Source organism: Kitasatospora sp. NBC_00315 (assembly GCF_041435095.1).
Taxonomy (GTDB): domain Bacteria; phylum Actinomycetota; class Actinomycetes; order Streptomycetales; family Streptomycetaceae; genus Kitasatospora.
Window position 1 is genome coordinate 1,949,602 of the sequence record NZ_CP108025.1, and the last position, 230,686, is coordinate 2,180,287.

The following is a 230,686-nucleotide window of genomic DNA, read 5'->3' on the forward strand; positions in this document are numbered from 1 at the left end:
GGCGATCACCGGGCGGACCCGGCTGGTCTTCGTCTGCAACCCCAACAACCCGACCGGCACGGCCGTCCGGCGGGCCGAGCTGGAGCGCTTCCTGGACGCGGTGCCCTCCGACGTCCTGGTCGTGCTGGACGAGGCCTACCGCGAGTTCGTCCGGGACGAGGACGTCCCGGACGGCGTCGAGCTCTACCGGGACCGGCCGAACGTGGCCGTGCTGCGCACCTTCTCCAAGGCGTACGGCCTGGCCGGGCTGCGGGTCGGCTTCGCGATCGCGCACGAGCCGGTCGCGGCCGCGCTGCGCAAGACCGCCGTGCCGTTCGGCGTCAGCCGGCTCGCCCAGGACGCGGCGGTCGCCTCGCTACGCGCAGAGGACGCCCTGATGACCAGGGTGCACGCCCTGGTGGCGGAGCGCGGGCGGGTCGCCGGCGCCCTCGCGGAGCAGGGCTGGACGGTCCCGGACTCGCAGGCCAACTTCGTCTGGCTGCGGCTCGGCGACCGGACCTCCGAGTTCGCCGAGGTCTGCGAACGGGCGGGTGTCGTGGTCCGTCCGTTCCCCGGCGAAGGGGTCCGGGTGAGCATCGGCGAGAGTGCGGGCAACGACCTCTTCCTGCAGACCGCCGAGGTGTTCCGCAAGGGACTCTGAGCCGGGGCGCCGAGGCCGGACGCGGGCCGGGCCCGCGTCCGGCCCTCGTCCGACCGCCGGTGGGGAGCGGCGGGGAGCGGCCCCGTCCCGGTGGAGCGCGGCGGGTCGCTACTGTGAACGGACGACACATCGAGAGGCACCGTCCAGATGGCCAAGATCTCCGCCGAACCGCGCGCCGGCACGCGAAAGGCCCTGTTGCAGTTGACCGGGGTGAGCCGCTCCTACGGCGAGCGGGAGGTGCTGCACCCCGTGAACCTGAACCTGGCGCCGGGCGAGTGCGTCGCGCTGCTCGGCCACAACGGCTCCGGGAAGTCGACCCTGCTCAGGGTCGCCGCCGGGCGTGATCTGCCGACCAAGGGCACGGTCCGCTTCGACGGGATCCCGATGGACGAGAACGATCCCCGGATCCGCGCCCGGGTGGCGGTGGTCGGTGACACCGTCGCCTGCTACCCCGACCTCACGGTGCGCGAGCACCTGCTGCTGGTCGCCGTCGCCCACGGCGTCGCGGACGCCAGGGAGTGGGTCGAGCAGGTGCTGACCGACCGGCTGCTCGCCGAGCGGGCCGACGCGCTGCCGTCGGCTCTCTCCTCCGGCCAGTTGCAGGCCCTGCTGCTGGCCTGCGCGCTGGTCCGGCCGCGTGACCTCCTGCTGCTGGACGAACCCGAGCAGCGGCTCGACCCGGACGCCCGCCGCCACCTCGCCGATCTGCTGCGGGCCGAGCTCGCCGACGGCGTGGCGGTCCTGCTCGTCACCCACCACACCGACCTGGCGCTGGAGGTGGCCGACCGGGTGGTGGTGCTGGAGGACGGCGCGATCCTGCGCCAGGGCGCCACCCGGAAGGTGCTGGCTGCCGCCTCCGCGGGCGTGGCGGGCAACCGATGACCGCCGCGGAGCTGCGGACCGGCCCCGGCTCGGAGGAGGAGGCGACCACCGCTCGGCGGGCGGCGGACGCGACGGGGGCCGAGGACGCGACGGACGACACGGACGGACACGCGTCGGACGACCGGACCGACGACGACCGGAGCGCGGACGACGACCTGAGCGACGACGGTCGGAGCGCGGACGACTGGAGCGCGGACGACGACTGGACCGACGAGACGCTGGCCCTGCTGCGCACCATGCGCGCCCCGCACCGGCGCAACCGGGCCAAGCAGGTCGGCTTCGCGGTCTACTGCACCCTGCTGATCCTGGTCATCTGGGGCGGCGTACCGAGCCTCGGGCTCTTCCTGCAGGCCTCGATGGGCGCCGACTACACGGGCCACGGCGGCGATCTGCTCGCCGCGATGCCCAGCGGGATCGCCGCCCTCGGTCTCGCCACCACGCTGCTCGTGGTCCGCGACGGCCTCTGGCGCGGACCGGTGGTCCCGCCGCGCGCCGCGACCGACTGGCTGCTCGCCCACCCGGTCCGGGCCCGGCCGGTGCTCCGGCCCTGGTTCTGGCTGTCCTGCGCGCTGGGCGTCTTCCCCGGCGTGGTGACGGCCGTCGGCGCCATGGTCGCGATGGGGCTGACCCTGCGGGTCGGCCTCCCGGCCGCGCTCGGCTGGTGCCTGGCCGGCGGTGTCTGCCTGCCGCTGCTGGCCACCTGCGCCGCACTGGTGGTGGAGCGCAGCGACCGTGCCGCCCGGTGGGTGCGGCGTTTCACCCCGTACACCACGGTGCTGATCCTGCTGCTCGCGGCGCAGAGCGCGCTGGCCGTGGCCGGCCACCGGGTGGGGTTGCTGGAGCGGGTCGAACTGTGGTCGGGCCCGTGGGGCTGGGCCGGCATCGCCGCGCTGTCTCCGACCCGGGCGGCCGTACCCGGCGGCTGGGTGGCGGCCGCCCTGTTGATCCTGCCGACCGCCGCCGCCCTGGTGCTCGCCGACCGGGCCTCCGCCACCGTGCCGCTGGCCCGGCTGCGGGAGCGGGCCCGGACCGCGGCCGGCGTGATGGCCGCGCTGAAGACGGTCGAACTACGCAGCGCGCGCCTCGCGGTGAACAACGCCTCGGGCAGCACCCGGCAGCGTCGGCTGCGGCTCCCGGCGCCCCGCCGGTCCTGGCTGGTCGTGCCCTGGCGGGACACGCTGTCGCTGCTCCGCTCCCCCGCCCGGCTGGGCCGCGCGGTGGTCCTCATGGTGCCGGCGCTGCTCTGCGCCGCGCTGGCGCACGGGGCCCGGGGCGGACCGTCCTGGCTGGCCACGGCCGTGGCCCTGGTCTTCGGCTATCTCGCCGTCGCCCAACTGCTGGAGCCCGCCCGGATCGAGACCGACGACGTCCGCCGGGCCTCCTGGTCGCCCTACCCGTTCGCCGCTCTGATGCTGCGCCACGCGATCGTGCCGGCCCTGGCCGGCGTCCTGCTGGCGCTGGCCGGAGCGGCGGCGGTGGCGGCGGCCGGTGGCGGCGCGGCGATCTGGCTCGCACCCGCCACGGTGCCGGCGCTGGTCGGCGCCGGGCTGGTGAACGCCTGCCGGGGGGTGATCCGCCAGGATCTGATGATCTCCCCGTCGCAGGGCACCGGGGGCGGGGCCGGGCCGCTGCTGTTCGCCGCCTGGTACGCGGCCGGCCCGGCCGTGGCCGTGGTGGTCCTGACCCCGATGTTCTCCTCGGCGCTGCGCGCCGACGACGCGACGGCCACCGCCAAGGCGGCCGCGATGGCCGTGGTGGTGGCGATCGTGCTGATGCAGTGGACGGCGGCCCGGGCGGGCAAACTCACCGGGCGCGCCCGGCCCGGCGCGAACGCCTGACGCGCGGGGGCGCCGGACCGGACCGTGTCCGGACCGGCGCCCCGCCCGAACCGTCCGTCCGGTCCGGCGGCCCCGGGAGCCGGTGGCGGCGGGGACGCCGCCCGTTGGCCCGCCCGTTGGCCCGCCCGTAGGTCCGGCCGTCGAGGTCGCCGCTCGTACCTCCAGCCGCCGGTCAGCGCCCTGCCGGTCGCTGCGGCCGTGCCCCGCGGCCGCCGAAGGCTCCCCGAGATGTACAGACAGGTTGACGACCGACGCCCGTCATCGCCCGGTCATCCAACGCCCCGCGTCCGGCCATCTCGGCCCCTTAGACATAACGGGTCTGGACCCGGAAGAGGGTCTGCACCGTGATCGAGGAGCCTCCCCCATGAGTCCGATCCCCGAAGTCTCGCGCCGCACCCTGCTCGGCGGCGTGGCCGCCGCAGCCGTGCTGTCCGCTCTGCCGTTCAGCGTTCGCGAGGCACTCGCGGCCCCCGCGAAGCCCGGAAAGCTCGCGGACATCGAGCACGTCGTGGTGTTCATGCAGGAGAACCGCGCGTTCGACCACTACTTCGGCACCCTCCCCGGGGTGCGCGGGTTCGGCGACCGGGCCGCCGTACGAGGCGTCAACGGGCGCTCGCTGTTCCACCAGCCCGATCCCTCCCGCCCGGAGGGCCACCTGCTGCCGTTCGCGATGAACGCGGCGCACACCAACGCGTACCAGCAGGGCGCGCCCGCCTTCGGCTTCGTCGACTCGATGAACGCCTGGAACGACGGCCTCGCCGACGGCTCGGTGACCCGCCGCTCCTCCGGCTGGCTCGGCCAGGGCTACTACGAGCCGGCCGACATGCCCTTCTACAACGCGCTGGCCTCGGTGTTCACCACCTGTGACGCCTACCACGCCTCGGTGCAGTGCAACACCAACACCAACCGCGAGCACCTGATGACGGGCACCAGCGGGGGAACCGTCCGCGACCGGCCGGTCACCGACAACACCGAGATCCCCGGCGGCTACGAGTGGACCACCTACGCCGAGCGGCTGGAGAAGGCCGGGGTCAGCTGGCGGACCTACCAGGCCCTGGACAACTTCGACGACAACGCACTGGCCTGGTTCGCCGCCTTCCAGCAGGCCCGGCCGGGTGAGGCGCTGTACGAGCGCGGCATGAGCGCGGTCGGCGACCCGGCGAGGAAGGGCGACCCGTTCGCGATGGGCGACGCGCTGGTCGAGGCGTTCACCGCCGACGTCCAGGCCGACACCCTGCCGCAGGTCTCCTTCCTGGTCGCCCCCGCCGCACTCTCCGAGCACGCCGACTACGCGCCGCCGAACGGCGAGCACCTGACGGCCCGGCTGCTCTCCGCGCTCGCCGCCAGGCCCGAGGTGTGGGCGAAGACCGTCTTCATCCTCAACTACGACGAGCACGGCGGGTTCACGGACCACCTGCTGCCGCCGGTGCCGCCGCTCGCCGCCGGGCGCGGCGGCTCGACCGTACCGGTGGACGGCGAGGTCGTCGTCCGGGTGAGCAGGGCGGGCAGCACCTACCACCGGGTGGTCGGCCAGGACGGCCGGTACCGGGTGACGGCGGCCGACGGTTCGCTGTCCTGGTCGGACACCCTGCCGACCGGCGAGACGCTGGTCTCCGGCCCCTACCCGATGGGCCTGGGGGTGCGCGTCCCGATGGTGGTCGTCTCGCCGTGGACCCGCGGCGGCGTGGTGGACTCCACCGTCTACGACCACACCTCGGTGATCCGCTTCCTGGAGAAGCGCTTCGGCGTCGAGGAGCCCAACATCAGCCCCTGGCGGCGCGCGGTCACCGGCGATCTCACGGCCGTGTTCGACTTCTCCGGCCAGGACCCGCAGTGGCCCCGGCTGCCGGACACCAGCGGCAACCGCCAGAAGGTGACCGACACCGGCAAGCTGCCCGCCCCCACCGTGCCCAGCCCGCAGGTCCTCCCGCAGCAGCAGCGCGGCACCCGCATCGCCCGGCCCACTCCGTACGACCTCAGCGTCAGGCCGCGGCTGAAGGACGGCCTGCTGACGATCGACTTCGTCAACCGGGGCCGCCAGGGGGCCGTCTTCGCCGTCTACCCCGCGCCGGGCATCGCCCCCCGGCACTACACCGTGGGCGCCAAGGACCGCCTCTCCGACACCTGGACCGTCGGCGCCGAGGGCTACGACCTGCGGGTGCACGGCCCCAACGGCGCGCTCTGGCACCTGCGCGGCGACTCCGCCGGGCAGTACGAGGCATCGATCTCCGAGGAGCAGAACGGGCGGGTGCTGGAGGTCGACGTGATCAACCGGACCCGCACCGCGCAGACCTTCCTGGTCGGCGACCTCGCCTACGGCGACGGACTGCGCGAGATCCGGGTGGGCGCCGGCGACGACCGGACGGTCAACGTCAAGGTCGGCCGTGAGGGCTGGTACGACGTCACGGTGGCGCTCCGCGGGGACCTCCTCTTCCGGCGACGGCTGGCCGGACGGTTCCCCGGCGACGAGCAGGGGGTCACCGACCCGGCGATGGGCCTGGCGGATCCGCTGACCGTGGACGTCTCGCTGCAGGCGGCCTCCAGCACCATCGACGAGGCGGTCCTGCTGCCGGGCCGCGCGGCCAGGGTCAGCGCCCGGTTCGGCGCCACCGCCGCCGTCGCTGCGATCGAGGCCCGGCCGGTGGTCCCGGCCGGCTGGACGGCCCGGGTCGTCACCGCTCCACCCGCCGCCCTCGCGGCCGGCGCGAGCGCGACCGCCGAGTGGGAGGTGACACCGCCGGCCACGCTGCCCGACGGCGCCACCCACCGGATCCTGGTGACCGCCCGCGGCCTGGCCGGCGACCGGTTCGCCCTGGCCGACGGCGAGCTGAACGCGCGGACCGCCCCGGTGATGACCGGCCACCTGCTCGACGAGGACTTCGAGTCGCTCGCGGGCGCCCTGCAGCCGGTCGGCTCGGTGTCGGGCTGGACCGCGCAGGCCCCCCGGGGCTGGTCGGTCGTCAACGCGCCGGGCATGCCGCAGGGCACCGCCCGCCTCCAGGGCTGGACCTTCCACACCAAGCGGGCGTGGTCCACCCCGGCCGGGCAGGACCGCGGGAACTTCACCCGGGGCCTCGGCGTCCTCGCCGTCGCCGACCCGGACGACTGGGACGACACCGGCTCGCCCTCCGCGAAGGGGAAGTTCGACTCCACCCTGGTCTCGCCCGCCGTGGCGATCCCGGCCGGCACCACCACCCTGTACCTGGCGTTCGACTCGCACTACCGGCAGGAGGCCCCGCAGAAGGCCGCCGTCACCGCGGTGTTCGACGACGGGACGCAGACCCGCCTGGTGTACTACAGCTCCGACGCCACGGGCAACGACAACGCCGGCAAGGACGTCCAGAACAGCTTCGTCACCCGCCCGCTGGCCGTCCCGGCGGGCGCGAGGTCGGTGACGCTGAACTTCCGGATGTACGACGCCGGGAACAACTGGTTCTGGGCGGTGGACCACATCCGTCTGGACGGGCGGCCCGTCACCGGCTGACCGCCCCGCCCGGCCCGGCCAGGCCCGGCCGGGCCCGCGTACCCGTCCGGGGCGCGGGCCCGGCCGCGTCCCGGTGCCCGCGGCGGCGGCGCGGGGCCGGGAGTGCGCCCGGGAGCGGGGCCGGGCGAAAGGGTCCGTCCGGGTGTACCTCGGCCGGAACCGGCAGCACGCGACGGCATAGGGTGATCGGATAGTTACTCTGCGAGCACGTCCGACAGGGGACGGCGCGTCTCAGAGGAGCCACGAATGCGGATCGCGGTATGTCAGAACAAGGGCGGCTCCGGGAAATCGGCCATGGTGGTCAACCTCGCCGCCGCCCTGGCCGAGGCGGGCGAGGAGGTCGACGTCGCGGACGTGGACCCGCAGGGGAACTCCTCCCGGCGGCTCGCCGCCAGGCCGGGACCGGACCAGATGACCATCAGCGAGGCGATCAAGTGCGACGCCCTGGGCGCCGCCAGGGACGCCTATGTGCCGTGCGGCTGGGGCGGGCTCTACAGTGCGCGCATCCGCGTCCTGCCCGCCAGGTTCGAGCTGGAGAACCGGATCTCCGAGGCCGGCACCGTCGGGGCCGTGAAGCGGCTCAAGCGGGCCCTCGCGGGGTGCGACGACCGGCGGACCACCCTCCTCGACTGTCCGCCCTCGCTCGGCCACCTCACCCAGCTCGCCCTGGTCGCGGCCGATGTGGTGCTGATCGTGGCCGAGCCCGAGTTCGACGGCATCGAGGGTGCCGTCCGGGTGCTGAACTTCGTCCGGGACCACGCCGAGGATCTCAACAACCCGCGCCTGCGGGTGGCCGGCGTCGTCCCGTCCCGGGTGCGGGCCGGTCTCGGCGTGCACGACTTCCAGGTCGCGGGCCTGGACGACTGCTTCCCCGGCCTGGTGTGGGCGCCGCACATCCGCGAGCGCGCCGTGGTCAAGGCCGCCGCCGACTCCGTGGCGCCGTTGCGCTCGCTGCGCACCGCACCCGCCCGCGAGGTGGCCGACGACTTCGCCAAGCTGGCCGCGAAGGTCACCCACCTCAAGGAGGCCGCCGCATGACCGAGCACCCGACCGAGCGTCCGACCGCCCGACTGACCGACCAGCCGGCCGACCGGCTTACCGAGCGCCCGACCGAGCGCCCCCGGCTCCAGCGCCCCGACAGCGCCGCCAAGCTGGCCGGTCCCGAGACCCTGCTGATCGGCAACCGCCCGGGCAGCCGACGTGCCGGTACGGGCATCGGCGCCCCGGCCGCCCCCGCCGCCCTCACGCAGTGCACGCTGGCCGAGCTGGAGGCCCGGGTCGCCGCCGCGCAGAGTCAGGGTGCCGAGGCCATCCGGCAGGCCGAGGCGCAGTTCGAGGCGGACAAGCGCAGCGCGCACCAGCGGTTCGCGGCCGACGCCGGGCCCGCCCTGTGGGAGATCCACGACCGCAGGCTCTACCGGGCGAGCCATGCCACCTGGGAGGAGTACCTCGCTGAGCGGTGGAGCCTCTCGCGCTCCTACGCCCACCGCCTGCTGGAGATGATCCCCGTCCAGGCCGCCCTGTTGCCAAATCCGGTTTTTGGCAACCTGGTGCTCCGCGAGTCGCAGGCCCGGGTCCTGGTGCCCGTCCTGCGCGAGCGGGGTCCCGAGCAGATGCGGGAGGTGGTCGAGAAGGCGCTCGCCGCCGGCGAGAGGCCGACCGCCAAGGCGCTGACCGCGGCCCGCGCCGCACTCGGCTACGCACCGGCGGCCGTCTCCCAGTGGTCCGAGGAGGAGCCCTCACCGATCGGCGGGGAGCCCTCCGTCGACCAGGAGGACAGCCGACTGGCCCTCGGTGATCTCGAACGGCTGGCCGGGGTGCTCCGGGCCGCCCTGCGGGAACTCCCCGACAGCCTGCCGGCCACCGCCGCACGCGCCTTCCCCGAGGAGACCCGGGCCGCGCTGGCGGACCTGCGCCGGCAGGTGCGCCGAGCGGCCCGGATCATCGGATCGGATCTGACACCACCCTGACGTCCGCCGTCGCGAGCGCCGGGTGAGCGCCGGGTGGGGGCCGGGGCGAGTGCCCAGCATTCGTCACGGTGCTCACCGGGCGAGCCGGGCCGCACCCAGGCCCGCTGGACAGGGCGGTAGTCGATCACCTGGACGCCCTCCCGCCGGACGACTCCAGGAGTTCGCTCGACCGCACCGGCGGCCCCCGGCCACCCGAGCGGGGTGTCTTCGTCCATGGCCGCAGTGTGACCCCCGACCGGGGTCCCGCGCACCGTATTTTCCCGCCGGTGCGACCTCGCCCCCGGACGCACCGCGCACTCACCGCGGCCGCACCGCACCCGTCGCGCGGAGCGCTGCCGGACGACGCCGCCGGGCGGCCGGACCGCCGACTCCCGCAGCGCACGGCGGCAGGTCGTCGAAGGCTTCGTCGAATACCAGTCGATCAGCTGACCTGTCCTCAACTCGGCTCATCCGCGGGGATCCCGGCTCGCCGGTCGACCGGCGGCGCCGAGCGGCGGCCCGGCTCGGCCGACCACGGCACCGCGCAATTCCGGGCCACCGGAATGCCTTGACGCTCCCTTGCCTGCATGCCAGGATCACCACGCATTGGGAGCGCTCCCACACACCTCGGAGCGCACACCGCAGGCGCCCCGACCACCTCGCCGCCGCCGCCGCGCGCCGAGGGTCTCGGCGCGATCTCTCGCTTCGCACCCCTGAAGTCGGCTGACGCTGCCCGCCGACGTGTTCCGGCCGCACGTGCCGGATCGTCAGGCCGGTGCCCGACTCTACGGATTGAGTGATGGATCGTTCAACGAAGCGTGATGCCTGGAGAGACCACCTGCAGGATGTCAGGGATCCCTCCGCCCTCTTCTCCGGCTCTGCCGACCAGGGGATCCTGCGGTTGCTGACCCTCGGTGGGGCGCTGCCCTACCGGTCGGCCGCCGCCGGCCTGACGATCCGCGAGAAGCTGCTGGTCCAACATCTGCTGGGCCGCGCCGCGATCACCCTGGACGCGCCCGGGGGCCCGGACTTCGACACCTGCGACGTGCTGGTGGCCCACTCGTCGCTCGGCAAGCTCACCCTGCACGACCGGGGCCCGCAGGATCCGGCGGACCCCCAGGACGTGGTCGCCGGTCTGCGACTCCCCGCCTGGCTCCGCGAGATGGTGGACGAGGAAACCCGCGCGGAGGAGTCGCTGGAACAGCGGGAGCGGGCCGAGCTCGACGCGATGCTGGCGCACTGGCGCGCGGCCGGCACCCTGGCCGCACGGCTGGAGGAGGTCATCGACTGGGTCGAGCGGGTGGAGACGGTGTTCGTCCACGTCGGCCGACGCGTGTTCTCCCGCTCCGACAGCGGATCCTCGACGCTGATCAGGGGCAACGCGCTGCCCGTCCTGCGTGAGCGCGAGCTCGACGCGTGGAGCCCCGAGGAGCGGCTGTTCGTGGCGGCCATGCAGATCCTCTTCCGGACCGGACGCGCCGTCAGGTTCGAGGAGTTCAACGGCAGACAGCTGACCGCGACCGCCCTGCGCACCACCCTGCTCCGCCGATGTAGCAGCTACTACGAGAGCACCGACACCGCTGCGCCGCCCGAACTGTGCACCATGCGCCTGCAGGATCTGGCCGCCACGGCCGGCGAGCTGCTGCCCGTGGTGGACGCCGGCCCCGGCGTGAGGTACCGCCGGATCAACGGACTGTCCTACGCCAAGGACGAGTTCGTCATGGACTGGGACACCGCCGGACGGCAGGTCGACCTGGTACCCCCCACCCTGGCGGCGCTGGCCGCCCGCCACCTGGGCGCCGAACCCCCCACCGCGGCGGGCGCCGCCCCCGAGGAGACCGCGCCCGCCCTGGTGCGGCGACTCACCGCCCGGGCCGCCGAGATCGCCGCGCTGAAGGGCGACACCGCGCCGCTGGAGGAGGTGCTCCAGGCCATCGTGCTGGGGGCCACCATCGCCACCGGCGGCGACTACGCGATGTCCAGCGGCATCCGGGACCTGACCCGGATGGCCGGCGGCGACGTGGCTCCCGTCCTGGAGCTGAAGAAGCCCGACTTCTTCTGCTGCGCCCTGGCCGGCCCCACGATGGCGGCCGAGCTGCCGGCCGAGCGGATCTCGGACATCCTGTGGCAGGTGGCCCAGCGGATGATGTACAACCGCTGGCACTTCGTGCCCGGGAACTACGCCCGCGACGACATCCCCCTGCGTCGCCACTACTTCTTCCCCCCGAACGTCCCGGACATCGGGGAGTGGGGCGACCTGCGGCACGGCGGACACACCACCTCGCAGGTCCGGTACACACTGCGGGCGCCCGGAGCGGCGATGTGGATGCCCGGGTTCGCACCCTACGGGCACCCGTACCGTGGCTGTTACGACATCCGCGTGGTGCGGATGGAGGGACCGCCGTTCACCCTGGAGGACCTGCGGGCGGCCTCCCGCTACTCCGACCTGGTGGACGTGTTCTGGCGGGAGCTGGCCCGCCGGGCCCGCACCGACGGCGGGTTCACCGGGCCCCAGGTCAACGCCTTCGACGCCGACTGGTACCGCGAGCACCGCTGGCGCGAGGCACTCGGGTCGCCGGGCCTCCTCCCGACCGGTGAGGGCGCCACCGGAGGCATCGTCCGGCAGCGCACCGCCCCGCAGGCCGCCCCGGCGGACGCCGCGTCCCACCGGGACATGGTGACCCGGTGACGGCCGCCCCGGAGGACCTCGCCGAAGCCGTCACCACCCACCAGGTGGTGGTGAACGCCGAATCGCAGTACTCGATCTGGCCGCAGGACGCGCCCCTCCCCGAGGGGTGGATCCCGGTCGGGTTCCACGGCGGGCGGCGGGCCTGCCTCGACCACGTCGCCGAGGTGTGGACGGATCAGACCCCGGCGTCCCTGCGTGCGACGCCCCCCTCCCCCGTCCCCGAAGCCGTCCCCGAAGCCGTCCCCGAAGCCGCCGACGCCCCCGCAGCCGCCGACGCAGCCCCGGGCGCGACCTGGTGGTCCGAACCCGTGCGATCGCCCGGGGTGGACCCCGAGCGCTCCGGCGCGTCCGGCGCCGAGGTGCCCGTACCGGACGTCGGCATCCACCAGCTGATCGACGAGCGCACCCGGGCCTTCCCGCACGAGATCGCCGTCCGGTACCGCGAGCAGACCATCACGCGCGCCGAACTGGGCAGCCGAACGGCCGTGTTGGCCGACCGACTGGTGGCGCTGGGTGCCCGGCCCGAGCGCCCGGTCGCCGTCCTGCTGCCGCGCTCCGCCGACGCCGTGCTGGCCATCGTCGGCGTGCTCCGGTCCGGCGCCGCCTACCTGCCGCTCTCCGTCGCCGACCCCCGGGCCCGGCTGCTGGCCGTGCTCGGCGACGCGGGCGACCCGCTGGTGGTCACCGACGCGGCCGGTCACGCCCTGCTCGACGGCTACGGCGGCCCGGTCCTCCTGCTGGACGCGTCGGGCGAGCCCGGGCCCGGTGCCCCCGCCGGGTCCGGCGCGACGGGCTGCGGTGCCGGCCCGGCCGGGTCGGCGAAGGTCACCGGCGGCAACCTGGCCCACATCGTCTACACCTCCGGAACCACCGGGCAGCCCAAGGGGGTTCTCGGCACCCACGGCCAGCTCGTCAACTACGTCCGATGGTGCGCCGAGGAGTTCGCCCTGCAACCCGGCGAACGAGCCCTGCTGCACGCCCCGCTGTACTTCGTCGGGTCGGTGATGACCCTGTTCACCGCCCTCGTCGCGGGCTGGGAGCTCGACGTCGCCCCGGAGCCGGTCGGCTTCGACGAGCTCGCCGCGCTGGCCCGCGCCGGCTCCTGCGGGTTCCTCAAGCTGACCCCCTCGCACGTCCGCGCCCTGACCGGACTGGGCGACGTGGACGGCCTGGCCCGACTGGTCATGATCGGCAGCGAGCCGCTGCACCTGACCCCCGCCCTCGCCGGATGGATCGGCGCCGACCCCGGTGCCCGCTTCGCCAACCACTACGGCATGAGCGAGACCGTCGGCTGCACCTGGCACTGGGTGGGCGGCGACGAACCGTCCGGCGAGCGGCTGCCGGTCGGCCGGCCGATCCTCAACGCCGAGGTGTACGTCCTCGGCCCCGACGGGGAGCTGCTGCCCCACGGCGAGGTCGGCGAACTGTGCGTGGCCGGCCGGGTGACCGCCCGGGGCTACCACGGGCAGCCGGCGCTGACCGCCGAACGCTGGACGCCGAACCCCTGGGGCCCGCCCGGCGGACGTCTGCTGCACACCGGGGACCTGGCCCGGATGGCGGCCGACGGCACCGTCGAGGTCCTGGGCCGAGGCGACCGGCAGGTCAAGATCCGCGGCCATCGGATCGAGCTGACCACGGTCGAGGACGCCCTGCGGCGCTTCCCCGGTGTACTGGAGGCCGTCGCCACCACCACCCCCGACGCCCAGGGCGTGCCGCGGCTGACGGCCTACCTTCGCCCCGCCCCCGGCGCCCGGCCGCAGGCCGGCGAGGTGCGCGAACGGCTGCTGCGGGAACTGCCGGAGCCCGCGGTGCCGTCCCGGATCGTGCTGGTGTCCACCTTCCCCCAGACGCCGAACGGCAAGGTGGACCACTCCCGCCTCGCGCGCACTCCGGTCCTGCGTCCGGAGAGCGCCGGGCCCTACCGCGAACCGGGCACACCGGCCGAGAAGGCACTGTGCGAGGTCTTCGCGACGGTGCTCCAACTGGAGCGGGTCGGGGCCGACGACGACTTCTTCGAGCTCGGCGGGGACTCGCTGAACGTCGTCCAGGTCGTCACCTCCACGGAGGATCTGGGCCTGGAGCTGAGCGTCGGCGAGTTCTTCGACGCCCGGACACCGGCCGCCATCGCCGCCCGGGCCGGCGAGGCGGGCCTCTCGGTCCGCGAGCCGCTCACCGCGCCGGCCCCGGCCGCCCGCGAACCGGCCACGCGCACCCGGCAGCAGCCGTCGCTGCCGAATCTGCCGGAACTGCCGGAGCTGCCGACTCTGCCCGAGCTGCCCGAGCTGCCCGAGCCCCCGGACGCCGACAGCGACGGCGATCCCGAGGTCGGCGACACGCGCTGGATTCCGGTCCCGTTCACCGCCGAGCCCGGCAGCGGACCGATGACCTGGGGCCAGCTTCACATCTGGCGCCCCCTGCAGTGGTTCGGCGACGCCTCCGCGGCGTTCAACATCAAGCGGGTGGTCCCGCTGCCCCCGGCCGGCGTACCGCTGGCCGCCTGCACCGCGGTGCTGCGCCGGGTGATCGAGGCCAACCAGACGCTGCGCACCCGATTCACCGACGGCCCGGACGGACCGCGCCAGACGGTCTGCGGCGACAGCGCCTACCTGGTCGAGGTGCACCAGGCCGGCGGGAGCGGGGACGGCGAGGAGGGCGCCGAGCCGGTCACGGCGAGCGCCCAGGCCCGGGCGGAACGGCTGGCCGCGATACCGTTCCGGCTCGACCGCGAGTGGCCCGTCCGGTTCAGCCTGGTCTGCCGGGGGCAGCGGGTCCACGCGGTCGCCGTGGTCTCCTCGCACGTGGCACTCGACGGCTGGGCCGTCGAACGGCTCACCACCGCGCTGTCCGCGCTGCTCGGCGGCGACGGGAGCGCCGACGCCGCCCACCGGGCCGACTGGGGGCCCCTGGACCAGGCCGCCCACGAGCGCTCCGAGCGCGGGCGCCGCCAGGACGCCAAAGCCGTCGCGCACTGGCGCGCCCGGCTCGCGGAGCTGCCCGACAGCGCCCCGGCCCCGGCCGCGGGCGAGCCGGGGACCCCTCGGGTGCAGCAGTGGTCACTGAGCTCGACCGCGCTCGCGGCGGCCTCGATGGAGCTGGCCGAACGGACCAGGACCTCCAGCTCGGCGGTCCTGCTCACGCTGGCCGCCACCGCGCTCTGCGCCGTCCGGGCCCGGACGACCGTCGCGCTCCAGCTGATCGCCGCCAACCGCTACACCGACCGCCAGCAGCACCTGGTCGCCGCCGCCGCCCAGGACGGGCTGCTCGTGTTCCGCCACACCGACGTCCCGCTGGAGGAGGCCGTCCGGACGGTCTACCGCCAGGCCACCGAGGGGTACTTCCACGCGCAGTACGACCCGGACTCCCTGGCGGCGCTGCGCAGCGACCTGGCCCGCACCCGGGAGCACCCGCTCGACCTCTCCGGCTACTTCAACGACGCCCGGCTCGGCCGGGACTGGGAGATCGGCCGGCCGGCCGCTCCCGTCTCCGGCCCCGGACCGACGCCGGGTCCGGTCTTCGTCCGGGGCTTCGACCGGCACGACATGACGTTCTGCCTGTCGCTCGCCCAGCACGGCGCCGACTGCCGGGTCTCCCTGCTCGCCGACACCACCTGGCTGCCCGAGGAGCGGATCGCACCGCTCCTGTCGGGGCTGGAGCAGGTGCTGTGCGCCGCGACCGAACGCACCGTACGCCTGCACGAGGTGCCGCGGGCGCTCGGCCTGCCGGGCCCCGGCGCCCGACCGTGACCCCACCCGTCGCTCCCCGAGCCGACCACCGACCCACTCCCCCAGCGAAGGACCACCGGATGACCACCGCCCACACCACCCTCACCGACCTGCTCACTTCGGGCGCACCGGAGTTGGCGGACGTCGAGCTGTTCCCCGACGGCCGCTACCAGCTCGCGGGCACCACCGCCCGGACCGTCGACGCCGCCGTGGTGGCCACCCTGCGGATCGGGTTCGCCGGCCGCCCCGCCGACGACTTCCCGCTGCTGACCGTCGGCTGGGGGCGCTGCCGGGTGGGCTCCACCGCCGTCACCAACCTGTTCGGCATCGCGGGCATCCCCGCGTACTACCAGCCGGTCAAGACCGTCGCGCGGCACGTGCTGAGCAACGGCGTCGGCTCGCCCTGGCACCTGCCGGAGGGGGAGAGCGCGCTGTTCGCCAAGGAGATGGCCGGTCCGTACGTCTCCTACGAGTGCCTCTTCAACCCGGTGCGATGTCTGATCGAGGCGGGCTGGCCGGCCGACCGGCTGCGGCTGCTGGTCCTGGACCGCGAGCCGGAGGCGAGCCTGGACTCCTGGATGGCCAAGTGGGAGGACCGGATCGGCCGCGCCCGGGTGCTGGAGAACTTCGCCCTGTCCACCGCCAACTACCTGGCCATGCGCCGGTTCGCCGCGAGCGCCGGGGTGGCCGTCACGCACTTCCCGTACGAGGCCAGCAAGCAGCCCGAGGTGACGGTCGCCAGGCTCTTCGAGCGGCTCGGCGTGGGCGACCGCTACCACCCCGGCCTGCTCACCGGGTGGGGCGCCGCCGGTGACCTCAACTCCGAGCACGCGCTCGTCCGTTACCCGGTCGAGCCGGAGGCCTACGTGGTGCCCGGCCTGCACGGGAACGAGCAGGGGTACCGCTTCCAGCAGCGCGTCACCGACCGGCTCACCGAGCAGGAGCGCGCGCTGGCCGCCGAGCCGGCGATCCGGGACCGCTACCTGGAGTCGGTGGCGGCCTGCTGCGCCGAGCTGGGAATCGGCGCAGAGCTGCGCTCCGAGCTGTTCGGCCGATGACGCACCGGCCACAGGCGGGCGCGCCCGCCGAGGACATGACGGATCGGGCCGGCCGGCTCCGGGGGGCGACCCGGGGCCGGCCGGCGGCGGCCCTGGCGGAGGCCGTCGTGCCCCGCTGGCGGATCGCCACCCTGCTCCCCACCGCCGGTCGGACCGGCTCGGCGGCCGCGGTCGCCGTCAGTGTGCTGCGCGGCCTGCTGCCGGTCGCGTTCGCCGTGTCGATCAGCGCGGCGGTCGGCCGGATACCGGAGGCCGTCGCCCAGGGGATCGGTTCCCCGTCCGGCCATCGGCTCCAGCTGGACCTGGCCGCGGCGGCCGTGGCCCTACTGCTCCAACAGGTGCTGGAGCCGGTGCAGAACGCCCTCGGCGAGGTGCTGGCGCACCGCGTGGACGGCGCCATGCACGACCGGCTGGTAGCCGCCTCGCTCGGCAGCGAGGACCTCACCCCGCTGGAGGACCAGCGCGTCCTCGACCTGCTGGAGGAGGCCACCCGCGAACTGGAGTCGGCCTTCCGCACTCCCGGCAGCGCCTTCGCCGGGCTGATCGCGCTGATCGCCCGCTACGTCCAGCTCACCGGGTTCTGCGTGGTGGTCGGCGTGCTGTTCGCCTGGCCGGCCGCGCTCGCCCTGGCGGCGGTCGCGTTGATGTTCCGCTACGGGCAGCGCGGCGGCCTGCGCCGCTACGCCCGGGTCATCCGGGCCGTCACGCCGATCCGCCGGGAGGCCGCGTACCTGCGCGAACTGGCGCTCGGGGCGCCGGCCGCGAAGGAGATCCGGGTGTTCGGCCTGCGGGACTGGCTGACCGAGCGCCATCGGTCGGTGCACCGCTCCGCGATGACGCCGGTCTGGGCGGAACGCCGGCGGATCTACCTGCGCCCCTATCTCGGCTACCTCGCGGTGGCCCTGCTCGCGGCGGGCGCGGCGCTGGCCGCGCTCGGCGCGGCCGCGGCCCGGCGGGAGGTGTCGCTCGCCGACCTGGCACTGACCGCACAGGCGGCGCTCGCACTGGTCAGGCTCGGCGACTTCTACCCCGAGGCGGACACCCAGACCCAGTACGGGATGACCGCCGCCGACGCCATCGCCCGCTTCGAGCGGGCCGTCGCGGCGGCGGACACACCGGGGGCCGGCGCCGCGACGGCCGTGACCGGGCCCGGCCCCGCCCCGAGGATCGAGTTCCGCAAGGTCGTCTTCCGCTACCCCGGGGCGGCCGAGCCGGTCTTCGACGGCCTCGATCTCACCCTCGAACCCGGGGTGTGCACCGCCCTGGTGGGCGTGAACGGCGCCGGCAAGACCACGATCGTCAAACTGCTGGCCCGGCTGCACCGGCCCGGCGCCGGCAGTGTCGTGGCGGACGGCACGGACATCGCGGACCTCGCCCTCGACGACTGGCGGCGCCGACTGGCCGTGATCTTCCAGGACTTCACCCGCTACGAGGTGAGCGCCGCGGACAACATCGGGTTCGGGGCCGTCGAGGCGCTGGACGACCGGGAGGCCATCCGGGCCGCCGCCGAGCAGGCCGGCATCCTGACGCTGCTCGACCGGCTGCCGGCCGGGCTGGACACCGTGCTCTCCCGGGCCCATCCCGGCGGCACCGACCTCTCCGGCGGGCAGTGGCAGCGGGTCGCCCTCGCCCGTGCCCTGCTGGCGCTGCGCCAGGAGGCCTCGGTGTTCGTCCTGGACGAGCCCACGGCGGCGCTGGACATCAGGGCCGAGGCGGCCTTCTTCGCCCGCTTCCGGGAGCTGACCCGGGGCCGGACCTCCGTCCTCATCTCGCACCGCTTCTCCAGCGTCCGGCACGCCGACCGGATCGTGGTCCTGGAGCGGGGCCGGGTGCTGGAGTCCGGCAGCCACCACGAGCTGATCGCCGCCGGCGGTCGCTACGCCGAACTCTTCGCGCTCCAGGCCGACCGCTTCGCGGACGACCGGCCGACGGACGCGACACCGACGACCGGAAGGTCCTGATGCTCTCCGCAACCGCCGGCCTGCTCCGGCTCTCCTGGCGGCAGGACGCGCGCAAGCTGCTGGTCGCGCTGGTCCTGATGGCCGCCAACGCGGCGGCCGCGCCGCTGGCCGCGCTGTGGCTCGGACGGCTGACCGACGACGCGGTCGCCGGACGCTCCGGCGCGGCGGCGCTGGACGGCGCCGTGGTGGCGCTCTGGGCGCTGGGCGCGCTTACCCTCGCCCACTTCGCCCACATCGCCTACTTCGAGATCTCCGAGCTCAACGTCCTCACCATGGACCGGCGGCTGATCGAACTGACCCACGGGACAGCCGGGTTGGAGCAGATCGAGAACCCGCGGTTCGCCGACGCGCTGACGCTGCTGCGCCAGGAGACGCAGCGCATCGGCGAGGGGCTGCAGGCCGTCCTGGCCGGCTCCTCCCTCGCGGTCTCCATGGTGCTCACCGGTGTCCTGCTGGCCTCGGTGAACCCGTGGCTGCTGGTCCTGCCGGTGCTCGCGCTGCCCTCGCTGTACGCGGCGCGGCGGGTGGCCGCCACCCTGGACGCGGCCCGTGAGCGCAACGCGGCGGACACCCGCGCCAATCTGCACATGGTCCGGTTGGCCACCGGCGCCGCCACCGCCAAGGAGCTGCGGACCCTGCGCCTGTCGGGGCAGATCCGCGAGCGCCGGCGGATCGCCTGGGAGCGGGCCGGCCGGCGGATGGCCCGCGCCCACGGCCGCGCCGCGCTCTGGCAGACCGCCGGCCAGAGCGTCTTCGCCTGCGGGTACGCCGCCGGGCTGCTGCTGGTGGTCCGTACCGTGATCGCCGGACACGGCAGCGTCGGCGACGTGGTGCTGTCGATCGTGCTGGCCGCCCAGGTCAACCAGCAGGTGGGGGCGGCCGTCTCGCTCTTCCAGCAGCTCCAGCGCTCCGGCCGGACCCTGGAGCGGCTCGCCGAGGTCCGGGCGGCGGCCGCCCCCGGGGGCGCCGGGGCCGGGGCCACGGCGGCGGGCGCGCCGGCGGGCCGCCCCGCGCCGGCCCGCCTCACCGGTGGCATCGAGCTGCGGGACGTCTCGTTGTGCTACCCCGGCGCGGAGCGCCCGGTGCTGTCCGGCGTCAACCTGACGCTGCCCGCCGGACGGACGATCGCGGTGGTCGGCGAGAACGGAGCCGGCAAGACCACCCTGGTGAAGCTGCTGTGCCGGCTCTACGAACCCACCACCGGCGCCATCCTGGCGGACGGCCGGGATCTGGCCGGGACCTCCCCGGAGCAGTGGCGCGAGCGCATCACCGTGGGCTTCCAGGATTTCGTCCGCTACGAGTTCGACGCCCGCGAGACGGTCGGCGTCGGCGATCTGCCCCGGGCCACGGAGGACGCCGCCGTGTTGGCGGCCCTCGAACGGGCCAGGATGGCGGACGTCGTCGGTCGGCTTCCCGCGGGGCTGTCCACCCGGCTGGGCCGGAGCCGGGCCGGCGGGGTGGAGCTGTCGGGGGGCCAGTGGCAGCAACTGGCCCTCGGCCGGGCCATGATGCGCGAGGCCCCGCTGCTGCTCGTCCTCGACGAGCCGACGGCCGCGTTGGACGCCGAGGCCGAGTACCGGCTCTTCGAGCAGTACGCGCGCAACGCCGCCCGGGTCGGCCGGGAGTCCGGCGGGATCACGGTGCTGGTCTCGCACCGCTTCTCGACCGCCCGGATGGCCGACCTGATCGTGGTGGTCGCCGACGGCGGCATCCAGGACGTCGGCAGCCACGAGGAGTTGACGGCCCGGGGCGGGCTCTACGCCGAGCTGTACGGGGTGCAGTCCGCCGCCTACCGCTGACGTCCCGCGCCGCAAGGATTCCCGGAGCGGCCGGGCGGAGCCGGTCCGGCCGCTCCCGCCGGGCCGCGCCCGGGGTATGGCGGCTCCCCCCGCCGCCCCGGCGGCGGCCTTCGACAGGCCGGTGCGCGGGCCCGGGGCACCCCGGGCCCCGGTGGAGCGAGGCTACGGTGTCGCCGCCGCCCTGCGCTGGGCGGCGGCGAGCACCAGGGCGGCCGCGCCGGCCAGCAGCACCGCCACGATCATCGCCGTCCAGCCGCGCCGGAAGCCCTCCAGCGCGGCCTCGGGCCCGTGCGGGGTGCCGATCAGACTGACCGTCAGAGCGACGCCCACCACGGCTCCGATCTGCCGCGCCATCGTGGTGACCGCGGATCCGGTGGCGAAGCGCGCGGGCGGCAGCGCCGCCGCCGCGGCCCCGATCAGCGTGGGCAGCACCAGCCCCACGCCCAGGCCGGTGAGCAGCAGCCCGGGGAGCAGTTCGGTGGCGTAGCCAGGGCGGACCCCGATGTCGGCGGCCCACCAGCCGATGCCGCCGGCGAACAGCAGGGCGCCGAGGGCGGCGAGCCGTCCGGGGCCGAGCCTGCGCACCGGCACGGCGCTGCCCAGCGCGACCGGCGGCACCAGCAGCGGCCCCGGGGCGATGGCGAGCCCGGTGCGCAGCGCCGAGTACTCCCAGACCTGCTGGCACCAGAGCGCCGAGGTCAGCAGCATCCCGGCGAAGGCGACGGTGAACAGCAGTGCGGCGGTGTTGGCCGCGACGAAGCTGGGCACCCGCAGCAGCGGCAGTTCGACGACAGGGGCCGGGTGGCGCGCCGAGCGGCGCAGGAACCAGCCGGTCAGCAGGAGGGCGGCGAGCAGGCCGCCGAGCACCCTGGTCGAGCCCCAGCCCCAGGCGTCTCCCTTGACCAGGGGCACGGCCAGGGCGGCGATGGCGAGGGTGAGCAGCGCCGCGCCGAACAGGTCGGGCAGCGGCCCGTCCTCCCGGCCGCGCAGCCCGGGCAGGACGCGTGCGCCCACGACGATGGCGGCGATGCCGACCGGGACGTTGGCGATGAACACCCAGCGCCAGTCGGCCTCGACCAGCAGTCCGCCGAGGACCGGTCCCAGCCCGGCGGCGATCCCGCCGATGGAAGCCCAGGCCCGGATGGCGCCGGGGCGCCCGGCCGGTGGAGACGCGTCCAGCAGCAGCGCCAGCGAGGTCGGCATCAGCGCCGCCGCACCGGCCGCCTGGACCACCCGGGCGGCGTCCAGCCAGCCGACGGCGGGAGCCAGCGCACAGAGCGCGGAGGCCACGGTGAAGACGGCCAGCCCGGCGAGGAACACCCTTCGGTGGCCGATCCGGTCGGCCAGCCGTCCGGCGACGACCAGCAGCCCGCTGGAGGAGGCGGGAGTGGTCGAGCGCCGCGCCTACAGCGAGCGTCCGCCGCGCTACGAGTACCACCTCACCGAGGCCGGACGCGACCTCGCCCCGCTGACCCAGGCGCTGCTCGCCTGGGGCGACCGCTGGTTGTCCCCGGAGCCCCCGGTGGTAGTGCGGCACCACCCGGCGGACCGGCCGGACCACCCCGACCATCCGCTGGACGCGGCCTGGACCTGCCGCACCTGCGGGGCGGAGGTGCGCAACCCGGACATCGGTCTGGAGATCCGCTCTCCCGGTTGGGAACGCCAGGGCCGGAAACCGCCGCCAGGGCCGTGACCGGCAGGGGAACCCGGCGCTGCGCGGCGGCGGAGGGGTGCCGGGCGGAGGGGTCCCGGGCGGACTGTCGCCCTGCGCGGGGTGCCCCGGTGGGTCCGGCGGAGGGTTTCACGGTCCCGTCGCGGTTGACGAACGCGGGTTCGCACGCGATCGCCCGGGACGAACGACACCGGTGGCGTGTGGCCGTACCTCAACGTGTGGCCGTGCCTCCGCAGCCGCGCCCTCGACCGGGGTCCGCGGGGCGGGTCCCCGCGCCGCTCGACGCGGGCGGACGCCCGGAACGTCCTGTCCGGCGGCAACGGACGACGCCCACGGCTGCGCGGCACCGCCGGCGGTTCACGCAGGTCACGCGGTTCACGCGGTTCACGCGGTTCACGCAGGTCACGCGGTTCACGCGGTTCACGCAGGCCGATCCTGCCGCCTGCCGTGCGGGCGGGGCGGAGTCGACGGCCGGGGCCCCGCCGTGTCGGCGGGGCCCCGGCCGTCGGACGGTCACTGCGACGCGGCGGCGGCCCGCTCGGCGGCGACCAGCTTCACGCAGGTGGCCACGCCCTGCATGGCGAGCCGGATCTCCTCGACCGACGGGTACGACGGCGCCAGCCGGATGTGGCTGTCGCGCGGGTCCCGCCCACCGGGGAAGGCCGCACCGGCCGGCGTCAGGGCGATGCCGGCCTCCTTGGCGAGCCGCACCACCTCGGCGGCGCAGCCGTCCGGCACCTCCAGGCTGACGAAGTAACCGCCGTCGGGCCTGGTCCACTCGGCGATGCCGAGCGGCCCGAGCTCACGCTCCAGGACCTCGTACACGGCGGCGAAGCGCGGCTCCAGCAGCGCCCGGTGCCGCTCCATGTGGGCGAGCACCCCGTCGGCGTCGCCGAAGAAGCGGGCGTGCCGCAGCTGGTTGACCTTGTCCGGGCCGATGGTCTGGTTGCCGGTCAGCTTCAGGTACCAGGCGGTGTTCGCCGGCGAGGAGCCGATGAAGGCCACGCCCGAGCCGGCCAGCGTGATCTTCGAGGTGGAGCCGAACACGAACGCCCGGTCGGCGTGGCCGGCCTCGGCGCAGGCGGCCAGCACCGGCGCGAGCTCGGCCCGCTCCTCGGTGAGGTGGTGCACGGCGTACGCGTTGTCCCAGAACAGCCGGAAGTCCGGCGCCGCGGTCGGCATGGCGGCGAGGCGCCGCACCGTCTCGTCGCTGTAGGTCTCGCCGGTGGGGTTGCTGTACTTGGGCACGCACCACATGCCCTTGATCCGGGGGTCGGCGGCGACCAGTTCCTCGACCACGTCCATGTCGGGGCCCTGGCCGGTCAGCGGCACCGGCACCATGGTGATCCCGAACCGGTCGCAGATCGAGAAGTGGCGGTCGTAGCCGGGCACCGGGCAGAGGAAGCGGATCTCCTCCTCGTCGATCCAGCGCTGCTTCGCACCCGGGAGCGCGGAGAGCATGGCGTGCGCCACCACGTCGTACATGACGTTGAGGCTGGCGTTCCCGGCCGCGAGGAGCTGGTCGGCGGGGACCTGCAGCAGGCCGGCGAAGATCTCCCGCAGCTCGGGCAGGCCCTGCAGGCCGCCGTAGTTGCGGCAGTCGGTGCCGTCCGCCGAGCGGACGTCGCCGGGGCGCAGGACGGTGAGCAGCTCGTCCGAGAGATCGAGCTGCTCGGCCGAGGGCTTGCCCCGGGTGAGATCAAGCGCGAGCCCGCGGGCCCGGAACTCCTCGTACTCCGCCCGCACGGCGGCGAGTCCTGCTGCGGCCTGCGGGCCGCCTGCCTGGGGTGTGGAAGCCTGCGACACGACGTTCCTTCCGGTTGGTGCGGTGTGCACCTGAGCGCTACTTCACCAGCCAATCTACCAACCGCCGGCAGCACCGCGAACACGTACGGAGCAGCTCGGGCGGGTCTGCCCGCGCGAGGCCGCCGAGGCGGGAAACCGTGCGGCCCGGGGGCATCCGGGCCGAAATCCCTGCGGCGCCCCGGCGGCAATCCTCCGTGGGACGTCGGGCGCTCCGGGGCGTGCGGGCGTCCCGGTCCGTCGTCCACGACCGGGAGCCGGCCCGGGCGCCCGCGGGCCGCCGCCCGCGCTCGGCCGCCGCGTCCACGCGCTCGGGGTGGAGGGCGTCGTCCGCCCCGGCGAGGCCGACCGTGCTGCCGCCGCTGCCGGGGCCGGTCAGGAGCGGTCGGGCCGGCCGCCCCGCGGGGGCGGGCCCGGTACGCCCGCGCCGGACGGCGGACGACCGGCCCGGCCACGGGGTGTGCCTCCCCGCGCCCCGACCGGTCACGCCCTCAGTCGATCTGACGTGTCGTCATCCCTGTTCGCTCAGGTCGCGGTTGAGCAGGACGACGTTGACACCCGGCTGACCGAGGAAGCCGAGCGAGCGGCCCTCGGTGCATCTGGCGACCAGCCCCTCCAGGACGGCCTCGGGCAGGTCGCGGGCCCTGGCGACCCGGGCGACCTGCTCCTTGGCGTACGCGACGGAGATGTGCGGGTCGAGCCCGGAGCCGGAGGCGGTGAGCGCGTCCGGCGCCACGGTGGCCGGATCCACGCCGTCGAAGGCGGCGACGGCGGCGCGGCGCTCCTGCACGGCCTTCAGCAGGGCCTCGCTGTCGGGGCCGAGGTTGGACGCACCGGAGCTTCTCGGGTCGTACGCGTAGGCGGACGGGCGGGGCTGGAACCACCGGGGATCCGGCCGGGCGGCCTCGCCCGCGTCGGCGGGGTTCTTCTTCGGCAGGTCGTAGTTCTGGCCGAGCAGGCCGGAGCCGATCTCCCTGCCCTGCGAGCTGACGATCGAGCCGTTGGCCCGGTCGCCGAAGGCGACCTGGCCGATGCCGGTGACCAGCAGCGGGTAGGCGAGGCCGAGCACCACGGTCATCACCAGCAGCATGCGAAGCGCGGTGAGGTGGGTGCGGACGGACGTGGACAGGGGCTTGGGCATGGTGGCTTCCTCCGTTTCAGCTCAGGCCGGGGACGAACTGGATGATCAGGTCGATCGCCTTGATCCCGATGAACGGCACCACCAGACCGCCGAGCCCGTACACCCCGAGGTTGCGACGCAGCAGCGCACCGGCGTCGGACGGGCGGTACTTCACGCCGCGCAGGGCGAGCGGGACGAGGCCCACGATGACGAGCGCGTTGAAGACGACCGCCGAGGTGATGGCGGAGGTCGGGCTGTGCAACTGCATGATGTTCAGCCGGCCCAGGCCCGGGTGGACCGCCGCGAACATCGCCGGGATGATCGCGAAGTACTTCGCGACGTCGTTGGCGATCGATAAGGTGGTCAACGCACCTCGGGTGATGAGGAGTTGCTTGCCGATCTGGACGATCTCGATCAGCTTGGTGGGGTCGGAGTCCAGGTCGACCATGTTGCCGGCCTCCTTGGCCGCCATGGTGCCGGTGTTCATCGCCACTCCGACGTCGGCCTGGGCGAGCGCCGGAGCGTCGTTGGTGCCGTCACCGGTCATCGCGACCAGCTTGCCGCCGGCCTGCTCCTGCTTGATCAGGGCCATCTTGTCCTCGGGCGTCGCCTCGGCCAGGAAGTCGTCGACGCCGGCCTCCCGCGCGATCGCCCGGGCCGTCAGCGGGTTGTCGCCCGTGATCATGACGGTCCTGATGCCCATCCGGCGCAACTCCTCGAAGCGCTCCCGCAGGCCCTCCTTGACGACGTCCTTGAGGTGGATGACGCCCAGCGCCCTCGGGGCCGCGTCACCGGTTCTGGAGGCGACGAGCAGCGGGGTGCCGCCGGCGGCGGAGATGCCGTCGACCAACTCCGTGACGTCCCGGCCGACCGTGCCGCCGTGCTCGGTGACCCAGCCGGCGACCGATCCCGCCGCGCCCTTGCGCACCGAGTGGACGCCACCGGTGCGCCCCGCCCCGCCACCCGTGGACGGGGCACTCGCCCCCGCATCCCGCGACTCGTCGAGGTCGACGCCGGACATCCGCGTCCGGGCGCTGAACCGCACCCAGGTGGCGTGCGCCAACTCGCCCCGGGCGCGGGCCCGCAGGCCGTACCCGGTCTTGGCGAGGACGACGATCGAACGGCCCTCGGGCGTCTCGTCGGCGAGCGAGGAGAGCTGGGCGGCGTCCGCCAGTTCCTCGACGGTGACACCGGCGGCGGGCCGGAACGCGGCCGCCCGGCGGTTTCCGAGGGTGATCGTGCCGGTCTTGTCCAGCAACAGCGTGTCGACGTCGCCGGCCGCCTCGACGGCCCGTCCCGACATCGCCAGGACGTTGCGCTGCACCAGGCGGTCCATGCCGGCGATGCCGATCGCGGAGAGCAGCGCGCCGATGGTGGTCGGGATCAGCGCGACGATCAGCGCGACCAGGACGACCGTCGGCTGCGGGGCGCCGGCGAAGGTCGCCATCGGCTGCAGGGTCACCACGGCGATCAGGAAGACCACGGTGAGCGCGGCCAGCAGGATGGTGAGCGCGATCTCGTTCGGGGTCTTCTGCCGGGCGGCGCCCTCGACCAGGGCGATCATCCGGTCGATGAAGGACTTGCCGGGCTCGGAGGCGATCCGGACGACGATCCGGTCCGAGAGCACCTTGGTGCCACCGGTCACCGCACTGCGGTCGCCGCCCGACTCCCGGATCACCGGCGCGGACTCGCCGGTGATCGCCGACTCGTCCACGGAGGCCACGCCCTGGACGACGTCGCCGTCCCCCGGGACGATCTGCCCGGCCTCGACCACCACGTGGTCGCGAGGACGTGAGCGCGGGCCGCCCGCCCGGACGACGACGGCGCACCGCGGGGCCGGTGGGGGCCCCGCGGTGCGCCGTCCCCGCTCAGCCGAAGGAGCGCAGGCGGGTGGTGAGGTGCGCCGCCGCACCCTCCATCAGGGTGTCGGCGACGGCCTCGACCGTACGGGCCCGCCAGGAGTGCAGGGCGGTGCCGGCGACCACCTGGTTGAACGCGCCCATCGAGGGACCGCAGTGGACCAGGTAGTCGACCCTGGAGTTCCGGTCACCGGTCACCGCGAGACGGAAACCCCGCTCGAAGTATCCGCGGAACACGGCCGCCAGCTCCGCCTTGGGGTCGGCGCCGGGCGCCGCTCCCCGGACGGCTTCGCCGCCCAGGAAGCGGTCGAGCACCTGGGTCCTGGTGTCCTCGTCGAGCTCGGCCAGCGAGGTGTGCCGGCGCCACAGCTCGTGCAGCCGGGAGGCCCTGGCCGGGAAGAACAGACCGCGCTTGAGGTAGCGGGCCCGCACCCCGAACTCGAACATGTCGCCCCAGGGGGCGGTGTCCACGTCGAACTCGCGGGCCTCCTGCAGGAGGTCCTTCACCTCGGCGCTGGTGGCCGCCTCCACCGTGCACTGGTTGACCGACCCGGTCAGCACGAAGTCGGCGCCGAGCAGGAACGCGGCGGCGGCGGCCTCCGGCGTGCCGATCCCGCCGGCGCAGCCGACGTGCACCCGGTGGCCGGGCAGCGCCGCACCGTCCCGCAGGCGGAGCACGGCCGGCAGCAGGGTCAGCAGGTCGGCCGTGCTGCTCAGCCAGCCGCCGTCGGCCTCCACGCACAGGTCGTCGGCCATCGGCCGCCCGGCCGCGGCACGGGCCTCCTCCGCGGTGACCTCGCCCGCTTCGAGCAGCCGCGCGACCAGTCGCTCCGGTGGAGGCGCGAGGAACTCGGCGGCGACGTCCGTCCTGGACACCTTCGCGATGATCCGGCCGCCCTTCAACCGGAACCGCACCAGCGCCGGGGTGAGCAGCGGGAAGCCGGAGGCCTCGACCAGGTCCACTCCGTGCCGGAGCAGCAGATCCACCAGGGCGGACTCCTGCTCCGGGGCGCCGTGCCGGTAGAGCAGGTTCGCGCCGAAGGCGCCGCCCAGGCCCAGATCGCCGACCAGGCCGCGCAGCTGCTGCTCCACCTCGTCGAGTGCGAGACCGGCGGTCCCGAGGAAGCCGAGCAGTCCGGCCTTGGCGGCCGAGCGCAGCAGCTCCCGCCCGGAGACGCCGCCGTACAGCGAACCGACCAGGTAGGCGCGCCGCAGCCCGTACCGCTCACGGAAGCCGGCGGCACCGAGGCCGTCCGCGTCGATCGACGCCTCGCGCGGGGCGGACCCGAGGAGCACCGGGGCAGCGGCCGCGGGCTCCGGGCGCACGGCGGGCTCCGCGGCGCGTCCCGTGCCGGCCGGCACGGCGGGCACGGCGGCGAGGGCCGGCACGGCGGGCACGGGACGCGGTGCGGGAGCCGGGAGCGGTTCGGCGGCCGCCCTGATCCGGGCGACCAGCTTGGTGAGCACCTGGCCGGGGCCGAGCTCGGTGAACTCGAAGTCGCCGTGCCCCATCAGCCGGCGCACGGTCTCGGTCCAGCGGACCGGCGACGCGATCTGCGCCGTCAGGGTCTCCTTGACCGCGTCGGCCGCGTACGGCAGGGCGTCCACGTTGGCCAGCACCGGGACGGCCGGCGGACGCAGCGTGAAGCCCTCCAGGAAGCCGGCGAACTCCTGCGCCGTACCGCGCATGTAGCGGGAGTGGAACGGCGCGCTGACGTTGAGCCGCACCGCCCTGGCCTCGGCGGCCTCGAAGGCGGTGCAGGCGGCGTCGATCTGGTCGGCGGGGCCGGACAGCACGAACTGGTCCAGGGCGTTGTGGTTGGCCAGGTCGAGGCCGTCGAGACCGGCCTCGGCGAGGACCCGGGTGACGGTCGCCTCGTCGGTGCCGACCACCGCCGCCATCGCACCGCCGTCGGCCGCGGCCATCAGCTCGCCGCGCCGCTGCACCAGCCGGAGCCCGGTCTCGAAGTCGAAGACCCCGGCGGCGAACAGCGCCACGTACTCGCCGAGGCTGTGGCCGATCAGGTAGTCGGCCGGCTCCGGGTCCTGGGCGAGCCGGTCCAGGTAGGACAGGGCGCTGACCACGTAGAGCGCGGGCTGGGTGAACTGGGTGCGGCCGAGCCGGCGCTCCGGGTCGAGGACGCAGAGCTCCTCGATCGAGTAGCCGAGCACGCGGTCCGCGACCGCGGTCTGCTCGGGGAACCGCTCGAACAGCGCCTTGCCCATCCCCCGCTGCTGGGAGCCCTGCCCCGGGAAACCGTAGACCTTCATGCCGTGTGCCTTCCTTGGTGTCTTCGGTGCGGCGAGCGTCCTGGCTCTGGCCAGCAGCCCCGGGTCGTGCCCGAACGGGCTGAGCAGAGCCAGGGATTCGGAACGCGTCCCCGCCGGGAGGTTGTTGCGCACGAAGTTGTGGAGGGTGCCCGAGGGGCCGAGGTCCAGGTAGAGGAACTCGCCCCGGTCCCGCATCCCGGCCATCGTGCGCTCGAACTCGATCGGCCGGCGGGCGACCTGCCAGAAGTGCTCCGCGCTGGCCCGCTCGACCAACCGGCCGTCCACGCAGGACACCCAGGGGATCCTCGGCGGCCCGAACTCCACGCCCTCCAGGGCGTCCCGGCACTCGACGAGCACGTGGTCCATCAGACCGGAGTGGTAGCCGTACTCGACCGGTACCCGCTGGTACAGCACGTCGGCGGCGCGCAGCCCCGTCTCGGCCGCGGCCAGCGCCTCCTCCGTACCGGCCACCACGAAGTGGCCCGGGTAGTTGCGGGCCGCGATCTCGCATCCGCGCAGCGCAGGCACCCGATCCAGCACCTCCGGCCCGGCGAGCACGGCGAGCATGCCGCCGCGCGGGCCGGCCCGCAGGCCGGCGGCCTGCCGGACCAGCAGTCGCAGGCAGTCGGCCGGGTCGATGCTGCCCGAGACGGCGGCCGCCGCGTACTCGCCGAGGCTGGAGCCCAGCAGGTAGTCGGGCTCGATACCGGCCGCCCGCAGGGTCTCCGCCAGGGCGAGTTCGATCATGACGATCGCCGGGTGGGTGATCCCGGTGTCGGTGAAGGGGTCGTTCTTCCGCTTGGCCGGGTCGAACATCCGGCCGAGCACCGACTCGCCGAGGGCCTCGGCGACCACCGTGTCGTGCCGCAGCAGCGCGGCCCGGAAGACCTCGTCCTCGTCGAAGAGCTCCTTGCCCATCCGGTAGTACTGCGAGCCCTGCCCGGAGAACATGAAGACCACGGGCAGGGTCCCGGTGGGAGCCGGACCGCTCGGCGCACCGCTGCCCGCGCTCATCGCTGACTCTCCCAGAACAGGCCCGTGACGGGCACCGCGACCGGCGCCGTGACGGGCGCCTGCGGCGTGACGGGCTGCGCGGTGACGGGCCGGGGCGGGACGGGCACCGGCCCGGCCGGCGCGGCCGCGCTCCCCCGGATGACGACCCGGCGGTTCAGCGCCGGCTGCGGCAGCGGCGCCCGGGTGCCCCGGTGACCGGCCGGTGCGGGGGCGACCAGCAGGTGCGCGTTGGTGCCGCCGTCGGCGAAGCAGTTCAGCGCGGCGAGCGGGGCCGGCGCCGGCCAGGGCAGCGGCTCCCTCGGGAAGTACAGCGGCGAGGCGGCCAGGTCGAAGTGCGCCGGCGGCTGCTGCCCGGAGCCGAACGGCACCTGCTCGCGGTGGTGCAGCATCAGGACCACCTTGATGAAGGCGGCGATCCCCTCCGCCGCCAGCGGGTGGCCGATGTTCGGCTTGACCGAGCCGAGCGCCACCGGCTGCGCCGAACCGCGCCGGTAGACCGCCTCCACCGCCTTGAGTTCGAGCAGGTCGGTGACGGTCGAGCCGGAGCCGTTGGCCTCCACCCAGCCGATGTCCTGCGGCAGGTGGCCGCTGCGCGCCAGCGCCTCGACCATCACGTCCTTCTGCGCCTGGAGGTTCGGCGTGGCCGGACCGGCCGTCCGGCCGTCGTTGTTGATCGCGATGCCCTTGAGCACCGCGAGCACCTGGTCCCCGTCGGCCTGCGCCCTGGCCAGCGGCTTCAGGACGACGACGCCGACCCCCTCACCGAGCACCAGGCCGGCCGCCCTGCGGTCGAACACGTGGAACTCGGCGCCCGGGTTGAGCAGTCCGCGGCGGCCGAAGACCTGGTGGGCCCGGTCGTCCGCGAGCAGGCTCACCCCCGCGACCACGGCCGTCTCGATGTCACCCGTGCGCAGTGCCTGGGTGGCCATGTCCATCGCCACCAGGGCGGAGGAGCAGGCGGTGTCGACCACCACGCTCGGGCCGCGGAAGTCGAAGAACTGCGAGACGTTGGCGGAGAGGTAGTTCTGACCGGTGACCACCACCGGGTTCTTCGCCTGCTCCAGCAGCGCGGCGTCCGGTGTGTGGGTGGCCCGGCCGCCCACGTAGACGCCGATCCGGCGGCCCTTGAGCTCGGCCGGCCGGTAACCGGCGTGGTGGACGGCGCTGTTCACCTCCTCCAGCAGCAGCAGCGCCTGCGGGTCCATGGCCGCCACGTCCGACTCGGCGAGCAGGAAGGACTCCGGGTCGAAGCGGAGCACCTCGGCGAGCAGACCCGCGTGGTAGCCGGTCGGACGGCCGAAGCGCTGCTCGGGGATCGGGCGCAGCGCGGACCGGCCCTGCCGCAGCAACTGCCAGTACTCGTCCGCGGATCCGGCCTCGGGGAAGCGGCAGGAGAGGCCGACCACCGCGATGTCGGCGCTGGTGCGGGCCGGCTCCGCCGCGGGCGGTGCAGCGGGAGCGGCGGCGGCCGGGACGGCGTCGGTGGCCCAGGACCAGCCGGCCCCCGGGGTGGCCGGGGCCGGAGCCGGAGCCGGAGCCGGAGCCGGGGCCGGAGCCGGGGCCGGCGCAGGGGCCCCGGTGGGCACCGCCGCCGGCGCGGGGGACGCCACCGGGACGGCCGCGGGGGCCGCCGCCTCGGCGCCGCCGGTGCCCCCGCCGCCGAAGGCGGCGAGCAGCTCCTGCGGGTGCTCCTCGGCGAGGTACGCCGCGAAGGCGTCGGTGGTCGGGTGCTCCAGCAGCGCCGAGGGATCGACGGAGACGTCGAGCCGCTTGGCGACGGTCTGGACCAGCTGGGAGACCATGATCGAGTCGATGCCGTAGTCCTGCACCGGCACATCACCGGCCAGCTTGGCCCGGTCGAAGCGCAGTTCCGCCGCGAGGCGGTCCAGCAGCCAGGAGGACGCCGCGTCGACCGCGCCCCCGACCGCCCGGGGTGCGACGGCGACCGGCTCCGGGGCGGCCTGCGCGACCGGGGCCGCCTCCAGGCGACGCGCCGTCAGCCGCTCGGGACGCCAGTCGGCGTCCGGCCGCACCAGCGCCGGCAGCACCACCCGGGCCCCGCTCGCCAGCGCCCGCTCCAGCAGGGCGAGCCCCTGCTCGTCCGAGAGCGTGGCCAGCCCGGAGGCCTGGTAGGCGCCGCTGCGCGCCTCCCCCATCCCGGTGTCCTTCCAGCTCGGCCACTGCACGCTGACCAGCGGCAGCCCGTGCGGACGGGCCTCGGCGACCGCGTCCAGGTAGGCGTTGGCCAGGGCGTAGTCGCTCTGGCCGACCGCGAGCGCCGGGACGGCGGCGGCGACCGAGGAGTAGAGCACGAAGAGGCTCAGCGGCTCGTCCCGGAAGCACTCGACCAGCGCGTCCAGCCCGAAGACCTTCGGCCCGATCACCCGGGCGATGCCGGCCTGCGGCTTGCGCACGAACGCGGGGTTCTCGAAGTCGGTGAAGCCGGCGCTGTGGATCAGCCCGCCGGTCGGGCCGAGCCGCAGCCTGACGTCGGCCAGCGTCTTGGCGAGCGCCTCCGGCTCCTCCAGGGAGACCGCGAGGACCTCCAGTTCCACCCCCTGCCCGACCAGTTCGGCGAGCGGGCGGAGCTTGCGGCCGAGCGGGCCGTCGGCGGCGATGTGCGCGGCCCAGTCCGCCCGGGGCGGCAGCTCCTCGCGGCCGGTGAGGACCAGCTTGCGGACGCCGTGGCGGGCCACGAAGTGCCGGGCCGTCAGCAGCCCGATCCCCCTGGTCCCGCCGGTCACCCAGAGCACGTGTCCGGCCGGGAAGCGCGGCGCCCCGCCCGCGCCGTCCGGCAGTTCGCGCAGCTCCGCACGGAGCCGCCGGCCGTCGCGGTAGGCGATCTCGGCCGGGTCGCCCTCGTCGGCGAGCTCGTCGGCCACCCAGCGGCAGAGCTGCTCGTCCGAGGCCGGCCGTCCGACGTCCACGTGTCGCGAGCGCAGGTGGCGGTACTCGCTCTGGAGCATCCGGTACAGGCCGACGCGGGCCGCGCCGCCGAGGGAGGGCACGCCGTCGGCGCTCGCCGCCTCGGTGCCGCGTGAGACCAGCAGGGCACAGAGCTCGCGCCGGCCGCGGTCGACCAGGTGCTGGAGCCAGCTCAGCCAGGTGGGCAGCAGGGCGTGCGCGGGCGCCAGGGCCGGGTCGGCGCAGCCGGCCAGGTCGACCACCGCGTCGAAGCGGTCCCAGCGGGTGCCCTCGTCGGCGAGTTCGGCGGCGAGCTGCTCGGCGCCGAGCAGTTCGGCGGCGGGCAGCAGGGCGGCCAGCCGGGCGGCCAGCGCCTCGGTGCCGGGCACCGTCAGGACGGCGGTGCGGCCGGGCAGGGCGGTACGGCCGGCGGGCTCGGCGGCGGCCCAGCCCCTGGTCAGCAGCAGTCCTTCGGCGGTCCGGTCGGTACGCCCGGGGGCCGTCAGCGCGGCCAGCTCGGCATCCGCCGCGGCGAGCCAGATCCGGTCGCCGTCGAAGGGGTAGCCGGGCAGCGGCACCCGGCCGGGCGCGGCCCCGGGGTGCAGGGCCGCCCAGTCCACCTGGCGGCCGGTGACCCAGGCGGCGCCGTACGCGTCGGGGTCCGCCGGCAGCGGGTCGCCGGTGAGCGGCCTGCGCGGGTCGGCGACGCCGGTCCAGCTGCCGGCCGGCACGCCGCCCGCGGCGGCCTCCTCCAGCAGCGCGGCCAGCTCGGGGAGGCCGTGGAAGCGCACCGCGAGCCGGTGGGCCATCGCCTCGCGCCCCGACTGAAGCGTCCGGGCGACCTGCTGCGGCGTCCAGTCGGCGCCCTCGGCGCGCAGGTGTGCGGCGAGCCGCCGGGCCTGCCCGGCCAGCCGGCCGGCGTCCCGGGCGGAGAGCACGGCCAGCTGCGGGCCGGCCGCCGGGGCCGGGGCCTGCGCCGCATCCTCGCCGATGTACTCCTGAAGGATGATGTGCGCGTTGGTGCCGCCCGCGCCGAAGGAGCTCACTCCGGCGGTCCTCGGCCGCACCGTGCCGTCGGCGAGGACCCGGCGCACCCACGGTGCCAGCTCGCGCTGGACCTCGAACGGGGTCGCGGTGAAGTCGATGTTCGGGTTGAGCCGCTCCGCGTGCAGCGAGGGGGCCAGCTCGCCGTGCCGCAGCTGGAGCAGCACCTTGGTGATCGCCGCGATGCCGGCCGCCGACTCGGCGTGCCCGATGTTGGACTTGACCGAGCCGATCGGCAGCCGCTCGGGCACGTCGCCCTTGAACGCCCGCAGCATGCCGGTGACCTCCACCGGGTCGCCGAGCGCGGTGCCGGTGCCGTGCGCCTCCAGGTAGTCCAGGTCGTCGGGGCGCAGGCCGCCGCGCTCCAGCGCGGCCCGCACCAGGTCGCCCTGGGCGTGCGGGTTGGGCACGCTGTACCCGGCGCCCGCGCCGCCGTGGTTGACCGCGGAGGCCTTGACCACCGCCAGGATCCGGTCGCCGTCGGCGAGCGCCGCGTCGAGGCGCTTGAGCAGCACCGCGCCGGAGCCCTCGGCCGGGACGTAGCCGGTGCCGCCCTCACCGAAGCTGCGGCAGCGGCCGTCCTCGGCGAGGAAGCCGCGCTGGGCGAGCTGGAGGAACTTCACGGGGTGGCTGGAGATGTTGACGCCGCCGGCCACCGCGACCTCGCAGTCGCCGTTGCGGATGGCCAGGCACGCCTGGTGGATGGTGACCAGCGAGGAGGAACACATGGTGTCCAGGGCGACGCTGGGCCCGGTGAAGTTGAAGAAGTACGAGGTGCGGTTGGCCACCGAGGCGTAGGACGAGGAGGTGGCGAAGCCCTCCCCGCGCAGCGCCTCCTGCACGCCGTACAGCTGGTAGTGGCCGTACATCATGCCGACGAAGACGCCGGTGCGGGAGCCGCGCAGCTGCTCGCGGGTGTAGCCCGCGTCCTCCAGCAGGTGCCAGACGGTCTCCAGGAACACCCGCTCCTGGGGGTCCGTGTGCTCGGCCTCGATCTGCGACATCCGGAAGAACAGCGGGTCGAAGCGGTCGGCGCCGCGGACGAAACCGCCCCACTTGCCGTAGGTCTTGCCGAAGACGGACTTGTCCGGGTCGTGGAAGAAGCCGTGGTCCCAGCGGTCGCCGGGGATCTCCTCCACGCTGTCCCGGCCGGCCCGCAGGTTGCGCCAGAACTCGTCCACGTCGTCGGCCTGCGGGTAGCGGCCGGCCACGCCGATGATCGCGATGTCCGCGCCGCCGGCCGGCTCGGACGGGGCGCTCGCGGCCGGCGCGACGGCGGGCGCGGGCAGCGGCGCCACCGCGGCGACGACGGGCGCGGGCACCGCCGAGGCGGCGGCGACGGCGGGCGCGGGCTCCACCGGGGAGGCGGCGGTGAGGACGTCCGGGTGGTCGGCGGCCAGGTGGTCCGCCAGTTCGCCGACCGTCACGTACTCGAAGAGCAGGGTCTTCGAGAGCGGGCCGAAGGTCTCCTCCAGCCGCCGGATCAGGCTCATGGTGATCAGCGAGTCCACGCCGTACTGGTCGAAGGACTCCGTCACGGTGATCTCCGCCTCGGGGAGCTTGAGCTCCTCGGCGAGCAGCCCGAGCACCAGCCGCTCGGCCCGCGCCCGCGCGCCGGCCGGGGCCGGGGCGGTGGCCGGGCCGGTGCCCGGCGACCCGGCGGCGGCCGGTGAACCGGCGGCCGCCGGGGTGGCGGCGACGCGGGCGGACGGGCCGTCCAGCGCGGCCAGCACCCGGACCGGGTCGCCCGGGGTGAGCAGCAGCCGTGGCGCGGCGATGGCCAGCGCGCGCTCCAGCGCGTCCAGCGCCGGGGCGGTGCGCAGCGGACGCATGCCGAGCACCCGGCCCATGTACTCCTCGGCGGCGGCGTCGATCCGCATGCCGCCGTCCGCCCAGACCGGCCAGGCCGCGGCGAGGGTGCGCCCGCGCCGCCGGCCCGCCAGGCGCTGCTCCTCCCGGCGCTCGGCGAAGTGGTCGAGGAAGGCGTTGGCGAAGGCGTAGTCGCTCTGGCCGACGTTCCCGAACACCGCCGCGGCGGAGGAGAGGACGACGAAGTAGTCCAGCGCGTCGTCCCTGGTCGCTTCGTCCAGCAGGACCGTCCCGTGCACCTTGGCGGCCAGCACCGCGTCCGCGTCCGCCCGCTCCTTGCGCTGCAGCAGGCCGTCCCGCAGGACACCCGCGGCGTGCACGACGCCGGCGACCGAGCCGTACGCCCGACGGGCCCCGTCGACCAGGTCGCGGACCCCGGCGGGGTCCGCGACGTCGGCGAGCACCACCGTGGCGCCCAGGGCCTCGATCCGGGCCCGCAGCCCGGGAGCCGGCTCGCTCCGGGCGGCGAGCACGATCGCGCCCCGCGACTGCCCGGCGGCGCGCCGGGCGGCGGCGATGTGCTCGGCGATCAGCAGGCCGAGCGCACCGGTGCCGCCGGTGATCAGATGGGCCCCCGGGCCCGCGAACGCGGAGCCGTCGGCGGCCGGCAGGACGGCCCGGCGCCAGGCGCGGCGGCTCCGGCCGGTGGCGTCGATCCGCACCTCGGGCTCGCCCTCGGCACCGAGTTCGGCGAGCACCGCCTCCCCGACCCGGCCGGCCGCGACGGCCAGCACGCCGAAGTCCACCGAGGGGTGTTCCAGGCGCACCGTGCGGGCGAGGCCCGCCATCGCGGGGTGGGCCGGCGCGCCGGCCGGCCCGTCGGGGCCGTCCTCCCGGTGGACGTAGAGGTAGCGCAGTGCGCCGCGCCGCTCCCGCTGCCAGGCCTGCAGGAAGGCGACCGCGGTGTGGAAGCCGTGCTCCAGCGCGGCCTCGGGGCCGGCGTCCTCGGCGGCCAGGTGCACCAGGTGCACCGGGCCGTCGGGGACGGCGCGGACCGCCGCGTCGGCGTCGAGGCCGGGGCCCGCCGCGATCCGCCGGTTGACCACGCCGGCCGCCGTCAGCACCGCGCCCACCTCGGCCCCCCGGGATCCGGCATCCACCAGCAGGACGGTGCCGGCCGGCTCGCGGCGGGTGAGCGGGGCCGGCCGCCAGACCGGTTCGAAGCCGGCCACCGCGTCCGCCGCGGGCCCGGTGGGCACCGCCCGGAGGGTGAAGGCGTCGATCGAGGCGACCACCTCGCCGGCCGCGTCGAGCAGCGCCACGTCGAAGCAGAGCATGCCGGCCGGGGCCGGGCGCGCCGACGGCGTCGCGTAGGCGTGCACCCGCTCCGGCAGCGCCTCGTACAGCCGCACCGAGCCCAGCGAGAACGGCAGGTAGGGCACCGGGCTTCCCGGGTCGCCCGCGCCCGGCGCGAGCCGGCCCGCCGTCTGCAGGGCCGCGTCCAGCAGCGAGGGGTGGAAGACGTACGCGTCCGCGTCCGTCCGCAGGGCCTCGGGCAGCCGCAACGTCGCCAGCACCTCCCGCTCGCCCTCGGCGATCTCCTCGATCACCCGCAGGCTCGGTCCGTAGGCGAAGCCCAGCCGGGTGAAGGCCTGGTAGCAGCTCTCACCGGTGTGCACCCGGGTGCCGCGGGCCCGCACGCCCGCCAGGTCGACCCGGGCCGGGCGCCCCTCGGGCTCGCCGAACACCAGGGTGCCGTGGGCGTGCACCGGGGCGCCGTCCCCGGCGGTCCGCACCTCGAAGGAGGCGCCGGAGCGGTCGCCGGTCACCCGCACGACCAGGGGGTGGCCGCCCTCGGCGGGCAGCCGGACGGGCGCGGCCCAGACCAGGCCGTCGACCCCGCGCACCGGCGCTCCGGCGGCGGCCAGCTCGCCGGCCAGCCGGCCCATCTCCAGGTACGCCACGCCGGGCAGCACCAACGCGCCGCCGACCACGTGGTCCTTCAGGAAGAACTCGGCGCCGGTGAGCCTCTTGGCGAAGACCTGCTCACCGAACGTCGAGACGTTGGCGTCCAGCAGGGTCGGGTGCAGGCGGTCGGCGGACGACGCCGGGGCGGGCGCGGGGGCCGGGGCGGGCACGGCGTCCACCCAGTGCCTGGTCCGGGCGAACGGGTAGGCGGGCAGGTGCACCCGGCGGCGCGCCGCTCCCCGGTGCAGGACCGGCCAGTCCACCTCGGCGCCGGTCAGCCACTCGGCCGCCAGGTCGCCCAGGGCGCCGCCCGCCTCGGCCGCGCGCGGGGTGGCGCGCCGCTCGGCCCGCCCGGTGCGCACCGCCGACGGGCGGCCGGCCAGGTGCTCGGCCAGCTCGGTGCGGAGCGCGGTGGCGCTGTCGGCGATCACGGCCAGCCGGTGGGCCATCGGCTCGCGGCCCACCTGCAGGGTGTACGCGAGGTCACCCGGCGGCACGTCCTCGGCCGCCAGGTGGTCGGCGAGCCGCTGGGCGGAGCGCCGCAGCGCCTCCTCGTCGCGGGCGGACAGCACGAACAACTGCTCGGCCGTCCGCTCCTCGCGGGTGTCCTGCACGGTTGGTTCCTCCAGCACGATGTGCGCGTTGGCCCCGCCGAAGCCGAAGGAGCTGACCCCGCCGCGGCGCGGCAGTTCGCCGCCGGCGCCGTCGCCGGGGCGCGGCCAGGGCCGGGCGGTGGCGGCGACCTCGAACGGGCCGCCGTCGAGCTCCAGGTACGGGTTCTGCTCGCGGAAGTGCAGGCTGGCCGGGATGGTGGCGTGCCGCAGCGCCAGCACCACCTTGAACAGCCCGGCGATGCCCGCGGCGGCCTCCAGGTGGCCGATGTTGGTCTTGACCGAGCCGATGGCGCAGCCCGGTCCGGCCGCCGTGCCGCGCTCCTCGCGCAGCCGGCGGAAGGCCGTGCTCAGGCCGGTGGTCTCGATCGGATCGCCCAGCGCGGTGCCGGTGCCGTGCGCCTCGATGTAGCCGACGCTCTCCAGCGGGACGTCGGCGGCGCGGTAGGCCTCGACCAGCAGGTCGGCCTGGGCGTCCGGGTTGGGGGCGGTGAGCGAGGTGGTCCGGCCGCCGTGGTTGATGGCGACCGCCTTGATGACCGCGTGCACGGCGTCGCCGTCGCGGGTGGCCCGGTCGTTTGGCTTGAGCAGCACCGCGCCCGCGCCCTCGCCCCGGACGTAGCCGTCGGCCCGGCTGTCGAAGGCCTTGCAGCGGCCGTCGGGGCTGAGCATCTCGCCCCGGCTCAGCGCCTCGTACACGGTCGGCGAGAGGATCAGGCTGACCCCGCCCGCGATCGCCAGGTCGCAGGTGCCGTCGCGGAGCGCGGCGGCGGCCTGGTGGACGGCGGTCAGCGAGCCGGAGCAGGCGGTGTCGACCGCGATGCTGGGGCCGCGCAGGTCCAGCAGGTAGGAGATCCGGTTCGGGACGATCGAGAGCGCCGCGCCGGTGATGGTGTGGCCCTCGGTGCCGCGGCCGGCGGCCCGCTGGACCTCCAGGTAGTCGGAGTTGGTGACCGCGACGAACACGCCGACGCGCTTGCCCGCCAGGTCGGACGGCCGGTAGCCGGCGTCCTCGACGGCCGAGCACACCACCTCCAGCATCAGCCGCTGCTGGGGGTCCATCAGCTCGGCCTCACGCGGGGAGATCCCGAAGAAGGCGGCGTCGAAGCGGTCCACGTCGGGGACGAAACCGCCCCAGCGCGAGCGGGAGCCGCTCTGCTCACGCCAGTCCCAGCGGTCGGCCGGGATCTCCCCCACCAGGTCGTCCCCGGCGGCCAGGTGCGCCCAGAACTCGCCGAGGTCGGCCGAGCCCGGCAGCCGGCCGGCCATGCCGATCACGGCGATGTCGCCCTCACGGCGCCGCGGTGCCTCCTGCGCGGGCGCGGGCTCGGGGGCCGGCGTCCGGTCGGTGGTGCCGAACCGGCCGGCCAGGTCGGCCGCGTGGTGCTCCCACAGGTGCCCGGCCAGCGCGAGCAGGGTGCCCCTCCGGTAGAACAGCGTGGGGTAGACCTCGATGCCGTAGGCCTTGCGCAGCTCGGTGCTGAGCGCGGTGAAGCTCACCGAGTTCATGCCCAGCTCGCCGAGCGGGGTACGCGCGCCGACCTCCTCGACCGGCACGCCGGCCAGGGCGGCGACCATCACGGCCAGCTCGGCGACCAGCGCCTCGGTACGGCCGGCCGGGCCGTCGGGCCCGCCCGGGCGGTCCGCCGCCGCACCGGCCGCGCCCGGGACGCCGAAGCGGGCCCGCAGTTCGGCCGGCGCCAGCGCGGCCAGCGCGGCCCGGTCCACCTTCTCGTTGAGCGTGCGGGGGAAGCCGGTCACCGGGATCAGCGCGTCCGGGAGCATGTGCTCCGGCAGCCAGGCCGCCAGGTGCTCCCGGGTGGGCTCGCCCGCACCCTCGGCGGGCACGTAGCAGGCCACCAGCGAGTGGCCGGCGCCCTGGGAGCGCGCCACCACGACGGCCTCGCGGACGCCGTCCAGCCGGCGCAGGGTCGCCTCGATCTCCTCCAGCTCGACCCGGAAGCCGCGCACCTTGACCTGGGAGTCGATCCGGCCCAGGTACTCGATCCGGCCGTCGGCGAGCCGGCGGACCAGGTCGCCGGTGCGGTACATCCGCGCCTCGGTGCCGGCCCCGGCCGCCGCGGCGAACGGGTCGGGCAGGAACCGCTCGGCGGTCAGCTCGGGGCGCCCGTGGTAGCCCTCGGCGACGCCGTGGCCGCCGATGTACAGCTCCCCGGCGACGCCGGTCGGCACCGGCCTGCGGGCGCTGTCCAGCACGTGCAGCAGGGTGTTGGCGATCGGGGTGCCGATGGTCACCGGCTCGCCCCTGCGCAGCCGGCTCGCGGCCGACCAGATGGTCGTCTCGGTCGGCCCGTAGAGGTTCCAGACCTCCCGGTTGCCGGCCAGCAGCGCCTGGGCGGTGTCGCCGGACAGCGCCTCGCCGCCGCAGAGCACGGTGAGCGCGCGGTCGCCCCGCCACCCGGCGGCGAGCAGCATGCTCCAGGTCGCCGGGGTGGCCTGGACGACGGTGGCCGAGCTGCGCTCGAGCGCCTCCCGCAGGCGCAGGCCGTCCCTGGCGGTCTCGCTCGCCAGCACCTCGACCGTGCCGCCGGTGATCAACGGCAGGTAGAGCTCCAGGCCGGAGATGTCGAAGCAGACCGTGGTCAGCGCCAGCAGGGTGTCCCCCGGCCCGAATCCGGGCTCGCGCGCCATCGACCAGAGGAAGTTGGTGAGCGCCCGGTGCGGGACCCGCACGCCCTTGGGCCGGCCGGTGGAGCCGGAGGTGTAGATCACGTACGCGGTGTCCGAGGGCCCGGCCGGGCCGGGCGAGGGGAGGGCGGGCGGCTGCTCGTCCCGGTCGACGAGCAGCCGGGGCACCGCCCCGTGGCCGCCCCCGACACCGGAGTGGGTGAGCATCAGGTGCAGCCCGGCGTCCTCGGCCATGTAGGCCAGCCGCTGCTCCGGGTAGGACGGGTCGAGCGGGACGTACGCGCCCCCCGCCGCCTGTACGGCGAGCAGGGCCACCGGCAGGTCCCCGTCCCTCGGGAGCAGGACTCCCACGGTGCGGCCCCGGCCGACGCCGGCGGCGCGCAGCCGGGCCGCGAGGGCCTCCACCCGCTCGGCCAGCCGGGCGTACGTCAGCTCCGTGCCCTCGTACCGGACGGCCACCGCCGTCGGCCGGGCCTCGGCCTGCCGGCGGACCAGCTCCCAGACCGTCGTGTCGGCCGGGTAGTCGGCGGCGGCGGGCGGGGCGAGCAGCGCCCGCTCCTGACCGGTCAGCAGCTCCAGCTCGCCGACCGTGGTGGCGGGAGCGCCGACGGCGGCCGTCAGCAGGGTGGCGAAGTGGGCGCCGAGGCGCTCCACCGTGGCGGCGTCGAAGAGGTCGGGGTCGTACTTGAGCGAGTAGCGGCAGCCATCGGCCTGCTCGACCACCTCCAGGGTCAGGTCGAACTCGCCCTCCTGGTGGACGCCCTCCACCGGGCCGAGCACCACGGCGCCCTGCTGCGCGCCGCGGGCCCAGTTCTGGAAGTAGAAGGCCACGTTGAACGGGGCGGCCGAGGCGCCCGGATCCTCCCGGCGCAACTCCTCGGCGAGGGTGATCAGCGGGTACGCGCTGTGCTCCAGCGCGCCGAGGACGGTGCGGTGGACGCGGCGGACCAGGCCGCCGAAGGCCTCCTGGCCGTCGATCCGCTCGGCCAGCACCACCATGTTCATGAAGTAGCCGAGCACGTCGTCGTAGCCGCTCGCCGGACGGCCCGCGGTGGGCGTGCCGACCGCGATGTCGGCCTGGTCGCCGTAGCGGTGCAGCAGCGCGAACCAGCCCGCCAGGACGACGCCGAACAGCGAGGTCTGCTCCGCCGAGGCGAGCGCGCGGGCCTGCTCGACCACCGACGCCGGGAGGTGGCCGTCCACGGTGGCGCCCCGGAAGCCGGGCACCGCCGGGCGCGGACGGTCCAGCGGCAGCGGCACGGCTGCGGGCCGGCCCTTCAGCCGCCCGACCCAGTAGTCGCGCAGGCGACGGCCCTCGGGGCCGGCCAGCAGGTCGCGCTGCCAGGCCGTGAAGTCCCCGTAGCTGCGGGCCGGCCGCTCGGTCGGCAGCGGGCGGCCCTCGCACACCGTGCGGTAGCCGCGCTCCAGCTCGGCCAGCAGCAGGGCGATGGAGACCCCGTCGAAGACCAGGTGGTGGAAGGTCAGCAGCAGCGCGTGCTGCCCGTCGCCCCGGGTGTACAGGGTGGCGCGCAGCAGCGGGCCGCCGGCCAGGTCGAAGGTGCGGCGCAGGTCGACGCGCATCCGCTCGCGCAGGTCGTCCTCCGCCACGGCGGTCAGGAAGACCTGCTGGAACGGCAGCTCGGGCTCGGCCGCGATCCGCAGGCCGGGGCCGTCCTCGCCGGTCACGACGGTGGCCCGCAGCTCCTCGTGCCGGTCCAGGAGGTCCTGGAGGACCACCCGCAGCGCGAGCACGTCGAGGTCCCGGTCCAGGTGCAGGGCGAGCGGGAGGTTGTAGGCGTAGTTGCCGGGGGCGATCTGCTCGATCACCCACAGGGCGCGCTGCCCCTCCGAGAGGGGGTGGGTCGTCTGCTCGGCGTCGGTGCGCGGGCGCAGCACCAGTTCGGCGGCGGCGGCCGCGACGGCGGGGCGCGCCGGGGCGGTGACGGCGGCCGGACCGGTGGCGGCGGGCGCCCCGGGGGTGGATGCGGTGGTCACGGCGGCGGCGGCGCTCTCGGCCACCACGTCGGCGAGCCAGCCGGAGGCCAGGTGCGAGGAGAGCTCGCGCAGGGTCGGGCGCTCGAAGAAGTCGCCGAGCGGGACGGTGACGCCGAAGGCCTCGTCCACCGCGGAGACGATCTTCATTCCGCTGAGCGAGTCGAATCCGTAGTCGGCCAGCGGGCGGTCGGGGTCGATCCGCTCGTCCAGCTTCAGGACCCGCTCGACCAGCTCGCGCAGCCGCTCGCCGACCGTGTCGGCGGCGTCGGCCCGCCCGGCGCCGGCGGCCACCGGCTCGGGGGCGGTGACGCCGGGCGCCGCGCTCAGCACCACGCCGTCGCTCTCCGCGACCAGGACGCTCTGGCCGAGCTCGGCGCCCTCGGCGCCGAGCGTCCTGACCTGGCTGTAGCCCTCCTCGTGGAGGAGCCTGGTCCAGCCCTCGGGCGAGGCCAGCGGCGAGTCGGGCATCCGCAGCTCGCCGTCGTCGAAGAGCCACCAGCCCTCCAGTACGCCGCCGCCGATGGTCAGCAGCGGCCGCACCGTCGTCAGCTCGTTGAGCACCAGCCAGCCGCCGGGCCTGAGCAGGGCCTTGGCCCGGCGCAGGGTGGCCCGCAGGTTCCTGGTGGCGTGCACCACGTTGGTGGCCAGCACGAGGTCGGCCGAGGCCGGGGTGAAGCCCTGCTCGGCGAGTCCGCGCTCCAGGTTGAGCACCTGGAAGCGGGCGAACGGGTAGCGCTCGGCGAACCGCTCGCGCCCGTACTCCAGGAAGCGCGGCGAGATGTCGGTGAAGGTGTAGCCGACCCGGCCGGGGTGCTCGGCGAGCGCCGGCAGCACCCGCTCGCTGGTGGCGCCGGTGCCGGCGCCCAGCTCCACCACCTGGATCGTCCGGTCGGCCGGCAGCTGCGGCAGCCTCAGCTCCACGAAGCGGCGCACGGTCTCGCGGACCAGCAGGTTGAAGGAGTCGGTGAGCGGGTTGCCCTTGTAGAAGTTCTGCACCAGCTTCATCGAGGAGCCGGGGAACATGATCTCGGTGGCGCCCACCTCGCCGCGCAGGATCCGCGGGTACGCCTCCAGGAACAACCGGTTGAGGGTGACCGTCGGCTCGATGTCCGGGTAGAGCGCCGCGAGCCGGTCGAACTCGGCCTCCCAGCGCTCCGCGGCCTCGGCCTGGTCCACCGCGTCCACCACGGCGGTGGTGGTGACCCGCTCGCCGTCCCGGGTCAGGAAGCCGGCGCCGGCCAGGATGTTGAGCAGCGCCTCGTGCAGCCGCTGGAACCGGTCCTGGATGGCGAGGGCGTTGCGCAGCTCCTCGCCGTGGTGCCGCTCGCCCGAGCGCCGGAAGACGCCCATCCGCTGGTAGACACCGAGCAGCACGGCGGCCGAGACGGCCTCCAGCTCCTCGTACCCGGCGAGCACCCGGGCGGCGGCGGGGTCGGTCTCCACGCCGGCCCGCAGGCTCGGGGCGGCGGCCGCCAGGGCGGCCGGGTGGCCGTCGCCGAACACCTCGCCGTCGAGCGCCGGGTCGTGGCCCATCGCCTCCAGCGCGCGGCGGTTGGCACGGATCGGCATCGCCTGCGGCAGACCGCTGCCGAGGATCCGGTGCACGGCGGCGATGCCCTCGGCGGCGCCGAAGCCGGTGATGCCCAGGCCCGCGAAGATCTCCGCCAGGCCGGGCTGGGCGCCGGAGCCGACCATGTTCCAGTAGCCCTGGTTGATCACGGTGACCGGGAACGGCAGCCGCTCGCGCAGGAACAGCGCGTAGGCGTCCTCGGTCGCCGAGGCGCAGATGTAGGCGCCGTTCCCGGCGAAGCTGCCGAAGGATCCGGCGGAGGAGAAGAAGGCCAGGAAGTCCAGCCGCTCGCGGGCGACGGCGCCGGCCAGTGCGACCGCGCCCTCGATCTTCACCCTGGTCGCCGCGGTGAAGGCGGCCTCGTCGAGCTCGGCGAGCGCGTGGTTGTCGAAGACCATCGCCGCGTGCACGACGCCGTGCAGCGCCCCGAACCGGCGGTGTGCCTCGGCCACCGCGGCCGCCAGGTCGTCGGCGGAACAGGCGTCCCCCCGGACGTGCGCGACGTCCCCGCCGTACGCCCGGATCTCCTCGGCCGCGGCCAGGCTCTCGGGGCCCTGCTCACCCCGGCTGAACCAGACCACCCGGGCCCGGTGGCGCCGGGCCAGGTGGACGCTCAGCTCGCGGGCGATCCCGCCGGTCCCGCCGATCAGCAGGTAGACGCCGCCGTCGCGGAAGACCGGGCCGCCCTCGGGCAGCTCCACCCGGCCGAGCCGGCGCAGGTAGCGGACACCGCCGCGCAGCGCCACCGTCCGCCCCGAACCGTCCACCGGCTCGGTCAGGACGGCGTCGGCCAGGGCGCGCACGCCGGCCTCGTCGGTCACCTCGTCGGAGGCGAAGTCGATCGCCACCGCGCGCAGTTCCGGGCGCTCCTTCGGGGCCACCTGGAGCAGGCCGTGCATGCCCGCGGAGAACGGGTTGCGGGCCGCGCTGCCGGCCACCGCGTGCACGTCGCCGGTGACCACGACCACCCGGTCGGCGCCCTCGGCCCGCAGCAGGTGGAACAGCGACAGCGAGCCGTGCCGGACCTGCTCCGCCACCTCGCGCCCGCCGACCCCGTCGGCCACCGGGGCCCCCACCCCACCGAGGTGGAGGACCAGGTCGGCTCCGGCGGCCCGGGCGAGCCAGGCCGGGACGGCCTGCTCGTCCAGCCGGACCAGCTCGACCTGTCCGCCCGGCCGGCGGGCGGCGATCGCCTCGCCGAGCCAGAGCGAGGCCCCGGTCACCAGCGCCACGATCCGCTCGGCGCGCGGCGCCGGCTCGGCGGCCGGGCGCGGCGCGCGCACCCAGAGCGGACGGTAGAAGTCGGGCAGCGCGACCTCGGCCACGGCCGGCGCGACGGCCTGGGCGGCCGGTGCGGACACGGCGGCCGCTGCGACCGCCGGCCGGGGGATCCAGTACCGCCGACGGGCGAAGGAGTACGCGGGCAGCTCGATCCGTCGGGCGGCCGCCGGGGTGATCCGCGACCAGTCGACGCCGGCCCCGATCACCCAGCGCTCGGCCACCGCGGACAGCTCACGCCGGGTCAGCGCCAGCTCCAGCGCGGCGGCCTCGTCCTCGGGGAGCTGCACCCGGGCGCGGGCGGAGCGCCCGGTGCGGGCCCGGTCGTCCGTCTGCGGCCGGTCCGCCGCGTACGCCTCCAGCAGGCCCGCGGCCTCGGCCACCGAGGAGACGGTCAGCGCCAGCCGGAACTCGTACGCCGTCCGGCCCGACTGCAGGGTGTGGGCGACGTCGGCGAGGCGCGGGGCCGGCCCGTCGACCGGGCGGGGACGGGCGTCGGCCACCGCGCGGGCGACCGCTCCGACGCTCTTGGCCGCGAGCACCCCGGCGGGCGGTTCGGTACCGAGCTCCGCCGCCAGCAGTGCCTGGTAGCGGGCGTGTTCGGCCACGCCGAACCCGCAGTCGGCCAGCTCCGTGCCGAGGTCGAGGTCCTGCGGCCGCACACCGAGCGTCTCGGCGGCCAGTCGCAGGCACAGCCGCTGGGCGTCCGCCAGGGCGCCGGGATCCGGCGCGGCCTGCTGCGGTGCGCCCCGGCGCAGGAAGGCCGCGAGCTCCCCCGCGGCGGCCCGCAGCCGGTCCTCGCTCTTGGCGGAGAGCACCAGCAGCTGCTCCTGGCCCTCCTCGACCGGCTCCGGGGCGACGGGCAGGTACTCCTCCACGACGGCGCAGGCGTTGGCCCCGCCGCCGCCGAAGGAGCTGACGACGGCGCGCAGCGGCAGCGGGCCGCTCGCGTCGTCCGCGGCGCCCCGCTCCTGCCTGGTCCACGGCCGGAGGGTCTGCGGCACCTCGAACGGCGTGGTGCTGAAGTCGATCTCCGGGTTGAGCCGCGAGGAGTGCAGCGACGGCGCCACCATCCCGTGCCGGAACTGCAGCAGCACCTTGGTCAGGCCCGCGATGCCGGCCGCCGACTCCAGGTGGCCGATGTTGGACTTCAGCGAACCCACCGGGACGGTCGGCCGCTCGGCCCGGCGCGCCGGGTCGATCCGCCCGCCGAAGGCCTCGACCAGCCCGGCGATCTCGATCGGGTCGCCGAGCGGGGTACCGGTGCCGTGCGCCTCGACGTAGCCGACGGTCTCGGGCGCGACCCCGGCGCGGGTCAGCGCGCCCCGGATCACCTCGGCCTGGGCGGCGGCACTCGGGACGGTGTAACCACCGGTCTTGCCACCGGCGTTGATGCTGGATCCGCGGATCACCCCGAGGATCCGGTCCCCGTCGGCGATCGCGGCGGCGAGCGGCTTGAGCAGCACCGCTCCGACGCCCTCGCCGTCCACGAAGCCGTCCGCGCCCACGCCGAAGCTCTTCAGCCGGTCGTCGTGCGAGATCATCCCGCGCCGGGCCAGCGTGTGCAGGTGCATCGGGTGCAGGATCAGGTTGACCCCGCCGGCGATCGCGGAGGCGCACTCGCCGGTGCGCAGGCTCTCGCAGGCCAGGTGGATCGCGGTGAGCGAGGCCGAACAGGCGGTGTCCACCGCGAGGCTGGGCCCGGTGAAGTCGAAGGTGTACGAGACCCGGTTGGCGATCGACCAGTGGTTGGAGTGCGCGTCGGTCTGCACGCCGAGCGCGCTCGCCTCACCGCCCATCCACTCGTAGTTGCTGTTCATCACGCCGACGAAGACGCCGACCCGGCCCTGGGCGGCCAGTCGGGCCGCCGGGTAGCCGGCGTCGTCCAGGGTCGCCGCCGCGGTCTCCAGGAACAGGCGCTCCTGGGGGTCCATCGCCTCCGCGTCGGCGGGCGAGATCTGGAAGAAGAGCGGATCGAACTTGTCGACGTCGTCGATGAATCCGGCCCACTTGCTGTAGCTCCCGGCGACGCCGGTCGGGTCGTAGTGCGCGTCGGCGTCCCAGCGGTCGGCCGGCACCTCCCGGATGCAGTGCCGTCCCGTGACCAGGTTGTCCCACAGCTGGTCGGTCGTCCCGGCCAGCGGGTAGCGGCCGGCGACGCCGACGATCGCCACGCCGTCGCTCGCCGGGGCCGGGGCGGAGGCCCGGGCCAGCAGGCTCAGCAGCAGCTTTCGCTTGTCGTCCACAGTTGCTCTCTCTCACAGGTCATCGGGTCGGCCGCTGCGGGCCGGGTAGGTGCCGCCGCTGGGACGCCGGAGGTCAGGCCGTGCCGTCCTGGCGGGCCGCGGCCCGCTGCGCGCGCCGGGAGGTGCGGCCGCCGGAGGGGTTCGCACCCGCCTCCGGGCCGGGCGCGAGGCCCATCAGTTCGGCCAGGTTGTCCACGAAGGCGCGGATGGTCGGGAACTCGACGAAGGCGGTGGCCTGGACGGCGAAGTCCAGCTCCTCGCCGAGCTTGGCGACCACCTCGATCAGCACCAGCGAGTCCAGGCCGAGGTCGAACAGGTTGGTGTCGAGGGCCGCGAGGTGGCGGCCGCCGAGCACCCGGCCGATCTCCTCGACCAGGTAGTCGGTGACCAGCTCGACGTTCTGCTGCTGGTCCTCGGGGTCGAACCGGGCGATCAGCCGGTCGGCGTGCTGATCGGGCCGGTCGGTGGTGTGGGCACCGGGCTCCACCCAGTGCCGGCGCCGCTCGAACGGGTGGGTGGGCAGCGGCACCCGGCGGATCTCCCCGCCCGCGTGCACCGCCGCCGGGTCGAGCTCCACCCCGAGCACCCACTGCTCCGCGGCCAGCGCGAGCAGGTGGGCCAGGCCGGCCGGTTCGTCCTCCTCCGGCGCCGTCCGCAGCGGGTGGCGGCCGGTGCCGGCCAGCAGCGCGTCCAGGCCCGAGAGGTCGCCGGCGGCGGTCCAGCTGCCGGGCAGCCGGCTCTCGTCCTCGGTCATCCAGCGCCCGGTGTGCGGCGAGAGCACCGGCAGCCGGGGCGCGGCCACCTCACCGGGCGCGGCGCCGTCGGCCAGCGCGAGGGCCTGCGCGAGCGACAGCGCCCCGCAGAGCGCGGCCGCCACGGCCAGGCCGGTGCCGGTGCCCGCCAGCGCGGCGGGCTCGACCCCCCATGCGGTGAGCGCGCTCGCCAGTGCGTACTCGTGGACGAACCCGGCGCGCCGGCTCCCCCCGCCGAGCAGTGCCACGCTCTCGCCGGTGTGGCCCAGCGCGGCGGCGCAGGCGTCGACGGCGGCGCGGTAGGCGGGCACCGCGTCGTACAGTTCGGCGCCGTCCTCCTCGTCCGCCCCCGCGCCGGTCAGCACCAGGACGGGCGCGCTCGGGGTGTGGCCGACCACGCCCTCGCGCAGCCGCTCCTCGTCGCCGACGGCCAGCGCCATGGCGGCGTCCCTGGTACTGCGGGCCACCAGCGCGAGCCGGTGGGTGTGGTCGCGCCGGCCGAGGCCGAGGGTCTGCGCCACCGCGCCGAGGTCCAGGTCGGACCGCTGCTTGAGGTGGCGGGCCAGCGCGGTGGCGGCCTGCCGCAGGCCCGCCTCGGAGCGGGCGGAGAGGAGCAGCAGCTCGTGTCCGCGCCCGTGCGGCGCGGACGGCCTGGCCGGGGGCTCCTCCAGGACGACGTGGGCGTTGGTGCCGCCGATCCCGAAGGAGCTGACGCCGGCCCGGCGCGGGCCGTTGCCGGCCGGCCAGTCGGTGCTCTCGGTGTTGACGAAGAAGGGGCTCGCCGCGAAGTCGATCTCGGGGTTGGGCGCCTCGAAGTGCAGGCTCGGCACCAGGGTGGCGTGCTCCAGCATCAGCGCGGTCTTGATCAGGCCGGCCATGCCCGCGGCGGTGTCCAGGTGGCCGATGTTGGTCTTCACCGATCCGAGTGCGCAGAAGCCGGTCCGGTCGGTGCCCTGGCGGAAGGCCTCGGTGAGCGCGGCTACCTCGATCGGGTCGCCGAGCGCGGTACCGGTGCCGTGCGCCTCGACGTAGCCGATGCTGTCCGGCTCGACGCCGGCCACCTCCTGGGCGTCGGCGATCACCTCGGCCTGTCCGGCGATGCTCGGCGCGGTGTAGCCGGTCTTGTTGGAGCCGTCGTTGTTCACCGCCGAGCCCTTGACCACCGCGTGGATCCAGTCCCCGTCGGCGATCGCCTCCTTGAGGCGCTTGAGGACGACCACCCCGGCGCCGCTGCCGATCACCGTGCCCCGGGCCTGCGCGTCGAACGCGCGGCAGTGCCCGTCCGGCGAGAAGATCATGCCCTCCTGGTACTGGTAGCCCTGGCCCGGGTGTCCCAGGTGCACCGCGCCGACCAGGGCCACGTCGCACTCGCCGCTGAGCAGGCTCAGGCAGGCGGTGTGCACCGCGACCAGCGAGGTCGAGCAGGCCGTGTTGACGTTGATGCTGGGGCCGCGCAGGTTGAGCTTGTAGGAGACCCGGGTGGCCAGGAAGTCCTTGTCGTTGGCCAGCATCAGCCGGTAGTGGTCGATCGAGGACGCGGCCCGGTAGCGCTCGCCCAGGTTGTGCAGCAGGTAGGTGTTCATCCCGACGCCCGCGTAGACGCCGATCCGGTCCTCGGTGCGGTCCGGGTCGTAGCCGGCCCGCTCCAGCGCCTCCAGCGCGCACTCCAGGAAGATCCGGTGCTGCGGGTCGAGGATCTCGGCCTCGTCGTGGGTGATCTGGAACAGCTCGGAGTCGAACAGCTCGACGTCCGGGATGGTCTGACCGGCCTTCACGTAGCGCGGGTCGGCCAGCCGGGCGGCGGGCACGCCGGCGGCGAGCAGCTGCTCGTCGGTGTACCGCGTCAGCGTCTCGCGGCCCTCGCGCAGCACGTCCCAGAACCGGTCGGCCGAGTCCGCGCCGGGGAAGCGGCAGACCATACCGATGATCGCGACGTCGGAGTCGGAAACAGTCATGGTGGTTCTCCCTGTGGGGGTTCTCAGCTGAGCCGGATGCCGAGGTCGGCGGCGACCGTGCGCATGTCCAGGAAGCTCTGGGCGACGAAGCGGGCGGCGTCCTCGGAGGCGTCCATCCGCTGGAAGAGCTCGACCAGCGTCTGCTCGTGCTCCTCCCGGCTGCCCTCGTCGGCGGCGATCGCGAGCACCACCTCGCCGAGCCGGCCCTCGACGTCGGCCAGGTCCAGCGAGCGCGGGAACTTGATGCTGAAGGTGTTGCGGTCGTAGTCGGCGTTGCGCTTGACCGACCGCACGTGACTGGCCGCGTTGAGCTTGTAGAACATGCAGTCCCAGTTCTTGAACGAGTAGTAGTTCAGGAGCGGGAACAGCGTGCAGTGGGTCTCCAGCGGCGAGGACTGGTACAGCCCCTTCTCGCGGAGCTCGTCGACGATGCGGTCCGGGTCGTAGTCGTGCCGCATCGCGATGAACGGGAAGACGATCTTCGGGAGGTTCTCGTCGTCGTCGAAGAGCAGCTGCTCCAGCTCTCCGGCGAAGAGCGTGTCGGTCAGCCGCTCCCCGAAGGTCTTGTAGAAGCCGCGCACGACCTCCCGGACGTTGGACTCCATGGTGAGGATCTGCTGCGGGTCCGCGCAGAGCGCGATGTAGGGGATCTTCTGCCGGTAGGCCATCAGGATCGCGCGCAGCACGAAGAAGGTCCGGCAGGAGACACAGGGCAGCTTCTCGTCCAGGTACTTGCCCGGCTTCTTCGGCGCCTTGCGGTTGAACACCTCGCGCATCATCAGCTTGATGTTGTCGTCGTCGGCGTCCAGCACGAAGTCGGCCGGGATCTTCTCCCGGGCGAGCGCGATGTTCTTCGCCGCGTGCACGCTCTCGAACGGCACGTCGAAGGTGAAGGCCAGCACCCGCTTGCCGTACTCGTTGACGAACTTGTCCAGCATGTAGGTGCTGTCCTTGCCGCCGCTGTACATGAACAGGCAGTCGTACGCGGTGCCGGACGCGGGCGGCGCCTGCTGGAACTCGGCGAACACCTCACTGGTGTAGCGGTAGTTGGTCAGGAGGTCCTCGGCGAAGTCCAGGTTGCAGAGGTTGCACACCTGCTGGTCGTCGAGCACCACCCCGGGGTGCTGCTCCTTGAGCGCGCATACCTTACAACTGGACACTGGACCCCCTGAGTTGCCTGCATGAGAACGATGTGCGGTGTACCCGGCGCGATCGGTCACCCGCGCCCCTGCCGTCGGCCGCGCCGCTGCGCCAGCGCCGCGACGTCCCGGCCGCGGCGCTGCTGCGCCACCACCGGCCCGGGATCCTCGGACAGGTGCGCGGCCATCGCCCGGACGGTCGGGTGACCGAACATGTCCAGCCGGGTGACCGGCCTTGCGAGCCGCTCGCGCAGCTCCGCGACCGCCGAGGTGAGCCTGAGCGAATCCCCGCCCAGGTCGAAGAAGTTGTCCTCGGCGCCCACCTGGTCGAGGCCCAGGACCTCGCACCAGACCTCGGCGATCCGGCGCTCCAGGTCGGTGCGCACGGCGGCTCCGGCGCCCGCGATCCTGGCCGAGCCGGGCTTGGGCAGCGCCTTGCGGTCGATCTTGCCGTTCGGTGTGAGCGGCAGCCGCGCCAGCACGACCACGGCGGCCGGGACCATGTACCCGGGCAGGCCCTCGCGCAGCGCGGCCCGCAGCTCGGCGGGCTCCGGCAGCCCGGAGCCGCCGGTCGCGTACGCCACCAGGCGCCGCTCTCCGGGCTGGTCCTCGCGCACCAGGGCCACGGCCGCCGTGACGCCGGGCAGGCGCCGCAGTGCGGACTCCACCTCGCCCAGCTCGATCCGGTAGCCGTTCAGCTTGATCTGGCCGTCGATCCGCTCCAGGTACTCCAGCCGGCCGTCCGGCAGGTGGCGTACCAGGTCACCGGTGCGGTAGGCCCGGCCGGCGCCGTCGGGGGCGGCCACGAAGCGCTCGGCGGTCAGCTCGGGACGGCCCAGGTAGCCGTCCGCGACGCCGTCGCCGGAGAGGTACAGCTCACCCGGGATGCCGGGCGGCACCGGCAGCCCGCGCTCGTCGAGGACGTGGCAGCGGGTGTTGCCGATCGGGCGGCCGATGGTCACCGGCTCACCGGCGCGCACCCGGTCCACGGTCGACCAGATGGTGGTCTCGGTCGGGCCGTACATGTTGTACAACTCGCCGACCTTACCGACCAGTCGGGCCGCCAGCTCGGCCGGCATCGGCTCGCCGCCGCAGAGCGCCCGCAGTCGCGGGTCACCCGCCCAGCCTGCGGCCAGGAGCATCTGCCAGGTGGTCGGCGTGGCCTGCAGCACGGTCGGGGCGGCACGCTCGATCCGCTCGCGCAGCGCGAAGCCGTCGGCCGAGACCGCCGCGGGGAGCACCTCCACCGTGCCGCCGCGCACCAGCGGGAGGTAGAGCTCCAGCCCGGCGATGTCGAAGCAGACGGTGGTGAGCGCGAGCAGCGAGTCCCGAGAGCCGAAACCGGGCCTGCGGGCCATCGTCCACAGGAAGTTGACCAGCGCCCGGTGCCCGACCCGGACACCCTTGGGCAGGCCGGTGGAGCCCGAGGTGTAGATCACGTAGGCGGGCGCGTCCGGCTCGGAGCGGTCCACCGGTGCGACCGGCCCCTGCTCCCCCGCGGCCCCGGCCGGTTCGACCAGGACGGGTGTGACCGGGAACCCCTCCAGGGTCGCCCGCAGCGCGTCGTCGGTCAGCACCAGGCGGGCCCCGGAGTCCTCCAGCATGTGGCGGATCCGGGCGGGCGGGTAGATCGGGTCGATCGGCACGTAGGCCGCGCCGGTCTTGAGCACCGCGAGCAGGGCGGCCAGCAGCTCCGCCGGGCGGTCCAGGTGGACGCCGACCAGCGCGCCCGGCCCGGCTCCCAGCTCGATCAGCCGGTGGGCCAGCCGGTCGGCGGCCTGGTCCAGCTCGCCGTAGCTCAGCTCCCGGCCCTCGCAGCGCACGGCGGGCGCGTCCGGCGCGGCGCAGGCGAGGTCGGCGACCAGCCGGCTGACCGTACGCTCCCGGGGGTAGTCCTCGGCGGTGTCGTTCCAGCGCTCCAGCACCAGCTCCCGCTCCCGGTCGCCGAGCAGCGACAGGCCGCCCAGCGGGTGCTCGGGCGCATCCACCGCGGCGGCCAGGAACTGTTCGAAGTGCGCTGCCAGCCATCTTTCCTGACGCTGCGTCATGCTCGGGCCGGCGTGGAACGACACCGCGCCCGGCGCGTCGATCCGGACGGTCAGCGGACGTTCCGCCGTCCCGGTGCCCGCGTCGTCGCCGCCCTCCCGGTCGCCGGGCAGCAGGACCGCCACCGGCAGGCCGGTCCGGGCGGCCCCGGCCAGGGACGGGTGGCGCAGCAGCAGGTCACGCCGGTAGGGCGAGCGCGCGCGGAGCGCGGCGAGCTCGGCGCCGACCTGCCCGGCCAGCTCCGGCAGGGTCCGGTCGAGCAGGCCCGCCGGGGAGCGCAGCGGCACCTCGGGGACGAGCAGAGCGGCGGCCGCGGCGCCCCGGGCGGGCTCGCCGGGCACGGGCAGGGCGACGTCCCGCTCCCCGCCGCGCGCGAGCCGCGCCAGGAAGGCCAGGACGGCTGCGAGGGCGGTCGGCACCGGCTCGGCGCCCCCGGCGCGCAGCGCCGCCGGCAGCGGGACCGGGCCGGACGTCCCGGCGTCGGCCTCCAACGCGCCGAAACGCGGGGGCAGGAGGGGTTCCAGGGTCTCCAGCGCGCGCAGCCAGCGTCCCTCCTGGCGGTGCGCCGCGCGGGCGGCCTCCACCAGCTCCGCGACCTCGGCCTCGGACGCCTCGGGGAAGCGGCCGCCGTACTCCCGGGCCACGGTGGCGGCGAGCGCCGGCAGGTCGACCGGCTCGCCGGTCGGATCCGCCAGCGCGGTGAGCCGCACGTCGCGGTCGGCGCCGGCCACGGTGATCGCGTCCGGCCCGGAGCCGAGCACCGTGCCGGGCTCGGCGGTCGAGAGCCGGTCCAGCACCTCGACGCCCCGCACGGCCAGCAGCGTGCCGCCGAGCACCAGCAGCGGGGTGCCGAAGTCGTTGGGCCGGCGCCCGAACGCGGTCGCCCGCACCAGGGCGTCCAGCTCCGCGGCGGGCCGGCGCCAGTCGAACACGCCCGCGCGCGGCAGCCCCTCGTACCTGGCGTGGTAGGTCCGCAGGCCGAGATCCTGCGGCGTACGGGTGGCGGTGCCGGCCGCCAGCTCGTCCACCAGTTCGGCGAAGGACTCGATGCCCGCGTCGAAGCAGGCGACGTCCAGGTCGTGCACCGTGGCCGCGGGGTCGACCGGCACCTCGCGCTGCTTGAGCACGTCACCGGTGTCGGCCTCGCTGGTCATCACGTGCCAGGTGACGCCGTGCTGCTTGTCGCCGTCCAGGATGGCCCAGCTGGTGGCGAACAGGCCGGCGTGCCGGGGCAACGGCCCGTCGTGGAAGTTGACCGGCAGGCGGGCCGGCAGTGCCAGCACCTCGTCCGGCAGCATCCGCAGGTTGGCGATGCTGAACAGGTAGTCGACCCGCAGCGGGGCGAGCCGCGCCGCGAGATCCGGCCCGAACGGCACCGCCGGCAGACCCTCGCCCTCGGCCCAGGCGATCAGCTCCGCCGACGGGGACACCACGGCGGCCACCGTGTGCCCGCGTGCCAGCAGCACCCTGGTGCACTCGACCAGGAGGGCCTCCTCGCCCACCACCACACAGCTGAACGGCTCGGCAGTCATCGTGCGCCTCCTTCGGAACTGCCCCGCTGGGAGAGCAGTTCGGCCAGCAGTTCGTCCACGGCCGCGTCGGACAGGCCGGCGACCAGGCTCTCGGCGTCGCCGGGCGGCACGACCTGGGCCGCCGCCGGGACGGGCCCAGGGGCCGGTGCCGGCGTCGGTGGCGGCGTCGGTGCCGCGAGTGGGGCCGGTGCCGCGAGTGGGGCGGGCGTCGGCACCGGGCTCGGTGCGGGTGCGGCCTGGGCCTGGAAGTACTCGCCGAGCCGCCGGATGGTGATCCGCTCGAACAGCAGGGTCGCCGGCTGCGGCCCGTACACCGCCTCCAGGCCCCGGGTCAGCTCCAGCACCACCAGCGAGTCGACGCCGTAGTTCTCGAAGGTGAGATCCGGGTCCAGTTGCTCCGGTGTCATCTCCAGCACCCGGGCGAACACCGCCGTCACCTGCTCCAGCGGATCCCGGGGCCCGGCCGCCTCGGCGACCGGCTCAGGAGCGGGGACGACGGCCGGGGCGGCCGTCACCGGGGCGACGGTCACCGGCGGTGCGGCGGCCGGGGGTGCGGCGGCCGGGGGCGCGCTCGGGCGGAGCTGCGGCACCAGGCCGTCGCTGACCGCCGCGATCACGCTCTGGAAGGCCGGTCCCGCCGCCGTCGTGGGCGATCCCACGCTGATGTCGCGGAACCCGCAGCCCGCCAGCACGTCCCGCCACTGCCGCTCGCTCGCCAATGGGGAGCCGGGCATCCGCTGCTCGGGGTCGGCGAACAGCCACCAGCCCGTCGTCAGGCCGAACACCAGCGCCAGCTGGTGCTGCGGCCGGGTGCCCTCGGTGAGCAGCAGCACGCCGCCGGCGCGCAGCAGCAGCTTGGCCTGGGCCAGCGTGTCGGCCAGCCGGCGGGTGGCGTGGAAGACGTTGGTGCCGAACACCACGTCGTGGTCGCCGAGCGCCGCTCCCTGGTCCGTCAGGTCCGCCTCGATGTCGAGGACCTCGAACCGCGCGAACGGGTGCTGCGGCCCGAACCTGGCCCGCCCCTTGCGGACGAAGGCCGGGGAGACGTCGGTGAAGGCGTAGTCGACCGATCCGGCGTAGGGCGCCAGCGCGGCGAGCACCGCCGTGCTGGTGCCGCCCGTCCCGGCGCCCACCTCCAGCACCCGCACCACGGTGCCGGGTGCTGCGGTCAGCCGGGCCTCGACCTGCTCGACCACGAGCCGGGCCACCTCGGCGTTGCACCGGTCGGTCACCGGGTCGCCCCGGTAGACGGCGGCCACCCGCTCGGAGGAGCCCTCCGGGAACAGCACCTCCATCGCGCCGAGCTTGCCGGTGAGCACCTCGGGCAGCGCGGCCAGGCAGTCCCGCAGCAGCGAGGCGACCGGCGCGATGCCCGGGTGCCGGGCGATCAGCGCGTCGACCTCCCGGACGACCCCGGCCTCGTCCTCGGCCGGGCGCCCGCCCGGCCGGAACCGGCCGTCCTCGCTGTCGAGGTACCCGGCGTCCGCCAGGATGTCGAGCTGCACCTGGAACAGCGCGGCGTGCTCGGGCACCACGCCCAGCCGCTCGGCCGCCTCGCTCCGGTCGTACCAGCGCTGCGGCTGCTCGAACAGGCCGGCCCGGCGCAGCACCGCGGCCAGCAGGCGCCGGGTCAGCTCCTCGGCCTCGGCCACCGCGTACTGGTACTGCGCCAGGGTGTCGTCGGACGTGGCCTCCTGGCGCGACCTCACCGCCGGCAGCGCGGCCGGCGCGGCGCCGGGGAGCACGGTCAGCGTCCGGTCCGCCACCACGCCCAGGTTGTCCAGGATGCGCTGGTCCGCGTCCAGTGCCAGCAGCTGGGGCAGCTCGGCGCCGAGCGCGCGCTCGACCACCGCCATGCCCTGCTCCGCCGTCATCGGCCGGATGCCGGCCGCCTCGATGCGGCGCAGCACCCGCTCGCGGTCCTCGTCACCGCCCGCGTGCCAGTAGCCCAGGTTGAGCACCCGGACCGGGAAGGGCAGGGTGCGCGCGGCGTGCAGGGCGTAGGCGTCCGCGAAGGTGCAGCCCGCCGCGTAGCCCGCCTGGCCGTGGTTGCCCTCGAAGGCGACCCCGGAGGAGTAGAACAGCGCGAAGTCCAGCGGCTCGTGGCGCAGCACGTGCAGCAGGCTCCAGGTGGAGTCGGTCTTGGACTCCAGCGCCGCGCGCAGATCCGCCTCCGGCAGCTCCCGGACGACCCGGTTGACCAGCACCATCGCGGCGTTGATCACGCCGTGCAGGGCCCCGAACTCGCGCTTGGCGAAGGCGACCGCCTCGGCCAGCGCGGCCGGGTCGGTGGCGTCCAACGCGAGGTGGCGCACCTCGGCGCCGGCCGCCTCCAGCTCGGCGAGCGTCTCGCGCCGGGGGCCGTCCAGCGGGGAGCGGCCGAGCACGACCAGCTTGGCGCCGTAGGTCCGGGCGAGGTGGCGGCAGGTGTCCCGGCCGACGGCTCCCAGGCCGCCGATGATCAGGTAGACCCCGCCGGGCCGCAGCCGGGACGGGCCGAGCGGCAGTTCGACCCGCTCCAGGATCCGCTCGCGGCGGACGCCGGCCCGCAGCGACACCGGGACGGTCCGGGCCGGGAAGGGCTCGGCCGCGACCCGGGCGGCCGATGCGGCGGCCTCGTCGGAGCGCAGGTCGACCAGCGCCACCCGCAGGTTCGGGAACTCCTTGCCGACCACCATGGCCAGCCCCGCCAGACCGGCGGACCACGGCCGGGAGGCGTCGCCCGGCTCCAGCGGGTGGACGTCGGTGGTCACCACCTTCAGCCGGAGCGGCCGGTCCAGCAGGCCGTGCCGGTCCAGCGCGCGGACCAGGCGGTGGAGCGAGACCACGCTGCGGTCCATCACCGAGCGCACGGCCGCGCGGTCGGCGGGCTCCCGCTCCGGGCCGGGAGCCGCCCCGGAGTCCGCTCCGGAGTCCGCACCGGCGTCCGCACCGGCGCCGAGGAAGTAGACCAGGTCGGGTGCGCCCGGCCCGGTCAGCACCCGGTCGAGCTCGGCCTCGGTGAGACCGCCGGGGCCGATCGGCAGCCGGGTCAGCTCCGCGTCGCGGTGCGCCCGGGCGATGCCCTCGGCCGGCTCGGCGTGCGGCCGCTCGGCGACCAGCAGTACCCGGTGGGCCGGCTCGGCGGCGCCCTCGGCGGCCCGGGGCGTCCAGACCGGCCGGTGCGCGGCCACGGTCGTGGCCTTCGCCTCACGGTAGGTCAGGCCGACGAAGCGGACCCGTACCGCGCCGTCGTCGTCGAGCACCAGCACGTCGCAGCGGTCGGGGCCGGTCTCCCGGACGTGGGACCAGCCGGTCGCCGGCACCGGGCCGAAGACCTCCACGCGGTCGGCGGCGAAGGGCAGCATCGGCCGGGCCTGCGCGCCCCGGCGCCGTACCAGCAGCGCCGCGACGGTGTGCAGTGCGGCGTCCAGCACGCCGGGGTGCAGCGCGTGCGCGGCCTCCTCGGTGGGCGCGCCGATCCGGCCCAGCACCTCGTCCCGGCCGGTCCACACCTGCTGGACCCGGCGGTAGAACGGACCGTAGGGCAGGCCCTGCCCTTCGAGCATCCGGTAGAAGGCGCCCTGGTCGGGGCCGCTCTCCAGGCCGGAGCGCAGCGCCGCGACGTCGACCGCCGGGGGCGCCGGGGGCGCCGCCGTCAGACGGCCGCAGGAGCGCAGGGCGTCGTCGGCGCCGAGCACCTCGTAGCCCTCGCCCTCGAACCGGACGGCCACCCCCGCCGCCGCGCCGGTCACGGCCAGCGGAGCGATCCAGCGGACGTCCGCGAAGGCCCGTCCGGTCAGCGCGCCGGCCCCGCCGGCCGCCTCGGCGACCAGGTCGAGGTGTCCGACGCCCGGCAGGATCGGCCGGCCGGCGACGACGTGGTCCCGCAGGACGGGTGCACCGGCCGCGAGCGTGCGCCGCCAGGGCGACCCGCCCGGGAGCGCGGGCACGGCGGGAGATTTGGGGGCGGACGCCACGGCCGGGATGTCCAGCCAGTGCCGCACCCGCTCGAACGGGTAGGTCGGCAGCGGCACCCGCCGCCGCGCGCCCGGCCGCAGCCGGTTGACGAGATCCCAGTCCAGCGCGATGCCGCAGACCCACAGGCGTGCCAGCAGGTCGTCGCCACCGGCGAGGATCTGCGCGGCCAGGAAGTCCTGGCCGCCGGTGCCCTCGGTGAACAGGCCGGCGAGCGGGGGGTGCTGCCCGACCCGGTCGCGGTGCAGCCACTGGCCGCCCTCGCCGCGTCCGACGGCGGCCAGCCGCTCGGCCGCCTCCGCGACGTCGGCGGCGACGAACGCCAGCCGCTCGGCCATCGGCTCCCGGCCGACCCGCAGGGTGTGCGCGATGTCGGCCAGCCGCGGGGTGTGCGGCTGCGCCGGCGCCGTGAGCGCGCGGGCCAGCTCGGCGGCGTACTCCCGCAGCCGCTGCCCGTCGCGGGCGGAGAGCACGATCAGCTCGGGCGTCTCGGGCCCGTCCGGGGTGGCCTCGGGTGCGAGGTACTCCTCCAGGATCACGTGGGCGTTGGTCCCGCCGGCGCCGAAGGAGCTGACGGCGGCCCGGCGGGGCAGCGGGTTGCCGTCGGCGTCGAGCGGCCGGGGCCAGGGCGCGGTCTCCCGCTGGACGGTGAACGGCGAGTTGCCGAAGTCGATGACCGGGTTCGGCTCCTCGGCGTGCAGGGTGGGCAGCAGCGTGCCGTGCCGCAGCTGGAGCACCGCCTTGGTGATCCCGGCGATCCCGGCCGCGCCCTCCAGGTGGCCGATCGCCGACTTCACCGATCCCAGTGCGCAGAACCCGGTGTCGGAGGTGTGCGCGGCGAAGGCCTGGGCCAGCGCGGTGTGCTCGATCGGGTCGCCGAGCGCGGTGCCGGTGCCGTGCGCCTCGACGCAGCCGATGGTGCGGGCGTCGATCCCGGCGGTGGCCAGCGCCTGTTCGACCAGGGCCTGCTGGGCGTGCGGGTTGGGGACGGTGAAGCCGCTGGTGCGGCCGCCGTGGTTGACGGCGGTGGAGCGGATCACGGCGTGCACCGTGTCGCCGTCCCGGACGGCCTGCGACAGCCGCTTGAGCAGCACCGCGCCGACGCCCTCGCCCGGTACGTACCCGGTGCCGCCGGCGCCGAAGGCCCGGCAGCGGCCGTCGGCGGAGAGCATCGTCTTGTGGCTCAGGTGCACGTACTTGTCCGGGTGGACGGCGACGTTGACGCCACCGGCGATCGCGTAGCCGCACTCGCCCCGGCGGATGCTCTCGCAGGCCTGGTGCAGGGCCACCAGGGAGGCCGAACAGGCGGTGTCCACCACCACGCTGGGGCCCCGGAAGTCACCGAAGTAGGAGACCTGGTTGGCGATCGAGGACCGGTTGGCCAGCACCACCTGGTGGTTGCCCCGGGCGGACTCGGTGGCCGCCAGTACGGCGTAGTCGTCCCACATGACGCCGACGAACACACCGACGTCGTGCCCCTGGCCGCCGAACCTGGGCGCGGGGATCCGTGACGGCGGGTAGCCCGCGTTCTCCAGCGCCGACCAGGCCGTCTCCAGGAAGAGGCGCTCCTGCGGGTCCATCGTCCGGGCCTGCATCGGCGAGATCTGGAAGAACAGCGAGTCGAACGAGGCGACGTCGGACAGGAAGCCGCCCCAGCGGCTGTGGCTGCGGCCCGGCGTGGCGGGATCGGGGTCGAACAGGGCCTCGGCGTCCCAGCGGTCGGCGGGGACCTCCGTCACGCAGTCGCGGCCCGCCGCGAGGTTCTGCCAGAACTCGTCCAGGTCCCGGGCCTGCGGATAGCGACCGCTGATGCCGATGACGGCGATCGGGTCGTCCTCGGCCTCCTCCCGGCGGACCGGGGCGGTGCCGGGCGACGGCACGGCCGGGGCCTGCTGCTGTTCGGCCGGGGCCGCCGGCCGCTCGACCGGTGCCTGGTCCTGGGGCCGGTGGTCCTGGCTCCGGGGCAGGTCGGCCGGTACGGGGAAGCGCCGGGCCACCGCCTGCGCGTGCTCGGCCAGCAGGTGCCCGGCCAGCTCGTCGACGGTGCGGTACTCGAAGAACACCGTCCCCCGCAGCCCGGGGAAGTCCTTTCCGAGCAGCGTGTTGGACTCCATGACGAGCACCGAGTCCAGCCCGTAGTCGTCCAGCGCGACCCTGCTGTCGAGCCGGCCGGCGGGCAGCTTCAGCACCCCGGACAGCACGCCCCGCAGATGCTCCACCAGCTTCGCGCGCTGCCCGTCCGTGGCCGCCCGGGGCAACGCCGGGGCAGCGGTCCGGGACGGCTCCGGGGCCGCGGTCCGGGACGGCTCCGGGGCCGCCAGCGCGGCGTCCAGCACCACCGGGTCGCCCCAGGCGGGGACCAGCCAGGGCGCGGTGACGCCGAAGGCCCGGTCGAACGCCGCCAGGCCCTGCTCGGCGCTGAGCGCCCGCATGCCGCTGCGCCGGGTGTACGCGGCCAGCTCCTGCTCGCGGACCAGCCCGTCGACGCCGCCGACCGACCAGAGCGGCCAGCCCAGCGACAGACTTCGGCCCTGCCGGGCACCCTGCCGGACCCAGGACTCCCGGAGCACGGTGTAGAGGTCCGCGAAGCGGTTGGCGGTGGCGTAACTCGCCGCGCCGAAGTCGCCGACCAGGGAGGAGACCGAGGAGAACACCACGAAGAGGTCGAGGGCGTCCTCGGCGGTCAGCCGGTCCAGCCGGACCAGGCCGTGGGTCTTGGCCGCCATCACCCGGGCGAACCGCTCCCGGTCGCCGTCGGTGGCCCGGCCGTCGTCGGCCACGCCGGCCAGGTGGAACACCCCGTGCAGGGCGCCGAAGCGCTCCCGGGCGGCCGCCAGCGCCGCGCCGAGCTCCTCGCCCCGGACGACGTCGGCGCGCAGCGCGAGCACCTCGGCGCCCAGCCCGGCGAGCGTCCGGTGCCACCGCAGGGCCCCGGCGTCCGGCTCGGTGCGGCCGATCAGCACCAGCCGGGCGCGGTGGGTGCGGGCCAGGTGCTCGGCGAGCGCGCGTCCGATCGCCCCGTTGCCACCGGTGATCACGTAGACGCCCCGCTCGCGCAGCGGAGCCGTGGCGGCGCCGGGCGCCACCGGGCGCAGCTCGCGCACCTCCCGGTCGCCCGCCGCCGTGCGGCGTGCCTCCACTCCGGCGGCCCGCGCGGCGGCGCGCAGCTCGGCGGCCACCGCCCCGGCCAGGAGGGCGGTCGCCGATCCGGCCGGCACCCCGAGGGTGAGCAGTTCGACGCGGGGCGCGACCGCGGCCGTGGAGCGGGCGAAGCCGGCCGGGGCGGCCTGCTCGGGCCGGTCCTGGCCGCCGTCCTGCGGGTGGACCAGCAGGCAGCGCACCCGGCCCGGGAGTGTCCCGCCCGCGACCGCGGCGAGGATGTCGAGCAGGGTGGAGCACGAGCGGTCGAGCCGCTCCGCGACCCAGCCTTCGTCCTCCGGAGCCGGACCGGCGCCGGCCGGGTCGAACGCGGCCGGGTCGGCGAGGCCGCCGAGCAGCGCGAGGTCCAGCCCGTCCGGGCCGGCCAGCGCGGCGAGCCGGCCGGCGAGGCCGTCCCGCTCCTCGGGGACGGCCACGACCCGGCGCCAGGCCCCGGTCGCCGCCAGCGCGGCCTCCAGCTCCGGGCTCGCGCCGAGCAGCGCCAGCGTGCCCGCCGCCGTCCCGGGCTCCGGCTCGGCGGCGGCGCGCCAGTACGGCTCGTAGAAGCGGGCCTGTCCGGCTTCGACGCCGGGCGCACCGAGCGGTGCCGCGGCCGGCGCCACGACCGCCGTCACCCGGGCGGGCGCGGCCGGGGCCGCCGCGAGGGTCGGAGCGGGCGCGAGGGTCGGAGCGGGCGCCAGGGTCGGGGCGGGCGCGCCGCCCGGCAGACGGCCGGCGAAGTCCCGGACGGCGGCCAGCACGCGGCCCTGTTCGTCGGTGACGGTGAGGTCGAAGCGCCGTACCCCGGCCGCCTCGCCCACCAGCCGGGCGTGGGCGTAGCAGACCGCGGGCAGCGGGGCGAACACCTCCAGCGAGCCGAGGCTGAACGGCACGGCCAACTCACCGGGCCGGGGGGCCGCGGTACGGCCTGCCCAGTGGCAGGCCCGCAGGGCGCCGTCGAGCAGGGCCGGGGGCAGTTCCACGGCCGGGTCGGACGCGTCGGTGCTCAGCCGCAGCAGGGCCTCGGCCGGCCCGCTGCGGATCTCGTCGACGACCTGGAAGGAGGGGCCGTAGCCGAAACCGGCGGCCCGGTAGTCGGCGTAGGCGCCGACCCGGTCGCGGACCGGCGTCAGCCGCTCGCGCAGGGCGTCCAGGTCGACGGCGGCCGGTTCGGTGCCGGACGTCGGGGCGAGGGCGCCGCGGGCGTGGACGACCCGGCCCTCCCCTGCCTCGCTGTACACCTCGAAGGCGAGTCCGGCGCCGTCCGGACGCAGCGCGGCGTAGAGCGCCAGCTCCCCGGTCGGCAGCTCGACCGCCCGGCCCCAGAACACCTCGCGCAGCGTGTGTCGCACGCCCGGCTCGACCAGGGCGGCGGCCGCCCGGACGAACTCCAGGGTGGCGGCGCCGGCGAGCAGCGCCCGCCCCTCGATCACGTGGTCGCGCAGCAGCGGGTCTCCCGCGCGCAGGGTCTTGCGCAGACGCAGCTCGGCGACGGTGGACTCGTTGGCGTCCACCAGCGGGTGCAGGGCCGCGGCGCCGAGCTCCGGGTCCAGCGGGATCCAGTAGCGCTCGGCGGCGAAGGGGTACCGGGGGGCGCGGACCCGGCGCGGTGCGGTGCCGGGGCGGGCGGCGTGCCACTGGGCCCAGTCCACCTCCGTGCCGGTGAGCCAGCGCCGGGCCTGCTCGCCGAGCGGACCGTCGTCGGCGATCCCGGGCAGCGGACCGCCCTCGGCGAAGGCGCGCAGCGCGGCGACGATCGCGGCGCCGTCGTCGGCGGTCACGGCGAGCCGCACGTCCATCGCCTCGCGGCCCACCTGGGTGGTGAAGCAGAGGTCGGCGAGCGGGACGTGCTCGGTCTCCAGGAAGCGCGCGGCCCGGCCGGCGTAGTCGCGCAGCCGCTCCTCGTCGCGCGCCGACAGCAGGAACAGGACGGGCTCACCGCTGCGTTGCCCGGCGGCCGGGTCGGCGGTGGGCAGGTCGGTGTTCGGCCCCTCCTCCAGCACCAGGTGGGCGTTGGCGCCGCCGGCGCCGAACGAGCTGAGCCCGGCCCGGCGCGGCCGGTCGCCGTCCGGCCAGGCGGCGAGTTCGCGCTGCACGCGGAACGGCGAGCGGTCGAAGTCGATGTTCGGGTTGAGTTCGGCGGAGTGCAGCGAGGGCACCAGGGTGCGGTGCGCGAACTGGAGCAGCACCTTGGCGAGGCCCGCCATGCCTGCGGCGGACTCCAGGTGCCCGACGTTGGACTTGACCGAGCCGATCGGCCAGTGGCCGGGCTCGGCGCCGGCCGAGCGGTAGGCGTTGGTGAGGCCGGTCAGCTCGATCGGGTCGCCGAGCGCGGTGCCGGTCCCGTGCGCCTCGACGTAGCCGATGTCCGCCGGGGTGATCCCGGCCTGCTCCAGGGCCGCGTTGATCGCGCGCTGCTGGGCGTGCGGGTTGGGCACGGTGTAGCCGTTGGTCCTGGCGCCGTGGTTCACGGCGCTGCCGAGGATCACGCCGTGGATCCGGTCGCCGTCGGCCAGTGCCTGCCGGTAGGGCTTCAGCAGGACGGCGCCGACGCCCTCGCCCGGCACGTAGCCGTCGCCGCCCTCGCCGAAGGCGCGGCAGCGGCCGTCGGAGGAGAGGAAGCGGCCCTGGCTCAGGAAGGCGTACTTGTACGGGTGCACCGAGACGTTGACGCCGCCGGCGATCGCCAGCTCGCTCTCGCCGCGGCGCAGGCTCTCGCAGGCCAGGTGGATGGCGGTGAGCGAGGACGAGCACATGGTGTCCAGCGCCAGGCTGGGGCCGGCGAGGTTCAGCGCGTACGAGACCCGGTTGGCGATGGTCGCGAACGAGGAGCCGGTGAGCGGGCGGCCGCCGCGCAGGGCGTCCAGCGCCCCGTGGAACTGGTACTCGCCGTACATCACCCCGACGTAGACGCCGACCGGGCGGCCGGCCAGGTCGGCGCGCCGGTAGCCGGCGTCCTCCAGCACGTGCCAGGAGTTCTGCAGGAACAGCCGCTCCTGCGGGTCCATCAGTTCGGCCTGGCGCGGGGAGATGCCGAAGAAGAGCGGGTCGAAGCGGTCGACGTCGCGCAGGAAGCCGCCCCAGCGGGTGTGCGCCGTGCCGGGCGTCGCCGGGTCGGCGTCGAACCAGCGGGAGGCGTCCCAGCGGTCGGCGGGGATCTCGCCGATGCAGTCGCGGCCTTCCACCAGGTTGGCCCAGAACTCCTCCAGGTCGTCCGCCATCGGGAAGCGGCCGCTCAGGCCGATCACCGCGATCGCGCCGTCCTCGGCCCGGTCCCCGCCGTCCTCCCGGGGCACCCGGACGGTCCGGGCGCGCCGCGCCGGGGCGAGGGCGGCCGGCAGCGCGGCGGTCGCCGCGGCCGGCTCCTCGCGGGTGGTCCCGCCGCCCAGCTCGGCCGGGTGGTGCTCGGCGAAGTAGCCGGCCAGCTCGCCCAGGGTCGCGTACTCGAAGAACAGCGTCCGGGAGAGGCCCTCGAACCGCCGGCCCAGCTCCCGGTTGAGCTTGGTGATCATCAGCGAGTCGATGCCGTAGCGGTCGAACGGCGCGTTGTCGGCGAGTTCGGCCGGCTCCAGCCCGGTCTCGGCGGCGATCAGCTCGCGCAGCAGCCGCAGGGCGTCCGCGCGCCGGTCCGTGTCGTCCCCGGCGGCGGCGGGGGACGGGGACGAGGCGGCGGGGGCGGGGGCGGGGGCGGCCAGCGCGGCGGCGACCCGTCCGGTGTCCCCGTACGCGGCCACCAGGGCGCCCCGGGCGCCGAGGGCCTGCTCGAACAGGCCGAGGCCGGTGGCGGTGGGCAGCACGCCGAAGCCGGTGCGGGCCGCGATCTCGGCGGCCGCCTCGGTGCTCTGGCGCATCCCGCCGTCGGCCCACATCGGCCAGGCGACGGCGGTCAGGCCCGGCCGCCGCTCGGCGTACGCCTCCAGGAAGGCGTTGGCGTAGGCGTAGTCGCACTGTCCGGCGCTGCCGATGTGTGCGGCGATCGAGGAGAACGCGACGAAGAAGTCCAGCGGGTCGTCCGCCGTGGCGGCCTCCAGCGCGCGCAGGCCGGCCACCTTGGGCGCGAGCACCGCGGCGAAGTCCTCCGCGGACTTGGTCAGGGCGAAACCGTCGCGCAGCACGCCGGCGGCGTGCACGACGCCGTTGACCGGCCCGAACCGCGCCCGGACGTCCGCCAGGCACGCCGCGAGGGCGTCCGGATCCGACACGTCCGCCCGCAGGTAGGTGACCCGCTCGTCGGGCTCGGCGCCGGGGCGCTCACCACGGCCCAGCAGCACCACGCGGGCGTCGGCGCGGCTCAGCAGCAGGTCGGCGACGGCCCGGCCGAGGCCGCCCGCGCCGCCGGTGACCAGGTAGACGCCGCCCTCACGGACGGCCACCGGCTCGGCGGCGGGTGCGGGTACGAAGACCGGGAGGCAGCGGCCGGCGGTGGTGTGCGTGACCTCGGTGTCACGGCCGTCGCCGGCCAGCTCGGCGGCGAGAGCGGCCGCCTCGTCCACCCCTTCGGCGAGGCCGACCACCTGCAGGGCGAGCAGCGGGCTCTCGGCCCGTACCGTCCGGGCCAGAGCGGCCAGCGCGGCACGCTCGGGGCGGGCCCCGCCGGGCTCGTGACGGTGCACCAGCAGGATCCGGACGGGCACGGTCGGCCGGGCCCGCAGCAGCTGCTGGACGAGGTGCAGGACCTGCTCGGGCTCGGGCTCGTCCACCAGCAGGACGGCCGGGACGGACGGGATCTCCGCGCCGGGTTCGAGGGCGGTGACCGCGCCGGCCCCCGGCCCGGTGAGCGGCGTGGACAGTTCGGCCCGGCGCTCCGCGCTCGCGGCCACCACCGTCCGGGCGCCGGTCGGGGCGTCGGCCCGGCCGGTCGCGGTCTCGACCGGGGCGGCCTCCCAGCGGCGGACCAGCAGCGCCGATCCCCCGGCGCGGCCGATCACCCGGACGGTCAGGCCCCGTAGACGGGCCAGCGGCCGCCCGTGGGCGTCCAGCACCGTCAGCCCGGCCTGCGCGGAGCGCTCCCCGAGCCGGCCGGTGGTGACGTGCACCCAGCACGGGCCGGTGACCGGGGCGTGCACGGTCAGCTCGTCCAGGGCCAGCGGCAGGAAGCCCTCGGCCGCGTCCCCGTAGTGCCGGGCGAGCAGCACCACCAGCGCGTGCAGGGCGCTGTCCAGCAGCGCCGGGTTCAGCGCGGCGCCGTCCAGTACGGCGCCGTCGGGCAGTTCGAGCCGGGCGAGAGCCTCGCCCTCGCCGAGGTGCAGCTCGGCCAGGGCCCGCATCCGGGGGCCGTGGTCGAGGCCGCGGGCGCGGACCTCGGCGTAGCCCTCCGTCAGGGTGACCGCCTCGGTGCAGCGCGCCGCCAGCGCGGCGAGGTCCACCGGGGCCGGCGGCTCGACGGCGCCGGGCCGGATCTCACCGGCGGCGTGCACCCGCTCGTCCTCGGAGATCTCGAAGCCGATCGTGTCCTGCTCGCGCCAGAGCGACACCAGCGCGGTGCGCGGGCCGGCGGCGTACGAGAGCAGCTGCTCGAAGGAGACGCCACCGAGCCTGACCGGGCCACCGGTCGACAACTCGCCTGCCGCACGGGCTAGTTCGAGGTAGCCGACGGCCGGCATCACGGGCTCGCCGCCGACCCGGTGGTCGGCCAGGTAGAACTCCTCGCCGGAGCGCGAGCTGCGGTAGGCCAGGGTGTCCAGGGTGGAGACGTTCTCGTCGAGCATGGGGTGCGGGCCCCGGCCGGCGAGCGGCGTCCGCTCCGCTGCCTCCGCGGTGTCCGGGCCGGTCATCCAGCACCGGCGGCCCTCGAAGGGGTAGGTCGGCAGCGGCACCCGGCCACGGGCCTCCCCCGCGAACCAGGCCGTCCAGTCCACCTCGGCCCCGGCGGCCCAGGCGCGGGCGACGGCCTCCCGGGGGCCGTCCGCCACACCCAGGACCAGGCCGCGCGCCTCCTCCTGCGCACCGCGCAACGCGATCCGGGCGGCGCGGCCCGCGCGACCGGCGGCCGGGGCGGAGGCATCCCGACCGGCCGCCCCCGCGGCCAGGTCGAGTGCCCCGGTCACGCAGGCGGCGACCCGGGCGGCGAGGCCGTCCCCGTGGACGGCGACCGGCCGAAGGCCCAGGCCGAGCCAGAACCGGCCCAGCGCGTACTGGAGGGCGAAGACCTGCCCGCGCTCGCCCTGCTCGCCGGCGCCGGCGGCCAGCGCGGCCTCGTGGTGCTCCGCGAACGCGGGCTCGGCCTCGCGCCACCGCGCCGCGAGTGCCTCGGCGCCGGCGACCTGCTCGGTGAAGACGAACGACACCTCGCCCGTCCCGGGCTCGGCGGGGATCGCGGCCGCGCGAAGGGCGGCGGCCAGCTCGGCCCGGTCCGCGCCGGTGACGGCGAGCCGGTACTCGTGGGCGCGGCGGCCGACGGCCAGGGTGTACGCGACGTCGGCGAGCGAGTCGGCCTCGTCGTCGTCGAGGTGCCCGGCCAGCTCGTCCGCGGCCGTCCGCAGCGCGGTCGCGGTCCGTGCGGAGAGCACCAGCACCTCGTCCGCGCGGGGGGCGCCGGTGACCGGCGCGGGCGGGGCCTCCTCCAGCACGGCGTGGGCGTTGGTGCCGCCGATGCCGAAGGAGCTGACGCCGGCGCGCAGCGGGCCCGCCGCGGTCCAGGGCGCCTCGGCCGTACTCACCGTGAAGGGCCCGGACGCGAAGTCGATGGCGGGGTTGGGCGTCCGGTAGTTCACCGTGGGCACCAGCGTGCGGTGCTTCATCATCAGCACGGTCTTGATCACACCGGCCACACCGGCCGCCGCGTCGAGGTGGCCGATGTTGGACTTGACCGAGCCGATCGCGCAGAACCCGGTGTCGGCGGTGCCGTCACGGAACGCCTTGGTCAGCGCGGACACCTCCACCGGGTCGCCGAGGCGGGTGGCCGTGCCGTGCGCCTCCACGTAGCCGATGGTCCGCGGGTCCACGCCGGACACCGCGTGCGCCTCGCGGATCACCGCGGCCTGGCCGGCCGCGCCGGGAGCGGCGAAACTCACCTTGCCGGAGCCGTCGTTGTTGGTGGCCGTGCCCTTGATCACCGCGTGCACGGTGTCCCGGTCCGCGATGGCGTCGCGCAGCAGCTTGAGCACCAGGACGCCCACGCCGTTGCCGAGCACGGTGCCGCTGGCCTCGGCGTCGAAGGTGCGCACGTATCCGTCCTCGGAGAGGATCGCGCCCTCCTCGTACAGATAGCCCTTCGCCTGCGGCAGTTTGACGGTCACTCCGCCGGCCAGGGCCATGTCGCACTCACCGTTCACCAGGCCCTGGCAGGCGAGGTGGATGGCCACCAAGGAGGTGGAGCAGGCGGTCTGGACGGTGTAGGCCGGGCCCTTGAGGTCGAGCTTGTAGGCCAGTCGGGTGGCCAGGAAGTCCTTGTCGTTGCCGACCATCACGGCGAAGTGGTTCGAGGTGGTGCTCTGGTCGACGTTCGGCAGCACCTGCTGCTGGAGGTAGGTGTTGATCGCCGCGCCCGCGTACACGCTGATCAGGCCGTCGAAGCGGGCCGGGTCGTAGCCCGCGTTCTCCAGTGCGGCGTGCCCGGTGGTCAGCAGGATCCGGTGCTGGGGATCGGTGAACTCCGCTTCGGCCGGAGTGAATTCGAAGTATCCGGTGTCGAAGAGGTCGACGTCGGGGATCACGCCGTGGGTCGGCACGTATCCCGGGTCGTCCAGCAGGCGGGCCGGCACACCGGCCGCCGCGAGCTCCTCCCGGCCGAACCGGGTGACGCCCTCCCGCCCCTCGCGGAGCAGACGCCAGTAGGAATCAAGGTCGTCGGCGCCGGGAAAGCGCCCGGCCATGCCGATGATCGCGACATCCGTCTCGGCCACCATCGGACCCTCGGGGCTGCTCACTGGCCGAACCCTCCCAAATCGGTGCGCCTGACCGGGCGGAGCAGGCGGGATCGCTCGGCGGCCGAGCGGGCGTCAGGGGCGGCGGGGTGCGGTCCGCGGCCGGGGGCCGGGAGGCCGTGGAGGGTGGTGGTCCGCGCCGCCGACAAGGCCGCGCGGTTCCCGATCCGGACGTGCTTGTATCGAACAGTCACCCGCGATATCCCCACGTAAATGAATTGCGCCGGATAATGCTCCCGGCCCGGGCCGAACCGGAGAAGAACTTCCGGCGTGCACGAGGAAAACTCAAGCCTGTTCAGGGCATGCTTCGATTCCACCGAATCGACGGGAGGCCGACGGCGTCAGTTTGTCCTGCGAAGCAAACCTCGGAGCCCTGACGCCGGGAATCGCCCAGCAGCACCAGCACCCCGGAGGACTGAAAACAATCCCGCTCTAAATACCGCAGGATCTCATGGTGAACCCCCCGTAAACTCGACCGACACGTCTCGCATCTGTCACCCCGTGGCCTCGGATCCCTGCGATGCGAAACCCGTGCCGCATCGCCCGCACACTCGGCTACTCGGAGCCTAACCGGAATGACCGACGAGGCGCAATGAAAAAATGTGATGAGCGATCATCAATGCGACAAGAACCGCCCGCGAACGGTCGAAGCGGGACCTCGACGTACCACCACGGCATCTCGGGCTCCCGACGAGCCACACGCGCGGGCCGCCGGCACAGCAGCGGCCATCCCTCTGGTCAAGTTCTCTCCCCCCGGAGCACTCTCTCCACCCGTACGGCGCCGCCATCACCCGCGCGGCCACCGGGACCCGACTCTACGCGAGCCCCTGCCCGACAACCACCCCCGCCGATCGGCGGTCCACACGTCGGACGCGGGCACCTGCGGCCCGGCTCGGGGCAGCAGGGATCCCGTGACTGATCGTCATATCAGCTTCTATCAGAAGATCGTCGGCGGGCGTCGCGATTCACCGGATCTCCACGGTGCGTTCCTGATCACACGTCGCCCCCCGCTCGGGGACGCCGGTATCGTCGGTCCTGAGCCAGGCGGTGGTCGCCCACGAGGCGGCCCGGCGGCTGAGCCGCGCGCCCGGACGCGCGGCTCACCGCACTGTTCCTCTCCGGCCGGGCGGCGCCCGGGCGCGGGACGGTGCGGGGCCTCGCCGGGGCCGGCGGCGCCCCCTGGACGTCCCGGTGACCGCGTACCACGGGACCGGGAGGCGGCCTGGACGAGCGGTCGGTGGCGGCCCGGGCGGCGGCCACCCGCTCCTCCTTCACCCTGCGCGCTTTCGCGGGCGGACACTTCCATCTCCTGGACCACACCGCGGAACTCGTCGCCGATCTCCTCGGCCGAATCGCTGCCGATCGACCCCGAGGCGAATTCCGGCCGTATTCCGTCGCGAACCGGCCGGACGGGACGGCCACATCTCCCGGAATGCTCCGCGAGCACCGATGATCGCGCGCGCCGCGACGGCGCGCGGTGATCGATCCACCGCCCCGCCGGAATTCCGGTCGCCGCGCGCGGCCCGGGTGAGGCGTCCGGACGGTGCACGGGAACAGAACATTCGGCGGCGGCCGTCCCTCGACGTGCCGCGGGGACGGACGGACGTTCTCCGGGTGGCGCTCGGACGCCATGCGCCGGGGCTCCGGCGCATTCGTCGGTGGCAATCCGCCGGAGCGCAGACCGGGCCGCCCGGAACGACGGGAGCGACCGCTGCCGTTCGCCCACGAAAGGACTGGCGGGGTGGCGCGGGCCCGGCCGGGCCCGCGCCACCCCGCCGTCAGACCCGCTCCACCCGCTCGCCGGCCTCCGCCGGGTCACCGGCCACGCCCGGGTCGGGCCGTCCGGTCCCGTCCTCGGGCTCCGTCGCACCGGGCTCCGTAGTGCCGGTCTCCGTAGTGCCGGTCTCCGTCGTACCGGCCGTGGTACCGGCCGTCGCACCGTCGGGCCCGGCCGCCGCCGCGGCGCGCAGTTCGGCCAGTCCGGCCTCCGGCTGCGCCACGATCGCCCGCAGCAGCCGCTCGTAGGACCCGGCCAGACTCTCGGCCGTCCCACGGGCGAACAGGTCGGTGCTGTACTCCAGGTAGCCGTGCAGGCCGGACGCCGCCTCCTGCACCACCAGGTTGAGGTCGTACTTCGCCGTGCCGGAGCCGGTGTGCAACTGCCGCACCGCGAGGTCCGCGAAGCCGCCGTCCCCGCCCTCGCCGCCGCTCCCGACGCCGCCCTCGCCCTCACCCTCGGCGCGGGGGGCCTGCACCGGGGCCGGGATCAGGTTGAACGCGGCCTGGAACAACGGGGAGTGGGACGGGTCGGGCTCGGGCACCAGGGCCCGGACCAGGTCGACGAACGGCAGGTCCCGCTGCTCGTGGGCCTCGGCCGTGACCTGCCTGGCCTGGGTGAGCACCTCGGTGAAGGCACGGTCCGGGGCCACGTCCAGCCGCATCACCACGGTGTTGACGAAGTAGCCGACGAGCTGCTCCAGTTCGGCCCCGGAGCGGTTGGTGACCGGCGAGCCGATGGCCAGTTCGCGGTCCTCCGTCCGGCCGCCCAGCAGCACCGCGAAGGCCGACAGCAGGGTCATGTAGAGCGTGACGCCGCGCTCCTGGCCCAACCGCTGGAGCCCGGTCAGCAGGTCCAGCGGTACCTGGAACTGCGCCGCGGCCCCCTGGTAGGACTTCACCGGGCAGCGCGGGTAGTCGGCGCGCAGCGACAGGCACGCCGGCAGGCCGTCCAACTGGCGGCGCCAGTACTCCTGCTGGCGCTCCAGCTCGGGGGCGCCGACCGCACGCGACTGCCACCGGGCGTAGTCGGCGTACTGGAGCGGCAGCGGCTCCGGCAGCGGCTCGCCGCTGCCGCTCAGCGCCCGGTACAGCGTGAGCAGTTCGCTCAGCACGATGCTCACCGACCAGCCGTCGAAGATGCCCCAGGGCCGGGTGAGGACCACCACGTGCTCCTGCTCCGAGCGGGCCAGCAGGTGCACCCGCAGCGGGTGCCGGTCCTCCGGGGCGAAGGGCCGCAGCCGCTCGGCGCGCAGCCACTCGGCGACGGCGTCCTCGTCCGCCACCGGCAGGACGGTCACGGCGAAGCCGTCGGCGCCGTTCACCCGCTGGGTGACCACGCCCTCGCGCCGGACGTAGCCGGTGCGCAGCACCGCGTGCCGCTCGACCAGGGCCAGGACGCTGCGCGTGTAGGCGTCGCGGTCCAGCGGGCCGTCGATCCGGAAGGCCATCTGGACGTTGTCGTACGCCGTGCCCAGGTGCTCCGGCCGGCCGAGGAACCAGAGGTCCTTCTGCTGGAGCGACAGCGGTGCCTCCTCGCCCTCGGCGGCCGCGACGGCGGGCAGCAGCGGGATGCTCTCCCGGGCGGCCGGCTCGCGCTCCAGGGCCTCGGCGAGCTCGGCCACGGTGGCGCCGTTGAAGACCAGCTGGAGCGGCAGCTCCAGACCGGTCTCCTTCCTGACCCGCAGGGTGAGCCGGGTGGCCAGCAGGGAGTGTCCGCCGAGGTCGAAGAAGGTGTCCTGGAGCCCGACGCTGCTGATCCCGAGCACCTCCTCCACGATGCGGCACAGGGTCCGCTCGGCCTCCGTGCGCGGCGCGACGTAGACCTCCTTGACCAGGTCGTCCTCGTGCGGGGCCGGCAGTGCCCGCTTGTCGACCTTGCCGTTGGGCGTGACCGGGAGCTCGTCCAGGACCACGAACACGCCGGGCACCATGTAGTCCGGCAGGCGCGCGGAGAGGTGCTCCTTGAGCATCCGGGCCATCGCCGGGCCCAGGCCCCGCAGCTGCGGGGAGTTCGCCAGGTGCGACGCCCGGTAGGGGGCTCGTGCCCGGACAGGCGGCAGCTCGCCGCGGCCGAACACCAGGTCCAGCCCGTCGGCCCGGTTCTGCGACCGGGTGGCGGCCACCCGGTAGCCGAGGTCCTCGGCGTGGCGCAGCACGGCTTCGAGCTCCCGGTCGTCCGCCGCGGCCTGCTCGGAGAGCGCGGACCCGGCCGGGAGCGGCTCCACCTCGTGTCCGGCCGGCCGGCGCGCCAGGCCCTCGCTGATCGCGACGTCCTCGGCGACCCGGGGGTCGGTCAGGCCGCTGACGCCGAACCGGTCGGGGGTGGCGCCGTCCAGCAGGGCCCGCAGCCGGGCCGGCGTGGCGGCCTCCAGCCAGGGGTGCGCGCCGGCCGGCGCGGCGGCGCCCTTGGTGAGGACGACGTCGTAGCCGTACGCGGACCGTCCGCCCGGGCCGGCGTCCCGCCTGAGCGGTAGGTCGACGGCGGCCAGCTCCGGGAAGCGCTCGGTCAGCCGGGCGAACCAGCTGGGGCTGACCAGCAGCCCGGTCTCCTCGCGGCGGGCGCGCTGCACCTGTTCGGCGAGCGCGCCGGCCGTGCCGGCGGCGTCCGCGCGAGCGCGCTCGGCGGCGCACAGCTCGGCCGCGAACAGGTCCAGGTCCCGTACGCCGCCGAGCAGGATCCGGCCGCCCTCCTCCAGCAGCGGCAGCAGCCCGGCGATCGTCCGCTCCAGGTAGGGGCGGTTGGGGAAGTACTGCACGACCGAGTCGAGCACGATCGTGTCGAAGCCCCCCTCGGGCAGGTCCGCCACCGACAGGGCGTCGCCCCGGCTCAGGGTGACGTGCGACCAGCCGCGCTGCTCGACGCCCCGCCGGACGTGGTCCAGCGCCGCGGCCGAGAGGTCGACCGCGTGCACCGAGGCGCAGCCCTGGGCGTAGCGCAGCAGCAGCTCCCCCGTCCCGCAGCCGATCTCCAGCACCCGCTCGGGCCGCAGTGCCTCGACGGCCCGCAGGGCGGCGTCCAGGCGCCCGGCGCCGCCGGCCGACGGATCGGGCGCGGGCCGCGCGTCGGCGTACCGCTCCTCGAAGAACTGCCGCCACCGGTCGAGGTGTCCGGCGTTCTGCTCCTCGGCGGCGGCGTCCAGCCACTGCGGGGTCGGACGGGTGTAGGCCACCAGCGTCCTGGTGTTGCCGGACTCGCGCGGGAGGACGACCGCGCTGTGCACCGCGGGGTGCGCGTGCAGCGCGTTCTCGATCTCGCCGGGCTCGACCCGGAAGCCGCGGACCTTGACCTGGTCGTCGGCGCGCCCGAGGTACTCCAGGGTGCCGTCGCCGCGCCAGCGGGCCACGTCGCCGGTGCGGTACATCCGCTCGCCGGGCTCCCCGAAGGGGTTGTCCAGGAAGCGCTGCGCGGTGAGGTCGGAGCGGTTGAGGTAACCGTGCGCAAGGCCGTCACCGGCCAGGTGCAGCTCCCCGGCCACCCCGACCGGCGCGGGCCGCAGTCGCTGGTCCAGTACGTAGGCGCGGGTGTTCTGGATCGGCCGGCCGAGCGGCGCGGCGGCGGGCCACTCGGCCACGTCGGCGGGCAGGGTCGCGGCGGTGACCACGTGCGTCTCGGACGGACCGTACTGGTTGTGCAGTCGCAGCAGAGGCCGGGCCGCGTGGAACTCCCGTACTTGCGTGGTCAGTTGCAATGCCTCGCCGGCCTGCAGGACGTGCCGCAGGGAGTCCAGTCGCAGACCCTGCTCGACGGCGGCCTCGTAGACGGCGGCGATCACCAGGTTGGGTGCGAAGAACTCGGTGATCCGTTCGCGCTCCAGCCACTGGGCGAGCTGGGCGGGGTCGAGACGGGTCTCCGAGCCCGGCACGCACAGCGTCTTGCCCTGGAGCAGGGCGTTCAGCAGCTCGTACTCGGACATGTCGAAGCTGACCGCGCTGAACTGCGACACCCGTGAACCCGGCTCGGCCGGGAAGACGCCGGCGGACCAGTCGAGCAGGTTCGCCAGCACCCGGGCGGGCAGGACCACGCCCTTGGGCCGACCGGTGGAGCCCGAGGTGTAGACGACGTACGCGGGGGTCTCCCGGGTCAGCGGCGCGGGCCGGTCGGCGTCGCCGGGGTTGTCGGCGGCGGCGTCCGCGAGCAGCGCCCGGGTCGCCGGCGCGTCCAGCTCCAGCAGCGCGCCGTGCAGGGCGGGCGCGGTGGCCCGGTCGGTCAGCACCACCACCGGCCGGGTGTCGTCGAGGATGAAGTCGATCCGCTCCTGCGGGTACTCGGGATCGATCGGCAGGTAGGCGGCGCCGGCCTTCAGGACGGCCACGAAGGCCACGATCAGGTCGATGCCCCGGGGCAGGACCACCCCGGCGAACCCGCCGGGGCCGACGCCCCGCTCCAGCAGGACCCGGGCCAGCCGGTTGGCCCGCTCGTTCAGCTCCGCGTAGGTCAGCTCGCCCTCGGCGGCGCTGACCGCGACCGCCTCGGGGCTGCGGGCGGCCTGTCGCTCGATCAGCTCGGGGAGCGAGGCGTCGGGCACCGCCGCCACCGGACCGCTCCAGGTGGTCAGCAGGCGGCGGCGCTCGGTGGCCGGCAGCACCTCGATGTCGAGGGCCGCGGTGCCGGCGCCGTCGTCCGCGGCGAGTGCGCCGACGATGCCCGACAGTGCGGTCTCGACGTGGTCGGCGACCGCCTCGCAGGCCACCTCCTCGTCGACCAGGATGTCGAGCGACAGTTCGGTGCCGAAGTCGTCCAGCGACACCGTCAGCGGGTAGTTGATCCCGTCCGCGGCCGCGACGAAGCGCACGCCCCGGTCGTCGATCCGGGGCGCCGCCGGTCCGCCGTGGCCCGCCTCGAAGTGTCGGAAGTTGACCACCGCGCTGAACAGCGGGGCGTCGCCGTCCAGGCCGCTGCACCGCTGCACCAGGCCCAGCGGGCTCTGCTCGCGGACGATCAGCTCCTGCAGCCCGGCGTCGACGTCCGCGATCAGCTCCCGCACGGTGCGGCCGGCCAGCCGTGCCCGCAGCGGCAGCGTGTTGATGAAGTTGCCGAGCATCCGCTCCACGCCCGGCACGCCCTGCAGGCGCCCCGACAGCACGGTGCCGAACACCACGTCGTCGCGTCCGCTGGTCGCGGCCACCACGCAGGCCCAGGCCGCGTGGAAGAGGCCGGCCGGACTGATCCGCAGCCGCTGGGCCTGGGCGCGCAGGTCCCGGGTGAGGCCCGGGGGCAGCGGGCGGCGCAGCTGGCGCATCCGCCGGGCGTCGCCGCGCACGTCGGTCAGCCCGAACGGCGTGGTCGGCTCGGTGACGTCGCCGAGGACGGACCGGAAGTGGGCCTCCACGTCCGGCACCGGCTGGTGCAGCGTGTGGGCGACGAAGTCCCGGTAGGGCGGGGCGGGTTCCAGGTGCTCCGCGCGCCCCGCCATGTGGATGCCGAGCTCCTGCAGGGTGAGCCGCAGCGAGGTGGCGTCCTCGATCAGGTGATGGGCGGTCAGCAGGAGGTAGCGCCGCTCGGAGCCCGGATCCTCGGCGATGACCAGGCGCAGCAGCGGGGCCCGGTCCAGGGCGAGCGGAGCGGGCCGGCCCAGCAGCTCGCGCGCCTGCTGCTCCGCGTCCGCGTCCGGGTCCAGGCGCACGCGCTCCACCGCCGGCCGGGCGCTGCGGTGCACGACCTGCACGGGCTCGGGCAGGCCCGCGGTGAGCACCGCGGTGCGCATCACGTCGTGCCGGTCGACCAGGGCCTGGAGCGCTTCGCCGAAGGCGGCGCAGGCCCCCTCGTCGTCGGCGACGTAGAGGGTGGAGACGAGGTACGGGTCGTTGGAGGGATCCATCAGGTGATGGAAGAGGATGCCCTCCTGCGTGGAGACCAGCGGGTAGACGTCCTGGACGTTGGGTGCGCCGCCGGGCACCGTGGCGACGATCTCGTCGATCTGCTCCTGGCTCAGGGTGATCAGCGGGAGCAGCTCCGGGGTGATCCGCTCGCACCCCGGCCCGATCGGGTTCGGCGGGACGCTGTAGTCCGTGCCGTCCTGGGCCGCGTCCAGGCTCGTCGCCAGGCCGGCCAGGGTCGGGGCGCCGAAGACGGCGCGCACGGTGGCCCGCAGGCCGGCGGCCTTGAGCCGGGCGACCAGGACGGTGATCAGCAGCGAGTGGCCGCCGAGCGCGAAGAAGTTGTCGTCGGCGCCGACCCGCTCCTCCTCGAAGCCGAGCAGCTCGGCCCACAGGCCGGCCAGCAGCCGTTCGGTGGCGGTCCGGGGCGCGGTGTAGGCGCGCTGCGCGAAGGCCTCGATGTCGGGCGCGGGCAGCGCCCTGCGGTCGAGCTTGCCGTGGGCGGTGACGGGCAGCGCGTCCAGCACCACGAAGGCGCCGGGAACCATGTACTCGGGCAGGCTCTGTTCGAGGTGGCGGGTGAGCTCGCCGTGGTGGTCGGCGAGAGCGGGCTCGTCGGCGAGCACCGTGTACGCCACCAGCCGGGGGTTGCCGGGCTGGTCCTCGCGGACCACCACCGCGCAGGAGCGGACGGCGGGGTGCTCGGTCAGCCGGTGCTCGATCTCACCCGGCTCGATCCGGAAGCCGCGCAGCTTGACCTGGTCGTCGATCCGGCCCAGGTACTCCAAAGCGCCGTCGGGCAGCCTGCGCGCGAGGTCGCCGGTGCGGTACATCCGCGCCGCGGGGTCGCCCGCGAAGGGGTTCGGCACGAACCGCTCGCGGGTCAGCTCGGGCTGGTGCAGGTAGCCCCGGGCCAGGCCGTCGCCGGCGATGTAGAGCTGGCCGACGCACCCGATGCCCTGGGGCTCCAGCGCCTCGTTCAGCACGTGCAGCTGGATGTTCTGGATCGGCCGGCCAATCGGGACGGTGCGCGGCGCCGGGCCCGGCGGGCAGGTCCAGTGGCTGACGTCCACGGCCGCCTCGGTGGGGCCGTACAGGTTGTGCAGGAGCGCCGGGTGCCGCTCGTGGTGGCGGGCGCACAGCTCCGCGGGCAGGGCCTCGCCGCTGCAGAACACCTGGCGCACGGAGGTGCACCGGGACCAGCCGGGCTCCTCCACGATCGAGCGCAGCATGGACGGCACGAAGTGCAGGGTGGTCACGCCGAACTCCTGGACGGCGGCGACCAGGTAGGCCGGGTCCTTGTGCCCGTCCGGTTCGGCGACGGCCAGCCGGGCCCCGAAGAGCAGCGGCCAGAAGAACTCCCAGACCGAGACGTCGAAGCTGTAGGGGGTCTTCTGCAGGACGACGTCGTCCTCGGTCAGGCGGTACTCGTTCTGCATCCACTCGATGCGGTTGACGGCCGCCCGGTGCTCGATCATGACGCCCTTGGGGCGTCCGGTGGAGCCGGAGGTGTGGATGACGTACGCCAGGTGCTCCGGGCCGAGTCCGGCCGCCGGCAGGTCGCTCCCGTCGTCCGCCCGGGGGGCGGCCTCCTCGCCGTCGCGGTCGCGGACCGCGCCGTCGCGGTGCAGGGTCAGCAGGTGCGCCGCGCCCTTCAGCGGCTCCTGGTCCAGGTCCGGCTGGGTGAGCACCACCTGGACGCCGGAAACCTCGACCAGCTCCGCGATGCGGTCGGCCGGGTAGGAGGGCTCGATCGGCATGTAGGCGCCGCCGGCCTTGAGGGCGCCGAGGATGCCGGCGACCATCTCGGCCGAGCGCCGCGCGCTCAGGCCGACCAGGCTGTCGGGGCCGACCCCCCGCGCGCGCAGGGCGTGGCCGATCCGGTTCGCCCAGGCGTTGAGCTCCGCGTAGCTCCAGGAGCGTTCGGCGTCGACCAGCGCGGTGCGCCCGGGGTGGCGCCGCACCTCGTCCTCGAACAGCTGGTGCAGGCAGCGGTCGTCGGAGTAGGGCCGGCGGGTGTCGTTCCACTCCTCCAGGACCTGGCGGCGTTCGGCCGCGCCGGTCATGGCCAGCCGGGAGGCGGGGGCCGTCGGATCGGCCGCGACGGACGCCAGCAGCTCGGTGAAGTGCCCGATGAAGCGGCGGACGGTCGCCCGGTCGAAGAGGTCGGTGTTGTACTCGACCGTGCCGAGCAGCCCGTCCGGCGTCTCCCGGAGGTCCAGCGTGACGTCGAACTTGGTGATGTCGACGTCGAACTCGACCGGCGACACCTCCAGGTCTCCGAGCCTGGTCTCCCGGTCGGTCTGCGCCTCCTGGAGCACCAGCATGGTCTGGAAGACCGGCGAGTGGCTGAGGCTGCGCTCCAGCTGCAGGGCGTCGACCACGGCCTCGAAGGGCACGTCCTGGTGGTCGTAGGCGTCGAGCGCGGTCCGCTTCACCTGGGCCAGCAGCTCGGGGAAGGTCGGATCGCCCGACAGGTCGGCGCACATCACCAGGGTGTTGGCGAAGAAGCCGATCAGCCCCTCCACCTCGATCCGGTTGCGGTTCGCCACGACCGTGCCGACCGCGATCTCGCTCTGGTTCGTGTAGCGGTGCAGCACCAGGGAGTAGGCCGCGAGGAGCGTCATGTACAGCGTGACGTCGTACTCCTTGCCGACCTCCCGCAGCCGCTCCAGCAGCTCGGCCGGGCAGCGGAAGGACTCGCGCGCCCCGTGGTAGGTCTTGACCGCCGGACGCTCCCGGTCGGCGGGCAGCGACAGCCTGGGGTCGACGCCGGCGAGCTGCTTCTTCCAGTACTCGACCTGGCGCGTCCGCACGTCGCCGGCGAGCCACTCGCGCTGCCAGTGCGCGTAGTCCGCGTACTGGACGGGCAGCGGCTGCAGCGGCGAGGGCAGCCCCGCGCTGAACGCCCCGTAGAGGGCGATCAGATCGCGGACCAGGACGCCGACCGACCAGCCGTCCGAGACACCGTGGTGCATGGTCACCAGCAGGACGTGCTCCTGCTCGGACTGCCGCAGCAGCCGGACCCGGATCAGCGGGTCGTGCTCCAGGTCGAAGGGTTCGGCCGCCTCCCGGGCGCAGACCAGCGGCAGGTCCGCCGGATCGGCGAGCTCCTCCTCGCCGACCACGATGTCCCGGCCGTCGCCGATGAGCTGGTACGGCACGCCGTCGTGGTCGACGAAGCGGGTGCGCAGCGCCTCGTGCCGCTGCACCACCTCCGCCAGCGCCCGCAGCAGGGCGGGCCGGTCGAGGTGCCCGCGCAGCCGGGTGGCCATCGGGATGTTGTACGCCGCGCTGGTCCCGTCCAGCTGCGCCAGGAACCACAGGCGCTGCTGGGTGAAGGAGAGCTGGACCGGTTCCTCCGCCGAGCGGGGGAGCCGCGCGATGGTGTCGAGTGCGGAGAGGTCCACGCCCTGCTGCTTGAGCATGGCGATCAGGGCACGCTGCCGTTTGGCGGGCAGCGAGCGGATCTTCCGGATCAGGTCCAGCCCGCTGCCTTGAGTGGTGGTACTCATCGTCGTCGTCCCTTCTGCCTAGTTCTCGATGCCCAGGGCGTCCAGCTCTTCGTCACTCATGGCCTCGATCAGGCCGATGCTTTCGAGGATCCGGTCCAGCTCGTCGGTACCGGCCTGGACGGCCGCCGGTATCCTGCGCTCCAGTTCGGCGGCCATCGCGGCCAGCTTCGGCGCGTTGAAGACCGCCTCGACCGGCAGTTCCACGCCGGCCTGTTGCTGGAGCAGGTTGATCAGGCGGGTCGCCAGCAGCGAGTTGCCGCCGAGCGAGAAGAAGTCGCTGGCCGGGCCGAGCCGGTCGGGGTCGATCTGCAGCAGCTCCGCCCAGACCGAGACCATCGTCCGTTCGGTGTCGCCGAGCGCCCGCTCGCGTTGCCGGCCGACGGCCGCGCGGGCGCCGGCGCCGGTTTCCGGGAGGGCCCCCGGCTGGGCCGCGGCCGGACTCGCGGGCCTGCGGCCGACCCAGTAGCCGCCCTCTTCGAGGACGGTCGCCGGGAGCGGCACCAGCCGGCGCGCTCCCCGGTGCAGTCCGCGCCACGGTACCCGGGCCCCTCGCACCCACAGCTCGGCGAGGTGCTCCAGGTCGCCGTCCGCGACCAGGTCGGCGAGGAACGACTCGCCCCGGGCGCCGGAGAGGACCGTGCCCAGCGGACCGGCGTCCTCCTCGGCGTTGCCGAGGTGGACCGCCGCGTCCGGGGCGGCCCCGCCGTCGGCGCCGCCCGCCAGGTGCCCCGCGAGGGCCCGGGCCAGCTCGGCCCGGGAGCCCGCCACCACGGCGAGCCGCTCGGGCAGCGCCTCCCGGCCCAGCTGCGAGGTGTACGCGAGGTCGGCCAGGCCCACCGCGCCGTCGCGCTCCAAGGAGGCGTGCAGCCGTCGGGCCGTCTCCCGCAGCAGTTCGGGGTCACGGGCGGAGAGCACCACCAGCTGGGGCGCGCCGTCCTGCCGGTCCGGCTCGGCCTCCTCGACCGCCGGCGGCGCCTCGATGACCAGGCTGACGTGGCTCCCGCCGGCCGCCACCGAGTTGATCAGTGCGAGACGGGGGGCCGGGCGGCCGTCCCCGCCGTCCGTGGCGCGCGGCCGCCAGGCCGTCAGCTCCTCGCAGAGCTCCAGCGGCGATCCGTCGAGGTCGAGGCCGGGGTTGGGCGAACCGACGTCGGCCAGCGGCGCGAGCTCCCGGTGCCTGAGCTGCAGCACGACCTTGGTGAGCTGGGCGATGCCGGAGGCCGCCTCGGGGTGCCCGAGGTTCGACTTCACCGTGCCGAGCGCCACCGGCTCGCCCACCCCGGCGAAGACCTCGCGCAGGGCCCGGACCTCGACCTCGTCGGAGAACGTCGCGCCGTTGGCCGCGGCCTCGACGTACCCGATGGCGCCCGGCTCGGTGCCCGCCCGCTCCAGCGCCCGCCGCATCACGTTCACCCGGGCCCGGTGGCTCGGCGTCATGAAGCCGTTGGCCCGGCCGCCGTGCAGCGAGGCGGTGCCGCGGATGACGGCGTGGATCGGGTCGCCGTCGCGCAGCGCCGCGTCCAGCGGCTTGAGCAGCACCGCGCCGACCGCCTCCGCGGGCAGGTAGCCGTCACCGTCGCGGAAGCTGCGGCTGCCCGGGTGGGTGCCGAGCAGCTGCATCTCGGCCAGCGCCAGGTACTTGTCCGGGTGGACGGTCAGGTTCACCCCGCCGGCGACCGCCAGTTCGCTCTCCCCGCGCAGCAGATCCGCGCAGGCCAGGTGGACGGCCATGGCCGACGAGGTGCACATGCTGTCCACCGCGAGGCTGGGGCCCTCGAGCCCGAAGAAGTGCGAGACCCGGTTGGCGATCAGGTTGTAGGAGGCCGACGCGGTGAGCGCGGCGAGGGTGGGGTCGGAGTCGTCCGCGCGGTACATCTGGTAGGCCGCGCCGACGTACACGCCGACCCGTCGGCCGTAGCGCTGCTCGACGACCTCCTGGGTCACGCCGCTCTGCTCCAGCAGGTGCCGGACGGTCTCCAGGAACAGCCGCTGCTGGGGGTCCATCGCGGCCGCCTCGCGGGGCGAGATGCCGAAGTGCAGCGGGTCGAAGCGGTCCACCCCGTCGAGGAACGCGCCCCAGGCCGCGGGGCCCGTGCCGGTCCCGTCCGCTCCGTTCTCGCGCAGGATCGCCAGCTCCCGGCGGTCGGCCGGGATCCCGGTGACGCTGTCCTTGCCGGCCCGGAGGTTGGCCCAGAGCGTGTCGAGGTCCTCGGCCTGTGGGTACCGGCCGCTGATGCCGATGATCGCGATCTTCTCGTCACCACCGGCGCGGTGCGCGGCGGGCCGCGGTGCGGGGGCGGGGTGCGGGGCGGGCGCGGCGGGGGCGGGCGCGGCGGGGGCCGGCTCTTCGGGGGCCCGCTCCCCGGTGGCCGGGGCCTGCTGCGGCCGCGGCTCCGACTGCGGCGGCTCCGGCTCGCCGACCAGGGCTCGCAGCGCCTGCGGGTGGCCGGTGGCGAAGTGCCGCGCCAGCTCACGGACGCTCTGCACCTCGAAGAGCAGCGTGCGCGAGAGCGGGCCGAACAACTCCTCCAGCCGGGAGACCAGGTTGACCGCGATGACGGAGTCCATGCCGTACCGCTCCAGCGGCGTGTCGACGTCCAGTCGCTCGGGGCCGAGCTTCAGGGCCGCCGCCATCATCCGCCGCAGGTGGGCCGCGGCCCGGTCCTCCAGGGCGCGCTCCGCGGCCGCTCCACCGGCCGCCGGGGAGGCGGGGCCGGTGGCAGGCACGGGCACGGGGGCCGGCGCGGCGGCGGCAGCGGCGGGCGCGGGCGCGGGCGCGGCGACCGGCGCGGGCGCGGCGACCGGCGCGGGCTCGTCCCGACCGGTGATCCGGGGCAGCAGCGCGCTGCGGCGGCCCGCGATGACGACCAGCCGGCCGCCCTCCAGGCCGTTCTCCCGCGGCGCCAGCGCGCACCGCAGGGCCGCCAGGCCGCCGGCGGTGTCCAGCGGCGCCAGACCCATGCTCCGCAGGTGCTCCCGGACGACGGTGTCCGCCCCCATGCCGCCCTCGTCCCAGAGCGGCCAGCCGACGGAGACCGTCCGGCCGCTGCGCTGCCCGGTGTCGGCCAGCCGGTTGCGGTAGGCCGCGTAGGCGTCCATGAAGGCGTTGGCGGCGGCGTAGTCGGCCTGCCCGGGGTTGCCGAAGGCGCCGCTGATCGAGGAGAAGCAGACGAACACGTCCAGCTGCTGGTCGCGGCTCAGCTCGTCCAGGTTGACCAGGCCGGCGACCTTGGGTGCGAGGACGCTCAGCAGCTCCTCGGAGGTCTTGCGCACCACGAAGTTGTCGTGGACGACTCCGGCGCTGTGCAGGATGCCCGTCAACGGCCCGTGATTGTCGGCCACATGGGCCAGCAGCCGGGCCACCGAGGCCCGGTCGGCCACGTCGGCGCGCTGGTAGTCCACCGTGAGACCGGCCGCGCGCAGGGCGCGCAGGGCCTCCCGGCGCTGCTCGTTCAGCGGGGAGCGCCCGGTGAGGACGACGGTCGCGTGGCCGACCGAGTCGGCGATCTCCCGCGCCACGATCAGGCCGAGCCCGCCGGCGCCGCCGGTGACGAGGTAGACGCCGTCCTCCTGCCAGGGCGTGGCCGCCGCGTGGGCGGCCGAGAGCTCCACCAGCCGTCCGACGTGGCGCCGGCCGTCGCGGTGGCGCACCTCGGGCTCGGGGTCCGGTACCGCCTCGGCCACCAGCCGGGCGGCGACGGTCTGCGGCGACGCCCCGTCGAGGCACTCCAGGTACTGCGTGTGCAGCAGCAGGTTCTCCAGGTGGGCCGTCTTCAGCAGGCCGGACACCGCGCCGAGGCAGGCCAGCGCCTCCCGCTCGGTCTCGGTGCCGGCCGCACCGACCAGCACCACCTGGAGCAGCACCGGCCGCCGCACACCGGCCGTCAGCAGGCCGTGGGTCACGGCGAACACCCGCTGCGCGACCTCGGCGAACCGGCGGTCCGGCGTGTCCTCTGCGGGCTCCAGGAACTGGCAGGCCGCGGCGGCGGGCAGGGCGGCCCGCAGGGCGTCGCGCTCTCCGGCCGCGAGCCGGCCGACCACCAGGACGTGGTGCTCGGTGAAGGCCTCGGCCGCGCCGGGCCCGGACGCCTCGACGGGCAGGGCGCCGCGGGCGGCCCAGACCGGGCGCAGCAGCACCACCTCGTCGCGCTCCTCCTCGGCGCCGTCCGGGTGCCCGGCCGTGACCGGCCGGAGCGCGGGCGCCGCGGCGGAGCCGGGTGCGGCGGGCGCGCCGCCGAGGTCCAGGTCCAGCCAGCACCGCTCCTGGGCGAAGGGGTAGCCGGGCAGGCTGATCCGGCGCGCGGGGGCGGGCGAGCCGTGCAGGCTCTCCCAGTCCACCCGGGCGCCGGCGGCCCACAGCGCCAGCAGCGGCCGGTGGGCGCCCGAGCCGGTCCAGCCGGACACGGCGTCGCTCAGCCCTTCGGCGACCGCCGGACGGCCCGGGCGGACGGTGCCCCGGGCCCGGTCGCCGGCCTGCCGCGGGTCGGCCGCGAAGGCCGCGAGCTGCGCCCGGGCGTCCTCCACCGAGGTCGCCGCGAAGGCCAGCCGCTCCTCCAGTGCCATTCGGCCGCTCTGCAGCGTCCAGGCCACGTCGGGGAGGTCCTGGTCGGTCAGCTCGGCCAGCCGGTCGTTCAACCGCTCGGCCTGCTGGACGAGTTGGGCCTCACTCTTGGCGGAGAGCACCAGCAGGGCGGGCCGCCCGCCGGTGGTCGGCGAGGCCGGACGCGGGGTCGCCGGCAGGTACTCGGAGATGACCACGTGGGCGTTGGAGCCGCCCCCGCCGAAGCCCGAGACGCCGGCGATCCGCGGGAAGGTCCGCCACTCCCCGCCGCTCTCCAGGGTCGGCCGGTGCCACGGCTCCAGCTGCTGCTGCACCCGCAGCGGCGTGCGGTCGAAGTCGATGTGCGGGTTGAGCGTGGCGGAGTGCAGGCTCGGCGCCAGCTCCCCGTGCCGCATCTGCAGCAGCACCTTGGTCACCGCGGCGATGCCGGCCGCGCTCTCGGTGTGTCCGATGTTGGACTTCACCGAGCCGATCGCGCAGTGCTCGGGCAGGCCGCCCACCTGGCGGAACGCCTTCTCCAGGCCGGCGATCTCGATCGGGTCGCCGAGCGAGGTACCGGTGCCGTGGGCTTCGAGGTAGCTCAGCGCACGCGGGTCGACGCCGGAGGCGGTGACCGCCCGGGCGATCACGTCGCCCTGGGCCACCGGGTTGGGCACCGAGTAGCCGCTCGCCCGGCCACCGTGGTTGAGCGCGGTGCCCTTGATCACGCCGTAGATGTGGTCCCCGTCGGCGACGGCCCGTTCCAGCGGCTTGAGCAGCACGGCGCCGACGCCCTCGCCGGGTACGTAGCCGTCGCCGCCCTCGCCGAAGCTGCGGCAGCGCCCGTCACTGGAGAGGAACCGGCGCTCGCTCAGCACCAGGTACTTGTTGGGGTGGGGGCTCAGGTTCACGCCGCCGGCGAGCGCCGCCTCGCACTGGCCGCTCCTGATGGCCTCGCAGGCCAGGTGGATGGCGGTCAGCGAGGACGAGCACATGGTGTCCACGGCCATGCTGGGCCCGTGGAAGTCGTAGAAGTACGACACCCGGTTGGCGACGGTGGAGGCACTGCCCCAGAGCGCGACCGGCAGGCCCCGCTCCTGCGCCTGCGCGCCGAAGAGCTGGTACTCCTGGTACATCACGCCGACGAACACACCCACCTTGCCCGACGCGGCGATGGCCGCTCCGGGGCCGCCGCGCTCGGCCGAGGCCCGGGCGAGGCTCTCGCCGGTGTAGCCGGCGTCCTCCAGGGCGTGGTGGGCGCACTGGAGGAAGAGGCGCTCCTGCGGGTCGAGGTAGTCCGCCTCCAGCAGCGAGATCTGGAAGAACAGCGGGTCGAACTTGTCGATGTCGTCCAGGAACCCGCCCCACTTGGCGGTGTCGGCGTAGCGGCGGTGATCCCAGCGCTCCGCCGGGACCTCCCGGATGCAGTCGCGCCCGGAGCGGAGGTTCTGCCAGAACTCGCTCAGGTCGGCGGCCTCCGGGTATCGGCCGCTGACGCCGACGATGGCGATGTCGGTGGGCGCGTGCTCGGGCGTGGGCAGCGGCTCCGGGGACCCCTGCGGCGCGCGGACCCCGGCCGCCGCCGGCTGTTCCCGGGGCAGCGCGCGGGTGCTCAGTCCGCTCAGGTCCGCGCAGACCCGGCCGTGCTCGTCGAGGACCGTGACGTCCAGCCGGGCCGAGGCCGCGTCGGTCCCGCTGTCCGACTGGTGCCGGATCCAGGCGTACGCCCTGGTGGGAGTCGCCGCCGGCGCCACCACCCGCCGCAGGGCGAAGGGCAGCGCCAGGGCGGCCGACTGCTCGTCGGACGCGTCGGGCGTCAGCCACAGGCCGATGGTGGCCTGCAGCGCTCCGTCCACGATGCTCGGGTGCAACCGGAAGTCGTCCCGGTACCCGGCGGCGGCCGGCAGCAGCAGCTCCGCGAGCACCTGCGGCCGTCCCAGCCCGTCCGTGCCCACGCCCACCTCCACCAGGGCGCGCTGGCCGGGGCCGTACACCATGCCCATCCGGTCGAAGAGGCCGTAGACGTGCTCGGCCGGGTACACCGTCCCGGAGCAGGCCGCGCGCAGCTCGTCCAGGAGCGGCGGGCGCCGGTCCTCGGGCCCGGCGAGGGCCGCCCGGCCCTGGCTGCACAGGGTGCGGACACCGGCGCCGTCCACGCTGTGGATCGTGTACTCGCAACCGGCCCCGGGCAGGGTGCGCACGTGCACGCGCAGCACCAGTCCGTCCGGGCCGGGGATCGCCGGGCGCAGCCAGACGACGTCGTCCAGTCGTACCCGGCCGGTCTGCTCCTCCCCCAGGACGCGCGCGACCGCGGCTCGGGCCAGCTCCAGGTGCGCGACCCCCGGCAGCACCAGGGCGCCACGCACCTGGTGGTCCCGCAGGTACGGCTCGCTCCCGTCGAAGCGCGTCTCGAACGCGGTGCCCTCCTCGGCCGGCACCTCGCGCCCCAGCATCGGGTGCGGGCGGCCGGGGGTCTCCCGGCGCTCCGGGGCCAGCGGCTCGGAGACGGTCACGGGGCCGGCCGGGGCCACCGGCGGCGCGGGGGACGGCGCGGTCCCGCCGACCGGCAGGTCACGGGGGGCCGGCGCGCCGGCCCGGGCGCCGACCAGATGGGCCGCGACGGCCCGTACCGTCCGGTGCTCCACGAAGACGGTGGACGCCAGCGCCGTGCCGAACCGGTCGTTCAGCCGACCGGCCAGCTGGGCGAGGCCGGACCAGTCGAGCCCGAACTCCGTGAGCTCACCGTCCGGCTCCAGCTCGCCGACCGGCACCTGGAGGAGTGCGGCCACCTCGTCGGCCACCACGGCGAGGGCCGTCGCAAGGCGATCCCCGGGAGTCTCACCGGCCTCCGCGGCGGCGTCCGCCACGACCTGCGCGGGTGCGGGAGCGACCACCGGCTCGGTGCGTACGACCGGCGCAGGGGCCGCCACCGGCGCGGCGACCCCCTGCGCGGGCAGCTCCGTCTCCAACCACGCCGCCAACTCCGCGATCGTCCGGTACTCGAACATCACCGTCGGCGACAACGACAACGACAACCGCGACTCCAGATCGGCCACCAACGACAACAGATCAGCCGACGCCAACCCCAACTCGTAGTAACCCGAACCCACATCCACCAGATCCGCCGGCTCACCCAACCGCGCCGCCACCAGATCCCGCACCACCGCCACCAGATCCCGACCCGGCACCACCGGCACCACCGCAGGCACCGCAGTCGGAGCCGCCACCGGCGCGGCGACCCCCTGCGCAGGCAGCTCCGTCTCCAACCACGCCGCCAACTCCGCGATCGTCCGGTACTCGAACATCACCGTCGGCGACAACGACAACGACAACCGCGACTCCAGATCGGCCACCAACGACAACAGATCAGCCGACGCCAACCCCAACTCGTAGTAACCCGAACCCACATCCACCAGATCCGCCGGCTCACCCAACCGCGCCGCCACCAGATCCCGCACCACCGCCACCAGATCCCGACCCGGCACCACCGGCACCACCGCCGCCACCGGAGCCGGAACCGGCGCAGGGGCCGCCACCGGCGCGGCGACCCCCTGCGCGGGCAGCTCCGTCTCCAACCACGCCGCCAACTCCGCGATCGTCCGATACTCGAACATCACCGTCGGCGACAACGACAACGACAACCGCGACTCCAGATCGGCCACCAACGACAACAGATCAGCCGACGCCAACCCCAACTCGTAGTAACCCGAACCCACATCCACCAGATCCGCCGGCTCACCCAACCGCGCCGCCACCAGATCCCGCACCACCGCCACCAGATCCCGACCCGGCACCACCGGCACCACCGCAGGCACAGCAGCCGGAACCGGCACAGGGGCCGCCACCGGCACAGGGGCCGCCACCGGATCCGGCGCGTCACCCCGGACGTCGAGAGCGGTGGCGACCCGGATCCGCTTCGCCACGAAGCGGCCGACCTCGGCGACCTTCAGTCCGGTCTCGTCGTAGAACTCCACTGCCAGCCGCACGAGTTCGTCGTCGCGCTGGATCGAGTCGGCCGGCACCCGGACGTAACAGCGCTTACCCAGCGAGCCGACCGCCCGGAACGCCTCGAACACCAGCGGCAGGTAGAGCCCCGGGCCGTCGTCCCCGTCGTGCAGCATGCCGATGGCCACGCCACCGCCGAGCAGTCCCGCCTCGAACAGCGCGGGGTGGAAGAGGAAGGCGTCCTGCGTCCCGTGGTACTCCGGAGCGAGTTCCAGCTCGGCGATCCAGTCCCCCGGGCGGTGGTGGATCACGCCCTGAATCTTCATCAGACCCGAGTGGACCAGGTCGTGCTCCTTGCACCAGGTGTAGATGTCGGTGATCGGCGTGACCCGGGTCGATCCGGCGAGCGGAAGCTCCAGCCGCTCCTGGAAGGCGGGCGCGGCGCGCCGCTGGGCCGTCACCACGGCGTGGACGACGTCGGCCTCGTCCTGGGGCCGCCGGCTGCGGACCTCGACCCGCCACCCGCCCATCGGCGCGGGCCGTCCCTCCACGGTGGTGAGCACCTGCTCACCGGGGCCGGCGACGAGCGGCGCGAGGATGGTGACGTTCCGCAGCTCGACGTCCGGCATCGCCTGCCCGTGCCTGGCCAGTACCTGCAGCACCAGGTCCACGTAGCCGACCCCGGGGAGCAGGCTGCGCCCGTACACCACGTGACCGTGCAACAGGGGATTGTCCGCGGTGACGGTGAAGGTCTCGGTGAACGTGGACGACTCGACCATCGGTATCCATCCCAGAACAGCGTCGAACCGGCGGTGGAGCCCGATTCAGGCCCTGCCGGAGGAAAACTTCCGGATTACACGAAGAAAACTTCTGGATTCACATGTCCGAATCCGTGGCGGACGGATCCGGGATATGGACACTCCAGCCGGCTTCAGGGCATGCATCAATTCCACCGGATCGACGACTGCCGACGGCGTCAGGACATTTCGAAGCACAGCCCGGATCCCAGGTGGCACCGGGAAGAACCCAGCGGCGCCGCAACCCGGGAGGGCTGAAAGCATTCTCGCTAAATACCGCAGGATCTCACGGTGAACCCCCCGCACACTCGCCCGGAAAAACTCGCATCTGACACCCCGTGGCCTCGGGCTCCCGCGATGAGAAACCCAGGCCGCCCGCACACTCGGCTACTCGGAGCCTAACCGGAGTCACCGACGGGATGCAATGAAAAAATGTGATGAGAGGCCATCAATGCGACTCGGATCACGGACCGTCATCCCGTTCCCGTCGGTGTCCGAACCGCAGGGAACGCGGATTTGCGCCGGTCACCGGGCCGGCTGCCCGAAGCTCCACCGAAAGGCCGCCGGCCGGATCCTCGCCCACCGCGTCGGACCGGTCCGCACCCGCTCGTCCGGCACGCCGCCCGCCCGGGCCGCCACGCTCGCCCGGCGCGCCGCGGCAGCGGAAACACCTCGCCCATACCTCTCCCCCCGGAGCGATCTCTGCACCTGTCAGGCGACCGCCGCCACCCACGGCGCGGCCCACCGTGACCCGACTCTACGCGAGCCCCTCGGCGGCAACCACCCCGGCCTGTCGCTCCGTCACATCGATGATCGAAAAAGCCCGTTGCCCACCGGAGGACCTCAGCTGTCACGCATGCGCGCGGCCCGGGCCAACGAGGCCAGGGCGTCCGCCGCCTCCGGCGTCGGCTCGGCGAGGGCCAACTCCGCCATCGCCCTGCCCTTCTGGCGGGCCGCCTCCCGCTCCACCCAGTCGCGGCCGCCCGCGTCCTCGACCAGAGCGGCGGCCGTGACCGCCTCGTCGTCGCTCAGCGGACGGCCCCGCCCGTAGAGCTCGGCCAGCCGCCGGCCGGCCGGTGTCCCGCTGTGCAGCGCCGCGACCACCGGCAGCGACTTCTTGCGCCGCAACAGATCGGCGCGCACCGGCTTGCCGGTGGTCCGGGGATCACCCCAGACGCCCAGCCAGTCGTCCACCAGCTGGAAGGAGAGCCCGAGGTGCCAGCCGAACGCCCGCAGCGCCCGCACCCGCGCCGGATCGGCGACGGCCGCCATGCCGCCGATGGCGCAGGCCGCGGCGAAGAGCGAGGCGGTCTTGCCGCCCGCCATCGCCAGGCACTCGTCCAGGGCCACCTCGCTCCGCTCCTCGAACGCCAGGTCGGCGGCCTGGCCGATGACGAGTTCCAGCAGCGTCCCACTGAGTTCGCGGGCGCACCCGGGCTCGGTCTGCGGCGTCGGCAGCTCGGTCAGGATCCGGAAGGCCAGCACCAGCAGGGCGTCACCCGCCAGCAGCGCCTGGGCCTTGCCGAAGACCGCCCAGGCCGTCGGTCGTCCGCGGCGGGTGGCGTCCGCGTCCATCAGGTCGTCGTGCAGGATCGAGAACTGGTGGACGAGCTCGACCGCGGCGGCCGGTGCGTACGCGGCCTCGGCCGGGCCTCCGACGGCCTGGGCGCAGGCCAGGACGAGCGCCGGGCGGATCCCCTTGCCGGGGTTGGCCGCCGTCGGGTAGCCGTCGCGGTCGCACCAGCCGAGGTGGTAGCCGGCGACCGTCCGGGTGGGGTCCGAGAGCCGGTCGACCGCCTTGCGCAGCTCGGGCTGGATCGCCTCCCGCGCCCGGCCGAGCAGCTGCAGCCCGGCGGAGTCCGGGGCGGCCGGGGAGCCGGCGCCCGCCACCGTGGCTGTCTCGGGTGCCGGGCCCGCACCGGCGGGGGATGCACCGGCGGGGGATGCCGCGGCGGGGGATGCCGCGGCGGTCGGCGTACCGGGAAGGGCGGCCCCGGTCATCGTCCCTCCGTGGACAGCACCGGGTCCAGGTAGTGTTCCGGCTGCTCGCCGACCGGGTCCCGGTAGCGCTTGGTCTGCCGGGACCAGTCCAGGTTTCCGCGCATCCAGGAGCGCATCCCGGCCAGGCAGGGGCGCAGCACCCGCTCGTGCTCGGGGTGGGCGGCCAGCAATGCCGCCTCCTTGGCGAGGAAGAGCCCGGTGGCCTCCGTGATCATCGCGGCCACCTCGCGCAGGGCCTTCGCCCGGTCGATCCCCCGGTGGTGCTCCACGACGTGGACCAGGTTGTGGGTCTCCCCCAGCGATCGCTCCTTCTCCAGGGAGTACACGTCATTGGTCCAGCAGACCACGTCGCAGGCCGCGTCCAGCGCGGCCGAGAAGTCCCGGTCCCGGTAGAGCGCCACGGGTACGTCGAGATCCTCGACGATGTCCACGAAGTCCATGCAGACGTAGATCGCACCGGTGTGCCGCCGCTTGCGGATGTACGTCTCCTCGTCCGGCACGACGCCCCGGATCCGGTTGGCGGCCTCCCAGGTCGCCGCCGTGCGCAGGCACTCCTCCAGGTGCGCGGCGAAGCGCAGGCGCCACGATGCGCTAGCGGTGGCGGCCGTCCGCTCCCACAGTTCGGCCAGCGAGGCGGCGGCGACCGAGTGGCCGCCCGGGCCCGCCCCGGCTCCCGGGGGGCTCTCCAGGACCTCCTGGAGCTCGCGCGTCATGGCGGCGGCGCGGTCCAGGTCGCGGCCCACCGTTCCGTCGTCGAGCTGGTCGTCGACCAGGAAGAGCCAGGCGAACCAGTCGGCCATCAGCTCCAGGCGCTCACGGTCGGCGGTCGGGTACACCATCGCGGCGAACCAGCCGAAGTCGGCGTGCTCGAAGCGCTCGACGACCGACTCCCGGCGGATCAGGCCGGTCCGGCGCGCCCAGGCCGAGAGGTGCCCTCTGGCCTCCTCGGCGTGCGGGTTCACCTGGAAGGGGAACGGGCTGCCGAGGTCTGTCACGGGGTCGTCCATCAGGTGCTCCACTCTCCGTCAGCGGTGTTCCAGGGCGAGGTGGATACCGCCCCTGGGGTGCAGGGTGATCAGCGGGTCGGGCTGCACCTCGGCGGCGCCGGGCGGCGTGACCAGGCGGTACTCCCGTGCCACGGTGGCCAGCACGAGCATGAGTTCGGTCAGCGCGAAGTGCTTCCCGATGCAGACGCGCGGGCCGCTGCCGAAGGGGATGTAGGCGTGCTTGGGACGCGCGGCCACCCGGGCCGGCTCGAAACGACTCGGGTCGAACCGCTCCGGGTCCTCCCAGAAGTCGGGGTGCCGGTGCAGGAAATAGCTGTTGAGCAGGATGTTGGTACCGGCCGGGACCGCGAAGCCGTCGATCTCGTCGTCCTGGCTCGCCCGGCGCATCGACTGGTAGGCGGGCGAGTAGATCCGCAGCACCTCCTCGACGATCATCCGCGTCCAGCTCAGGTTCGGCAGGTCCTCGAAGGTGGCCCTGCGGCCGCCCAGCACCCGGTCGACCTCCTCGTGCAGCCGGGCCTCCACCTCGGGGTGCCGGGCCAGCAGGTAGAAGGTCCAGGAGAGCGCGTTGGTGGTGGTCTCGTACGCCCCGATGCAGATGTTCAGGACCTCGTGGTGGAGCTGTTCGAGGTCCATCCCCTTACCGTCCTCCTCGTCCACGGTGTGCAGGAGCAGGGTGAGCAGGTCGGTGCGGTCACCGGTGGAGTCCTCGGCGAGACGGCGCTTGACGAAGAGCGAGACGAACGCGTCCATGTCGTCGATGGCCTGCCGGAGCCGGCGGTGGGAGGGCGTGGGCACGCTGAGCGGCGGGAACGGAAAGCGGAAGAAGGAGCCGAGAACGGTGTTGGCCACCCCGAAGGCCCGCTCGAACGCCTGTGCGTGCGAGCCCACTTCGGCACTGAACAGGGACCGGTTGACGATCCGGAGCGCGAGCTGCCCGATCTCGTCGGTGACGTCGAGGAGTTCACCGGTGCCGGCGTGCCGCTCCCAGCGCACCAGCATCTGCTCGGTCTCGTCCGTCATGTTCTCGACGAAGCCGCCGACCGCCCGGGGCGTGAAGTGCGGTGCCATCATGCGTCGCTGACGGCGCCACAGATCCATGTCGGCGGTGGCGATCAGCCCGTCGCGCAGCACCGGGCGGACGATCTTGAAGATCGCGGCGTCCTTGTCGTAGAGATCCGCCCGGTCGACCAGTACGTGCTTGATGTAGTCCGGATGGTTCACCATGACCATGGGGATCCCCAGCGGACGGAACCGGAAGATGTCCCCCCGGTTCCGGATCCCGCCGCGCAGGAAGCCGAGCGGGTCGCGCCGGAAGGCGAGCGTCGACCCGATGGTGCCCTGGGTGCCGATCGACGGGATCTCCCGCGGTCGGCCGGGGACGGTCTGGACGGGGAGGTCGCGCCGGCGCAGGGCCATGGGTCGGTCTCCGATCTCGGGACGGGCGGGGCGGGTACGTGCGGGAGCGCCACGACGCGGGAGGCGCGGCGCGCACGACACCGCAGGGGAACGCGGTGCGGCGACAGGGCGGTACGGGGCAGCGCAGTGCGGCGCGGTGCGGGCGGACGGCGCGGAGCCCGGCGGGCCGGTGGAACGGGTGAGCCCGGTGGCGCCGGGGCCCGTCCGGCGACGGGCAGGGCAGAGCGGCGCCTTCCTGCCTGCGGGAGAGGCGCCGCGGCCCGCCGCGGCGGACGCCGGGCCCGGCCCACCGGCGCCGGGCGCGCACGGCCCGACGCCACCGCCGGGCAGCGGGGCCCGAGGGCCGGCAGCCGGTCGACCGTGCATGGCCCGGTGACACACCTGGAATCCGGGCCGACGGGATTGGCGCCGACGGGTATTCGGGCCGGCCCGGTACCGCTAGGAATTCCGGGAAGATCTCCGGGGACTCCCGTCACCCTCGCCCGGACGCGCGGTGTCGCGGCAGCGCGAAGTGACACCCGTGATTGGATCCGACATGTGTACAGCCCCCGTGGTCAGCGAAACAGAAGTGAGAAGAATGTGAAGCGGCCGTACGGTCCGGCACCGGACGGCCGTCGATTCATGCTGTAGGGGCTCGCCCCGCTGTTCATTGACTGATCATCAGCAGATCACGGCCCGCACGGCAGTGTCAACGCCCGGCGGACGGATGGCCGAGTACCCGATGATTTCCGGTCCGACTGGCCGATTCCCCGGTTGACAACCCGTGATTCCCGCTGCCCGGGTCCACCCCTGTACCGACGGTGGGAAACCGCCGGGGCACGGCATTTCTCCGACTCCCCCGTTTTCACGACGTGTTCGCGGAGCGTCCGCCGGCCGGACGCATTCCCGTCCGACGCCGCGGGGGCCGGACGCACCTGCCTCCGGCCGCCCCCGCCACTGCCGCCGAGCTGCCGCTGTCCTGCCTCCGCAACTTCCGCTCGACCCCTCCGGCCGCCCCTAGCGTTCTTCCCGGGACGTCGGACCGGACCCGAGGAAGGGCTCATGGACACGGATGTGGTGCACCGTCAGGAACTACCACCCGCAACGGCGGGTCAGCGTCTCAGGGTCGTGGTGACCAGCATGGCGTCGGATTCCCACATGTGGAATCTGGTCTTCCTGGAACTGCTGCTGGAGGAGCTCGGGCACGAGGTGTCGAACCTCGGCCCGTGCGTCCCGGACGAGGAGATCGTCTCCGCGTGCCTGCGACTGCGGCCGGACCTGCTCGTGGTGAGCAGTGTCAACGGACACGCGTACAACGACGGACAGCGGGTCATCGCCGCGCTGCGTGCGGCCCCCGGGCTGGCGCGGACGCCGATGGTGATCGGCGGAAAGCTCGGGGTCAGCGGCTCGGGGAACCGGCGGCACGCCGCCGACCTGGTGGCGGCCGGCTTCGACGCCGCGTTCGACGACGCCGACGGGGAGGGGATCGCGCTGTTCCGCTCCCTGCTCGCCGCGCTGCCCGCCCGGGCCGCGGCGTGAACGCCGGCGCCCGCTCCGCCGCGGGGCCCGGCCGCGATCCCGTGCGGGAGCTCCTCGCCCGCCACCCCTCCCGGGTCTCGTTCGCCGAGTTCGTCGGCCACTCCCAGGCCGCCGGAGAGCTCGTCGTCCAGCCGCGGATGGGCTTCGGCGACCCGGCCCGGATGCGGGAGGGCCTGCTCGCCACCCGCACCTCGGCCGCGACCACGGTGGGCACCCTCACCCTGGACAGCTACACCAGGACGGGCGCCCACGAAACGGCCCGCCGGGCGCTGGAACAGGGCCTGGGACTCAACGGCTACCCGATCGTCGCCCACGGACCGGCGGTCACCCGCGAGTTGCTGGACGGCATCCACGACGCCGACTTCCCGGTCCAGGTCAGGCACGGATCGGCCCGCCCGCAGGACATCTTCGCCGCCCTGACCGCCTCCGGGCTGGACGCGACGGAGGGCGGCCCGGTCTCCTACTGCCTGCCGTACAGCCGGCTGCCGATCACGCAGTCGGTGCGGAACTGGGTACGGAGCTGCGAGATTCTCACCGGCGTGCGGCACTTCGGGATCGAACCGCACCTGGAGACCTTCGGCGGCTGCATGATGGGCCAGCTCTGCCCGCCGAGCCTGCTGATCGCCATCAGCGTGCTGGAGGGGATCTTCTTCCAGCAGCACGGCCTGCGCAGCATCTCGCTCAGCTACGCGCAGCAGACCAACTCCGCGCAGGACGAGGAGGCGGTCCTCGCGCTGCGCCGGCTCGCCTGGGAGCTCCTGCCGGACGTCGACTGGCACGTGGTGATCTACGCCTACATGGGCGTGTACCCGCGCACCGAGTCGGGAGCACTCCAACTGCTGGGCGAGGCAGCCCGGTTGGCGGTGCGTACCGACTCCGCCCGGCTGATCGTCAAGACGGTGGCGGAGGCCTTCCGGATCCCGACGATCGCCGAGAACGTCCAGGCTCTGGAACACGCCGCCAAGGTGGCGGCGGACGAGCCGCGTCGCCGCCCCCCGACCGGGGCCGACACCGCCGTGTACGCCGAGGCCAGGGCCCTGATCGAGGGCGTCCTCGATCTCGGCCCGGATCTCGGCAGGTCGCTGCCCGAGGCGTTCGCCCGGGGGCGGCTGGACGTGCCGTTCTGCCTGCACCCCGACAACGCCGGGCGCTCCCGCAGCTACATCGGCGAGGACGGCCGACTGCTGTGGAGCGACACCGGGGCGATGCCGATCGCGCGGATCGCCGAGGTCGACCGCCGCCGCGCGATGACCTCCGCCGAACTGATCGGCGCACTGACCCACGTGGAGCGGAAGTTCGACGCCGTACCGGACCGGGCCGCGCCCCCGCAGCTCGTCCGCTGAGGCACCACCGGCGCCCACCGGCCGCCGGGCCCGACCAGCAGCTCATCCCATCCGATGTGGAGAGAAGAAGGCCGATGACCATCACCGAGCTCGACGTCCCGCAGACCGCCGCGGCGCCCGCCCTGCCGCCCGCTCCGGGCGTCCATCTGTCCTCGCCCGTGACCAGGGCCGTCCTCACCATCCAGAACGGCATCCTGAAGGCCACCCGGGAGCACCTCGCGGACGAGGGCTTCACCGAACTGCTGCCGCCGATCATCGGCCCGGTGACCGACCCGGGCGGGCGCGGCTCCAAGCAGGTCGACATCGACTTCTACGGCCACCGCTACAAGCTGATGACCAGCGCGATCCTCTACAAGCAGGCCTCCCTGCTGGCCTTTCCGAAGATGTTCTACATCGCGCCGAACGTCCGGCTGGAGCCGCTGGAGTCCTCCTCCACCAGTCGCCACCTGGCCGAGTTCCACCAGATCGACGTCGAGATGGCCGGCGCCGGCCGTGACGAGATCACCGCCCTCGTGGAGGGCCTGGTCCGGCACGCCGTACGCCGGGTGGTCGAGCAGCACGGCGCCGAACTCGCCCTGCTGGGCCGCGACCCCGAGGTGTTCGCGGCGCTGCTGGCCAAGCCCTTCGACCGGATGACCCACCAGGACGCCGTGGCCGGCCTGCACGGGATCGACCACCGGCAGAACCCGGACGCCGAGATCGACTGGGAGGGCGAGGCGCTGATCTCCCGGCAGGCCGACCGGCCGTTCTTCGTCACGCAGTACCCGAAGGGCTCGCGCGGCTTCTACGACCGCGAGGACCTCGACTCGCCCGGCACCCTGCGCAACTTCGACCTGCTCGCCCCCGAGGGCTACGGCGAGGTCTGCAGCGGCAGCGAGCGCGAGTTCGACTACGCCCGGCTGGTCACCCGGATCCGGGAGAGCGGCGAGAACCCGGCCAAGTACGCCTGGTACCTCGACATGGCGCGCGAGGGCATCCCCGCCAGCGCGGGCTTCGGCATCGGCATCCAGCGGCTGACCCGCTACATCTGCGGCCTGGACAAGGTGTGGCAGGCCACCGCCTACCCGAAGCTCCCGGGCGTGGTGTCCCCGTGAGCGGCCTGCACGCGGGGGCGTTCCCCGAGGCGCAGGTGCGCGAGCGCGCCAGGACCGGCGGTGCGGCCGCGTTCCCGGCTCCGGAGGGCTACGGCCACACGCTGTTCGGCGCGGGCGCCGGCGCACCGGCCGTCCCGGACGCGCTCGACGCGACCCGGATCGTGCCGCCGGTGTTCATGCCGCGGCGCCTGGAGAAGCTGATCGACCTGGGCCGGGAGCCGATGTACGGCGACGTGGACCTGCTCACCACGGTGGGCGGCTTCCGCTCCGCCCTGCCGGTCTACTTCTCCGCCTTCGGCTCCACCCAGGTCGCGAGCGGCGACCTGGGCGAGGCGGTCAGCCGCCAGGCCGGCCGGCTCGGACTGCCGATGGTGATCGGCGAGAACGTCGTGCCGGTCAGCGGCTACGGCCGGATCGACCCGAACGGGCCGCGCGGCCTGCTCGGCCGGATCAGGGCCTACCTCGACGAACTCCCGGACGGCCTGGGCGGCGTGGCCGTCCAACAGAGCACCGAGGACGCCGACGCCGAGGTCTGGAACCTCGTCCACAGCGACCCGTCCGCGCAGCCGCTGCTCGACTCCGGGCGGCTGGCCTTCGAGCTGAAGGTCGGCCAGGGGGCCAAGCCCGGCCTCGGCGGGATGACCGTGGTGGACGCGGCCGCCGCCGAGCGGCTCTCCGGCGCGTACGCCATCGACGAGGGCGTCTACGGCGCGGACAGTGCGCGCCGACTGCGCAGCAGCAGCCCCGGCACGTTCACCGAGGAGATCCTGCGCCAGCAGATCCGGTTCATGCGCAACAACTTCCCCCGCGCCCGGGTCTGGGTGAAGCTGCACCCCTCCCGGGACGTGCGCGAGGCCGCCGCGGTCGCCTGGGACGCTGGCGCCGACGCGGTGACGGTGGACGGCGCCGAGGGAGGCACCGGCTGGGCGCCGACCGCCTTCCTCGACCACGTCGGCCTGCCGCTGGAGCAGTGCCTGCGCCGGGTCGGCCGCCCCGCCGGTCCGGGATCGCTGCTGGTCACCGGTCGGATCTGGGAGGGCGCGCGGGCCGTCAAGGCACTGGCCCGGGGCGCCACCGCGGTCGGCCTCGGCCGCGCCGCCCTGCTCGCCGCGGACGAGGACCCGCAGGACGGTGTCCGCCGGCTGGTGGAGTGCCTGGAGCTCGAACTCCGGCTGCTGATCAGCGCGGTGGGGAAGTACACGGCGTCCGCCCTGGGGCCGGAGGATCTCTGGTCGCCGCACGACGCGACCCCCCGTGAGGAGGCGATGGCATGGAGCGGCGCGTGAACGGCACGGCGGCCTCGACGGTGACGGCCGAACGTACCGGGCAGGGTGGCGCGGACGCAGCGCCGGGGACCGTCGCCGGCGCGGTGGCGGCGGATCCGCCGGAGCCGACGATCGAGGGCGGCGGCCGACTGGGACGGGACTTCCACCTGCTCTGGTTCGGGGAGTCCGTCAGCCGCCTGGGCACCGGGATCAGCGGCATCGCGATGGCCCTGGTGGCGGTCAGCGTCCTGCACGCGAGCACGTTCGTGGTGGGCGTGCTCGGGGCGGCGGCCTGGCTGCCGTGGCTGGTCGTCGGACTTCCGGTGGGGGCCTGGACCGACCGGATGCCGCGCCGGCGCACCATGCTGATCTGCGACGCCGTCTCGCTGACCCTGCTGGCCAGTGTGCCGATCGCGGCCTGGTCGGGCGTGCTCGGCCTCGGCCAGCTGGTGGTGGTCGCACTGGGCACCGGCACCGCGTCGGTCTTCTTCATCACCTGCTACCAGGCCTACCTGCCCTCGTTGGTGGCCAAGCCCGACCTCGCGGCCGCCAACGCCCGGCTGCAGGCCGGCGAGCAGGTGGCCGGGATCGCCGGGCCTGGCCTCGGCGGCCTGATCGCCCGGCTGCTGGGAGCGGCGACCGGTGTCTTCGTCGACGCGGCCACCTTCGCGGTCTCCGCGGCCTGCCTGCTGGGCATCCGCTCGCCGGAGGTCCGCCCGGCCGGCGAGCGGCGCCCGACCACGCTGCGCCGCGACATCGGCGAGGGCCTGCGCTTCGTCGTGCGGGATCCCTACCTGCGGATCCTCACGCTGTGCGCGGCGGTGGACAACCTGGCTCTGGTCGCCTCCTCGACCCTGTACGTGGTCTTCCTGATCCGTACCGTCGGGGTGGACCAGGAGCTGGTCGGCCTGCTGATCGCCGCGGACGCCGTCGGCGGGATCCTCGGCGCGCTGGTCGCCACCCGGATCGGGCGGCGCTTCGGCAGCGCGCACGGCATGCTGCTGGCCGCGCTCGCCACCGCGCCGTTCACCCTGCTCATCCCGCTCGCCGACACCGGGCCCCGGCTCGTGCTCTTCGTCCTCGGCCTGGGCGTGCCGGCGGCCGGACTGGTGGTGGCGAACATCCTGTCCAGCGGCTTCCGCCAGGCGTACGTGCCGCCGGAGTTGCTGGGGCGGGTGTTCACCAGCTCCCGGTGCCTCCAGTTCGGCGTCATCCCGCTGGCGGCGCTGCTCGGCGGCACCCTCGGCACGGTCCTCGGCGTCCGCGAGTCGCTCTGGATCACCCTGCTGGTCGGGGTGTTCGCCAAGCTGCTCCGACTGGTCGGTCCGCTGCGCAGCAGCCGTGACCTGCCGACCTCACCGGCCTGACGGGCCCGGTCGGCGCCGGTCCCACCTGCCGGACCGCCCACCCGTCCGGTCCTGCTCGCCTCTCCCGTCACTCCCGTCACTCCCCATCGTCCCGTTCCGGGCGGCGCCCGCCGCCCTGTGCAGAAGGAGACCGTCATGAGCGAGAACACCAACCCGTTCGAGAACCCGGACGGCACCTACCTGGTGCTGGTCAACGAGGAGAACCAGCACTCGCTGTGGCCGGCGTTCATCGACGCCCCCGCCGGCTGGTCGGTGGCCCACGGCGAGGACACCCGCCAGGCGTGCCTCGACTACGTCAACGAGCACTGGACCGACCTCCGCCCGGCCAGCCTGGTCGCCGCCATGAACGGGAACTGACGTTTCGTCAGTTCAGCACGGCACCGATCCGCAGTCCTCGAACGCCTACCAACCGGCGCGCTAGCCCTAGTCCTGACAGAGGTGGAGAAGATGATCCCCGCGTGGCGGCAGTTGCTGATCGACTGGAACGACACCGCAGCCGAGTACGACTCGGCCCGCACCGTTCACGAGGTGTTCGAGGAGCGGGTCACGGCCGCTCCGGAGGCGACCGCCCTGGTCTTCGAGGAGACCTCGGTGTCCTACCGGGAGCTGAACGCCCGGGCGAACCGGCTGGCCCGCCACCTGGTGGAGCGCGGCGTGGGCCGGGGCTCGGTGGTCGGCGTGTTCCTGGAGCGCGGGATCGACCTGGTGGTCGCCACCCTGGCGGTGCTCAAGGCCGGCGCCGGGTACACCCAGCTCGACCCGAAGTTCCCCGCCGAGCGCCTGGCGGGCCTGCTGGAGCAGACCGGCTCCACGCTCGTGGTGACCCGGACGGCACTGGGTGATCGGCCGGGCCTGCCGGAGCTGTCCCTGGTGTCGGTGGACGGGGAGGCGGAGTCGATAGCCGGGCGGGAGTCCGGCGACCTCGGGGTCGAGGTGTCGGTGGAGGACGTCGCCTGCGTGATGTTCACCTCCGGCTCCACCGGCCGCCCCAAGGGCGTCATCGCCCCCCACCGCGCGGTGGTCGGCACCTTCCTCGCCCAGTCCTACGCCGACTTCGGCCCCGGGATGCGCGTCCTGCAGTGCGCCCCCGTCTCCTGGGACGCCTTCGCCCTCGAACTCTTCGGCGCCATCCTCTTCGGCGGCACCGCGGTCCTCCAACCCGGCCAGGACCCGGAGCCCGCCGTCATCGCCCGCCTCATCGCCCAGCACCACATCACCACCGTCCACGTCTCCGCCAGCCTGCTCAACTTCCTCCTCGACGAGTACCCCGGCGTCTTCACCGGCGTCCGCCAGATCATGACCGGCGGCGAGGCCGCCTCCGTCGCCCACGTCCGCCGCGCCCTCACCGACTACCCCGGCATCCGACTCGTCAACGGCTACTCCCCCGCCGAATCCATGATCTTCACCACCACCCACACCATCACCACCACCGACACCGAAACCGGCACCATCCCCGTCGGCAAACCCATCACCAACAAACGCGTCTACGTGCTGGACGCGGCCATGCGCCCGGTGCAGGTCGGTACCGTCGGCGAGCTCTACATGGCCGGCGTGGGGCTGGCCCGCGGCTACGCCAACCGGCCCGACCTCACCGCCGAACGCTTCGTCGCCCACCCCTGGGGCAACCCCGGCGAACGCATGTACCGCACCGGCGACCTCGTCCGCTGGACCACCGACGGCACCCTCGAATACGCCGGCCGCGCCGACACCCAGGTCAAGATCCGCGGCTTCCGCGTCGAACCCGCCGAGATCGAGACCGTCATCGGACGCCACCCCCACGTCGTCCAGTGCGCCGTCCTCGTCCGCGAGGACCGCCCCGGCGACAAACGCCTCACCGCCTACATCGTCCCCACCCCCGACCGGAGCATCGAGGTTCAGGAGCTGCGGGCGCACACCGCGCAGGCCCTGCCCGAGTACATGGTGCCCGCCGCCTTCGTCACCCTCCAGACGCTGCCGCGCACCGCCAACGGCAAGCTCGACCGCCGGGCCCTTCCCGTACCGGAGTACGTCGCGGCCGCCGCCGGCCGCCCGCCCCGCACCCCGCGCGAGGAGATCCTCTGCGGTCTCTACGGCGAGATTCTCGACGTCCCCGCCGTCACCGTCGACGACAGCTTCTTCGACCTCGGCGGCCACTCCCTGCTCGCCGCCCGCCTGATCAGCCGTGTCCGCAAGCTGCTGGGTGTCGAGCTGGCGATGCACACCCTGTTCGAGGCGCCCACCGTCGCGGAGCTGGCCGAGCACCTCGCATCGGCCACCGCCGAGGACACCCGCCCCGTGCTGGCCCGTGCCGAGCGGCGGCCGGAGCGCATGCCGCTCTCGCCCTCCCAGCAACGCCTCTGGTTCATCGATCAGTTGGACAACGGCAGCGCCACCTACAACGTGGTCCGCGCGGTGAAGGTCCGGGGCGGGTTCGACCACGGCGTGCTCGCCGAGGCGCTCACCGACGTGGTCGCACGGCACGAGAGCCTGCGCACCGTCTACCAGTCGGTCGACGGGCGGCCGATCCAGTGGGTGGTGCCCGCCGAGGCGGCCCGGCCGGTGGTCGAGCACGCCGACTGCCCGGCCGAGGAGCTGCCCGCCCGGATCGCCGCCGCGACCGGGTACACCTTCGACATCGCCGCCGAACTCCCTCTGCGGGCCTGGGTGTTCCGGCAGTCCCCGACGGAGCACGTGGTGGTGCTGGTGCTGCACCACATCGCCACCGACGGCTGGTCGATGGCCCCGCTGATGGAGGACATCACCACCGCCTTCGCCGCGCGGTCCACGGGCGGCGAGCCGCTCTGGGACGAACTGCCGGTCCAGTACGCGGACTACACCCTCTGGCAGCGCGAGCTGCTCGGCGACGAGGACGACCGGGAGAGCCGCTCCGCCCGCCAGCTCGCCTACTGGGAGGAGCGGCTGAGCGAGAGCCCGGAGGAACTGCGGCTGCCCTACGACCGGCCGCACCCCACCACACCGAGCGGGCGCGGCGGTGTCGTCCCGCTGCGGCTGGACGCCGAGCTGCACGCGCGTCTGCTGGAGGTGGCCCGCGCCAACCACGCCACCCTGTTCATGGTGCTGCAGTCGGGGCTCGCCACGCTGCTCACCCGGCTCGGCGCCGGCACCGACCTGCCGATCGGAGCGGTCACCGCGGGCCGCACCGACGAAGCACTGGACGACCTCGTCGGCCTGTTCCTGAACACCCTGGCCCTGCGCCTGGACACCTCGGGCAATCCGACCTTCGCCGAGCTGCTCGCCCGGACCCGCGCGGTCGACCTGGCGGCGTACGCCCACCAGGACGTCCCCTTCGAGCGGCTCGTCGAGGTGCTGAACCCCGTCCGGTCACTGGCCCGCCACCCGCTGTTCCAGGTGATGTTCGTCCTGCAGAGCAACGACCGCGGCCGTCTGGAGCTCACCGGCGCCGAGGTGGAGGTCGAGGCCGTCCGCACCGGTCAGGCCAAGCTCGACCTGCTGATCGAGGCCACCGAGGAGGCCACGGCCGACGGCGGACCGGGCGGGATCGAGGTGGTCCTCGACTACGCGCTGGACGTCTTCGACCGCTCCACCGTCGAACGGCTGGCCGCCGCCTACCTCCGGGTGCTGGACACCGTCTCCACCGGCACCGATCGGCGGATCGACTCGATCGAGGTGATGTCGGTCGAGGAGCGGTACCAGGTGTTGGAGGGGTTCAACGACACGGCGGCGGAGTACGACGCGGCGCTCGGCGTCCACCAGGTGTTCGAGCAGCGGGTCGCGGCAGCCCCGGACGCGGTGGCGCTCGTCTTCGAGGACACCACCCTCACCTACGGCGAGCTGAACGCCCGCGCCAACCGCCTCGCCCGCCACCTACTGGCCCGCGGCGCCACCCGGGGCGCCATCGTCGGCATCCACCTCGAACGCGGCATCGACCTCGTCGTCGCCACCCTCGCCGTCCTCAAGGCCGGCGCCGGCTACACCCAACTCGACCCCAGGTTCCCCGCCGAACGCCTCACCGGCCTGATCCACCAGACCGGCACCACCCTGCTCATCACCACCCACACCCTCACCGACCGACTCACCCTCCCCGGCCTCACCCCCCTGTGCCTCGACACCGAAGCCGACGACATCGCCCGACACGACCCCACCGACCTGCCCAGCACCACCACCCCGGACGACGTCGCCTGCGTGATGTTCACCTCCGGCTCCACCGGCCGCCCCAAGGGCGTCATCGCCCCCCACCGCGCGGTCGTCGGCACCTTCCTCGCCCAGACCTACGCCGACTTCGGCCCCGGGACGCGCGTCCTGCAGTGCGCCCCCGTCTCCTGGGACGCCTTCGCCCTCGAACTCTTCGGCGCCATCCTCTTCGGCGCCACCGCCGTCCTCCAACCCGGCCAGGACCCCGAACCCGCCACCATCGCCCGCCTCATCCAGGAACACCACATCACCACCGTCCACCTCTCCGCCAGCCTGCTCAACTTCCTCCTCGACGAATACCCCGGCGTCTTCACCGGCGTCCGCCAGATCATGACCGGCGGCGAAGCCGCCTCCGTCACCCACATCCACCGCGCCCTCACCGACCACCCCGGCATCCGACTCGTCAACGGCTACTCCCCCGCCGAATCCATGATCTTCACCACCACCCACACCATCACCACCACCGACACCCAAACCGGCACCATCCCCGTCGGCAAACCCATCACCAACAAACGCGTCTACCTCCTCGACACCACCCTCAACCCCGTCCCCATCGGCGTCACCGGCGAGATCTACATGGCCGGCACCGGCCTCGCCCACGGCTACACCGGCCAACCCGACCTCACCGCCGAACGCTTCATCGCCCACCCCTGGGGCAACCCCGGCGAACGCCTCTACCGCACCGGCGACCTCGGCCGCCGACACCCCGACGGCACCATCGAACACGCCGGCCGCGCCGACTCCCAGATCAAGATCCGCGGCTTCCGCGTCGAACCCGCCGAGATCGAAACCGCCGTCGGACGCCACCCCGACGTCGCCCAGTGCGCCGTCCTCGTCCGGGAGGACACCCCGGGAGACAAGCGCCTCACCGCCTACGTCGTCCTCGCCCCGGACCGGAGCGTCGAGGCCCAGGCACTGCGCGCCCACTGCGCCGACCTGCTCCCCGAGTACATGGTCCCCGCCGCCTACGTCCAGCTCGACGCCCTGCCGCGCACCGCCAACGGCAAGCTGGACCGTCGCGCCCTGCCCGCCCCCGAACACACCACCGACGCTCAGGGTCGCGCACCGCGCACCCCGCGCGAGGAGATCCTCTGCGGCCTCTACGCGGAGATCCTCGACCTCCCCGCCGTCACCATCGACGACGGCTTCTTCGACCTCGGCGGCCACTCCCTGCTCGCCGCCCGCCTCATCTCCCGCATCCGCACCACACTCGGCGCCGAACTCACCATGCGTGCCCTCTTCCAGGCTCCGACGGTGGCCGGCCTGACCGGCCGGCTGGAGCGGAGCGCCGCCGTCCGGCCCGCGCTCGTCCCGCAGCAGCGCCCCGAGCCGATGCCGCTCTCCTTCGCGCAGCAGCGGCTCTGGTTCATCGACCAGATCGAGGGCCCCGACGCCACGTACAACATCCCGCTCGCCGTCCGGCTGCACGGCGCGATCGACCGGCCGGCGCTCGCCCTGGCGCTGGCCGACGTGGTCGGCCGGCACGAGGCGCTGCACACCCGGTACCCGGCCGTCGACGGCACGCCGTACCAGCAGCTGATGGACGCCGACGAGCGCTCGGTGCCGCTCGCGCACACCTGGTGCGCCGAGGAGGAGCTGCCCGTCAGGCTCGCGGCCGACGCCCGGCGCCCCTTCCATCTCGGCAGCGAACTGCCCTTCCAGGCGACCCTGTTCAGCGTGACCGAGCAGGACCACGTGCTGCTGCTGGTGCTGCACCACATCGCCGGTGACGGTTGGTCGATGGGCCCGCTGCTGCGGGATCTCACCACCGCGTACAGCGCGCGGATCGCGGGGGCGGAGCCGCAGTGGCCGCAACTCCCGGTCCAGTACGCCGACTACGCCCTGTGGCAGCGCGAGCTGCTCGGCTCCTCCGACGATCCGGACAGCCTGCTCTCCTCCCAGCTCGCCTACTGGGTCGACCAGTTGGCGGACCTGCCGGGGGAGATCGCGCTGCCGCGCGACCTGGCGGCGCCCGCCGTCGCCTCGCACCGGGGCGCCGCCGTCCCGCTGGTGCTCGACGCCGGGTTGCACACCCGGCTGCTCGAACTCGCCCGGGCCCACCAGGTCACCCTGTTCATGGTCCTCCAGGCCGCGTTGGGCGCGACCCTGACCCGATTCGGGGCCGGCACGGACCTGCCGATCGGCTCACCGGTCGCCGGCCGCACCGACGAGGCGCTGGACGACCTGGTCGGGTTCTTCGTCAACACGCTCGTGCTGCGCACCGACACCTCCGGCGACCCGACCTTCGCCGAACTCCTCGACCGGGTCCGGGAGACCGACCTCGGCGCCTACGCCCACCAGGATCTGCCGTTCGAGCGGCTGGTCGAGGCGCTCAACCCGGTCCGGGCCGAGGGCCGGAACGCGCTGTTCCAGGTGATGCTGGTGCTGCAGAACGCGGACGCCGGCGCCCTGGAGGTCGACGGACTGCGGGCCCGGGTCGAGCGGCTCGCGGTCGACCGCGCCAAGTTCGACCTCACCATCGGCGCGGTCGAGACCCACCTGGCCGACGGAGCGCCCGGCGGGATCGAGGTCTGCTTCGAGTACGCGACGGATCTGTTCCTGCCGGCCACGGCCGAGCGGCTCGCGCACGCGCTGGTCCGCACGCTCGCGGCGGCCGCCTCGGACCCGTCCGTGCGGGTCGGCGCCCTCCCGGTGCTGTCCGAGGACGAACGCCACGACCTGCTGACGGGCTTCAACGACACGGCGGCGGAGTACGACGCGTCGCTCGGCGTCCACCAGGTGTTCGAGCAGCGGGTCGCGGCAGCCCCGGACGCGGTGGCGCTCGTCTTCGAGGACACCACCCTCACCTACGGCGAGCTGAACGCCCGCGCCAACCGCCTCGCCCGCCACCTACTGGCCCGCGGCGCCACCCGGGGCGCCATCGTCGGCATCCACCTCGAACGCGGCATCGACCTCGTCGTCGCCACCCTCGCCGTCCTCAAGGCCGGCGCCGGCTACACCCAACTCGACCCCAGGTTCCCCGCCGAACGCCTCACCGGCCTGATCCACCAGACCGGCACCACCCTGCTCATCACCACCGAGCGGCTCACCGACCCGCTCCGGCTCCCCGGCACCACACCCGTCCACCTCGACACCGAGGCCGCGGCCATCGCCGGCCAGGACTGCACCAACCCGGACGTGCCGGTGTCCGTCGAGGACGTCGCCTGCGTGATGTTCACCTCCGGCTCCACCGGCCGCCCCAAGGGCATCCTCGCCCCCCACCGCGCGGTCGTCGGCACCTTCCTCGCCCAGACCTACGCCGACTTCGGCCCCGGGACGCGCGTCCTGCAATGCGCCCCCGTCTCCTGGGACGCCTTCGCCCTCGAACTCTTCGGCGCCATCCTCTTCGGCGCCACCGCCGTCCTCCAACCCGGCCAGGACCCCGAACCCGCCACCATCGCCCGCCTCATCGCCCAGCACCACATCACCACCGTCCACCTCTCCGCCAGCCTGCTCAACTTCCTCCTCGACGAATACCCCGGCGTCTTCACCGGCGTCCGCCAGATCATGACCGGCGGCGAAGCCGCCTCCGTCACCCACATCCACCGCGCCCTCACCGACCACCCCGGCATCCGACTCGTCAACGGCTACTCCCCCGCCGAATCCATGATCTTCACCACCACCCACACCATCACCACCACCGACACCCAAACCGGCACCATCCCCGTCGGCAAACCCATCACCAACAAACGCGTCTACCTCCTCGACACCACCCTCAACCCCGTCCCCATCGGCGTCACCGGCGAGATCTACATGGCCGGCACCGGCCTCGCCCACGGCTACACCGGCCAACCCGACCTCACCGCCGAACGCTTCATCGCCCACCCCTGGGGCAACCCCGGCGAACGCCTCTACCGCACCGGCGACCTCGGCCGCCGACACCCCGACGGCACCATCGAACACGCCGGCCGCGCCGACTCCCAGATCAAGATCCGCGGCTTCCGCGTCGAGCCCACCGAGATCGAGACCGCACTGCTGCGACACCAGGGCGTGAGCCAGGCCGTGGTGACGGTCCGCGAGGACACCCCCGGCGACAAGCGCCTCACGGCCTACCTCGTCACCGGCCCCGGATCCGACCTCGACAGCAGGGCCCTGCGTACCCACTGCGCAGGGCTGCTGCCCGAGTACATGGTCCCCGCCGCCTTCGTCATCCTCCAGACGCTGCCGCGCACCGCCAACGGCAAGCTCGACCACCGGGCCCTGCCCGCACCCGAACACACCACCGACGCGCAGGGCCGCGCACCCCGCACCCCGCGCGAGGAGATCCTCACCGCCCTGTACGCGGAGATCCTCGGCCTCCCCACCGTCACCATCGACGACAGCTTCTTCGACCTCGGCGGCCACTCCCTGCTCGCCGCCCGCCTCATCTCCCGCATCCGCACCACACTCGGCGCCGAACTCCCCATCAGGGCCCTGTTCCGCACGCCCACGGTCGCCGGCCTCGCCGAGCACCTGGAGACCTCGGCCGACGACCACCTCCGCCCCGCCCTCACCCGCGTCGAGCGGCGCCCCGACCGGCTCCCGCTCTCCCCCGCCCAGCAACGCCTCTGGTTCATGGACGGGATGGAGCAGGGATCGGTCTACAACGTGCCGGTCACCCTGGCCCTGCGCGGCGAGGTGGACGCCGGGGCGCTCGACGACGCGCTCGGCGATCTGCTGGAGCGCCACGAGAGCCTGCGTACCCGCTTCCCCTCCCAGGACGGCGGGCCCGTCCAGCACGTCACCGGCCCGGCCGAGGCGCGGGCGGAGTTCGTCCTGCGCCGCACGCGGTGCTCGGCCGGGGAGGTCGAGGGCCTGGTGGCGGCAGCCGCCACCCACCGCTTCGACCTCGCCGAGGAACTGCTGCTGCGGGCGCACCTGTTGTCCGTCTCGCCGACCGAGCACACGCTGGTGCTGGTCCTGCACCACATCGTCAGCGACGGCTGGTCGATGTGCCCGCTGCTGCGCGACCTGGCGCAGGCGTACACCGCGCGGGCCGAACCGGGCACGGCCCCGCAGTGGGACGAACTCCCGGTCCAGTACGCCGACTACACGCTCTGGCAGCGCGAGCTGCTCGGTGACGAGGCGGATCCGGGGAGCACCTTCCGACGCCAGGTCGACTACTGGACGAAGCAGTTGGCGGACGTACCCGAGGAACTCACCCTGCCCCTGGACCGGCCGCGCCCCGCCGTCGCGGGCCACCGGGGCGGCCTGCTCTCGGTCCGCACCGGAGCGGAGCTGCACGCGGGTCTGCTGGAGCTGGCCCGCACGCGCCGGGTCACCCTGTTCATGGTCCTCCAGGCCGCGCTCGCGACCACCCTGACCCGCTTCGGGGCCGGTACCGACCTGCCGATCGGCTCACCGATCGCCGGCCGCACCGACGAGGCGCTGGAGGACCTGGTCGGGTTCCTGGTCAACACGCTGGTGCTGCGCACCGACACCTCCGGCGACCCGACCTTCGCCGAACTCCTCGACCGGGTCCGGGAGACCGACCTCGCCGCCTACGCCAACCAGGACATCCCCTTCGACCGGCTGGTGGAGGTGCTCAACCCGACCCGCTCGCTCGCCCGGCACCCGCTGTTCCAGGTGATGCTGGCCCTGCAGAACGTCCGGCAGGCGCAGCTGGCGCTGCCCGGCATCGAGGTCGAGCAGGCGCCGGTCTCCACCGGCGGTGCCAAGTTCGACCTGATGGTCGCCGTGGCCGAGGCACAGGACACGGCCGGTGCGCCGCTGGGCCTGACGGTCGCGGTCGAGTACGCCACCGAGCTGTTCGACGCCCGGACCGCCGAGCGGCTGGCCGACGGCCTGCTGCGGGTGCTGGAGAGCGCCGTGGCGGGCGCGGACGTCCCGCTGAGCTCCTTCGAGGTGATGGCGCAGGAGGAGCGGCGGCTGGTCCTGGAGGGCTGGAACGACACCGGCGCCGACTACCCCGCCGAGCGCTCCGTCCAGGAGCTCTTCGAGGAACAGGCCGCCCGGTTCCCGCAGGCCACCGCGCTGCTCTTCGAGGGCGTCGGTCTCGGCTACGCCGAGCTGAACGAACGTGCCAACCGTCTCGCGCACCACCTGCGAGCCTGCGGCGTCGGCACCGACCAGGTCGTCGCCGTCCACCTCGAACGCGGCCCCGACCTCGTGGTCGCCCTGCTCGCCGCCCTCAAGGCCGGCGCCGGGTACACCCTGCTGGACACCGACTACCCCCGGGAACGGCTCCAGGCCGTCCTGGAGGACACCGGGGCGCCCCTCGTCGTCACCCGCGCCGCCCTCGCCCCCGCCCTCGCCGCCCTGCCCGTCCGGCTGGTCGACATCGCCGACCCCGCCGTAGCCGCGCAGCCCGCCACCGACCCCGCCGTGCCCACCCCGCCCGACGCCATCGCCTGCGTGATGTTCACCTCCGGCTCCACCGGTCGTCCCAAGGGTGTCGTCGCCTCCCACCGCACCATCGCCCGTACCTTCTTCGCCCAGACCTTCGGCCGCTTCCACCCCGGCGAGGTCCACCTCCAGTGCGCCCCCGTCTCCTGGGACGCCTTCGCCCTCGAACTCTTCGGCGCGCTCCTGCACGGCGGCACCACCGTCCTGCATCCGGGGCAGAAGCCCGAGCCGGCGGTCATCGCCGAGCTCGTCGCCGCGCACGGGGTGACCTCGATGTTCCTCTCCGCCGGCCTGTTCGCGGTGATGGTGGACGACTACCCGCAGATCTTCGAGGTGCTGCGCTGCGTCTCCACCGGCGGGGAGGCGCCCTCGCTCGCCCACCTGCGGCGGGCCAGGGCGGACTTCCCCGGCCTGCGGCTGGTGCACGCCTACGGCCCGGTCGAGAGCATGGTCTTCGCCACCCAGCACGAGGTCGGCCCGGCCGACCTCACGGCGGCCGTGGTCCCGATCGGCGCCCCGATCCCGAACTCCGCCACCTACGTCCTGGACGGCGCGCTGCGCCCCGTCCCGGTCGGCGTGGTCGGCGAACTGTACATCGCGGGGCCCGGGTTGGCGCGCGGCTATGCCAACCGGCCCGACCTGACCGCGGAGCGCTTCGTGGCCGGCCCCCACCTCGGCGGCGCACGGATGTACCGGACCGGCGACCTCGTGCGCTGGAACGCGGCGGGCGAGCTGGAGTTCACCGGACGGGCGGACGCCCAGGTGAAGATCCGCGGCTTCCGGATCGAACCGGCCGAGATCGAGTCCGCGCTGCTGCGGCACCCCGGTGTGGGACAGGTCGTGGTGATGGTCCGCGAGGACCGGCCGGGCGACAAGCGGCTGGTGGCCTACCTGGTGGCCGCCGCCGGGCGGGAGCTGGATCCGGCCGCCCTGCGCGGCCACGCCGTCGAGGCCATGCCCGAGTACATGGTCCCGTCCTCCTTCGTCGTGATGGAGGCACTACCGCTCGGCGCCACCGGCAAGGTGGACCGCAAGGCACTGCCGGCACCGGACTACGGCGCCGAATCCCAGGGCCGCGAACCCCGCAACCCCCGGGAGGAGATCCTCTGCGGGCTGTACGCCGAACTCCTGGGGCTGCCCGCCGTCACCATCGACGACAGCTTCTTCCGCCTCGGCGGCCACTCCCTGCTCGCCGCCCGGCTGATCAGCCGCGTCCGCACCGCGCTCGGCGCGGAACTCCGGATGCGCACCCTCTTCCAGAGCCCGACCGTCGCCGAGCTGGTCGAACGACTCGGCGACGCTTCCGACACCCCTCGGCGCGCCCGTCCGGCGCTGCGCCGGCGCTCCCGGAACGGAGAGAACGGATGATCCCGCTGTCGTACGCCCAGCGGCGCCTCTGGTTCATCGACCGCTTGGAGGGGCCGAGCGCCACCTACAACGTGCCGGTGGTCCTGCGCCTGACCGGCGAGCTCGACGTCCCCGCGCTGCGCGGCGCCCTCGCGGACGTGGTGGCCCGCCACGAGAGCCTGCGCACCCTGTTCCCCGAGCAGGACGGCCACCCCTACCAGCACATCCTCGATCCGGCCGAGGCCGTCCCGGCCCTGGAGGTGATCCGCACCACGGAGACCTTCCTCGCCCGCCGGCTCCAGGACGCCTCCCGGTACGTCTTCGACCTGGCCGGTGAAGTCCCCCTGCACGCCCGGCTGTTCGCGGTGGGGCCGCGGGAGCACGTGCTGCTGGTGGTGATGCACCACATCGTCAGCGACGGCTGGTCCCTCGGACCGCTGCTGCGCGACCTGACCGAGGCGTACACCGCCCGCCGCGGCGGCGGCGAGCCGCAGTGGGACGAACTGGAGGTCCAGTACGCCGACTACACGCTCTGGCAGCAGGAGCTGCTCGCCGACGAGGAGGACCCGGGCAGCGTCGCCGGGAGCCAGCTCGCCCACTGGAAGGAGCAGTTGGCGGACCTCCCGGAGGAGCTGCGGCTCCCGCTGGACCGGCCGAGGCCCAGCGTGCCGAGCTTTCGCGGCGACTCGGTGCTCGCCGAGACCGGGCCGGAGCTGCACCACCGGCTGCAACAGCTGGCCGGCGACGAGAACGCCACGCTCTTCATGCTGCTCCAGGCCGCCTTCTCGGCGGTGCTGAGCCGCTTCGGCGCCGGGACGGACGTCCCCCTCGGCACCCCGGTGGCGGGCCGCCCGGACGAGGCACTGGAGGACCTGGTCGGGTTCTTCGTCAACACGCTGGTGCTGCGCACCGACACCTCCGGCGACCCGACCTTCCGCGAGCTGCTCGGCCGGGTCCGCGACACCGACCTGGTCGCCTTCGAGAACCAGGACATCCCGTTCGACCGGCTGGTGGAGCTGCTCAACCCGGTCCGTTCCGGCTCCCGGCACCCGCTGTTCCAGGTGATGCTGGTCCTGCAGAACAACGCCCAGGGCGAGCCGGCCCTGCCGGAGCTGGAGGTCCGGGGGGAGACCACCTCGACCGGCGCCGCGAAGTTCGACCTGACGATGGCCGTCCGCGAGCGCTTCGACACGGACGGCCGCCCGCAGGGGCTGGCCTTCGGCCTGGAGTACGCCACCGACCTCTTCGATGCGGGCACCGCCGAACGGCTGCTCGCCGCGACCCTCCGGTTGCTGGCCGCCGTGGCCGGCGCGCCCGACGCGCCGATCGGACGGCACGGCGTCCTGGCCGAGGAGGAGCTGCACCAACTGCTGGTGGAGTGGAACGACACCTCCGCCGAGTACGCCTCGGACCGCTGCGTCCACGAGCTCTTCGAGGAGCAGGTCGCGCGGACCCCGGACGCGGTGGCGCTGGTCTTCGAGGACGTCTCGGTGTCCTACCGGGAGCTGAACGCCCGGGCCAACCGGCTGGCCCGCCACCTGGGCGAAAGCGGCATCGGCCGGGGCTCGGTGGTCGGCGTGTTCCTGGAGCGCGGGATCGACCTGGTGGTCGCGACGCTGGCCGTCCTCAAGGCCGGCGGCGGCGGCTACACCCAGCTCGACCCGAAGTTCCCGACCGACCGGCTGACCGCCGTGCTCGGCGAGATCCGCGCCGAGGCCGTGGTCACCTGCGACGAGCTGGCGGACCGGCTGGCGGATTCGGGCGCCCGGTTGCGGTACGTCCGGGTGGACGGGGAGGCGGAGTCGATAGCCGGGCGGGAGTCCGGCGACCTCGGGGTCGAGGTGTCGGTGGAGGACGTCGCCTGCGTGATGTTCACCTCCGGCTCCACCGGCCGCCCCAAGGGCGTCATCGCCCCCCACCGCGCGGTGGTCGGCACCTTCCTCGCCCAGTCCTACGCCGACTTCGGCCCCGGGATGCGCGTCCTGCAGTGCGCCCCCGTCTCCTGGGACGCCTTCGCCCTCGAACTCTTCGGCGCCATCCTCTTCGGCGGCACCGCCGTCCTCCAACCCGGCCAGGACCCGGAGCCCGCCGTCATCGCCCGCCTCATCGCCCAGCACCACATCACCACCGTCCACGTCTCCGCCAGCCTGCTCAACTTCCTCCTCGACGAATACCCCGGCGTCTTCACCGGCGTCCGCCAGATCATGACCGGCGGCGAAGCCGCCTCCGTCGCCCACGTCCGCCGCGCCCTCACCGACTACCCCGGCATCCGACTCGTCAACGGCTACTCCCCCGCCGAATCCATGATCTTCACCACCACCCACACCATCACCACCACCGACACCGAAACCGGCACCATCCCCGTCGGCAAACCCATCACCAACAAACGCGTCTACGTCCTGGACCACGCACTGCGCCCCGTACCCCGAGGCGTCACCGGCGAGCTCTACATGGCCGGCGTGGGGCTGGCCCGCGGCTACGCCAACCGGCCCGACCTCACCGCCGAACGCTTCGTCGCCCACCCCTGGGGCGACCCCGGCGAACGCATGTACCGCACCGGCGACCTCGTCCGCTGGACCACCGACGGCACCCTCGAATACGCCGGCCGCGCCGACTCCCAGGTCAAGATCCGCGGCTTCCGCGTCGAACCCGCCGAGATCGAGACCGTCATCGGACGCCACCCACACGTCGTCCAGTGCGCCGTCCTCGTCCGCGAGGACCGCCCCGGCGACAAACGCCTCACCGCCTACATCGTCCCCACCCCCGACCACGACCTGAGCAGTCAGGCCCTGCGCACCCACTGCGCCGACCTGCTCCCCGAGTACATGGTCCCCGCCGCCTTCGTCCGACTCGACGCCCTGCCCCGGACCAACAACGGCAAGCTGGACCGCCGCGCGCTGCCCGCACCCGCCTTCGGCGCGGACTCCCACGGACGCGCGCCCCGCACCCCGCGCGAGGAGATCCTCTGCGGCCTGTTCGCGGAGATCCTCGACCTCCCCGCCGTCACCATCGACGACAGCTTCTTCGACCTCGGCGGCCACTCCCTGCTCGCCGCCCGCCTCATCTCCCGCATCCGCACCACACTCGGCGCCGAACTCGGCATCCGGACGCTGTTCCGCACGCCCACCCCCGGCGGCCTCGCCGACCACTTGGACAGCGCCACCACCCAGGACAGCCGCCCCACCCTGCGCCGGACCGAGCGGCCGGAACGCCTCCCGCTCTCCCCCGCCCAGCAACGCCTCTGGTTCGTCGGCCAGTTGGAGGGGCCGAGCGCGACCTACAACCTGCCCGCCGCGCTGCGCCTGCGGGGCGCACTGGACCGGCCGGCGCTGACCGAGGCACTGGCCGATCTGATCGGACGCCACGAGGCCCTGCGCACCCGGTTCCCCGCCCAGGACGGGCAGCCCGCCCAGGAGATCGTGCCGACGGCCGAGGCCCGTGAGCTGCTCCCGCTGCCCGTGACGGAGCTCGTCCCGCGACCGGGGGAGGACCCGGAGGAGGCGCTCACCCGCGCGGTGGACGCGGCCTGCACCGGGGTCCTCGACCTCGCCACCGGGCTGCCGCTGCGCACCGAGCTGATCCGCGTCGCCGAGGACGACCACGTCCTCGTCCTGGTGATGCACCACATCGCCAGTGACGGCTGGTCGCTGGGCGTCCTGCTCCGGGATCTGACCGCCGCCTACCGGGCGCGGCGCTCCGGCGAGGCGCCCGACTGGGAGCCGCTGCCGGTCCAGTACGCCGACTACACCCTCTGGCAGCGCGAGCTGCTCGGCGACGACGAGGACGGATCGAGCCGCGCCAACCGCCAGAGCACCTACTGGAAGGAGCAGTTGGCCGGCCTGCCGGAGGAGACCAGGCTGCCGGTCGACCGCCCGCGCTCCCCCGTGCCCAGCCACCGCGGCTACGCCGTGAAGGCGCTGCTGGGCGCCGAGCACCACCGCGGACTGGAGCGGCTGGCCCGCAGCGGCCAGGTCACCATGTTCATGGTGCTGCAGGCCGCCCTCGCCACCCTGCTCACCCGGCTCGGCGCCGGCACCGACCTGCCGATCGGCTCCGCGATCGCCGGCCGCAACGACGAGGCACTGGACGACCTGGTCGGGTTCTTCGTCAACACGCTGGTGCTGCGCACCGACACCTCCGGCGACCCGGCCTTCACCGAACTCCTCGGCCGGGTGCGGGAGACCGACCTCGCCGCGTACGCCAACCAGGACATCCCCTTCGACCGGCTGGTGGAGGCCGTCAACCCGGCCCGCTCGCTGGCCCGGCACCCGCTGTTCCAGGTGATGCTGGTCCTGCAGAACCAGCAGAGCCCCGGCGGCGGGCTGGACTTCGGCGACGTCCGGGCCGAGCCGATACCGGTCGGCCGTGGCTCCTCGAAGTTCGACTTCACCGTGGGGGTCGAGGAGTTCCGCGCCGAGGACGGCTCCGCCGGCGGCATGGAACTGCTGCTGGACTACTCCACCGACCTGTTCGACGAGTCGACCGCGACCCGGATGATCGACTCCCTGGTCCGGCTGCTGGAGTCGGTGGTCGCCGAACCGGGCCTCGCGATCAGCCGGTTGGAGATCCTCTCGGACGCCCAGCACGCCGAGCTGACCGCGACGCCCCCGGCCCCGCGGCTGCCCGACACCACCCTGTGGCGGCGGTTCGCCGAGCGTGCCGCCGAGGCACCGGAGGCCACCGCCCTGGTCTTCGGCCGGCAGCGCCTCGGCTACCGCGAACTCGCCGAACGGGCCGGTCGGCTGGCCCACCACCTGGCGGCGAACGGGGTCCGCCGGGGCGATCTGGTCGGGGTGCACCTGCACCGCGGTCCCGACCAGGTGGTGGCCCTGCTGGCGGCCCTGGCCGCCGGCGCCGGATACACCATGCTGGACACCGAGTTCCCGCCCGAACGGCTGTCCGCCGCGCTGGCCGCGACCGGCGCCGCGCTCGTGGTGACCGAGCCCGCCCTGCGGGAGCGGTTGGACACCGGCGCGACCGTGGTCGACGTCGACGATCCGGTGCTGGCCGGCCTCCCGGCACGGGCGCCCGACGGACCGTCGCACCGGTCGACGGCCGAGGACATCGCCTGCGTGATGTTCACCTCCGGCTCCACCGGCACGCCCAAGGGCGTCGCCGCCTCGCACCGCGCCCTGCTGGCCACCTATCTCGACCAGGACTACGCGGACTTCGGCCCCGGCGAGGTCTTCCTGCAGTGCTCGCCGGTGTCCTGGGACGCCTTCGCCCTGGAGCTGTTCGGCGCCCTGCTGCACGGCGGCACGGTGGTCCTGCAGCCCGGGCAGCGGCCCGAGCCCGCCGAGGTGGCCGCGCTCACCGCCGAGCACGGGGTGACCATGCTCCAGCTGTCCGCCAGCCTCTTCAACTACCTGGTGGACGAGCACCTTCCGGAGCTGGGGAGCGTCCGCACCGCCTTCACCGGCGGGGAGCCCGCCTCGGTGGCGCACCTACGGTCCGCACTGGCGGCCCGGCCGGACCTCCGGGTCGTCAACGGCTACGGACCGGCCGAGAGCATGGGTTTCACCACCTGCCGGACGGTGCTCGCCCAGGACACCCGGGGCGTGTCCGTCCCGATCGGGGTCCCGGTCACCCACAAGCGGGCGTACGTGCTCGACGCCGCACTGCGGCCGGTGCTGCCCGGTGTGGTCGGCGAGGTGTACCTCGGTGGCGCGGGCCTGGCACACGGCTACCTGGGCCGGCCGGGAACCACCGCCGAGCGCTTCGTCGCGGACCCGTACGGGCCGCCCGGGGCCAGGCTGTACCGGACCGGCGACCTGGCCCGCCGCCGCGCCGACGGCGTGCTGGAGTACGCCGGACGCGGGGACGAGCAGGTCAAGGTCCGCGGCTTCCGGGTGGAGCCCGCCGAGGTGGAGGCCGCCCTGGCCGCGCACCCCTCGGTCGCCCAGGTCGCCGCCGTGGTCCGGGAGGACCGGCCCGGTGACCGCTGCCTGGTGGCGTACGCCGTCCCGGCCTCCGGCCACCGGATCGATCCCGCCGCGCTGTCCGCCCACGCCCGCGACCTTCTGCCCGACTACCTCGTCCCGTCCGCCGTCGTCCCGCTGGACGCGCTGCCGCGGACGGCCAACGGCAAACTGGACCGGCGCGCCCTGCCGGCTCCCGTCCACCGCGCCGCCGAGGACGGCCGGGCCCCCCGAACTCCGCGCGAGGAGGTGCTCTGCGGCCTGTTCGCCGAGATCCTCGGCCTGCCCGCGGTGACCATCGACGACAACTTCTTCGAACTCGGCGGCCACTCCCTGCTCGCCGCCCGCCTGGTCGGCCGGCTCCGCGCCGTCCTCGGTGAGGACCTGACCGTCCGCCGGCTGTTCCTCGCGCCCACCGTGGCCACCCTGGTCGAACAGCTCGGGGCACCCCGGGCGGACGGGCCGGACGCCCTGGGCGCGGTGCTGGCGCTACGCCGGACGGGCACCCTGGAGCCGCTGTTCTGCCTGCACCCGGCGGCCGGGATCAGCTGGGTGTACGCCGGGCTGCTCCCCTACCTGGATCCGCAACGGCCGCTGTACGGCCTGCAGTCACCCGCTCTGACGGCGCCCGGCACGACGCCGGGGACAGTCCGCGAGCTCGCGGCGCAGCACCTGCGGGAGATCCGGCGGATCCAGCCGCACGGCCCCTACCACCTGCTCGGCTGGTCCTTCGGCGGCGTCCTCGCGCAGGAGCTGGCCGTCCGGTTGCAGGCGGACGGCGAGGAGGTCGCCCTGCTGGCCCTCCTGGACGGCTATCCGGGGCAGAGCCCGCAGGACGGCGGGGTGCCGGACCCGCGCTCGCCCGAACTGCTCGCCGCACTGCTGGACTCGCTCGGGCTGCCCAGGCCCGCGTCCGGGCCGGTGGGCCCGCAGGACCTGGTCCGGCTGGCCGCCGACCGCAGCAGCCCGCTGGCCGGCCTCGACCGGGAGCAACTGGTGACGCTCGCCGAGGTGTTCGCCGCCAACATGGCGCTCGGCGGACGGGCGGCCCCTGACCACTTCACAGGTGACCTGCTGTTCTTCCAGGCCACCCGGGGCCGCACCGCCGACTCGCCCGATCCCGCCGGTTGGCGGCGGCACACGGGCGGCCGGATCGACCTGCACGAGGTGCCCGTGCCGCACGGAGCCATGACCACGCCGGCGGCCCTGGCGTTGATCGGCCCCGTACTGCGCGCCCGGCTGCGCGCCGCCGACCCCGTCCCGCACTGACCCTGCGGTCCGGGCCGGACCGGGTCGGCGCACGCCGGTCCGGCCCGGCGTGGTCCGGCCCGGCGTGGTCCGGCCCGGCGTGGTCCGGCCCAGCCCGGCCCGGCGTGGCGCGGCCCAGCCCGGCGTGGCGTGGCGCGGCCCAGCCCGGCCCGGCGTGGCGCGGCCCAGCCCGGCCCGGCGTGGTCCGGCCCAGCCCGGCCCGGCGTGGCGCGGCCAAGAACCCGGGCGCAGCACACCCGTGATTCCCGGCGGATTCGTTCGCCTCGGCTAATTCCCGGGGTCCGGATTCACCGGCCCCAGCGATTGACCCGGCTTTTCCCGGGGCCTTTCCGGAATTACGGGAACGGCCCCGGAAAATCCGCCGAGAAATTCCCCCGACCGTCTTGACCGACTCCCAGGAGAGCATCATGCTGAAGCAGGCAGAGAACACCAGCCGCACCGCCGAGGACCAGGTCCGCACCTACTACGACCTGGTGGACGCCGGGGACGTGGCCGGCCTGGTGGCACTGTTCACCCCCGAGGCGGTGTACTTCCGCCCGGGTTACGAACTCCCGTTCGCCGGCCACGCCGAGATCGCCGCGTTCTACACCTCCGGCCGGATCATCGACACCGGCTCGCACAGCCTGGCCCAGGTGGTCACCGACCGGAACGGAGTCGCCGTCCACGGCGAATTCCGGGGAATTCTCAAGGACGGGACGAGGGTCGCCTTCCGCTTCGCCGACTTCTTCGCCCTCGCGGCCGACGGCCGCTTCTCCCGCCGCGACACGTTCTACTTCATGCCCCCGGCCTGACCGGTCCGCTCCCCGGGCCTTCCCGGACCGCCTCGCCCGGGCCGCACCGCCCGGGCCGGCTCCCCAGCCCACGAGCCCCGGCCCGCACCACCGGGCCGGCGATGCCCCGGTCCACCGGGTACCCGCCCGGCACACGTACCCCCGAATGAGCCTCGCACCCGCGCCACGTACACCCGAACACCCTCCCCCGACAGCCCGCACAGACCCGAGGAGCCCGATCATGACCATCCAGGACACCAGCCTGCCGACCGCCGCCTCCACCCAGCTGCGCCCCGTCCACGGCGAGCTGTTCACCGACCACATGGTGAGCATCACCTACTCCCCCGAGTCCGGCTGGTCCCGCCCCGAGCTGCGGCTGCGCGAGGATCTGGCGATGAACCCGGCGATGATCGGCCTGCACTACGGCCAGGTGATCTTCGAGGGGCTCAAGGCCTACCGCCAGACCGACGACAGCATGGCGCTCTTCCGTCCCCGGATGCACGCCGCCCGCTTCCGCCGCTCGGCCGCCCGGCTCACCATGCCCGAGATGCCCGAGGAGCTGTTCCTGCGGGCCGCCGAGGAGGTCGTCGCCGCCGACGCCAACTGGCTCTCGGACGACCCCGAGCTCAGCATGTACCTGCGCCCGCTGCTCTACGGCACCGACGCCAGTCTCGCCCTGCGCCCGTCCCGCGAGTACCAGTTCCTCATGATGGCGTTCATCACCGGTGCCTTCTTCGGCGCCGGGGTGAAGCCGGTCAAGGTCTGGATCAACCACGACTACCCCCGGGCCGCGCCCGGCGGCACCGGCGACGTGAAGTGCGCCGCCAACTACGGGCCGGCCTTCCGTGCCCAGATGGCCGCCGAGGACGCCGGCTGCGACCAGGTGGTCTGGCTCGACGCGGTGGAGAAGCGCTGGATCGAGGAGATGGGCGGCATGAACCTCTTCTTCGTCCGGGGCAGCGGCCGCGACGCCACGGTGGTCAGCCCCCAGCTCACCGGTACGCTGCTGCCCGGCGTCACCCGCAACACCCTGCTGTCGCTGGCCGCTCGGCTGGGCTACACGCCCCGCGAGGAGCGCATCGCGCTGGACCAGCTGCGGGCCGAGGCCGCGGCCGGTGTGATCACCGAGATGTTCGCCTGCGGCACGGCCGCCGTGGTCACCCCGGTCGGCGAGGTGCACGACCGGATCGGCGGCGACTTCAGCGTCAACGGCGGCGCGGCCGGCCCGGTCACGCTGTCCCTGCGCAAGGCGCTGACCGACCTGCACCACGGCGTGACGGCCGACCCGGAGGGCTGGCTGCATCGGGTGAAGTGACCGGCCGTCGGCTCCCGCAGCACCGACGCCGTACCAGGGCCGGGTGTTCCGCGCAGTGGCGGAACTCCCGGCCCGGTGTGCGTCCCGGGCGGCCGCGCGGCGGGGCTCAGCCGGCGCCCTCGACCGGCTTCAGCGTGAGGACGGAATCACCCTCGCTGTGCGGGCGATGACCGAAAACGTTCCGCTCGCTGATCAGGAAGCCCAGATGCACGCGGCTGCGGGCGCCGAGACGCTCCATGACCTCCGCGATGTGCCGTTGGCAGGTCCGCAGCGAGATGCCCATCCGGCGGGCGATCACCTTGTCCTCCAGCCCCTGGGCGAGCATCCGGATGACGGCCATCTTGATGTCCGTCGAGATCGCCACCACCTGGTCCCGGTCGTAGCGGCTGGGGAAGGGCAGCGCCATCGTCCAGGCCCGTTCGAAGGTGGCGGCGGCGAACCCCACCAGGTTGGGCTCCTGGACGATGAGGGCCCCGAGCGGATCGTCGCGCAGCGGGAGGATCGCGGTGTGCTGATCGAAGACGATCATCCGCATGAACCCGTCGCCCAGCGTCCTGATCTCCGCCCCGAGCGGCACGACGTGTTCGGCGTACATGATGGTGGCCGGGCTGAACTGGGCCGTGTGCTGGTAGAGCGTGCGCATGCCGACGCCGCGCTCCAGGAGTGCCTCGGCCTTGGCCAGCGACTCCTGCAGGACCTCCTCGTCCCGGGCACCGCCGGGCTGGGAGGTCATCACCTCCCGCTGGCAGTCGGCGGCCAGCTCGGTGATCACCCGCCGTACCTCGGCGAGGTCCGTGACGACCCGGACCGCCTCGACCCGCAGGTACTGGGCACTGCCCCGTTCGTAGATGTCCTGAAGCGGCGCCAGGTCGGCCCGGGTCGCCTCCATCTCGCGCTGCAGTCGCGAGATCTCCTGCTCGATCGAGGCCACCAGGCCCTGGTACACCAGGTGCGGTGAGACCGGGACGAGTTGCCCCGGCTCGGCCACGGAGTCGCGGAGCAACTGGAGGGCGAGCAGCCGCTCGACCGCGGGCTCGCCGGGCGCCTCGGGTTCGAGGCGCCCGAGCACCGCGCGCAGGGCGTCCGGAGTGATCGAACCGGCCTCGACGGCGTGGGCGTAGGCGAGGGCCTCCGCGCGGGTCAGGCGCGGCGTGCCGGCGCCCGGCGTGGACGACGTGGTCTCCAAAGGTGATCTCTCCCCCTCCGTCACGGTGCATGGCGGCTCGACCGCTCCCGTTCCGGCGCCGGCCGCGCCGGGTCGGCACGGGCTCGGGGCGGCACGGGGAGGGCGACATACGGGGCTGCCCGGTGCGCAGGCGTACGACTGGTCGAGCCGTGGACAAGTCGTCAAGGGTCCCACATTTTGCTGACAATCACTCCACATAAGTCGAATGCTGTTCGAGTGTCCTGAGCATTCCGGCCACCGCCGCCCCGGGCGGGGAGAACCCGTCCGCCGGGCCTCGGAGCGGCCCGTCCGCCGGGTGTCAGAACGGCCCGTCCGCCGGGTGTCAGAGCGGCCCGTCCGCCGGACGGTGGCTGAGAGCCAGCCGCAACAGCGGCGGTACGGTGAACCGGTCCTCCTCCTCGTACCCGCAGTGCCGGACCAGCCCGCGCACCATCAGCTGGTGGACCGCCCGGCTCAGCCCGGCCAGGGTGCCGCCGACCAGGACGTGCGCGTCCTCGAGGGTCCAGGGGCCCGGCAGTCCGGCCAGGCAGCGCAGCAGGAGTGCGGGCTCCGGCTCCAGAGCGTCGAAGGTCCGCCGCAGGGAGGCCCGCAGCGAGGGGCCCGACACCGAGGAGGGCGCGCTCAGCCCGAGCGGATCGGCCCGCAGGTGGTCCAGCAGCTGCTGGGGCGAGTACATCAGGCACCATTCGGCCGCGTAGGTGATCGCCCGGGGGATCCCCTCCAGCAGGCGGCACAGTTCGAGGACCGCTTCCAGCCGCGGGCCGTCCAGTGCGAATCCCGGGCGGACCCGCCGCATGTGGGTGGCGAACAGCCGGACGGCGGCGGGGGCCCCGGCGTCCGTGGTCCCACCGCCGAGGGCCTCGGCTCCCGGAACTTCGGCGTCCGGGGATTCGGCGTCCGGGGACGGGGCGGACGCGGACGCGATGGCGCCCGGGGCTCCGGTGGCGGCCGCAGCGGGCGCGGGCCCGGGTACCGGCAGCGGGGCCAGCGCGAGCACCTGCTCGCCCTGGACGGCGATCGGCTCCAGGCCGGTGGTGACCACGCGCAGCCCGGGGCAGCGCTGGAGCAGCTCGGTCAGCCGATCGCCGGGCACCTGGCCACGGATCAGCCCGTCGAGCACCAGCACGCTGTTGCCCACGCCGAGCAGCGGGAGGACCTCGGCCCATGCCCCGGCGGCGTGCTCCGCGCGGCCGGTCAGGATCCTGACCACCTGCCGCAGCAGCGGTGGCGGCTCCGGGACCTCCCAGCCGATGCCGGAGGGTTCGGCCGGCGACAGGTGCCGGGCGTCCAGCCAGAGCACGGGCCAGCCGAGTTCGTCCCGCAGGACACAGGAGGCTTCGAGCGCGAGCCGGCTGGAGCCCACTCCGCTGACACCGACGACGGACACGATGCACTGCCGGTCGAAGCCCAACGCCCTGGTGAGCCACTGAAGTTCGTCCTCGCGCCCGATGATGGCGCCGTCCGGGGTGGCCAGCGCGAGCGGGATCGGACCGAGCGCGGGCGGCTGCTCCCGTTCGGTGGCGGCCGGCTCGTCCGGTATGGGCAGGCGCAGGGCCGCCTGCTCCATGGCCCGGCGTTGCGGCTCGGCGAGCCGCAGGGCGTCGGCCAGCAGCCGGGCGGTCTCGTGGCGGGGCCGGCGGACCCGGCCCGCCTCCAGGTCGCGGATGGAGCGCACGCTCAGCGCGGAGAGGTCGGCGAGCTGACGCTGCGTCATACCCGCCCGGTGGCGGTAGGTCCTGATCAGTTCACCGAGGCCGTCGGCCGCGGGGGGCGGCGGGTTGCTCGGGAACACGGGCTGTGGTGCGGGGTTCGGCGCGAGGTGCGTCACTGTGCTACTCCCTCCTGGGGTCTTCGGCCTGTCCGGGACGCGTGCACCGGGGTGCTCAGCCCCAGCCGAGGTCGTTGCCGGTGGCGGTCGGCGAGGGGGTGGGGACGACCTGGACGGTGCCGACCGAGTCGGCGGCGGGACGGTTGGTGACCCCGTTCGCGGGTGCCGGCTGGGCGAGGGCGGCGACGGCGAGACCGGCGGCGACGAGGACAGAGGCGGCGGCGAGGCGGATGCGGGCAGCAGCAGACATCGGAACCATCCTGATTTGGTGTGGTGGTCCGGGGAACTCCCGGCACAATCAGTCTGTTTGAGCGCCGCGGGCCCGGACAGGCGTCGAAGTCCTCGCGATTACGCCATGGCACGAATGCGAGGGGGTGCCCCCGGCGGCCCCGACGGCCGGAGGCGACCGGCCCCACCGCCGCCCACCTGCGGCTTCCCGCCCCGTGTCGCACCCGCGAGGGGGTGCGCGAGCCCGACCGGCCGAAGGCCGCCAACCCCCCTCGCAATCGGTCGCTGTCGCAATCGGTCGGCCCTCCGTCACCGTTCGGTGACCGATAGCGAGGATTCAGGGATCCGCCGGGGTGCCACCCTCCCGGCTTTCAGTGAGCAGTTTTGCCACCGCGCGGACCGCCGGGCTGTCGCGTCTGTGCTCGAAAACGGCGATGGCCACGATCAATGCCCGGCGACACAGAGGCGACAACTCGGCACCCAGAGGGGGGTCCGTGGGTGTCGTCGGTTCGTCCGCCTCACATCGACGGGGCTTGAGCAAGAGCCTGCGAACCGACCCGGTCTGGCCCACGGGTACAGGGGGTGCCCACGGATACAGGTGGTGCAGAGGTGAAGCCAGGGCGACCACGGATGCCCGGGCGGCAGAGTAGGCGAGAGGGACGACGGCCTGCCCGTTCTCGATCCGCAGACGCAGCGGCGCACTGGTCCCACCCACCGACCCGTCGCGGTGACGATTCCCCAAGTCGTCGGTCTCGTCGCCCGCAAGGAAGATCTCGTCGCCGCGCGGCTTGATCAAACTGGAACACATATGGTCGTCGACTGCACAGGCGTCAACTTCGCGCGATGCGGCGGGTACCGCATGCCGCCCGGGCGGTCGCGGCCAATGCGTCCGGCCGGCGGATCGACGGGAGGCCCGGCAGCAGAGCGCAACGCTGGAGAACTGCCGGTTCGTCGCACTCTCGGACGTTTCCCGCACCGGGCATGTACATCACCGGTGATCAAGGCTGCCGCTTGATCATTCGAAGAATCGGTTGACTGCGAAGTGATCCTCTTGCTGGAATCGCCTCCGACACAAGTTGCTTTCGACGTGGGGAACAGACACAGGTGGCGCTCGACAGTCCGAAGCTCAAGGACGTCCTCGCGGACGTTGCGTCCGGCACACTGCAACTCCCCGACTTCCAACGTGACTGGAAGTGGGACGACGATCGGATCCGCGCGATCATCGCCACGGTGACGCTCGACTACCCGCTCGGCGTGGTGATGACGCTGGAGACCGGCGGTGAGTCACCCTTCCGGGCCAGGACCCTCACCGGCGCCGGGCTGGAACAGGAGCGCGTCCCGAACCTGCTTCTTCTGGACGGGCAGCAACGGCTCACGTCCCTGTTCCAGGCATTGTCCCTGGACGTACCGGTCGAGACCGTCGACGCCCGCGGACGGGCCATCAAGCGCTGGTACTACGTCGACATCGAAAAGGCCGTTCGGGCGTCCGCCGACCGTGACGAGGCGATCGTCTCGGTGCCGGAGAACAAGGTGCTCCGGACGGACTTCGCCCGCACGGTCCTTCTCGACCTTCGCACCGTCGACGACGAGTGCAACGCCGGCCTCTTTCCGCTGCACTTCGTGTTCGACACCCAGCGGGTCAACTCCTGGAAGAAGACGTTCGTCAAGACGAACGAGGACCTCAACTGGGACTTGTGGGGCGAGTTCGAGGAGCGGGTACTCGAGCCGATCCGTTCGTTCCAGGTCCCGATGATCCGTCTCGCCGCCTCGACGTCGATGGACGCCGTCTGCGCCGTGTTCGAGCGGGTCAACACCGGCGGGGTTCCGCTGAACGTCTTCGAGCTGCTCACCGCGACCTACGCCGGCGATCGCGCTTGGGCCGGGCACACCGGGGACTACTACCGGCTCCCCGAGGTCTGGCAGACGGTCAAGCAGGGCCTGGCCACCCGGCACCCGGTGTTCGGGCGCCTGGAGCAGGGCATCGAGGACGGTCTGAGCAGCAGCGACTTCCTGCAGGCCGTGGCCCTGGTGCGTACCTGGGAGCGCAAGCAGGACCGACCGGGCGCCGCGGTGTCCTGCAAGCGGCGTGACCTACTGGAACTGCCGCTCACCGAGTTCGACCGGCTTGCGCCGCGCCTCGCGGAGGCATTCGAGTGGGTTGGCGCCTTCCTGCAGCAGCAGTGCATCGTCCGGGCCGCCGACCTCCCCTACCGAACGCAGCTCGTTCCGCTGGCCGCCGTGCGCGCCATCCTCGGCGAGGCGACCGACTCGCTTGCCGCAGAGGAGATGATCACCCAGTGGTACTGGTGCGGCGTGCTGGGCGAGATGTACGGAGGCTCCACAGAGACCCGCTTCACCCGCGATGTCGAGCAGCTCGTCAGGTGGAGCCGCACGGGTGGCGAGCCGCCGGAAACGGTCACGGACGCGTTCTTCTTCGCCGAGCGTCTGAACACGCTGACCACCCGCAACAGTGCCGCCTACAAGGGAATCTACGCGCTGCTGATCAAACAGGGCGCAGTGGACTGGCACTTCACGGACGCCCCGCTGAGCCCGAAGCGGTTGGGTGAGCACGCGGTCGACGTTCGGCAGATCTTCCCCAAGGGCTGGATCGACAAGCAGTACGGATCGGACTTCCCGGCGAACTCGATCGTGAACAAGACTCCGCTCTCCTTGCGCGCGGCCCAGGACATGACCGGTCCGCCCGGCTCGTACCTGTCGTCGCTGATCGCGGCGTCGGACATGCGGTTGGAGTGGTTCGACGACGTGGTCGCCACCCACCTCATCAACCCGGAAAGCCTGCACGGGAACGACTACGAACGCTTCTATCTGGACCGCACCCGGCAGCTGGTCGACCTGGTGCAGAGCGCGATGGGCAAGCGGACCGCCCTGCGCGGCGTGGTGGACGCCGAGGGCCCTCGATGACGAACCGCCCGACACCCGAGGAACTTCAGTCGCTGAAGGGCCGGCAGGTCACGCCCGCCGAGATCCTGGCGCTCTTCGGTCTGCGAGTGCGGGATCGCAGCAGCGTGCACACGATTTCGCAGGCACTGTCGGACGCCGGTCTGGCCACGCTCCCCGACTTCGCGGTCTGCCGCTCGGGGGACTTGCTGGAGGTCGTGGCGATCGACGGCGCCCTGATGGCCGGACCGGTCCCCGAGGACGAGGAGGCGCAGGAGCAGGACGCCCTGCCGTCCTACGCGCTGCCGCAGCAACTCCAGATCGGTGACCTGGTGCCGTCCGGTTGCGACCTCGTGCACGTGGGTCCGGGTGATCAGTTGACCAAGGCCACCTACCTGATGCGGACCAAGACGCTGGAGCAGATCCCGGTGATCACCGGCGGGACTCTGCACGGCGTCGTGAGCTGGCGGTCGGTGGCGAAGGCGTACGAGAACGGTCTGGCGCCGACCCTCGAGAACGCCATGCAGAAGGGCTCCCTCCCGGTGGCCGACGCGCGGCAGGAGTTCTTCAGCTGCCTCACCCTGCTCAGGGAGCACGGGTATCTCGTGGTGCGGGGCGAGGACGGCTCCTTTCCCGGGATCGTGACCACCACCGCCGTCACCGACCGGTTCGAGGGTGCGGCACGTCCGTTCTTCCAGCTGGGCGAGATCGAGTCGCTGCTCCGCCGGGTCCTGGGCACCCGCCTCAGCCAGGACGCGATCCGTGCCGTGCAGACCAACCGGAAGCCGGACCAGCGGTCCGGGCTGGTCACCGACCTGATGTTCGGCGACTACGTGCGTCTGCTGGACGGGACCCAGAACAAGCAGGCCCTCGCCACCCAGGCCGACGTGAACTGGGCCACCCTCGGCTGGACGGCGATGGACCGGGCGCAGTTCGTGGAGCACCTGGAGCGGGTGAAGGACATCCGCAACCGGATCGCCCACTTCGACGCCGACCCCTTGCCGGATGCCCTGCTCGGCGAACTGGCGACGTTCATCAAGCTGCTCCGGGACTTCGTCGCCTGACCTCGTGGGCGGCGCTCCGGAGGGCCCGGATCACGAGCGAGCGCTCGCGTGTGCTCCGGCCGGAACCGATTTCCGCACAGCTCCTACACGCACCACCCCTAGCCGCTACGATCTGTGGTGGTGTTCTGCCCGCTGACCAGCGGCGGAACCGGCAGGCAACAAGAAGCGGGGATGGCGCATGCGGGACGGCCGGTGGACGACGGTCACCGACTCGGAGTTCCAGCACGAGCACCGCGGCCTGGAGGCCATCCGCGAGAAGCTGACGGACGCCGACCCCTGGCGGGCCTGGTCGAACTTCACCTTCACCGCGAACACCGGCCATGTCCGTGAGGTGGACCTGCTGGTGGTGGCCCCGGGCGGGGTGCATCTGATCGAGCTGAAGGACTGGCACGGTTCGGTCGAGTCCCGCAACGGGACGTGGTTGCAGACCCAGCCCAGCGGCCGCCAGGTCGTTCACGGCAACCCGCTGCACCTGGCGAACAAGAAGGCCAAGGAGCTGGCCGGACTGCTCACCCAGAACGGCAGGCGGATCTGGGTGTCGGAGGCGGTCTGCTTCACCGACTCCTCGCTGCGGCGCCGGCTCGCCCCCGCCGACCAGCACGGCGTCTACACGGTGGACGAGCTGGCCGAGATGCTGCGGCAGCCGCCGCGCGACGAGCGTCGGCGGGTCGACGCGGTGGCCTCCCGCGAGATCAAGGCCGCGCTGGAGCGGGTCGGGATCGCCCGCAGTGACGCGCAGTACAAGGTCGGGCCGTACCTGCTCAACCGCAAGGCCTTCGACTCCGGCCCGACCTGGGCCGACTACCTGGCCCGGCACAGCGAGCTGCCGGAGGCCGCCCGGGTCCGGATCTACCTGCGCGAGCGCGGCTCGGACGCCGGCCTGCGGGCCTCGGTCGAACGGGCGGCGCTGCGCGAGGCCGCCGTCCTGCGGCGGTTCCGGCACCCCGGCGTGGTGCAGCTGCGCCAGTACGACTCCTCCGGGCACTCGGCCGGCCCGGCGCTGATCTTCGACTACGACCCGCGCACGTTGCGGCTCGACGAGTACCTGCTGCAGTACGGCGCGAAGCTGGACATCCTCAGCCGGATGTCGCTGGTGCGCCAGCTCGCCGAGACGATGCGCTCCGGGCACAGCAACCGCATCTTCCACCGGACGCTCGCGGCCCGGGCCATCCACGTCGTCCCGCGCGGTCGCAACCGTGCGGCGGGCGTCGACGGCGAGGAGGCGGGCTGGCTCAACCCGCGCCTGCAGATCTCCGACTGGCAGGTCGCGGTCCAACGCTCCTCGGGCGACACCTCGGAGGGCGCCGCCCGGCTGGCCCCGACGGCGCTCTCCCAGGCGGGCGCGCATCTCGCGGAGGCCGCCGACCCCTATCTCGCACCGGAGTTGACCGCCCTCAACCCCGACCCGGTCACCCTCGACGTCTACGGCCTGGGGGTGCTGACCTACCTGCTCGCGACGCTCAAGGCCCCCGCCGCGAGCCAGGCCGAGCTGGTGGCCCGGCTGGAGGCGGGCGAGGGCCTGCGGCCCAGCGCGGTGGTGGACGGACTCTCGGAGGACATCGACGAGCTGGTCCAGGCCGCGACCGCCTACCTGCCGGCCCAGCGGCTCTCCTCGGTGGACGAGTTCCTGGAGATGCTGGAGTTCGTCGAGGACGGCCTGACGGCGCCGGCCCCCGAGAGCACGGTGGCGGACGAACCTGTCGGGCACGCTGCCGAGCAGCCGGAGAAGGATCCGCTGGAGGCCGTCGCGGGCGATGTGCTCGCGGGCCGCTGGGAGGTCCGGCGCAGGCTCGGGACGGGCTCCACCAGCCGGGCCTTCCTGGTCCGCGATCTGGCGTACGACCCGCAGGCGCGCCGTTCGAAGGCCCTGTGCGTGCTGAAGATCGCGCTGAGCGACAACCGGGCGGAGGTGCTGGCCCACGAGGCCGAGGTGATGGGTCGCCTCCGCCCCGACTCGCGGATCATCCGCCTGGTCGAGCCGGAGCCGGTGCGCATCGGCGGCCGGACGGTGCTCGTCCTGGAGTACGTCGGCGACGAGCGCGAGAGCGACGAAGCCTCGGCGCCGAGCTCGGGCAACCGCCGGCGGGAGGAGACCGTGGCCCGGCAGCTGCGCGACCGGGGACGCCTCCCGGTGGACCAGCTGGAGGCGTACGGCGACTACCTCTTCGGCGCGGTGGACTTCCTGGAGGGCGAGGGCGTCTGGCACCGGGACATCAAGCCGGACAACATCGCGATCCGGGTCCGTCCCAACCGCACCCGCGAGCTGGTGCTGATCGACTTCTCGCTGGCCGGCTACCGCGTGCAGGACACCAAGGCCGGCACGGACGGCTACCTCGACCCGTTCATCGGCACCGCGACGCGCTCGGTGTACGACGCGCACGCCGAGCGGTACGCCGTCGCCGCGACCCTGCACGAGATGGCCTCCCGCGAGCTGCCGGTGTGGGGCGGCGGCCGGGTCTCGCCGCGCCAGACGGACGAGGAGAAGGAGCCGTACCCGACGATCGCCAGCGAGGGTTTCGACGCCGCCGTGCGGGAGGGCCTGACCGCTTTCTTCCGCAAGGCCCTGCACCGGGACGCGGCAGAGCGCTTCAGCGATCTGAAGCCGATGCGGGACGCCTGGAAGAAGATCTTCCTGGAGCTGAACACCACGGTGAGCAGCTCCCGGCGCGGCCAGAGCGGAGGCACCGGCCACGGGGCAGGCAGGGCGGACGGGTCGGCGGACGGGTCGGCCGGTGTCGGCGTGCCCGCCGAGGCCGCCGAGGCCGCCGCCCCCGTGATCGCGGACGCCGAGCCCGAGGACGCCGAACGTGATCGCAACGAGAAGGCGGCCGCGGCGACCCGGGACACTCCGGTCTCCGCCTCTGGACTGACCCCCGCGGCCGAGTCCTTCGTCTTCGGGCTGCACGTCCACACCGTCGGCGAACTACTGGATCTGAGCCAGCGTCAGCTCGTCAACGCGCCCGGACTGGGCGCCAAGACCCGCAAGGAGGTCCTGGGCCGGATCAAGGAGTGGCGGCGCGGGCTCGCCGAGCAGCCGGTCGGCCCGCTCACCCCGGAGGGCCGCAAGGCCGCGAAGGAGGAGCTCGCCGAGCTGACGGCGGCCGAGAGCGCCGTGGTGAACTCCCTGGCCGTCAGCGACATCGCCGCACGGCTGCCCGCGCACTCGCTGCGGGCCGTCAGCCTGGACACCCTGGCGACGCTCTTCGTACCGGAGCTGAAGAAGAACGGCGTCAACCAGAACGAGGTCGAGATGGTGCGGCTGCTGCTGCGCCTGCCCGACGGGAGCGGCGCCCTTCCCGGTATCGGGGTCTGGCCCAAGCAGAAGGACGTCGCCGACACCCTCGGCCTCTCGGCCGGGCGCATCCCGCAGATGCTCAAGATCCAGCGCACCCGCTGGAGCAGGCACGCGGCGGTTCAGGTCCTGCGCCACGAGGTGCTGGAGCTGCTGCGCGGGCTGGGCCGGGTCGCCTCGGCGGCCGAGATCGCGGACGCCCTCGCCGTCCGGCGCGGCACCCGGCTCCAGGAGCGCGGGCACCGCCGGGCGCTGGCGCTCGCGGCCGTGCGCGCCGTGCTGGAGGTCGAGCAGCTCGAACCGGCGGACGCCGAGTTCCGGCACGTGGCCAACCGTGACGCGGCCGACGAGGGGATGGGCGCCGGCCTGCTGGCCCTGGAGGTCGGCGAGGACGACGACCCGGAGACGCCGTCCGCGCCTGGCCTGCTCGACTACGCCCAGCGCCTCGGCAAGGTCGCCGACCGGCTCGCCCGGCTGGACACCCTGCCGACCGCCGCGACCGTACTGGCCGAGCTCGCAGCGGTCACCCCGCCGAGTGGCGTCGTCGAGCGGGACGAGCGCCGCACGGTCGAGCTGGCCGCGGCGGCCTCCCGCAACGCGGCGGCCACCCCGCGCCTGGAGATCTACCCCCGCGACCTGTCGCTGGTCCGGGCGCTGCGCCTGACCCAGGCGGGCCTGGTCCGGATCATTCCCGGCGTGCCGGAGGCCCGGCAGCCCGGCCTGACCGGCGAGGACGTGCACGAGCGGGTCCGGGCCCGGTTCCCCGAGCTGCTGGACGGACGGGGCGGCCACTCACTGCCCACCGAGGGCCCGCTCACGACGGCGCTCCGGGGCGCCGGATTCGACCTGATCTTCGCCCTGCGCGAGGACACCCGGACCAGGCGCTACCTGCCCCGCCGGGCGGACGGCGGCTCCAGCTACCTCAGCTCCGGCGCCGGCCGCCGCGCGACCCAGACCTCGCGCATCACCCGCTACGACGACGACCCGCTGCTGGCCGGCGCCATGCAGACCGAGGAGCAACTGGTCTCCTCGGCCCGACGCGACGGCTTCCGCGTGCTGACCGTCCGCACCGGGCTCGCCCGCGAGGCGGCCCGCGAACTGACCGGGAGCGGCGGAGGCAGCAGGTTCGGGGCCGAGGCGGTGTCCGTGACCGAGCTGCTGCTGGCGGCGCTGCACGAACTGGTCGACCCCAGGCCGAAGCCGACCTGGGAGACCATCCTGCGCGCGGACGCGGCCGAACCGGGCACACCGGCGGCCATGCGGTTCGCCGAGTACGCTCGGACGGCCTGGGGCGCGGTCGAGCCGAGGATCGGCGAACTGATCACGGCGGGCGGCCCCGGGAGCCCGGTGCTGCTGGTCGACGGCGGCGTCTTCGCCCGGTACGACGCGATGGGCGTGCTCGACCGCCTGTCCGGACGCTCGCGGAACGGCGGCCGGCCGCTGTGGCTGCTCTGCCCGCAGAGCGACCCGGCACGCGACCCCCGGCTGGGCACGACGGCCGTGCCGCACCAGGCGGGGCTCGGAGAGTGGATCGAACTTCCGGACTCGTGGGTCAACAACGCCCACCGAGCCGGCGAGAGTGAAGAGGCGACGAAGTGATCGACCGCAAGAGCAAGGCTCTGTTGGCCGACCTGATCAAACAGGTCAAGGCGGTCGAGACCGATCTTGGCGCCCAGGCCAAGGCCGTCGAGGACGTGCGGGTCAAGCTGCGCGGCGAATACGACCTCGCGCGCAAGCTCGGTCGTACGGCGGCGACATGGACTTCGTGGCTGGACGAGCGCATCACGCAGGTGGCCGTCGCGTGGGTGCTGGGCACGGTCTTCGTGCGGTTCTGCGAGGACAACGAGCTGGTCCCGGAGCCGTTCCTGACCGGCGCGTCGGACGAGCGGCGCGACCTGGCGCTGGAGCGGTACGCGGCGTACGTGGACGAGGACGCCGACCCGACGTATCGCGGCTGGCTGGAGCGGGCGTTCGCGGAGTTGGGCGCAGGGCAGGCCGGAAAGTTGCTGTTCGACCGGCGGCACAACCCGCTGTTCCAGATTCCGTTGTCACACGACGGCGCGCGGGCGCTGGTCGAGTTCTGGCGTGGACGGGACCAGGCCGGTGTGCTGGTCCACGACTTCACGGACCAGCTGAACGAAGACGGCACGGAGGGGTGGGACACCCGCTTCCTGGGCGACCTGTACCAGGACCTCTCGGCGGCAGCACGGAAGACGTTCGCACTGCTCCAGACACCGGAGTTCGTGGAGGAATTCATCCTCGACCGGGCGATGGACCCGGCTGTACGAGAGTTCGGGTACGAGGGCCTGAAGATGATCGACCCCACGTGTGGGTCGGGCCACTTCGTGCTGGGTGCCTTCTGGCGACTGGTGAAGCTGTGGGGCGAGGCCCAGCCCGGGCTCGACCGGTACGAACGGGTACAGGCCGCGCTGGACTCGGTGCATGGAGTGGACATCAACCCGTTCGCGGTGGCCATCGCACGCTTCCGACTGCTGGTCGCGGCGATGTCGGCGGCCGGGGTGCGGACGCTGGCTGAGGCTGGCAAGTTCGACTGGCCGATTCACCTGGCGGTGGGTGACTCTCTGATCAAGGCGCGGCAGCTCGAACTGACGCTGCTGGGCGAAGAGTCGGGCGACGAGCTGGCGGAGTTCGCATACGCAACGGAGGACGTGCAGGAGCATCCGGGGATTCTGGAGCAAGGGCGCTACCACGTGGTGGTGGGGAACCCGCCTTACATCACGGTCAAGGACAAGAAGCTCAACGCGCTATATCGGGATCTGTACAAGTCGTGCACAGGACCGTACGCACTCTCTGTTCCATTTGCTGAGCGATTCTTCCAGCTAGCTAAGGCTCAAGCCGGGGCAAACGGGAGTTCCTACGGCTACGTTGGGCAGATTACTTCCAATTCCTTCATGAAGCGCGAAGCCGGGAAGCGACTCATCGATGAGTTCTTTGCACACAAAGTGGAGCTCACGGAAGTCATCGACACATCAGGTGCGCATGTCCCCGAACATGGGACGCCGACGGTAGTTTTGATTGGACGGCCAAATAGTGGCACCCACCGCGAAACCATCCGCACGGTTCGTGGCGTGCAAGGTGAACCGTCCGTTCCAGACGGCGACTCGATCGGGCTAGTGTGGCGCGCAATCATTGACCAAATCGATCACCCGGGCTCGAGCGGCAAATGGGTGTCAGTTGATGATCTCGATCGAAATAGATACTTCGGCAAGCAGCCATGGATCCTGGCCGATGGCGGGCTCGAACTGGTTGAAGAAATCGAGAAAGCCGGACGCATGAGGCTGAGAGCTGCCATCTCTCCCCCAGTGGGTCGCGCTATCCGATCAGGCGCAGACGATGCGTACACTCGACCATTTCGGCCGAGTTATTTGGATAATTCAAAATCAAAGGGCCTTCGGCCGCTACTGACGGGCGAAGATGTTCGAGACTGGGATGCAAATCCAAAGGAACTAATTTGGTATCCGTACGCGCCTTCACTAGATAGAGAAGTGCTGATGCGCGAACTCTGGCCCGTCAGGCATGTTCTGGAAATCCGGCGAACCTTCCAAGGGGACATGGCGGCCGCTGGACTCGCATGGTGGGCCTACATGCAGCATACGGCTTCAGCATACGGCACGCCCCTTTCGATTGCATTTTCATTCGTCTCAACACACAACCACTTTGCCCTCGACCAAGGCGGCACAGTATTCAATCAGAAATCTCCAGTAATCAAGCTTAATGAAAATGCAAATCTTGAAGACCATATTCACCTACTCGGCCTTCTGAATAGCTCCACAGCTTGCTTCTGGTTGAAGCAGGTCTGCTTCGACCGCGGCCACGGAGGGGTTGGCGGTGGCATCGCCAGCGAAGGCTGGGAGAAGTACTATGAATTCACGGGATCCGCCCTAGAGAGGTTCCCTCTTCCGGAAGGATCGCCCACTCCAACCTCTACCAGCCTCAACATGCTCGCCGGGGAGCTTGCCAACACATCTCCCTCCGCTCTGACTTCAGCTGGCCACGCTGCGCCCACCTCAGCGTCGCTTCGCAAGGCACGCGAGAGATGGTCAGTAATTCGTGGTCAGATGATCGCTATCCAGGAAGAGTTGGACTGGCAGGTCTACTCTCTCTACCACCTGCATGCCGATGAACTTCGCGCACCCGAAACTGGCGTTCCCGAACTCGCGCTCGGCGAGCGGGCATTCGAGATCCTGCTCGCCCGCCGTCTCAAGAACGGCGAGGCCTCAGACGAATGGTTTAAGCGGCACGGCTCCACACCCATCACCGATCTACCCGCCCACTGGCCCGACACCTATAGGGCCGTCGTCCAGAAGCGCATTGAGGCGATTGAGACCTCCCGCGCGATCGGTATGATGGAGCGGCCTGAGTACAAGCGCCGGTGGGCGAGCGAGGGTTGGGACGTACTACAAGAGAAGGCCCTGCGTTCCTGGCTGCTCGCCCACATTGAGACCCGCGAGTACTGGCTCCAGGACGAACAACCCACCCTCCTCACGCGCGCCCAACTCGCCGACGCGCTTTCCCATGACGAGGACTTCGTCTCAGTCGCCGAGATCTACACTCCCCGGAAGGAACTCGCGACTGTCGTCGCCGACCTCCTCAGCGACGAGAACGTGCCATTCCTCCCTCCCCTGCGATACAAGCCGTCTGGGCTGAAGAAGCGTGCTGACTGGGAGCACGTATGGGACCTCCAGCGCCAGGAAGACGCGGCCATGGACGAGCCGGCCAAGCGGAAAATCCGGGACTCGATCCCCGTGCCGCCGAAGTACACCTCGGCTGACTTCCTCAGGCCGTCCTACTGGCGGGCCCGGGGCAAGCTCGACGTGCCCAAGGAGCGGTTCATCTCCTACTCGTCCACCACTGGCGGCACGCCTGACCTTTACGGCTGGGCCGGCTGGGACCACCGCGAGCAGGCGCAGGCCCTCACCACGTACTTCACCAACAACGACTTCACCACCGAGGAGTTGACCCCGTTCCTCGCGGGTCTGCTGGAGCTCCAGCCCTGGCTCACCCAGTGGCACGGTGAGTTCGACGCGATGTACGGCGGCTCCCCCGCCGACTTCTTCGCCGGCTACCGCTCGCAGATCCAGGGCGAGCACGGCCTGACCGACGACGACCTGCGGGCCTGGCGTCCGACGCCCGCCCGCCGTGGCCGCACCACCAAGAACTGAACCACCACCTCTGTAAGACAGACAGCAGCCCCCGGTACCGAACTTCCGGCCGGGGGCTGTTCTGTGGAACGTCGAGATCAGCAGCCTGCGGGGAACTCCCCGGCCTTGATCCCAGCCACGAACGCCGACCAAGCGTCAGCTGAGAAGAGCAGCATCGGGCCTTCCGGATCCTTGGAGTCACGGACTGCCTGCCCCTTCGCAACAGTGCGGGCCGCTTCCACGCATTCGCCTCCCTGGCCTGAGTAGGACGACTTCTTGAACGGACTCACAAGCTCGGATCGACTCACTCGTGCTCTTCCTTACCGTTATCGTTCGGAATCTTCCGGATCGTCTTCGTGATGAAGGCCATGGTCTGCTCAGGTGTCAACGCAGCCGACCTCAACGTGTCGAGCGCGTAGGCATACCCTGCCAGCTCCTCGGCAGCCTCAACGACAACGAGATTGCTGAAGCTCTCGAAGGAAACCGCTTCAAGTGCCGGATCCTGACCAAACGACATGCCGGTGAATGGTCCTGCCACCCGAGCTGCACTTCCCGCCGAGAGCGGAAGAATCTGGATGGTCACGTTCGGGAGCCTCGCGACCCTCAAGAGGTGGTGTAGTTGGTCCCGATGAACGTCGGCCTGCAACATGGGAGCCGTCACTGCGGGTTCCCACATGATGGCCGTCAATCTGACCTGACCGCTCTCGATTCGCCGCTGGCGGGCCTCCCGGACCTTGACGAACTCCTCCCGGTTCTCCGAGGGAACCACCGCCGGATTCGCGTCGAGCACCTCCAGCGTGAAACCGGGAGTTTGCAGCAGCCCGGGGATGAGTGCGAGTTGCCAGGCCACTATGTGCGTCGCGTCGCTCTCCAACTCGATGTAGGAGGCATAGTTTTCACTCACCGTGCCTCTGTGATCGAGCCACCACCCACGTCGGTTGCTCTCACGCGCAAGCGACTCAAGACGATCTCGCTCCTCGGCGCTCTCCACGCCGTACAGGTCCAGCAGCAGACGGACCTCCACGGGGCGGGACGTCACCTTGCCGGATTCCATCCGGGACACCTTCGCGACGGAAGCCATCAGCTTCTCGGCGGCATCTGCCTGGTCCAGGCCTGCCGCCTGACGATACGTCCGAAGGGCAGCGCCGAGCCGTCGGCTGCGCACGGTCGGCCTCCCACCAGCGGGCATGCGTTGTCCCCTCTCCACTGAGGCCCCCAGTCTGCCTCTCGGTCGGCCCGGAATCCACCGAGCTTCTGGAGCACGCATGCAAATTTGCACCAGTTCTACTTGCACACGAGCATCGCGACGGAGCAGACTACTTGGAGTAGTCAGTCACACGACACAACGTGATCATGACGGCTCGTCACCGGGCATTCCCATGCCCGAGTCCAGCCGTCACCGGAGTCGCTGAGCGCTCCCGGATCGCGTCACCGACCCACGCCCGGAGGGGACATCGTCATGCCCGGAATCCTGGAGAAGCCGCCCGCCACGACCGGCGACTACTCGTGCTGGTTGCCGCGTCACCGGAGATCAGGGAGCGCCGCCCGACGGCTGCTCCGCGAGTTCCTGGGCCGCCTGACCGACGGCGGGCGCTACCTCTGGGCGGGCGAGTCGGTGCTGACCGAGCTGGTCAACAACGCCGTCCAGCACGCCCGTACGCCGCAGGGCCGCCTCGTCATGGTGCGGTTCGAGCTGCGGCCGGGTCGACTGCGGGTCGAGGTCCACGACGCCGGCGACACCGTACCGACGCTGCGGACGGCGCAGCCCGACGACGAGGGCGGTCGCGGACTCTGGCTGGTCGAGCAACTGTCCGCCGGCTGGGGCTGCTGCCCGCGCGAGGGCGGGGTCGGCAAGTTCGTCTGGGCCGCCGTCGCACCTGAGAACGAGGACGCAGCGTGAGCGCCGACCGCAGGCCGGTGTCCGCACGGCTGCGGCTGATCACGGTGATCGGCCGGTGCGCCTACTGCCGGGGCTTCGTCAGCCGCTCCACCAGACGGACGTTCCCGCAGGCCTTCGGTCGAGCGGCAAGCGTCCACGTGTGGCACGAGATCCGGCCCGGTGAGACCGCACTCGTGGCCCGCTCCGGCCACGACACGAGGGAGACCGTCCGATGATCGGCAGGAACAGGGCGACCACGAGCACCGACACCGCCTACACGGGCCCGGTGGTGGTCGAGATCGAGGACATCTGCGGTCCCGCCACCTTCGCCCGGCTCCCGGAGGCGCTGAGCGCCCTCTGGGACTCCCTGCGACTGCTGCCGCTCGGCGCCGTCCAGGCCGACGCCTTCCGCTACTTCCTCACCCATGCCGACGTGCTCGACCTCGTCACCGAGTCGATCCGGCGCGACGGTCGGCTCAGCCTCACCTTCCGGCTGAACGGCCGCCTGCACTCCGTCTGGGTAAGCCCGTCCGGCGCGCCCCCGCCACCGCCCTGATCCGGCGCTTCGTCCTACGGACACCAGCTGCCGCGAGGAAGTGCAGACGCTCCGGGCGCCCCACCGCCCGCCGAGCGCCCGAGCCACCTCGCCGGCCCGCCCGCCCCTCTTCGTCACTCCGTGCTACCTAGTAGCACAGCCTGGTGCCGCCGACATAGCATGGCTGATCGTCGCCGTCGTGACCCCCGAGGACGCTGCGCCGCTCACCACCGCGCCGTCCGGCTGCGAACGGTCGACCGGCGTCCCCGCCGTCGCCCGGCGACCCGGCCCGAGACCCGCGCGATCCCGACACGATCCGCAGGCGATCGGCGCCCGGTGCCCCACCGCAGGACGACGATGACGAAGACGGAACGGACGAAAGCAGATCATGGCCACCAGCCCGGCCCAGCCTCCCCTTCTCCGCGATGTCATCGACATCAAGCCGTCCATCTCCACCTCCGACTTCGTCCTGAAACTCGCCGAGGCGGTCACCGAGGAGGGCGCCGCCCACGCGCTCAGGGACTACGTCCTCACCGAGCGACTGCTGGAGAACTTCGACGAGGCCCTCGGCCTGATCAAGGCCGCCCTGGACGGGCACACCTCCAAGGCCGCCTACCTGCACGGCTCGTTCGGTTCCGGTAAGTCGCACTTCATGGCCGTCCTGCACGCCCTGCTCCGGGGCAACCGGGCGGCGCTCGGGCGCAGCGATTTCGACGCCACGCTGAGCAGGCACGACTGGCTGGGTGCGGAACGCAAGAGGTTCCTGCTGGTGCCGTACCACATGCTCGGCGCGAAGTCCCTGGAGCAGCGCGTCCTCGGCGGCTACGTCTCGCACGTGAAGGCGCTGCACCCGGAGGCTCCCACCCCGCAGGTGTACCGCACCGACTCGCTCTTCAAGGACGTCCAGCACCACCGCACCCAGCTCGGGGACGAGAAGTTCATCGCGGGCCTCGCGGGCACCGGCGGCACGGACGCCGACGAGGACGACGAGTGGGGCGAGGGCTTCGCCTGGAACACGGCCCTGCTCGACTCCGCCCTCGCAGCGGAGCAGCAGGACGCCTCCGAGGCCAACCTGAACATCGTCAGCCCCACGACCCCCGCCGAGCTGCGCGCCAAGCTCGTCCACGACGCCATCGCGGGCTGGTTCCCGGGGTTCGCGCAGAGTGCGAAGGAGGACGAGTTCGGCTTCATCTCACTGGACGCCGGCCTCTCCGTGATCGCTGCGCACGCCAAGTCGCTCGGCTACGACGGCCTGATCCTCTTCATGGACGAGCTGATCCTCTGGCTCGCCAACCGGATCCACGACCAGAAGTTCGTCTCCCGCGAGGCCGACAAGATCACCAACTTCGTGGAGGGCGCCGACTCCCGGCGCGCCATCCCGGTGGTCTCGTTCATCGCCCGCCAGCGCGATCTGCGCGAATTGGTCGGCGAGGAGGTGTCCGGCGCGGGCGAGACCGCCATCCAGGACAGCCTCAACCTGGCGTCCGGCCGGTTCGACAAGATCACCCTGGAGGACCGCAACCTCCCACAGATCGCCCACGCCCGCCTGCTCGAGCCGAAGGACGACGAGGCGGCCGAGAAGCTGAACGCGGCCTTTGCCAAGGCCAAGAAGGTCGGCCCGCAGGTCTGGGACGTCCTGCTCGGCTCCGAGGAGGGCACCACCGGCGCGGACGAGGAGTCGTTCCGCCTCACCTACCCCTTCTCCCCCGCGTTCATGGACACCCTCGTCCACATCTCCTCCGCCCTCCAGCGCTCCCGCACCGGTCTGAAGCTGATGGGCCAGCTGCTCGCCGACCACCGTGACGACGCCCGGCTCGAACAGCTGATCCCGCTCGGCGACCTCTACCCCGTCATCGCGGACGGCGGCGACAGGCCGTTCGTCGACAGCCTGAAGGCCGAGTTCCAGGCCGCCGACAAGCTGTACCGGACCAAACTGCGGCCCTTCCTCCTCGGTGAGAGCGGGATCACCGAGGAGGACATCGAGCGCTACCGGAACCGGCAGGAAAGCATCACCGACGCGCAACTCGCCCAACGCTGCCGTAACTTCACCGGCGACAACCGGCTGATGTGCACTCTGCTGCTCTCCGCGCTCGCGCCCAGCGTCCCCGCCCTGCGCGACCTGACGATCCGGCGGCTGGGCGCGCTCAACCACGGCTCGGTGGTCTCGCCGATCCCGGGCGCCGAGGTCGGCGTCATCACGTCGAAGGTCTCCAGCTGGGCCGCCCGGTTCGCCGAGATCAAGGAGACCGGCACCAAGGCCAACCCCGGTGTCCGGCTCGAACTGGCCGGCGTCGACGTGGACTCCGTCATCGCCAACGCCAACGTCAACGACAACCCGGGCAACCGGCGCGCCCTGGTCCGCCGGCTGCTGGCCGAGGAGCTGGGCGTCGAGACGCACGACGGCCGGCTCGACGCCGACGAGCTGAAGCTCGTCTGGCGCGGGTCCAACCGCTCGGTGGAGGCCGTCTTCGGGACCATCGCCGACCCGGACAACCTGCCCGACCACGAGTTCAGCCCCGGCTTCGAGAACAGCTGGCGCTTCGTCATCGGCCACCCCTACAGCGAGGGCGAGTACGGGCCGGTCGACGACGCCAACCGGGTCCGGGAGCTGCGCGCGCGGTCCGGCGAGCGCCGCGCCCGGACGCTGGCCTGGATTCCCACCCATCTGTCCACCGCGCGCTTCCAGGACTTCCGCCGTCTGGTCACCATCGACTACGCGCTCAGCGACCAGCGCCGCTTCGACACCCAGTACGCGGGGCACCTGAACGCCGACAACCGGGCCCGGGCCAAGGCCCTGCTCGAGGGCCAGCACGAGTCGCTCACCAAGACGGTGAAGGCCGCCCTCAAGCAGGCGTACGGCCTGGCGGAGAAGAAGAGCGCCGACGTCGAGCTCGGCTTCGACGACCACTTCGAGCCGCTGCCCGACGTGCCGAACCTGCGCCCGGGCATCGGACAGCCGCTCCACGACGCCGCCCGGCACGTAGCCGGCAAGCTGCTCGCCCACCAGTACCCGGCCCATCCCCTCTTCGACCGGGAAACCGGCGGTGTCGCCGTCAAGCCGGCCGACGCCAAGGCCGTCTTCGCCCACATCCGGGCCGCCGGCGAGGCCAGCGACCGGCGGGTCGAGATCCCTGCCAAGGACCGCCCGTTGATGAAGCGGATCGCCGGGGAGCTCCGCCTCGGTCAGCAGAAGGAGGCGTACTTCGAGCTCTCCACCCGCTGGCCCGAGCACTTCCGCCGGGAGGCCAGGACCGAAGGCGTCACCGGTGACCTCACCGTCATCCGCCTGACCGAGTGGCTGGACCGGCCCGAACCGATGGGCCTGGACCCGTTCCTCGCCAACCTGGTCATCGCCTCCTTCGCCGAACTCGACGACCGGGTCTGGGTCCGGGGTGGCGGCCTGCTCGACCCGGCACCCGAACTCACCGCGATCAAGTCGGGCGACGCCCTGCGCACCCAGCCGCTGCCCGACGAGGCCGCCTGGGAGGAGGCCGGCCGCCGCTACGAGCGGATCTTCGGCAAGAAGCCGCCGACCCTGCGCCGCAGCCGGATCGCGGGCCGCTTCGCCGCCGACATCGTGGCCGCCGCCCGCAGCTACCAGCCGCACGCCACCAACCTCGTCCAGGAGCTCGACAAGCGCGCCCAACTGCTCGGCTTGGACGACACCGACGCCACCGGCCGGCTCGCCCTGGCCAGGCGATCCCTCGACCTGCTGGACGCGCTGGTCGCCGCCGACAAGGGCCCGGCCACGGGGTCGGGCGCGGCCAAGCAGGTCATCAGTGTGCTCGCCGGCTTCGATCTCGGCACCGTCAACGCCGAGCGCTACGGCACGTCCGTCAAGCAGGCCGAGGAGGTCGCCTCGGCCCTCGCCAGGGCCGCCTGGGACATGCTGAAGCTCGCCCCCAACTACGGCGCCGCAGGTCAGGTCGTCCTGGCGGAACTGCAGGGTGCGGCCCAGGTGGACCAGAGCACCAGCAACCTGCCGAAGGCACTGAACGACGCCCGACGCGCCATCGTCGAGGTCTTCGACCGCGCCCAGGCCGCCGCGACTCCTCCGGCGCCCGCCGTGCCGGTGACCCCGCCTGCGCCCGCCCCGCGCGCCGACGACACCGATCTGGCCACGCCCACCAGCGACCCCCGGGTGCCGACCGAGCCGGGCACCGCCACCCGTACCCGCCGCTCCGGCGGCAGCCGGACCACCGCGGCCCGGGCCGTCGCCGAACTCCGCTCCGAACTGGACGAGCTGGCCAGGCGGGAGCCCGACGCCACCATCGAGATCACCTGGCGGGTCGTGGAATGAGCACTCCGGTCACCACCAGCGCCGTCCGGCTGAACCCCGGCACCGTCACCCAGTACCTGGCCTCCCAGTCGGGCCTCGCCGCAGGCCGGCGCAAGGCCGTCCTGCTGCGCGCCGCTCCCGAGTGGGACGGCACGGCCGAACTCGCCTGGGGCGAGCGCCGTGCCCGGGTGGCGGCCGCGCCCTCGCCGCTCGCCGTGTACGAGCTCGTGCTGGCGCATCTGACCGCAGGCGCCCAGGGCCCCGACGTCCTGGTGGTCCTGACCGACCGGGAGGAGTCCGAGCTGGGCCCCGACCTGCTGGCCCGGGTGCACAAGCAGCGGGTCAACGCGGTCGACACCTGGGACGTGGTCCGGCAGGCCTTCGGCGCCGCCAGCGCCGACAACCGGCTGCTCAAGGACAACTGGGCCGCCGAATCCCTGCTCGACGCGACCCCGCCCGCCGGCTGGCCGCAACTGCCCGGCGGCGTGCTGGCCCGGCCCGGAGCGCTCGGCTCCCTCGCGCTGCGCCGCCTCGGCATCGGCCGCTTCGACCCCGACCGGACGGAGCAGGGCTCCGCCCCCGACGCCGGGCTGGACGTGCCCGCCCTGCTCCGCTGGTCACTCACGCCCGGCGGGCCGGACCGCTTCCTCGCGCTGCGCGCCCCCGAACGGTCCGGGCTGGCCGCGTTCCTCGGTGAGGAGGACCAGGCCGGCCTCACCGGCCGGGCCCTGCTGGCCCTGGTGGCCGCCGAACACGGCCCGGACGCCGTCGCGTTCGGGCTCGTCTGCGCCGCCCTGTGGGTGCACGCCGACGCCGCCTCGGCCGGCGCCGAGGACTACCGGGCACGCGGACGCGTGGAGCGGTGGTTCGGCGACGAGCCGCCGGCCCGGGGCGAAGCACTGGACGCACTGGTCACCGCCTTCGGACGCTCCTGCGAGGAGTACGTCTCCATCCTGCTGCTGGCAGGCCGCACCGGTTTCGACGACGAAGCCGCCGCCGCCCGGCGGCTGACCGGCGCCGTCCTGGACCGCGCGGCCGCACTCACCGACCAGTTCGGCGCCGGCCCGGCCGCGGAAGGCAGCCCGGTGCTGGCCGCCGGGCTCGAGGCCCGCCTCGCCGCCGTCGGCCGGGCCCTCGACGGGGGCGACCTGACACAGCTCGTCCACGCCGTGCAGGCGGCGAGCGAACACCGGCTCGCACCCGGCGGCCCCGCCCGTACCCGGGTCGACCGGGCCCGGATGGCGCAGCGGCTCGCCCAGTGGCTCGCCGGCGACCCCACCACCGAGGTGCCGACCGTCGCGGCGGGTATCAGCCGCCACGTCACCGAGACCGGCTGGGTGGACCTGGCGCTCGAGCACGTCGAGGCGGGCGGCGACCCGGACCACGTACTGAAGGCCGCGTACGACCGCCTCTGCGCCTCGGTGCGGGCCACCCGCCGGGAGGTCGACCGCCACTTCGCGAGGACGCTGGCCGTCTGGACCGAGGCGGGCACCGACCCCGGCTCCATGCTCACCGTGGAGACCCTGCTGCCGAGGGTCGTCGCACCCGTGGTGAAGGCCGCCGAACGCCGGGTGCTGCTGGTGGTCATCGACGGGATGAGCGCCGCCATAGCGACGGAACTCGGCGCGGAACTGCGCGAGCACTGGGCCGAGTACGATCCGTCCCCCCGACCCTCCGGCAGCGCAGCCGTCGGCGCCGAACCGTCGGTCGCGCCCCAGCGGCGGGCCGTCGCCGCCGCCCTGCCCACCCTCACCGCCGTGTCCCGGACTTCACTGTTCGCGGCACGCCTGATGACGGGCACCCAGGCCGACGAGAAGCGGATCGCGCCCACCCACCGGTTCTGGGGCAGCGAGACGGTGACGGTCTTCCACAAGGACGACCTCCGCAGCGATTCGGGCGGCGCGACCTTCGGATCCGCACTGTCCGAGGCCCTGTCGGGCGACGCGCACGTGGCAGTCGTCCTCAACACCGTCGACGACCGGCTCGCGACGGAGCAGAAGCACGGCGACGGCGCCTGGCGGCTCGCCCAGATAGGAGGACTGCCGGACCTGCTGCGGTTCGCGGCCGCCCAGGGGCGAGCGGTCGTCCTCACCAGCGACCACGGGCACGTCGTCGACCGGGGAAGGGTCAAGGTCGACCGCGAGAACCCGCTGTCGGCCCGGCACCGTGCGCCCGGCGGACCGCTCGGCGACACCGAGATCGTCCTCTCCGGACCACGGGTGCTCTCCCCGCAGACCGGCGGTGAGATCGTCGCGCTCTGGGACGCCGACTCCCGCTACACGGCCCTGAAGGCCGGCTACCACGGCGGAGCCTCGCTCGCCGAGTTCGCCATCCCGCTGCTCGCGTTCCTCCCGTTCGGGGCCACCCCGCCCAAGGGCTGGCGGGAGCTCGGCAATCCCGAGCCGGCGTGGTGGGCTCTCGCCCCCGACGCCGCCCGGCCCGGGCCGGCACAGCCGGCCGCCCCGAAGAGGCCGGTCAAGGCCACTCGTCCGGCCAAGCCGGCGGCGCCGGGCCACGACGCCCTCTTCGAGGTCGCGCTCGCACCCGCGGTCGACGGTGACAGCCTGCTCACTCCCACCCTGGTGTCTGCGCACGACGCTCTGGTGACGAGCCTGCTGGGCTCGCAGATCTTCCGGGACCAGGTCGAACTGCTCGCCCGCAGGCCCGACCTCGCCAGGGTCGAGAAAGCCCTGCAGGCCCTGCTGGACGCCGGAGGCACCCTGCCCGTGACCGCACTCGCCCAGCGGATCAACCTGCTGCCCGTCCGGGCGGACGGCTTCGCCGCCGTGCTGCGACAACTGCTCAACTACGACAGCATCCAGGTCCTGGAGACCCTCCCGGACGGTCGCACCCTCCGGCTCGACACCGGCCTGCTGCGCACCCAGTTCGACCTGCGATGAGGGGAGACCACAGAACCGGCCCGGCCGCCGGCGCCCGGCTGCGGCAGAACGAGCGCGACCGTGATCACGGTCGCACGGTGATGGGAGACTGACCGCGTGAGCGCTGAAGGAACCACCCGTCCCACCACCGTCAGTGCGGCCCGCCGCCGCGACGTGATCGACGCCCTGCGCCGCGGCGCGGTGCCCGAGAACGGGCTCGACCTGCTCGCGACCGGGCTCGGCCGGTTCGAATCCGCCCTGGACGCCGAACTGGACGCAGTCGTCTCCGGCGCCTCGGTTTTCAAGGCCGTGCGCGGTGAGTACGGCTCCGGCAAGACCTTCTTCACCCGGTGGCTCGGCGAACGCGCCAAGCGCCGGAACTTCGCCGTCGCCGAGATCCAGGTCTCGGAGACCGAGACCCCGCTGCACAAACTGGAGACCGTCTACCGGCGGCTGACGGAGCGGCTCGGCACGTCCAGCTTCCCACCGAGTGCGCTGCGCCCCGTGGTGGACGCCTGGTTCTACGCACTGGAGGAGGACGCGCTGGCGGCGGGGGCCACGGAGGAACAACTGCCCGAAGAGGTCGAACGGCTGCTCGCCGCCCGGCTCAGTGAGGTGTCCCGGCACGCGCCCTCCTTCGCGGCCGCCCTGCGCGGCTACCGCGCCGCCCTGGCCTCGGGTGACGAGCGCACCGCCGCAGCCGTCCTGGCCTGGCTCGGCGGGCAGCCGAACGTCGCCGCCGCCGCACGACGGTCCGCCGGCGTACGGGGCGATCTCGACCACTTCGGAGCGCTCGGGTTCCTCCAGGGCCTGCTCACCGTGCTGCGGGACTCGGGGCACGCCGGACTCTTCCTCGTCCTCGACGAGGTCGAGACGCTCCAACGGGTCCGCTCCGACGCCCGCGACAAGGCACTCAACGCACTGCGCCAGCTGATCGACGAGGTGCACTCCGGCCGCTTCCCCGGCCTGTACCTCGTCATCACCGGCACCCCCGCCTTCTACGACGGCCAGCAGGGCGTCCAACGCCTCGCCCCGCTCGCCCAGCGGCTCGCCACCGACTTCACCACCGACCCGCGCTTCGACAACCCCCGCGCCGTCCAACTGCGCCTGCCCGGGTTCACCCGCGACTCGCTCATCGGCCTCGGATCGACGATCCGGGACCTCTATGCGGAGGGGGCCGGCTCCCCCGACCGGATCAAGACCCTGGCGGACGACGCCTACATCGCCGACCTCGCCGACGCGGTCGGTGGCGCGCTGGGCGGCAAGGTGGGCGTGGCTCCCCGCGTCTTCCTGAAGAAGCTGGTGGGCGATGTGCTCGACCGGATCGACCAGTTCGAGGACTTCGATCCGCGTCAGCACTACCGGCTGACCGTCTCGGCCCACGAACTCACCGACGCGGAACGGAACCTGGCCGCAGCCGGATCGGCGGACGACATCGACCTGGAGCTGTGATGAGCGGCGCGGAGACCCCGTCCGCGGCCTCCGCGAGCACGGCGGACCCGCTCGACCGGCTCGACCCGGTGGTGCTGCACCACATCGTCAACACCCTGGGCTGGCCCGATCTTCGTCCGCTGCAGCGCGCCGCGATCGGCCCGTTGATGGACGGCGAGGACGCGATCCTGCTGGCGCCGACCGCCGGCGGCAAGACCGAGGCGGCCTGCTTCCCGGTGCTCTCCGCCATGGCCGAGCAACGCTGGACCGGCGTGTCCGTGCTCTACCTCTGCCCGCTCAAAGCCCTGCTCAACAACCTCGTCACACGCGTCGACTCGTACGCCCAGTGGATCGGGCGACGCGCCGCCCTGTGGCACGGCGACACGACCGAGTCACAGCGACGCCGCATCCGGGCCGATCCGCCGGACATCCTCCTCACCACCCCCGAGTCGCTCGAGGCCATGCTGATCGGCATCAAGACCGATCACGGCCACCTGCTCTCGTCGATCCGCGCCGTCGTCGTGGACGAAGTCCACGCCTTCGCGGGCGACGACCGGGGATGGCACCTGCTCGCCGTCCTGGAACGGCTCCAGCGCATCACCGGTCGTCCCATCCAGCGCATCGGCCTCTCGGCGACCGTCGGCAATCCACAGGAGCTGCTCACCTGGCTGCAGGGCTCCGGTGCCGGCAGCCGATCCGGGCAGGTCGTCGCACCCGACCTTGCGGCCACCCCCGCCGGCACAACCGGCACACAGCCGGCCGGTGAAGTCGAACTCGACTACGTGGGCTCGTTGGACAACGCGGCAAAGCTCATCGCCTCCCTGCACCGTGGCGAGAAACGGCTCGTCTTCTGCGACTCCCGCAGGCAGGTCGAGCAGCTCGGAGCCGCGCTACGGGCCCGCGAGATCACCACCTTCCTCTCGCACGCCTCGCTGTCGGCAGAAGAACGGGCCAGATCCGAACAGGCCTTCGCGGAGGCCCGCGACTGCGTCATCGTCTCCACCTCCACTCTCGAACTGGGCATCGACGTCGGAGACCTGGACCGCGTCATCCAGATCGACGCGCCGCGTACGGTCGCCTCCTTCCTCCAACGCATCGGGCGCACCGGACGGCGGGCCGGCAGCGTACGCAACTGCCTGTTCCTGGCAACCGAGGACGACACCCTGCTCCAAGCGGCCGGCCTGCTCCGACTGTGGGGACAAGGCTGGGTCGAGGCCGTCACGCCGCCCCCCGAGCCCCGGCACCTGGTCGCCCAGCAGTTCCTGGCCCTGACCCTCCAGGAACACAAGCTCGGCGACCGCCTGTGGAGCCTGGAGTGGAACGGCCTCGCGCCCTTCGACCGCTCCGCCGAACCGATCCTCAGACATCTGGTCGGCGAGGGCTTCCTCGACGACGACGGCGGACTGCTCTTCATCGGACCCGAGGCGGAACAGCGTTTCGGCCGTCGCCACTTCATCGAGCTGACCGCATCGTTCACGGCGCCACCGCAGTTCACCGTCCTGTCCGGACGCACCGAGATCGGCCAGACGGATCCCGCCGTCCTCACCGAGGAGCGGCCCGGACCGCGTCGGCTGCTTCTCGGCGGCCGCAGCTGGCAGGTCACCTTCATCGACTGGGGTCGACGCCGTGCTTTCGTCGAGCCGGCCGACGGCGGGGGCATCGCCAAGTGGTCGGGCAACGGCATCGCGGGACTCTCCTACGAGCTGACCCGCTCGATGCGCGAGGTACTACTGGGGGCCGATCCACCGGTCGCATTGACCCGCCGTGCGCAGGCACGTATCCAGCAGCTGCGCGACGAGGAAGCACCGGACAGCGTGCACCCGGCCGGGTCTCTCGTCACCCGCTTCGGGGACGACGTGCGCTGGTGGACCTGGGCCGGGTTCCGGGCCAACTCGACGCTCGCTGCCACCTTGTCCTCGGTCGCCGACCCCGTGCAGCGTCCCACCGACCGCTACGTACGACTGCGCGAGGACCTCACCGCTGAGATGTGGCAACGGGCCCGTACGAGCGCCGGGGGGAGTCTGGTCTTTCCGGACGTCGACCGGCGCGCCGTCAAGGGGCTCAAGTTCTCCGCGGCGCTGCCCGAGCGGCTCGCCACGGCGACGGTGGCCGCCAGACTGGCGGACTTTCCGGGGGCTGCAGCGGCGCTCGCCGAGGCGGTCCGCCTGCACGTCATGCGCACCTGAAAGCCTCTGAGGGTGATCACATGGCAGTAGGGCATCCCGCCATGTGATCACTATCTGCCCATCAGCCGGCACGGGTTCGTACACCTGACGGTATGGTTCGTCTCGTCATCAGCGCGGCCCGCCGGGCTTCCCTCCACGGGACATGCCCCCACCCGCACGAGTCACTTCGTGCTGCCTGGGAGCAAGCCTTGCTGTACCGCGACTCCGCCTCGGCGGTCGCCGCCGAAGGTCTGACCGGGGCGCTCTTCCTGCGCCTCATCGACCAGTTCGTCCACAAGCACGGCCACCGGCCCAGCCCCGGTGAGATCCGTTCGTGGGAGATGAGCATCCCGGTTCTGACCAACGCACTACTCGACGCCGGTCTGGGCAAGGTCGAGGTACTGCTCGAGTACTCGCTCCCGCTGAACAGCAAGCGGGCCGACGTGATACTCGCCGGTGTCCACCCCGGTACCGGCGAGTCGTCCTACCTGGTGGTCGAGCTCAAGCAGTGGAGCGGTGCGCTGCCCGAGGACGGCGAACCGCTGCTCTGCCGGGTGGACTCCTACGCCCGGCCGGTGCTCAACCCGATCGAGCAGGTCCGCGGCTACTGCGACTACCTGGTGTCGTTCAACGGAGCACTGGCCGACCACCCGGAACGGATCTCCGGAGTGGCCTTCTTGCACAACGCGACCGAGTTCGGGGTCCAGGGCCTGCTCGAGGTGGAGCAGAGCGAGCGGGGCAGGCTGTTCACCGGGGACCGCCGCGGGGAGTTCCTCGACTACCTCCGTTCGAAGCTCGGGCCGGTCTCCGGCGCGGGGGCTGCGGACGAGTTGCTCGCCGGTAAGGTCGGCCCGTCCAAGCAACTGATGGCCGTCGCCGCCGCAGAGGTCCGCGAGCGCGAGCAGTTCGTCCTGCTGGACGAGCAGCGAGTCGCGTACGAGATCGTGCTTCGGGCGGTGCGCCGGGCCCGACAGTCCGATCACAAAGAGGTGGTCGTCATCACGGGGGGACCGGGTACGGGAAAGAGCGTCATCGCACTCTCGCTCATGGGGGACCTCTACCGTCGCAACATCACGGCGCTCCATGCGACCGGTTCCAGCTCGTTCACGACGACCATGCGCCGGATGGCCGGGGCTCGCAAGCGCGAAGTCCAGGAACTGTTCAAGTACTTCAACAGTTTCATGACCGCCGAGCGCAATGGCCTCGATGTGCTGATCTGCGACGAGGCGCACCGCATCCGGGAAACCTCGGCGAACCGCTACACCAAGGCCGAGCACCGCTCCGCGAAGCCGCAGATCGAGGAGCTGATCGACGCCGCACGCGTGCCGGTCTTCCTGCTGGACGAGCACCAGGTGGTTCGTCCGGGCGAGATGGGCACCGTGGACCAGATCAAGGCCGCCGCAGCAGCGAAGAAGCTGGAGTGCCGAGTCGTCGAGCTGGACAGCCAGTTCCGCTGCGGGGGCAGCGATGCCTACCTCAGATGGGTGGTGCGGCTGCTGGGACTGGAGGCCGGCGGCCCGGTCGGCTGGGAGCCGGACGGCAAGGTCGCCCTGGAGGTGGTCGACAGCCCGCAGGAGATGGAGGCGTTTCTCGAGGCCCGTCTCGCCGAGAAGTACAGCGCGCGGATGTCGGCGGGGTACTGCTGGAAGTGGACGAAGACGATCAAGCCGGGAGACCCGCTCCCCCTGGACGTGCAGATCGGGGACTGGTCCAGGCCCTGGAACCTCTTCGGCGACCGCTCGATCGCGGGTGCACCACCGGCCGCACTCTGGGCCACCGACCCGGCCGGCTTCGGGCAGGTCGGGTGTGTCTATACCGCCCAGGGCTTCGAGTACGACTGGAGCGGCGTCGTCCTCGGGCCCGACCTGGTCTGGCGCACGGACCGCTGGGTGGCCGACCGCACCGCCTCCAAGGACCCGGTGTTCCGGAAGTCCACCGGTGAGGCCGAGCTCAACCGCCTGATCCGGAACACGTACAAGGTACTGCTGACCCGCGGCATGGTCGGCACGATCGTGTACTCGACGGATCCGGAGACCCGGGCGAAGCTGCGGGAGCTGGTCCGGCCGGGGCGCGTCGAGCAGGCCCTTCAGGCGGCCGAGGTGGTGGTCTGACCGGCACCGGACTGGCCGAGGATTTGTCATACCCTCCTATTACTCTCGCTCACATGGGACTTGCGAGTGTGACGCGTGCGGGAGTACTGGCCGCGGCCAGGGAGAGTGAGCGGCTGGGACGGGACGAGTTCCGCCGCCGGTACGACTTCGGCCGCGCGACCACGTACGAGCTGGTGCTGGACGGATACCGGCACGACTCGAAGGCGATCGCGGGCGTCGCACACCTCTACTCGGCCGATGCGCTGCTGACCGCTCAGGACTTCAGTGGCGGCGCGCACACCGTGGTCCGCCACCTGCGCGCACTTGGCTTCACGGTCGAGGAGCGGGGGCAGTCGTCCCAGGACTCCGCCGCCCCGGCGACGCCTGGCCTCGTTCTCCAACCGAGGGGAGGTACCCGGGACCGCGGCCCGCACAACTTCGCGAAGTCGGTACGACGGGGAGTCCCCCTGTCGAGCCTTCGCGACGTCCTCGGTGGGGAGTCGGAGGTGCTCGCCGGTCTCTACCCGAACGGGATCGCCCGCTTCTGGGGCTCCACGCCGACCTCGCAGACCGGCAACGCCAAGGCCAAGGCGCTGCGCGGCCGCCGGGTCGGCGACGACGTGCTGTTCTACGCCGACAACAGTTTCATCGCCCGTGCGAGAATCCTCCACCTGTTCACCAGCCCGGCCGTGGCGCGGGCCGTCTGGGGCACGGACGACGAGAGTGCGACCTGGGAGCACATCATGGCTCTGGGCGAGATCGAGGAGTTCGCCCAGCCGGTCTCGGCGCTCGAGGTCCTGGCAGCCCTGAACGTCCCCGCGCCCCTGCGCAGCCTCACCCTGCGGTCCGCGCACGACTACCACCACATCTCCCCCATGCTCCCGGGCCCCCGACGACGACCGGCGTCTCCCGCACCGGAGCCGCCGCCCGCCGCGCCGACTCCCATGGAGCCGGCGAACCTGCTGGCCCGGCTGGACGGCCTCAAGACCCATCACGCGGCCGGGGGCGGCCGGCCCAGCCGCCATCAGCCGATCGCACTGCTGTGGAGCATCGCCCGGGTGGCAGCCGGCAAGCCACGCCTGGCACCCTGGTCGCGCTTTCGCGCGGAGGTCGGACCACTGCTGGCCGAGTTCGGACTGCCGCACTCCAAAGTCACCCCCGAGTACCCCTTCTGGCATCTTCGGGGCAGCGGCCTGTGGGAGGTGCACGGGGTGTCGGCGGAGCCGGGCTCGGCGCCACAGGTCGGCACCCTCAACAGCGCCCAGCCCGTCGCGGGGCTCAGCTTCGAGGCGGCGGAACTGCTGCGAAACCCCGTCGTACGGCTGGAGGCCATGGCCCGGCTCGTGGCGGGCTACCTCCAGGACGTCGACCGGACGGCTCTGCTCTGCCGACTCGGACTCCCCGAATACACGACCGCTGACGGCCTGCTCGAGCGCACCGGGGACCCGGACGAGCGCGGAGCCCGTGAGACTGACCGGACGACGGGTGCGACCGAGCGGCGAGCGTCCACCACCCTTCGCCCGATTCGTGACGCCGCTCTGGCCAGCCGGGTCAAGAGGCTGCACGGCCACCAGTGCCAGGTGTGCGGAATCCAACTGCGCTACCTGCTCAAGCCCTACAACGAGGCCGCTCACATCCGTGGGCTCGGTTCGCCGCACGACGGTCCGGACGAACTGCGCAACCTGCTCTGTCTCTGTCCCAACCACCACGTCCTCTTCGACGGCCTGGAGATCTACGTCGACGCCGAGGGCCGGGTCAGGCAGTCCCGTACCGGCCAGTCGCTCGGCCTGCTCCAGCTCCACCCCGACCACCCGATCGACCAGGAACATCTCCGCTACCACCGGACGCTGTGTGAGCTGAACGCCTGACGCGCACCGACCGACGGCCCGCCGCGCATGCCCCGCCCCCGACAGCACGACGCCCGGGCCCCCGGGCGCGCGTGGCGCTGTCGGGGGCCCGGGCGGGCGGGGGTCAGGAGTGGCCGCCTCCCCTGGTCGAGACGGCGACGTACTGGACCCGCATCGGGTGACCGGCCTCGGTGGCCGGGCCGGGGGTCGCACCCAGGGCGGCGGGCAGGTTTCCGCCCATCGCGACGTCCAGGATCAGGAACTGGCCGTGGTGTACCGCGCGGTCCCAGGTGGCCGGGTCCATCCGGTCGGCGGTCACCCGGTGGTACTCGCGGCCGTCGAGGTACCAGCGCACCTGTTCGGCGCCGGGGGTGAAGTCGAGCTCCACGGCGTAGGTGTGGAAGCCCGTCCGGCAGTCGGGGCACGGCTGCTCGGCCGAGCCGAGGCCCTTCGGCTCCTGGCAGGGGCCGCCGTCGGCGGTGCCGCAGTGCATCGTGCCGAAGACGGAGTCACGGCCGTTGACCGCCTCCATGACGTCGATCTCGCCGATCGCCGGCCAGCCGGTGTAGCCGTCGCGCAGCCCGGACCCGAGGGTCCAGAGGGCCGGCCAGTAGCCGGCCGCGGCGGGCCCGGTGACGTCCGGCAGGGCGATCGACGCCTCGATCCGCATCACCCCGCCGGGCGGCGGGGTGAGGTCGGAGCGCCGGGACTCGATCCGGCCCGAGGTCCAGCGGCCGTTCTCCAGCGTGGGCGCGATCTCCAGGGTGCCCCTGCCGTCGAGCCGGACGTTGGCGGTGGAGTCGGTCATCGTCTCGACCTCGCCCGTACCCCACTGCGCGGCCGGGCAGCCCGGGTAGCAGGTCCCCAGGTCGTACTGCCAGTCGGCGGCGGAGGGGCGGCTGCCCGCCGGGCCGTCGAAGTCGTCCCGCAGGAGCTGCGTCCAGCCGTCGGCGCCCGCCTCGGTGCGGGCCGGCACCACGCCGGCCCCGGTCAGCAGCCGCTCCAGCCTGGGAGTGAGCACGACGGCCGCGACGTTGGTCAGGTGCGCGTCGTCGCGATAGAGCAGGATGCGCTCCAGCACCGCCGGGCAGCTGCGCCCCTCGCCCGGGCAGAGGACCGAGTTCACCTCGACGGATCGCACGCCCGGCATCCGCCCGGCCGCGATCGCCTGCGCGAGCGGATCCGGCCACTGCGCGCGGGCCCGGTCGAACGCGCAGGCGCCCGGGTCGTCCGGGTGTCCGGAGAGGCAGACCGGGATGTCCGTCCCGGGCACCGGGGTGTCCTGGAGGTAGACGATCGGCACGCCGAGCTCGCGCAGCGGCGCCAGGGTCCGCTCCCAGCCGTCGGCCAGGCGCTGTTGGTCGTCGGTGTAGCGGTTGAGCGAGGCGATCACGATCAGCCGGGGCCTGGGCTCACTGCGGAGCCTGGCGACACTGTTCGCCCGCCAGCTGTCGCACTCCCGGTACTCCCGGCCCAACTGCGGGTTCACGACGGTGAGTTCCGGCAGCGGGCAGCCCTGCTTGACCAGCTCCTCCAGGGCCCAGTTGCGCTCTGCCGCGATGGCGAGCATCGGCGAGAACCACTGCCCGGCGTGCGAGTCGCCGAGCAGCACGATCCGGTCCGGGCCGGGCGCGCCGAAACGGCAGTCCGGGCTGACGGTCACGGCCGGCGCCACCTCGCACTCGCCGTCCGGCGGGAAGTCCTTGCGGGCCTGGACGGCGTCCGGCACGGTCGGCCCGCTTCTGAGCGGTGCGGCGGTACGGGACAGCAGGGAGGTGCCGTCCGGCGAACCGGGCGGCAGGCCGAGCATGTCGACCGGGGCGGCCGGCCCGAGCAGCCGGAGCGTCCCGGTGCCGACGACCAGGGCGAGCACGACCGGGACGACGACTGCCGCGAGCCCGAGCGACAGGCCGCGCCTCGGAAGTTCGGAGAGCGTGCGACTGCGGCGCAGCGGCTGTTCGATCCAGCGCAGCGCGGCCGCCGCGGGGAGGACGGCCGCCAGGGTCAGCGCGACCCTGACCGGCCACCCCAGCACCCCGAAGCGGGCCTCGGCGAGCACGAGGACGGGCCAGTGCCACAGGTAGAGGTTGTAGGAGAGCCGGCCCACGGCGCGCGGGGCCCGGGCGGCCAGCAGCCGGTCCACTCCCGGTCCGCCGGCCACCGGTGCGCCGGCCACCGGGCCCCCGCCGTCCCGGCCCGGCGTGCCCGCCAGGATGACGGCGGCGGCGCCGAGGGTCGGCACCAGCGCCGCGTACCCGGGGTAGGGGGTGGCCGCGTCGTACCCGAGGACGCAGCAGACGATCGCCGCCGCCCCCGCCCAGCCGCACAGCAGGCGCAGCGGGAGCGGCCCGCGCAGCCGGTGCCAGGGCAGCAGGGCCAGCAGCGCCCCGACGCCGAACTGCCAGACCCGCGACGGCGTGCCGAGGTAGGCCAGCGAGACGGAACCGTGCGTCCAGTGCAGCGACAGGGCGAAGGAGCCGAGCGTCAGCAGCGCGGTGAGCACCGCCACCGTCGCGCGCACGGCCCGGCCGCGGCGCACCGCCCGGGCCGTGAGGAGCACCAGGACGGCCAGCAGCGGGGCCCAGACCAGGTAGAACTGCTCCTCCACCGCGAGCGACCAGAAGTGCAGCAGCGGGCTCGGATCCCGCCCGGCCGCGAGGTAGTCGGTCTGCTGGGCGACGAAGCGCCAGTTGGAGACGGACAGCGCCGAGGCGAGGACGTCGTACTCCAGGTCGGTGCGGCGCAGCGGCGCGGTCAGCCAGGCGCCGGCCAGGGCGACCGTGCCGAGGACCAGGGCCGCCGAGGGCAGTAGCCGCCGCGCCCGGCGGGAGAAGAACTCACCCAGCCGGATCCGGCCGGTGGTGACCGCCTCGCGCACCAGGAGAGCGGTGATCAGGTAGCCGGAGATGACGAAGAAGACGTCCACGCCGACGAATCCGCCGGCCAGGCCGGGGACGGCGGCGTGGAAGCCGAGCACCGCGAGCACCGCCACCGCGCGCAGGCCCTCGATGTCGGGTCGGAAGGCCGCCGGACGCGGCCCCGGGCCCGGAGTACCGGGCCTGCGGGATCCGGAGCCGCCGGGTGGCGGGCCGGGGATGGTGAAGCTCTCCGGACGAAGGTCCGGAACCACGGTCGAGGACATCGGTGTGACGACCTTTCAGTCCAGCCAGGGCAGCATCGGGCTGACCCAGCCGGAGGCGAGCAGGGCGGTGAGGACGAGGGCGGCGGTGGCGGCGGACGCCTCGGGCCAGCGCCGGGGCAGCAGTCGCGCGGGCGGCGTGCCGCGGCGGGCGCGGCGCTCGGCCCGCGCGGCGGATCGCGCGGCGGACCTGGCCGCGCCGGGGCCTTCGGCGGCCGGCCGCAGTTCGGTGAGCAGGTCCCGGATCAGCGGGAGGCCGATCTGGGCCTGCACCACGAGGTACAGTCCGAGGCCCCAGTTGGGCCCCCAGCCGTTGCGGGCGACCGCCAGGGCGAGCCCGACGGCGGCCGCGCCGACGGAGGCGCAGAGCCAGCCGAGCGAGACCAGCACCACCTGGCGGGCCAGGCCGCCGGGCCTGGTACGGCCTGCGCCGGTGGGCACCCAGGCGGCGCTGCGGCCGCGCAGGGTGTGCCAGAACGCGGCTCCGGCGGCCACACTCATCAGCACGTTCGAGCGGATCACCTCGACCCGCCAGCGGGTGCGGCTGATCCGGGGCAGCAGGACGTGCCAGAGCCAGAGCGGCGCGAGCAGTGGCAGGACGTGCCAGGGCCGGATCTCGTCCGGGTACCGGAACATCATCACCAGCGGCGGCAGCGGCGCCGCGAAGATGTTGACCGCGGTGGTCAGGTAGCCCACGACGCCCTCGTAGAAGCAGAGCCGCATCCGCCAGGGCGCGCCGATCCGCTTGAGTTCGGGCGAGCCGAGCAGGTGCAGGTTGCCCATCGCCCAGCGGTACTGCTGGTTCACGAAGGACGCGAGGTTGTCGGGTGAGGTGCCCTTGGCGACCAGCACCGGGACGTAGAGGGTGCGGAATCCCTGCTCGTAGAGGGCGAGCCCGGTGAACAGGTCCTCGCTGTGGTCGAGCCTGGCGAAGCCGCCGGCCGCGTCGATCGCGGCCCGCCGGTAGACGGCGTTGCTCCCGCAGCAGATGGCGGCGTCGCTGGCGTCCCTGGACGGCTGGATCCAGCGGAAGAACCACTCCTGGGCCGATCCGGCGGCGCGCTGGATCCAGTCCATCGTCTCGTCGGTGTCGAAGCACTGCGGACTCTGCACGATGCCGGTCCGGGGATCGGCGAAGTACGGCACCAGGTGGCGCAGGAAGTCCGGCCGGGGTGCGAAGTCGGCGTCCAGGATGGCGATGTACTGCGCCTCGCTCAGGGTGAGCGCGTGGTTGAGGTTCCCGGCCTTCTTGAGGTGGCCGCGGTCGGGGCGCACGACGTACCGGTATCCGTACCCGGCCGCCAGCGCGGCGACCTCGGCGCGGTCGGCGTCGTCCAGCACCCAGACGGTCAGCGCGCCGGGCCAGTCGACGGCCGAGACCGCCCGGTAGGCGTTCTCCAGGACGTCGAGCGGTTCACCGCAGGTCGGCAGGTAGAGATCGACGGTGGGCAGTTCGGCCGGGTGCCAGGCGTTGACCAGCACCTCGTGCGACTGCCTGGTCAGCCGGCGCTGGCGAAGGCTGTTGACCGAGGACAGCGCGAGCGCGGCGAGGTTCAGTACCAGCACCGCGAGAAAGGCCCACAGGGCCGGGGTGCGCAGCGAGAAGGTGAGCATGGTCGCCGCGGTGAAGACGAAGGCGAGCGAGGCGCAGATCAGCACCCAGCGTCGCTGCGGCCCGAAGTACCAGTAGAGCTCCTGGTCGGAAGGTGGTTGAGGCAGGTGATGGATAGTCATGGGGCCCCCACAGCCGCGTGTCTGACAGCATCCTGGGGCCACCGTACCGCAATTGGTATAGACCATTCGACCAGCGACCGGGGAGCGGAACGGCATTCGGCCACGGGCCCGCACGGCCGGTGATCATTTGACCGTCCGGACCGGTGCCCGGCGGGAATCAGCAGGTCGCGCGGGGGTTAACAGTGGTCCAACTTCCCGCCGCCATCACTCGACGGGCTTCGCAGCGTCGGCGCCCGGGGGGACACGGAGGACCTTCGGTGCGCGCTCCACGGCGCGAGGTGCGCGGCCCGCCGCGCGCGGCGGGCGGTACGCGGTGCGACGCGCGCGGTACGCGTACGGCGGGCGGTACGACGCCACCGGGCGGAGCATCGGGCGACCCGTCCGCCGGTCGGCCGGGCGGGGCGCCGAGCGCCCCTCCCGCCGGCCGCCGGACGGCCCGTCAGGCGGTGGTGCCCTCCTGCTCGGCCTCGACCTCGGCGTTCCACTCGCGCTTGGAGGACTGCCAGCCGTCCTCGTCGTGGCCGAGGCGCCAGTAGCCGGAGATCGACAGGTCCTCCCGCGGGATCTCGCGCTCCACCCGCAGCAGGGCGCGCAGCTCCTTGACGAAGCCGGCCTCGCCGTGGACGAAGGCGTGCACCCGTCCCGGGGGGAACGCCAGCCCGCGCACCGCGTCCACCAGCGGCCCGCCGACCGGCCGCTCACCACGGTGCAACCAGACGACCTCGACACCGGAGTCGAACTTCTGCTCCTCCTCCGGGCCGGCGACCTCGACGAAGGCACGGACCACGGCGTCGGCGGGCAGCGACTCCAGCGCGGCCGCGATCGCGGGCAGCGCGCTCTCGTCGCCGGCGAGCAGGTGCCAGTCGGCCTCGACGTCGGGCGCGTAGCCACCCCCGGGGCCGTTGAACCGGACCACGTCGCCCGGCCGGGCGCGCGCCGCCCAGGGGCCGGCCAGGCCCTCATCGCCGTGGATCACGAAGTCCAGTGCCAGTTCGCGCAGTTCGGGGTTCCAGGAGCGGACCGTGTAGGTCCGGGTCACCGGCCACTGCTCACGCGGGAACTCCTCCCGGATCCGCTCCAGGTCGAAGGGCTCCGGGTACTCCACGCCCTCGGCGGGGAACAGCAGCTTCACGTAGTGGTCGGTCGAGGTGCCCGCCGTGAACGCGGCGAGCCCCTCCCCGCCGAGGACGACGCGCTGCATGTGCGGGGTCAGCCGCTCGGTGCGGACGACCTCCGCGGTGTGGGGCTTGCGGGGCCTGCGTACGGGACGCTCTGCCATGGGTTCTCCTGACGGGTGACGGCCTGACTCACTCACCTGGCATGATCGCCCATTCCCTCACGGGCTGCCGCGAGCCCCCCGGTCGAACGCCGGTCCGCCGGTCCGCCGGTCCGCCGGTCCGCCGGGCCCCGCCCCTGCCGCCGGCAGCCGACCCCTCGGCCGCCGCCGAGGAAATGGGATGCGGGCGGTACCGGGGCGGTCGATAGAATGGTCGCGGCCTGTGCCGACGACCGCCACCCTCGGTGACGGCCGCACGCGTGCCGCCGCACACGTGGCCGCCGCACACGCCGGCCATGGCCGCCGCCCCGCGCCCGACGCTCCCCGGAGCGCGGCGCCGACCTCACGCGAACGGGAGCATCCCAGGATGGCTCGACACCTGATCACCAGCGCGCTTCCCTACATCAACGGGATCAAGCACCTGGGGAACATGGTCGGGTCCATGCTCCCGGCGGACGTGTACTCCCGGTACCTGCGCCGGCGCGGCCACGAGGTGCTCTACATCTGCGCGACCGACGAGCACGGCACGCCCGCCGAGCTGGCCGCCAAGGCCGCCGGCCTGCCGGTGGAGGAGTACTGCGCGCGCCAGCACCTCGCGCAGAAGGCGGTCTACGACGGCTTCGCGCTGTCCTTCGACCACTTCGGGCGCAGCTCCTCCCGGCAGAACCGCGAGATCACCCAGGAGTTCGCGCGGGAGCTGCACGCCAACGGCTTCGTCGAGGAGCGCTCGGTGCGCCAGGTGTACTCGAACACCGACGGCCGGTTCCTGCCCGACCGCTACATCGAGGGCACCTGCCCGTACTGCGGCTACGACAAGGCCCGCGGCGACCAGTGCGAGAACTGCACCCGCCTGCTCGACCCGACCGATCTGATCGACGCCCGCTCGGCGGTCAGCGGCAGCCGGGACCTCGAAGTCCGCGAGACCACGCACCTGTTCCTGCTCCAGTCGAGGCTGGAGGGCGAGGTCGCCGCCTGGATCGACGCCTGCGGGGGCGAGTGGCCGACGCTCGCCTCCTCCATCGCCCGTAAGTGGCTGACCGAGGGCCTCGCCGACCGGGCGATCACCCGGGATCTCGACTGGGGCGTGCCGGTGCCCGGCGACGTGTGGCCCGAACTGGCCGCCGCCGGAAAGGTGTTCTACGTCTGGTTCGACGCCCCGATCGAGTACCTCGGCGCGACGAGGGAATGGGCCGACGCAGCACCGGCCGGCGAGAGCCGGGACTGGAAGTCCTGGTGGTACGAGGCCGACGACGTCCGTCACACCGAGTTCATGGCCAAGGACAACGTCCCCTTCCACACCGTGATGTTCCCGGCCACCATCATCGGCACCCGCGCCCCCTGGAAGAAGGTCGACCAGGTCAAGGCCTTCAACTGGCTCACCTACTACGGCGGGAAGTTCTCCACCAGCCGGCGGCACGGCATCTTCACCGACGCCGCCCTGGAGCTGCTGCCCGCCGACTACTGGCGCTACTTCCTGATCGCCAACGCCCCGGAGTCGGACGACAGCAGCTTCAGCTGGGAGCTGTTCGCGTCCGTGGTGAACAAGGACCTCGCGGACACCCTCGGCAACTTCGTCAACCGGGTGCTGTCCTTCGGTCTCAAGCGGTTCGGCGACAGGGTCCCGGTGGGCGGCCGACCCGGCGAGGCCGAACACGCGCTGGGCGAGGAGGTCGCCGGCCTGCTCGCCGAGTACGAGGGCCACCTGGAGGCCCTGCGGCTGCGCAGGGCCGCCCAGGCGCTGCGGGCCCTGTGGAGCGCGGGCAACTCCTACCTGGAAGCCAAGGCCCCCTGGGTGGAGGTCAGGACCGACGAGGCCGCGGCCGCCCTCACCCTGCGCACCGCGATGAACCTGATCCACCTGTACGGCGTCGTCTCCGCCCCGTTGATCCCCGCGACCGCCGACGCCATGCGGGCGGTGTTCTCACTGCCGGCGCACGGCCCGGCGGCGGAGCTCGCCTGGGTGACCGGCGAGCAGGCCGCCGCGCTGGACCTCGTACCCGCCGGCACCGCCTTCGTGGTTCCGCCGGTACTGTTCGCCAAGATCGACGACGAGCGGCTCGACGCCTGGCGGGAGCGGTTCGGCGCCGGCTGAGCGGCGCCCGGCCGGGACCGACACGGCCGGGCGCCGCTCGCACGCGGCCGGGCTCCCCACCGGCGCCGGACTCCCCGCCGGGGCCCGGCCGCGGGGGCACCGACGACCCTCCGGGGCCCTCCCCCGGGGCGGCGGTAGAGTCGGCGCCGACGGAGTGAACCGGTCGCTCCGAGCATGAGGGCAGGGCCCGAATGAGGCGTTTCACCATCAGCGACATCGCAGCCCGGGCCGGTGTGTCCAAGGTGGCGGTCTCGTACGCGCTCAACGACAGGCCCGGGGTCTCGGAGGAGACCCGCGCCGCGATCAAGGCCATCGCGCGGGAACTCGACTGGCGCCCCAGCCGCGCGGCCCGCTCGCTGAAGGCCGCGAACGCCGACGCCGTCGGGCTGGTGCTGTGCCGTCCCGTGCACGCCCTCGGCCACGAGCCGTTCTTCATGGAGCTGATCAGCGGCATCGAGTCCGTGCTCGCCGAACGCTCGCTCGGCCTGATGCTGCAGGTGGTGTCCTCGCACGAGGAGGAGAGCGCCGTCCATCGGCGCTGGTGGGGCGAGCGGCAGGTGGACGGTGTGCTGCTGCTGGACACCCGGGTGTCCGACACGCGGGTGCCGGTCCTGGAGGGGCTCGGGATGCCCACCGTGATCCTCGGGCCGCCGCGGTCGTCGGCCGTCCTGCCGACCGTCTGGTCCGACGACGACGCGGGCGCCCGCGAGGTGGTCCGCTACCTCGCCGCGCTCGGCCACCGGCGGATCGCGCGCGTGGCGGGGCCGGCCGCCCTCTCCCACACGGTGATCCGTGACGAGGCCGTCGGCGCGGCCTGCGAGGAGGCCGGGCTGGCGGCGCCCACCACCGTCCACACCGACTACACCGGTGACGAGGGCGCGCGCGCCACCCGCCGGCTGCTGATCGCGGCCGAACGTCCGACGGCGATCGTCTACGACAACGACCTGATGGCGGTCGCCGGGCTCGGGGCCGCCCAGGAGCTGACCCTGAGCGTCCCGCAGGACCTCTCGATCGTGGCCTGGGACGACTCCGCGCTCACCCGGGTCGTGCGCCCCGCGATCACCACGCTCACCCGCGACATCCACGCGTACGGCGTCCGCGCGGCACGCACCCTGCTCACCGCGATCTCCGACGGGAGTGCGCCGAGCAGCCGCACGGACCCGGCCCGCCTCGTCCCCCGCGCGAGCACCAGCCCCGTCCCGCGCTGAGCCGGCCGGACGGGGCCTCGGGGCGGAGCCGGGACGGCGGCCCGGGCGCGGGGACGGCGGCCCGGGCGCCGGCCGAGTCCGGGACGACGCCGGCCGGTCGCCACCGGCGACGGCGTGTCAGGCGGGCGTGCTCACGAGGGTTCCACGCAGAACAGCGCGGCCCGCGCGGCGTCCGCGCCGACGGCGCCGCCACCGCGGACCCTGATCCGCACCTGCTCCCCCGCCAGGAGCGTGACCAGCCCCCGGTCGGCGACCGCGGCGGGACTGATGCGGTCGGCCTGCAGCAGCAGATCCCGGAGCAGGGTGTGCGCCGTCACCACGACGTCGACGGCGTCGCCCTCGTGCTCGACCGGCTCCACGGTCAGGTCGAACGCGGGCCGCTCGTAGGCGAACGCCCGGTCGGGCACCGCGAAGTGCACCGCGCGCAACCCGTCGGCGTCCACCGCCAGGAACTCCTTCGCCGAGCCCTCGACCGGCAGCAGCGCCCTCGGCACGGCCAGCCGCACCACCGACCGGGCCCCGACGGTGACGGGAGCCTCGGTCTCGGCCGTGACCACGCCGTCGGAGCCGACCCGGCGCAGGGTGACCACGGTCAGCCAGGGCTCCCCGGCCTGGTTGACCAGAGCGACCTCGGGGGCGGCGCCGCCCGTGCCGGGCTGGACGGTGAGCAGCCGGTCCGCGTAGAGGCGGCGCAGCTCGTGGTAGAGCGGCTTGAGCCGGCCGTCGCCGTCGACGGCGGCCCAGGAGGAGACCGGCCAGCAGTCGTTGAGCTGCCAGACCACCGTGCCGGCACAGCGCGGCCAGTGCGAGCGCCAGTGCTCGATGCCGGCGGCGACGGCCCGTGCCTGGACGACCTGGGTCAGGTAGTGCCAGCGGTCGAAGTCCTCCGGGAGGTCGAAATGGCGCCCGACCCCGCGGTTCAGTTTGCCGTTGCCGTCCTCGGCCTTCTGGTGGTGCAGCATGCCGGGTGAGTCCGGCGCGAGGTCCTCGCCGGGCAGGGCCCGGCGCAGGGTGGCGTGCGCGGGGGGTGCCTGCCAGCCGAACTCGGAGACGAAGCGGGGGATGCTGTCACGGTAGTCGGCGTAGTCCTGGCGGTTCCAGACCTCCCAGGAGTGGTGGGTGCCGTGGTCGGGGTCGTTGGGGTGGTGCTCCCAGGAGCCGGACCACGGACTGCCGGCCGAGTAGGCCCGGGTGGGGTCGAGCTCCGCCACGATGCGCGGCAGCAGGCCGAGGTAGTAGCCCTCGCCCCAGGAGCCGCCGGCCAGCTCCGGCTCCCAGCCCCAGTCGCGGAAGCCCCAGAGGTTCTCGTTGTTGCCGTTCCACAGCACCAGGCTGGGGTGGGGCATCAGCCGGACGACGTTCTCGCGTGCCTCGGCCTCGACCTCGCCGCGCAGCGGCTGCTCCTCGGGGTAGGCGGAGCAGGCGAACAGGAAGTCCTGCCAGACCATCAGGCCCAGTTCGTCGCAGATGTCGTAGAACGCCTCGTTCTCGTAGATGCCGCCGCCCCAGATCCTGACCAGGTCGACGTTGGCCTCCGCGGCCTGGGTGAGGCGGGTGCGGTAGCGCTCGGGGGTGACGCGGGTGATCAGGGTGTCGTCGGGGATCCAGTTCACGCCGCGGGCGAAGAGGCGCTCACCGTTGACGACCAGGGTGAAGCCGCTGCCGTGCTCGTCCGGCGAGCGGTCGAGCACGACGGTGCGAAAGCCGATCCGGCGGTTCCAGGTGTCGAGCGCGTCGCCGTCGTGGAGCAGGGTGAGGTCGAGCTCGTACAGGGGCTGCTCCCCGCGGCCGCGGGGCCACCACAGGTCGGCGCCGGGCACCTCGAGGACCAGCACCGCCTCGTCGCCGTCCAGCGCGGCCTGCGCCTCGACGCCCGCGACGACGGCCCGGGCGGTGAGGGGGCGGGCGGCGCCCTGTGCGGTGCGCTCCACGGTGAGGCGCAGCTCCACGCGGCCGGTGCCGTTCTCGACGGTGACCAGCGGACGCACCTGGGCGAGACGGGCGGTGGACCAGTGCTCCAGCCGGGCCGGGCGCCAGATGCCGGAGGTGGGCAGGGTCGGGCCCCAGTCCCAGCCGAAGCTGCTGGCCATCTTGCGGATGTACTGGAACGGCTCGGGGTAGACGTTGGGGCGGGCGCCGGTGAGCGCGAGGACCTCGGCGGCCTCCTGGTAGGGACTGCTGAAGTGGACCTCCAACTCGCCGCCGAGCGCGGTGACGTCGAACCGGTGGCTGCGGTGCATGTTGCGGGTGCGCCCCAGTGCGGTGCCGCCGAGGGAGATCCGGGCGGCGGTGTCGAGGCCGTCGAAGACCAGGTCGGTGCGCTCGTGCGTCCCGGCGGTGGTCACGGTGGTGGTGTAGGTCCACTCCTGCCGGCCGACCCAGGCCACGTCGTTCTCGTTGGTGCCGATCAGTGGGTCGGGGATCAGTCCGGCGTTCAGCAGGTCCGTGTGGACGCAGCCCGGAACCCGGGCGGGCAGGCGCGCTCCCGCGTGGAACAGGGTCCAGCCCTCGTCGAGCTGGGTGACGTCCTTCATGCTGCGGCTCCTGTCGCTGGCCGGGTTCTGGGGTGGGCCCGAGTAAACCTAACCCGCTGAACGACGGCTGTCCATAAACCGGTTATGTAGATCCTGCCCACCACTCGCGCCGCCCGATAATCTGCCATGTACCAGCGAATACTGGTCATCTCGGCCCGGCGAGCCAGCCGGATCGAGGTCAACATCACGAATTCTGCTTTACCGGTTCACTTTCGTCAGGCATAGTTCGGGCAGGGCGGATCGCAGCCGGACGGAGCACAGTCGGACGGGGCGACCGGACCGGGTGTCACGGTCACCCGGACAGGCACTGCGCACACCCGCCGGCGGGGGCGCACACCTCGGCCGCCGGGACGCACCGACGGACACACCGACGCTGACGCCCCGAGGGCGACCGGCGGCGGGAGGCGGCTTCCTCGCGCCGCCGACCGAGCCCTGATGAATCGGTTAATTCGACAGCCCGCAGCAGATGACCTCGGTCCGCTGTCAGCAGCCGGTTAACCGGTTGTCCCGACGGGTGCCGGGTGCGGTGCCGGCGGTGGTCGGGCCCGTAGTAGCTTGGGGTGGAACGTGCGCCTCATCGGTCGGAAGGGTCCTCGTGGATCAGGTGTCCCAGCAGCAGAACCCGCCCGCGCGGCGGCCCACGATCGCCGACATCGCCAGGATCGTCGGCGTGTCGAAGGTGTCCGTCTCCAACGCACTGAACGGGCAGCCGGGCGTCTCGGAGGCGACCCGGGCCAGAATCCTGGCCGTCGCCGAGGAGGTCGGCTTCGTGCGCAACAGCGCCGCCCGGGCGCTGAGCGGGGCGAAGTCCTCCGCGGTGGGCCTGGCACTCGCCCGCCCGGCCCGGATGCTGGGCACCGAGCCGTTCTTCATGGAGCTGATCGGCGGCATCGAGAACGTCCTGTCCGACGCCTCCTACTCGCTGGCCCTGCAGGTGGTGTCCGACCACGAACGGGGCCTGGAGGCGTACCGGCGCTGGTGGGGCGAGCGGCACATCGACGGCGCGATCCTGGTGGACCTGCGCGAAGGTGACGCCCGGGTGCCCGCCCTGGAGGAGATGGGCCTGCCGACGGTCGTGATCGGCGACCCCTCCGGCTCCGGCGGTCTGACGCCCGTGTGGTCCGACGACGCCGCGGCCGTCCGCGAGACGCTGGAGTACCTCGCCGCGCTCGGGCACCGCCGGGTGGGCCGGGTCGCCGGACTCACCGGACTGGTCCACACCTCGCTGCGCGACCGGGCCTTCACCGCCGTCTGCGCGGACCTCGGGCTGGAGACGCCGTCCGTCGTGCACACCGACTACACCGGCGAGGAGGGCGCACGCGCGACCCGGCGCCTGCTGCTCTCCCCCGGGCGCCCGACCGCGATCCTCTACGACAACGACATGACGGCGGTCGCCGGGCTGTCGGTCGCTCAGGAGATGGGGCTCCAGGTGCCCCGGGACCTGTCGATCGTGGCCTGGGACGACTCCCCGCTGGTGCAGGTCGTCCGGCCGCCGCTGACCGCGCTGACCCGCGACATCCACACCTACGGTGCGAACGCCGCCCGGACCCTGCTGTCACTGATCTCCGGCCGCAAGGTCGACGGATTCGAGTCCCCGGCCCCGCAGTTGACGCCCAGGGGCAGCACGGCCGCGCCGCCGGCCTGACGGCGTCCACCGGACGGCCGGTCGCGGCCGGCCCGAAGCCGCGACCGGAGCGGGACCGGGACCGGGCCCCCGCACCGCGACCGCGACCGCGACCGGCAGCCGACCGCTAGGACCGTCGCGGCGGTGGGCCGGTGGTGCCCCGTGGGACCAGTACGGGGGTGCCGTGCACGCGCGATTCGGCGTGCCCGGTGTCCAGGAGCTGGAGCAGGCAGCGGGCCACCTCGGCGCCGAAGGCGAACGGGTCGTGGCTGAGGGCGGACAGTGTGGGCCAGGTGATCCGGCACAGGTCGGAGTCGTCCCAGGCCACCAGCGAGACGTCCTCGGGGACGCGCAGGCCCAGCTCCCCGGCCGCCGCCAGACCGGCCACGGCCATGATGTCGTTGTCGTAGAGGATCGCGGTGGGCCGGTCCGGGCCGGCGAGCAGCGTCCGGGTCACCGACGCGCCCTGGCGCGCGGACAGGTCCGTGGGCACGCTCCGGGCCGCCTCCAACGACAGCTCGGCCGCGCCGGCCTCGAACGCCGTGGCGCGCACCCGGGAGCTGCCGAGCGTCGCGGGCCCCGCCACGTGGGCGATCCGCCGATGACCGAGGATGGCGAGGTAGCGGACCACCTCGGTGATCGCCGCCCCGTCGTCGCTCCACACGGCCGGGAACGGGCCGCTGTGGTCGGGATGGGCGACGGCGACCACCGGCATGCCCAGCCGGTGCAGGGGTGCGATCCGGGGATCCTCGGGCGCCACGGCGATCAGCACCGCGCCGTTGACCCGGCCGGACTGCCACCACTGCTTGTGGAGCGCGATCTCCGACTCCGGGCCGGCGGTCAGGTGCAGCAGCAGTGAGCACGGGCGTTCGGCCAGTACGCTCTCGACACCGCCGATCAGGGCCATGTGGACGGCGTCCAGACCCATGCCCACCGCGTCCCGGCCGATCGCCATCCCGATGGTGTGCACGCCGGGGCTCCGGGCCAGCGACCGGGCCGCCAGGTTCGGCGACCAGCCGAGCGCGCCGGCGGCCTCGACGATCCGGCGACGGGTCGCCTCCGAGACGCCGGGGCGGTCGTTCAGGGCGAGCGAGACGGCGCCGGCCGAGACGCCGGCGCGGGCGGCGACGTCGCGGATCGTCACCCGGTGCTGCATGACTGTTCCTCTCCGGCTGGCTCACAGGTCGGCGGCGCGCGGCAGTACCGCGCCCGGGAACCATCCTGTCAGGTCGCGGAGTGCCCCGGCCCCGCCACGGGGCCTCGCAGCGGGTCCGTCCGGCGCACGCCGGCGCCGGAGGGATGCCGGACGGGCGCGGCCGGCGGGTCGCGGCCGCACCGTGGAGCGGGACCGGCGGCCCCACCGTACGGGCGGCTCAGCGGCCGGCGCGGCCGGGGACGCGGGCGCGGTGGAAGTGGGCGCTGCCGGTCAGTTCGACCGGGGCCCCGGCGGCCGGGAGGAAGACGCTGTCACCCCGGCGGAGGGCGAGCGGCTTGCCCGCGCCCTGGTGGAGTTCGGCGCTTCCCCCGGTGCACAGCAGGATCTGCGGGCCGTCGCCGTCGAGGGAGCGGGTGCCGGCGACGTCCAGCCGGGAGAGGGCGAACTCGGCGGCCGGTGCCCGGTGGTGGAGCTCCCCGTGCTCGTCCGCGACGGCCGGGACGAGGGACGGCGGGCCGGGCCGGAAGTCGACCACCGCCGCCAGCGCCTCGACGTCGACGTGCTTGGGCGTCAGGCCGCAGCGCAGGACGTTGTCGGAGTTGGCCATGACCTCCACCCCGGTGCCGTGCAGGTAGGCGTGCGGGACGCCGGCGTCCAGGTACAGCGCCTCGCCGGGCAGCAGTCGGACGTGGTTGAGCAGCAGCGCCGCGATCAGCCCCGGGTCGGCCGGGTAGTCCCGGGCGGCGGCCGCGTAGGCGGCGTAGCTGCGGGCGTGCGGTCCTGGCATACGGGCGGCGTCCGCCAGGGCGGGGGCCAGTGCGGTGGCGGCGGCCGTTCCCCTGGGACGGTCGGTGCCGAGCGCCTCGGTGAGCACGGTGCGCAGGGCGCGCTCGGGATCGGTGGCGCGCAGCACGCCGATCCAGCGGTCGAGCACCGGCAGGTCGAGCCCGGCCAGCAGGTCCGCGGTGGCGGCGGGCTCGCGGAAGCCGCACAGGGCGTCGAACTCGTCGAGCGCGCACAGCAGTTCGGGCTTGTGGTGCGGATCCTTGTAGAGGCGGTGCGGCGCGTCGAGGGGCACCCCCGCCGCCTGTTCGGCTGCGAATCCGGCCTCGGCCTGCGCGGTCGTCGGATGGACCTGGACGGAGAGCGCGTGCTCGGCGGCGAGGACCTTCAGCAGGAACGGCAGGCGGGGTCCGAACCGCTCGGTGACGCGCTCGCCGAGCTCCCGCACCGGGTCGCGGGCGATGATCTCGTCCAGTGGTTCCGGCCCGGTGCCGCGGTCCAGTAGCGAGGGGGCCGCCGGGTGGGCGCCCATCCACAGCTCCGCCTCGGGCAGGACGCCGGGCTCACGGCCGGTCAGCCGGGCGATGGCCGTCCGGGATCCCCACGCGTAGGGGCGGATCCGGTTGCTCAGCAGAGCGGCGGCGGGCGGGGAATGGGTCATGGCGGTGCTCCGGGTCGGGGTGGGCCGGTCCGCCCCCGCGGTTCCTCACCCTCGGGAGGAGTCGGGGACGGACCGGGGTACGGGGAGGCGGCCGGTCAGGACGCGCCGGCGGGGGCGGTGCTGCCGCGGGGGACGAGGACCGGGGTCGCGGCGGGCCCGGAGGAGACGGGCAGGCGGTCGACGAGGTCGAAGAGACTGCGGGCGACCTGCGCGCCGAACCCGTGGACGTCATGGCTCATCGCCGACAGGGTCGGGTGAGTGAGCCGACACAGCTGGGAGTCGTCCCAGGCGATCAGGCTGAGGTCCCGGGGTACATGCAGGCCGAACTCGGCGGCGACCGAGAGGCTGGCGACGGCCATGATGTCGTTGTCGTAGATGATCGCCGTGGGCCGCTGGTCGCCCGAGGCGAGGAGCATCCTGGTGGCGCGGGCTCCCGCGTGTCCGGAGAAGTCGGTGGGCAGGCTGCGCGGCTCGTCCAGGCCGAGTTCGGCCGTGATCCGCTCCAGCGCGCGCGAGCGGATCACGGTGTGGCCGAGTGCGGGGTCGCCGCCGACCCGGGCGATCCGGCGGTGGCCGAGCAGGGCGAGGTAGCGGACCGCCTCCTCGATGGCGGCGGCGTCGTCGGTCCACACCGCGGTGAGGTCGTCCCCTGCGAGCCCGCAGTGCCCGGCCGCGACAACGGGCATGCCCAGCCGGGCGAGCGCGGGGATCCGGGGGTCGTCCTCGGTGAGGTCGACCAGGACAGAACCGCTGACCCTGCGGGTCCTCCACCACTCCCGGTGGACGGCGGTCTCCTGCTCCCGGTCGCGCACCAGCCGCAGCAGCAGGGTCGCCGCCCGCACCTCCAGGACGCTCTCGATGCCGGAGATGAACTCCATGAAGAACGGTTCCAGGCCCAGCTGTCGGGCGGGCCGGGCGATGACCAGTCCGACGGTGTCGGTCCGGTCACCCCGGCTGCCCAGGCTGCGCGCGGCCTGGCTGGGGATCCAGCCGAGTTCGGCCGCGGCCGCGCGGATCCGCTCCCGGGTGGGGGCGGAGAGGCCGGGGCGGTCGTTGAGGGCCAGGGACACCGCTCCGGCGGACACTCCCGCCCGGGCTGCGACGTCCCTGATGGTGACGCGCACGCTCACGTGTCCTCCTCGGTCGCTGCTGGGTGCGCCGCCGCGACGCGGGTGCGGCGGCGCGGGCCGGGCCGGGTCACTTCGTGGCGCCGGCCGAGAAGCCGCTGTAGATGAACCGCTGGAGGGCGAGGAAGACGATGAGGGTGGGAAGGATGACGAGGACGGTGCCCGCCGAGATGGTCTCCCAGTGCGCGCCGAACGGACCCTTGAAGCGGAACAGGGAGGTGGAGATCGTCCCGAGCTCCGAGGAGGGCATGTAGAGGAAGGGGATGTAGAAGTCGTTGTAGACGGTGATGCCCTTGACGATGACCACGGTGGCGATCGCCGGCTTGAGCATCGGCAGGATGATCCGCCGGTAGATGGTGAAGGAGTTGGCGCCGTCGAGCCGGGCCGCCTCGTCCAGGGAGACCGGGATGGAGCGGATGAACTGCAGGAAGACGTAGATCGAGACGATGTCGGTGCCGAGGTACAGCAGGATCGGCGCCCACCGGGTGTTGAACGCCCCGAGGTCGTTGACGATCTGGAAGGTCGCGACCTGCGTGGTGACGCCGGGGACGAGCGTGGCGACCAGGAACAGCCCCACGACCAGCTTCTTGAAGCGGAACTCGAACCGGTCGATGGCGTAGGCGGTCATCGACCCGATCAGTACGGTGCCGGCCGTGGAGACGACCAGGATGATCGTGGTGTTGACGAACGCCTGCAGCATGTTGCCCTGCTGGAAGGCGTTCACGTAGTTGTCGAGGTTGAACCAGTCGTGCGGCAGCGTCAGCGGTCCGCCGGTACCGACCTCCTGGCCGGTCTTCAGCGAGGTGAGGAGGATCACCACGAGGGGGACGACGACGACGCCGGCGGCCAGGACGAGTGACAGGTACTTCGCGGCGCCGGCCAGGGCGGCACGGGGAGCGGGTGTCCGCCGGGGTGAGCGGGTCTGCGGGGTGGCGGTGGTGGTCACGAGAGTTCGACCCTCTCCTCCGGCACGAGCCGGCGCTGGATCCAGGTCACGATCAGGATCAGGACCAGGAGGACGACGGCGGAGGCGGACGCCAGGCCGACCTTGTCGAACTTGAAGGCCAGCTTGACCGTCTGGATGACGAACGTCTCGCTGCCGTTGGCGCCGCCCGTCATGACGTACGGGATCTCGAAGACCGCCAGCGAACCGGAGATCGCCAGGATGACGCTCAGGCTGATGATCGGTTTGATGCTCGGGGCGATGATGTGCCGGAACCGCTGCCAGCTGTTCGCGCCGTCCAGCGCCGCGGCCTCGTACAGGTGTGGCGGGATGGACTGGATCGCGCCGAGGAACAGCACCATGTTCAGGCCCGTGTAGCGCCAGACCGACACCCCGGCCAGGGACTTGTTGACCAGATCCGGATCGCCGAGCCACAGGTGGTGGCCGTGCAGGCCGACCACCTGCAGCAGCGAGTCGAGCGTGCCCCCGGGCTGGAAGAAGTAGAGGAACACGAACCCGATCGCGACGCCGTTGATCAGGTACGGGAAGAACAGGATGCCCTTGAACAGGTTCCGGAAGCGGGCCTTGAAGCTCAGCACGGTGGCGAAGTAGAGCGCGGCGGCGATCTGCACGAAGGAGGCGACCAGGTAGACGCCGCTGACCAGGAAGACCTTGAACAGCTCCGGGCGGGTGAACAGGTCGGTGTAGTTCTCCGCGCCGACGTTCTCGTGGGTGGGGCTGATGCCGTCCCAGTCGGTGAAGCTGTAGCCGAGCATGTCCGCGATCGGCAGGTAGGTGAACGTCACCAGCAGCACCAGCGGCGCCAGCAGGTAGAGCCAGGGCGTGAACCACCAGTAGCGGCGGGTGCCACGGCCCCGTGGTGTGCGGACCGGCGGGGCGGCGTCGGGCGGTGCGTCCGGGCCGGCCGCCACGGGCGATCCCGGCCCTCTGTCCTTCTGCAGTGCAGTCATCTTCGTTCCTTCGTCGTGCGGGACACCCTGGGAAGCGGTACGGCCACGCGGCCGGGGCAGCCGGCCGCGTGAGGGCCGCACCGCTCGTCCGGGGGTGTCAGCCTGCGACCGTCTTCTGCGACTCGGACCACTTCTTGTCCAGCTCCGCGAAGTAGCTGTTCCGGTCGCCGGGGGCCGCGCCGCGGGCGATGTCGACCAGCTTCTGGCGGTAGTCGGGGGTGTCCAGGCCGATCTCCGCCCCCTTGTCGATCTTGCTGACGACGGCGGACTGCTCCTGCGCCTGCGGGATCATCCTCACGCCCTTGTCCTCGAAGGGCTTGAGGGTGGACGGCAGCGCGGTGCCCTTGACCGAGGAGATGGCTTCCTCCGCCTGGGCGCTCCCGGACTTGGTGATGAACCAGTCGATCCAGGCCCGCGCCGCCTCCTTGTGGCTGGAGTGCGTGTTGACGGCGTACTTGTAGTCCGGCTGCACGACACTGCACAGCTTCCCGTCCGAGGACGCCTGCGGGAACGGCATGTAGCCGATGTCGTCCGGGTTCTGCCCGGCGGCCTTGGCGGCGGCCTGGATCTGCGGGATCGCCCAGGAGCCGAGCGCCATCGTGGCGACCTTGCCGGTGCCGAGCAGGGTCTTGGAGTTCTCCCAGTTGGTCGTCGTCGGGTCGTCCTCGGTGAGCTTCTCGTGGACGGCGCTGTACAGCAGGCCGTCGATCGCGTTGAGGTCCTTTCCGGCCGCCCACGGCTCGGCGGTGGTGGCCAGCGCGTCCTTGGCCTTGCTGTCGCAGCTGGGCACGCCGACGGAGTCCGTCCACTGCCGCAGCGGCCAGCCGTCGTGGTAGTTCGTGTAGTACGGGGTGGCCTGCGTCCTGGCCTTGACGGCCTTCAGGTCGTCGATGAACGCCTGCTGCGAGGTGGGCCAGTCGGTGATGCCGGCCTGCTGCCAGACCGCCTTGTTGTAGACCAGGCCGGTCGCCACGCCGATGTTGGCGAGGCCGTACACCTTGCCGCCGACGTTCGCGTAGTCGGTCCAGTCGAAGGTCCTGGAGAGGTCGGAGGCGTCGCCCAGCGAGGAGAAGAAGGTCGGATACCGGCTGACGGACAGGCTCTGGGGGATCAGCAGGACGTCACCGTAGTTCTCGGTGTTCATCCGGATCTTGACTTCGCCCTCGTAGTCGGTGATCCCCTCGAACTTCACCTTGACGTTCGGGTAGAGCTTGGTGAACTCGTCGGCGTACTTCTTCAGCGTGCCGTCCGTGACCTGGTCGGTCCGGTTGGTCAGCACCGTGATGTCACCGGACACCTTCGCCGGATCGGCGGCCGCGGTCGCGGCGGAGGAGGAGCTCCCGCCGCCACTGCTACAGGCAGTGAGCACAACCATGGTCGCGGCCGCCACAGCCATCCATCCTCTGCGCATCTTCGCTCATCCTTCGCGCTGGTCGTCATCGGGATCGGGAAGCGATGCCCGGGATGCGAACTCAGCTTCCGGGCTGCTGGACGCTTAACGTAGACGCCACATCCGCGCCATGTCCATAGATCGGTCAACATTGATATTCAGGTCATTTGTTGCCATTGACCTCTCACTTTACTAAATCATTGCCTAACTCAATGACGATTCTGTCTCATTGCCGGGCTGCGATCGGCGACCCGCTCGACAACGTTGTCCAACGGCGCGACAATCAACGGGACCGACCGGTGGCACCATCCCGGGGCCCGAGCGCCACCCCGTCACACCTGCGGAGACGTCACAATGAGTTACGACACTGCTGTTGCCGTCGATGTCCGGCGCACCCCTGAGCTCCCGCTCCTGGCGGCCGTCGACATCGGCGGCACCAAGATCGCCGGTGGCGTGGTGGACACGGAGGGCACCCTGCTCCACCGCGTCCGGCTGCCCACCCCCGCCCACGGCAGCGCCCGAGAGCTGATGGGGGCCGTCAGCCACGTCCTCGATCTCCTGGCGCAGCACCCCACCTGGGCCTCGGTACGCGCCGTGGGCGTCGGCAGCGCCGGACCGGTCGACATCGGGGCCGGCACCGTGAGCCCGGTGAACATCCCCGCCTGGCGCGCCTTCCCGCTGCGCTCCGAGATCGCCGCGCACCGCGCGGTCGGGGACCTGCCCGTGGTCCTCGGCGGTGACGCGGTGGCGATGACCGCGGCCGAGCACTGGCAGGGCGCCGCCCGTCACTACCGCAACGCACTCTGTCTGGTGGTCTCCACCGGCGTCGGCGCCGGTCTGATCATCGACGGCCGACTGCACACCGGCACCACCGGCAACGCCGGCCACCTCGGCCACATCAGCGTGGACTTCGCCGGCCCGCCCTGCCCCTGCGGTTCACGCGGCTGCCTGGAAGGCTTCGCCAGCGGCACCGCCATCGCCCGCACCGCCGCCGAGGCCGGCTGGCTCCCCGCGAACGGCGACACCTCCGCCGGCGCGGTCGCCGTCGCCGCGCGAGCCGGCGACCCGCTCGCCCTGCACGCCTACGACCGCGCCGCCCGGGCACTCGCCGCCGGCATCGCCGCCACGGCCTCCCTGGTCGAGATCGAGGCCGCCGTCATCGGCGGCGGCGTCGCCCAGGCCGGAAGCGTCTTCTTCGACCCCCTGCGCAGACACCTCGCCGCGTACGCGACCCTGCCGTTCACGGCCGGCATCGTCGCCGTCCCGGCGCAGCTCGGCACCGACGCCGGCCTGGTCGGCGCGGCCGCGCTCGCCCGGCCCGCGCTCGCCCTGCGATCCGCCGGCGCCCCCGCCGTGTGCTGATCCTCCGAGCGGCGGGGCCCGGCTGCCCGGGGTCACGGGGAGCCGGGCCCCGCCGTGGGCGACGCGGACCGCAGGCCGGCCGGGCGCGGCGCTATCCGACCGCTTCCGGGGTCTGGCCCCGGTGCGGTCGCGCCCCGGCGCCGGCCGGGCCGAGCAGGACATGGAGGACGGGCCCGGCGCCGCTCGACCGGGACGGCCCGGGTGCGGGAACGAGCCTGCCGTCGGGCTCGACGGTGAACAGGAGGTCGTGTCCGGGCGGGATCCCGGCCGTGGCCGGGCGGGCCTCGATCCGGGCGCCTTCGCGGAACCTGTCGGCGAGCACCTCCCCGGTCAGCCCGGCCCCGAAGAGCAGACCCGCACCGGGAGCGGCCACCGCGCCGTGCTCCAGCGGCTCGGCCGGGGTCAGCCGGTGCACCGACCGGCCCTCCCCGTCCTGCAGGAGGGCCGAGAGCAGCGCGTTGAAGTCGTCGTCCGCGGTGAGCAGGTAGACGGCGGTCACGCTCTCGCGTTCGGCGCCCTCCCCGCTCGCGCACTCCATCAGCTCGCCCTGCGCCAGCTCCAGGCCCGCCGCGGTGATCCGCTCGCGCTGCGCGGTGCGTCCGGCCCACATCAGCGTGTCCAGACCCGCCGATCGCAGCGCGCGGCCGAGCTCCACCACCCACGGCTCCCCGCCCACCAGCAGCGGTCTGGAGCGCGCGGCGCGCACCACGCCCAGCCGCCGGGCCACCGGTGCGGCGGTGAGTCCGTAGAGGGTGACGGTGGCGACGATGACCAGGAAGGTGGCGGGCAGGATCTTGACGGCGCCGTCGACGCCTGCCGTGGCGAGTTCGCCCGAGAAGGTGGCCGCGGTCGACGCGGCGACGATGCCGCGCGGTGCCATCCAGCCCAGGAACGCCCGCTCGCCGTGGGAGAGGTCGGTCCCCAGCGTGGAGAGCCATGCCACCAGGGGCCGGGCGACGAGCACCAGCACGGCGACCAGGCCCAGGCCCGGCAGCAGGACGGGCCGCAGCGCGGCCCAGGTGACGGTCGAGGAGATCGAGACGAAGAGGACGGCGACCACCAGAGAGACCAGCGCCTCGAAGAACGGCCTCCGGATGGCCAGTTCGAAGGCCGGCAGGGTGGCGACCGCGACGCCCATGACGATCGCCGCGATCAACCCGGTGTCGTCACGGATCGCGTCACAGGCGGCGGCGACCCCGATCACGGCCGCCAACTGGGTGGTCGTCCCGAGGATCTCGCCGAGCCGCATCCGCACCAGCAGCCACCAGAGCAGGGCCGCGCCGACCGCGCCGCCGAGCAGCCCGACACCGACGCTGGCGAGGAACTGCAGGCTGCCCGTCCCGAGCCCGTGCCTCTGGTCGCTGATCAGCGCGTGGAAGACCAGCGCCCCGGCGATGCCGCCGACCGCGTCGATCAGGGAGCCCTCCCAGAGCAGGATCCGCTGGAGCCGCTCACCCGGCCGTACGAAGTTCAGCAGCGGCCCGACCACGGTCGGCCCGGAGACCACGAGGATCACACCGAGCATCGCCGCCGCCGCACCCGAGACGCCGAGCAGGGGGGCCGCCGCGAAGGCACCGATCGGGGCGGTCAGCAGCGCGCCGACCCACACCAGCCGGTGCACCGTCCGGCGGGTGTCACCGCGCAGTTGCCGCAGGTCGAGGCCGAGCCCGGCGTCGTAGAGGATCACCGCCACGGCCAGCGACACCAGCGGGGAGAAGGCCGGTCCCAGGATGCGGTCCGGGTGAATGTCGTCGGTGATCGCGCCCGCCGCGAACCCCAGCGGCAGCAGCACGATGATCGCCGGGATCCGCAGCCAGGTCGCGAGGACCTGCCCCCCGACGGCCAGGGTCACGAGCAGGCCCACGCCGATGAGAATCTGCTCCGAGGTCACGCGTGACAGTCCTTCGGTCGGTGGTGCGGGAGGCCGGCGACGGCGAGCAGCGGACCGGCCCGATCGCGATCGCGGCGGCGGGCGGGGGCGGCGGGGCCGCCGACGACGGACGCCCCGGGCCGGCCCCGGGGGGATCGCGGAGCGTGCCCGGCCGCCCCGGCGGGGGCGGCCGGGCACGCGGTACCCGCGGCTGCCGCGCGCGGGGGCGCCCGGAGGCCCGGCGCGGCGGCGCCCGACGGCGTGCCCGCCCGCTCGGGGCGAACCCGTCCCCGAGTGCTCAGGAGTTGAGGACCCGGGCCTTCTCCGCGGCGAACTCCTCGTCGGTCAGCAGGCCGTTCGCCTTCAGTTCGGCGAGCTTGGCGAGCTTGTCGATACGGTCGTCGCCACCCGCCGCGACGGGCGCCGCGACGGTCTGGGCCTGCTGGGCCGCCACCTGGGCGGCCGCCTGGTCGACCAGGGCCTGTTGCTGGGCCTGGGCGGCCTGCTCCTGCTGGGCGGAGCGCTGGGCCGAACCGCGCTGCATGCTCCCGGAGACGGCGGTGGCCGTTCCCGCCACCACGGCGGTACGGGCCATCGTGCCCAGCAGGCCGGGCCTTCCTGCGCGTCGACGCATGCTGATCAGTCCTCCTGGTCGAGTGCGGCGATGGCCTGCACGACTTCCTCGCGCGGAACGCGCTCCAGCAGGAGCACCTGCCCGTGGGAGGCACGCAACGCCGACGCCAGCCGGGCGGCCCAGGTGTTCTCCCAGACCACCACCAACGCCGACGACTCCGGTTCGAGCCCGGCGGCGGCAGCGGCGAGGTCCTCGTCGCTCAGCAGGTCGAACTCGGCCTGGGTGACCCGGTCGAACGCGGCGGCCACCTCGGAGTCGGCGACCTCCACCACGGAGAGCGAACCGTCGCGCTCCTTGCGGACGAACGTGAGGTCGAGGATCCGGACCGTCCCGTTGTCCTGCAGTTCCAGCAGCGCCGGCGCGACCTCACCGCTGAAGCGGTTGCCGTCGAACGCGACCACGGCGACGTCCACCGGACCGACCGTGTCGGCCGTGAGACCTCTGGGCACGCCCCCACCTACCTTCTCTGATCACTGCCATCATCTTGCAAAAGTGAACATATCGGACAAATACCCGGCCGGGCGGCAGTCGCCGTACGCGTGTCGTCCGCCGGCCCGCGATGCGCGCGGGCCCGCCCGTGGGGCGGCTCGGGGCGGACCGCGGGCACCACCCGTGCTGTGCGCCGCGGGGACGACACGTCGACGTACGAGGTTCATCCGGCGGTCACCCCGGATCGGCACAGTGGCGCCGTTCGAATCCGTCACCGACAGCCTCACCCTGCGCCGTCGCGAGACCTCGGCCTCGGCGACGTCCCACGTTCGCCCCGCTGAAAGGCAGCCCGCCCATGAACGGCAGACTCCCCCGGACCATCCGGCGCAGCGTCCGCCCCGCGTCCGCCCGTACGGGCCGCGGCGCCACCGTCGGAGGGGCTCTCGCCGGCGCCCTCGTACTCGGCGCGCTCGTCGTCCCGGTCGTTCTCCCGGCCGCTGCCGGCGCGACCACCACCGCCGCGTTCGCCGCGGGCGACGTGGTCGTCTACCGCGTCGGCGACGGCAACGCCTCCCTGAGCGACAACGCCGCGCCCGTCTTCCTCGACGAGTACGGCCCCGCCGGCGCCCTGGTCCGCTCCATCGCCCTGCCCACCGCCGACAGCGGCAGTACCCACGAGCTGACGGCCTCCGGGAGCGCCGCCTCGGAGGGGCACATCACGCTCTCCGCCGACGGCCGCTACCTGACCGCCCCCGGCTACCACAAGCCGGTCGGCACGGACGGCGTCGCCACCACGGACGACGTCACCGTGGTCCGGGTCGGCGCCGACGGCGCCGTGGACACCTCGACGATGCTGAACGAGTTCGCCGACGACAACAACGTCCGCGGCGCCGCCTCCACCGACGGCACCCGCATCTGGGTCTCCGGCGCCGCCGGCGGGATCGGGTACACCACCCTCGGCTCGGACACCTTCACGCGGCTCACGGACAGGAACGTGCGCGAGGTCCAGGTCGTGGACGGCCGGCTGTACGCCTCCTCCGACAAGGACGGCATCGGCGTCTCCACGGTGGGCGACGGTACGCCGAGCACCTCCGGCCAGAGCCTGACCAACCTCCCGGGCAGCCCCGAGAGCAGCGGCGACCCGTACGACTACGTCCTGCTCAACCTCTCCGGCGGCACCACCCCCGACACGCTGTACGTCGCGGACGGCAGCGCCGGGAAGATCAACAAGTTCGGCCTGGTCGGCGGCGTCTGGAAGGCCGAGGGCGGCAAGAGCGTCGCCGACGTCGTGGGCCTCACCGGCTCGGTCACCAACGGCCAGGCCCGCCTGTACGCGACGGGCAGCGGCTCGTCCGGCACCAGCGGCACGCTCTCCACGGTGACCGACACCGCCGGCGCGGGCGCCACCATGTCCGGCTCGGTGACGACGCTGGCCACGGCGGGCTCGAAGAAGGCCTTCCGCGGCGTCGCCCTCGCCCCGGCCGGCGGCGGCACCCCCAGCCCCACCCCGAGCGCCTCGGCGAGCGCCACGCCCAGCAGCTCGCCCAGCCCCTCCCCCAGCAGCAGCGCCGGCACCAGCGCCCCGGCCTCGCCGAGCGCGAGCAGCAGTCCCAGCTCCTCGGCCTCCACCAACCCGCTCACCCCGGTGGCCTGGCCCGGCAGCAGCTCCATCGCCACCGCCGACGGCTCCGACGTCTTCGGCGAGGACCTCAGCGGCCTGTACCAGGAGGGCGGTGTGCTCTGGGGGGCGCAGAACAGCGGCAAGCTGTGGCGTCTGGTCCCGAACGGCTCCGGCAGCTGGAAGCCCGACACCGCCAACGGCTGGACCTCCGGCAAGTCCCTGAAGTTCCCGGGCGGCTCCGGCACCCCGGACAGTGAGGGGGTCACCCTCACCGGCGCGGGCTCGGCGGGCGGCGTGTTCGTCGCGAGCGAGCGCAACGGCGACGCCTCCGGCACCAGCCGGCTGTCCGTGCTGCGCTACGACGTCTCCGGGACGGCCTCCGCACTGACCGCCACGAAGGAGTGGAACCTCACCTCCAACCTGCCGTCCGTCGGGTCCAACCTCGGCTTCGAGGCCGTCACGTGGGTCCCCGACGGCTCCCTGACCGCCGCCGCTTTCAAGGACGAGTCGACCGGCGCGGCCTACAACCCGAGCGGGTACGGCGCGCACACCGGCGGCGTCTTCTTCCTCGGCGTCGAGGGCACCGGCATGGTGTACGGCTACGTGCTGCAGGACTCCGGCACCTTCACCCGGGTCGCCTCGATCAGCAGCGGGATGGCCGGCGTCATGGAGCTGCAGTGGGAGCCGCAGACCTCGCGCCTGTGGGTCGTCTGCGACGACACCTGCGGCGGCCAGCACCGGACGATGAAGATCAACTCCTCCGGCGCCTTCGCGATCACCGCCGTCTACAACCGGCCCGGCGGCATGCCGAACATCAACAACGAGGGCTTCTCGGTGGCCGGCGCCGACGAGTGCGTGAGCGGCTCGAAGCCGGTGTACTGGTCCGACGACAGCAACACCGGCGGCCACGCCATCCGCAGGGGCACCATCACCTGCTGATCCGGCCGGGGACGGGGCGGGCGGGAGCGGCAACCGGGTGCTCCGATCGCACCACCGCCCGGACCGGGCCGAACAGGGCGGGTCGCGGCGCGTTCGGAATCTTTCCTCCGGCACGGCAACCTTTCCGCGCGCGGCGGCGACCTGGGAAGGAGCGGCCCGGCCGGCGGATCGACACGGTCCTCGGCGGCGCGCTCGGGAGGCTCCCGGATCCGGGAGCCTCCGCTCCCCGATCCCCGCACCCGTTAGGAACTGTGAGACGTGAGCAAGCGAGCCATACGCCCCAGGCGCGGACGAATCATCGCACTCGGCTCTGCCGCCGCCCTGGCGGCCGCAGCCACGATCGGCGGCCTGTGGGCGAACGCGAGCGCGGCCGCCCCCGCCCCGGCGGCGGGGGTCTACACGCTGGCCAACGGCGCGAGCGGCCTGTGCCTCGACGTACCGGGCGGCAGCGGCGCGGACGGCGTCCAGCTCGTGCAGGGCGCCTGCGGCAGCGGTGCACGGGCCTGGCGGCTGACCACCGCAGCCCACGGCTACACGCTGACGGCCGCCGGGAGCGGCACGTGCGTCGGGGTACGCGAGGCGAGGACGGGAGCGGGCGCGGCGGTGCAGCAGGAGACCTGCGCCACCGGCTCGGCCGCGCAGACCTGGACGGTCACGGCCGAGGACGGCGGCTACCGCCTCGTCAACGGCGGCAGCGGCAAGTGCCTGGCGGTCAAGGACGGCTCGGCGGCGTCCGGCGCGCCGGTGCAGCAGAACTCCTGCGACTCGGCGCCCGCCAAGCGATGGACGTTCAAGGCGGTCGGCGCCACCGCGACGCCGCCCCCGAGCCCCGTCGCGAGCCCGACCGCGAGCGCCGCCCCGACAGCCGGCGCCACCGCGACGACACCCACCACGGGGCCGACCGCCACGGGGCCGACCGCCACCACCGACCCGTCCGCGCCGGCGCTCGCGCCGTGGCCCACGCCCACCGGCGCCGACGTACCGCTGACCAGTACGCAGAAGGTCGCCACGCTCTTCGACGGCGGCGGCCGGCGCTTCGTCGGCAAGGGCGCCCTCGGCACCGGCGGCCAGTCCGAGAGCCAGCCCGCCATGTTCGAACTCGCCGACGGCGCCGTCCTGCGGAACGTCGTCCTCGGCGATCCCGCCGCCGACGGAGTGCACTGCCAGGGCACCTGCACGCTGAAGAACGTCTGGTGGGAGAACGTCGGCGAGGACGCCGCCACGCTCAAGGGCACCTCCCCCACCCAGGTGATGACCATCGACGGCGGTGGCGCCCGCGGCGCCGCGGACAAGGTGTTCCAGCACAACGGCCCCGGCACGATGATCATCAAGAACTTCCGGGTCGAGGACTTCGGCAAGCTCTACCGCTCCTGCGGCAACTGCGGCACCCAGTACACCCGCCATGTCGTGATCGACAACGTCCTGGCCACCGCACCGGGCAAGAAGATCGTCGGCATCAACGACAACCTCGGCGACACCGCCACGATCACCCGCCTCACCATCGCCGGCGACACCGGCCACAAGATCACCGTCTGCCAGCGCTTCACCGGTGTCACCAGCGGCGAGCCGAAGGAATCCGGCAGCGGCCCCGACACCCACTGCCGCTACACGTCCGATGATGTGACCTACCGTCCGTAGCTCCACCCGTCGTGCCCGTCCTCGGTCGCCCCGACCGGCCGAGGACGGGCACCCCGGCGGCCGGGCCGCTGGGGAAGTGCCGCGGGAATGCCGCGGAGTGCCGGGCCCGGAGGCGGCGGCCACCGAGCCGCCTGCCGGCCCGCTACGAGCGGGTCGCCTCGTGGTCGGACAGGGCGGCCGGGCCGCTGCGGACCACCGGACCGTTCCGGGTGGCCCGGTTCCTCCTCGTGACCGGGCGCGTGGTCAGGATCAGTACGGCCGCCCCGGCGAGGACGACCGCGGCCACGACGCCGGTGACGTGCAGGCTCGCGGTGAACGCCTCCCGCGCGGTGCGCAGCAGCTCCGCGCCCTGGTCGGGGGGCAGGCGCCGGGCGGCCGCGACCGCGCCGGCCGGGGAGTCGGAGGTGCCGTGCGTCCGGCTGCGGTAGACCGTCGCGGCCACCAGGCCGAGCACCGCGAAGCCGAGCGAGCCGCCGAGGTGGTTACCGGTCTCGGACATCGACGCCGCCGAGCCGGCGCGCTCCGGCGGGACTGATCCGACGACCAGCCCGGTGCCGAGCGCGAACAGCGGGCCGGTGCCCAGCGCCAGTACGGCGATGCCGATCACCACCAGCGGCAGCGCGATCGCACCCCTGACACCGACCAGCAGCAGGCCGCCCAGTGCCGACACCGCCAGCCCACCGGCGATCGCGGTGGTCCGCTTCATCCACCGGGTCAGCGCCGGCGCGGCCATGGTGCCGGCCGCCACGCCCAGCCCCATCGGCGCGAACAGCACCGCCGACGCGACCGGCGAGTACCCCAGCACGCTCTGCAGGTACTGGGTCACCAGCAGACCCGTACCGGCCATGGCCACGCCGGCGAGGGCCAGCGCGACGAGCACGGCCGTGAACGGGCGGCTGCGGAGCAGCCGCAGGTCCAGCAGCGGTGTCTCCAGCCTGAGCTGCCGGCGTACGAAGAGGAGTCCGACGGCCGCGCCGACGACGAGGGCCGCCAGCGGCACGACCGGGACGCTCTCGACCGTCAGCTGCTTGATGCCGAAGACCGTCAGCAGCACCGCCCCGAGCGACAGTCCGACACCGGTCGGGTCCAGCCGCCCGGCCCGGTCACTGCGGAACTCCGGCAGCAGGAACGGCCCGGCGAGCAGCAGCAGCGCCATCGTCGGCACGGCGATCAGGAACACCGAGCCCCACCAGAAGTAGCGGAGCAGGATCCCGGCCAGTACGGGCCCGAGGGCTCCGCCGGTGAACTGGCAGGTCGCCCAGATCGCGATGGCCCGCCCGCGCTCCCGCTCTTCGCGGAACATGGTGGTGATCAGGGCCAGTGTGGACGGCGCCAGGGTCGCACCGGCGACGCCCAGCAGTGCCCGCGCGACGATCAGCGTCAACGGGCCGGGCGCGAACGCCGCCCCGACCGACAGCGCCGCGAACGCCGCCGCGCCGATCAGCAGCAGCCGTCGGCGCCCGATCCGGTCGCCGAGCGTACCCATCGTGATGACCAGGCCGGCCACCATGAACCCGTAGCTGTCACTGATCCACAGCTGCTGGATGTCGGTGGCGCCCAGGTCGGCGCTCAGCTGCGGGAGCGCGAGCAGCAACGCCGTCATGTCCATCGCGACGATCAGCGTCGGCAGCATGAGGAGGACCAGCCCCAGCCGTGCCCGGTTGACTCGCATATCCAGAAACTCCCTGTTCGTCGACGTCTCGCCGGTCGGTCGGAGCGGTCGAGGGCTTCTTGACATCGGCCCGGCTCGGAGGTCAACGCCGGGGAAGGCGCAGCGATGCGGTGCGGTGCGGTGCGGTGCGACGGCGAAAAACCCGTGCGAACGTGTCGGCAGGGATGTCAAGACGGCGGAGGCGGCTCCGACCAAGGGTCGAAGGGTCCCGCCGGGGCTCGCGAAGCACGAGGAGCACACGATGCAGTTCCTGATCAGCCTGCACATCAACCCGGCCGTGCTGGACGCACTGACCGACGAGGAGAAGGCGGCGATCGGCCAGGGCCACGGCGCGTTCATCGAGGAGGTGAAGAAGTCGGGCGAGCTGATCACCACCCAGGCGCTGGTCGATCCGTCGCAGGCCGCCGTGGTGTCCGTGCGCAACGGCCGGCCGGTGGTGACCGACGGGCCCTTCCTGGAGTCCAAGGAGTACCTGGGCGGCTTCTACCTGATCGACTGCGAGGACAGGGAGCGGGCGATCGAGCTGGCGGCGCGGATCCCGGACGCCGCGATCACGGGTCTGGGTGTCGAGGTGCGGCAGGTGATGTTCGCCGACGGACAATTGGAGGCATGACAGCACCCGCTGGAGGCATGACGGCACCCGCGTTCGAGGACCTGCTGCGTGGGCTCACGCCGCAGGTCCTCGGCACGTTGGTACGCCGGTACGCCCGGTTCGAAGGGTGTGAGGACGCCGTGCAGGAGGCCGTCCTCGCCGCCACCCTGCAGTGGCCGGCCGAGGGAGTGCCGGACAACCCGCGGGGCTGGTTGGTCACCGTCGCGTCCCGGCGGCTCATCGACCGGATGCGCAGCGACCGAGCCCGCCGCGAGCGGGAGTCGCTGACGGCCGAGGAGCTGGTGCCCGAGGGCGTACCGGACACCGACGACACGCTCGCCCTGCTGTTCCTGTGCTGCCATCCGACCCTGACCGCGGCCTCCCAGACCGCCCTGACGCTGCGGGCGGTCGGCGGCCTGACCACCGCCGAGATCGCCCGCGCCTTCCTGGTGCCGGAGGCCACGATGGCGGCCAGGATCAGCCGGGCCAAGCAGCGCATCAGGGCGGCCGGCAGCTCGTTCGCCCTGCCGCGGGGCGCGGAGCGCGAGGAGCGGCTGCGGGTCGTCCTGCACGTGCTCTACCTGATCTTCAACGAGGGCTACACCGCCTCCTCGGGCGGCGAGCTGCAGCGCTCCGACCTCGCGCACGAGGCGATCCGGCTGGCCAGGACGGTGCACACGCAGCTGCCCGAGGACGGCGAGGTGAGCGGCCTGCTCGCGCTGATGCTGTTGACCCACGCCCGCCGGGACGCGCGGACGACGGCGGCCGGCGACCTGGTGCCACTGGCCGAGCAGGACCGCGCGCAGTGGGACCGCGGGCTGATCGCCGAGGGCACGGCGCTGATCAGGGCGTCGCTGGCGGGCCCGGAACTGGGGCCCTACCAGCTGCAGGCCGCCATCGCCGCCACGCACGCCGACGCGGCCACGGCCGAGCAGACCGACTGGCGGCAGGTGCACGCCCTCTACCTGATCCTGGAGCGCATCGCGCCCAACCCGATGGTGACCCTCAACCGGGCCATCGCGCTGGCCGAGACCGAGGGCCCCGCGGCCGGCCTCGCCCTGCTCGCCACCCTGGACGGGGACGAGCGGTTGGCCGGGCACCACCGGCTGCTCTCCGTCCGGGCACATCTGCTGGAGGCGACCGGCGACACGGCCGGCGCGTACGAGCACTACCGGCGCGCGGCGAAGGCCACGGCGAGCATCGCCGAGCGACGCCACCTGGAGGCCCGGGCCGGCCGCGTGGGGTGAGCCTCCGGTCCTGGCGCCACCGGACCCGCCCGAGTGACGGGCCCGGGGCGGATGCACGGTACCGGCGCCGGCACCGGCGCCCGCGAGACGCGGGGCCGAGGCGGCGACGGTGCCGCGACGCGACCGAGCTTCGCCGCGTCAGTTCCCGGGAGCTCGATGCCCGTTCAGGTCGTCGATCGGCGGTCGCCGCCGGCAACCGCCTGGCGGTAGCCTGCCGAGTGCCGCAATCAACCGGGGGAAACCATGACCACAGCCGCGCACGACTACGACAGCTGGATCAGGGCGTTCAACCCGGTCCCGGGCGCCGGGATCCGCCTGGTCTGCTTTCCGCACGCGGGAGGTGCGGCGAGCTTCTGGTTCCCGCTGACGCGGCTCCTCCCGGCGGGGGTGGAGCTGCTCGCGGTGCAGTACCCGGGGCGACAGGACCGCCGGGCGGAGCCCTGCATCGACGACATCGGGACGCTGGCCGACCGGACGGCCGAGGTGTTGCGCCGACAGCACCCGGACGAGCCGCTGGCCCTGTTCGGCCACAGCATGGGCGCGGCGGTCGCCTTCGAGACCGCGCGCCGCCTGGAGCGAGACTCCGGCCGTCCGGTCGCCCATCTCTTCGTCTCCGGGCGGCGCTCGCCGGGAGAGTTCCGGGCCGAGTACGTGCACCTGCGGGACGACGACGGGCTGATCGCCGAACTGGGCACGCTGGGCGGCACAGCTCCCGAGCTGCTCGCCGACCCCGAGCTGCGCGACCTGGTCCTGCCGCCGGTGCGCAGCGACTACCGGGCCATCGAGACGTACCGGTGCCCGCCGGACGCGACGGTCGGCTGCCCGGTGACCGTGCTGACCGGCGACGCGGATCCCCGGGTCACCGTCGCGGAGGCACGGCGATGGGAGGACCACACCACCGGCGCCTTCGACTTCGAGGTCTTCGAGGGCGGCCACTTCTACCTGGAGGACCACCGCGCCGGGGTAGCCGGCCGGATCGGTGACGCCCTGGAGCGGTTCCTGTGACAGGGGCGCTCGCGCCGGGTCGACGGCGCGGTCGTGCGGTGCCGCGGGGAGTCCGGCGCGCCGGTTGACCGCCAGTTGACCGCCGGTCGACCGGCGGTGTCCGACGGGCCCGGGTGAGGTGCTGCGCGACGGCCTCCTCAGAGTGGGCGCGCGATGGGCCGGGCTGACCGCCCCTCCCCACCGGACTCCTCCGGTGTCGCCTCCCGTCAGGAGGCCCGCCGGCGACCGCCCCACCGCTCCCGGTCCCGGCCCACCCGGTCCGGTGCCCGGTCCGGTCCGGGCACCGTCGCGGTCCCGCCGCCGACTCAGGCCGGGTGGTCCTCACCGCCGACGCGAAGACCGTCGCAGAAGACCGTGAGGACGCGCCGGGACACCTCGTGGTCAGAGCCGCCTCGTTGGGCGGAGATGAGTGTGGCGGCCACCAACGCCATCAGGTCGGTGACGCCGATGTCGCGGCGGACGCCGGCCTGCTGGGCACGTTCGAGCATGTCGCCGAGGACCCGGTGCAGCCCCGTGGTGGCCGGTGCGGTCACGGCGGTGACGTCGACACCGGCGCCGATCAGCGCGTCCACCAGGTCCTTCTTGGCCGCGCCTTCGTCGAGGACGTCGAAGAGGAAACCGAACAGGACGCCGACCGGATCATCGTCCTCGGCCGGGGTGCGTGCCTTCTCGGTGAGCCGCTGGATGCGGGTGACGACGACGGCCTCGAACAGGGATTCCTTGGTGGGGAAGTGACGGTGCACCGTCCCTGCGCCCACGCCGGCGCGGCGGGCGATCTCGTCGAGTGCGACGGAGTGGCCCTCGACCGCGAAGGACGCCAGTGCCGCCGCAAGGATCTTGTCCCGGTTGCGCCGCGCGTCGGCACGCAGGGGCTTGGGCGGTGGCGGCGCGTACGGGATGGTCGATTCCGCGACCGTCGCCGCGTGCCTGCCGACAGCCATGACAACAGCCTCCCCCTCATCGCGGTGCGTCCCGCCGACCCGCTCGGCGGTGCACGCGGTCGATTGTAGGCGCGGCCCACGGCCCGTACCGGGAGGGATCGGGGCGGTCGACGACACGACGTACACCCATGGCCCCCCTCGGACATAAGGACCGGACGACCGAGAGCGACCCGTTGACAAGCGGGGCGGCGGCCCCGTATTTTCACCAACCGGGTCGCTGCACCCGCTTAGGGGCGGCCGGAGGCGCCCGTCGTTCTCATCCTGAGAGCAGAGCGTGCGGAACCTCTCGGCCACCAGCAGCGGCCTGCTGCTGCCGGTGCTCGGCGGCATGCTGGTCGCCTCGATGTACAGCGGACGGCTGATGAGCAGCAGTGGCCGTCACAAGGCCGTCCTGACGGCCGGTGGAGCACTGCTCAGCATCGGTTCGTTCCTGCTCTCGCTGCTGGACGTCGACACCGACTCCGTCATCTCCTCGCTCTACATGGTGATCTTCGGGCTCGGCCTGGGCCTGGTGTTCCAGAACGTCATGGTCGTCACCCAGAACAGCGTCGAACTCAAGGACATGGGCGTCGCCAGCGGCACCCTGACCTTCTTCCGCTCGGTCGGCGGCTCCTTCGGGGGGTCGCTCTTCGCGGCCGTCTTCACCAGCCGGCTGCACACCTCGCTCGACCCCGAGCTCTCCGCCGCCGATCTGGCCGCCGTGCACAGCAACGGCGGCCGGCTCGGCTCGGGCGCCCTCCAGGGACTGTCTGACGCCGCCCGCGGCGCGTACGTCGATGCGGTGGCCAGTGCCACTCAGGGCATGTTCCGCCGGGCGCTGCCGTTCTTCGTGATCGCGCTCCTGGTGGCCCTGTCGCTCCGGGACAAGAACAAGCAGGAGCAGCCGGCTCCCGCCCCCGCGACCTCCGCCCCGAAGCAGACGGAGGCCGCGAGCTGACCTTCGGAGAGCGGGCCGCCCCTCCCGCCCCGGCTTCGCCTCGATCCTCCGTCGGACGCCCCCGGGGCGTGTCCGGGCCCTGATCCCCGTCCGGGGCCCGGCCCGTCGCCCCGGAGTGCTCGGGGGCGGCGGCCGCGTCCGTGATCCGGTCCGGTCGGGCCCCCGCTCCCGCGGGGCGAGGGAGGCGTCAGCGCAGTCCGGCGAAGAGGTCGTTCTCCGGCAGGGCCGCACCGGTGGTGTCGTGGACCCGGACGAACGTCTCCACGCCCATCAGTTTCGCGAACCTCTCCTTGCCCATCCGCAGGAAGAAGATGTTCTCGCTCTGGCTGGCGTGCGCGAGGAGCGCGTCGAACTTCTGGCCGGCGTAGGCCGTGGTGTCCACCCAGGTGGTGATCTCCTCGTCGGGGAGTCCGATGTCGGGCGGCCCTGCGTTCCCGGCCGGCTCCGCCGCGTCCCCCGACCGCTCCGCCGCGTCCCCGGACGGCTCCGGCTCGTCCCAGTCCGCGCCGAACTCGCGCATGACCCGCCCGAACTCCTGCATCATCGAACGCGGCGCCGTCGTCCAGTAGACCTTCGGGGTCATCCCGGTCAGGGGCAGCGCCGCCGTCGTGATCCGGTTCGCCTGGATGTGGTCGGGGTGGCCGTAGAAGCCGTTCTCGTCGTAGGTCACGACCACGTCGGGCTGATAGCGGTGCATCAGGTCGGCCAGCCGGGCGGCCGCCTCCTCCACGGGCGTGCTCCAGAACGATCCGGGCGCCTCGTTGGCCGGCCAGCCCGCCATGCCGGAGTCGGCGTACCCGAGCAGTTCGAGGTGGCTGATCCCCAGAACCTCACAGCTCGCTTCGAGTTCCTTGCGGCGCATCGCGGCCACGGCGGCCGGGTCGTGTCCGGGGTCGCCCGGCTTGACTCCCCCCGGACCGTCACCGCAGCCGCCGTCGGTACAGGTGACGAGCACCGTGCGAATGCCCTCCGCCGCACAGCGCGCGAGCACGCCCCCCGTTCCGGTGGCCTCGTCGTCCGGGTGGGCGTGTACTGCCATCAGTGTCAAAGGCCTGTCAGCCACGAAAACCGTCCTTCGGTCGGTCGAGCGATCGGGCCCAGTCTGCGCCACGGCGGGCCGCGGCCGTCCACTCGACCCCCCGGCCCGACTGGTTTCCGCCATGGGCGGTCCGACCGGGACGGCCCCGCCCCTCGCGCGGCCGCGTTACAGTCGGCCACGTACCCGGGGTCCGCTCCCCCGGCCACCGCTCCCCGGCCACCTCACCGCCGCCGCGCCGGAGCCGGGCCGGACGCTCGGCGCCGGACCGCCGCCGATGCCTCTGATGCGGAGCCGTCCATGACCACACCGCGGGACCTGTTGATCGTCTCCATGGACGCGCCGTCCCACCGTCCGGTGGAGCAGGGCGATCTGTCCCTGGCCCTCGCCGGAGCCGAGGTGATCGACCTCATCGGCGCCGGGGCCCTCACCCTGGAGGCAGAGCTCATCCTGCCGAGCGGCCGGTGGACCCTGCCCGACCGCCTGTTGGACGAGGCCGCGTCGTCGCTCCTGCGACAGTCACCCCCCGAATCGGTGGAGGACTGGCTCTGGCGCCGGGGCCGGGGCCTGTCCAGCGCCTATCTGGCCGCGCTGGAGGCGGAGGGGCACCTCGCGCGGCAACGAGGCCGGTGGATTCCCGTCCCGACCGGCCGGACCGCACTCGTCGACTCCGCCGCCCGCCGCCACGCGGCCGACCGCTGGGCGTCGGGCGATCCCGTCCTGACCGCCCTCGCGGCAGCCGTCGGGATCCATCACGGACCGGCCGGGGATCTGCCGGGCGTCGACGACGCGGTCGTGACCGTGCTCGCCGCCGTCGGCGACGCGGTGGTGGAGCTGGACGCCGTACGGCAGCGGCGAGCCATCGAGGAGGCGGCCTTCGACAACGTCTGGCGAGGCCAGTGAGACCGGACTCCCCGACGGCTGCCGAGCGGGACGATGGCCGGGCACTCCACGGACCGTCAGAGACCGCCGAGGGCGACTGACAGCGAGTCAGCCTTTCGGTGACGCAGGTGTGTGGATCGCGTGAACCGCCCATCGGGACGACACGTTCACGGTCCTGCGGGAGTGGTGGAGAGCACTGATCTTCACTATGGTTTGGCGTCAAACCTATTTTCCGGATACTCACTCGTTCGAGTGAGCCCGCAGGAAGAAGGAGCGGATCCTTTGGCCTCCCACCGCCGTCCTAGGCAGCCGAGCCGCGCACGGGTGTCCGTGCTGACCGCTGCGGCGGCGACCACGGTCGCCCTCTCCGCCCAGATGAGTGCCCACGCCGCGCCGGCGCCCAAGAAGGAGGACGTCAAGGCGCAGGTCGACCAGCTCAACACGGAGCAGGAGCAGGCCGCCGAGCGCTACAACGGCGCCAAGGAGCGGTCGGAGCAGCTGCGCAAGCAGGCGGACCAGCTGCAGGACCAGGTGGCGCGTGGCCAGGATCAGATGACGCACCTTCAGGCCGGTCTGGCCGAGGTCGCCGGCGAGCAGTACCGCACCGGCGGGATCGACCCCACGGTCCAGCTGATGCTCACCTCCGACCCGTCCAGCTACCTGCAGCAGGCGGCCAGTGTCCAGCAGGCCACCTCCAGTCAGACGGACGCGCTCAAGAGCCTCCAGGACCAGCAGCGCCGGCTGGACCAGCAGAAGACCGAGGCCGCCGCCGTCCTCGCCTCGCTGGACGAGACCACCAAGGACCTGAACCAGTCCAAGGCCGACGTCAACAAGAAGCTCCAGGAGGCGACCACGCTGCTGAACTCGCTCAGCGCGGCCGACCGGGCCTCGATCACCCAGGGGGACGGCCGCGCCTCGCGCGACTCCGTCCGGGTCGACCTCTCCACGCTGCCGCAGGCCGGCGGCTACGCGGGGGTCGCGGTCGCCATGGCGATGAGCAAGCAGGGTTCGCCGTACCACTGGAGCTCCGTCGGCCCCAACCAGTTCGACTGCTCCGGCCTGATGGTGTGGGCCTACCGCCAGGCCAACGTCTCGCTGCCGCGCACCTCCCAGGAGCAGGGCAACGTCGGCACCCGGGTGCCCTCGCTGGCCGAGGCGCAGCCCGGGGACCTCGTGATCTACGGCAGCGACCGGCACCACGTCGGGATGTACATCGGCGACGGGATGGTCGTGCACGCACCGCACACCGGTGACGTGGTGAAGGTGATGAAGGCCGACGCCATGCCGATCAACACCATCCGCCGGGTCTGACGCACCGACGGCCGCGAGGACTCGGGCGCACGCCGGAGCCGCTGACCACCGCGCCGGCAGTCAGCGTCTTCTTGTCGGAGCCGTCCGCGTTCATGCTGAAGATCCGGCCGTAGGGCTGGAAGGTGTCGTCGTACAGAGCCGCCTCCTCCGGAACGGAGGACGAGCCCGACCAACTTCGACGTCTGCGCCATCAAGCCCGACGGAACCGGCCTGAAGATCCTGACGAGCAGCGGCGCCAACGACGGCACGCGGTCGGGTCCACCGGCTCCGACCGTCCCGACAGGCGAAGAGGGCCCGCCGACGGAGTCGGCGGACCCTCTTGGAGGATCGAAGGCGATGATCTTCAAGACCTCAGAGCGACGCGGCGGATCTCTCGTCGAGGAAGTCGATGATGTGGCCGAACACGTCAAGCGCGGCACCGCGACCGATGAACGGGTCGACGTGGCCGTAGCCCGGAATCTCGATGTACCGGAGGTCGAGCTCCGGGTAGCGGCTGGACAGGACGTCGTAGCAGAGCTCGTTGGAGTCCTGGAAGATCTTGTTGTCACTGCCGGCGAGCAGCAGCACGGGGCAGTCGATGCGGTCGGCGCTGTCCACGGCGTTCTCCGGCAGTCGGCCGTAGCCCTGGTCGGCCGAGTTCCAGGGCATCGCCGTGTGGGCCAGTTCCATGCGCCGCAGGTGCGGCCCTATCCAGGTGGGCGCGGAACCGAACAGTTCGGCAAGCCGCTTGTGGGTCGTCACGTGCAGGTTCTCGTGCACGTAGAGTGACGCACCGGTACCCCAGGCGGAGTTGTGCAGGATGTGGCAGGTGGGGTCGTCGCACTCGCCGGCCGAGAGGGAGGCCAGCGCGAACATCGGCGTGTAGCGCGAGCGGAAGCCCACCTTGGTGAAGTCGACCGGGAGGTGGGTCCAGCGGGAGCGGCCCCACTCACCGCCGAGGTGCCCGAGCAGTCGGGACCTCCCGGAGTACTTCGGCGTCATGAACACCCCCTGGGCCACCACTCCGGCGAGACCCGGCACCAGGCCGCCCGTCATGCTCAGCGACAGCGAGAGGGCGCCGAGGCAGTGGGCGACCACGAACAGCCGGCGCGGGCCGATCCGGTCGCGGATGTACGACACCGCGTCCGGGATGTCGTAGAGCGCCACGTCGTCGAAGGTGTACCGGACCCGGCCCTCGTTGTACGGCAGGCGGCAACTGCCCCGCCAGTCCAGCAGCCACGGTTCGTAGCCCGCGCTGAGCAGGACGTCCACGAGGTTGCGGGTCTCGGGGAGGACGAACATGTCCGCCGAAGCCGTGAGCCCGTGCAGGAGCAGGACGGCGGGACGGCCGCTGCCGTTCTGATCTACGGCGTCCTTGGCGATCAGCCGGCACAGGCCGAGCTCGGTGCCGTCGGACGCGTGGAACGGGATCTGCTCAACGGTGAAACGGTCCGTCGGGGCGTAGAGCGGTCGTGGTGTCATCGAAGTTGCTTCCTGTCCTTTTCCCACTTCGCGAGTTTGGTCTGGTACCTGTCCTTGTCCCGGTCGATGGCGTCCGGGCGCATGTCGAGCAGTTCGGCGCCGGCGCGCAGCGTGGGCTCCAGCAGGCCCTGGCCCAGCTGCGCGCTGAACCAGGCCAGCCAGGTCAGCTTGGCGATCCGCTGCTCCCGCATCGACAGCGTGGGATTGACCCGGATCCCGTCTATCTGGTCTCGCTTGTAGGATTTCTTGGGCACCTTCATCGTTCCGGCCAGGCTCGCCGGTTCCCCCTCGCGGCCGGCGCGGATGGTGAGCGTTCGGGCCTGCTTCAAGTAGTCGAGGCGGGCCCGGGCCGTCTTCCAGCCCTCCAGCCACCAGCCGTTGCCGTCGGAATCGCGCAGGGCCAGGTGGTAGCGGAGCAGGGGGTGGTCCAGGCCGTGGCTGTGGGGCACTCCCTCCTGGGGACGGACCACGATCTCGCCGTCCTCCACGGTCAGCGGAGCCGGGTGCAGCAGGGGACAGGAGACCGTGCCGCGCACGTCGATGGTGCGGTGCTGCACGAGTTGGTACATGCTGGCGATCGACAGGGTCAGCGCGAAGGAGCACTGGGTGTCGGGCTTGGCACCGACCGGGCCCGCCTTGCCCCGCATCGTCTCCCGGAACCACAGGTGCGGTGGGTCGTCACGACTGGGCAGGATCACCAGGCCGTCGCGGGCCATCCGCTCGTAGCTCTTCAGCCGGGCCTGCGCGTCGACGCGAGCAGGCGGCGGCAGTTTGTGCCGGGCGACGAACGCCTCGGTCCGCTCCCCCGTCGCCATCGGGGCTGTGACACTCGCCTCGACGATCTTCTGGCCGGCGGGGCTGCGCAGCACCCGTGCCATGAACTCCAGTTCGGGGACGGGATCGGTCTCGGAGCGGGCCAGGAAGTCCTCGAGCCAGACGTCCCACGCCATCACCTGGACGTTCAGGCCGCCGAGTTCCTGATCGCGGACCATCTCGGTGAGCGTGTCCGGCCGTCCCGTGAGGTGGTAGTTCTGGCCCCAGCCGCTCGGCTCGCAGATCACAGCGGTCGCGACCCGGCTCACCCAGTCCACCGGGGCGGAGTTCGCATAGTTGATCCTGGGCGCGACCCGGTAACGGGAGATGGCGGAGAAGAGGCCCGTGTTGATGTCGTGCGGGTTGTAGGCACCGGTACGGGTGTGGCCGACGATGCCGCCCGGGCGCAGCAGTGTGACCTTCAGGCCACGGTCGCGGGCACGCCTGAGCGCTGCCTCGGCCACCCACTTCGTCTTGTCGTACCCCGCCGCCAGCCGGTCCAGATGTGCCACCGGATCGTCCTCGCCCATCGAGGCGATGCCGATCTCGTTGAACACGGCGATCGAGGAGATGTGGTGCAGCGGTTTGGGCCGTCCGGTCATCGCCAGTTCGGCGAGGGACAGCACGCCGAGGACGTTGGTCCGGCGCAGCGACGGGTAGCCGCGCAGGAAGTCCACGGCCGCCCCCACGCTGACGACCGAGTCGATCTCGTCGGTCAGCAGGTCCCACTGTTCGTCCGTCAGGCCGAGCCGGGGCTGGCGCAGGTCCCCGGGGAGGACCGTGACCCGGCGTCGGATCTCGGCCGACCACGGGAGGGAGAAGCTCGCGAGACTCTCGGCGAGGCGTCGCTCCGCGTCCTGCACGGTGTCCCCGCGCACCAGGCAGACGACGTGCGCGTCACTGTGCCGCAGCAGGTCGAGCAGCATGTGGCCGCCCAGGAAGCCGGTGGTGCCGGTCAGCAGGAGGCGACGGGGCGCGACCGGCTCCGGGTCGCCGCACCAGGGAAGCAGGTCCGTACGTGCGAGGTCGGCCATGATGAGGGCGAGGTCCTCGGCCTGGTCGCCGAGCACCGGGAGCGTCCCGGCCGGCGCGGCGGGAGCGACCGGCACGAGGTCGGTGCCCCGGGGCGCCGGCGTGGTGACGGACGCCGCGAGGTCGGTGCCCCGGGGCGCCGTCGCCGTCACGGACGGCGCGGGGGCAACCGGGAGCCCGGGGACCGCGGTGGTCACCGGCGCCTCGGGCCGGGTGCGTTTCGTCGCACTGCCCAGCCAGCGTTGGGCGAGGCGCCGGGGCCTGGCGTCGGCGAAGACGTCGTCCAGGCTGAGTCTGACCTGGAGGTCACGGTCGAGCACGGCGACGAGTCGGACGGCGTCCACCGAGGTGGCACCGGCGTCGAAGAGATCGGTCTCGGCGTCGATCGCCTTGCCGCCCAGCAGCGCGGCTGCCTTCAGGACGATCGCCCTGGCGAGTTGGTCGAGCCCCCAGGCCGGTGTGCCGTCGGCCGGGCCCTGCCCGTCGTCGGCGACGGTCACCGGCTGCGGGGCCGCCGGCTGAAAACGCGCCAGCAGGCCGGCGATCGCGGCGGACGCGCTCGGAGCGCTTTCGATCAGTTCCCCCTCGTACTGCCGGTCCAACCGGTGATTTCGGGCCGGTACGTCGCTACCGGTATCAGGGCCGGGTGTCATGCGGTTGCCTCCACGGTTTCGTCTGTTGTGGCGTCCCACGAGCGGAAGTCCCGGAGCCGGTCCACGGGGACCAGCGCCTCCAGGCGCGGTGCCTCTGGGTCCCCGCCGCCCAGGGCGGCCACCAGCCGGCGGACGGGGACATTGCGGGGGGTGTGCTCGGCGGTCATCCGCACGGCCGGGCAGCCCAGGGCTTCGGCTCGGTCTGCCAGCCAGCCGAGCACGCGTTCCTCGGCACCGCGGCCGAGCACCCGGCAGCTCATCATCCAGCCCACGACGTCGAGCGTCTCGCCGTCGGGACGGATCACGACCACGGCGATCTGCCCGTAGTCACCGAACCTGTCCCGCGCCCGTACGGTCCACACCTCGCCGTCCTGCCGCCAGCGCGTCAGCTCCGCCTCGCCCACCGCTACCGGTCGGAGATTGAACTGACTCGTGCGTCGGGCCAGTTGGACAGAACGTTCCATCGTGTCGGCGCCGAGAGGCTGAAAGTCCGTTTCCAGGTTCAGCCGCTCCAGGAAGTCGGCGAAGCTGGTCCGGGAACGCTCTTCCTCGCGCACCTTGTCCTGTCGGTAGAAGTCCGCCCGCGCGGCGTCCTCCCGGGTCGCCGCGCGTGGGGCGACCGGCCAGAGCCTGGTCAGGAAGTCCGGCAGACCCTCTCTCGGCGGGCAGGTCACGCAGAGCACCTCGGGCAGGGCCGCCCGCATCCTGGCGATGTCGGCCGGGTTGTCGTCGAGGAACATGAACGTGTCCAGGCCGAGCCCGAGATCCTCCGCAACGGCCTTGAGGCGTACGGGCTTCGGTGTCCAACCGGCGGCGATCACGCTGAAGTGCTCGGCACGGAGCAGACTGTCCGACCGGTCGAACACGGCACGTACGGTGGCCTCGTCGTTGTTGGAGACCAGCACCAGCAGAGCACCTGCGGCGCGCCACTGCAGCAGTCGGCGGGCGAGCCGGGCACGGGCCCCCGTGAGGCCGACGTGCTCCGGCCCGTCCTCTCCCGCGATGCCGTCCCAGAGGGTCTCGTCGCCGTCCACCGCGATCACCTTGGGCGGGGTGCGGCGGGAGGCCCGCACGAGTTCGGCGAGGGCGACCGCCACTGCGGCCTGGAACTCCGTCCGGAACGGCAGGTGCGCCAGCGCCTCCGTCTCGGCGTCGAACGGGTCGGCGAAACCGTCGCCGCCGAAGCTCTCCGGCCCCAGTACCGCGATGCCGGCCTGATCCCGGAGCCGGGACCTCACCTGCTCCTCCCACTCCCGGAGCCGCTCCGGCGTCGAGTGGGCGGGCAGGAAGCAGACGATCACCGGCCTCCCCGTGCGTTCGGCCAGCGAGCGCAGGGCCGCCGGGTACTCCTCCCCCAGTTCGGCCAGCAACTCGTCGTCGATCTCGCCGTAGCGCCCCAGGTCGGCGGCACGCAGCAGGACGAGGGCTGCCGCGGCCGACGGATCGCAGAGAACGCCGGTCGGGTCGTGCAGGGCGGCCAGGACCTGGTGATACGGACCTTCGGCGACGGTGAGTCCGGTGCCCTCGAGCGCGAGGCCGAGCAGCGCGGAGAGGTCGCCCAGAGCAAAGGTCGCCGCCAGCGCGACGGATCCGGCCGCCGACGAGCGTGACGCGGGTACGGGCAACGGCTGAGGCGTGAGCAGCACCGTCCCGCTCTCCCCCGACGGCGACGCCACCGGCCCCGCCGCCCGACGCACCGAAAGCTCGCCCACCGTGCCCGCGCCCGCGCGGCCGGCCACCTCGCCGATCAGGTCGAGGAGGTCGCGCCCGAACCCGGCGCAGCTGGCGCCGTCCAGGATGTCCAGGTTGTAGTCGAGTCGCATGTGCCCCAGATCCGGCGACACGCTGATCATCAGGTCGAGGTCGGAGTGGCCGGTGCCGGCGGGCAGCATCTCCAGCCCGGGCAGTTTCAGGCCGCGCGGCGGAAGGTAGTTGAAGTAGACCTCGACCAAGGGCGCGTTCTCCCGGTAGAGCCCCTCCGCCACCAGCGTGGACATGGTGTCCGAGAAGGAGACGCCCTTTTCGAGGTGCAGGCCCAGACGCTCGTCGGTCCGGCGCAACACCTCGGCCACCGACTCGTGCGGGGCGGCCTCGGCGGGGAACGGTATCGGGACGCCGAAGAACCCGACCGCGTCGAGCGCCTCCGCGTGCATCCGGGTGTCCACCGGAACCGCCAGCACGAACCGGCTGCGCTCCCGCAGCCGGGCGAGGAACATGGTCAGCGTGCCCAGCCAGAAGGCGGCCGGGGTGATCCCGAGCCGTCGTGCCTCGACCGCGACCCGCTCCGAGAGCCCGTCAGGCACCTCCACGACCTCGGTCTCCGCACGGTACGACCGTGCCGCCGGGCGGGGCTTCGCGAGGGTCAGTTCCAGTCTGCGGATCCCGGAGAACCACTCGCGCGGCTGCGCCGCCGATGCCGCCTCGTCCTCGCTCCCCTGCCGCGCCGGCTGTGCCCGCATCAGAGCGTCGAGATCGTCCAGGGAGCTGGCGGACGACAGGTGCTCCCCGGTGAGTTCCGCGCCGATCTCCGCCGGCACCAGCGCCATCGAGGGGAGATCGGACACCGCGTGGTGCGCACCGTAGAGCAGGACCTGCTTCCCCGACGGGTACTCCAGCAGCTCGAACCGCCACAGCGGCGCCACGGACAGCTCGAACGGTGGTTCCAGCAGCTCGCGCAGTCGCCGGTCCGCGTCCGTGTCCTCGTCGACGACGGACCAGCGCAGCAGCGGTCCTGGCAGGGTCTGCCGGACCTCCAGCCGCAGGCCGTGCTCCGGGTCCGCGACGATCGCCGTCCGCAGGGCGGCGTGCCGGGCGGCGAGGTCGCCCAGTACTCCGGCCAGCCGTTCCCGGCCGACCGAAGCGGCGAGCTTCACGGCGCAGCCGATGTTGTGGGTGACTCCCGGGGTGCCCTGCTGCTCCGTGCGCAGCAGTCGAATCACGTCACGGGTGGCCGGGTACCGTACGGTCCCGTCGGCGTCCGGCACGGCGAGCGGCTCGTACCCTTCGTGGCGGCCGCCGCGCCCGGGCACCGGCTGGTCCCCGGCCTCCGCGCCGGTCCCGCCGTCGAGGATCCGGTCCACGATGTCCGCGACGCTCGCGCCGCCGAGCAGCGCCGCCACCGGCACCGCCCGTCCGAAGTCGGCCTCTACCAGACCTCGGGTGCGCATGGCCGTCGCCGAGTCGATGCCCAGGGCGGTGAGCGGGGCCGAGACGTTCAGCTCGTCGACGTCGAAGCCCAGCAGTCCCGCGACATGGTGGCGTACCCGGTCCATCACCCGCGTCCGGAGGCCGGGGGCCGCCGAACCGAGGTTCGCGTGATCCGCCCTGCCGGCGGCGGCGGGCAGGAGCGGCGCCACCGTCGCCTCCTCTGCGGCGGCCCGGGCGGCGCCGGAGATCCAGTAGCGACGCGCCTCGAACGCGGTGGCGGGCAGCGGCACCATCCGGCGCTGCCCGGTGGACAGCGCGTGCCAGGGCACCCGGACCCCGCGCACCCACAGCGCGGCCAGTTCCTCCAGCGCGCGGTCCCCGACGAGCCCGGCGAGGAAGGCGTCGCCGCGGGCGCCGGACAGGACGGAGGCCAGCGGATCCGGACCGACGTCGGCGTTGCCCCGGTACAGGGGTGCGGACACCGGACCCCCCGCGAGGTGCTCGGCGAGCGCCCGGACGAGTTCGGCGTGGTCGGTGACCACCACGGCGAGCCGCTCGGGCAGCGGTTCCCGGCCCGACTGCGTGGTGTGGGCGAGGTCGGCGAGGCTCACGGTGCCGTCGTCGGGCAGGTCCGCCAAGTGCTCGTGGAGCCGCCGTACCGCGGTCGCGAGGCGCTCTTCGGTCCGGGCGGAGACGACGACCACCTGTGGCGCGGTGTCCGGTGCGGCGGGCGTCGGCGCCGCGGCGGCCGGCGGCGCCTCGACGACCATGCTGACGTGGCTGCCGCCCGCCGCCACGCAGTTGATGAGGGCGCGGCGGGGCTGCCAGGGGCCGTCGGTGTCCGCGGCGCCGTCCGTCGGCCAGTCGGTGAGCCCGTCGCACAGCCGCAGCGGTGAACCGTCCAGCTCCAGCCGGGGGTTCGCGGTGCCGACGGCGACCAGCGGTGCGATCTGGCCGTGCCGGAGCTGGAGGACGACCTTGGTGAGCTGGGCGATGCCGGAGGCCGCCTCGGGGTGGCCGAGGTTGGACTTCACCGTGCCGACCGGGACGGTGCCGCGGACGTCGGCGAACACCTCGCGCAGGGCTCGCAGTTCGACCTCGTCGAAGAACGTGGTGCCGTTGGCGGCGGCCTCGACGTAGCCGATGTCGGCCGGCGCGACGTCGGCCCGCTCCAGGGCGCGCCGAACGGCGGAGACCTGGGTGCGGTGGCTCGGCGTCATGAAACCGTTGGAGCGGCCGCTGTGCAGCGAGGCGGTGCTCTTGATGACGGCGTGCACGGTGTCGCCGTCGCGCAGGGCGGCCTCCATCGGCTTGAGCAGGACGGCGCCGACCGCCTCGGCGGGCAGGTATCCGTCGCCGTCGCGGAAGCTGCGCGCCCCCGGGTGGGTGCCGAGCAGTTGCATCTCGTCGAGGGCCAGGTACTTGTCGGGGTGGGTGGTCAGGTTGACCCCTCCGGCCACGGCCAGCTCGCACTCGCCGCGCAGCAGGTCGGCACAGGCCAGGTGCACGGCCATGGCGGACGAGGTGCACATGCTGTCCACCGCCAGGCTCGGACCCTCCAGGCCGAAGAAGTGGGAGACGCGGTTGGCGATGAGGTTGTAGGAGGCGGCCGAGGTGAGCGCGGCGAGCGTCGGGTCCTGCGCGGTGTCCGCCCGGTACATCTGGTAGGCGGCGCCGACGTAGACCCCGACGCGCCGCCGGTAGCGCCGCTCGACGACCTCCTGGGTGACGCCGCCCTGCTCCAACAGGTGCCACACCGTCTCCAGGAACAGCCGCTGCTGCGGATCCATCGCGGCGGCCTGGCGGGGTGAGATGCCGAAATGCAGCGGGTCGAACCGGTCGATGCCGTCGAGGAACGCGCCCCACCTGGCCCGGCCGCCGGTGTCCCAGCGATCGGCCGGCACTTCGGAGACGCAGTCTCGGCCTTCGCGCAGCGCCGCCCAGAACTCCTCCAGGTCGTCGGCGTGCGGGTAGCGGCCGCTGATGCCGACGATGGCGATGTCCTGGCTGCGATGGCGCTGCTCGACCCGGACGGGTGCGGGGGCCTGCGCAGCGCGCGGGCTCTCGGGCTCCGGGGCCCGGGCGGCAGTCGCGGCGGGCTCGGCCCGTACGGGGGCAGCGGTGGGCGGGGGCTCGCCGACGAGGGCGCGCAGTGCCTGCGGGTGCTCGGCGGCGAGGTGGCGGGCGAGAGCGCGCACGGTCTGCACCTCGAACAGCAGCGTCCGCGACAGCGGGCCGAAGCTCTCCTCCAGCGGCTGGACCATGGCCACGCCGAGCACCGAGTCCATGCCGTAGCGCTCCAGCGGTGTGTCGGGGTCCAGCCGCTCGGGACCGAGCTTGAGGGCCGCCGCCAGCGTCCGCCGCAGGTGGGCGACGGCGCGCTCCTCGAGCGCCGGCACCGCGCTGTCGGCGGTGCCCGTGCTGTCGGCGGCGGCGGGGACGGGGTCGGGGTCGGGGTCGGCAGCGACAGGGGCCGGGCCGGGGTCGGCGAGCGGGGTCCCGCTCACCGGGGCCGGCGTCGCGGGGACGCGCTCGGCCGGCGGGGCCGGCGTGTACCCGTCCGTCAGCTCGGCCGGCAGGGCCTCGCGCCGGCCCGCGACGACCAGCAGCCTGCCGTCCCTGCGGACGTCCTCGTCGGTGAGCGCCCATCGCAGGGCGGCCAGGCCGCGTTCGGTGTCGAGCGGGGCGAGCCCGGCGGCGCGCAGCTGCTCCCGGACGGCGTGGTCCGCTCCCATGCCGCCCTCGTCCCACAGCGGCCATCCGACGGACACGGTACGGCCGCTGCGCAGGCCCGTGTCGACGAGCCGGTTGCGGTGGACGGCGTAGGCGTCCATGAACGCGTTGGCGACGGCGTAGTCGCTCTGGCCGGGGTTGCCGAAGGCGCCGGCGATCGAGGAGAAGCAGACGAACAGCTCCAGCGGCTGCTCGCGCGTCAACTCGTCGAGGTGGACCAGACCGGCCACCTTGGGGGCGAGGACGCGCTCCAGTTCCTCGGCGCTCTTGCGGACGACGAGGTTGTCGTGGACGACGCCCGCGGCGTGCAGCACGCCGGTCAGCGGGCCGTGCTCGTCGGCGATGTGGGCCAGCAGGCCGGCGAGGGCGTGCCGGTCGGCGACGTCGACACGCTGGTGGTCGACGGTCAGCCCCGCGGCGCGCAGGGCGTCCAGCTCGGCGCGCCGGTCCCCGGTCAGCGGGGAACGCCCGGCGAGCACCACGGTGGCGCGGCCGACGCCGGCGGCGATGTCCCGCGCCGTGATCAGGCCGAGGCCGCCGAGGCCGCCGGTGACGAGGTAGACGGCGCCCTCCCGCCAGGGCGTCGGTGCGGGCCGGGCGGTGGTTTCGGCCAGCCGGCGCACCAGGCGGCGGCCCTCCCGGTGGTGCACCTCCGGCTCGGGGTCGGCGGACACCTCGGCTGCGAGGCGGGCCGCGACGGTGGCGGGCGAGGCGCCGTCCAGGCACTCCACGTACTGGGCGTGCAGCCCCGGGTTCTCCAGGTGGGCCGTGCGCAGCAACCCCGCCAGACCGGTGAGACAGGCCGCGTCGGCGAGGTCCGCGGTGCCGACGGAGACGACCTGCAGCAGGGTGGGACGCCGCGGGCCGCGCTCCAGGAGCTCGCGGACCAGCGTGAACAGCCGGCGCGCCGCGTCGGTGTACCGGCGGTCCGGCGACCCCTCGGCGAGCCCGAGGACGGTACAGGTCGTATCGGCGGGCAGGGCGGCCCGCAGGGCGTCGCGGTCGCCGTCGGTGAGCCGGCCGAGCACCACGACGTGCCGTTCGGCGAAGGGCTCGCCGGGCACGGCCGGTGCGATGGCGCGCGCCGTCCACTCGGGCCGCAGCAGCACGACGTCAGGGGTGTCTCCGGCCGCGCGACGGTGCGGTGCGCCCTCGGTGTCGAGGTCGAACCAGCAGCGGTCGCGGGCGAAGGGGTAGCCGGGCAGGCTGATCCGGCGCACGGGGCTTGCGACGGGGCGGGCGTGCTCCCACTCCACCACGGCGCCGTCGGCCCACAGCGCCAGCAGCGTCCGGTGCGAACCCTGCCGCGTCCAGGCGGCCAGGGCGGAGCGCACGGCGTCACCGTCCGCGCGACGGCCCGGGCGGACGGTGCCGCGGACCCAGGAGCCGGTCACGGCAGGATCGGTGGCGAAGGCGGCGAGCCGCTCCCGGGCCTCGGCGAGGGAGGTCGCGGCGAAGGCGAGGCGCTCCTCCAGAGCCATACGTCCGGTCTGCAGGGTCCAGGCCACGGCGGGGAGATCGGCCTCGGTCAGCCCGGCAAGCCGGGCGTGCAGGCGGCGGGCCTGCTCGACCAGCTGGGCCTCGCTCTTGGCGGAGAGCACGAACAGCGCGGGGCCGGCCGGCGCGGCTGCGGGGGCGGCGGGCCGCCGGTACTCGGCGATGACCACGTGGGCGTTGGAGCCGCCGCCGCCGAAGCTGGACACGCCGGCGACGCGCGGCACGGTGCGCCGTTCACCGTCGCGGTCCACGACGGGCCGGTGCCAGGGCTCCAGCGTGCGCTGCACGCGCAACGGGGTGCGGTCGAAGTCGATGTGCGGGTTGAGGGTCGCGGAGTGCAGGCTCGGCACGAGTTCGCCGTGCCGCATCTGGAGCAGCACCTTGGTGACTCCGGCGATGCCGGAGGCGCTCTCGCAGTGCCCGATGTTGGACTTCACGGAGCCGATCGCGAGGCGCTCCGGGCCACCGCCCGCGCGGCGGAAGGCCTGCTCCAGGCCGACGACCTCGACGGGGTCGCCGAGGGACGTACCGGTGCCGTGCGCTTCGAGATAGCTCAGGGAGCGCGGGTCGACTCCGGCGGCGGTGAGTGCGTCGGCGATGACCTCGCCCTGCGCCACCGGGGTGGGCACCGAGTAACCGCTGGTGCGCCCGCCGTGGTTGACGGCGGTTCCCTTGACGACGCCGTGGATCTGGTCGCCGTCGGCGATGGCCCGCTCCAGCGGCTTGAGCAGGACGGCGCCGACCCCCTCGCCGGGCACGTAGCCGTCGCCGCCCTCACCGAAGCTCCGGCACCGGCCGTCACCGGAGAGGAACCTGCGCTGCCCGAGCACCAGGTACTTGTTGGGGTGCAGGGTGAGATTGACGCCGCCGGCGAGTGCCGTGTCGCACTGCCCGCTGCGGATGGCCTCGCAGGCGAGGTGGATGGAGGTGAGGCTGGACGAACACATGGTGTCCACGGCCAGGCTCGGGCCGTGGAAGTCGTAGAAGTACGAGACCCGGTTCGCGACCGTGGCGGCGCTGCCCCACAGCGCGTCGGGCCGGCCGCGTTCCTGCGCCTGGGCGCCGAGGAGCTGGTACTCCTGGTACATCACGCCGACGAACACGCCGACCCTGGCATCGCGTGACAGGCGGTCGGGGGTGTACCCGGCGTCCTCCAGGGTGTGGTGGGCGCACTGGAGGAACAGGCGCTCCTGCGGGTCGAGGTGGTCGGCCTCCAGCAGGGAGATGTGGAAGAACAGCGGGTCGAACCGCTCGATGTCGTCGAGGAATCCGCCCCAGCTGCCGGCTCCGGCATCCGCGTACCGCTGCCGGTTCCAGCGATCGGCCGGCACCTCCCGGATGCAGTCCCGGCCCGAACGCAGGTTCTGCCAGAACTCGTCCAGGTCGGCGGCCTCGGGGTAGCGGCCGCTGACGCCGATGATCGCGATGTCGCCGGGGCGCACGGACTCCGGGCCGACGGCGTCGTCGTCGGTCGTCCCGTCGCCGTCCTGGGTGACGGCCCGGTCGAGCAGCGGATCGGGCTGCGCCGGGGGTCTCCGCGGGGGCTGCGCCGGCGGTGTCCGCCGGTCGGGGGCGGCCGGGGTGCGGTGCTCACGGCCCAGGTGCTCCGCGAGGGCCCGCAGGGTGTGGTGCTCCTGGAAGGCGGTCAGCGGGACGGTCAGGCCGAGGCGCGCGTTCACCCGGTCGGCCAGACGTGCCAGGCCCCCCACGTCCAGCCCGAACTCGGCCAGCTCGGCGTCGGGGTGGAGTTCGGTGACGGGGACACGAAGGACCGCGGACACCTCGTCGGCGAGGGCGGCGTGCAGGGCGGAGTACGGCTCCTCGCTCCCGGCGACGGGCGACCCGAGGACGACGGCGTCCGGGGCCGGGGCGACGGGGATCGTCGCCCGATCCGACCGGGTCCCAGCCGTGGGGGCGGTCACCGGGAGCTGCGCGGGCACCTGCGACTCCAACCACAGCGCCAGCTCCGCGACCGTGTGGTGCTCGAACATCAGCGTCGGCGAAAGCTCCACCGACAGCCGCGTCTCCAACGCCGCGACCAACGACAGCAGATCGGCCGACGCAAGCCCCAACTCGTAGTAGCCGAGCCCCACATCCACCTGATCCGGCGTCACCTCAAGCCGCGTGGCCACCAGTTCTCGCACCACCTCCAGCACGCCGCTTCCTCCGACCGGGGCAGCCGGCACCGGCGCCGCGGGGGTCGGTGGCGCGAGGGTCACTGCCACAGGGGTCGCTGCCGCGGCGGTCGGTGCCGCCATCGTGGAGGCGTCGGCGCGGACGTCGAGGGAGGCCGCGGCACGGACCCTCTTGGCCACGAACTGGCCCACCTCGGCGACCTTCGCACCGGTGGCGTCGTAGAACTCCACGCTGAGCCGGATGAGTTCCTCGTCCCGGCGGACGGAGTGGGCGGCGACCCGGATGTAGCAGCGGTTCCCCAGCGGTCCGGTGGCGCGGAACCGCTCGAACATCAGGGGCAGGTAGAGGCCGGGACCGTCGTTGTCGCCGTACAGCATGCCGATGGCAACGCCACCGCCGAGCAGGCCCGCCTCGAACAGGGCCGGGTGGAAGAGGAACACGCCTTCGCTTCCCCGGTGTTCGGGGGCGAGCTCCACCTCGGCGATCCAGTCGCCGGCTCGGTGGTGGACCGCTCCGCCGATCTTCATCAGACCGGAGTGGACCAGGTCGTACTCGCGGCACCAGCCGTAGATCTCATCGAGCGTGGTCAGCCGGGTGGCCCCGTCGACGGGCAGCTCAAGCCGTTCGGTGAAGGTGGCGGGGGCACAGCGGCGCACGGTCGCGACGGCGTGGAGGACGTCGACCGTGTCCTCGGGGCGTCGACTGCGGACCTCGACACGCCAGCCTCCGTCCGGCCCACCGCGTCCCTCGACGGTGGTCAGGACGCGCTTCGCGGGCCCGACGACGAGCGGAGCAAGAATCGTGAGGTTGCGTAACTCCACGTCCTGCATGGGGTGGCCGTGCCGAGCGAGGACCTGGAGGACCAGGTCCACGTAACCGACCCCGGGCAGGAGGCTGCGGCCGTGGACGACGTGCCCGTGCAGCAGCGGGTTGTCGGCGGTGACAGTGAAGGTCTCGCTGAACGTGGTCGATCCGGTCATGGGTGTCCGTCCCGAAAGGAGCGTCGAGCCAGCGGGTGGGCCCGGTGGCGGCATAGCCGGCGAAGAACAGCCGGAATTGCGCCACGGGAATCCCCGAATACCGGCGCATGGGTACGCAGAAAAGCGAGCAGCACCGATTCCCGACTAACCCCTTCGAGGGACCTCACCGAGGGCGGCAGGCGTCAGGAACACGAAGTCGAATGCTGATCGGGCAATACCAGGAGGAGCGGAGCTTCACCGCTCAGTAGGGATAGCCGAACGAAGGCCGGTCATACGCACAACGTGTTGCTGAACCTACGTCGTGCTCACACAGGCACAGCCCGCACTTTTCCCCGATCATCATGGTCGGATTCACCCCCCGATAGCCCGCAACCGTGATCGAACGAAACGTTAGGTCATCGACTGCACGCCGTCAACCATGATCCGCCGCCAAGAAATCTGCGGCTGCTGAATATCCTGTTCGGCCAGCTCAGTCGCTATGCAGGGCCTCCGACTGGCGCGCGAACGGCCCCCGGCGGAGGACACCGCAGGCCGGGCCCCGACCGACGAGCCGCAATGCCGCCGTCCTTTCGGCCGACCCGCTCACCCAGCTCGGATTTCGAGCTCGCACATCACCCGACCTGCTGAGATCTCCTATTCCGGGGAACACGGCAGGTGATCGTTCTCCACCTTTCGGGCGGCTCTGGTCACCGAGCGTGAAGGAACGGCCACCGGGGGGTTTTCCGCCGGGATCCTGCCGTCGAGGCCCCGGGTGTTTTGCCCCGCTATCGAGTCGAGTTCTACGAATGTCCGTACCCCCGCCCCGACGCGCTCTTCGAGCCGACCGAAAAGATCTTCTGCGCGGACGGCCCGGTGAAGTCGCTGGTCGAACTGACAGCGAGGCTTTTCCGGCCTTCGGCCGAGGATCGAATTCGGGCCGATCCGGTGGCCCTGCTCCGCGGGTCCGAGAGAGCCCGGGGCTCTCGTGACGTGTCCAGGCGCCGGGCCGGATCATGCGCATCCCCATCACCGGGTCCCGCGCTGTCACGAGGCGGACCGTCCGGCAGGCGGCCGGACATGCGGAAAGCACCTCCGGCCGACCGGAATCGAGGATTGTCGAGGCCGTTGTGCCTTCGTGGGGGGCTCCTGAACGGACGGCGGAGGGCGCGGCCCCGATGGGCCGGACCCTCCGCCGTCGTGACCGGTCTTCGGCGATCCGCTACTGGACGACCGGCAGGGTACCGGTGGGATCAGGTGCGCGTCCGGTGCTGGGCGGTACCGCCGTTGCAGGTCCGCAGCTTTACGGCGGCGCCGTTGACCACGACGGCCGCGACCACGGCGACCACGGCGGCCACCCGTCGACGGCGCCCCCGCAGGCCGGGCGGAGCACCCGGTCGAGGCGATGCGCGCACTGGCGGGGTGGCGGCCGGATTCCCGATGCCAGGGGCGCCCGGGATCCTCGGGCGTCCCCAGAGGCTAGCCAGAGGCCATGAGCATGTCAATGGCCTGGACAAGCTTCCGTCCAACGTGGTCGCGGCGGCCGGCCTCCCACTCGGCTGGGCCCAGCAACTCCTTTGCGAAACACGGTCTTTGGCAATGCCGGAGCCCAGGACGGCCCGACCGGCGGCCGGCCCTGGGGGCCACCACCTCACCATCGGCTGGCATCCCTACCGGGCGGAGAGGGAGTCGGGCCAGCGGACCGCGCGATCACACGGATCCCGGACACCGCCGGACTCAAACCGGCCCACTCGGTGTCCGCCCTCCGGGCTCCGGCCCCGTCAGTGCTTCACGCGTCCGGGCCCCGGCCCCGTCAGTGCTTCACGTAGACCTGCGGCGGATACCGGGCTCCGGTCCGGAGTGGGCCGGTGGGCTCGACACGGTCGGACGTCTGCCGACGGCTCAGGTGCTCCCCGTCGGCGCCGTGCCGCGCGTAGGGGTCCAGCAGGAGGTCGTGCCCATGGTCGTTGTCCAGGTCGCGCCAGACGGTGTGCACGTGTTGGCCCGCGGCGACCGCGGTGTCCGCTTCGACCAGCAGGCCGGAGGTCGAAATCCGGTGGTAGCGCGCGCTGTCGGGTTCGGTGCCGACGGCCCATGCGAAGTGCGGCTCGGACGGATGCTCGCGGCACACCTCGTCGCGGTACCGAGCGGTATGGGCATCGCCCCCATGGGGAGCGGGGTGCCGGTCAGGTGCCGCTGGGCGACGACGGTGAAGCCCAGGGAGAGGTGATGGCCGATGATGCGCCACCCCCAGGTGTCCTCGACACCGGCCGTCGTCCTGGCCGGCGCACTACGCGGCGTCCACGAGAACCGCCGCGCCACCACGGCGAGCCGTCCTCCCGCGTCCGCGCGCAGACAGGCGGACGCCGCCGCGTGGGGGCGGCGGCGTCCGGTCGACGGGGTTTCCGGGCCTACGGGTAGGAAACCAGGTTGGACGGGACGGTACCGGTGCCGGAGGTGGGGGCGCCGCTGTTGTTCACCACGTGGTTGAACTGGCCGTTACCACCGAGCGAGTTGACCAGGACGTCGTGGAGCTTGACGCCCGGCTTGTCCGGGACCTCGAAGCCGTGGTCCATGACGATGGTCGGGTCGACGTTGAAGTAGCAGTAGCTGCCCAGGCCCCAGCCCTCGTGGGTGTTGACCGAGTCCTCGACCTTGTAGGCCGCGTAGCCCTTGACGCTGCCGTTCTGGATCGCCGCCTGGTTGGGGGCGTCGTAGGACTTCTCGTTCTGGAAGAAGATGGTCCTGCCACGGTCGCCGAACCACTCGACGTCGTACTTGTTGAAGTGCTCGACGAACAGGCCGGTGGCCAGCACGTCGTTGCCGCGCACCTGCATGCCGTAGTCGGAGCGGTTGCTCTCCCAGCCGACGCCGGCGCCGTGGTCCGCGCGCCAGATCCAGGTGTGGTCGACGATGGTGTTGTTGCTGTTGATCAGCATGCCGGCGGTGGCCTTGCCCGCCGTGACGCCGCCGACCCGGACGAAGACGTCCTGGACGGTGGTCGGGTTCGCCGCGTGGTCCGCGCCCGGGCCGGCGTCGCCGACCTGGAGGAGGGCGGGCGAGTTGACCGTACCGGCGTCCAGCAGCAGGCCGGCGAGCTTGACGCCGTCCACGTCGGCGACCTTGAGCGCGGTGACGCCGTTGTCCGGGATGATGGTGGCCATGCCCAGGCCCAGCACCACGGTGTTGGCCCGCGTCACGTTGATGGTCTGGTCGACGTGGTAGACGCCCGGGGTGAAGAGCAGGTTGAGGCCCTGGGCGAGCGCCTGGTTGATGGTCGCGGCGGTGGCCCCGGCCTTGACCACGTAGAACTGGCTCAGCGGGATGGAGTCACCCTGCGGCGCGCCGTTGCCCCAGTCGGTGCCGCGCGCGTTGGTGCGCTTGGCCGGCGTGAAGACCTTGTAGTCGTTGCCGTCCAGGTAGAGGAACGGCTTCTCGCGGGAGACCGGGGTGGTGTCGAGGGTGGTGTACGGCGGGTCGGGGAAGCCCTGGGCGGGAGCGCCCTGGACGCCGGAGAACGTCTGGTTCCAGACGCCGTTGCTGAAGCCGCCGATGGAGCTGTCGCGGGTGTACCACTGCTGCTGCGAGTAGTTGCCCACCTGGCCGTCGATCTTGCTGTCGGCGATGTAGCCGCCGCTGGCCCAGCCGTAGCTCGACGGGGCGAGGTTGAGACCGCCCTCGACGTGCATCCGGCGGAACGGCGCGGCCTGCGAGACGGCCCAGCGGTCGGTGCCGCTGACCGGCTTGAGGTGCAGGTTCTCCGCCGAGCGCCAGAAGTTCTGGGTGGCGTTGCCCTGCATCCAGCCCGCGTCGACGGTGACGTCGCCGTTGAAGGTGGTGTCGTCCGGGTTCAGGCCCAGACCCGCGATCGAGGTGTAGAACCCGATGTTGGCGTTGATGTTGTTGTACGTGCCCGGCTTGAACAGCATGGCGTACCGCTCGGAGCCGAACTGGTTGGACTCCTGCTGCGTGAAGATCTGGTCGACCGTGGCCTGGATGTTCGGCGTGGAGGGGTCGAAGATCTTCACGTTGGGGCCGAGGTCGCCGCCGCCCTGGACCGGCGGGACGGTGCTGGTGCTGCCGGTGTGCACCGCGAACTCCCAGAGGGAGTAGCCGTAGCCGGTGTGGCGGTGGGTGCCGTTCATCCGCACGTAGCGGCCGGTGCCGGAGACGTTGAGGGTCTCCACGCCGCCGGCGCCGGTGGTGGTGGTGTAGACGGTGTTCCAGTTGGTGCCGTCGGGCGACAGCTGGATCTGGTAGCCGTCGCCGTACGCGGCCTCCCAGTTCAGGACGACCTGGCAGACCTGCTGGCTGGAGCCGAGGTCGACCTGCAGCCACTGCGGGTCGCTGGCGGCGGAGGCCCATCGGGTGCCGGTGTTGCCGTCGACGGCCGCGGAGGCGAGCGTGCCGCCGTTCTCCGTCGAGGACGCGGTGGCGGTCTTGCCCTGCGCCGCGTTGTCGGTGCCGCAGGTCCCGCCGGTGCCGCCGGTGCCGCCGGTGCCGCCGGTGCCGCCGGTGCCGCCGGCCGGGGTGCCGTAGACCTGGAACTCCCAGAGGGAGTAGCCGTAGCCGGTGTGGCGGTGGGTGCCGTTCATCCGCACGTAGCGGCCGGTGCCGGAGACGTTGAGCGTCTCCACGCCGCCGGCGCCGGTGGTGGTGGTGTAGATCGTGGTCCAGGCGACGCCGTCGGCCGAGGTCTGGATCTGGTAGCCGTCGCCGTACGCGGCCTCCCAGTTCAGGACGACCTTGTCGATCGCGGCGCTGACACCGAGGTCGACCTGGATCCACTGCTGGTCGGTCGCGGCCGAGGCCCAGCGGGTACCGGTGTTGCCGTCGACGGCCGCGGTGGCCGGGGTGCCGCCGTTCTCCGTGGACGAGGAGCTGACCGTCTTGCCCTGGGAGAGCAGGGTGCCTGCGGCGCTGGCGGTGGTGACCGGAAGGGCCATCGCCAGACCGGCCACCACGGCGGCTGCCGTGAGGGCGGCCGGAGCGCGGCGCACGGCGCCTGGACGTGTTGAGGTGAGCCTCATGGGCTTCTCCTGCAGCTGAGTGGGGGTGCGGAGTGCATTGCGGCGGGAGGGCGGCCGAGGCGGGCGGTGCGAGGAGGAACCGCAGCGGGCCATGACGCGCCGATCACCACAAAGGGTGGGGGATTTCTGAAGGGGGATGGCGCCCTGGCACCGAAGGCCCGGAGAGCGCTCCCCAGAGTTTCGGGGCCGATCTTCACCGATGTCAAGACTCTGGAGGAACTTCTTGCACGGAGCGATTCCGCGGCCAGGACGGGCTCCTGATGACGTGTCCGATCCCAGCGCGGGAGCTTCACCGCAGGTCAGCGCGGTGAAGGCACGGACCCCTCCCGCTCCGCCGGGACTCCTCCGGAATCGAGGAACCGGGCGAGCGGCAGGGTGGCCGCGCCGAGGGTGACGGCGTCCGGCCCCAGCAGGCCGAGTTCGATCGAGGTCTGGGCACGCGGGAAACCGAACGCGTGGGTCGTCGCCGACTGCTGGATGGCGGGCAGCAGTCTGGGGCCGAGCAGCAGCCCGGCCCAGCCGCCGATCACGATCCGTTCGGGGTTGAAGAGGTTGATCAGGTCGGCGATGCTCGCGCCGAGGTACTCCGCGGTCTCGCAGAGCAGCGCGTCGGCCACCGGGTCGTCCCCGCGCTCGGCAGCCGCCAGCAGGGCCGCCAGTCCGGCCTTCTCGTCGGCGCTGGTAGCCGCGCCGGGTCCGTCGGCGCGCCAGCGCTCGACCAGCGCTTCGGCGCCGACGTAGGCCTCCAGGCAGCCGCGCGCGCCGCAGCGGCAGAGCCGGCCGCCGACGTGGACCTTGGTGTGCCCCCACTCGCCCGCGCTGCTGGTCGCGCCCCGGTAGGGCGTGCCGTTGGCGATCACGCAGGCCCCGACACCGGAGCCGAACAACGCGATCACCGCATGGCTCGCGCCCCGGCCCGCCCCGAACCACATCTCGGCCTGGCCGAGGGTTTTGGCGCCGTTGTCGATGTGCAGCGGCAGATCGGTGCCCGCCCGCAGCAGCCGCCCGAGCGGGACGGCGTCCCACCCCACGGTCGGACCGTGCACCAGGACGCACCGTCCGTCTCCGGCCGGGCCGGCCTGCTCGACGATGCCGGGCACCCCGATGCCGACGCCGAGCACACTCCGCTCCTCGACCCCGGCAGCCGCGATGACCTCCGCCAGGCCGGCCAGGATCAGCCGGACCACGTGCCCGACGTCGTGCCCGTGGTCGGAGAGCGGCTGGTCGCAGGCGGCCAGCTCGGTCAGCGCGAGGTCGTAGAGACCCACCCTGACCTGCGTCTCCCCCACGTCCACCCCCACCAGGTGCCCGATGCCGGGCTTCACCTGGAGCAGGATCCTGGGCCGCCCGCCGGCCGAGTCGACCGAGCCGGCCTCCTCCACCAGGCCGTCCGCCATGAGCTCGCCGACCACGTTGCTGACCGTTGCGGCACTGAGCCCCGTGGCGTGACCCAATTGTTGCCTGCTGGTTCGACCCTCGAAATAGAGACGTCGTAGCAGCGTGGACCTACTGCTTCGTCGCAGGTCACGAACAGTCTGGACACTTCGCTGCACCATGGGGCTCCCTCGTCAGAACGGAATCTATCCCGGCGCAGGATCTTGACGCCAGCTTTTCTCACACGTTAAATCACGGCTTGAAGTAAGTGATCGCGTACTGCTTCCCCCACCGACGCATACTCACCCCTGAGAGGGGACCGGTCTTGCGCATCAACCGGATCGCTGCCGCCACAGCCCTCGTGGCCGCTCTCACCGTCACCGCCACCGCCTGCGGCGGCGGCTCCACCTCCGGCAGCGGCGGGGGCGACAACAGTGCCCCCAAGACGCTCACCTACTGGGCCAGCAACCAGGGCACCAGCATCGAGAACGACAAGCAGGTGCTGGAGCCCGAGCTGAAGAAGTTCGAGGCGCAGACCGGCATCAAGGTCAGCCTCGAGGTCGTGCCGTGGTCCGACCTGCTGAACCGGATCCTCGCCGCCACCGCGTCCGGTCAGGGCCCCGACGTCCTCAACATCGGCAACACCTGGTCCGCGTCGCTGCAGGCCACCGGTGCGCTGCTGCCCTTCGACGAGGCGACCTTCGCCAAGATCGGCGGCAAGGACCGCTTCCTGCCGTCCACCATCGCCTCGGCCGGCGCGGCCGGCAAGGACCCGGCCGCCGTGCCGCTGTACTCGATGGCCTACGGCCTCTACTACAACAAGAAGATGTTCGCGGCCGCCGGCATCGAGAAGGCGCCCGCGACGTGGGACGAGCTGCAGGCGGATGCCGCGAAGCTCACCACCGGCGGCAAGTTCGGCCTGGGCATCGAGGGCGGCAACGTCTCCGAGAACGTCCACCAGGTGTTCACCCTCGGCAAGCAGCACGGCGCGGACTTCTTCGACGCCGCCGGCAAGCCGGCCTTCGACAGCCCGAACGCCGTCGCGGCGGTCAAGCAGTACGTCGACTTCATCGCCAAGGACAAGATCGCCGCGCCCGGCAACGCCGAGTACGCGAACAACCAGACGCTCAGCGACTTCGCCACCGGCAAGACCGCGATGATGATGTGGCAGTCCGCCGGCGCCAACCTCAAGTCCCAGGGGATGAACCCCGAGGACTACGGCGTGGCCCCGGTGCCGATCCCGGCCGGCGCCACCGGCGACAAGGCCGTCAAGTCGATGGTCGCCGGCATCAACCTCTCGGTCTTCAAGAACACCAAGAACCTCGACGGCTCACTGCAGTTCGTCAAGTTCATGACCAGCAACGAAGAGCAGAAGACCCTCAACGCCACCTACGGCTCCATCCCGCCGGTGAAGGAGGCCGGGAGCGACGCCGCGTTCTCCACCCCGGACCTGACCACCCTTCGTGACGTCCTGGCGAACAGCTCCGCGCCGCTGCCGCAGGTGGCGAACGAGAGCCAGTTCGAGACCCTGGTCGGCACCGCCGTGAAGAACCTGCTCGCCGCGGCCGCCGCCGGCAAGCCGACCACCGACGACAGCGTCAAGGCCGAGCTCACCAAGGCCCAGCAGCAGATGCCGGCGTCCTGACGTGAAAGAGCGACTGCGCCGACTGCGCCACCCCCGAGGGGCCCTGCCCTACCTGCTCCTGCTCCCCGCCCTCGCGCTGGAGCTGCTGATCCACCTGATCCCCATGGTGGTCGGCATCGTGATGAGCTTCAAACAGCTCACCCAGTTCTTCATCCGGGACTGGTCGGCCGCACCCTGGACCGGCCTGGGGAACTACCGCATGGCGGTGGACTTCAGCGGGCCGGTCGGCCGGTCGCTCCTCAACTCGTTCTGGACCACCTGTTGTTTCACCGCCCTGTCCGTCGGAATCTCGTGGTTCTTGGGCACCGCCGCGGCGATCTACATGCAGGACACGTTCCGCGGACGGGGAATCCTGCGGGCCCTGTTCCTCGTCCCGTACGCCCTGCCGGTCTACGCGGCGGTGATCACCTGGTCGTTCATGTTCCAACGCGACACCGGCCTGATCAACCACGTACTGGTCGACCAGCTGCACCTGATGTCCGACAAGCCGTTCTGGCTGATCGGCGACAACAGCTTCACCGCCCTGGTCGTCGTCTCGGTCTGGAAGTCCTGGCCGTTCGCGTTCCTGACCCTGATGGCCGGCCTGCAGAACATCCCCAAGGAACTGTACGAAGCCTCCGCCATGGACGGCGCCGGCGTCTGGCAGCAGATCCGCAAGATCACCCTGCCCTCCCTGCGCCCGGTCAACCAGGTCCTCGTCCTGGTGCTGTTCCTCTGGACGTTCAACGACTTCAACACGCCGTACGTCCTGTTCGGCAAGTCCGCGCCGGAGGCGGCCGACCTGATCTCGATCCACATCTACCAGTCCTCGTTCGTCACCTGGAACTTCGGCGTGGGCTCGGCGATGTCCGTCCTGCTCCTGCTGTTCCTGCTCCTGGTGACGGCCGTCTACCTCTTCCTCACCTCTCGACGGAGGGACGCCGATGCCTAGGACTCCCATAGCCGAGAAGAGGGAGCTTCTGGAAACTCCGGGGCACCCCGCCTCCGCCCGCCACAAGTCGGCGAGCCGCACCAAGCCCGCCTCACCGATGGCACCCCCGGCCTCCTTCCGGTGGTCACGCCGCATCTTCCTGCTGCTGCTGTCGATATTCGTCCTCACCCCGCTGTTCGTGATGATCAGCTCGTCGATGAAGCCGCTGCAGGACGTCCAGGGAGCCTTCTCCTGGATCCCCTCCAGCTTCACCCTCCAGCCCTACATCGACATCTGGACCACCGTCCCCCTCGGGGACTACTTCGTGAACTCCCTGATCGTCTCCGTCAGCGCCACCGCGCTGTCGGTGGTGATCGCGATCTTCGCCGCCTACGCCGTCAGCCGCTACCGCTTCCGCGGCCGCAAGCTGTTCACCGTCACCGTCCTCTCCACCCAGATGTTCCCCGGCATCCTGTTCCTGCTCCCGCTGTTCCTCATCTTCGTGAACATCGGCAACAACACCGGCATCGCCCTGCTCGGCAGCCGAGGCGGGCTGATCCTCACCTACCTCACCTTCTCGCTCCCCTTCTCCATCTGGATGCTCGTCGGCTACTTCGACTCCATCCCCCGCGACCTCGACGAGGCCGCCGCGGTCGACGGCTGCGGACCACTGCGCACCCTCCTGAAGATCGTCGTCCCCGCCGCCGTCCCCGGCATCGTCGCCGTCTCCGTCTACGCCTTCATGACCGCGTGGGGCGAGGTGCTCTTCGCCTCGGTGATGACCAACCAGACCACCCGCACCCTCGCCGTCGGCCTCCAGGGCTACGCCACCCAGAACAACGTGTACTGGAACCAGGTGATGGCCGCCTCCCTCGTCGTGAGCCTGCCCGTCGTCGCCGGCTTCCTCCTCCTGCAGCGTTACCTGGTCGCCGGCCTCACCGCCGGAGCCGTCAAGTGACCCTCCCCGAAAGGCTCTCCGTGAACGACCTCAGCGCTCTCCCCGACGACTTCGTCTGGGGCGCGGCCACCGCCGCCTACCAGATCGAAGGAGCCGTGGACGCGGACGGCCGCGCCCCCTCCATCTGGGACACCTTCTCCCACACCCCGGGCAAGGTCGACAACGGCGACACCGGCGACGTTGCATGCGACCACTACCACCGCTGGCCCCAGGACCTCGCCATAGCAGGCCAACTCGGCCTCGACGCCTACCGCTTCTCCATCGCCTGGCCCCGCGTCATCCCCCACGCCGACGGCCGCGTCAACCAAGCCGGCCTCGACTTCTACGACCGCCTCACCGACACCCTCCTCGACAAGGGCATCACCCCCTTCCCCACCCTCTACCACTGGGACCTCCCCCAGACCCAACAGGACCGGGGCGGCTGGCCGCAGCGCGAGACCGCCGAACGCTTCGGCGAGTACGCCCAGGTCGTCGCCGGCGCCCTCGGCGACCGCATCACCAACTGGGCCACCCTCAACGAGCCGCTCTGCTCCGCATGGATCGGCCACCTGGACGGCAACATGGCACCGGGCCTCAAGGACCTCACCGCCGCCGTCCGCGCCTCGTACCACCTGCACCTGGGCCACGGCCTGGCCGTGCAGGCACTGCGGGCGACGATCCCGAACGCGAACATCGGCATCGTCAACAACCTCAGCCCGGTGCACCCCGCCACCGACAGCGAGAGCGACCGCCTGGCCGCCCAGTACGCCGACGGCCACATCAACCGCTGGTGGCTGGACCCGGTGCTCGGCCGCGGCTACCCGCAGGACATGCTCGACCTGTACGGCGTGGACCTGCCCGTCCAACCCGGCGACATGGAACTCATCAGCGCCCCCCTCGACTGGATCGGCCTGAACTACTACTTCCGCCAGATCGTCACCGGCGACCCCACCGCCCCCGCCCCCCACTTCCGCCAGGTCCCCGGCCCCAACGTCGAACACACCGCCATGGACTGGGAAGTCCACGGCCCCGGCCTCGAACAACTCCTCCTGCGCCTGTCCGACGACTACGGCGTCCAGAAGATCTACGTCACCGAGAACGGCTCCGCCTACCACGACACCGTCGGCGCCGACGGCCAGGTCCACGACCCCGAACGAACCGCCTACCTCGAAGAACACCTCGCAGCCTGCGCCCGCGCCGTCCGCAAGGGCGCACCCCTCGCCGGCTACTTCGCCTGGTCCCTGCTCGACAACTTCGAATGGGCCTACGGCTACGACAAGCGCTTCGGTCTCGTCCACGTCGACTACAAGACGCAGCAGCGCACCGTGAAGACCAGCGGACACCGCTACGCGGAGATGATCGCGAACCACCGCCGACGCACCACCCACACCCCCTGACCCACCCACAACGACCCCGACGCCCACGCGCCGGCCACCCCCCACCCCCGGGGAGCGGCCGGCGCGTCGACGTTCGTACTGCAGGAGGACCCCCGGATCGGGCTCCGCCTCGTGGAGACCCGCGCCCGCCACGGCGCCCAGCAACGGTCGGCAACAGCGCCCGGTGGTCGGCCAGGATCGGCGAAGACGGCGTGATCGGAGTGGGCGGATCACGGTCGGCTGTCCATCGGCTGCGGACGGTGATCCTCCAGGCGGTGTGTCGTCTTGAGCGTGTCGTCTCCGACCCGTTCTGACATGCCTCGCGCACCCTCCCGCGCGCTCTGCCGACACGCCCCATCGACTCGGCGCTCTCCGGTTCGAGGCCGGCCCGGGCGCCGCACGAGTTCCGGTGCCGCCCAACGCGTCGGCCCGGCAGCGTGCTGTGCGCGCTGCCGGGCCGACGTGTTGGGCCGCTCCGGCGGTCGGGGTCTCCACCGCCCTGCGCCTGACCACCTGGGACGCCGTCAACAACCAGCTCTCCAGCCAGAACAGCGGCTCCGTGATCACCACCAGGATCAGCTCCGACCCGGCCGCCCCCACCGCCTACGACACGGTCGTGGTCTTCAACCCCACCGACAGCGACTACACCACCGCCCTGCCCGCCGGCTCCTGGACCAAGGTCCTCGACGGCAACGGTGCCACCAGCAGCAGCGACACCACCAGCAGCCCCCGGGCCGTGACCGTCTTCAAGAAGAACTGACCCTCCTCGCCCCGGCCCGCTCCTCGCCGGGGCGACGGCAGGACGCGGCCGGTCCCGTCGGAGTGCGAGCAGTCCACGTCCCTTCGTGATGACATGGGCAACAAGCCGTGGGGGGTGGACGACGAGGTGCGGGCCCGGCTTCTGCCGCTGCAGCCGGCCTGGCCGGAGCGGTCGCCGGGCCCGCCGCGGGCTGGAAGGCGCGCGGCCGGCCTGGCTGAGCCGTAGGCGCTGAACTCGGTGATCGACCACCACAAGGTGGACGTCCCGGCCTGGACGACCTTCACGTGCAGGTTGGTGGGCCTTGGGATCGTTGCGGATAACCCGAATTCCGCGCCCGGCGCGTCTGGCGCGTACGCGAAACGCGGCTGGCCTCGGCTTTCACCATACGAACCCGTCGACGAAGCACCGCTCCCAGGAGAGCGGCAGCAACAGGAACCTGAACTGCGGCGAAAACACAGAAAGGTCGTTCCCGCTGTTCAGCGGAAACGACCTCGGACCGTGTAAACACCGGTCGAGACGACCAACCTGCACCCCGTCGCCCCCCAGTCGAGCGATCCCTAATTACTTCCCGCCCGAAGGGCCGGGAGAGAATTGGCGACCACGAGCCGCAGCGTCAGGACTCCTGCTTCACCGAGCTGCATGTTTCATCTCCTCGCGATCGTCCTGCCGGTCACTGATCCCGGCACAATCCAGGATACTCCGCACCATGCGAATACGAGAACATTTTGCCCCGGACAATGATGCCTCCCCTCCGGCGAATGACGTGTCACCAAAAGTTTCGAGCGGGCGCGCCGCTAGGCTGACCCAGCACAGTTCGACCCGCCCCCTGTGGGTACTGCACCCCTCCCCACAGCCGCACGGACAAGGCTCAAGGCCGTGGTCGCCCAGAGCGCGGGCCCCGCCTCCAGGGAATGAGCAGCGACATGCATGCCGAACGGGACGACCCTTCTCCGGCGGACTCCTACGACGTGGACCGGGCCGTACAGCACGCCCTGGACCGCCTCACCGTGCTGGCCAACGCCAGCAACGCGCTGGCCAGCACGCTGGACCTGGCGACGGGGCTGCGCCGCTTGTGCCGCACCCTGGTGCCCGCCCTGGCCGACTGGTGCGCGGTCGACCTCCTCGACGAAAACGGTCGGCTACGGCGACTGGTGGTCGAACACCGTGACCCCGGCCAACTGCCACCCGGCCTCTTCGAAGCCCAACTGCCGACCATTCCGGACGGCTCACCCGCCGCCGTGGCCCGGGCCCTGCGCGGTGCCGGCCCGCTGCTCATCACCGACTTCCCGCCACCCGACCATGCCGGCGACCCACTGCACGCCGTCGAACTGGAACTCTTCGCCCACCTGGGCGCCACCACCGCCGCCGTCGCACCGCTTACGGCCCGCCGCCAGGTGCTCGGAGCTCTGACCCTGGCACGCACCGGCGAGGACGCGCGCCTGGACGAGGACAGCCTGGCGCTGATCGAGGATCTCGCCCACAGGGTGGCACTCGCCGTGGACAGTGCTCAGCTGCACGCCCAGGTCCAGCACACCGCCGAGCGACTGCAACGCGCCCTGCTGCCCGAACTGCCCAACACCGGAGCTCTGCAACTGGCCGCCCGCTACCAGCCCTCCCGCGCAACCGCCGAGGTCGGTGGGGACTGGTACGACGCCTTCACCCTCCCCGAGGGCGCCACCGCCCTGATCATCGGAGACGTCGCGGGACACGACCTGCGGGCCGCGGTCGCCATGAGCCAGATGCGCAACATGCTGCGCGGCATCGCCTGCGACCGCAAGGAGCCACCGGGCAAGATCCTGGGCCGTCTCGACGCGGCCAACTGGATCCTCTACCCGGACCAGACCCTGACCTGCATCTACGCGCTGGTGGAAAAGCCGGAGCCGCACGGGTCGTGGAGGCTGCACTACGCCGTCGCCGGCCACCCCGCTCCACTGCTGATCACCCATGAGGGCGACACCCGCTTCCTCGACGACGGGCGCAGTCTGCTGCTCGGTGTCGACCCCGCCCGCACCCGCCCCGACGCCGTCGAACGGCTGCCTCAGCGGTCCACGGTCCTGCTGTACACCGACGGCCTGATCGAACGCCGTGGCGAGGACCTCGACCGCGGACTGGCACGACTGCGGCAACACGCAGCCACGCTGGCCCGCGAACCCCTCGACGTCTTCTGCGACGAGCTCCTCACCGGCCTCGCCGCGGACGGTACGGACGACGTCGCCCTACTCGCCGTGCGCATCCCCCCTGCGGGTACTGGACCCGCCACCACCACCACCGCCGAGTGAGAACGCCCGGTTCACCGCCGGGACGGCGCCCGAGCGACATGCTCAACCGCCCAGGCCGCCCGGCGGGTGCGGCACCGGCCGCACCCCGGCGGAGCCGGCAGTCCGGGGCCCACCCGGCCCAACCCCCACGGTGCGGCCGAGCAACCCGGCGGGTTCGAGGCCCCAGGCGGCTCAGCCCCGGGGCACCGGCACCGCGGGGAACCCGCGTCAGACGTCGGAGTAGCTGAGGTCCCCGACCGTCCAACTGCTGACGTCCTCGATGGCGATGCGGTACATACCGCCGGAATGGGGAAGCGCGAAGTCGCCTTGAAGGATCCTCGCCCGGTGAAGATGCAGATGCGTGGGCCGTTCCGGTTGGCCGGTCGGGGGCCGGGTGAAGAGGGCCGCGAACGGCTTCAAGTGCTCCGAGGCCTCAAGGACCTCCGCCACCCGCTCCCACCACAGGGCCACCGGCGCGAGCCTGCCGGTGATCACCGCTCCAGGGACCACCACGGTCAACGACATCTGGTTGCTGTGCTCGGACTCCACCATCGCGGCGATGTCGACGAGCAGCCCGTCAGGGTTCGACATGACCCACAGATTAGGACACGGCGACCGCGACCCGAAACCCGACCCGACGCACTGGCTGCGGCGCGCAGGCGCGAGCGGGCTTCACACGGCGCCGACGCCGACCGCCCTGCGTGCATGCTGCGAACGGCGCGAGGCCGCGCGATTTTCTGACCTCGGCGAGCGCGATCCGGGCTGAGCGGCACACACCCTCGACTGGAGGCCGTCGACATCGTCGCGATCACACTGTTCTCACCGGACTCCTGGCGGGGTGCGGTGACGATGTCGTGTCCGGAGCAGGACGATCCGCGGCCTTGCTCGAGTGCCGCGGGTCAGGGCTGGTCGCCCACGAGAGCGATTGCGCGCGTCTCGGGAACTCCCAGCATCAGCAGGCTCATGATCGTCGCTGCTCGGGCGCCGAGCCGAACCAGGTCGAGGCGCGAGGCAGTCACCCGCCCCGAGCTCCCGGTCCTCCTGCGGGCCGGAGCGCTGACCCTGCCCCGCCGCGACCCTGCGCACGTCCCGCGCTGGGCACGCTGGCGCCGCCCCCACCAACACCGAGCAGCCGCCAGCCATCGCCGCTGGAACGAGATCACCGCGGCCGGCACTACCTGACCGCCCACCACGAAGATCACGAACTACATCTGCCGTGACTGAGCTCGCGCGTCGGCGTCAGGAACGAAGGGTGCGCAGGCCGGTGCGGATTTCGCTGACCAGGATCTCGGGCTGTTCCAAGGCCGCGAAATGCCCGCCCTTGTCGGCCTCGCCGTAGTGGATCAGATTGCTGTACGTGTCTTCGATCCAGCTTCGTGGCAGGAGTGGGATGTCCCTCGGGAAGACGGTCACCGCGACCGGAAGCGTCAGCTTCGGGCCGGCGAGAGTGCCCGATTTGTTCTCCCAGTAGATGCGGCCGGCCGACGCTGCGCTGTTGGTGAACCAGTAGAGGGATATCGCGTCGAGCATGTCGTCGATGCTGAGAGCGTCCTCGGCGAGCCCGTGGTTGTCGGTCTTGGACTGGAACTTCTCGTAGATCCAGGCTGCCTGACCAGCGGGAGAGTCCGCCAGGGCGAATCCGACAGTCTCCGGCTTCGTGCCCTGAAGGTGGTTCGACCCACCGAGCTCGCCGGTGTAGAGGGCGAGGGTCTCCACGGCGTAGCGCTGTCCGGGTGACAAGGCGTCGGGTATCTGTGCGGGAAAGGCGTACTGGGTGTTCAGATGAATTCCGAGAAGCCCCTCCGGTTGCATGGCCCCGAGGGCGGTGGTGACGACAGCACCCCAATCGCCGCCTTGCGCGGCCCATCTCGTGTAGCCGAGACGCCTCATCAGCTCCACCCATGCGCTTGCGATGCGCGATACAGTCCACCCGGTCTCCGTGGGCTTCTGGGAGAACCCGAACCCGGGGAGCGACGGGACGACGACGTCGAATGAGTCGGCGGCGTCTCCTCCGAACGAAACCGGATCGGTCAGCGGGCCGATCAGCTTCAGGAACTCGACGATCGAGCCCGGCCATCCGTGCGTGAGTATCAGCGGCAGCGCGTTGGGATTCTTGGACCTGACGTGGATGAAGTGGATGTCCAGCCCATCGATCTCGGTCAGGAATTGGGGGAAGCGATTGAGCTCGGATTCGAAGCGCCGCCAGTCGTAGCGGTGCTCCCAATGGTCGACCAGAGATCTGGCGTTCTCCACGCGAACCCCTTGTGACCAGTCGCCCACCGTTTCCGGATCCGGCCATCGAGTTCTGGCCAGTCGCTGCTTCACGTCGTGGATCTCCGATTCCGAGATCGAGACGGTGAACGGGCGGACGAGGGCCGAGGTCGCCGGCGTCGGTGCGGTCATTGCCTTCTTCTCCTGAGCTTCGAAGCACAGCGCAACTCCCCGTTGCACACTAGCGTGCAGCGTAATTCACTGCACGCTGGTGTGCAATACTGGTGTCGTGCCCACCGAGTCCTCCCGTGTTCGCTCGACGAACGAGACACGCGATCGCATCCTCGACGTCGCCCTCGACCTGCTGGGAGAGAACCCCGACGCCGGAATGGGCGACATCGCCTCCGCTGCCGGCGTCGTCCGTCGCACCGTCTACGGCCATTTCCCCTCGCGCCTCGACCTGGTCCGGACGCTCACGGAACGGGCCGTCACCGAGATGACAGCCGTGCTCACCGAGGTCAACGCCCCCGACGTGGAAGTGGACGCGACGTGGGTCGAATTCATCGCCCGCATCTGGCCGGTGGCACACCGGTACCGCGTACTGCTGGCGCTGCGCCGTGGCGAGTACGGCGAGGCGATCCACGGCCTGCTCGGGCCGGTCGATGAGCTCCTCGCCGACCTCGTGAAGCGGGGCCAAGACAGCGACGTGTTCGCACAGCACCTGCCGGCAGGCGTTCTGAGCCAGCTTGCCTACGGCACCGTGTTCGCCATCGCGGACAGCGACCTGTCGAACGGGACCCTCGGCGCCCGAGCAGCGACGATCACGAGCCTGCTGATGCTGGGAGTACCCGAGACGCGCGCAATCGCTCTCGTGGGCGACCAGCCCTGACCCGCAGCACTCGAGCAAGGCCGCGGATCGTCCTGCTCCGGAGCCTGCCTCCGACCGTGTTAGCGCCGCCCTCGAGAAGGTCGTGGACGAGCCCGCCGAGGAGCCCTGGGGTCTGCGCATCGAGCGGGTCGAGATCAAGGACATCGCCCTGCCGGACCGGATGAAGCGCTCCATGTCCGAGCAGGCCGAGGCCAGGCGCGAGCGCAGTGCCCGGGTCCTCGCCACCGACGGCGGGTACCGGGCCTCCCACTTGCTCCGAACGGGCGGGCCTCAGCCTGGGCCCGACCCGGCGGAGCGGGATCGCAGGGTGTCCAAGCGGTGGCGGTACTCGTTGGCGTCGATCTCGCCGCGGGCAAAACGCTCGGAAAGCAGCCGCTCCGGCGAGGGCCCCGAGGTGGCCTGCCAGTCGGGCGGGCGTTGCCAGGGCAAGTGGCCGAGTTAGCGGGTCAGAGCGACGGGATCTGCGACGAGCGACCATGGCTGGCCCGGATCGGCGAGAACGTCCTCGCCGACCACCTCGGCCCCGAGGTCATCCCGGTACTCGTCACCGAACTCGCCCACCAGTGGCGCACCCGCACCTGGTGCGGCCCCGAAGCGACGGCCAGACGCCTGTCCCGCTTCGGACCGACCGCCGCCGAAGCAGTGCCCTACCTGCGCCGGTTCTGGCTGCGCACCCCGCACTCGTACGAGCGGGCCGCCTACCTGGAGGCCCTGGCCGCCATCGACACCGGCGGCCTCGACCAGGCCCACACCGAGTCCCTCCGGGACTGCGAGGACCGGGCCCGGCTCCTGGGCATCACCCACGCGCCCAACAGTCCCGAGACCCTGAAGCGGGTAGAGCTTCTGCGCCAGCAGGTCGTTGACGCGTTCGGCTGCGACCCTCATCTCTGCGGTGGGCACCTGCGGGTCGCTGAGCGGGCTCATCTCGTAGCCTGCGAGGAGCAGCCCCGCGACCGCTGCCGTCACGACGAGTGTTCTGAACCCGGTTCCCACCTGTCTCCCCCTCAGCTGTCTGTGCTGTTCGTGGTCCTGCTGACAGCGACCGGCGACTTTTCCGCAGCGCGGCCGGTCGGCTGGCGTGGCGGTCCGGCGGGTGGGGCGGGTGGTGTCAGGCCGCTCCCTCGGTGGGGGTGGGTGTGGCGGGTGTGCGGGCGGCGAGGAAGTCCAGGAGGTCTGGGAGTGCGCCGTCGCCGAGGACGTCCGCGCCGTGGTGTGCGCCCGGGTAGATCCTGAGCAGTTTGCCGGGGGCGGCGTGCGCGGACGCGTCGTAGAGTGCCTTCGCGTCGGCGGCGGCCGTGCGGTCGTCCTTGTCCGCGGCGAAGAACGTGGGCAGCAGGGCGCGCTCGGCGTAGCGCACCGCGTCCCACCCGCCGGATTTCCTGGGGGCGCTCAGGGCGACCAGCGCGATCACCCCCTGTACCGGGCCCGGGGTGGTCGATGGCGCGGCCGCCGTGTCCAGCAGGGCGGTTGCGGTGTCCGCGGCGCCGACCATGACCGTTCTGGAGAAGCCCCTGCCGCTGAGGAAGTGGCCGGCCGGGCCGAGGTCGTCCGGGATGCCACCGCTGCTGTTCAGCGCGAGGACCGCGTAGCCGGCCCTGGTGAATGCGCCGAGGTAGGGCGCCCAGTCGCAGAGCGAGCCGCCGGCCCTGGTGCACGAAGAGCAGTGCGACGTCGGCGCCGCCGGCGTCGGAGTCCTGGAAGTACGCGGTGTTGGTGTGCCCGTTGTCCTGCACGGTGACGGAACCCTTGCGGGCCTGCTCGCCGGTGAGGCAGCCGTAGGTGTCACCGGTGCCGACAGCACCCGCGGCTACGCTCTGTGTGCTCTGGGCGGAAGCCGACGGCGTGTCCGGGACCAGGGGTGGGCCGGAGCTGGTGCACCCGGCCAGAGCCGCAGTGGTCACGGCGAGGCACAGTGCCGCTCTGCCCGTCCGATTCACGATCATTCCCCCAAGTCACTTCAGGCATCGCCCCGTTGTTCCTGCTGGAGCCTATCGGCCCGTCCCCGCACACCGCTCTGTTCCGGGTCGGGATACTGCTCGCGGCACAGGGCGAGGCTCAACTGGACGGGTGCGCCTGCCCGGCCGGGTCGGGAGGTGCCGTGGCGGGGCTGATTCGCAGCACTTGGTCCACCCCGGTACGTTCGAACGGGGCCACCACCCGGGCGGTGGGGGCCGGCACGTGGAGCACCCCGCCCGCCTCCTCGACTCGCAGGCGGGCACGGAGGAGGGCGTTGAGGCCGCCGGAGTCGCAGAACCTCACCCTGGACATGTCCAGTACCAGCTCCCCCGGCTCCGGCTCCGGCACCGCTGCCAGTAGCCGGTCCAGCGCCGCGTCCAGGATCGGCCCGGTGTCCTGGTCCAGATCCGCCGTCGCCGCCAGCACCGGATCACCCGAGCCCGGGCGCAGCCGCACACTCAGCGCGGGAGGATCGACGTGCGCGGGCGCGGCCATCGGCATGTCCTCACGGCCACGGTCTCCGCGGAGCCGGCGGTGGTGCCGGTCATCTCGACGGCCCGGCCCATGGTGTAGGCGGGGTAGTCGTCGTCGAACGAATCGGGCCCGGAGCCGGGGGTGTGGGTGTGGGGTCGGATGGTCGTCGTGGTCACTCTGCACCTCATCCACAGGTGGTGGCGAGGACGCGGCGAGGGGCCCCGGCGCCGTTGCGGCTCCGGGGCCCCGAAAGGGATACATCACCATCTGCGGCCGGCCGTCAGCCGGCCTTTTTCAGTTCCGCACTGCCCCGGGGGAGGGGGCGTGCGGGGATCGCGTATGCGTGACCGGAAACCACCGTCCTTCGTACTCAACAGGGGGTCTGCGGTGTCCGCCCGGACGAAACAACCTCACGGGCCGGGCGATCCTGATGGCGCTCTGTCCCCTCCGATTTCCTCTGGTGTGTACTGACCGAACTTCGAACTGCCGGGTACTGCGGGAGTGCCAACCACTGGTACTGCGAACTGCCGGGTACTGCTGGTACTTCATTCAACGCGGGTACTGCTGGTACTTCTGAACTGCATCTTCTCCGGCAGCCAGCCCCGTCGCCCGTCCTGCTCACCTGCTCGGCTTGGAACCCCACTGCACGGACCTCCCAGCACGCGCGCCCGCAGCCCGGCGCCTTCACTGGGGTAACCCGTCCTGCCACTGCTGGTACCGCTGGTACTGCTCAACTCATTCGCCCTACTGGTACTGCACCTGCACCTGCACTTGCCGCGGCACCGCTCGGTGGTGGCCCCTGATCACTGCGGGCCACCGGGTACGGCCGCCAGTCCGTCGCCGTCCTGCAACCGCGCTGGCTCCGGAACTCTGCTGCCGCACCACCTGCCACTTGCTTCACGCCCACCTGCCCGGCGTGTCCTGCGTACTGCTCACCCGCGAACGTCATGCCGCGGTACCGCGTGGTGGTGGCCCCTGATACCTGCGAACCACCCGGCCCGGCCGCCGGTCCCGTCGCCGAACTGCACCAACCCTGGCTTCAGAACCCCACAACCGCGCCGAACTGCGAACTTCCACAACTCCCCCGCCAGTTCTTGTCTGGCGAGTACCTCTCGACTGCTTGCTACGAGAGAAACACTAACCACGACACCGAGCGATGTCTACTCCAGCCACCACAGATTTTTCCGCGTTCGAGAGGAAGGTAGTCTTCGGCCCGCCCCAGCCACGGACGGCGCCCCCAACCGGCGCACGCACACCCCGGCGGCGCCCCGGCCAGGACCGGGCGCCGCACCCAGCGACGGGGGAGGACGGACCATGGACGACCCCGGCCCCGACCCAGGACCCGCGCACCCGCAGGCCACCGAACCGTCCCTGGTGGAAGCCATCACCGACGCCGTCCACGACGGCAACGACAGCGTCCTGCGACGACTGCTCGCCCGCTTCGCCGAACAAGCCACCATCACCGACCTCCACACCCTGCGCGACGCGCGCGACACCCACCAGAACCCCTACCAACAGGCTCCCGCACCCAGTGCCCGGCGATGAGACCCTGCCGCCCCCGCCCGCTCCGCAGCCTCGTCCACGATGTCCGGTCGAAACCGGCATCGCCCTGCGCCGCCGGGGCGTCACAGACATGAGTGCCGGCTCAGGACAGCGGCCGGACGCGCCGCCCTTCGGACGATCCGCTCCAGGACGACGGGGCGGGAGCAGGGCAGTGGGGTGTGGTTGTCGCGGGGCGGCCGGACGGTGGGTGAGCGTGGTGTTCGCCGCGTCACAGCGCTGTCGCCAGGCAACCGTGCGGGGCCCGGGAATCCCGCAGCACCGGGCGCGCCTGCACCCCGCAGCGGCACGGATCCTGCCAGCGTAGGGCGGGCGGGGCGTCTCGGCGCAGCCGCGGACCGAAGGGCCTTGTCGAGCGCGGTGGCGATGATCAGCAGTCTGAGCGCCACCACCACGGGTTGCGCCAGGTCCAGGACCAGCTCACCACCTAGGCCCCACCGCCCAGTGTTCCAGCGCCTCCACCTGGACAGTAGTCGTAGCCGGCCCGGCTCCCGCCTCGGATACCGTGTTCCTCTACGGGGTGCCATAACGGATGCGACACCCCCCACCGGAGGTAAGTCAGCGTATGAGTTCAAAGCGCAGCAAGAATCCAGCCCTGCCCGTACTTGACGACGCATTC

103 protein-coding genes and 3 pseudogenes (2 of these 106 running past the window's edge) are annotated in these 230,686 nt (G+C 73.2%); 57 read left to right on the forward strand and 49 right to left on the reverse strand.

All coding sequences use genetic code 11. The features are described 5' to 3' along the window. The 11 genes from hisC to OG823_RS08170 form a co-directional block, all read left to right on the forward strand. Nucleotides 1-640: the 3' portion of a histidinol-phosphate transaminase gene (gene hisC, locus OG823_RS08120; protein ID WP_371484354.1), read on the forward strand. It extends 437 nt beyond the left edge of the window; 640 of the gene's 1,077 nt are visible here — the last part of the coding sequence; the start codon falls outside the window, past its left edge; it ends in the stop codon at nucleotides 638-640. Nucleotides 641-787: 147 nt separating this feature from the next. Continuing rightward, on the forward strand, nucleotides 788-1,522 hold the full coding sequence (locus tag OG823_RS08125; RefSeq protein ID WP_371478736.1) for an ABC transporter ATP-binding protein: 735 nt from the start codon (nucleotides 788-790) through the stop codon (nucleotides 1,520-1,522). Beyond that, nucleotides 1,519-3,360 carry a hypothetical protein gene (locus OG823_RS08130; protein ID WP_371478737.1) on the forward strand — a complete coding sequence of 614 codons (1,842 nt, stop codon included), beginning with the start codon at nucleotides 1,519-1,521 and terminating at the stop codon, nucleotides 3,358-3,360. The genes OG823_RS08125 and OG823_RS08130 overlap by 4 nt, the downstream gene beginning before the upstream one ends. A gap of 364 nt (nucleotides 3,361-3,724) precedes the next feature. Beyond that, nucleotides 3,725-6,844: a phosphocholine-specific phospholipase C gene (locus tag OG823_RS08135; RefSeq protein ID WP_371478739.1), complete on the forward strand. Its 3,120-nt coding sequence runs from the start codon at nucleotides 3,725-3,727 to the stop codon at nucleotides 6,842-6,844. Nucleotides 6,845-7,090: 246 nt separating this feature from the next. Then, nucleotides 7,091-7,882: a ParA family protein gene (locus OG823_RS08140; RefSeq protein ID WP_371478741.1), complete on the forward strand. Its 792-nt coding sequence runs from the start codon at nucleotides 7,091-7,093 to the stop codon at nucleotides 7,880-7,882. Beyond that, a complete protein-coding gene (locus tag OG823_RS08145) occupies nucleotides 7,879-8,814 on the forward strand; it encodes a hypothetical protein (protein ID WP_371478742.1) in 936 nt (311 codons plus the stop codon). Before OG823_RS08140 ends, OG823_RS08145 begins: the two co-directional genes overlap by 4 nt. Nucleotides 8,815-9,592: 778 nt before the next feature. Next, the gene (locus OG823_RS08150) at nucleotides 9,593-11,482 is read left to right on the forward strand and encodes a hypothetical protein (RefSeq protein ID WP_371478744.1); all 1,890 of its coding nucleotides are present in this window, start codon (nucleotides 9,593-9,595) and stop codon (nucleotides 11,480-11,482) included. After that, the gene (locus OG823_RS08155) at nucleotides 11,479-15,225 is read left to right on the forward strand and encodes an amino acid adenylation domain-containing protein (RefSeq protein WP_371478745.1); all 3,747 of its coding nucleotides are present in this window, start codon (nucleotides 11,479-11,481) and stop codon (nucleotides 15,223-15,225) included. The genes OG823_RS08150 and OG823_RS08155 overlap by 4 nt, the downstream gene beginning before the upstream one ends. 59 nt (nucleotides 15,226-15,284) lie before the next feature. Continuing rightward, nucleotides 15,285-16,262 carry a hypothetical protein gene (locus tag OG823_RS08160; RefSeq protein ID WP_371478747.1) on the forward strand — a complete coding sequence of 326 codons (978 nt, stop codon included), beginning with the start codon at nucleotides 15,285-15,287 and terminating at the stop codon, nucleotides 16,260-16,262. After that, nucleotides 16,259-18,223 carry an ATP-binding cassette domain-containing protein gene (locus tag OG823_RS08165; RefSeq protein WP_371478749.1) on the forward strand — a complete coding sequence of 655 codons (1,965 nt, stop codon included), beginning with the start codon at nucleotides 16,259-16,261 and terminating at the stop codon, nucleotides 18,221-18,223. The genes OG823_RS08160 and OG823_RS08165 overlap by 4 nt, the downstream gene beginning before the upstream one ends. Next, nucleotides 18,223-20,022, forward strand: coding sequence for an ABC transporter ATP-binding protein (locus OG823_RS08170; protein WP_371478750.1), 1,800 nt, complete (start codon nucleotides 18,223-18,225; stop codon nucleotides 20,020-20,022). Before OG823_RS08165 ends, OG823_RS08170 begins: the two co-directional genes overlap by 1 nt. A 162-nt stretch (nucleotides 20,023-20,184) precedes the next feature. Here OG823_RS08170 and OG823_RS08175 read toward each other — a convergent pair whose 3' ends face one another. After that, on the reverse strand, nucleotides 20,185-21,342 hold the full coding sequence (locus OG823_RS08175) for an MFS transporter (RefSeq protein ID WP_371478751.1): 1,158 nt from the start codon (nucleotides 21,340-21,342) through the stop codon (nucleotides 20,185-20,187). Here OG823_RS08175 and OG823_RS08180 point away from each other — a divergent pair. Further along, nucleotides 21,314-21,715 carry a winged helix-turn-helix transcriptional regulator gene (locus OG823_RS08180; protein WP_371478752.1) on the forward strand — a complete coding sequence of 134 codons (402 nt, stop codon included), beginning with the start codon at nucleotides 21,314-21,316 and terminating at the stop codon, nucleotides 21,713-21,715. The genes OG823_RS08175 and OG823_RS08180 overlap by 29 nt on opposite strands. 492 nt (nucleotides 21,716-22,207) lie before the next feature. Here the strand turns inward: OG823_RS08180 and OG823_RS08185 are convergent, their stop codons facing one another. The 14 genes from OG823_RS08185 to OG823_RS08250 form a co-directional block, all read right to left on the reverse strand. Beyond that, nucleotides 22,208-23,500: an aminotransferase class I/II-fold pyridoxal phosphate-dependent enzyme gene (locus OG823_RS08185; RefSeq protein ID WP_371478754.1), complete on the reverse strand. Its 1,293-nt coding sequence runs from the start codon at nucleotides 23,498-23,500 to the stop codon at nucleotides 22,208-22,210. Between the two features lie 508 nt (nucleotides 23,501-24,008). Further along, complete coding sequence (gene kdpC / locus OG823_RS08190; protein WP_371478756.1) at nucleotides 24,009-24,638, reverse strand: K(+)-transporting ATPase subunit C; 630 nt, start codon at nucleotides 24,636-24,638, stop codon at nucleotides 24,009-24,011. A 16-nt stretch (nucleotides 24,639-24,654) separates the two neighbouring features. Further along, nucleotides 24,655-26,394, reverse strand: a complete 1,740-nt coding sequence (kdpB, locus tag OG823_RS08195) for a potassium-transporting ATPase subunit KdpB (RefSeq protein ID WP_371478757.1) — start codon at nucleotides 26,392-26,394, stop codon at nucleotides 24,655-24,657. 91 nt (nucleotides 26,395-26,485) lie between these two features. Then, nucleotides 26,486-29,761, reverse strand: a complete 3,276-nt coding sequence (gene fabD, locus OG823_RS08200; RefSeq protein WP_371478759.1) for an ACP S-malonyltransferase — start codon at nucleotides 29,759-29,761, stop codon at nucleotides 26,486-26,488. Further along, nucleotides 29,758-47,835 (reverse strand): amino acid adenylation domain-containing protein, encoded by an 18,078-nt coding sequence (locus OG823_RS08205; protein ID WP_371478761.1) that lies wholly within the window; start codon nucleotides 47,833-47,835, stop codon nucleotides 29,758-29,760. The genes fabD and OG823_RS08205 overlap by 4 nt, the downstream gene beginning before the upstream one ends. Nucleotides 47,836-47,908: 73 nt before the next feature. Then, a complete protein-coding gene (locus tag OG823_RS08210) occupies nucleotides 47,909-50,542 on the reverse strand; it encodes a beta-ketoacyl synthase N-terminal-like domain-containing protein (RefSeq protein WP_371478762.1) in 2,634 nt (877 codons plus the stop codon). Between the two features lie 23 nt (nucleotides 50,543-50,565). Continuing rightward, on the reverse strand, nucleotides 50,566-51,702 hold the full coding sequence (locus OG823_RS08215) for an OzmP (protein ID WP_371478763.1): 1,137 nt from the start codon (nucleotides 51,700-51,702) through the stop codon (nucleotides 50,566-50,568). A 56-nt stretch (nucleotides 51,703-51,758) separates the two neighbouring features. Then, nucleotides 51,759-55,259, reverse strand: a complete 3,501-nt coding sequence (locus tag OG823_RS08220; protein WP_371478764.1) for an amino acid adenylation domain-containing protein — start codon at nucleotides 55,257-55,259, stop codon at nucleotides 51,759-51,761. Next, nucleotides 55,256-70,201, reverse strand: coding sequence for an SDR family NAD(P)-dependent oxidoreductase (locus tag OG823_RS08225; protein ID WP_371484355.1), 14,946 nt, complete (start codon nucleotides 70,199-70,201; stop codon nucleotides 55,256-55,258). Before OG823_RS08225 ends, OG823_RS08220 begins: the two co-directional genes overlap by 4 nt. 1,796 nt (nucleotides 70,202-71,997) lie before the next feature. Next, a complete protein-coding gene (locus OG823_RS08230; RefSeq protein ID WP_371478765.1) occupies nucleotides 71,998-81,330 on the reverse strand; it encodes an amino acid adenylation domain-containing protein in 9,333 nt (3,110 codons plus the stop codon). Between the two features lie 18 nt (nucleotides 81,331-81,348). Then, nucleotides 81,349-90,594, reverse strand: a complete 9,246-nt coding sequence (locus tag OG823_RS08235) for an SDR family NAD(P)-dependent oxidoreductase (RefSeq protein ID WP_371478767.1) — start codon at nucleotides 90,592-90,594, stop codon at nucleotides 81,349-81,351. An 861-nt stretch (nucleotides 90,595-91,455) separates the two neighbouring features. Beyond that, nucleotides 91,456-92,502, reverse strand: a complete 1,047-nt coding sequence (locus tag OG823_RS08240) for a polyprenyl synthetase family protein (protein ID WP_371478768.1) — start codon at nucleotides 92,500-92,502, stop codon at nucleotides 91,456-91,458. A 107-nt stretch (nucleotides 92,503-92,609) separates the two neighbouring features. Further along, nucleotides 92,610-93,620 (reverse strand): terpene cyclase, encoded by a 1,011-nt coding sequence (locus tag OG823_RS08245; RefSeq protein ID WP_371478770.1) that lies wholly within the window; start codon nucleotides 93,618-93,620, stop codon nucleotides 92,610-92,612. Between the two features lie 18 nt (nucleotides 93,621-93,638). Beyond that, nucleotides 93,639-95,039, reverse strand: coding sequence for a cytochrome P450 (locus tag OG823_RS08250; RefSeq protein ID WP_371478772.1), 1,401 nt, complete (start codon nucleotides 95,037-95,039; stop codon nucleotides 93,639-93,641). A 1,041-nt stretch (nucleotides 95,040-96,080) separates the two neighbouring features. On the opposite strand from OG823_RS08250, the gene OG823_RS08255 reads away from it, so the two are divergent. The 10 genes from OG823_RS08255 (at nucleotide 96,081) to OG823_RS08300 (ending at nucleotide 122,742) form a co-directional block, all read left to right on the forward strand. Next, nucleotides 96,081-96,557 (forward strand): cobalamin B12-binding domain-containing protein, encoded by a 477-nt coding sequence (locus tag OG823_RS08255; protein ID WP_371478774.1) that lies wholly within the window; start codon nucleotides 96,081-96,083, stop codon nucleotides 96,555-96,557. Beyond that, nucleotides 96,554-97,900 (forward strand): methylaspartate mutase, encoded by a 1,347-nt coding sequence (locus OG823_RS08260; RefSeq protein WP_371478775.1) that lies wholly within the window; start codon nucleotides 96,554-96,556, stop codon nucleotides 97,898-97,900. The genes OG823_RS08255 and OG823_RS08260 overlap by 4 nt, the downstream gene beginning before the upstream one ends. Nucleotides 97,901-97,974: 74 nt before the next feature. After that, nucleotides 97,975-98,994, forward strand: a complete 1,020-nt coding sequence (locus OG823_RS08265) for an asparagine synthetase A (RefSeq protein ID WP_371478776.1) — start codon at nucleotides 97,975-97,977, stop codon at nucleotides 98,992-98,994. Beyond that, a complete protein-coding gene (locus tag OG823_RS08270) occupies nucleotides 98,991-100,280 on the forward strand; it encodes a glutamate synthase-related protein (protein WP_371478777.1) in 1,290 nt (429 codons plus the stop codon). Before OG823_RS08265 ends, OG823_RS08270 begins: the two co-directional genes overlap by 4 nt. Beyond that, nucleotides 100,265-101,626, forward strand: coding sequence for an MFS transporter (locus OG823_RS08275; RefSeq protein ID WP_371478779.1), 1,362 nt, complete (start codon nucleotides 100,265-100,267; stop codon nucleotides 101,624-101,626). Before OG823_RS08270 ends, OG823_RS08275 begins: the two co-directional genes overlap by 16 nt. A gap of 135 nt (nucleotides 101,627-101,761) precedes the next feature. Then, nucleotides 101,762-101,983 carry an MbtH family protein gene (locus tag OG823_RS08280; protein WP_371478780.1) on the forward strand — a complete coding sequence of 74 codons (222 nt, stop codon included), beginning with the start codon at nucleotides 101,762-101,764 and terminating at the stop codon, nucleotides 101,981-101,983. 90 nt (nucleotides 101,984-102,073) lie between these two features. Continuing rightward, nucleotides 102,074-113,491 carry an amino acid adenylation domain-containing protein gene (locus tag OG823_RS08285; protein ID WP_371478781.1) on the forward strand — a complete coding sequence of 3,806 codons (11,418 nt, stop codon included), beginning with the start codon at nucleotides 102,074-102,076 and terminating at the stop codon, nucleotides 113,489-113,491. Beyond that, nucleotides 113,488-120,657, forward strand: a complete 7,170-nt coding sequence (locus tag OG823_RS08290; RefSeq protein ID WP_371478783.1) for an amino acid adenylation domain-containing protein — start codon at nucleotides 113,488-113,490, stop codon at nucleotides 120,655-120,657. The genes OG823_RS08285 and OG823_RS08290 overlap by 4 nt, the downstream gene beginning before the upstream one ends. A 407-nt stretch (nucleotides 120,658-121,064) precedes the next feature. Then, entirely contained in the window at nucleotides 121,065-121,448 is a 384-nt protein-coding gene (locus OG823_RS08295; RefSeq protein ID WP_371478785.1) for a nuclear transport factor 2 family protein, read from the forward strand. Between the two features lie 220 nt (nucleotides 121,449-121,668). Continuing rightward, nucleotides 121,669-122,742, forward strand: coding sequence for a branched-chain amino acid aminotransferase (locus OG823_RS08300; protein ID WP_371478787.1), 1,074 nt, complete (start codon nucleotides 121,669-121,671; stop codon nucleotides 122,740-122,742). A 106-nt stretch (nucleotides 122,743-122,848) separates the two neighbouring features. Here the strand turns inward: OG823_RS08300 and OG823_RS08305 are convergent, their stop codons facing one another. From OG823_RS08305 to OG823_RS08315, 3 genes are all read right to left on the reverse strand, one after another. Continuing rightward, nucleotides 122,849-123,928 carry a LuxR C-terminal-related transcriptional regulator gene (locus tag OG823_RS08305; RefSeq protein ID WP_371478788.1) on the reverse strand — a complete coding sequence of 360 codons (1,080 nt, stop codon included), beginning with the start codon at nucleotides 123,926-123,928 and terminating at the stop codon, nucleotides 122,849-122,851. A 322-nt stretch (nucleotides 123,929-124,250) separates the two neighbouring features. Continuing rightward, a complete protein-coding gene (locus tag OG823_RS08310) occupies nucleotides 124,251-125,756 on the reverse strand; it encodes a helix-turn-helix transcriptional regulator (RefSeq protein ID WP_371478790.1) in 1,506 nt (501 codons plus the stop codon). Nucleotides 125,757-125,811: 55 nt separating this feature from the next. Further along, the gene (locus tag OG823_RS08315) at nucleotides 125,812-126,006 is read right to left on the reverse strand and encodes a hypothetical protein (RefSeq protein WP_371478791.1); all 195 of its coding nucleotides are present in this window, start codon (nucleotides 126,004-126,006) and stop codon (nucleotides 125,812-125,814) included. 1,082 nt (nucleotides 126,007-127,088) lie between these two features. Here OG823_RS08315 and OG823_RS08320 point away from each other — a divergent pair. The 4 genes from OG823_RS08320 (at nucleotide 127,089) to pglX (ending at nucleotide 138,421) form a co-directional block, all read left to right on the forward strand. Next, nucleotides 127,089-128,906, forward strand: a complete 1,818-nt coding sequence (locus OG823_RS08320; protein ID WP_371478793.1) for a DUF262 domain-containing protein — start codon at nucleotides 127,089-127,091, stop codon at nucleotides 128,904-128,906. Next, entirely contained in the window at nucleotides 128,903-129,946 is a 1,044-nt protein-coding gene (locus tag OG823_RS08325) for a CBS domain-containing protein (RefSeq protein ID WP_371478794.1), read from the forward strand. Before OG823_RS08320 ends, OG823_RS08325 begins: the two co-directional genes overlap by 4 nt. Before the next feature lie 178 nt (nucleotides 129,947-130,124). Continuing rightward, the gene (gene pglW / locus OG823_RS08330) at nucleotides 130,125-134,837 is read left to right on the forward strand and encodes a BREX system serine/threonine kinase PglW (protein ID WP_371478796.1); all 4,713 of its coding nucleotides are present in this window, start codon (nucleotides 130,125-130,127) and stop codon (nucleotides 134,835-134,837) included. Next, nucleotides 134,834-138,421 (forward strand): BREX-2 system adenine-specific DNA-methyltransferase PglX, encoded by a 3,588-nt coding sequence (pglX, locus tag OG823_RS08335; RefSeq protein ID WP_371478797.1) that lies wholly within the window; start codon nucleotides 134,834-134,836, stop codon nucleotides 138,419-138,421. The genes pglW and pglX overlap by 4 nt, the downstream gene beginning before the upstream one ends. Before the next feature lie 77 nt (nucleotides 138,422-138,498). Here the strand turns inward: pglX and OG823_RS08340 are convergent, their stop codons facing one another. Together OG823_RS08340 and OG823_RS08345 are read right to left on the reverse strand one after the other, a co-directional pair. After that, nucleotides 138,499-138,708: a DUF397 domain-containing protein gene (locus tag OG823_RS08340; protein WP_371478798.1), complete on the reverse strand. Its 210-nt coding sequence runs from the start codon at nucleotides 138,706-138,708 to the stop codon at nucleotides 138,499-138,501. Beyond that, on the reverse strand, nucleotides 138,705-139,565 hold the full coding sequence (locus tag OG823_RS08345; RefSeq protein ID WP_371478799.1) for a helix-turn-helix domain-containing protein: 861 nt from the start codon (nucleotides 139,563-139,565) through the stop codon (nucleotides 138,705-138,707). The genes OG823_RS08340 and OG823_RS08345 overlap by 4 nt, the downstream gene beginning before the upstream one ends. 294 nt (nucleotides 139,566-139,859) lie before the next feature. On the opposite strand from OG823_RS08345, the gene OG823_RS08350 reads away from it, so the two are divergent. From OG823_RS08350 to OG823_RS08390, 9 genes are all read left to right on the forward strand, one after another. After that, nucleotides 139,860-140,300, forward strand: a complete 441-nt coding sequence (locus tag OG823_RS08350; RefSeq protein ID WP_371478800.1) for an ATP-binding protein — start codon at nucleotides 139,860-139,862, stop codon at nucleotides 140,298-140,300. Then, entirely contained in the window at nucleotides 140,297-140,515 is a 219-nt protein-coding gene (locus tag OG823_RS08355) for a hypothetical protein (protein ID WP_371478801.1), read from the forward strand. Before OG823_RS08350 ends, OG823_RS08355 begins: the two co-directional genes overlap by 4 nt. Further along, entirely contained in the window at nucleotides 140,512-140,835 is a 324-nt protein-coding gene (locus OG823_RS08360) for a hypothetical protein (protein ID WP_371478803.1), read from the forward strand. Before OG823_RS08355 ends, OG823_RS08360 begins: the two co-directional genes overlap by 4 nt. Nucleotides 140,836-141,202: 367 nt before the next feature. Continuing rightward, nucleotides 141,203-145,114 carry a phage resistance protein gene (locus OG823_RS08365; RefSeq protein ID WP_371478805.1) on the forward strand — a complete coding sequence of 1,304 codons (3,912 nt, stop codon included), beginning with the start codon at nucleotides 141,203-141,205 and terminating at the stop codon, nucleotides 145,112-145,114. Further along, complete coding sequence (gene pglZ / locus OG823_RS08370; protein WP_371478806.1) at nucleotides 145,111-147,993, forward strand: BREX-2 system phosphatase PglZ; 2,883 nt, start codon at nucleotides 145,111-145,113, stop codon at nucleotides 147,991-147,993. Before OG823_RS08365 ends, pglZ begins: the two co-directional genes overlap by 4 nt. 96 nt (nucleotides 147,994-148,089) lie before the next feature. After that, nucleotides 148,090-149,424, forward strand: coding sequence for a BREX system ATP-binding protein BrxD (gene brxD, locus OG823_RS08375; RefSeq protein WP_371478808.1), 1,335 nt, complete (start codon nucleotides 148,090-148,092; stop codon nucleotides 149,422-149,424). Continuing rightward, nucleotides 149,424-151,589: a DEAD/DEAH box helicase gene (locus OG823_RS08380; RefSeq protein ID WP_371478810.1), complete on the forward strand. Its 2,166-nt coding sequence runs from the start codon at nucleotides 149,424-149,426 to the stop codon at nucleotides 151,587-151,589. Before brxD ends, OG823_RS08380 begins: the two co-directional genes overlap by 1 nt. A gap of 188 nt (nucleotides 151,590-151,777) precedes the next feature. Continuing rightward, nucleotides 151,778-153,679, forward strand: a complete 1,902-nt coding sequence (locus tag OG823_RS08385) for a DNA/RNA helicase domain-containing protein (protein ID WP_371478812.1) — start codon at nucleotides 151,778-151,780, stop codon at nucleotides 153,677-153,679. Between the two features lie 53 nt (nucleotides 153,680-153,732). Beyond that, complete coding sequence (locus OG823_RS08390) at nucleotides 153,733-155,526, forward strand: HNH endonuclease (RefSeq protein ID WP_371478813.1); 1,794 nt, start codon at nucleotides 153,733-153,735, stop codon at nucleotides 155,524-155,526. A gap of 103 nt (nucleotides 155,527-155,629) precedes the next feature. Here OG823_RS08390 and OG823_RS08395 read toward each other — a convergent pair whose 3' ends face one another. From OG823_RS08395 to OG823_RS08405, 3 genes are all read right to left on the reverse strand, one after another. After that, complete coding sequence (locus OG823_RS08395) at nucleotides 155,630-158,647, reverse strand: acyltransferase family protein (RefSeq protein ID WP_371478814.1); 3,018 nt, start codon at nucleotides 158,645-158,647, stop codon at nucleotides 155,630-155,632. 15 nt (nucleotides 158,648-158,662) lie between these two features. Then, entirely contained in the window at nucleotides 158,663-160,378 is a 1,716-nt protein-coding gene (locus tag OG823_RS08400) for a glycosyltransferase family 2 protein (RefSeq protein ID WP_371478815.1), read from the reverse strand. Nucleotides 160,379-160,817: 439 nt separating this feature from the next. Beyond that, the gene (locus OG823_RS08405; protein ID WP_371478816.1) at nucleotides 160,818-161,657 is read right to left on the reverse strand and encodes a siderophore-interacting protein; all 840 of its coding nucleotides are present in this window, start codon (nucleotides 161,655-161,657) and stop codon (nucleotides 160,818-160,820) included. Nucleotides 161,658-162,021: 364 nt separating this feature from the next. Between OG823_RS08405 and metG the strand changes: the two genes are divergently transcribed. Together metG and OG823_RS08415 are read left to right on the forward strand one after the other, a co-directional pair. After that, nucleotides 162,022-163,746, forward strand: coding sequence for a methionine--tRNA ligase (gene metG, locus OG823_RS08410; protein WP_371478817.1), 1,725 nt, complete (start codon nucleotides 162,022-162,024; stop codon nucleotides 163,744-163,746). A 191-nt stretch (nucleotides 163,747-163,937) separates the two neighbouring features. Further along, entirely contained in the window at nucleotides 163,938-164,954 is a 1,017-nt protein-coding gene (locus tag OG823_RS08415) for a LacI family DNA-binding transcriptional regulator (protein WP_371478818.1), read from the forward strand. Between the two features lie 131 nt (nucleotides 164,955-165,085). On the opposite strand, the gene OG823_RS08420 is transcribed toward OG823_RS08415, so the two are convergent. Continuing rightward, complete coding sequence (locus tag OG823_RS08420) at nucleotides 165,086-167,488, reverse strand: glycoside hydrolase family 2 protein (RefSeq protein ID WP_371478819.1); 2,403 nt, start codon at nucleotides 167,486-167,488, stop codon at nucleotides 165,086-165,088. Nucleotides 167,489-168,092: 604 nt separating this feature from the next. On the opposite strand from OG823_RS08420, the gene OG823_RS08425 reads away from it, so the two are divergent. After that, nucleotides 168,093-169,133 (forward strand): LacI family DNA-binding transcriptional regulator, encoded by a 1,041-nt coding sequence (locus OG823_RS08425; RefSeq protein ID WP_371478821.1) that lies wholly within the window; start codon nucleotides 168,093-168,095, stop codon nucleotides 169,131-169,133. Between the two features lie 106 nt (nucleotides 169,134-169,239). On the opposite strand, the gene OG823_RS08430 is transcribed toward OG823_RS08425, so the two are convergent. From OG823_RS08430 to OG823_RS08455, 6 genes are all read right to left on the reverse strand, one after another. Then, nucleotides 169,240-170,268: a LacI family DNA-binding transcriptional regulator gene (locus OG823_RS08430; protein ID WP_371478822.1), complete on the reverse strand. Its 1,029-nt coding sequence runs from the start codon at nucleotides 170,266-170,268 to the stop codon at nucleotides 169,240-169,242. A gap of 217 nt (nucleotides 170,269-170,485) precedes the next feature. Further along, nucleotides 170,486-171,712, reverse strand: coding sequence for a mannose-6-phosphate isomerase, class I (gene manA / locus OG823_RS08435; protein WP_371478824.1), 1,227 nt, complete (start codon nucleotides 171,710-171,712; stop codon nucleotides 170,486-170,488). 95 nt (nucleotides 171,713-171,807) lie between these two features. After that, nucleotides 171,808-172,842: a LacI family DNA-binding transcriptional regulator gene (locus tag OG823_RS08440; RefSeq protein WP_371478825.1), complete on the reverse strand. Its 1,035-nt coding sequence runs from the start codon at nucleotides 172,840-172,842 to the stop codon at nucleotides 171,808-171,810. Nucleotides 172,843-172,909: 67 nt separating this feature from the next. After that, on the reverse strand, nucleotides 172,910-173,785 hold the full coding sequence (locus OG823_RS08445; protein WP_371478827.1) for a carbohydrate ABC transporter permease: 876 nt from the start codon (nucleotides 173,783-173,785) through the stop codon (nucleotides 172,910-172,912). Further along, nucleotides 173,782-174,753, reverse strand: a complete 972-nt coding sequence (locus OG823_RS08450; protein WP_371478828.1) for a carbohydrate ABC transporter permease — start codon at nucleotides 174,751-174,753, stop codon at nucleotides 173,782-173,784. Before OG823_RS08450 ends, OG823_RS08445 begins: the two co-directional genes overlap by 4 nt. A gap of 97 nt (nucleotides 174,754-174,850) precedes the next feature. Continuing rightward, nucleotides 174,851-176,164: an ABC transporter substrate-binding protein gene (locus OG823_RS08455; protein WP_371478829.1), complete on the reverse strand. Its 1,314-nt coding sequence runs from the start codon at nucleotides 176,162-176,164 to the stop codon at nucleotides 174,851-174,853. A gap of 333 nt (nucleotides 176,165-176,497) precedes the next feature. On the opposite strand from OG823_RS08455, the gene OG823_RS08460 reads away from it, so the two are divergent. Beyond that, complete coding sequence (locus OG823_RS08460; RefSeq protein WP_371478831.1) at nucleotides 176,498-177,505, forward strand: ROK family protein; 1,008 nt, start codon at nucleotides 176,498-176,500, stop codon at nucleotides 177,503-177,505. 91 nt (nucleotides 177,506-177,596) lie between these two features. Here OG823_RS08460 and OG823_RS08465 read toward each other — a convergent pair whose 3' ends face one another. The 3 genes from OG823_RS08465 to OG823_RS08475 all read right to left on the reverse strand — a co-directional run bounded on the left by OG823_RS08465 (nucleotide 177,597) and on the right by OG823_RS08475 (nucleotide 180,458). Further along, entirely contained in the window at nucleotides 177,597-179,396 is a 1,800-nt protein-coding gene (locus tag OG823_RS08465; RefSeq protein ID WP_371478832.1) for a cation:proton antiporter, read from the reverse strand. 277 nt (nucleotides 179,397-179,673) lie between these two features. Continuing rightward, a complete protein-coding gene (locus tag OG823_RS08470) occupies nucleotides 179,674-180,009 on the reverse strand; it encodes an SHOCT domain-containing protein (protein WP_371478834.1) in 336 nt (111 codons plus the stop codon). 5 nt (nucleotides 180,010-180,014) lie between these two features. Continuing rightward, nucleotides 180,015-180,458, reverse strand: a complete 444-nt coding sequence (locus OG823_RS08475; protein ID WP_371478836.1) for a DUF6325 family protein — start codon at nucleotides 180,456-180,458, stop codon at nucleotides 180,015-180,017. A 1,217-nt stretch (nucleotides 180,459-181,675) separates the two neighbouring features. On the opposite strand from OG823_RS08475, the gene OG823_RS08480 reads away from it, so the two are divergent. Next, nucleotides 181,676-182,998, forward strand: a complete 1,323-nt coding sequence (locus OG823_RS08480; RefSeq protein WP_371484356.1) for an esterase-like activity of phytase family protein — start codon at nucleotides 181,676-181,678, stop codon at nucleotides 182,996-182,998. 258 nt (nucleotides 182,999-183,256) lie between these two features. Continuing rightward, the gene (locus tag OG823_RS08485; protein ID WP_371478837.1) at nucleotides 183,257-184,636 is read left to right on the forward strand and encodes a pectate lyase; all 1,380 of its coding nucleotides are present in this window, start codon (nucleotides 183,257-183,259) and stop codon (nucleotides 184,634-184,636) included. A 142-nt stretch (nucleotides 184,637-184,778) separates the two neighbouring features. On the opposite strand, the gene OG823_RS08490 is transcribed toward OG823_RS08485, so the two are convergent. Continuing rightward, a complete protein-coding gene (locus OG823_RS08490) occupies nucleotides 184,779-186,308 on the reverse strand; it encodes an MFS transporter (protein WP_371478839.1) in 1,530 nt (509 codons plus the stop codon). Between the two features lie 241 nt (nucleotides 186,309-186,549). On the opposite strand from OG823_RS08490, the gene OG823_RS08495 reads away from it, so the two are divergent. The 3 genes from OG823_RS08495 (at nucleotide 186,550) to OG823_RS08505 (ending at nucleotide 189,152) form a co-directional block, all read left to right on the forward strand. Next, nucleotides 186,550-186,921 (forward strand): YciI family protein, encoded by a 372-nt coding sequence (locus tag OG823_RS08495; protein ID WP_371478840.1) that lies wholly within the window; start codon nucleotides 186,550-186,552, stop codon nucleotides 186,919-186,921. A 17-nt stretch (nucleotides 186,922-186,938) separates the two neighbouring features. Further along, nucleotides 186,939-188,147: an RNA polymerase sigma factor gene (locus OG823_RS08500; RefSeq protein ID WP_371484357.1), complete on the forward strand. Its 1,209-nt coding sequence runs from the start codon at nucleotides 186,939-186,941 to the stop codon at nucleotides 188,145-188,147. A 243-nt stretch (nucleotides 188,148-188,390) separates the two neighbouring features. Next, a complete protein-coding gene (locus OG823_RS08505; protein WP_371478842.1) occupies nucleotides 188,391-189,152 on the forward strand; it encodes a thioesterase II family protein in 762 nt (253 codons plus the stop codon). A 305-nt stretch (nucleotides 189,153-189,457) separates the two neighbouring features. On the opposite strand, the gene OG823_RS08510 is transcribed toward OG823_RS08505, so the two are convergent. Then, entirely contained in the window at nucleotides 189,458-190,093 is a 636-nt protein-coding gene (locus tag OG823_RS08510) for a TetR/AcrR family transcriptional regulator (protein ID WP_371478843.1), read from the reverse strand. 274 nt (nucleotides 190,094-190,367) lie between these two features. Here OG823_RS08510 and OG823_RS08515 point away from each other — a divergent pair, with 274 nt between their 5' ends. After that, the gene (locus OG823_RS08515; protein WP_371478845.1) at nucleotides 190,368-191,030 is read left to right on the forward strand and encodes an MFS transporter; all 663 of its coding nucleotides are present in this window, start codon (nucleotides 190,368-190,370) and stop codon (nucleotides 191,028-191,030) included. A 187-nt stretch (nucleotides 191,031-191,217) separates the two neighbouring features. Here the strand turns inward: OG823_RS08515 and OG823_RS08520 are convergent, their stop codons facing one another. Beyond that, nucleotides 191,218-192,093, reverse strand: a complete 876-nt coding sequence (locus OG823_RS08520; protein WP_371478846.1) for a PIG-L family deacetylase — start codon at nucleotides 192,091-192,093, stop codon at nucleotides 191,218-191,220. Nucleotides 192,094-192,366: 273 nt separating this feature from the next. Between OG823_RS08520 and OG823_RS08525 the strand changes: the two genes are divergently transcribed. Then, a complete protein-coding gene (locus OG823_RS08525; protein WP_371478847.1) occupies nucleotides 192,367-192,969 on the forward strand; it encodes a GPP34 family phosphoprotein in 603 nt (200 codons plus the stop codon). A 303-nt stretch (nucleotides 192,970-193,272) separates the two neighbouring features. Next, entirely contained in the window at nucleotides 193,273-194,259 is a 987-nt protein-coding gene (locus tag OG823_RS08530) for an NlpC/P60 family protein (protein WP_371478848.1), read from the forward strand. A gap of 351 nt (nucleotides 194,260-194,610) precedes the next feature. Here the strand turns inward: OG823_RS08530 and OG823_RS08535 are convergent, their stop codons facing one another. The 7 genes and pseudogenes from OG823_RS08535 to OG823_RS08565 form a co-directional block, all read right to left on the reverse strand. Beyond that, entirely contained in the window at nucleotides 194,611-195,720 is a 1,110-nt protein-coding gene (locus tag OG823_RS08535; RefSeq protein WP_371478849.1) for an alpha/beta fold hydrolase, read from the reverse strand. Beyond that, entirely contained in the window at nucleotides 195,717-198,167 is a 2,451-nt protein-coding gene (locus OG823_RS08540; RefSeq protein ID WP_371478851.1) for a thioester reductase domain-containing protein, read from the reverse strand. Before OG823_RS08540 ends, OG823_RS08535 begins: the two co-directional genes overlap by 4 nt. 47 nt (nucleotides 198,168-198,214) lie before the next feature. Then, nucleotides 198,215-208,765 (reverse strand): HAD-IIIC family phosphatase, encoded by a 10,551-nt coding sequence (locus tag OG823_RS08545; protein WP_371478852.1) that lies wholly within the window; start codon nucleotides 208,763-208,765, stop codon nucleotides 198,215-198,217. 1,735 nt (nucleotides 208,766-210,500) lie between these two features. Further along, nucleotides 210,501-210,818: a DUF3500 domain-containing protein gene (locus OG823_RS08550; protein WP_371478854.1), complete on the reverse strand. Its 318-nt coding sequence runs from the start codon at nucleotides 210,816-210,818 to the stop codon at nucleotides 210,501-210,503. 35 nt (nucleotides 210,819-210,853) lie between these two features. After that, a pseudogene (locus tag OG823_RS08555) lies at nucleotides 210,854-211,012 on the reverse strand (hypothetical protein); the annotation flags it as partial. An 86-nt stretch (nucleotides 211,013-211,098) separates the two neighbouring features. Beyond that, entirely contained in the window at nucleotides 211,099-213,717 is a 2,619-nt protein-coding gene (locus OG823_RS08560) for a discoidin domain-containing protein (RefSeq protein ID WP_371478856.1), read from the reverse strand. A 299-nt stretch (nucleotides 213,718-214,016) separates the two neighbouring features. Further along, the gene (locus OG823_RS08565) at nucleotides 214,017-215,273 is read right to left on the reverse strand and encodes an ROK family protein (protein WP_371478857.1); all 1,257 of its coding nucleotides are present in this window, start codon (nucleotides 215,271-215,273) and stop codon (nucleotides 214,017-214,019) included. 143 nt (nucleotides 215,274-215,416) lie between these two features. Between OG823_RS08565 and OG823_RS08570 the strand changes: the two genes are divergently transcribed. The 6 genes and pseudogenes from OG823_RS08570 to OG823_RS08595 all read left to right on the forward strand — a co-directional run bounded on the left by OG823_RS08570 (nucleotide 215,417) and on the right by OG823_RS08595 (nucleotide 222,998). Further along, nucleotides 215,417-216,736, forward strand: a complete 1,320-nt coding sequence (locus OG823_RS08570) for a sugar ABC transporter substrate-binding protein (protein WP_371478859.1) — start codon at nucleotides 215,417-215,419, stop codon at nucleotides 216,734-216,736. A 34-nt stretch (nucleotides 216,737-216,770) separates the two neighbouring features. Continuing rightward, nucleotides 216,771-217,667, forward strand: a pseudogene (locus OG823_RS08575) (carbohydrate ABC transporter permease); the annotation flags it as partial. 97 nt (nucleotides 217,668-217,764) lie between these two features. Further along, nucleotides 217,765-218,604 (forward strand): carbohydrate ABC transporter permease, encoded by an 840-nt coding sequence (locus tag OG823_RS08580; RefSeq protein WP_371484358.1) that lies wholly within the window; start codon nucleotides 217,765-217,767, stop codon nucleotides 218,602-218,604. 20 nt (nucleotides 218,605-218,624) lie between these two features. Next, a complete protein-coding gene (locus tag OG823_RS08585; RefSeq protein WP_371484359.1) occupies nucleotides 218,625-219,980 on the forward strand; it encodes a GH1 family beta-glucosidase in 1,356 nt (451 codons plus the stop codon). Between the two features lie 388 nt (nucleotides 219,981-220,368). After that, complete coding sequence (locus tag OG823_RS08590) at nucleotides 220,369-220,719, forward strand: hypothetical protein (RefSeq protein WP_371478860.1); 351 nt, start codon at nucleotides 220,369-220,371, stop codon at nucleotides 220,717-220,719. A gap of 923 nt (nucleotides 220,720-221,642) precedes the next feature. Beyond that, nucleotides 221,643-222,998, forward strand: a complete 1,356-nt coding sequence (locus OG823_RS08595) for a PP2C family protein-serine/threonine phosphatase (RefSeq protein ID WP_371478861.1) — start codon at nucleotides 221,643-221,645, stop codon at nucleotides 222,996-222,998. A gap of 207 nt (nucleotides 222,999-223,205) precedes the next feature. Here the strand turns inward: OG823_RS08595 and OG823_RS08600 are convergent, their stop codons facing one another. Next, a complete protein-coding gene (locus OG823_RS08600; RefSeq protein WP_371478863.1) occupies nucleotides 223,206-223,568 on the reverse strand; it encodes a hypothetical protein in 363 nt (120 codons plus the stop codon). A 648-nt stretch (nucleotides 223,569-224,216) separates the two neighbouring features. Next, nucleotides 224,217-225,380 carry an epoxide hydrolase family protein gene (locus OG823_RS08605; protein ID WP_371478865.1) on the reverse strand — a complete coding sequence of 388 codons (1,164 nt, stop codon included), beginning with the start codon at nucleotides 225,378-225,380 and terminating at the stop codon, nucleotides 224,217-224,219. A 97-nt stretch (nucleotides 225,381-225,477) separates the two neighbouring features. Here OG823_RS08605 and OG823_RS08610 point away from each other — a divergent pair, with 97 nt between their 5' ends. After that, the gene (locus tag OG823_RS08610) at nucleotides 225,478-226,077 is read left to right on the forward strand and encodes a TetR/AcrR family transcriptional regulator (RefSeq protein ID WP_371478866.1); all 600 of its coding nucleotides are present in this window, start codon (nucleotides 225,478-225,480) and stop codon (nucleotides 226,075-226,077) included. 82 nt (nucleotides 226,078-226,159) lie between these two features. After that, nucleotides 226,160-226,519 (forward strand): hypothetical protein, encoded by a 360-nt coding sequence (locus tag OG823_RS08615; protein WP_371478867.1) that lies wholly within the window; start codon nucleotides 226,160-226,162, stop codon nucleotides 226,517-226,519. Here the strand turns inward: OG823_RS08615 and OG823_RS08620 are convergent. The 4 genes and pseudogenes from OG823_RS08620 to OG823_RS08635 all read right to left on the reverse strand — a co-directional run. After that, entirely contained in the window at nucleotides 226,516-227,043 is a 528-nt protein-coding gene (locus OG823_RS08620) for a hypothetical protein (protein ID WP_371478869.1), read from the reverse strand. The genes OG823_RS08615 and OG823_RS08620 overlap by 4 nt on opposite strands. A gap of 142 nt (nucleotides 227,044-227,185) precedes the next feature. After that, nucleotides 227,186-227,569, reverse strand: a complete 384-nt coding sequence (locus tag OG823_RS08625) for a hypothetical protein (protein WP_371478871.1) — start codon at nucleotides 227,567-227,569, stop codon at nucleotides 227,186-227,188. A 563-nt stretch (nucleotides 227,570-228,132) separates the two neighbouring features. Beyond that, a complete protein-coding gene (locus OG823_RS08630; protein ID WP_371478872.1) occupies nucleotides 228,133-228,528 on the reverse strand; it encodes an STAS domain-containing protein in 396 nt (131 codons plus the stop codon). Nucleotides 228,529-228,560: 32 nt separating this feature from the next. After that, a pseudogene (locus OG823_RS08635) lies at nucleotides 228,561-228,683 on the reverse strand (MerR family transcriptional regulator); the annotation flags it as partial. A 1,138-nt stretch (nucleotides 228,684-229,821) separates the two neighbouring features. Between OG823_RS08635 and OG823_RS08640 the strand changes: the two are divergent. Together OG823_RS08640 and OG823_RS08645 are read left to right on the forward strand one after the other, a co-directional pair. Then, complete coding sequence (locus tag OG823_RS08640) at nucleotides 229,822-230,052, forward strand: hypothetical protein (protein WP_371478873.1); 231 nt, start codon at nucleotides 229,822-229,824, stop codon at nucleotides 230,050-230,052. A gap of 580 nt (nucleotides 230,053-230,632) precedes the next feature. Then, nucleotides 230,633-230,686, forward strand: partial view of a hypothetical protein gene (locus tag OG823_RS08645; protein WP_371478874.1) — the start only. 336 nt of this gene lie beyond the right edge of the window; the window shows 54 of its 390 coding nt (coding positions 1-54); the start codon lies at nucleotides 230,633-230,635; its stop codon lies beyond the right edge, outside the window.

Bases quoted from the DNA above. Each gene is read 5' to 3' on its own strand.
- OG823_RS08125 (WP_371478736.1), top strand. From the start codon at position 788: ATGGCCAAGATCTCCGCCGAACCGCGCGCCGGCACGCGAAAGGCCCTG.
- OG823_RS08130 (WP_371478737.1), top strand. From the start codon at position 1,519: ATGACCGCCGCGGAGCTGCGGACCGGCCCCGGCTCGGAGGAGGAGGCG.
- OG823_RS08135 (WP_371478739.1), top strand. From the start codon at position 3,725: ATGAGTCCGATCCCCGAAGTCTCGCGCCGCACCCTGCTCGGCGGCGTG.
- OG823_RS08140 (WP_371478741.1), top strand. From the start codon at position 7,091: ATGCGGATCGCGGTATGTCAGAACAAGGGCGGCTCCGGGAAATCGGCC.
- OG823_RS08145 (WP_371478742.1), top strand. From the start codon at position 7,879: ATGACCGAGCACCCGACCGAGCGTCCGACCGCCCGACTGACCGACCAG.
- OG823_RS08150 (WP_371478744.1), top strand. From the start codon at position 9,593: ATGGATCGTTCAACGAAGCGTGATGCCTGGAGAGACCACCTGCAGGAT.
- OG823_RS08160 (WP_371478747.1), top strand. From the start codon at position 15,285: ATGACCACCGCCCACACCACCCTCACCGACCTGCTCACTTCGGGCGCA.
- OG823_RS08165 (WP_371478749.1), top strand. From the start codon at position 16,259: ATGACGCACCGGCCACAGGCGGGCGCGCCCGCCGAGGACATGACGGAT.
- OG823_RS08170 (WP_371478750.1), top strand. From the start codon at position 18,223: ATGCTCTCCGCAACCGCCGGCCTGCTCCGGCTCTCCTGGCGGCAGGAC.
- kdpC (WP_371478756.1), bottom strand. From the start codon at position 24,638: ATGCCCAAGCCCCTGTCCACGTCCGTCCGCACCCACCTCACCGCGCTT.
- fabD (WP_371478759.1), bottom strand. From the start codon at position 29,761: ATGAGCGCGGGCAGCGGTGCGCCGAGCGGTCCGGCTCCCACCGGGACC.
- OG823_RS08210 (WP_371478762.1), bottom strand. From the start codon at position 50,542: ATGACTGTTTCCGACTCCGACGTCGCGATCATCGGTATGGTCTGCCGC.
- OG823_RS08220 (WP_371478764.1), bottom strand. From the start codon at position 55,259: ATGACTGCCGAGCCGTTCAGCTGTGTGGTGGTGGGCGAGGAGGCCCTC.
- OG823_RS08225 (WP_371484355.1), bottom strand. From the start codon at position 70,201: ATGGTGGCCGAGACGGATGTCGCGATCATCGGCATGGCCGGGCGCTTT.
- OG823_RS08230 (WP_371478765.1), bottom strand. From the start codon at position 81,330: ATGAGTACCACCACTCAAGGCAGCGGGCTGGACCTGATCCGGAAGATC.
- OG823_RS08235 (WP_371478767.1), bottom strand. From the start codon at position 90,594: ATGGTCGAGTCGTCCACGTTCACCGAGACCTTCACCGTCACCGCGGAC.
- OG823_RS08245 (WP_371478770.1), bottom strand. From the start codon at position 93,620: ATGGACGACCCCGTGACAGACCTCGGCAGCCCGTTCCCCTTCCAGGTG.
- OG823_RS08250 (WP_371478772.1), bottom strand. From the start codon at position 95,039: ATGGCCCTGCGCCGGCGCGACCTCCCCGTCCAGACCGTCCCCGGCCGA.
- OG823_RS08255 (WP_371478774.1), top strand. From the start codon at position 96,081: ATGGACACGGATGTGGTGCACCGTCAGGAACTACCACCCGCAACGGCG.
- OG823_RS08265 (WP_371478776.1), top strand. From the start codon at position 97,975: ATGACCATCACCGAGCTCGACGTCCCGCAGACCGCCGCGGCGCCCGCC.
- OG823_RS08275 (WP_371478779.1), top strand. From the start codon at position 100,265: ATGGAGCGGCGCGTGAACGGCACGGCGGCCTCGACGGTGACGGCCGAA.
- OG823_RS08280 (WP_371478780.1), top strand. From the start codon at position 101,762: ATGAGCGAGAACACCAACCCGTTCGAGAACCCGGACGGCACCTACCTG.
- OG823_RS08285 (WP_371478781.1), top strand. From the start codon at position 102,074: ATGATCCCCGCGTGGCGGCAGTTGCTGATCGACTGGAACGACACCGCA.
- OG823_RS08290 (WP_371478783.1), top strand. From the start codon at position 113,488: ATGATCCCGCTGTCGTACGCCCAGCGGCGCCTCTGGTTCATCGACCGC.
- OG823_RS08295 (WP_371478785.1), top strand. From the start codon at position 121,065: ATGCTGAAGCAGGCAGAGAACACCAGCCGCACCGCCGAGGACCAGGTC.
- OG823_RS08300 (WP_371478787.1), top strand. From the start codon at position 121,669: ATGACCATCCAGGACACCAGCCTGCCGACCGCCGCCTCCACCCAGCTG.
- OG823_RS08315 (WP_371478791.1), bottom strand. From the start codon at position 126,006: ATGTCTGCTGCTGCCCGCATCCGCCTCGCCGCCGCCTCTGTCCTCGTC.
- OG823_RS08325 (WP_371478794.1), top strand. From the start codon at position 128,903: ATGACGAACCGCCCGACACCCGAGGAACTTCAGTCGCTGAAGGGCCGG.
- pglW (WP_371478796.1), top strand. From the start codon at position 130,125: ATGCGGGACGGCCGGTGGACGACGGTCACCGACTCGGAGTTCCAGCAC.
- OG823_RS08350 (WP_371478800.1), top strand. From the start codon at position 139,860: ATGCCCGGAATCCTGGAGAAGCCGCCCGCCACGACCGGCGACTACTCG.
- OG823_RS08360 (WP_371478803.1), top strand. From the start codon at position 140,512: ATGATCGGCAGGAACAGGGCGACCACGAGCACCGACACCGCCTACACG.
- OG823_RS08365 (WP_371478805.1), top strand. From the start codon at position 141,203: ATGGCCACCAGCCCGGCCCAGCCTCCCCTTCTCCGCGATGTCATCGAC.
- pglZ (WP_371478806.1), top strand. From the start codon at position 145,111: ATGAGCACTCCGGTCACCACCAGCGCCGTCCGGCTGAACCCCGGCACC.
- OG823_RS08380 (WP_371478810.1), top strand. From the start codon at position 149,424: ATGAGCGGCGCGGAGACCCCGTCCGCGGCCTCCGCGAGCACGGCGGAC.
- OG823_RS08390 (WP_371478813.1), top strand. From the start codon at position 153,733: ATGGGACTTGCGAGTGTGACGCGTGCGGGAGTACTGGCCGCGGCCAGG.
- OG823_RS08395 (WP_371478814.1), bottom strand. From the start codon at position 158,647: ATGTCCTCGACCGTGGTTCCGGACCTTCGTCCGGAGAGCTTCACCATC.
- OG823_RS08400 (WP_371478815.1), bottom strand. From the start codon at position 160,378: ATGACTATCCATCACCTGCCTCAACCACCTTCCGACCAGGAGCTCTAC.
- OG823_RS08405 (WP_371478816.1), bottom strand. From the start codon at position 161,657: ATGGCAGAGCGTCCCGTACGCAGGCCCCGCAAGCCCCACACCGCGGAG.
- metG (WP_371478817.1), top strand. From the start codon at position 162,022: ATGGCTCGACACCTGATCACCAGCGCGCTTCCCTACATCAACGGGATC.
- OG823_RS08415 (WP_371478818.1), top strand. From the start codon at position 163,938: ATGAGGCGTTTCACCATCAGCGACATCGCAGCCCGGGCCGGTGTGTCC.
- OG823_RS08420 (WP_371478819.1), bottom strand. From the start codon at position 167,488: ATGAAGGACGTCACCCAGCTCGACGAGGGCTGGACCCTGTTCCACGCG.
- OG823_RS08430 (WP_371478822.1), bottom strand. From the start codon at position 170,268: ATGCAGCACCGGGTGACGATCCGCGACGTCGCCGCCCGCGCCGGCGTC.
- manA (WP_371478824.1), bottom strand. From the start codon at position 171,712: ATGACCCATTCCCCGCCCGCCGCCGCTCTGCTGAGCAACCGGATCCGC.
- OG823_RS08450 (WP_371478828.1), bottom strand. From the start codon at position 174,753: ATGACTGCACTGCAGAAGGACAGAGGGCCGGGATCGCCCGTGGCGGCC.
- OG823_RS08455 (WP_371478829.1), bottom strand. From the start codon at position 176,164: ATGCGCAGAGGATGGATGGCTGTGGCGGCCGCGACCATGGTTGTGCTC.
- OG823_RS08460 (WP_371478831.1), top strand. From the start codon at position 176,498: ATGAGTTACGACACTGCTGTTGCCGTCGATGTCCGGCGCACCCCTGAG.
- OG823_RS08470 (WP_371478834.1), bottom strand. From the start codon at position 180,009: ATGCGTCGACGCGCAGGAAGGCCCGGCCTGCTGGGCACGATGGCCCGT.
- OG823_RS08490 (WP_371478839.1), bottom strand. From the start codon at position 186,308: ATGCGAGTCAACCGGGCACGGCTGGGGCTGGTCCTCCTCATGCTGCCG.
- OG823_RS08495 (WP_371478840.1), top strand. From the start codon at position 186,550: ATGCAGTTCCTGATCAGCCTGCACATCAACCCGGCCGTGCTGGACGCA.
- OG823_RS08500 (WP_371484357.1), top strand. From the start codon at position 186,939: ATGACGGCACCCGCGTTCGAGGACCTGCTGCGTGGGCTCACGCCGCAG.
- OG823_RS08505 (WP_371478842.1), top strand. From the start codon at position 188,391: ATGACCACAGCCGCGCACGACTACGACAGCTGGATCAGGGCGTTCAAC.
- OG823_RS08510 (WP_371478843.1), bottom strand. From the start codon at position 190,093: ATGGCTGTCGGCAGGCACGCGGCGACGGTCGCGGAATCGACCATCCCG.
- OG823_RS08525 (WP_371478847.1), top strand. From the start codon at position 192,367: ATGACCACACCGCGGGACCTGTTGATCGTCTCCATGGACGCGCCGTCC.
- OG823_RS08535 (WP_371478849.1), bottom strand. From the start codon at position 195,720: ATGACACCACGACCGCTCTACGCCCCGACGGACCGTTTCACCGTTGAG.
- OG823_RS08545 (WP_371478852.1), bottom strand. From the start codon at position 208,765: ATGCCGCCACCGGGCCCACCCGCTGGCTCGACGCTCCTTTCGGGACGG.
- OG823_RS08560 (WP_371478856.1), bottom strand. From the start codon at position 213,717: ATGAGGCTCACCTCAACACGTCCAGGCGCCGTGCGCCGCGCTCCGGCC.
- OG823_RS08565 (WP_371478857.1), bottom strand. From the start codon at position 215,273: ATGGTGCAGCGAAGTGTCCAGACTGTTCGTGACCTGCGACGAAGCAGT.
- OG823_RS08580 (WP_371484358.1), top strand. From the start codon at position 217,765: ATGGCACCCCCGGCCTCCTTCCGGTGGTCACGCCGCATCTTCCTGCTG.
- OG823_RS08595 (WP_371478861.1), top strand. From the start codon at position 221,643: ATGCATGCCGAACGGGACGACCCTTCTCCGGCGGACTCCTACGACGTG.
- OG823_RS08600 (WP_371478863.1), bottom strand. From the start codon at position 223,568: ATGTCGAACCCTGACGGGCTGCTCGTCGACATCGCCGCGATGGTGGAG.
- OG823_RS08605 (WP_371478865.1), bottom strand. From the start codon at position 225,380: ATGACCGCACCGACGCCGGCGACCTCGGCCCTCGTCCGCCCGTTCACC.
- OG823_RS08625 (WP_371478871.1), bottom strand. From the start codon at position 227,569: ATGGTCGGCGCCGCGGACACCGCAACCGCCCTGCTGGACACGGCGGCC.
- OG823_RS08630 (WP_371478872.1), bottom strand. From the start codon at position 228,528: ATGGCCGCGCCCGCGCACGTCGATCCTCCCGCGCTGAGTGTGCGGCTG.
- OG823_RS08640 (WP_371478873.1), top strand. From the start codon at position 229,822: ATGGACGACCCCGGCCCCGACCCAGGACCCGCGCACCCGCAGGCCACC.